Annotated in this window: 160 protein-coding genes, 4 pseudogenes, 2 CRISPR repeat arrays and 1 riboswitch (1 of these 167 running past the window's edge); of the genes and pseudogenes, 131 read left to right on the forward strand and 33 right to left on the reverse strand. The window is 39.6% G+C overall.

Going from position 1 to position 191,924, the window contains the following annotated elements:
- Positions 1-14, reverse strand: the beginning of a protein-coding gene (locus KSZ58_RS02830; RefSeq protein ID WP_021421051.1) for a hypothetical protein. It extends 133 nt beyond the left edge of the window; only the first 14 of its 147 coding nucleotides appear in the window; its start codon is at positions 12-14; the stop codon falls past the left edge of the window.
- A gap of 311 nt (positions 15-325) precedes the next feature.
- Here KSZ58_RS02830 and KSZ58_RS02835 point away from each other — a divergent pair, with 311 nt between their 5' ends.
- The 25 genes and pseudogenes from KSZ58_RS02835 to KSZ58_RS02960 all read left to right on the forward strand — a co-directional run bounded on the left by KSZ58_RS02835 (position 326) and on the right by KSZ58_RS02960 (position 32,021).
- Complete coding sequence (locus tag KSZ58_RS02835; RefSeq protein ID WP_008816355.1) at positions 326-895, forward strand: hypothetical protein; 570 nt, start codon at positions 326-328, stop codon at positions 893-895.
- 172 nt (positions 896-1,067) lie between these two features.
- Positions 1,068-2,927, forward strand: a complete 1,860-nt coding sequence (locus KSZ58_RS02840) for a SpoIIE family protein phosphatase (protein WP_224727289.1) — start codon at positions 1,068-1,070, stop codon at positions 2,925-2,927.
- A gap of 365 nt (positions 2,928-3,292) precedes the next feature.
- Positions 3,293-3,682, forward strand: coding sequence for a hypothetical protein (locus KSZ58_RS02845; protein ID WP_009588441.1), 390 nt, complete (start codon positions 3,293-3,295; stop codon positions 3,680-3,682).
- A gap of 270 nt (positions 3,683-3,952) precedes the next feature.
- Positions 3,953-4,513: pseudogene (locus KSZ58_RS02855) on the forward strand (AAA family ATPase).
- Positions 4,514-4,557: 44 nt separating this feature from the next.
- A complete protein-coding gene (locus KSZ58_RS02860; protein WP_164468377.1) occupies positions 4,558-4,848 on the forward strand; it encodes an AAA family ATPase in 291 nt (96 codons plus the stop codon).
- Positions 4,849-4,939: 91 nt separating this feature from the next.
- Complete coding sequence (locus KSZ58_RS02865; protein ID WP_008816359.1) at positions 4,940-5,710, forward strand: PD-(D/E)XK nuclease domain-containing protein; 771 nt, start codon at positions 4,940-4,942, stop codon at positions 5,708-5,710.
- Positions 5,711-5,886: 176 nt separating this feature from the next.
- The gene (tilS, locus tag KSZ58_RS02870) at positions 5,887-7,098 is read left to right on the forward strand and encodes a tRNA lysidine(34) synthetase TilS (RefSeq protein ID WP_022300597.1); all 1,212 of its coding nucleotides are present in this window, start codon (positions 5,887-5,889) and stop codon (positions 7,096-7,098) included.
- Between the two features lie 27 nt (positions 7,099-7,125).
- Positions 7,126-7,665 (forward strand): hypoxanthine phosphoribosyltransferase, encoded by a 540-nt coding sequence (hpt, locus tag KSZ58_RS02875; RefSeq protein ID WP_002606333.1) that lies wholly within the window; start codon positions 7,126-7,128, stop codon positions 7,663-7,665.
- Positions 7,666-7,685: 20 nt separating this feature from the next.
- Positions 7,686-9,710, forward strand: a complete 2,025-nt coding sequence (gene ftsH / locus KSZ58_RS02880) for an ATP-dependent zinc metalloprotease FtsH (protein WP_008816361.1) — start codon at positions 7,686-7,688, stop codon at positions 9,708-9,710.
- A 453-nt stretch (positions 9,711-10,163) separates the two neighbouring features.
- Complete coding sequence (locus KSZ58_RS02885; RefSeq protein WP_008816362.1) at positions 10,164-11,636, forward strand: PTS fructose transporter subunit IIC; 1,473 nt, start codon at positions 10,164-10,166, stop codon at positions 11,634-11,636.
- A gap of 12 nt (positions 11,637-11,648) precedes the next feature.
- Positions 11,649-12,101, forward strand: coding sequence for a PTS sugar transporter subunit IIA (locus KSZ58_RS02890; protein WP_008816363.1), 453 nt, complete (start codon positions 11,649-11,651; stop codon positions 12,099-12,101).
- A gap of 13 nt (positions 12,102-12,114) precedes the next feature.
- Positions 12,115-14,724 carry a glycoside hydrolase family 38 C-terminal domain-containing protein gene (locus tag KSZ58_RS02895; protein WP_009269934.1) on the forward strand — a complete coding sequence of 870 codons (2,610 nt, stop codon included), beginning with the start codon at positions 12,115-12,117 and terminating at the stop codon, positions 14,722-14,724.
- Positions 14,725-14,756: 32 nt separating this feature from the next.
- Positions 14,757-15,560, forward strand: a complete 804-nt coding sequence (locus KSZ58_RS02900) for a MurR/RpiR family transcriptional regulator (protein WP_008816365.1) — start codon at positions 14,757-14,759, stop codon at positions 15,558-15,560.
- Positions 15,561-15,792: 232 nt separating this feature from the next.
- On the forward strand, positions 15,793-17,166 hold the full coding sequence (locus KSZ58_RS02905) for a glycoside hydrolase family 1 protein (RefSeq protein WP_008816366.1): 1,374 nt from the start codon (positions 15,793-15,795) through the stop codon (positions 17,164-17,166).
- Positions 17,166-18,062, forward strand: coding sequence for an ROK family protein (locus tag KSZ58_RS02910; protein WP_009269933.1), 897 nt, complete (start codon positions 17,166-17,168; stop codon positions 18,060-18,062). The genes KSZ58_RS02905 and KSZ58_RS02910 overlap by 1 nt, the downstream gene beginning before the upstream one ends.
- 474 nt (positions 18,063-18,536) lie before the next feature.
- Positions 18,537-19,373, forward strand: a complete 837-nt coding sequence (locus KSZ58_RS02915; RefSeq protein ID WP_002606325.1) for an AraC family transcriptional regulator — start codon at positions 18,537-18,539, stop codon at positions 19,371-19,373.
- On the forward strand, positions 19,366-20,280 hold the full coding sequence (locus KSZ58_RS02920; protein WP_008816368.1) for a DMT family transporter: 915 nt from the start codon (positions 19,366-19,368) through the stop codon (positions 20,278-20,280). Before KSZ58_RS02915 ends, KSZ58_RS02920 begins: the two co-directional genes overlap by 8 nt.
- Positions 20,250-20,669, forward strand: a complete 420-nt coding sequence (locus KSZ58_RS02925) for a DUF2000 domain-containing protein (protein WP_008816369.1) — start codon at positions 20,250-20,252, stop codon at positions 20,667-20,669. Before KSZ58_RS02920 ends, KSZ58_RS02925 begins: the two co-directional genes overlap by 31 nt.
- A 544-nt stretch (positions 20,670-21,213) precedes the next feature.
- Positions 21,214-21,330, forward strand: a pseudogene (locus KSZ58_RS02930) (helix-turn-helix transcriptional regulator); the annotation flags it as partial.
- A gap of 529 nt (positions 21,331-21,859) precedes the next feature.
- Complete coding sequence (locus KSZ58_RS02935) at positions 21,860-25,462, forward strand: DUF5979 domain-containing protein (RefSeq protein WP_009269930.1); 3,603 nt, start codon at positions 21,860-21,862, stop codon at positions 25,460-25,462.
- 405 nt (positions 25,463-25,867) lie between these two features.
- Positions 25,868-27,082: a replication initiation factor domain-containing protein gene (locus tag KSZ58_RS02940; protein ID WP_009269929.1), complete on the forward strand. Its 1,215-nt coding sequence runs from the start codon at positions 25,868-25,870 to the stop codon at positions 27,080-27,082.
- A 606-nt stretch (positions 27,083-27,688) separates the two neighbouring features.
- Complete coding sequence (locus KSZ58_RS23350; protein WP_040014059.1) at positions 27,689-27,907, forward strand: hypothetical protein; 219 nt, start codon at positions 27,689-27,691, stop codon at positions 27,905-27,907.
- A gap of 111 nt (positions 27,908-28,018) precedes the next feature.
- A pseudogene (locus KSZ58_RS02950) lies at positions 28,019-29,632 on the forward strand (recombinase family protein).
- Positions 29,633-29,684: 52 nt separating this feature from the next.
- Positions 29,685-30,335 carry a hypothetical protein gene (locus tag KSZ58_RS02955; protein ID WP_009269926.1) on the forward strand — a complete coding sequence of 217 codons (651 nt, stop codon included), beginning with the start codon at positions 29,685-29,687 and terminating at the stop codon, positions 30,333-30,335.
- 312 nt (positions 30,336-30,647) lie between these two features.
- Entirely contained in the window at positions 30,648-32,021 is a 1,374-nt protein-coding gene (locus KSZ58_RS02960; protein WP_008816385.1) for an MATE family efflux transporter, read from the forward strand.
- A 188-nt stretch (positions 32,022-32,209) separates the two neighbouring features.
- Here KSZ58_RS02960 and KSZ58_RS02965 read toward each other — a convergent pair whose 3' ends face one another.
- Positions 32,210-34,165: a transcription antiterminator gene (locus tag KSZ58_RS02965; protein WP_009269925.1), complete on the reverse strand. Its 1,956-nt coding sequence runs from the start codon at positions 34,163-34,165 to the stop codon at positions 32,210-32,212.
- Between the two features lie 174 nt (positions 34,166-34,339).
- On the opposite strand from KSZ58_RS02965, the gene KSZ58_RS02970 reads away from it, so the two are divergent.
- The 6 genes from KSZ58_RS02970 to KSZ58_RS02995 all read left to right on the forward strand — a co-directional run bounded on the left by KSZ58_RS02970 (position 34,340) and on the right by KSZ58_RS02995 (position 39,103).
- Positions 34,340-34,759 (forward strand): PTS sugar transporter subunit IIA, encoded by a 420-nt coding sequence (locus tag KSZ58_RS02970; protein WP_002606318.1) that lies wholly within the window; start codon positions 34,340-34,342, stop codon positions 34,757-34,759.
- A gap of 5 nt (positions 34,760-34,764) precedes the next feature.
- Positions 34,765-35,259 carry a PTS sugar transporter subunit IIB gene (locus tag KSZ58_RS02975; protein WP_002606317.1) on the forward strand — a complete coding sequence of 165 codons (495 nt, stop codon included), beginning with the start codon at positions 34,765-34,767 and terminating at the stop codon, positions 35,257-35,259.
- Positions 35,260-35,366: 107 nt separating this feature from the next.
- Complete coding sequence (locus tag KSZ58_RS02980) at positions 35,367-36,140, forward strand: PTS sugar transporter subunit IIC (RefSeq protein WP_002606315.1); 774 nt, start codon at positions 35,367-35,369, stop codon at positions 36,138-36,140.
- Between the two features lies 1 nt (position 36,141).
- Positions 36,142-36,987 carry a PTS system mannose/fructose/sorbose family transporter subunit IID gene (locus KSZ58_RS02985; RefSeq protein ID WP_009269924.1) on the forward strand — a complete coding sequence of 282 codons (846 nt, stop codon included), beginning with the start codon at positions 36,142-36,144 and terminating at the stop codon, positions 36,985-36,987.
- Positions 36,988-36,999: 12 nt separating this feature from the next.
- Positions 37,000-37,818 carry a sorbitol-6-phosphate dehydrogenase subunit gene (locus KSZ58_RS02990; RefSeq protein ID WP_008816389.1) on the forward strand — a complete coding sequence of 273 codons (819 nt, stop codon included), beginning with the start codon at positions 37,000-37,002 and terminating at the stop codon, positions 37,816-37,818.
- Positions 37,819-38,014: 196 nt separating this feature from the next.
- Entirely contained in the window at positions 38,015-39,103 is a 1,089-nt protein-coding gene (locus KSZ58_RS02995) for a mannitol dehydrogenase (RefSeq protein ID WP_009269923.1), read from the forward strand.
- A gap of 205 nt (positions 39,104-39,308) precedes the next feature.
- Here KSZ58_RS02995 and KSZ58_RS03000 read toward each other — a convergent pair whose 3' ends face one another.
- Positions 39,309-40,208, reverse strand: a complete 900-nt coding sequence (locus KSZ58_RS03000; protein WP_009269922.1) for a PD-(D/E)XK nuclease family transposase — start codon at positions 40,206-40,208, stop codon at positions 39,309-39,311.
- A 346-nt stretch (positions 40,209-40,554) separates the two neighbouring features.
- Positions 40,555-40,676, forward strand: a riboswitch (FMN riboswitch).
- A 70-nt stretch (positions 40,677-40,746) separates the two neighbouring features.
- Between KSZ58_RS03000 and KSZ58_RS03005 the strand changes: the two genes are divergently transcribed.
- The 14 genes from KSZ58_RS03005 (at position 40,747) to KSZ58_RS03070 (ending at position 57,983) form a co-directional block, all read left to right on the forward strand.
- The gene (locus KSZ58_RS03005; protein ID WP_008816392.1) at positions 40,747-41,355 is read left to right on the forward strand and encodes an ECF transporter S component; all 609 of its coding nucleotides are present in this window, start codon (positions 40,747-40,749) and stop codon (positions 41,353-41,355) included.
- A 13-nt stretch (positions 41,356-41,368) separates the two neighbouring features.
- Complete coding sequence (locus KSZ58_RS03010) at positions 41,369-41,824, forward strand: pyridoxamine 5'-phosphate oxidase family protein (protein ID WP_002606309.1); 456 nt, start codon at positions 41,369-41,371, stop codon at positions 41,822-41,824.
- Between the two features lie 187 nt (positions 41,825-42,011).
- Positions 42,012-42,902, forward strand: coding sequence for an Hsp33 family molecular chaperone HslO (gene hslO / locus KSZ58_RS03015; RefSeq protein ID WP_008816393.1), 891 nt, complete (start codon positions 42,012-42,014; stop codon positions 42,900-42,902).
- Entirely contained in the window at positions 42,892-43,908 is a 1,017-nt protein-coding gene (gene dusB / locus KSZ58_RS03020) for a tRNA dihydrouridine synthase DusB (protein WP_008816394.1), read from the forward strand. Before hslO ends, dusB begins: the two co-directional genes overlap by 11 nt.
- Positions 43,909-44,463: 555 nt before the next feature.
- Complete coding sequence (locus tag KSZ58_RS03025; protein ID WP_175627949.1) at positions 44,464-46,035, forward strand: type I restriction-modification system subunit M; 1,572 nt, start codon at positions 44,464-44,466, stop codon at positions 46,033-46,035.
- Positions 46,028-46,825, forward strand: coding sequence for a hypothetical protein (locus tag KSZ58_RS03030; RefSeq protein ID WP_175627948.1), 798 nt, complete (start codon positions 46,028-46,030; stop codon positions 46,823-46,825). The genes KSZ58_RS03025 and KSZ58_RS03030 overlap by 8 nt, the downstream gene beginning before the upstream one ends.
- Complete coding sequence (locus tag KSZ58_RS03035; RefSeq protein ID WP_217752611.1) at positions 46,818-48,128, forward strand: restriction endonuclease subunit S; 1,311 nt, start codon at positions 46,818-46,820, stop codon at positions 48,126-48,128. Before KSZ58_RS03030 ends, KSZ58_RS03035 begins: the two co-directional genes overlap by 8 nt.
- 85 nt (positions 48,129-48,213) lie before the next feature.
- Positions 48,214-48,717, forward strand: coding sequence for a restriction endonuclease subunit S (locus KSZ58_RS03040; protein WP_374102558.1), 504 nt, complete (start codon positions 48,214-48,216; stop codon positions 48,715-48,717).
- Positions 48,718-48,722: 5 nt separating this feature from the next.
- Positions 48,723-51,749 (forward strand): type I restriction endonuclease subunit R, encoded by a 3,027-nt coding sequence (locus KSZ58_RS03045; protein WP_175627758.1) that lies wholly within the window; start codon positions 48,723-48,725, stop codon positions 51,747-51,749.
- A 372-nt stretch (positions 51,750-52,121) separates the two neighbouring features.
- Positions 52,122-52,370, forward strand: coding sequence for a hypothetical protein (locus KSZ58_RS22485; protein WP_022299963.1), 249 nt, complete (start codon positions 52,122-52,124; stop codon positions 52,368-52,370).
- 285 nt (positions 52,371-52,655) lie between these two features.
- On the forward strand, positions 52,656-54,350 hold the full coding sequence (locus tag KSZ58_RS03055) for a M3 family oligoendopeptidase (protein WP_175627759.1): 1,695 nt from the start codon (positions 52,656-52,658) through the stop codon (positions 54,348-54,350).
- A gap of 486 nt (positions 54,351-54,836) precedes the next feature.
- Positions 54,837-56,321 carry a lysine--tRNA ligase gene (gene lysS / locus KSZ58_RS03060; protein WP_175627760.1) on the forward strand — a complete coding sequence of 495 codons (1,485 nt, stop codon included), beginning with the start codon at positions 54,837-54,839 and terminating at the stop codon, positions 56,319-56,321.
- Positions 56,322-56,446: 125 nt separating this feature from the next.
- Complete coding sequence (locus KSZ58_RS03065; RefSeq protein ID WP_065532386.1) at positions 56,447-57,310, forward strand: SatD family protein; 864 nt, start codon at positions 56,447-56,449, stop codon at positions 57,308-57,310.
- Complete coding sequence (locus KSZ58_RS03070; protein ID WP_175627761.1) at positions 57,303-57,983, forward strand: DUF3307 domain-containing protein; 681 nt, start codon at positions 57,303-57,305, stop codon at positions 57,981-57,983. The genes KSZ58_RS03065 and KSZ58_RS03070 overlap by 8 nt, the downstream gene beginning before the upstream one ends.
- A 448-nt stretch (positions 57,984-58,431) precedes the next feature.
- Positions 58,432-58,930: a CRISPR direct-repeat array (repeat unit 32 nt; unit sequence ATTTAAATCCACTAGCCTCAGGGAGGCTAGAC).
- A gap of 165 nt (positions 58,931-59,095) precedes the next feature.
- Here KSZ58_RS03070 and cas2 read toward each other — a convergent pair.
- From cas2 to KSZ58_RS03105, 7 genes are all read right to left on the reverse strand, one after another.
- The gene (gene cas2, locus KSZ58_RS03075) at positions 59,096-59,389 is read right to left on the reverse strand and encodes a CRISPR-associated endonuclease Cas2 (RefSeq protein ID WP_002606249.1); all 294 of its coding nucleotides are present in this window, start codon (positions 59,387-59,389) and stop codon (positions 59,096-59,098) included.
- Positions 59,390-59,395: 6 nt separating this feature from the next.
- Entirely contained in the window at positions 59,396-60,427 is a 1,032-nt protein-coding gene (gene cas1c, locus KSZ58_RS03080; RefSeq protein ID WP_175627762.1) for a type I-C CRISPR-associated endonuclease Cas1c, read from the reverse strand.
- Positions 60,424-61,092: a CRISPR-associated protein Cas4 gene (gene cas4 / locus KSZ58_RS03085; protein ID WP_083745822.1), complete on the reverse strand. Its 669-nt coding sequence runs from the start codon at positions 61,090-61,092 to the stop codon at positions 60,424-60,426. Before cas4 ends, cas1c begins: the two co-directional genes overlap by 4 nt.
- Positions 61,079-61,924, reverse strand: a complete 846-nt coding sequence (gene cas7c / locus KSZ58_RS03090) for a type I-C CRISPR-associated protein Cas7/Csd2 (RefSeq protein ID WP_175627763.1) — start codon at positions 61,922-61,924, stop codon at positions 61,079-61,081. Before cas7c ends, cas4 begins: the two co-directional genes overlap by 14 nt.
- Positions 61,921-63,801: a type I-C CRISPR-associated protein Cas8c/Csd1 gene (gene cas8c, locus KSZ58_RS03095; protein WP_008816402.1), complete on the reverse strand. Its 1,881-nt coding sequence runs from the start codon at positions 63,799-63,801 to the stop codon at positions 61,921-61,923. Before cas8c ends, cas7c begins: the two co-directional genes overlap by 4 nt.
- The gene (cas5c, locus tag KSZ58_RS03100; RefSeq protein WP_008816403.1) at positions 63,785-64,525 is read right to left on the reverse strand and encodes a type I-C CRISPR-associated protein Cas5c; all 741 of its coding nucleotides are present in this window, start codon (positions 64,523-64,525) and stop codon (positions 63,785-63,787) included. The genes cas8c and cas5c overlap by 17 nt, the downstream gene beginning before the upstream one ends.
- 514 nt (positions 64,526-65,039) lie before the next feature.
- Positions 65,040-67,406, reverse strand: coding sequence for a CRISPR-associated helicase/endonuclease Cas3 (locus tag KSZ58_RS03105; protein WP_009269920.1), 2,367 nt, complete (start codon positions 67,404-67,406; stop codon positions 65,040-65,042).
- Between the two features lie 136 nt (positions 67,407-67,542).
- On the opposite strand from KSZ58_RS03105, the gene KSZ58_RS03110 reads away from it, so the two are divergent.
- Positions 67,543-69,423 carry a DUF2075 domain-containing protein gene (locus KSZ58_RS03110; RefSeq protein WP_009269919.1) on the forward strand — a complete coding sequence of 627 codons (1,881 nt, stop codon included), beginning with the start codon at positions 67,543-67,545 and terminating at the stop codon, positions 69,421-69,423.
- A 65-nt stretch (positions 69,424-69,488) separates the two neighbouring features.
- Here the strand turns inward: KSZ58_RS03110 and KSZ58_RS03115 are convergent, their stop codons facing one another.
- Positions 69,489-70,478 (reverse strand): P1 family peptidase, encoded by a 990-nt coding sequence (locus KSZ58_RS03115; protein WP_074747724.1) that lies wholly within the window; start codon positions 70,476-70,478, stop codon positions 69,489-69,491.
- A gap of 165 nt (positions 70,479-70,643) precedes the next feature.
- Between KSZ58_RS03115 and KSZ58_RS03120 the strand changes: the two genes are divergently transcribed.
- The 8 genes from KSZ58_RS03120 to alsE all read left to right on the forward strand — a co-directional run bounded on the left by KSZ58_RS03120 (position 70,644) and on the right by alsE (position 79,681).
- Positions 70,644-72,038 carry an MATE family efflux transporter gene (locus tag KSZ58_RS03120; protein ID WP_009269917.1) on the forward strand — a complete coding sequence of 465 codons (1,395 nt, stop codon included), beginning with the start codon at positions 70,644-70,646 and terminating at the stop codon, positions 72,036-72,038.
- Between the two features lie 771 nt (positions 72,039-72,809).
- Positions 72,810-74,243 (forward strand): DEAD/DEAH box helicase, encoded by a 1,434-nt coding sequence (locus tag KSZ58_RS03125; RefSeq protein ID WP_009269916.1) that lies wholly within the window; start codon positions 72,810-72,812, stop codon positions 74,241-74,243.
- Positions 74,244-74,342: 99 nt separating this feature from the next.
- Positions 74,343-74,855 (forward strand): ferritin, encoded by a 513-nt coding sequence (locus KSZ58_RS03130; RefSeq protein ID WP_008816410.1) that lies wholly within the window; start codon positions 74,343-74,345, stop codon positions 74,853-74,855.
- Between the two features lie 205 nt (positions 74,856-75,060).
- Positions 75,061-75,693, forward strand: coding sequence for a MerR family transcriptional regulator (locus tag KSZ58_RS03135; protein ID WP_008816411.1), 633 nt, complete (start codon positions 75,061-75,063; stop codon positions 75,691-75,693).
- Complete coding sequence (locus KSZ58_RS03140) at positions 75,671-76,339, forward strand: ABC transporter ATP-binding protein (RefSeq protein ID WP_074747728.1); 669 nt, start codon at positions 75,671-75,673, stop codon at positions 76,337-76,339. The genes KSZ58_RS03135 and KSZ58_RS03140 overlap by 23 nt, the downstream gene beginning before the upstream one ends.
- Positions 76,336-77,343: a hypothetical protein gene (locus KSZ58_RS03145; protein ID WP_008816413.1), complete on the forward strand. Its 1,008-nt coding sequence runs from the start codon at positions 76,336-76,338 to the stop codon at positions 77,341-77,343. Before KSZ58_RS03140 ends, KSZ58_RS03145 begins: the two co-directional genes overlap by 4 nt.
- Positions 77,344-77,923: 580 nt before the next feature.
- Positions 77,924-78,916, forward strand: coding sequence for a LacI family DNA-binding transcriptional regulator (locus KSZ58_RS03150; RefSeq protein WP_074747731.1), 993 nt, complete (start codon positions 77,924-77,926; stop codon positions 78,914-78,916).
- A gap of 63 nt (positions 78,917-78,979) precedes the next feature.
- On the forward strand, positions 78,980-79,681 hold the full coding sequence (gene alsE / locus KSZ58_RS03155; protein WP_008816415.1) for a D-allulose 6-phosphate 3-epimerase: 702 nt from the start codon (positions 78,980-78,982) through the stop codon (positions 79,679-79,681).
- 235 nt (positions 79,682-79,916) lie between these two features.
- On the opposite strand, the gene KSZ58_RS03160 is transcribed toward alsE, so the two are convergent.
- Both KSZ58_RS03160 and KSZ58_RS03165 read right to left on the reverse strand, forming a co-directional pair.
- The gene (locus KSZ58_RS03160) at positions 79,917-80,594 is read right to left on the reverse strand and encodes a DUF2461 domain-containing protein (protein ID WP_008816416.1); all 678 of its coding nucleotides are present in this window, start codon (positions 80,592-80,594) and stop codon (positions 79,917-79,919) included.
- Position 80,595: 1 nt separating this feature from the next.
- Positions 80,596-81,450 carry an RNA polymerase sigma factor gene (locus KSZ58_RS03165; protein ID WP_002606231.1) on the reverse strand — a complete coding sequence of 285 codons (855 nt, stop codon included), beginning with the start codon at positions 81,448-81,450 and terminating at the stop codon, positions 80,596-80,598.
- Positions 81,451-81,683: 233 nt separating this feature from the next.
- On the opposite strand from KSZ58_RS03165, the gene KSZ58_RS03170 reads away from it, so the two are divergent.
- Positions 81,684-82,328: a transposase gene (locus tag KSZ58_RS03170; RefSeq protein ID WP_233104416.1), complete on the forward strand. Its 645-nt coding sequence runs from the start codon at positions 81,684-81,686 to the stop codon at positions 82,326-82,328.
- Between the two features lie 70 nt (positions 82,329-82,398).
- Here KSZ58_RS03170 and KSZ58_RS03175 read toward each other — a convergent pair whose 3' ends face one another.
- Together KSZ58_RS03175 and KSZ58_RS03180 are read right to left on the reverse strand one after the other, a co-directional pair.
- Positions 82,399-83,085 (reverse strand): YitT family protein, encoded by a 687-nt coding sequence (locus KSZ58_RS03175; protein WP_002606229.1) that lies wholly within the window; start codon positions 83,083-83,085, stop codon positions 82,399-82,401.
- Positions 83,054-83,770 carry a ribulose-phosphate 3-epimerase gene (locus KSZ58_RS03180; protein ID WP_002606228.1) on the reverse strand — a complete coding sequence of 239 codons (717 nt, stop codon included), beginning with the start codon at positions 83,768-83,770 and terminating at the stop codon, positions 83,054-83,056. Before KSZ58_RS03180 ends, KSZ58_RS03175 begins: the two co-directional genes overlap by 32 nt.
- A 228-nt stretch (positions 83,771-83,998) precedes the next feature.
- On the opposite strand from KSZ58_RS03180, the gene KSZ58_RS03185 reads away from it, so the two are divergent.
- Positions 83,999-84,487, forward strand: a complete 489-nt coding sequence (locus KSZ58_RS03185) for a PTS glucose transporter subunit IIA (protein WP_008816418.1) — start codon at positions 83,999-84,001, stop codon at positions 84,485-84,487.
- Between the two features lie 256 nt (positions 84,488-84,743).
- Here the strand turns inward: KSZ58_RS03185 and KSZ58_RS03190 are convergent, their stop codons facing one another.
- A complete protein-coding gene (locus tag KSZ58_RS03190; protein WP_008816419.1) occupies positions 84,744-86,279 on the reverse strand; it encodes a transcription antiterminator in 1,536 nt (511 codons plus the stop codon).
- A gap of 112 nt (positions 86,280-86,391) precedes the next feature.
- Here KSZ58_RS03190 and KSZ58_RS03195 point away from each other — a divergent pair, with 112 nt between their 5' ends.
- The 9 genes from KSZ58_RS03195 (at position 86,392) to mnmG (ending at position 100,396) form a co-directional block, all read left to right on the forward strand.
- Complete coding sequence (locus KSZ58_RS03195; RefSeq protein WP_008816420.1) at positions 86,392-87,753, forward strand: Sapep family Mn(2+)-dependent dipeptidase; 1,362 nt, start codon at positions 86,392-86,394, stop codon at positions 87,751-87,753.
- 103 nt (positions 87,754-87,856) lie between these two features.
- Positions 87,857-89,470, forward strand: a complete 1,614-nt coding sequence (locus KSZ58_RS03200; protein WP_008816421.1) for a PTS transporter subunit EIIC — start codon at positions 87,857-87,859, stop codon at positions 89,468-89,470.
- A 49-nt stretch (positions 89,471-89,519) separates the two neighbouring features.
- Entirely contained in the window at positions 89,520-90,032 is a 513-nt protein-coding gene (locus KSZ58_RS03205; protein WP_224720924.1) for a hypothetical protein, read from the forward strand.
- A 410-nt stretch (positions 90,033-90,442) separates the two neighbouring features.
- On the forward strand, positions 90,443-92,710 hold the full coding sequence (locus KSZ58_RS03210; protein ID WP_009269911.1) for a response regulator transcription factor: 2,268 nt from the start codon (positions 90,443-90,445) through the stop codon (positions 92,708-92,710).
- Between the two features lie 316 nt (positions 92,711-93,026).
- On the forward strand, positions 93,027-94,100 hold the full coding sequence (gene prfA, locus KSZ58_RS03215; RefSeq protein ID WP_009269910.1) for a peptide chain release factor 1: 1,074 nt from the start codon (positions 93,027-93,029) through the stop codon (positions 94,098-94,100).
- Complete coding sequence (prmC, locus tag KSZ58_RS03220) at positions 94,100-94,960, forward strand: peptide chain release factor N(5)-glutamine methyltransferase (RefSeq protein WP_021420078.1); 861 nt, start codon at positions 94,100-94,102, stop codon at positions 94,958-94,960. The genes prfA and prmC overlap by 1 nt, the downstream gene beginning before the upstream one ends.
- Positions 94,961-95,252: 292 nt before the next feature.
- The gene (locus KSZ58_RS03225; protein WP_009269908.1) at positions 95,253-95,963 is read left to right on the forward strand and encodes a pirin family protein; all 711 of its coding nucleotides are present in this window, start codon (positions 95,253-95,255) and stop codon (positions 95,961-95,963) included.
- A gap of 2,209 nt (positions 95,964-98,172) precedes the next feature.
- Positions 98,173-98,508, forward strand: coding sequence for a hypothetical protein (locus KSZ58_RS03230; protein ID WP_009269906.1), 336 nt, complete (start codon positions 98,173-98,175; stop codon positions 98,506-98,508).
- Between the two features lie 13 nt (positions 98,509-98,521).
- Positions 98,522-100,396 carry a tRNA uridine-5-carboxymethylaminomethyl(34) synthesis enzyme MnmG gene (gene mnmG / locus KSZ58_RS03235; protein WP_009269905.1) on the forward strand — a complete coding sequence of 625 codons (1,875 nt, stop codon included), beginning with the start codon at positions 98,522-98,524 and terminating at the stop codon, positions 100,394-100,396.
- A 110-nt stretch (positions 100,397-100,506) separates the two neighbouring features.
- Positions 100,507-101,200: a CRISPR direct-repeat array (repeat unit 32 nt; unit sequence ATTTAGATCCACTAGCCTCAGGGAGGCTAGAC).
- A gap of 308 nt (positions 101,201-101,508) precedes the next feature.
- Here mnmG and KSZ58_RS22490 read toward each other — a convergent pair.
- From KSZ58_RS22490 to KSZ58_RS03245, 4 genes and pseudogenes are all read right to left on the reverse strand, one after another.
- A pseudogene (locus tag KSZ58_RS22490) lies at positions 101,509-101,985 on the reverse strand (D-alanyl-D-alanine carboxypeptidase family protein).
- Entirely contained in the window at positions 101,985-102,698 is a 714-nt protein-coding gene (locus KSZ58_RS22495; RefSeq protein ID WP_009269903.1) for a hypothetical protein, read from the reverse strand. Before KSZ58_RS22495 ends, KSZ58_RS22490 begins: the two are co-directional and overlap by 1 nt.
- A gap of 315 nt (positions 102,699-103,013) precedes the next feature.
- Entirely contained in the window at positions 103,014-103,427 is a 414-nt protein-coding gene (locus tag KSZ58_RS22500; RefSeq protein ID WP_162232145.1) for an IS200/IS605 family accessory protein TnpB-related protein, read from the reverse strand.
- Entirely contained in the window at positions 103,411-104,040 is a 630-nt protein-coding gene (locus KSZ58_RS03245; protein WP_224727286.1) for a hypothetical protein, read from the reverse strand. Before KSZ58_RS03245 ends, KSZ58_RS22500 begins: the two co-directional genes overlap by 17 nt.
- On the opposite strand from KSZ58_RS03245, the gene KSZ58_RS03250 reads away from it, so the two are divergent.
- Positions 104,041-104,265 carry a hypothetical protein gene (locus KSZ58_RS03250; protein WP_142419683.1) on the forward strand — a complete coding sequence of 75 codons (225 nt, stop codon included), beginning with the start codon at positions 104,041-104,043 and terminating at the stop codon, positions 104,263-104,265.
- A gap of 388 nt (positions 104,266-104,653) precedes the next feature.
- Here KSZ58_RS03250 and KSZ58_RS03255 read toward each other — a convergent pair whose 3' ends face one another.
- A complete protein-coding gene (locus KSZ58_RS03255; protein ID WP_233104413.1) occupies positions 104,654-105,220 on the reverse strand; it encodes a MurR/RpiR family transcriptional regulator in 567 nt (188 codons plus the stop codon).
- 62 nt (positions 105,221-105,282) lie between these two features.
- A complete protein-coding gene (locus KSZ58_RS22505) occupies positions 105,283-105,474 on the reverse strand; it encodes a MurR/RpiR family transcriptional regulator (RefSeq protein WP_233104414.1) in 192 nt (63 codons plus the stop codon).
- 380 nt (positions 105,475-105,854) lie between these two features.
- Between KSZ58_RS22505 and gnd the strand changes: the two genes are divergently transcribed.
- From gnd to KSZ58_RS03320, 13 genes are all read left to right on the forward strand, one after another.
- Positions 105,855-106,748: a phosphogluconate dehydrogenase (NAD(+)-dependent, decarboxylating) gene (gnd, locus tag KSZ58_RS03260; RefSeq protein WP_022300435.1), complete on the forward strand. Its 894-nt coding sequence runs from the start codon at positions 105,855-105,857 to the stop codon at positions 106,746-106,748.
- A 25-nt stretch (positions 106,749-106,773) separates the two neighbouring features.
- Complete coding sequence (locus tag KSZ58_RS03265; protein WP_002606210.1) at positions 106,774-107,595, forward strand: PTS sugar transporter subunit IIC; 822 nt, start codon at positions 106,774-106,776, stop codon at positions 107,593-107,595.
- A gap of 29 nt (positions 107,596-107,624) precedes the next feature.
- Positions 107,625-108,485, forward strand: a complete 861-nt coding sequence (locus tag KSZ58_RS03270; RefSeq protein WP_008816431.1) for a PTS system mannose/fructose/sorbose family transporter subunit IID — start codon at positions 107,625-107,627, stop codon at positions 108,483-108,485.
- An 18-nt stretch (positions 108,486-108,503) separates the two neighbouring features.
- Entirely contained in the window at positions 108,504-109,010 is a 507-nt protein-coding gene (locus KSZ58_RS03275; protein WP_008816432.1) for a PTS sugar transporter subunit IIB, read from the forward strand.
- The gene (locus tag KSZ58_RS03280; RefSeq protein ID WP_009269899.1) at positions 109,007-109,438 is read left to right on the forward strand and encodes a PTS sugar transporter subunit IIA; all 432 of its coding nucleotides are present in this window, start codon (positions 109,007-109,009) and stop codon (positions 109,436-109,438) included. The genes KSZ58_RS03275 and KSZ58_RS03280 overlap by 4 nt, the downstream gene beginning before the upstream one ends.
- Positions 109,438-110,367 (forward strand): phosphoglycerate dehydrogenase, encoded by a 930-nt coding sequence (locus KSZ58_RS03285; protein ID WP_009269898.1) that lies wholly within the window; start codon positions 109,438-109,440, stop codon positions 110,365-110,367. The genes KSZ58_RS03280 and KSZ58_RS03285 overlap by 1 nt, the downstream gene beginning before the upstream one ends.
- 34 nt (positions 110,368-110,401) lie before the next feature.
- On the forward strand, positions 110,402-111,049 hold the full coding sequence (locus KSZ58_RS03290) for a bifunctional 2-keto-4-hydroxyglutarate aldolase/2-keto-3-deoxy-6-phosphogluconate aldolase (RefSeq protein ID WP_008816435.1): 648 nt from the start codon (positions 110,402-110,404) through the stop codon (positions 111,047-111,049).
- Positions 111,036-111,704, forward strand: a complete 669-nt coding sequence (locus KSZ58_RS03295; RefSeq protein WP_009269897.1) for an HAD family phosphatase — start codon at positions 111,036-111,038, stop codon at positions 111,702-111,704. Before KSZ58_RS03290 ends, KSZ58_RS03295 begins: the two co-directional genes overlap by 14 nt.
- A 10-nt stretch (positions 111,705-111,714) precedes the next feature.
- Complete coding sequence (locus tag KSZ58_RS03300) at positions 111,715-112,656, forward strand: hypothetical protein (protein ID WP_009269896.1); 942 nt, start codon at positions 111,715-111,717, stop codon at positions 112,654-112,656.
- A 39-nt stretch (positions 112,657-112,695) separates the two neighbouring features.
- On the forward strand, positions 112,696-113,505 hold the full coding sequence (locus KSZ58_RS03305) for a Gfo/Idh/MocA family oxidoreductase (protein WP_308125101.1): 810 nt from the start codon (positions 112,696-112,698) through the stop codon (positions 113,503-113,505).
- Positions 113,506-113,650: 145 nt separating this feature from the next.
- Positions 113,651-114,271, forward strand: a complete 621-nt coding sequence (locus KSZ58_RS03310) for an AAA family ATPase (protein ID WP_002606201.1) — start codon at positions 113,651-113,653, stop codon at positions 114,269-114,271.
- A gap of 176 nt (positions 114,272-114,447) precedes the next feature.
- The gene (locus KSZ58_RS03315; protein ID WP_002606200.1) at positions 114,448-115,005 is read left to right on the forward strand and encodes a hypothetical protein; all 558 of its coding nucleotides are present in this window, start codon (positions 114,448-114,450) and stop codon (positions 115,003-115,005) included.
- 472 nt (positions 115,006-115,477) lie between these two features.
- Positions 115,478-116,251, forward strand: coding sequence for a C39 family peptidase (locus KSZ58_RS03320; RefSeq protein WP_009269894.1), 774 nt, complete (start codon positions 115,478-115,480; stop codon positions 116,249-116,251).
- A gap of 270 nt (positions 116,252-116,521) precedes the next feature.
- Here KSZ58_RS03320 and KSZ58_RS03325 read toward each other — a convergent pair whose 3' ends face one another.
- A complete protein-coding gene (locus tag KSZ58_RS03325) occupies positions 116,522-119,731 on the reverse strand; it encodes a UvrD-helicase domain-containing protein (RefSeq protein ID WP_009269893.1) in 3,210 nt (1,069 codons plus the stop codon).
- Positions 119,724-122,423, reverse strand: a complete 2,700-nt coding sequence (locus tag KSZ58_RS03330) for a PD-(D/E)XK nuclease family protein (RefSeq protein WP_008816450.1) — start codon at positions 122,421-122,423, stop codon at positions 119,724-119,726. The genes KSZ58_RS03325 and KSZ58_RS03330 overlap by 8 nt, the downstream gene beginning before the upstream one ends.
- Before the next feature lie 398 nt (positions 122,424-122,821).
- On the opposite strand from KSZ58_RS03330, the gene KSZ58_RS03335 reads away from it, so the two are divergent.
- The 11 genes from KSZ58_RS03335 (at position 122,822) to KSZ58_RS03385 (ending at position 138,196) form a co-directional block, all read left to right on the forward strand.
- Positions 122,822-123,460 carry a hypothetical protein gene (locus KSZ58_RS03335; RefSeq protein ID WP_008816451.1) on the forward strand — a complete coding sequence of 213 codons (639 nt, stop codon included), beginning with the start codon at positions 122,822-122,824 and terminating at the stop codon, positions 123,458-123,460.
- 645 nt (positions 123,461-124,105) lie between these two features.
- Entirely contained in the window at positions 124,106-125,131 is a 1,026-nt protein-coding gene (locus tag KSZ58_RS03340; protein WP_142419685.1) for a hypothetical protein, read from the forward strand.
- 438 nt (positions 125,132-125,569) lie between these two features.
- Positions 125,570-128,341: a sigma 54-interacting transcriptional regulator gene (locus tag KSZ58_RS03345; RefSeq protein WP_009588682.1), complete on the forward strand. Its 2,772-nt coding sequence runs from the start codon at positions 125,570-125,572 to the stop codon at positions 128,339-128,341.
- 105 nt (positions 128,342-128,446) lie between these two features.
- The gene (locus tag KSZ58_RS03350) at positions 128,447-128,857 is read left to right on the forward strand and encodes a PTS sugar transporter subunit IIA (protein WP_002606193.1); all 411 of its coding nucleotides are present in this window, start codon (positions 128,447-128,449) and stop codon (positions 128,855-128,857) included.
- A 12-nt stretch (positions 128,858-128,869) separates the two neighbouring features.
- Positions 128,870-129,367 (forward strand): PTS sugar transporter subunit IIB, encoded by a 498-nt coding sequence (locus tag KSZ58_RS03355; protein WP_054344296.1) that lies wholly within the window; start codon positions 128,870-128,872, stop codon positions 129,365-129,367.
- A 14-nt stretch (positions 129,368-129,381) separates the two neighbouring features.
- Positions 129,382-130,137, forward strand: a complete 756-nt coding sequence (locus KSZ58_RS03360; protein ID WP_002606191.1) for a PTS sugar transporter subunit IIC — start codon at positions 129,382-129,384, stop codon at positions 130,135-130,137.
- A gap of 2 nt (positions 130,138-130,139) precedes the next feature.
- The gene (locus KSZ58_RS03365) at positions 130,140-130,964 is read left to right on the forward strand and encodes a PTS system mannose/fructose/sorbose family transporter subunit IID (RefSeq protein ID WP_002606190.1); all 825 of its coding nucleotides are present in this window, start codon (positions 130,140-130,142) and stop codon (positions 130,962-130,964) included.
- A 39-nt stretch (positions 130,965-131,003) separates the two neighbouring features.
- Positions 131,004-132,200: a M20 family metallopeptidase gene (locus KSZ58_RS03370; protein ID WP_036745209.1), complete on the forward strand. Its 1,197-nt coding sequence runs from the start codon at positions 131,004-131,006 to the stop codon at positions 132,198-132,200.
- Positions 132,193-133,581: an NADP-dependent phosphogluconate dehydrogenase gene (gene gndA, locus KSZ58_RS03375; protein ID WP_217752612.1), complete on the forward strand. Its 1,389-nt coding sequence runs from the start codon at positions 132,193-132,195 to the stop codon at positions 133,579-133,581. Before KSZ58_RS03370 ends, gndA begins: the two co-directional genes overlap by 8 nt.
- A 465-nt stretch (positions 133,582-134,046) precedes the next feature.
- Complete coding sequence (locus tag KSZ58_RS03380) at positions 134,047-134,412, forward strand: sporulation initiation factor Spo0A C-terminal domain-containing protein (RefSeq protein WP_008816458.1); 366 nt, start codon at positions 134,047-134,049, stop codon at positions 134,410-134,412.
- A gap of 430 nt (positions 134,413-134,842) precedes the next feature.
- Positions 134,843-138,196, forward strand: a complete 3,354-nt coding sequence (locus KSZ58_RS03385) for a DEAD/DEAH box helicase (protein ID WP_055201334.1) — start codon at positions 134,843-134,845, stop codon at positions 138,194-138,196.
- A 666-nt stretch (positions 138,197-138,862) separates the two neighbouring features.
- Here KSZ58_RS03385 and KSZ58_RS03390 read toward each other — a convergent pair.
- The 6 genes from KSZ58_RS03390 to KSZ58_RS03415 all read right to left on the reverse strand — a co-directional run bounded on the left by KSZ58_RS03390 (position 138,863) and on the right by KSZ58_RS03415 (position 145,098).
- Entirely contained in the window at positions 138,863-139,099 is a 237-nt protein-coding gene (locus KSZ58_RS03390; protein ID WP_055201397.1) for a helix-turn-helix domain-containing protein, read from the reverse strand.
- A gap of 5 nt (positions 139,100-139,104) precedes the next feature.
- Positions 139,105-139,524: a sigma-70 family RNA polymerase sigma factor gene (locus KSZ58_RS03395; protein ID WP_009588541.1), complete on the reverse strand. Its 420-nt coding sequence runs from the start codon at positions 139,522-139,524 to the stop codon at positions 139,105-139,107.
- Positions 139,525-139,700: 176 nt separating this feature from the next.
- Positions 139,701-139,925, reverse strand: a complete 225-nt coding sequence (locus KSZ58_RS03400) for a hypothetical protein (RefSeq protein WP_009269677.1) — start codon at positions 139,923-139,925, stop codon at positions 139,701-139,703.
- Positions 139,926-139,942: 17 nt separating this feature from the next.
- Positions 139,943-143,149, reverse strand: coding sequence for an immunoglobulin-like domain-containing protein (locus KSZ58_RS03405; RefSeq protein ID WP_217752613.1), 3,207 nt, complete (start codon positions 143,147-143,149; stop codon positions 139,943-139,945).
- Positions 143,150-143,523: 374 nt separating this feature from the next.
- Positions 143,524-144,129: a recombinase family protein gene (locus KSZ58_RS03410; RefSeq protein ID WP_009269884.1), complete on the reverse strand. Its 606-nt coding sequence runs from the start codon at positions 144,127-144,129 to the stop codon at positions 143,524-143,526.
- Positions 144,130-144,477: 348 nt separating this feature from the next.
- Positions 144,478-145,098: a helix-turn-helix domain-containing protein gene (locus KSZ58_RS03415; protein WP_106651977.1), complete on the reverse strand. Its 621-nt coding sequence runs from the start codon at positions 145,096-145,098 to the stop codon at positions 144,478-144,480.
- A gap of 533 nt (positions 145,099-145,631) precedes the next feature.
- Here KSZ58_RS03415 and KSZ58_RS03420 point away from each other — a divergent pair.
- The 3 genes from KSZ58_RS03420 (at position 145,632) to KSZ58_RS03430 (ending at position 148,245) form a co-directional block, all read left to right on the forward strand.
- Positions 145,632-146,774 carry an XRE family transcriptional regulator gene (locus KSZ58_RS03420; RefSeq protein WP_009269882.1) on the forward strand — a complete coding sequence of 381 codons (1,143 nt, stop codon included), beginning with the start codon at positions 145,632-145,634 and terminating at the stop codon, positions 146,772-146,774.
- Positions 146,767-146,973 carry an excisionase gene (locus KSZ58_RS03425; RefSeq protein WP_002341493.1) on the forward strand — a complete coding sequence of 69 codons (207 nt, stop codon included), beginning with the start codon at positions 146,767-146,769 and terminating at the stop codon, positions 146,971-146,973. Before KSZ58_RS03420 ends, KSZ58_RS03425 begins: the two co-directional genes overlap by 8 nt.
- Positions 146,974-147,051: 78 nt before the next feature.
- A complete protein-coding gene (locus tag KSZ58_RS03430) occupies positions 147,052-148,245 on the forward strand; it encodes a site-specific integrase (RefSeq protein ID WP_009269881.1) in 1,194 nt (397 codons plus the stop codon).
- A 146-nt stretch (positions 148,246-148,391) separates the two neighbouring features.
- On the opposite strand, the gene KSZ58_RS03435 is transcribed toward KSZ58_RS03430, so the two are convergent.
- On the reverse strand, positions 148,392-149,357 hold the full coding sequence (locus KSZ58_RS03435; protein ID WP_009269880.1) for a restriction endonuclease: 966 nt from the start codon (positions 149,355-149,357) through the stop codon (positions 148,392-148,394).
- A 141-nt stretch (positions 149,358-149,498) separates the two neighbouring features.
- Between KSZ58_RS03435 and KSZ58_RS22510 the strand changes: the two genes are divergently transcribed.
- From KSZ58_RS22510 to KSZ58_RS03595, 33 genes are all read left to right on the forward strand, one after another.
- A complete protein-coding gene (locus KSZ58_RS22510) occupies positions 149,499-149,744 on the forward strand; it encodes a hypothetical protein (RefSeq protein ID WP_207636107.1) in 246 nt (81 codons plus the stop codon).
- Positions 149,745-149,771: 27 nt separating this feature from the next.
- A complete protein-coding gene (locus tag KSZ58_RS22515; protein ID WP_207636106.1) occupies positions 149,772-149,999 on the forward strand; it encodes an ImmA/IrrE family metallo-endopeptidase in 228 nt (75 codons plus the stop codon).
- 118 nt (positions 150,000-150,117) lie between these two features.
- Positions 150,118-150,558, forward strand: a complete 441-nt coding sequence (locus tag KSZ58_RS03445) for a hypothetical protein (RefSeq protein ID WP_224727395.1) — start codon at positions 150,118-150,120, stop codon at positions 150,556-150,558.
- A gap of 155 nt (positions 150,559-150,713) precedes the next feature.
- Positions 150,714-151,010, forward strand: coding sequence for a transposase (locus KSZ58_RS03450; protein WP_009269878.1), 297 nt, complete (start codon positions 150,714-150,716; stop codon positions 151,008-151,010).
- 204 nt (positions 151,011-151,214) lie between these two features.
- Positions 151,215-151,454 carry a hypothetical protein gene (locus KSZ58_RS03455; protein ID WP_009269877.1) on the forward strand — a complete coding sequence of 80 codons (240 nt, stop codon included), beginning with the start codon at positions 151,215-151,217 and terminating at the stop codon, positions 151,452-151,454.
- Positions 151,455-152,021: 567 nt separating this feature from the next.
- Complete coding sequence (locus tag KSZ58_RS03460) at positions 152,022-153,917, forward strand: nucleoside-diphosphate sugar epimerase/dehydratase (RefSeq protein WP_022300559.1); 1,896 nt, start codon at positions 152,022-152,024, stop codon at positions 153,915-153,917.
- Positions 153,918-154,144: 227 nt separating this feature from the next.
- Positions 154,145-154,777: an antiterminator LoaP gene (gene loaP / locus KSZ58_RS03465; protein ID WP_224727398.1), complete on the forward strand. Its 633-nt coding sequence runs from the start codon at positions 154,145-154,147 to the stop codon at positions 154,775-154,777.
- Positions 154,778-154,810: 33 nt separating this feature from the next.
- A complete protein-coding gene (locus KSZ58_RS03470) occupies positions 154,811-156,037 on the forward strand; it encodes a DegT/DnrJ/EryC1/StrS aminotransferase family protein (RefSeq protein WP_009269875.1) in 1,227 nt (408 codons plus the stop codon).
- Positions 156,037-156,636, forward strand: coding sequence for a sugar transferase (locus KSZ58_RS03475; RefSeq protein ID WP_002606174.1), 600 nt, complete (start codon positions 156,037-156,039; stop codon positions 156,634-156,636). The genes KSZ58_RS03470 and KSZ58_RS03475 overlap by 1 nt, the downstream gene beginning before the upstream one ends.
- Positions 156,637-156,651: 15 nt before the next feature.
- Positions 156,652-157,278: an acetyltransferase gene (locus KSZ58_RS03480; protein WP_009269874.1), complete on the forward strand. Its 627-nt coding sequence runs from the start codon at positions 156,652-156,654 to the stop codon at positions 157,276-157,278.
- A gap of 13 nt (positions 157,279-157,291) precedes the next feature.
- Positions 157,292-158,443 (forward strand): glycosyltransferase family 4 protein, encoded by a 1,152-nt coding sequence (locus KSZ58_RS03485; protein WP_009269873.1) that lies wholly within the window; start codon positions 157,292-157,294, stop codon positions 158,441-158,443.
- Entirely contained in the window at positions 158,427-159,254 is an 828-nt protein-coding gene (locus KSZ58_RS03490) for a glycosyltransferase (RefSeq protein WP_002606171.1), read from the forward strand. The genes KSZ58_RS03485 and KSZ58_RS03490 overlap by 17 nt, the downstream gene beginning before the upstream one ends.
- Positions 159,247-160,368 carry a membrane protein gene (locus KSZ58_RS03495; protein WP_009269872.1) on the forward strand — a complete coding sequence of 374 codons (1,122 nt, stop codon included), beginning with the start codon at positions 159,247-159,249 and terminating at the stop codon, positions 160,366-160,368. Before KSZ58_RS03490 ends, KSZ58_RS03495 begins: the two co-directional genes overlap by 8 nt.
- 12 nt (positions 160,369-160,380) lie before the next feature.
- The gene (locus KSZ58_RS03500; protein WP_009269871.1) at positions 160,381-161,529 is read left to right on the forward strand and encodes a glycosyltransferase; all 1,149 of its coding nucleotides are present in this window, start codon (positions 160,381-160,383) and stop codon (positions 161,527-161,529) included.
- Positions 161,522-162,424: a glycosyltransferase family A protein gene (locus KSZ58_RS03505; RefSeq protein WP_009269870.1), complete on the forward strand. Its 903-nt coding sequence runs from the start codon at positions 161,522-161,524 to the stop codon at positions 162,422-162,424. The genes KSZ58_RS03500 and KSZ58_RS03505 overlap by 8 nt, the downstream gene beginning before the upstream one ends.
- On the forward strand, positions 162,417-163,370 hold the full coding sequence (locus KSZ58_RS03510) for a glycosyltransferase (RefSeq protein ID WP_009269869.1): 954 nt from the start codon (positions 162,417-162,419) through the stop codon (positions 163,368-163,370). The genes KSZ58_RS03505 and KSZ58_RS03510 overlap by 8 nt, the downstream gene beginning before the upstream one ends.
- Before the next feature lie 9 nt (positions 163,371-163,379).
- Positions 163,380-164,480, forward strand: coding sequence for a UDP-galactopyranose mutase (gene glf, locus KSZ58_RS03515; RefSeq protein WP_009269868.1), 1,101 nt, complete (start codon positions 163,380-163,382; stop codon positions 164,478-164,480).
- Positions 164,473-165,927 (forward strand): flippase, encoded by a 1,455-nt coding sequence (locus KSZ58_RS03520; protein ID WP_009269867.1) that lies wholly within the window; start codon positions 164,473-164,475, stop codon positions 165,925-165,927. The genes glf and KSZ58_RS03520 overlap by 8 nt, the downstream gene beginning before the upstream one ends.
- Positions 165,928-165,935: 8 nt before the next feature.
- Entirely contained in the window at positions 165,936-167,645 is a 1,710-nt protein-coding gene (locus tag KSZ58_RS03525; protein ID WP_009269866.1) for a hypothetical protein, read from the forward strand.
- Positions 167,646-167,655: 10 nt separating this feature from the next.
- Positions 167,656-168,684 (forward strand): dTDP-glucose 4,6-dehydratase, encoded by a 1,029-nt coding sequence (rfbB, locus tag KSZ58_RS03530; protein ID WP_009269865.1) that lies wholly within the window; start codon positions 167,656-167,658, stop codon positions 168,682-168,684.
- A 1-nt stretch (position 168,685) separates the two neighbouring features.
- Positions 168,686-169,579, forward strand: coding sequence for a glucose-1-phosphate thymidylyltransferase RfbA (gene rfbA, locus KSZ58_RS03535; RefSeq protein WP_009269864.1), 894 nt, complete (start codon positions 168,686-168,688; stop codon positions 169,577-169,579).
- Positions 169,580-169,583: 4 nt separating this feature from the next.
- Positions 169,584-170,978 (forward strand): NDP-hexose 2,3-dehydratase family protein, encoded by a 1,395-nt coding sequence (locus KSZ58_RS23355; RefSeq protein WP_009269863.1) that lies wholly within the window; start codon positions 169,584-169,586, stop codon positions 170,976-170,978.
- A 2-nt stretch (positions 170,979-170,980) separates the two neighbouring features.
- Positions 170,981-172,015, forward strand: coding sequence for a Gfo/Idh/MocA family protein (locus tag KSZ58_RS03545; RefSeq protein ID WP_009269862.1), 1,035 nt, complete (start codon positions 170,981-170,983; stop codon positions 172,013-172,015).
- Complete coding sequence (rffA, locus tag KSZ58_RS03550) at positions 172,002-173,138, forward strand: dTDP-4-amino-4,6-dideoxygalactose transaminase (RefSeq protein WP_002606159.1); 1,137 nt, start codon at positions 172,002-172,004, stop codon at positions 173,136-173,138. Before KSZ58_RS03545 ends, rffA begins: the two co-directional genes overlap by 14 nt.
- Positions 173,139-173,140: 2 nt before the next feature.
- Entirely contained in the window at positions 173,141-174,898 is a 1,758-nt protein-coding gene (locus KSZ58_RS03555; RefSeq protein WP_009269861.1) for a glycosyltransferase family 39 protein, read from the forward strand.
- Positions 174,899-174,912: 14 nt separating this feature from the next.
- Positions 174,913-176,031, forward strand: coding sequence for an acetyl-CoA carboxylase biotin carboxylase subunit family protein (locus tag KSZ58_RS03560; RefSeq protein ID WP_224727397.1), 1,119 nt, complete (start codon positions 174,913-174,915; stop codon positions 176,029-176,031).
- On the forward strand, positions 176,032-176,916 hold the full coding sequence (locus KSZ58_RS03565; protein WP_002606156.1) for an NAD(P)-dependent oxidoreductase: 885 nt from the start codon (positions 176,032-176,034) through the stop codon (positions 176,914-176,916).
- A gap of 8 nt (positions 176,917-176,924) precedes the next feature.
- Complete coding sequence (locus tag KSZ58_RS03570; protein WP_009269859.1) at positions 176,925-177,833, forward strand: glycosyltransferase; 909 nt, start codon at positions 176,925-176,927, stop codon at positions 177,831-177,833.
- Between the two features lie 170 nt (positions 177,834-178,003).
- The gene (locus tag KSZ58_RS03575) at positions 178,004-178,351 is read left to right on the forward strand and encodes an EamA family transporter (protein ID WP_009269858.1); all 348 of its coding nucleotides are present in this window, start codon (positions 178,004-178,006) and stop codon (positions 178,349-178,351) included.
- Positions 178,344-178,688: an EamA family transporter gene (locus KSZ58_RS03580; RefSeq protein WP_009269857.1), complete on the forward strand. Its 345-nt coding sequence runs from the start codon at positions 178,344-178,346 to the stop codon at positions 178,686-178,688. The genes KSZ58_RS03575 and KSZ58_RS03580 overlap by 8 nt, the downstream gene beginning before the upstream one ends.
- Before the next feature lie 77 nt (positions 178,689-178,765).
- Positions 178,766-180,193: a hypothetical protein gene (locus KSZ58_RS03585; RefSeq protein ID WP_002606152.1), complete on the forward strand. Its 1,428-nt coding sequence runs from the start codon at positions 178,766-178,768 to the stop codon at positions 180,191-180,193.
- A gap of 293 nt (positions 180,194-180,486) precedes the next feature.
- A complete protein-coding gene (locus tag KSZ58_RS03590; RefSeq protein ID WP_009269856.1) occupies positions 180,487-183,477 on the forward strand; it encodes an NlpC/P60 family protein in 2,991 nt (996 codons plus the stop codon).
- 12 nt (positions 183,478-183,489) lie between these two features.
- Positions 183,490-184,038 carry a GH25 family lysozyme gene (locus KSZ58_RS03595; RefSeq protein ID WP_009269855.1) on the forward strand — a complete coding sequence of 183 codons (549 nt, stop codon included), beginning with the start codon at positions 183,490-183,492 and terminating at the stop codon, positions 184,036-184,038.
- 963 nt (positions 184,039-185,001) lie between these two features.
- Here the strand turns inward: KSZ58_RS03595 and KSZ58_RS03600 are convergent.
- The gene (locus KSZ58_RS03600; RefSeq protein ID WP_177215839.1) at positions 185,002-185,277 is read right to left on the reverse strand and encodes a transposase; all 276 of its coding nucleotides are present in this window, start codon (positions 185,275-185,277) and stop codon (positions 185,002-185,004) included.
- A 463-nt stretch (positions 185,278-185,740) separates the two neighbouring features.
- Entirely contained in the window at positions 185,741-186,085 is a 345-nt protein-coding gene (locus tag KSZ58_RS03605; RefSeq protein ID WP_224727399.1) for a hypothetical protein, read from the reverse strand.
- On the opposite strand from KSZ58_RS03605, the gene KSZ58_RS22530 reads away from it, so the two are divergent.
- From KSZ58_RS22530 to KSZ58_RS03625, 5 genes are all read left to right on the forward strand, one after another.
- Positions 186,005-186,205 carry a hypothetical protein gene (locus KSZ58_RS22530; RefSeq protein WP_181952868.1) on the forward strand — a complete coding sequence of 67 codons (201 nt, stop codon included), beginning with the start codon at positions 186,005-186,007 and terminating at the stop codon, positions 186,203-186,205. The two genes, KSZ58_RS03605 and KSZ58_RS22530, sit on opposite strands and share 81 nt — an antisense overlap.
- Before the next feature lie 645 nt (positions 186,206-186,850).
- Entirely contained in the window at positions 186,851-188,362 is a 1,512-nt protein-coding gene (locus KSZ58_RS03610) for an LCP family protein (protein ID WP_009588654.1), read from the forward strand.
- Between the two features lie 265 nt (positions 188,363-188,627).
- The gene (locus KSZ58_RS03615; RefSeq protein ID WP_009269852.1) at positions 188,628-190,634 is read left to right on the forward strand and encodes a hypothetical protein; all 2,007 of its coding nucleotides are present in this window, start codon (positions 188,628-188,630) and stop codon (positions 190,632-190,634) included.
- A gap of 1 nt (position 190,635) precedes the next feature.
- Positions 190,636-191,229 (forward strand): hypothetical protein, encoded by a 594-nt coding sequence (locus tag KSZ58_RS03620; protein WP_009269851.1) that lies wholly within the window; start codon positions 190,636-190,638, stop codon positions 191,227-191,229.
- Between the two features lie 11 nt (positions 191,230-191,240).
- The gene (locus KSZ58_RS03625; protein ID WP_009269850.1) at positions 191,241-191,564 is read left to right on the forward strand and encodes a hypothetical protein; all 324 of its coding nucleotides are present in this window, start codon (positions 191,241-191,243) and stop codon (positions 191,562-191,564) included.
- The last annotated feature ends 360 nt before the right edge of the window (positions 191,565-191,924 follow it).

Below are 191,924 nucleotides of genomic sequence, written 5' to 3' on the forward strand. Positions count from 1 at the left end.
TCTTTGTTTGCCATAGCGTTAAAGCAACACCGATTTCATAGCTGCGATGTCAGACATGGCTGTTGTTTTTACTATAGGCAAAGCCATTACAGAGGGGGGTATATTTTGTATTATTTTTACATTTTCCTTTCTTCTAACAGGAAACAGCTGTAGGAATGCTGCTGTGAATGACTCCATATTGTAAGAATTGTTTTTATGGGACATTTACGGCATTTTCCCTAATTATGAAGACTTTGTGGATTTTAGTAAAAAAAATATCCGCAATTTCAGGATTTTTTAGGAATTGGCCCTTTTTCTATCGTATGTATATAGTGAGGTGAGAAAAATGGAAGTTAAAAAATTATACGAAATGGTCGATGAGGATCAGAAGGAGGGTTCCCTTGGAGAGAAGGCGTATTGGAAGGATCTGTGGGAATGCTACATCGAGGAGAAGAGCATGGATTATGCATCTTTGAGTGTGAAGGAGGCGATACCGCGGCTGGTGTCGGAACAGAATCTGAGAGAACGCCGTCATGCGGGAAGCTGTGGTGAGCTTGGTGTGGATATCCGTGTTGGTGATATCTGTTACATAGATTTTGGTGAAGCATATATTTCAGAAATTGGTTATCAGCATTTTGGTCTGATTATAACAATTTTTCATAACAAGGCATTCGTTGTGCCGATGAGCGGGAATCATACGGCTTATCTGCAGGCCTACAGCAAGGAGAATCCGAAAGGGAAGCGTCATTTGATGCGCCTGGGGAAAATCAAGGGAATGAATAAGGAATCGGTTTTGTTCATCAATGATGCAAAATGGATCAATACTGCCAGAATTATTGATGTCAAAGCACATTTAAGGCGTGACAGTGAGCTGTTCCGTGAAATAAAGGACCGTGTGAAAAACTGTCTGGACTAATGCAAGGCGCTTGTTTGACGGGGAAATGCAATTTGAAGAGCTAGGGAATGTCAGGATGATGAAGAATGTTGTGGAAAAGCAGGCAAATTTGCAGAACAGACAAAATATGACAGAATCCATGCGAAATGTCTTCTACAATAACGCATGAAAGAGGTGGTTTTGTTTGGAAAAGGTGATGAACAAGAGACTGAAGGGGAAATTTTCCATTCATGCGGAGGATTTGGCCTGTGCCGGAATTTCAATAATTCTTGGTACACTGGCTTCTCCGCTTAGTTATACACTTGCATTTCTGTATGTATCCTATTCCTATATGCGTACGATCCGGGAAGCGATGATCAGCGTATTTTTTATTCTTCTGTGCTCGTTAACCAGAGGAATTCTGCCGGCGTACAGCTATGCGCTTGGCTTTGCCTGTTACTTTGTGATTATTCATATGGTTAAGGTGATGAATCAGAATTTATACCAGTGGATGCCGTATCTGACAGCACTGTTAAGTGCGGCGTTCAGTGTCCAGCAGTATGGACTGCACAATACGGCTGTGATTCTGCCGGTACTGAGCTTTGTGTTGATGCAGGAGCTGTTTGCGGATTATCAGTGGATTCAGAAGGGGATGCTGCATAATGCCTGCATGCGGGGGATCCTGCTGTTTACCATCGGCTTATTGGGGGTGGAGCTGTTACCAGTATATGCACAGGAGGTCATTATGATTACCATGCTGCTGATTGCTTTATCAAGCAATGCATGGATCACAGTGACTGTGGCGCTGATGATATATTTCCTGCTGGATATCCGTGTGCTGCCGGCACTTGTCCTTACGGTTCTTTTAAGTGTTTTGAAAAAGGATCGCAAGAGTGCCATGCTGCTGTTGCTGGGGGCATGCTTCCTGTATCCGGATAATACAGAGGATTTGATATATCTGCTGCTGTGTATGAGCGGTGTTCTGCTTGTACCGGCGAATGCAGCTTCCCTGCATATGAGTACGGAGCTTCAAAATGAACAGGAGTACCGGCTTTCTCAGACGAGTATGCTAAAGCGGCAGATGCAGAATTATGCCAATATCTTTCAATCCCTGTCGGAATATTATGCACAGATCAGTGATGTGCAGGCTGAACTGCTTGCCAATATGTCCAACGCTTTGCAATATAATGCAGACGCCATACGAAAAATAGACGGCTACGAAAAGGATACGGTACGTGTCGCCAAGGCGCTGGAAGGCTATCAATATGATGTGCGTGAGCTGAGTATTGAAGAACCGAAGGAGGGCTGTATACAGGTTTGTGTGGAAATAGCAAATATCAAACGCGGAGAAATACGAACCACGCTGCTTCCGCTGCTTGAAGTCCTGCTTCACCGCAATCTGCAGATCGCGGACATTCGCAATCGAAAATTCATGCGCGGCTATCATTCCATCACCGTCTGTGATGATATTCCCTTTGCCATTGATGCCTATGCGGACAGTGTAAAAAACTCCTACACCTCCAGCGGGGACACCTTTTCCATCTTCAGATTTCGTCAGAGTGTGGTGTGCATGATTTCGGATGGTATGGGAAACGGTGAGCGTGCTGCCCAAAGCTCACGCCTGATTACGAATATTTTCCAACGTATGATGGTCAGTGGAATTCCACAGGACAGCGCCATCAAATGTATAAACAAGCTGATTCAAAGCGATACCTATGCAACGCTGGATGTCATCTGCTTTAACCGTTCACAGGGGGTTGCCTACATATCAAAATCCGCAGCCTGTCCGACATTTCTGCTGCGGGATGATCAGATATATGAAATTAACGGCAGTGCGTTGCCTGTGGGAATCATCAGTCAGATGCAGCCGGACTGCTTCCAGGTTGATGTAAAGGCAGGGGATGAATACCTTATGATATCCGATGGCATATATATGAATGAGATTTATAAATGGCTCAATCAGAGGACACAGACAAGTGTGAAGGCGGATGTGGAAAGCTTTACGGAGCTGTTAAAAAAGACAAGACGTAAGGACGATTCTACGATTGTACTGGCCAGAGTGGATGAGGTATAGGAAACTGTGCCAGCTTAAAGATATTAGAAACTCCGTGAAATTACGTTTGCGATAATTAAAGCTCAGTGCTGTATTTATAGAATACTGTATAAAGTAATCATAACAACGAAAATGTTATATTACCAGCCTGTTTCCTTTAAAATTTATATGATAGTATATAGGTGTAAGAGGAACGATAGGGGTTGGTAGTAATGGTTATACATAACCTTCACGCTTTGAAGCACAGGAGCATGAAGATGCTTGAAGACAAAGAAAAACACTTAAAATTCCGAATATGGGTTTCTGTGATATGTATGGTCTGCTTATGCGGATGCTCTAGTGCAGGTGAGAAACTAAAAATAGAAGTAACGCAACAACCTGTCGTAATGGAGTCCCATACGAAAGCATTATTAGATAAACAGATACTGTCATTTTCGCTAACGCAGCCGGTGAGTGAGGGATACAGTGTTGCTTATGAAGGAAATTGTGTCATAAACGCAGATGGAACACTTGATCGTGAGAATGAAGTCACCGTTTTTACATCCATCATGAAGGAGAATACCGTGCTGGCGAATGATACCAAACACATTGGAATCGCCAATATAGATAGTAACCTGACGATACAGGATGAAAATACCTTGTTGCTGATAACCACAGTACACTATGACGATCCTGATGGAGATGTTATATTTCATTATCTGGAGCATATGACACTTGCTGTGAAGCAGAATAAGGGAACTTACCATATCGAAATAACTGAGGTGACCATGGCATAGCGTGATAAAGAATTAGTATGGGAGTGCTTATAATAGGGCATTCCTTTTCTTAGCTATTCTAAACGCAAATCATGCAGAATTTGATTCTATCTGAATTTCATATCTACTTCTTTGCTTTGTTGTAAGGGAATTTGTATTAGGCTTCATCATACATGAAATTCATACCCACCTGCATGATATAATGTAGAAAGAGTATGATATAATAAAGCTATGCAGACAGGAGCTGATAATATGAAAGCTTTGCCAATCGGTATAGAAAATTTCAAAGAAATGATTGATCATCAATATTATTATGTCGATAAAACAAACTTTATCAAAGATGTATGCAATGAAAAAGTCGCGTTATATACAAGACCGAGGCGATTTCACCGAAATAGTGTCGATACCTTTGGTATCCGACAAGAGGCGCGCTAGTAGCGGGAAAAACCTTGAATATGAGTAGGCGCTGCCCGCCCAGGCGTGCTGTATTATTTCTTTTCGATCAAACAAAAGGAAAGCGCTTATCTGTTTGAGGGATTGGATATCACAAAAGATGCGCAGGTTATGAAACTACAGAATCAGTATCCGGTTATTTTTCTTACTTTAAAAGATATGAAAAATAATACCTTTGAAAAACAACTGACAATGTTTTCCTATCTGATGCAGGAAATCATTAGAAATAATCATGAATTGCTAACAAGTGAGCGGATCAATGAATTTGACAAGGAGCGAATGAAAAGTTTATACCATGGTGCACAAAATGAAGTGGAGCTGCAAAATGCTTTAAGATTCATTTCGGGATGTCTGGAACAACATTATCAAAAGCAGGTAATCATACTCATCGATGAATAGGCGCTGCCCGCCCATGGCGTGATGTCCCTTTACAGAATGCCTATTTGAACGGTTATTATGATGATATGGTTGCTTTCCTTGGAAATGTATTCAGTGCTGCTTTAAAAACAAACAATGCCTTAGAGAAAGGGATACTGACAGGCTGTTTAAGGATTGCGAAAGAATCGACACCACAGGCAGGCTTTAGCCTTTTTACCGGACTGAATAATTTTAAGGTACTTTCTATTTTTGATGAAACCTCCAAACAGCGATTTGGCTTCACGCAGAATGAAATCGATTCCTTGTTGCTTGATTATCAGGCAAATGAATATCAGGGGCAGGTGAAGGAATGGTAGGCGCTGCCCGCCCATGGCGCGATGGCTATCAGTTTGGAAACTGTGAAATTTACGCTACTAGCGGACAGAGTCTAACCCGTGGAGTGTTTTGATGTATCTTGATAAATTGATGAAAACGGATAAACAAACACCGGAGTCTTTTTGGGCGAATACGAGTGGAAATGATATTATCTATCGCTACGTAAAAGAAGCAAGCTCTAAAATGAGAGAAGAATTCGATATACTGGCATCAGGCGGAGTTATTGAAAAAACAATCAAGGATAATATAACGTATAGGGAATTGGATCAAGTTAATAATATTTACAGCTTTTTACTGTTTACCGGTTATCTGAAAGCTGTTCAATGCACGGATCAAGAGAAGGGAATCTACCAGTTGATGATTCCAAACAAGGAAATCAATCGGATTTATACGATGATCTTCCGTGAATGGTTTGAACAGCAGGTAATGCAAAACAGTATAAAATTTGCAGAAGCGCTGATGGTAGAAGATGTGAAAGCGGCTAATAAAGTACTGAACGATGTTTTATTTCAGTCAATCAGCTATTTTGATTACAATGAAAGGTTCTATCATGGTGTTTTAATAGGCATGTTAAATGACTATCAGGTAGTGTCTAATCAGGAATCAGGAGAAGGCAGGTTTGATCTTGCTGTTCTTCCGGCATATGCCAAAGAAAGAGGCCTGTTGTTTGAAGTAAAGGTGGTAAAAAATATGGAACATATGGAAATAGCCGCAGAACAGGCATGCCGGCAGATAAAAGATAGGAAGTATCTGGAAGGTCTGTATAAGAAAGGCTATACAGATATCGTCGCATACGGAATCGTCTTTTGTAAGAAATCCTGTCTGATTGTAAAAGCAGAATAGCAGTCTGTCTGAGATTTCAGGATATAAAAGCAGGTGTTGGATGATGAATATCCCTCATCTGTTTTTTCATAGACAACGTGTTCGTTTTCTACCAGTGATATGATAAATTCACGTGGCTATTTATTTTTCATATTGCCTAATGATCGTATTTACCGTATAATAGCCGCATGAAACAAATGAAGAAACTGGAAAAAGGAACCTATATCATCGGTGTCAGCGGAGGCCCGGACTCTATGGCATTGCTGGATATGTGCAGAAAAGAAGGATTCCAGCTGGTAGTCGCGCATATGAATTATAAGAAGCGTGATACGGCGGATCGGGATATGGAACTGGTGCGCAGCTATTGTGCACGTTTTCATATTCCCTTTGAAGCGAGACTGCAGACAAAGCCCTGTGTGGGCAACTTTCAGGCGTTTGCCAGAGAAGAGCGCTATCGTATGTATCGCGAGCTTTTACAGAAGTATCAGGCGGCTGCCGTATTGCTGGCACATCATTTGGATGACCATCTGGAAACCTATCTCATGGCAAAAGAGCGCGGCAGTATGAAGGAATATCTCGGTATACAGGAGGAAGCATGCATCATGGGCTGTACCATCATCCGTCCGCTAATGGCGTATAGCAAACGGGAACTGGAAGCATACTGTAGAGAGAATGCCGTGCCTTTTGGAATTGACGAAAGCAACCTTACGGATCACTATGCAAGAAACAGAATCCGGCATGAGATTGTGGATAGAATGTCGGAAAAGGAAAAAGAAGCGCTGATGGAAACCATTTCCCGGGAAAACATGCGCATGCAGCAGCTGCGTGCGGATTGCCGTGCGTTTTTAAACAGCTGGGACGGAAGTCTGAAAAAACTGCGGGTACTGGACAGCTATTTTCTGGAACAGGTGCTGATCACCTGGATTCATGATACATGCAGCTGTTATCTGTCCATGCATGAAATTCAGGTGCTGCGGGAGCTGATTATGAACAATGCAAACTATTGGACACGCGATATCGCCGGCGGGTATGATATATACAGTGAATACGGAAAGCTGGTAATTGATACCAGTGAGGAAATCAGCTATTCCTATGTATACGATCATGCAGTATTTGAGAAAACCCCGTACTTTGAAACAGCTCCTCACGGAACAGGGGTTGAGGCGGTTACTCTGCAGGCAACAGACTGGCCGATAACCATAAGAAATGCACAGCCGCAGGACGCCATACAGCTTCGATTCGGCGTAAAAAAGCTGAACCGCTGGTTCATAGACCGCAAAATTCCCAAAAAGGAACGCAAATTATGGCCGGTTGTTGTGAATGCTGCGGGAAATGTGATTCTGGTGCCTAAAATTGGCTGTGATATTGCACATTTTTCTAACAATCCTACGCTATTTGTGTTAAAATAGTAGATAGCTGTATTAGGAGGATTTTGCATGCACGACGTAGTTGAAAAAGTATTGGTGTCCGAGGAAGACATCGTAAAAAGAAGTATGGAATTAGGAAAACAAATCAGTGATGATTACCGCAAAACAGGGAAGGCACCGCTGCTGGTAGCCTTACTGAAGGGAAGTGTTCCTTTTCTTGCAGAGCTGATTAAGCATATAGATTTGGATATCCAGTTTGACTTCATGGATGTATCAAGCTATGAAGGAACAGAGTCCATCGGAGATATTAAAATTGTCAAGGATCTGGACTGTTCAGTAAAGGGCGTACCGATTCTGCTTGTGGAGGATATCGTTGATACCGGACGCACGCTGAAGGAAGTGACACGTCTGTTGAAAAACAAAGGGGCAAGCGATGTAAAAGTCGTTTCTCTGTTAGATAAACCGGATCGTCGTGTTGTAGATATAACTGCAGATTATGTAGGTTTTGAGATTCCCAACGAATTTGTTGTGGGCTTCGGTCTTGATTATGACCAGCATTACCGCAATCTGCCTTATATAGGAGTACTGAAACCTGAAGTATACAAATAAAACGTTAGGAGGACGATTGAATGAACAATAAAAAGTTTATAAGCTTTCTACCTTATATCTTAGTCCTTGGTATTATGCTGCTTCTGATTTCCTATGGATCAGAGGGTAATACAAAAAACTTTAACTATAACGAATTTATGACAAAGGCAAATACCATGACATTCACCAAAGCGGAAATGTCAATGGGAACTACCGTTATTGATGTAAAAGGGTCGTATAGTGAGAAAGGCAAAGATGTAAACTTCACCGTTCGTGTGCCAAATACGGAAAAGAATGTTTCCTATCTGACAGACGTATTCAAAAAAAGCAAGAGTACCAATTTAACAGTAAGCGATCCAAACAGGGAAAGCCTGTTAATGAAATTCCTGATGAATGTGTTCCCGTTCCTGCTGATTGCAGGTGTGGCGTTCTTCATGTTCTCTAAAATGAACGCGGGAGGAAACAATAAGGCATTTGAATTCAGTAAATCCCGTGCAAAGATCGAAGGAAATATCAAGGTTCGCTTCAAGGATGTTGCGGGCTGTGATGAGGAAAAAGAAGAGGTTAAGGAAATCATCGACTATCTGAAGGATCCAAAGCGGTTCACAGATATGGGTGCCCGTATTCCGAAGGGCATGCTGATGGTAGGTCCTCCAGGTACCGGTAAGACGCTGCTTGCCAAGGCAGTAGCAGGAGAGGCAGATGTACCGTTCTTCTCTATTTCCGGTTCTGATTTCGTTGAAATGTTTGTCGGTACCGGTGCGAGCCGTGTCCGTGACATGTTTAAAAAAGCACAGCAGACTGCACCGTGTATCGTCTTTATTGATGAGATTGACGCCGTCGGAAGACAGCGTGGAGCCGGTATGGGCGGTGGAAACGATGAGCGTGAACAAACCCTGAACCAGCTGCTTGTTGAAATGGATGGTATGGGTGAGAATAAGGGTATTGTAATCATTGCGGCTACCAACCGTCCGGATGTTTTGGACCCTGCGTTGCTGCGAAGCGGACGATTTGATCGCCAGATTACAGTGAACCTGCCGGATAAGCGTGGACGCTATGAAATTTTGAAGGTACACGCAAGAAACAAAAAGCTGGCGCCGAATGCAAATCTGGAGGGTCTGGCAAAGCGGACACCGGGCTTCTCAGGTGCCGATTTGGAAAACGTGTTGAATGAGGGTGCTATATTAGCTGTACGTGATAAACGTAAGGTAATTACAATGGAGGATCTTGACGAGGCTATTGACCGTGTTATGATGGGGCCTGCCAAGAAATCCAAGAAATATACAGACAGAGAAAAACGCCTGGTAGCCTTCCATGAGGCAGGGCACGCTGTTATCGGCTTGAAGCTGGATGACGCAGACAAGGTGGAAAAGGTTACGATTATTCCGCGTGGTGAAGCAGGCGGCTATAACCTGATGACACCGAAGGAAGAAAAAATGATGCCGACAAAGGCAGACTTCATGGCACAGATCACCGGCTTAATGGGTGGACGTGTTGCTGAAGAGGTTATGTTTGATGAAGTATCTGCCGGAGCAAGCAATGATATTCAGAAGGCTACAAAAATTGCAAAGGCTATGGTTCGAAGCTGGGGTATGTCCTCTCTGGGACCGATTCAGTATGATGATGGTACCGGAAATGTATTCCTGGGCAGAGATTATGGCAGCGGAAGCAATTATTCCGGTGAGATTGCATATGAAATCGACAAGGAAATCCGTAAGATTATCAATGAATGCTACGATCGTGCAAAACAGATTATTGAGGATAACAAGGATTTGCTGACATTGATTGCAGAAACGCTGATTGAGGAAGAAACCATCACCAGCGAACAGATTTACAATCTGATGAATTATGGTAAGCTGATTTCTCCTGAGGATGAAGTACGTGCAGCGGAAGCAAAAGCCAAAGCGGCCGAGCAGAAGCTGAAGGATCTGGAGGCAGGCATTACACAGGAAGATACTGCTGAGGAAGTGCACGAAGACGTACAGGATTCAAAGGAGCCGGATATTGATTTTGATGCAGCCTTAAAAGAGCTGACTAAAAACGATTACGACGAACATAAGGAATAGTAAAACAGAGTCATGCGAGCGGGTAAACGTTCCATGACTTTTTTCAATGAATCAAAGCTATATTTAGCATTATATGGTAATCCAATGAATGGAAAGGGGAACTTTATCCCCGCAATCAATTAGATATACCCGAAATAGCAGGCATGAAAATCGGTATCGTCAACATTATGGTGAATGATGAAACAGACTATGCTTTAGGCTGTATGCATAGCCCTTACTTATTAAAATGAAAATTCATATAGTAGAAATAAATGGACAAAAATTTCATAAAATTATTCTATTGAGCAAATTATCTGATATTTTACATGAAAAATCACAAAATACAACCGTTTACAGTGAAATTAGTTTCATCAGTTTAAGAAAAAAGGATACTGCACCCTGAATGGACTGTAAGTGTTTACATTAAAAAAGGTACAGGATATACTATACGAGAACTTGATAGGAGGAAAACTTATGAGTAAGCATATTGTAGCAATTACAGCATGTGCAGCAGGTATTGCACATACGTACATGGCTGCGGAATCTCTGGAGCAGGCAGGGAAGAAACGTGGGGATTCTGTACGTGTAGAAACACAGGGGTCCATTGGAGCGGAAAACGTTCTGAGTGAACAGGAAATCAAACAGGCAGACGTTGTCATCGTGGCAGCTGATATTGATATTGATTGTGCCCGCTTTGCTGGAAAACGTGTCATGAAGGTAAGAAGCGTGGATGCAATCAAGGATGCCAACGCATTGATTGAACGTGCATTAAACGAGGCAACGCTGTATGGCGAAAAAGGAAGCAAGGCGGGAAACATCACACTGGGGAAAACGGAAAATCCGATTATCAAACACATTATGAGCGGTATTTCCTACATGGTCCCGATGTGTATTGCCGCAGGTTTACTGCTGGCGATTGCGAATGTATTTGCATTTCAGAAGGACGATCTGGGTAGAATTGTAAACTGGGGCTTTGATAACAAAACAGCGATGGGCTACTTTATGCAGAAGCTGTTCATGGTGGGACAGACAGGCTTCAAGCTGATGATTCCACTGTTCGCAGGCTTTGTTGCGAAATCCATCGCAGACAAACCGGCAATCGCTCCGGCTATGATCGGTGCCTATATTGCCAACGATCCTGAATTTCTGGGAACACAGACAGGCGGTGGTTTCCTGTCTGCGATTCTGGTTGCATTCATCGTAGGATATTTTGTAAAGGGGATGAAGCGTATTCCCTGGCCGAAAATCGTGCAGCCACTTACCGGTATTATGATTATTCCGTTCGTATCCACTCTGGTGATTATGATTATCGTTCTGTTTTTGATCGGTCAGCCGATTGCATTCGCAATGGATGCATTATACAGCGGACTGACAACACTGAATGAACAATATGCGGCAGCTCCATTTATTATCGGGGCGATCATTGGGGCAATGGTCGGCTTTGACTTCGGCGGTCCGGTAAATAAGACGGCATTGATTTTCGGAACAGCTGTATTTACGGATACAATGACCAAATACGGTGTACAGGGTGCCAACTTCGTGCCGCAGAGTGCCACACAGGCAGCGATTTCCGTTGCGCCGCTTGGTATCTGGCTAGCATCTGTGATTTTCAAAAACAAATTCTCAAAAACTGAAAAGATTTCTGCGACAAGCGCCTTCGGCATGGGAATGGTCGGTGTAACAGAAGGGGCGATTCCCTTCGCTGCAGCCAATCCGCTACAGATGATTACCGCAAGTGTGGCAGGCTCTGCACTGGCAGGAGGTCTGGTAGCTTTGACAGGCTGTAAATTTTATGGCGGTATCGGATCACCGCTGGGAACCTTTATCGGATATATCGAACAGCCGATACCCTTTATCACCTGGATTCTCTGTGTACTTGCAGGGATTGTGGTAACGGCATTGATTATCGGCTTCTGGCGAAAACCGGTTGTAGAAGAAAACGAGTAACAGGAGGCAGTTATGGATAAGAGTGTATTTGACAGGCATCATATTCAGTTTGATACAGAAGCGAAAACACAAAAGGAAGCCTTTCATGTGATTGCACACGCAGCATATGAAGCAGGCTATGTAAAGGATGAGAATGCTTATTTTGAAGGTATGTGTGAGCGTGAAAAAGAGGCGACAACCGGCTTTCAGGATGGGATCGCTATACCGCACAGCAAGCATGCGACCTGCATAAAGCCGGGAATCTTCCTTGTGAAATTTGAACACCCGATTGCATGGAATGCGCTGGATGGTGAGCCTGTACAGGTGGCACTGGGGCTTACGATTCCAGAGGATGGCGGTGATGTGCATCTGCGTATCCTGAGCAAGCTGGCACGCAAAATGATCAGTGAGGAATTCCGAACGGCACTGAAAACCGGAACTGATGTTGATGCGCTGTATGAGGTGATCGCTGCAGTGGAGCTGTAAGCGATAGATAGCTATGAAGAAAATGCATGTGTATTCTCATACACATTGGGATTATGAATGGTATTTTACCGCAAGTGAATCCATCATACAGCTGATTTATCACATGGATGAGGTGATTTCCGCACTGGAAAGCGGAACACTGAAGACCTATTTACTGGATTCTCAGGTGAGTATTCTGGAGGAATATCTGCATATGATGCCTGAAAAAGAGCCTGTGATACGCAAGCTGGTAGAAGAAGGAAAGCTGATGATCGGACCCTGGTATACCCAGAGCGATGAACTGATCATCAGTGGAGAAAGCCTTGCGAGAAATCTGTGGTATGGGATAAGCTATGCAAGAGAACTGGGTAACTGTATGATGATCGGTTATCTGCCGGATTCCTTTGGACAAAGCAAGGATATGCCCAAGCTGTATAACGGCTTTGATATTCGCGAAGCTCTGTTCTGGAGAGGAGTTCCCAATGATGTATGTAAACAAAGAGAATTTTACTGGCACAATACTGATGGAAGTGAAGTGCTGTGCTATCATATCCGGGACGGATACTTCTATGGTGGAAATCTGATTTACACCGATGATGTGGATAAGGTGGAAAACCGTGTTTTGAACGGTGCCTCCACAACCCATCAGCTGCTTCCTCTGGGAGGGGATCAGCGTTATGTGGATTTCAATCTGCAGGAGCGTCTGAACTATTACAACGAACGCTCCACACATGATATTCAATATTTTGAAAGCGATTTGGAAAGCTTCTTTAAAGAGCTGCGAGAGGAGGAAGGACTGCCGCAGATTACGGGCGAGTTTATTGATGCCTCCGTTTCCAAGATTCACCACTCCATTTATTCCTCACGCTATGATCATAAACAGCTGAATGATATAATTGAACGACGCATGATTTATCAGCTGGAGCCATTTATGGTTATGCAGATGCAGATGAGGATCAAACCCAAAACCTCACTCCTGAGGAAGCTGTGGAAGAAGGTGCTTTTAAACCATGCGCATGACAGTGCCTGCGGCTGTAACAGTGATGCTACCAACGATGCCATCCTGCAAAGATTAAGGGACTGTGATCAGATGAGCTCGATGCTTTTGGATTATCAGGTACGCAAGCTGAGTGAATCCATCGAGGGAATCCGTGAACAGGATCTGGTGTTCTATAATACGCTGCCATATACTAGAGATGATGTATACCAAGTGTCTGTATCCACGAAAGCAAGGCACTTCCGTATTGTGGATGAAGCCGGCTGTGAGGTTGTTTATGACTGTCTTGGGACACAGCGTGTATACAGCGGAAGCATACGCAGGGATCCGTCTGTATACGATGAGGATTTGTATTATTATCAGAGTGATATCCGTATTGCCATGACGATGAAGCCAATGAGTATGCGTATACTGCATCTGGAAGCATGTGAGCACACGGAACAGCTGCAGGAATGCAGTGCTCTTGAAAATACATTTTATAAGATTACCATGGAAAACGGCAGTCTGCGACTGCTGGACAAAGCAAACGGGAAAGTTGTTGAGGATTTCCTGTATGTAGAGGACAGCGGAGATGAGGGAGATACCTATGATTACTCCTGGCCGGCGCATGACCATATCTATACGCTTCACTTTCAGGATGCACAGGCAGAATGGAAGCATGGAGCACTTGCGGATACGCTGGTATTGCATGGAGCATGGCAGCTTCCCGAGAATTTGCAGGAGCGTGTTGATGGGAAATGCAGTCAGGATATCGCATATACGCTTTGTATACAGCTGCATCAGGCCTCAGATGTATTACAATGTGAAATGACCATTGACAACACGGCGATGGAGCATCGCATGCGTGTGATTTTACGTGGTTTAAGCAGCTCATCCTGCAGTATTGCAGACACCCCGTTCGGTACCATTCAAAGAGCACATGATCCCAAGCACATGGAGGACTGGAAGGAGGCTGGCTATCGTGAGGAGCCTACGCCGATTTATCCGATGCTGCACCATGTATCGAATGGAACAAACCAGGTGCTGACTTGTTTCTGTAAGGGAATAAAGGAATATGAAATCCTGAAGCATACCGATATCGCACTGACACTGTTTCGCAGCGTACCATTGCTTGGACGTCCGGATTTGAACCGCCGTCCTGGAATTGCGAGCGGAAATGAATTTAAATATATACCGACACCGAAATCAGAGCTGCGGCAGACCATGAGCTTCTCCTTTGCCCTGTGCCTGCGGAATGGATACGATGCTATGGAAGTGCAGAAAACATGGCTGCGCTATGCGAATGATGTCCTGTTTTATCAGCTGCAGGAGGTCAACCGCTTTGTGAATACACAGAAATACTTTGTAACTCACCCGTATCCGAATGCGGTAAAACCTCTGCATAGCGCTATTCTCAATATGGATAAAAGTGACTGCCTGCAATTTTCTTCCCTGTATCCGCTGGATGATAAACAGGCGATTCTGCGGGTATATAACAGTCGCAATGAGATGGTAAAGGAAGATTCACTGTGTTATACAGGAGAAACCATACAGCAGACGAATATGCTGCATGAGCCGATCGCTGACTGTGAAGCTGAACAACACCCTGTGACGCTGTCAAACATACAGCCGGAGGAAATCAGAACCTATAAAATCATCGTGAAATAGAGTATAATACCGGTAGCGATGGAGGAATGCATATGGAAAAGGAAATTCTTTTAAGAATCAATCTGGCAAAGGTTAATTTCACCTATGTGGAAGAAACGATTGCACAATATTTCACAGACGGGAGAAAACCGCTCACGATTCACGAGCTCGCAAGAGAGCTTTCTATTTCCAGCTCCTCCATTACACGCTTCTGTAAGAAAATCGGACTGAACAATTTCAAGGAGCTGATGTATCTGTATGAGCAGCATCTGAATATGCAGAATGCGCCGCAGATTTCTAATATTTCATTGGATTTACAGAGTGAATATTTCCGCATCTTTCATCTGGTGGATCAAAACTTTGATGCCAAGGCGATGGAGCAGGTATGCAGATATATTTATGAGCATCGCATTATCAACATCTTTGCATTCGGACTGAGTGCTACTGCAGCAGAGGACTTTCGTTTCCGTTTTTCCCGCCTCGGTAAATTTATAGAGGTCATTCATGATAAGGATGCCATCAAAATGAGCTCGCGGGTATTGCAGAAGCAGGATCTGGTTTTTATCTTCACCCTGCGCGGGAATACCTATCTGGAGGAGCTTGCCGCAGAGCTGACATTACGGGGAATTCTTGTGGTAAGCATTCTGGGAAATCAGAACAGCCGCCTGAAAAAGCTCAGTGATGTTGTTCTGTATACCTCATCGCTGTCCGGGGAGGAGTCCACCGGGATGATATCCGGTCAGATACCGATTTTAATCATGATCGATATGCTGTACTACCATTATGTACGCACCTACAGCGACGCTTTGACAAACTGGGCAAGTACAGAGGAGATTTTAAAGGATCGAAAGGAATAGACATAGAAAAGCTGCAGATATGCAGTTGTTACAGCTTCACATAGAAAGGCTCTCTCCCATGGAGAGGGCCTTCGATGCAGTCGGCATTTTTCACATAGGAATATCGCATGCCATGCAGATAATTCTCGGTATGGAAGCATAGTATTGCCGCATTATGAAGCGAACGAATTTTACGATATAGGAAGCGCATGCCGTAGTGCTTTATAGAAATAACTTTATAAGGAGGAAGCTTATGCTACAATTTCCGAAAGGATTCTATTTTGGAAGTGCCACCAGCGCAACACAGAGCGAGGGGGCATCAGCCATTGATGGCAAAGGAAAAAATATATGGGATATCTGGTTTGAACAGGAGCCCGAGAAATTTCATGACAGAATCGGGCCGAAGGAGGCTTCCGGATTCTATACACAGTATCGGGAAGATATTCGACTCTTGAAGGAAACAGGACACAATTCCTGCCGGATTTCCATTAGCTGGAGCCGTATGTTTCCAAGAGGGGATGGTGAGCTGAATCCGCTTGCCGCAGCACATTATCATAATGTCATTGATGCCTTTCATGAGGAAGGCATTGAGGTCATGATCAATCTGTTTCATTTTGATATGCCGGCGGAATTGCAAAAGCAGGGGGGCTGGGAAAGCGATCATGTTGTGGATGCCTATGTGGAATATGCACGTACCTGCTTTTCTCTCTATGGGAAAAAGGTACGGCGCTGGTTCACCTTCAATGAACCGATCGTTCATGTGGAGTGCGGGTATCTGAACGGCTTTCATTATCCATGCCGCCATGATATGAAGGCTGCTGTACAGGTGGCTTATCATACGGCACTTGCCAGTGCCAGAGCAGTGCAGGCCTTCCATGCGATGTGTGATGGGAAAATCGGCATTATCTTAAACCTGACCCCGAATTATCCACGCAGTCAGGCAAAGGAGGATGTCGAGGCATCCCGCATTGCAGAGCTGTTTTCTGCTCGAAGCTTTCTTGACCCCGCTGTTCTTGGAGTATATCCGAAGGAGCTGGTGGAGCTGTTGAAGGAGCATACGCTTTTGCCGGACTATGAGGAACAAGAGCTTGCAGTCATAAAGGAAAATACCGTGGATTTTCTCGGAGTGAATTATTATCAGCCGATCCGTGTCAAAGCGAAGGAAACACCGGTGGACCCTGCAGCGATGATAACGCCGGAGAGCTTCTATGATTTCTATGAAATGCCAAACCGAAGAATCAATCCCTATCGCGGATGGGAAATCTATCCGAAGGGGATGTATGATATTGCAACCAACATTCGTACCAAATACGATAATATCGAATGGATGATAACGGAAAACGGAATGGGCGTTGAAAACGAAGCACGGTTTATCAAGGATGGCAGAATTGAGGATGACTACCGAATTGATTTCTATAAGGAGCACCTTACCTGGCTGCATAAGGGAATTGAGGAAGGCAGTAACTGTATCGGCTACCATGTATGGACGGGCATTGACTGCTGGAGCTGGCTGAATGCATATAAAAACCGCTACGGACTGATTTCTATTGATTTGGAAACCGGAAAGCGTACGATAAAGAAAAGTGGCTGCTGGTTCCGCGAGCTGGCAGAGAAACGGGGGTTCTAATGGATACGTATCTTTGTTTTGACATCGGAGGAAGCTCTCTGAAATGTGCAGCTGCAGATGAGGAAGGAAGGCTTTTCCATACCAGATCCTATCCTATGAGCGCAGACATAGAGGGACTGCTCGCATATATGAAAGCATATAAGAAGGATATCACCATGCAGGGTGTCGACTTGTCCGGTGTGGCAATCAGCTCCTGCGGGGCAGTGAATTGTGACAGCGGCGTGATCGGCGGAAGCAGTGCAGTTCCCTTTATCCACGGCTTTTCGTGGAAGGAAAGGATACAGAGGGAGCTGGGACTGTGCTGTGAAATAGAGAATGATGCGAACTGTGCTGCATTATCGGAATTGTTTTACGGCAAGGCGAAGAACATACAGGATATGGCGTTTCTGGTGATTGGAACCGGTGTGGGTGGTGCAATCGTAAGAAATCGTAACATTTGCCATGGAGCGCATCGCTATGGCGGTGAATTTGGCATGATGCTGGTAAAGCAGCCGGACGGCAGTGTCCAAAATTTCAGTCTGTGTGCCTCTACCTCGAGTATGGTGCGCAAAATGGAGGCTTTGACAGCGGAAGAATGGAATGGTGTGCGGATTTTTGAAGAAGCACAGCAGGGATATGAACTGTGCAGCAAGGTTATTCAGACCTTTTATGAGGAGCTTGCCTTTGGTGTCTTCAATGTGCAGCATATGCTGGATCCGGAAATGATTCTGTTTGGGGGTGCAATCAGTGCACGAAGGGATTTTACACAGCGAATCATGGAAGCGTATGAGAAGCTGCAGAAGGGGCTGGATTTTGCAACACTGACACCGCGTTTGGAATGCTGTACGTATCGGCAGGATGCCAATCTGCTGGGGGCGCTTGCGCATTACCGGCAGCGTAGGGGATTGGCAGAATAAGGAACAGGAAGGAGATTGTCAGAATTTCCTCCTTTTTATTCACAAAAGTTTTTTTGAGCACGCTGGAATTTTCATAATGATGCTTTTATATTTCAGCTTCACAGTGTGCAGAATGGCTGCGTGCAAATTGCGCTGTTTCTGCGTCCGCAGCCATGCTATACTATAGATGCGCAAAAAGAGAATAGTAAGGTTTCAGCTTTTGATAAATCACAATGAGCATTTAAGGACAGTGAAATGTCTTTGACCATGCGAAGTGCGTCTGTATAAATGCAAAACCTTTTCGTAAGGTACTGCGGCAATTGGCACACAAACTTTCAAGTCATCATGCAAGATGCAGGACACAGGTTTCATCCTACTTCTGCCTTTTCAGCACACGAACAGCTTTTACAGCGCTTATCCGGATGCAATATCTTACAAGAGAATATCATTTTTTTTATGTTACCATACATACAGCGACAGAAAGAAGGAATGGGCATGGCAGCATTGCAGGAGCAGCGACACATCTATTATGATAAAGACCTTCAGATCGAGGCGTATAATTTAAGTGGAATCGTACAGAAATTTCCTGTTCACTTTCATGAATTTTATGTAATCGGATTTATGGAGGGTGGAAAACGTCATCTCTGGTGTCGAAATCAGGAATATGATACACAGCGCGGAGATGTTATTTTATTCAATCCGCGTGAAACACATAATTGTGCGCCGGTAGCCGGAGAGGTTCTGGATTATCGTGCAATCAATGTTCCTGTAGATGTCATGGATAAGGCAGTAAAGGAGATAACCGGGAAACACATCCATCTTCAGTTTAAGGATACGCTGATTCCACAGGCAGAGCTGGCACTGTCCATTCGTGAGCTGTATGATGTTATCGTATCACAGAGCAGTCTGCTGGTACGTGAGGAGGCCTTTTACTTTCTGATTGAACAGCTGCTGGAAGAACATATGGTTCCAGTAGAGGCAAGCAGAGAGCTTACGGAAGCGGTGAAGGCTATGAAGGAATATCTGGATACGCATTATGAAGAATCCATTTCTCTTGATACACTTTCAAAGATTAGCAAGATGAGCCGCTATCAGCTGCTGCGTCTGTTCACCAGAGAGGTTGGTGTTTCTCCATATCGTTATCTGCAATCCATTCGGATCGCAAAAGCAAAGCGTCTGCTGGAACAGGGTGAAGCAATCGGTAAGCTTGCGCTGGATTGCGGGTTTTCCGATCAGAGCCATTTTACAAACTACTTTAAAAGCTTTATCGGTATAACACCAAAGCAGTATCAGAGTATATTCACACAGAAAAGGAGCGAATTGGATGAATGAGCGGATCAAGGGTCATATGCTTGCGTGTATGACTATTCTTATATGGGGAACCACCTTTATTTCAACCAAGGTGCTGCTGCGGGATTTTACACCTTTGCAGATACTGTTCACTCGGTTTATGATCGGTTATCTGGCTTTATGGGCTGTCGCTCCAAGGCTGACCAGAGTTAAAGAGAAAAAGGAAGAGCTGTATTTTCTTGCGGCAGGACTCTGTGGAGTTACCCTGTATTTTCTTATGGAGAATATAGCACTTACCTACACACAGGCAAGCAATGTTGGTATCATCGTGGCTGTTTCACCGTTTTTCACTATGTTTTTCGGAATCTGGCTGTTAAAACAAACGCGTCCCGGAGTACGCTTTTTCATTGGTTTTTTGATTGCCATGACTGGAATTCTCTGTATTTCCCTGGAGGGAAGTCAGAATTTGGCATTAAATCCAAAGGGTGATCTGCTTGCGCTGGGAGCTGCCATCGTATGGGCACTATATTCTACGATAACAAAGAAAATAAGCAACTTTGAATACACAACCATCCCGATGACCCGCAGAATCTTCTTTTACGGTTTGCTGTGCATGCTTCCGGTTATTATGCTATCCGGTATGGAACTGCCGAAGGTGGAACAGCTTACGGGATTAAATATTGCCAATATACTGTTTCTGGGACTGGGAGCCAGTGCGATGTGCTTTGTTTCCTGGAACAGTGCCGTACGTATTCTGGGTACTGTACAGACAAGTGTGTATATCTATGCTGTGCCGGTTGTCACTACGCTGGCATCGGTATGGATTTTGAAGGAAACGGTCACTATCGTCGGTGTGCTTGGTATCGTGATGATTGTATTGGGTCTTCTGCTGTCGCAGAATCGTAAAGGAGAACGTGTATGGAGAAAAACAGAAAATGCGTCATGGTGATGGATGCATCACTGGCACCGGGAATTGCCGCAAATACCGCGGCACTGCTGGGGATGACGCTGGGTAGTAAGGGGAAGGAAGCCATCGGCTGTGATGTTCAGGATGCGGATGGAAATATACATATGGGCATTCTGCAAATACCGCTTCCGATTCTGAAGATGGAAACAGAAAAGCTTCAGGAGTTGCGTCGGCAGCTGTTTGATCAGGAATATAAAGATGTCATTATCGTTGATTTCAGTGATGCAGCACAAACCTGCAATGTGTATGAGGACTGGATTGTGAAGGCAAAAAATCTGCCGGAGAATCAGTTTCATTACCTCGGTATAGGCCTGTATGGTGATAAAAAGAAAATCAACAGATTATGCGGAAGCCTGCCGCTGTACCGGTAATGCAAAAATTTGCACCTTATATACATGATAGATGGAAATTGACACACATAGGTATTTATGGGTAGAAATGAGAAAATGAGAGCAGTACGGAACCGGCATCAATATATCGCCTCCACACTTGCGGTATGCATGGGATTGTTGAAGCTGGCCAAGTGGTAGAAAAAAGACTATATGGAATTCATGAGTCATTTGAACGCTTTAAGGCTGACAAATAGAAGACGACGGCATTCTTCACAGGCATTGATAACTGTAGAAAGAGGATTGGATATCATATCGAATAATTCAAACAGTAAGCAAGGTGCCTTGTAGCAGATATGATAAATGCAGATATAGGATAGAAAAGATAATGCAGAAAAGCAGGCCGGATGAAGATAAAATGAAGGTCTGCTTTTTGTATAAAGCTTTAAGTTTTCAGGTGATTATAATCCAAAAAAACTGCAAAAGGCGGTTTTGCTACCAGTGGTTGCGGATTTGGAATGTATGAAGTATGGTAAAACAGCATAGAAACTGATAGAATACAGTCATCAGGAAATGAGGAAAATGTATGGAATTCAAAGACAATTTATATCGAATAAGAAAAGAAAAAGGAATGTCGCAGGAAGAGCTTGCAGCACTGTGTGATGTATCGCGGCAGGCGATATCCAAGTGGGAAAATGGAGCATCCCAAACAAAAGGATATTAAGAAATAACCTGTGTTTGCCTGCTTGCGAAAATACTTAAGAAATACAGAGATATGGAGAAATGATACTTGAAATAGAGTGTCTTTTTCTATACTGTGAAAGTAAAGAAACGGCAGTTAGCGAACATACCAAATTTATTTTTTGCTATGTTTTTGCTATGTTTGATGAATGCTGAAAATATTATAGACAAGTGCTTAAAAATAGTGTAAAATTAAACCGATTAGGAAAAGAAAAGAAAAATACTTTTTACTTTTTAATTTTAGTTATAAAGGGGTTGACAGATATGCTTAGGAACTGGCATACTATGACAGACAGACAGACAGACAGACAGACAGACAGACAGACAGACAGACAGACAGACAGACAGACAGACAGACAGACAGACAGACAGTAAGGGAAAGTCTGTTTTTTTGCGTACAATCAAATCGTGATTTTAAATACATAGACACCATTATATCTATTTTTAGGTATAGTGGTTTTTTTGTTCTAATGAATAGGGGGTGTACAAAAATGTATAAAGAAAGTGTCAAGAAGAATTTTCGTTACATAATGTCAAAATGTGTGCGTGTGGTTTTTGCAGTAATTTTAATATTAAATTATATGCCTTTGCAAATCAAAGCAGAAGAGAATACGAATGGGAATATAACAGATAGTGAATATAATCCAAAATATACCATTCAACATTACTTAAATTACCCAGCAATGGTTTTAGATATTCCAAATAATGATAATAAGACAGGCATGGATTTAGTAAATGAGCAAGCATCTAAGACAGATACGATGATTGTATGGCGAACAGACGCTTCACGAGAAAACAATTTACCACGTAATTTTAAGAAACAAAATAGTTATGGAGAAGAACATAATGTGGATGAATTATATGAACAAAGTCCACATTCTCAAATAAACTTAAATAATGATGGAACAGTAAAAACAAAAAATGAATTACGAAAATTGTTCGCTGATGAGAAAACATATTTCTTTGAAAAATCACAAATGCGATTCATGAATAAACTTTATAATAATGCAAGTGAAAATCATTATAATAAAAATTACACATTAAAACAGGTTTGGCTTTTGAAAAAAGATTGTGATAAAGATAGTACTGAAGAAGATGATTTTTATATTTTAAATGTGCCTGTTATGGATGATGGAATCCACCATGATCCCTCTAAGTTTATTTTCACTAATTATGAAGACAATCAGGCATTTAAGTCTAAAGGTACTATAAATAATAATGGTGTGAAATTTGTTGGAAATGAAGACGATGGTTATACGATTTTAATTACTGAAGATACGGTCATCCGCCTGGTTTTTGAACCAACTACAGAAGAAAATTATAATTATGATGCAGTGAATTTTTTCGATTATGATATAACGGATGGATGGATTTATACTACAGAAGGTGCAGTTAATTCAGCAAGAAATGGTGAAGCGGTACCTAATATAAGCAAAGAGGTTGATGAGGCAATAGAAAACCAAAATTTAGAAGGATTAGTTTCAGGCAGTACATGGAATGTAGATGGTAAACTTCCAACTTCTTATCAAAGCAAGGATGAATTGAAAAATGTAACATTTTATGCAAACACAGCAAAACAAGGTATAAATAACCCCAATAATCTTCCTACTGGAGTAGAACAAAAATTTGCTTTTGGCAACGATAATGCTGGGACTGGATTAGGAAAGAATACTTGGACGGATCCTGAAGGTGTAGAGACATCATTAAATATGACTAATGTAGGAAATCGCGCTGGAACCAGTAGATGGGGTGGTAAATTCTTTGGCCCAAGTCTTCGAGGGGCAACATTTAATTTGGCTCAAGGTGTCAATGAAAATGGAAGCATTAGGTGGAGTGAGGGGGTAAATGCACCTCCAATCTTTTCAACAGCTACAGATACTTTGAATTTAGATGGTATAGATAATCCAAAAGGAATACAAGGAAAAACGGCATATTTAAAATATAGTGCATATGGGACAGAAAATTCTGAAGAAAATTATAGCTTGCAGTTTTCACGTTTGGGAGGTACATATACTTTATCTGGAGTTAAGAAAAATGATGGGTACCAAGTTAGTAGGAATTTAGATAAATTTTCAAAAAACGCTTCATCTATTTATTCTAATGAATTTTGGCCGATGGATTATGCTTCTTCATATGGAACAGATGGACACGATCTTAAATTTGGAAATCCAAATTCCAAAGATTTTAGAAAATTTGTTGGAATTGATGCATCTGGATCCCTTCCAACAAGTGATGATCAAGGTAATGATCATAATTCTTACTTTGGGATGACAACATATTTTGACTTTGTGTTACAACCCGGATATTGTGGACCATTGAATTACTTCTTTTATGGAGATGATGATTTATTAGTGTTCTTATCAGAAACAACTGTTTCTGAGGATGGTACAGTTACAGTTGATCATACGAAAAGTGTACAAGTGGCAGACATGGGTGGAGTTCACTCGTCATTAGGTATGTACGTAGATTTGTGGGAATTTATCAATGGAGCAGAAGATATAAAAAATAAAGATGGAGATGCAATTGCCAAAGGTATTCCATATGAAGGTGAGAAGAAAACATATCGTTTATCTGTATATTACACAGAAAGAGGAGCATCTGGCTCTTCATGCTATATGAGATTTACAGTTCCATTTGAAGAACTGGCAACAAATCCAGTCACTTTTGATCAAGAACTTAAAATCGAGAAAATTGTTAAGAGCAATTCAGCAGAAGATAAGGGTGTATATGCATTTCAGTTGGATTTAACGACACCTAATGGAATTTCTATGGTTAATAAATATCCATATAAGAGATATGATGCAAATGGAAAAGAAATTAGTACTTCTAATGCTTCAATTGTCAGTGGAACAAAATTCTTTTTAAAGGATGGAGAGAAAGTGCTGATTTCTCATTTGCCAAAAGATACTGAGAAGGATTTGGAGAAAGGCTATGGATATACTGTAAGAGAATTAGGAAGAATAGATTCATCTAGTAAGGGATACCCTGATGACTTGAACCCAGGTGATGTTACAGTTATTCCATTGACTCCAAAAGATTCAACAACCTTTATGACAGGAACAATTAAAGAGGGATTAGGTCAAAATTTAATATTAGGTGTTAGTTATGAGGATGAATTTGATAAAAACAATTATGTTCGTTTTATTAATGCCAAAGAACCTGGAATGTTAGAATTAGAAAAGCAATTATCTGTTGGTACGGAATCAACAGATGAGGATTTCAATTTCAACGTCTATTTCACAAAAGCAGATGGGACACCTTTGAATTCTTTATCATGGTTTAAAAGCTTGACTGATATTGAAAGTCCAAACTGGGTTGAACAATCAGATATTGAATTGCAAGATGGTAAAGGCGTGTTATCAATTAAAGCTGGTGAAAAGGTTCTGATTTATAATTTACCAGAAGGGGCAACCTATACTATTACAGAAGCCAAAAACACAAATTATGGGGTCGAAGAGATTGTTATTACAGGAAGTGGGACGATAAATAAAGACGAAGCTTCTGGAAAGGTTACTGGAACTATTGTAGTGGATGAGAATGTGAGCGTGATAGATCAAAAAACGCCATCTAATACCATTAAATATGTCAATGCAAAAATAGAAACAAGTGGCTTGACAGTAACAAAAGAAGTTGGAGGAACGCACGGCGATAAAGACAGGGAGTTCCATTTCACGATAACGCTCGATGATAAGACGATCAGCGGAAAATTTGGTGATATGGACTTCACGGACGGCGTGGCGGCAATCACATTAAAACACGGACAGAGATCAACGGCAACGGGACTTCCTGCAGGTATCGGATATACCGTGGAAGAAACAGAAGCCAACCAAGACGGCTATGTAACGACATCTAAAGGAGATAAGGGAACTGTTCCGGCGAATGGTGATGTGGATATCAAGTTTATCAACTACAAGGAAGTAACATCAGAGAAGCCGTCCACACCTGATAAACCTGACGCGTCAGACACTCCAAAAACTCCAAAAACGGATGACAAAACAAATATAGAGTTATATCTATCATTGTTTGCAATGAGCGGACTGTTAATTGCCATTTTAGCTGTATTGAAGAAAAAGAAAATATTGAAAAACCGATAAAGATCTTTAAATAAGATTGTAACGGCTACATAACTCACATTGACGGAGTGAACCAGACACGGTGGCGGGGAAATCCCAAGATTTTTCTGCCATGCTTGCAAGTGGCTGGTTCACTTCATCTGTGAGAGAGCCTGTGGCGAGCGATTGTATAGCCCCCGTTATCTAACAAGGGGGGCACAAAAAACTGGAAACTGTATATCACAACAGACAGAAAACGCTGTATTTACAAGGTAAATCGGCATTTTAACAGATGTGATAAAAAAGTTGCCGATATTACTATGAAAACTGAATATTGTAGCATGAAAGACAGTTGATTTTTAATAAGTTGGCTGTCTTTTTTTATTGATTATGACACAGGCAATTATCCATAAGCGGTAGTTGCCTTTTTGATTGGAGGAATGAATATTGAACAATGATGATTTTATCAGAGAATTAAAACTGAAACGTGAAGAATACGGAGTATCACAAAATAAGCTGGCGGTTGCCTGCGGTATCACTCGTGAGCATTACAACCGCATTGAAAAAGGGAAACTTCCATTGACAGAAAAACTCAAGGAAACCTTAACAAAGGAAATCGAGCGTTTCAATCCGCAAGAGCCATTGTTCCAGCTGATTGATTACTTTCGTGTCCGTTTCCCTACGACAGACGCACTAAGGATTATAAGAAATATTTTACATATCAATCCAAAATATATGCTCTATGAGGATTACGGGAAATACGGATATGAGTGTCAGTATGTTATCGGCGATATTGCGGTACTGTGTTCACAAAACATACAGTTAGGAGTTCTGATTGAATTAAGGGGCAAAGGCTGTCGGCAGATGGAAAGCTATCTGCTGGCACAGGAAAAAAGCTGGTATGATTTCATGCTGAACTGTCTGACTGCTGACGGGGTAATGAAGCGGATTGACCTCGCTATCAATGACAAAGCAGGAATATTGGATATTCCCACGCTAAAGGCAAAATACAAGGCTGGCGAATGTATCTCCTACTTTCGTAGTCAAAAAGACTATGGCGGTTCACAAAAATGCGGTGATGATGTTCCAAAGAATACGGGGGAAACGCTGTATCTCGGTTCAACCAACAGTCAGCTCCATTCCTGCATTTATCAAAAGAATTATGAGCAGTATGTAAAGAACGGTGCAAATATTGAAGATACGGAGATTAAAAACCGTTTTGAGATACGATTGAAAGATGACCGAGCCATTCATGCGGTCATGGATTTACTGACTTATCGTGACGTGGAGCATACCGCTTTTTCTATCATCAACCACTATCTGCGTTTTGTGGACAGAGAGGACGGGAAACCAAAGAATAAATGGAAACTCAATGCCGACTGGGCATGGTTTATCGGGGAAAATCGGGAAAAGCTGAAACTGACGACACAGCCTGAACCATACACGCTGGAACGAGCGTTGCAGTGGCTACACAGACAGGTTGCTCCTACGCTAAAGATGGTGGCGGAACTAGATAAGCAGAACCATACAACGATACTGCAAGATATGATTGAACATACAGAGTTAAAAGAAAAGCATAAACACCTGTTGCAATTAGAAAAATCAGATATAAGAGACAGGATTGATACCGCTGTTCCACAAGAGAATGACGGTATTTTTTAGTGCATGGAGAAAAAATTTTTAAAATGAGTTGCAAATCAAGGTTTCGTGTTGAGTGTTATACAGAAGAAAATCATTCTTTTATCTGTCCGACTTAACAAATGATACGTTTCATTCCCTATATGAAGCGGAAGAAAAAACAGGAAAATATTCATTTTCTGCAACAATTTCGCTTTGCGTGGGTAGCTAGTGGGTGAAAGGAAATCTCTATATTTTTCTGAAAATGGCAACAAATCACGCTTTTGTGTCGAGTGTTGGTCGGAAAGAAAAAATGATTGATGATTGCCATTTTATCCGTTCCATACGTACTAATGACGGAATAGGTGATTTTCTTCTTTCCAGTGTTCTTTGACAACTGAATAAAGCAGTCAGATACGTTAGACAATCAGCGAGCCTTTGGAGCCGATACGCCATGACCTTATCTAAGCTAAGCGAGCGAACCACTGTCAGCGTCCATGAGAAAAATTTGTCCTCTTTCTTCGCCATGACCTGTTCTGTCTGATAATGATACTCCCGTACAGCCATAGTTTGAGCGTTCAAAGCGTCGCACGCAATGGGTACGGTTGCATGAGAACCATGCAGAGGTGAAATTCCTGTGGGTAATGACAAATACCGTTTGACTGCTTAGAAAATATCGAAAGAAAGGAGGAATGTATTATTGATAATGCTGTAAAAAATCAAAAAAAGACGAATCAACAGACAATGAAAATTGCCAGCAGACGAACAACAAAAATCGTTGTAAAAGAGCATTTTTCAAAACAGGGTAAAACAATGGAAGAACTTTTAACTGATGTCATGTTAGAAAAAGCGAAGCAGACAATCGCATAAAAAGAGTGCTGTTGTAAAAATAGATTGAATGAGAAAAACAACCCATGTTATACTTTATCTGCAAGCAGGTATTGTAAGCATGGGTTGGTTATAAAGGAGGATAACTGACAGATGAAACAACAGATTTACAATACCGCACTTTATCTTAGGTTGAGCCGAGATGATGAATTACAGGGTGAAAGTTCCAGCATTACCACACAGAGGAGTATGTTGCGTCTTTATGCGAAAGAACATCATTTGAATGTCGTTGATGAATATATTGACGATGGCTGGTCGGGAACAAATTTTGAAAGACCGAGTTTCCAAAGAATGATTGAAGATATAGAAGCAGGAAAAATCAACTGTGTTGTTACGAAAGACCTTTCCCGTCTTGGCAGAAACTATATTATGACTGGGCAATATACAGAATTGTATTTCCCAAGTCATAATGTCCGTTACATAGCGATTGATGACGGTGTAGACAGCGAAAAAGGCGAAAGTGAGATTGCACCATTTAAAAATATCATCAATGAATGGGTTGCAAGAGATACGAGCCGTAAAGTGAAATCAGCTTTTAAGACAAAATTTGCAGAGGGTGCGTATTATGGGGCTTATGCTCCGTTAGGATATAAGAAACACCCCGACATCAAAGGGAAACTGTTGGTTGATGAGGAAACAAAATGGATTGTTGAAAAAATCTTCTCTTTAGCCTATCAAGGTTACGGTAGTGCAAAAATCACAAAAATACTGCGAGAAGAAAAAGTCCCGACAGCGTCTTGGTTGAATTTTACAAGGTACGGTACTTTTGCACATATCTTTGAGGGAAAGCCCGAAAGTAAACGTTATGAGTGGACGATTGCTCATGTTAAAGCAATATTAAAAAGTGAAGTCTATATAGGAAACAGCGTTCATAATCGACAATCAACCGTTTCTTTCAAAAGCAAGAAGAAAGTACGAAAGCCCGAAAGCGAATGGTTTTGAGTAGAAAACACGCACGAACCGATTATTGACAAGGAAATGTTCTATCGTGTGCAGGAACAGATAAAATCAAGGCGTAGACAGACAAAGGAAAAGGCAACGCCGATATTTGCAGGGCTTGTCAAGTGTGCGGATTGTGGCTGGTCTATGAGATTTGCAACAAATAAGGCAAATAAAACACCGTATAGTTATTATTCTTGCAGTTTCTACGGACAGTTTGGTAAAGGTTATTGTTCTATGCACTATATCCGCTATGATGTGCTGTATCAAGCCGTATTGGAACGATTGCAGTATTGGGCTAAGGCAGTACAGCAGGACGAAGAAAAGGTATTGCATAAGATACAGAAAGTCGGTAATGCAGAGCGGATACGGGAAAAGAAGAAAAAGGCAAATGCTTTGAAGAAAGCCGAGAACCGACAAAATGAGATTGACCGTTTATTTGCGAAAATGTATGAAGATAGAGCCTGTGAGAAGATAACAGAACGAAACTTCATTATGCTGTCGGGGAAATATCAAAAGGAACAGATAGAATTAGAACAGCAGATAACCAACCTAAGAGAAGAATTAAGTAAAATGGAACAGGATATGATAGGTGCTGAAAAGTGGATTGAGTTAATCAAGGAGTATTCCGTACCAAAGGAACTTACAGCACCGTTATTAAATGCAATGATAGAAAAAATACTCATTCACGAAGCAACAACGAATGAGGACAACGAAAGAATACAGGAAATAGAGATATACTACCGATTTATTGGAAAAGTAGACTGATAAAGAGGTTTCATATCTTTAACTAAGGGAAACTGGTACTGCCAATCCGGATATGGAGAATCTGAAAACACTCTCCAGAAGCTTGCGGGTCAGCATTGATGAGCTGCTGGGAAATAAAATCCCCCTGGAAAAAGAGGTTGTTAAGGAAAAGGAAGTTATTTATGTGCATAACCGCTATACATATGAAAAGCGGTATCGCTCCAAGCTGTCAATCTGTGGAATTCCCCTTGTGGATATCAATGTTGGAAGAGGACGTACGGAGGAAGGCTATTGGCGGGTTGCCAAGGGAATTATTGCGATTGGAAATGTTTCCGTCGGCGTGATTTCCATCGGACTTTTAAGTGTGGGACTATGCAGTCTGGGTCTGCTCACACTGGGGCTATTGTTCGCCATCGGTCCGCTTGCATTATCCTACTTTGCCATTGGCTGTCTGGCTATCGGCTACATCAGCATCGGTGCGATTGCTATCGGTGTATACAGTATCGGTGCGATTTCCATCGGGTTTAAATTTGCCATCGGCGCTCTTGCATATGGTGAGATTGCGATGGGGACAAATCCGGTTGGGGATATCGTATACCATCTGCGCTCCTCCAATACCTGCTTTCTGGATTCGCAGGAATACCTGCAGTTTCAGGAATACCTGTCCAGAGAATCACTGCCGAAAATCATTGAATTCTTTGTACAGGTGATACCATTGTGCTGAAACAAGGAAGCAGCGCTGCTCATACAGGGGAGATTAGATTTCTTAATCGATTGTATAACTGTAAAAAACGGATATAGGTAAACAGAGGTGTGCGAAGCTGCGTATGCTCATATCTGATGCTATGAAGCAGCATTTTCATAAAACACAGTCTTGTGAAAGAAATCAACACAATGCCGGATTCTGTATAGTTCTGGCATTTTTTATATTTCACTTTAGCGATTTAAAAGAATCAGGCTGTCATCCGTATTTTTTTTCTATTCCTGTATTCCTATTGTGAAAAATATGATAAAATGAAGCCTTGTAGGTGATAAAATGAAAAATATGACACAGGGCAATGTCACAAAGCTGATTATGGCATTTGCGATACCTGTTTTACTTGGTAATGTATTTCAGCAATTCTATACCATGGCGGATACCATGATGGTTGGTCAGATTCTGGGGGTAAATTCCCTTGCGGCTATCGGTGCGAGTGCGTCGCTTTCCAATCTGGTTATTGGACTTTGCACTGGTGTTTCCATGGGTGTTTCCATCATGATTGCTCAATATTACGGAGCGCGTGATGAAGAGGGCATGAAAAAAGCCACGGCAGGATGTATCAAGCTTTGCATGATCAGTGTTGTTGTGATCTTTGTAGTCGCAATCCTGTTGAAAAAGCCGCTGCTGTATCTGTTACAGACACCATCCTCCATTCTGGGGATGGCGGATTCCTATCTGACCATTATTATCGTTGGACTGTTTGTGACCATGGCATACAATATGATGGCGAGTATGATGCGTTCCATCGGAGACAGTCGGACACCTCTGTATTTTCTAATCATAGCATCCATTCTCAACGTGGCTCTTGACTATATATTTATCGCAATCATCCAGCTGGGGGTGGCTGGTGCAGCATATGCTACTGTTATTGCACAGCTGGTAAGCGTTATCCTCTGCTTTCTTTATATGCGTAAGAAATATCCGATGTTCATCGTTAAAAAAGAGGATTTCCATGTCGAGCGTGAAATTCTGAGAAAGCAGTTATCCATGGGAATTTCCATGGGCTTGATGAATTCCATCGTTTCTCTAGGCTCTGTCATATTGCAAAGTGCGGTAAACAGTCTGGGAGAAGTAACGATTGCAGCACATACCGCAGCCCGCAAGGTAGTGGAAATGTTTATGCAGCCGCTGATCAGCATTGCGATTGCCGATACGACCTTTGTTTCTCAGAACCTCGGTGCACAGCGGTTTTCCAGAATCCGTGCAGGTATGAAATCCAGTGTATGGATCAGCTTTCTGTGGGTGTGTATTGTGGTTCTCTTATCCTTTACCTGCATTGACTTCTTCATCGGCTTTCTTGTCAATGCAAAGCAGACGGAGGTGATCTCTCTGGCGGCTTATTATACCCGCATCAGCAGTGTCTTCTATTTCATCCTGGCTGTCTTGTTTATTTATCGAAACGGTTTGCAGGGTCTGGGCAACGGCAGGGGTCCGATCATTTCCAGCTGTATCGAAATGGCGGTGAAAATAGCGGCAACCTTTGCCTTGATCCCGTTTACCGGCTATACCGGTGTGTGCCTTGCGGAACCGATTGCATGGTCGCTCATGGGACCGTGTCTGATGGTGTTTTTCTATCGTGATCTCAAAAGAAAGGAACAGCAGCTGGAGATGCATACGATGGAAGCATATCAAAAAATTGAATTACCATAACCAAAACAATGGCATTTGCACAGGATTGCAGATGTCATTTTTACTAATGCAACGGCAAAGCTGTACAAAAATAAAAACAGGTATCCCCGTAAGCAGGATCGAATCGATAGCTTAAAGCTTGTCTTTTTATGAAACAGAAGCTGTAAAAACGAAGGCAGCTATATGAAAAAAGAATTCCAACCAGCAGGCTAGTCAAAATCCTTTTCCAGTGATATTTTCAATATTTCCGTAAAACGCAGAAAGCTGGGTTTTTTGAAAAAATTCTGCAGCAGCTCCTCATTGCGCACAAAGGTGCTCATATAATACCAGAACTGAAATGCCTTCGGATTATTCTTTTCAATGGATACCAGCATAACTACACGAACATTGTGATTCTTATCCCATGCGATGGGCTTTTTCAATACCCCCAGAGATACAAAGGTTTCATCCGAAAACGGTGTGAGCGGATGCGGTACGGCAATGCAGTTACCGAAGTAAGAGCTGGTAATCTGTTCCCTTGCTTTAATGACCTCCAGAAACTCATCATCCAGCTTATATTTTTCAATGGCATTGCGACAGATAATATCCAGAATTTCTTCCTTATCCTTCACCTCACCATAGAAATAACAATCCTCACTGAACTTCTCCAGTATGGAATCCGTGTCTGTATAGCCGTTGATTGCCAGATTGATTTTTTCAAAATCCTTCTCATCCGGGAAAATACTGATCAGTGTAATACCACCCTTATATTTCTCACTGTTTCTATCGGTGGAGAAAATAGCATCATAATCCTCGGTATCGAAATCGTCATTGTCTCCGGTGATAAAGGTAATCTCTGCAATCTGATTGGGAAACCAGGTTAAAATCTTATGACGCAGCAGGACTGTTTCCGACTTGCGAAGCGATGTGATAATCAAGATTTTCTTTGCGGAATTTCCCAGATGAATATTTTCCAGCCCGTAATTGAAATACAGGGACAGATAGGAAATTTCATCCGCAGAAACATTCAGATGAAACCGTTCCTTGATCAGCAGCGTAAAGTATAGGGCGATATCATAAGCAAGCGGAAAGGACTGTTTGATTTCCGGTGCCATCATATTATTAAGCTGTGTTCCGGATTTGATACGGTAAATGAGCGGTACCAGATGCAGTGCAAGAAACAGCTTCAGGCTTTCCGCAGGCTCAAAGTTGACACAGAACTTGTTGCGAATATACAAAAAGGAATCGTTGATAAAATCATTGACCTCCTTTTGTAGATGATCATTTCTGGAGTAATCAAGCTTTCCCAGAATGGTCTGCGTCAACAGATTGATCTCGTTCATCATGTATTGCTTCTTGATGCGGTATCTGGTAAGAAAGCGCGTCAGTATTTCCGTGGAAATCTGATATTCTGTGGAATCCGGCATATCCTGTTCCATTTGCTGTTCAATGAAATGTCCCTTTCTGACTCTGCGCAGTGTGAGTGCGATATGCGCAGTAATATTCTGAATGGTCTGTTCATTGATCTGATAATGGTATTTGAAAAACACATCAGCCACTACATTGTATATATTCGATACATCCTCGGATAATGCAAAGTGATCGGTGGATTCATCATTGATTTCATTTTTTGCGATGCACATCCGCTTGTCAATTTCTCTGCCCTCGATCTTATAGCCGAGATTTGTTTTATGTACCAGTGCAAGATCGTATTGCTTTAACAGCTTTTTGATTTCGTTCAGTGCGTGATACAGTGTGGATTCACTGATATAGAAGGTCTCTGTCAGTGTGTATTTCGATACATAGCCGGTCGCATCCATCAGCATTTTCATAACGGAGTGAACTCGGTTTTTTGTATTACAGGAAAGCTGCAGCGTTTTCTTGCGCAGAATCTCCATGTCCTTTTCAAATGCCGCATCATCCAGTACACATAATCTGGTTCCCTTTCCTGCAAGTGTATCCAGTACAAATGAGGAATAGGAATCGCAAAAATCACGGACGATCTTCAGCTCGTTTTTTACTGTCCGTACACTGATATCAAACATAGCAGCGAGTTCATTGGATGAAACATACGTTCCCCGGTTTTCCACATAAAAAGATAATATCGAGTATTGTCTCTTTGTCAGCATTTTATCACCTGCAATCCTTACCCCCTCTGTTTCATTTTCTAGTATACCCCAATCCATTTCAAAAATATTTTAATCTTATTGCACGAGCATCCGTGCAGAATGGAAAAAGCAATCCTTCGGAAAAGCTGCACGATTGCTGGTGCAATAAAAGAAAAAATAAAAGGCTCGTGCAATGGTAAAGTAAGGGTGTAGTTCAAAGGCCGTTGAACATTAGGTAAAGGAAGTGAAGAAGTGATAGAGCCGATAACGTATGTGATACTGAATCATGGTAGATTTGGAGAGGAGCTGATCAAAAGCGCAGAGCTGATTGCAGGAAAGACAGAGCATATTCATGCAGTTTCTCTATTGTCCGGAATGTCAATAGAGGAGTATTACGAGGAGGTCAGAGACTATCTAACAGGCGTTCAGGGAGAAATCCTTGTGTTGGCGGATCTGTATGGAGGAACTCCCTCCAATGTGGGCATGATGCTGCAGCGGGAGTTTTCACTCCATGTAGTGTGCGGTATCAATCTGCCGATGCTGATAGAGCTGATCTTGAAGCGCAACAATGAAGAATGCACGATCCAGGAGTTAATGGAGGCTGGTCTTGAGGCGGCCAGAGCGTCCATCATACAGCCGAATCCAATTGCATTCGATGAAGAAAGAGGGTGAAGAGCATGACAGAAATCAAACTGATACGAATCGACTTTCGACTGATGCACGGACAGGTTGTCACGAACTGGATCAAGCAGGTATCCGCAGATTCCATCCTGATTGTGGATGATAAGCTGGCGGCAGACAAGTTTTTGGCACAGGTATTCCTGATGGCGGCGCCTCCGGGAGTAAAGGTGGCAATACGTCCGATTGAAAAAGCGGTAGCTGCATTTAAAAAGGATGTATTCAAGGATAAGAAGCTGCTGATTTTGTTTAAATCTGTGGAAAATGCAAAGAAGGCCTTTGATCTGGGATTTCCGATGAAGGCACTGCAGGTAGGTGGTCTTGGCAACGGGACAAACAAGGTCATGATTTCAAATGAGTTGTCGTTAAGCGAACAGGAAGCGGAAATGCTGGAGGCTATGCAGAATGAGGGAGTAGCGGTAACGCTGCAGGTAACGCCGAAGGATCCGGCCTTCACACTCCACGACGCTTTGAAGGAAGTACGAGGGAAATAATGCTGACATGCGGTGAAAACGAGGGTTTAAACCGCATGGTACAGCAAAGAGGGAGCATTAAAAAGCATATTTCAGGAATTATAAAATGAAATGAAAAGGAGATATTTATGAACATAGGATTAGCCCTGGTATTTGGTGTACTCTACTGGCTGGCAACCAATAAACTCTGGTATGGTACACTGCATCTCGTCCGTCAGCCACTGGTGCTGGCGGTTCCGATTGGACTTATTATGGGAAACCTGGGGGATGCGATGAAAATCGGCGCATCTCTGCAGATGATTTATTTAGGCGCAATAGCTCCGGGAGGTACACTGCCTGCGGATGAGGCGCTGGCATCCTGCATTACGATTCCGGTGGCACTGGCAGCCGGATTAGAGCCGGATATCGCTGTAACCATTGCTGTTCCGGTAGGACTTCTGGGAGTTCTGCTGGATAATCTGAAGCGTACCTATCATTCCTACTTTGTCCACCTTGCGGACAAGGCAGCTGAAAAAGGTGATATGAAGGCAATGGGCAGAGCGGAATTCTGGTATCCGTTCTTCTGTTCCATTCCGCTGCGTGTTCTTCCGACAACACTGGCACTGCTGTTTGGAACCGATGCCGTATCCGCGTTCCTGAATGCGATTCCTGCATGGGCGATGAACGGTCTGAGTGTGGCAGGCGGTCTGCTTCCTGCACTTGGCTTTGCGGTAACTATCATGGTCATTGGGAAAAAGGAGCTTATCCCATACTTTATTCTTGGCTTTGCGATGTATGCCTATACAGGAATGAATACGATTGGAATTGCGGTAATTGCAATCTGTATTGCAATTCTTCAATCGCAGTTTACCAACAGTACAGGCAGCACAGTCGCTGTGGATGATGATGAAGGAGATTTCTGATATGAGCGAACTTAATCTGAAGAAAAATGAGGTAATCAAGGGCTGGGCAAAATATTATCTTACCGCCGAGGTAAATTCCGGCTTTGAGCGTTTGACGGCTCCGGCATTCTCCTATGGTATGAGTGCTATTCTTGCGAAGCTGTATAAGGAGGATGAGGAGGAATACAAAAAAGCATTACAGCGTCATTTAATGTTCTACAACTCTGAGGCAACCTGGGGCTCCGTTATTTTCGGTATGACCTGTGCTTTGGAGGAGGAGCGTGCGATTATGCTGCAGGAAGGGGCGGGCAGTGAAGAACTGGAGGCCTCCGCTGATATGATCAGCAACCTGAAGGTTGGTCTGATGGGACCGCTGGCAGGAATTGGAGACACCATCAATCACGGAATGCTTCGTCCGCTGCTGCTATCCATGTTTATTCCACTGGCCGCAGAGGGGAACTGGCTGGCAGGTGTCGGACCGCTGCTGATCTGGGGTGTTGCCATAACATTTCTTGCGTATACACTTGTCACAAAGGGCTATACACTGGGTAGAAAATCAGTGGTATCCATTCTGAAATCCGGTAAGCTGAATCAGTTTATCAAGACAGCCAGCGTGCTTGGTCTGTTTATGATGGGGGCATTGTCTTCCACCTATGTAAAGCTTGTTACACCGATATCATGGGCAAATGCAGTTGGTGAAAAACAGCTGCTGCAGGATGTTTTGAATAAGATTTTCCCGAATATTCTGCCGCTGTTCGTCGTGTTTGGCATTTATTTCTATATTAAGAAAAGCGGTCCGAAGTATGTGCGCATTCTGGTATCCATCCTGGTGCTGTCTGTGGTACTTTCCTTCTTCGGTATCGTATAAGGAGGAGCATGTATGGAACAAAAGCAATGGATTGACTTGAATAACAAGGTTGTGATAGTTACCGGTGGTGCGATGGGAATCGGAGAAGCCATGGTAAAGGATCTGCTTGCCTGCAATGCCAGAGTCGCAATCTTCGATCTGGCAAAGCCGAAGGATTTTTCTGAGGATGATCGCAGGATGTATGTGCATCTGGATATCCGAAACAAAAAAGAGGTTGAGGCTGCTGTTGATGCCGTTGTACAGAAATTCGGCACGGTGGATGCTCTGGTAAACGATGCCGGTGTGACCAGACCGAGGATCCTTGTGGATTACTATGGCAGCGAACCGCAGTATGAGCTGAGCGAAGAGGATTTTGATTTTATGGTTGGTGTCAATCAGAAGGGAACCTTTCTGGTATCACAGGCGGTAACACGCGTATTGTATGGAAAAAAGGAGGGTGTTATCATCAACCTATCCTCCTGTGCAGGATTGATGGGCTCCAGAGGACATAGCTGCTATTCTGCCACAAAGGCTGCGATTCATGCCTTTACAATTTCCTGGGCAAAGGAGCTGGGACCGTATAATATTCGTGTTGTCGGTGTGGCACCGGATATTCTGGACCGTACTCCTGCCAATAATGATGAAAAATATAGAGCACAGGCATACGGTCGCGGCTGGGATGTCAACACCAGACCGGAGGAGTTCTTTAAAAACTACAAATCCTCTATACCGCTGGGAAGACCGGGCCATCTGTATGAGGTAGCGGATCTGATCTGTTATCTGATTTCTGATCATGCCAGCTATATTACCGGTGTCACCATTCCGGTATCCGGAGGAAAAAGCAAGGGATAGAAAGCACAAGGGTTAAATGTAACCACTTGTATAAGAGTACAGCGGTCTGCAGCGCAGGCCGCTTTCCATAAGGTATTTTGCTTTTCTATAGCATGGGCTGTAGAAAAAGCAATGTAGAAAAGCAAGTTCTACATGTTAAAAAGATGTCAACCGCCTTGCGATATGGACCCATGGAGAAATGGGAGATTGGAGGAACATGAAAGAGGCAGTACTTATTGGTGCAGGACAGACAGGGCGCGGCTTTATCGCACCCATCCTGCAGACAAATGCATATCATATTACGTTTATTGATAAAAATAAAGAGCTTATCGACCGGCTGAATGCGGAAAAATCCTATACCGTTCACTACTTCGGTGATGGGAAGGAGCCGGTTACTGTTACCGGCTATGATGCTTATACGACAGCGGATGAGGAAGTCATAGAGAAGCTGGCACACTCAGATTTGATTACGACAAGTGTATTCGCAGGCAATATAAAGAAGCTGGTAGGGCTACTGAGTGCTGCGGCTGAACTGTGTGGTGAAAAGCAGTTGCGGATCGTATGCTGTGAAAACGGTGTCCACGTAAAACAGCCGCTTGTGGATGCGAATATATCCGACAGCATTTCCGAGGGTGTGATCTTCTGTACAACACTGCAGCCAAAGGAAAAAAGTCTGGCACTGATCAGCGAGGATGTCGCAGAGCTGCCAGTGGACGGCAGTGTAAAGGGGATGATTCCAGACATTGTGGGAATGCCGCTGGAAGCAGATTTTCCATCCCTGATTCAAAGAAAAATTTATACGTATAATTTCATGAGTGCGATTGTTGCGTATCTTGGGGATTATCTGCAATATGAGGTTTACGGAGAAGCCGCAAATGATCCGCAGATTATGGAGCTGATGGATCGAGCAGTACCGGTTGTCAGTACAATCATCGCAAGAGAATATGCAGTGGAACAGGATGTGCAGCTTGCCTTTACCATGCGAGCAGTGCATAAATTCCGTAATCGGGAAATCTATGATACGGTGTATCGGAATGCGCGGCAGGCACAACGGAAGCTGAACAAAGAAGAGCGGCTGTATGAGCCTCTTCGGCTTGCTGAAAAATATGGACAGAAATGCGGGTATATCCTACTTGCGGCAGCTGCGGCTATGCGGTATGCTGTGGTGAAGGAAAACAGCAATCCGGATACTCTTATGAAGATGTATGAGAATTTTCACTCCGCGGATAAGCTGAAGGAAGTGTATGGGTTGCTGAAGGAAAGCATATCCCTAAAGGATGTTATCAAATTCTGCGCTGAGTTCTAGGTGTATGATTTCCTTATCTATGAGCATTCCATGCATTAACGCAGAGCGCCTGATACCTGTTAAAAATATGCAGCATCCCATCATGTAATTTTAACAATATTTTTAATACCTGTGATACGGATGCGGCAGAAAGTTGGATGAAAAAACTGTTTTATAAAGTCTTATGCTTATAAAACAGTTTTCTTATTTGGGATTGTATGTATTACTACATTGACATAACCTGATTCTTCAGCTCCTGATAAGTGTTGCAGACCAGTATCAAGTTGGATACGGCTTCAAACTGTTCATCATTCAAAGAGAGCAGCCAGGCTGAGCAATCCTCATGATACTTACTTTTAAGCTGCTTTATTAACAGCAATGCTTCTCCTTCCTTTTTTCCTTCTTCAAAGCTGTCCTCCAAGCCATAGCGGTAACGTGCCTCCCCCATCTGAATCGCCATTGCGGTTGACCACAGCTCATCATCCTTCTGCATTTCCTCGTACTTGTCCATGAATACCTTCACCAGCCTTTCCTTTGACTTCAGTATATCATTTTTTCCATTGTTTTCAAACAGATACACCAGCTGTTCAAAGTCATTCAGCCTCTGTATTTCCTTCTCCCTTACGATGTCATTGATTGCCGGCATATGAATATAGGTGCGAAGGATGAGCGGATAGTAGCTTTCCTTCTCTCCCTGCTCATTGCGCATCTGATACTGATTGATCAGATTTCTGTTGTTCCATGCATACTCGTCAATGAAAATAATCTGATATACCGGCTTTAAATCCTTATACTTCTTACCGCTGTTCAGCTGATTGTTCAATGCTCTGGCACCGTAAAATTCAAAACGCATCATTTCCGCTAATCCCTTGTAGGTGGTCTGCATCTCGATATTGAAATGACGGTTTTGTTCATCCTTCACATGAACATCCAGAATGATGCGCTTCTTTCCGATAATGTCCGGATCCAGATTGGGATTGAGCACAGTGCTTTCCTTTACCCGGATTCCGGTAACGCGTTCAATAATGGTGTTGCGGGCGTACACAGAGCCTTCATCCTCACGGGAAAGGGTGTACTTAAAAAAAAGATCGTTACTGTAGTTTAGCTGATTCATTGCATTTGACATTTATATGTCCTCCATTCTGTAAGGGTTCCTTACACCCCTATATACGTATGGAAGATGCTGAATTCCTAAATAATCCACGAATTATTGATATTTATTGGAATCTACATACACTAAAGACGAATGAAAGGAAAAGCACCTTACAAAACAGCAGGTTGCTCACATATTTTATCAGCAACAGGCTAGAACCCGGTGTTTCTTTTCTGTACTGTTTTCTACTTGGCGATGCGTATTACATCAGATACATGAAAAAATTTACATTTCTGTTTCTTATTTACACATGCTGTTTCATGAGCTATAATGAATATACAGATTGTGTTGACGCATGACCTGCATTCAAAATTGAATAACAAGTCTTTGTGGCAGGGTGAAATTCCCTACCGATGGTGATAGTCCATGACCCGCGTAATGAGCGGCTGAGCCAGCGAAATTCTGGCACCGACGGTAAAGTCCGGATGAGAAAAGACATTTTCTGTAAACGCACACCTGAAGACGAGTTTTTTCGTAGTCAGGTGTTTTTTTGAAATGGAGGAGATGTGAATTGAAAAACAACATGAGTGCAAAACGGCTTGCCCTGATCGGTATGCTTGGTGCACTGGGAGCGATACTGATGATGTTTCGCTTTCCCATTCCGTTTATGCCGCCCTTTCTAAGCTTTGATCTGGCCGCAATTCCGGAGCTGATCGGAGCCTTCGCTCTGGGACCGGTGGCAGGTGTTCTGATTGTCTTTATCCGTGTTATGGTTCAGATGGTGATTTCCGGATCCAATTCCATGTTTACCGGAGAGCTGCAGAGCTTTTTGCTGGGAGTTGCCCTGGTACTGCCTGCGTCTTTGCTGTACCGTCACAAGAAGACACGAAAGGAAGCACTGCTGGGAATGACAGCAGGGACTCTGGTTAGTACCTTTGTTGCAGTGCTGACCAATCTGTATTTGATTATTCCGTTCTATGTTGCCCTGTATGATATGAATATGGACCAGATTATCCTTTCCTGTTCCAAGGTCAATCCGATGATGAATTCTGTCACTACCATGGTGATACTGGGCATCGTACCGTTTAACCTGATAAAATACGGTATCAGCTGCCTGATTACCTTTGCCGTATACAAGAAAATAAGTCCGATGATTCACCGATTCGCAAATCGTCAGTAAGGAGGAAAAGAAGATGACATTTGAAGAAGGAGTAGCATTGCTGTTTCACAAACTGGGAGATTCCAAAATTATGGCACTTGGCTCCAGCGTTAATGATTACGTCATGGTGCGTAATGTAAGCTGTCTGTTTTATGATGGAAAAATCTATTTCAAGACCGATAAGAATTTCCGCAAGACACAGCAGCTGTATCGAAACCCGCAGGTGGCACTCTGCACAGGTGGCGTTCAGGTAGAGGGAATCGCCGTAAACAAGGGGCTTGTCGTGGACGAGCCGGGAAGAAGGTTTGAAGCCTTGTATAAGAAATATCTGTGGCAGAGCTATAATGCATACAGCCATGAGGATACGGAGATTCTGATTGAGGTAACCCCGCGATTCGTGGAAATATGGGATGAGGATGAGAACCGCAATGCGTTTCAGATCTTCCTAGACTTTGATAAAAAGACAGTGGAAATCAAGCCGTACGATTAACGTATGCATACGACGGGTACAGGATTAGATAATACTGTACCTTTTTCTATATATCAGATACATTCACCCTCTTTTTCCTTGCCTGCAGCATTCAACGTACACAACAGTATAACGAAGTCGATTTTCTTCTCATTCTGCAGGTTTTTGTGGTATACTACAGTTGCCTGTAAGGCAGGGAGTGATTTCTATGATGAAAGATTATTTAGTAAAGGCGCTTGCGTGCAATGAGCATGTGAGAATCTATATATGCTCTTCTACGCATATGGCGGAGGAAGCAAGAAAACGTTTTGATTTATGGCCGACTAGTGCGGCTACCCTGGGACGTGTGTTAACTGTGGGTTCCATGATGGGAAGCATGCTGAAAACAGCACAGGAACAGATTACGATTCGCATCAACGGCGGAGGTCCCATCGGTACCATTCTGGTAGATGCCTACAGTGACGGTCATGTGCGCGGCTTTGTGAGTGACCCGCATATCATGCTGCAATACAATGATACCGGAAAACTGGCGGTCGGAGCTGCTGTGGGAAAAGACGGATATCTGGAAGTTGTGAAGGATATGAACATGAAGGAAAACTGGAGCGGTACCGTTGCTCTGCAGAGTGGTGAAATCGGTGATGACTTTGCCTACTATTTTACCGCAAGTGAACAGACACCGTCCGCAGTCAGTGTCGGTGTACTGGTTGATACCGATAATTCCATTCTTTCCGCAGGCGGCATGATTATCCAGATGCTTCCGGATGCAGAGGAAGAGGATATCGTAAAGGTGGAACAGATTGTAGCAAATCTAAGGCATATGTCCACGATGATTCAGGAATATGAAAGTCTGGAGGATATTCTCCGTGATCTGTTTGACGATGTCAGAATCCTGACAGGACAGGATATTGAATTCCGCTGTAAATGTGATCGTGCAACCATGAAGCGTGTTCTGACAACCCTTCCAAAGGAGGAACGCCAGCAGATGATCGAAGAGGATCACGGCTGTGAGATTACCTGCAATTTCTGTGGAGAGAAATATCAATTCAGCGAGGAAGAGCTTCTGGAGCTGGAAAGGTTTATGGATGCACATGCCAAATAACAGCTGGAAAATCAGAGATATTGTAATACCGAATCAGGTGGTAATCGCACCGATGGCAGGGATATCCAATCCTGCCTTTCGTGTAATCTGCAAGGAATTTGGTGCCGGTCTTATTTATACAGAGATGGTTTCGGATAAGGCGCTGTATTATGATAATGAAAAAACAGTAGGTATGACGGATGTCGAGGAACAGGAGCATCCTTTGGCCATGCAGATTTTCGGACATGATATAGAGACAATGGTATATGCCGCAAAATTTCTGGATGAAAAAACCGATTGTGATATCATTGATATCAATATGGGATGTCCTGTCACAAAAATTGTGAAATCCTTTGCGGGAAGCGCCCTGATGAAGGATGTTGATCATGCTGTGGAAATGAGCAGGGCGGTTGTTCAGAGTGTGAAAAAACCGGTTACCGTAAAAATGCGGATTGGCTGGGATATGGATCAGATTACTTGTCTTGAGCTTGCCCGCGGTCTGGAGTCTGTCGGAGTGCAGGCACTTGCTGTGCATGGACGAACCAGAAAACAGATGTATGAGGGCTGTGCAGACTGGTCCTATATTAAAAAGGTGAAGGAAGCCGTATCCATTCCCGTAATGGGGAACGGGGATGTGCGAAGCGGTGAGGATGCAGAGAGGATGCTGAAGGAAACCGGCTGTGATGCTGTCATGATCGGCCGCGGTGTTTTGGGGGATCCCTGGCTGATCAAGGATATTGCCCATTATCTGGAATGCGGTAAGCATATGCCGGAGGTAACGCTGGAGGAAACGTTCGCAATGGCCAGACTGCACGCAAAACGCCTGTGTAATCTGAAGGGTGAATTCGTCGGTATTCGAGAAATGCGCGGACATGCTGCATGGTATGTGAAGGGGCTGCCAAAGAGCCATCAGCTCAAGGATCAGCTGAGCAAAATCGAAACCTACGAGGAAATGCAAAGCATATTATCCGCATATGAAGCAGAGTATGCGAGAATACAGGAACAGTATAAACAGGGGAACCGTTGAGGTGGTGCTTCATAGCCGGGTAGATATCGCTGTGCTTTGTTATGCCATCCGTTTCAGACGGTTTTTCTTTTTACATTGCGGTATGGAAGAATCAGATCTTTTATCCATATACCTTAGTTGCTGACAATTTTATAGTTAGGAGGTATATGGGAATAATGTCCCAGCATGTATTCGTGTTTTTCTTTGTAAAAATAGTTGAAAAATCTAAAATACCCGTATAGCCACTATATTTATCAATATAGTAGCTAAATGAAAAAGAAGAAAATTACAACGAATTTACAACAAATGAAAGAGCCTAAAGTAACGACTTATGCAAAGATATATAAAGTTATGAGAAAATGACACTTGAATAAATGAAGGTGTCATTTTTTACATATCTAAATTTTTTATTTGAAATATCCTTTATGTAAAGGATAAATCATACTTTTAACGAATTGTTGATAATGTAAATTTATGCTAAAATTAACTTTGAAAATGATTTGAAAATCATACTGTGATTACAGAGTATTTCTTTATAATATTATTTTCAAATATATGTAGATAGGAGCAGATATAGTGGATAATAAGAAAGAACTGGAACGTGCAGAACTGCACCGTACCATTTGGAACATTGCAAATGATTTGAGAGGAAGTGTTGACGGCTGGGATTTTAAACAGTATGTATTAGGTATGCTGTTTTATAGATATATTTCTGAAAACTTAGCCAATTACATCAATCAGGGAGAGATTGAAGCAGGATATACAGATTTTCGATATGAAAATTTATCCGATGAGGAAGCTGAACAGGCACGGGAAGATATGGTATCAACAAAAGGTTTTTTCATTCTTCCAAGCCAATTGTTTTGCAATGTGCATAAAACGGCAGAACATGATGAAAACTTAAATGAATCGCTTGAAAATGCCTTTCATTCTATTGAAGCGTCCGCTCAAGGAAGCGCCAGCGAAGATGATTTCAAAGGGCTGTTTGATGATATTGATGTAAACAGCAACAAATTAGGCGGTACTGTTGCAAAAAGGAATGAGAAGCTGGTAAAACTCATGGACGGTATCGGTTCAATGCAGTTGGGCAATTATCAGGATAACACGATTGACGCATTTGGAGATGCATATGAGTATCTAATGGGAATGTATGCTTCTAATGCTGGAAAAAGCGGTGGAGAATATTATACACCACAGGAAGTATCTGAACTTTTAACGAAATTAACGCTTGTTGGTAAAACAGAAGTGAATAAAGTATATGACCCAGCATGTGGCTCTGGTTCATTGCTTTTAAAGTTTGCTAAAGTTTTAGGACGTGATAATGTTCGTCAGGGATTTTACGGACAGGAAATCAATATCACGACTTATAATCTTTGCCGTATCAATATGTTTTTGCATGATATAGATTATGATAAGTTTGATATAGCACATGGAGATACATTGACAGAGCCTAAACATTGGGACGATGAGCCTTTTGAAGCAATCGTATCTAATCCACCTTATTCAATAAAATGGGAGGGAGATAGCAATCCGTTACTGATGAATGATGAACGTTTCTCTCCTGCTGGTGTATTAGCTCCAAAATCTAAAGCAGACTTGGCATTTATCATGCATTCCCTTTCATGGCTGGCAACAAACGGTACTGCGGCGATTGTATGTTTTCCGGGAGTTATGTATCGTGGCGGTGCAGAACAGAAAATCAGAAAATATCTGATAGATTATTCAAAAATAGACTGTATCATACAGCTTCCAGATAATCTGTTTTACGGAACATCAATTGCAACCTGTATTATGGTGTTAAAGCATTCAAGAAATGATAACAACGTATTATTTATTGACGCTTCAAAGCTGTGTACGAAAGTAACAAACAGTAATAAGATGGAGCAAAAACATATAAACACAATTTTAGAAGCATACACCAAACGAGAAAATCAGGAATATTTCTGTGCATTAGTGTCAAGTGAAAAGATAGCAGAAGAAAATTATAATTTGTCTGTATCGACATATGTTGAAAAGGAAGATACAAGCGAAAAAATAAATATTATAGAATTAAACGAAGAAATTAAAAAGATAGTTGCCAGAGAACAAGAATTGCGTGAAGAGATAGACAAAATCATAGCTGAAATTGAGGTGGCAGACTATGAGTAGCCTATTCCCAAACCATTCATATCTAAGTCAAATACTAAAACATAAGGATTTGCCAATATATGTTACACATGAATTTAACTTTTATCGTTGTGTAGAATTTAATAAAAAATTCTACGGTAAAACAGTCAGCGAACTACATCATGGAAATTTAAGACATAATAACCACTTGGGACGATATTCTAAATTATTTGCCAATGAAAAAATATCATATTGGGCAGATAGTCCAGATACGGGGCTAAAAGAAATAAGAAAACATGGTGCTGGTTTAAATGTGGTTACATTCTGGGCATATGATGATATGTCAAGTACATTTCCTACTAACGTTGACCGTCAGCCTCTATATATCATAGATGGAAGAGAATTAAAGTTTGAGAAAGTATTAAACAAAATAGAGCAAGGAATTGATTTAGACGATATGGAGAAGTCTATTGTTAAAAGAATTGCTGATGAGAAACCAGACTGTTTAGCCTATAATTCGTTTGCTAAAAAAGGCGGACTTAATTTCTTGTTTTTTGAAAAAGGTTTTAAGAAACTTTCTTTACGAGAGGTAAGGCTAAGAATAGGTACAAGAAAAAATGATAGGTTAAGATATAACAAAAAAACCATTTGTTGTGCAGGTACTTCTGATTATGCTCCCAATATAGAACAATATGGCAAATATTTTCTATCGATTGCAAAGACTGGGTTTGACGAGAACTATTTAAATTCTGATGAATATAAAAATAGAAAATTTGAATATGAAAAGTCATTACAGTTAATTCATAAAGCAATGGAGGAAAATCATGAATAGAATAAATGAATTGATACAAAAATTGTGTCCTGGTGGAGTGGAATATAAAAAGTTAGAAGAAGTTTTTGTATTAAAAAATGGGTATACACCATCTAAAAGCAACCCAGATTATTGGAATGATGGAACTGTCCCATGGTTTAGAATGGAAGATATAAGGAAAAATGGAAGAATTTTGAATAAGGCTATTCAAAATGTTACAGAGAAAGCAGTAAAAAAACTAAAATTCCCATCTAATTCGTTGATAGTTGCAACAACTGCAACTATTGGAGAGCATGCTTTGATAGAATGTGACTTTTTATGTAATCAACAGTTGACATGTATTACAATAAAAGATAATTATAAGGATAAACTATCAATTAAATATTGTTTTTACTATTTTGATATAATTGATGAATTGTGTAAAAAAATTGCTAATCAAAGTGGAGGTATGCCAATAGTTAGTTTATCTAAAATGAGAGAATTAAGTATTCCTGTACCTCCGTTGGAGGTACAACGTGAAATTGTCCGCGTGTTGGACTCTTTCACGTTGCTTACAGCAGAGCTTACAGCAGAGCTTACAGCTCGCAAGAAGCAGTACGAGTATTATAGAGATTATCTTTTGAATAGAAATATCAATATAAAAACAGTAAAATTAAAATATATTGCTACTCAAATGTATAGGGGAAATGGCATAAAAAGAGAACAGGTAAAAGAAAACGGTATTCCTTGTGTTCGTTATGGAGAAATTTATACAGATTATGGAATTTATTTTGATAAATGCAAGTCCTATACTGATGAAACGTTGATTGAGAATAAAAAATATATAGAGTACGGTGATATATTATTTGCAATTACAGGAGAGAGCGTTAAAGATATTGGTAAATCTACTGCATATGTAGGACAAGAAAGATGTTTGGTTGGTGGAGATATACTTGTAATGAAACATAATCAAAATCCAAAATACTTATCCTATGTATTATCTACCAATAATGCTAAAAAACAGAAAAGCAAGGGGAAAATAAAAAGCAAAGTAGTACATACAAATACCAATTCAATAGGAGAAATTGAAATTCCTTTGCCTAGTCGAGAGGTTCAAGATAAACTGGTTGATGTATTAGATAACTTTGAAACTATCTGCAATGACCTGAACATAGGTCTGCCAGCAGAGATAGAAGCACGAAAAAAACAATATGAATTTTATCGTGATTTGCTCTTGACATTCGCTGAAACAGGCGACATAATCGTACAGACAGACAGACAGACAGACAGACAGACAGACAGACAGACAGACAGACAGACAGACAGACAGACAAGCAATAATTAGGCTTATTCAATATGTATTTGGTTTTGTAGACATAAAATTAAAAGATATTGCTGGTTACTCAAGCTCTAAAATTAGTGCTGAAAGTGTGGATAAAAACAACTATGTAGGTGTTGATAATCTGCTCCAAGACAAATTCGGAAAATTAGATTCATCATTTGTTCCAGAATCAGGTAGGTTAACAGAATTTAAATCAGGAAATATCCTGATTGGAAATATACGTCCATATTTAAAGAAGATTTGGTTTTCTGATAGAAACGGTGGAACAAATGGAGATGTGTTGGTAGTACAGCCAAATATAGATATTATTCTTGAAAAATATCTATATTACATATTATCTTCTGATAAATTTTTTGCTTTTGATATGCAGTTTGCAAAGGGGGCGAAAATGCCAAGAGGAGATAAAAATGCAATTATGGAGTATGAAATTTCATTACCTGAAATAAAAGAACAAGAAAGAATTATAGAAATACTTGATAAGTTTGAAACTATATGCAACGATTTGAGTAACGGACTTCCAGCAGAAATAGAGGCAAGACAAAAACAATATGAATACTATCGGGATAAGTTGCTTACATTCAAGGAGGTGTAAGGTACATGAATACATTAAACATCGTAGCTTCAACCAATGAAAGTACGGTGGTTACGGAATACATACCAGAAACATCACGCTCTGACGCTTACCAGAGCGAAGCACAGCTGGAACAGGAGTTTATAAGACTTCTGACAATGCAGGGATATGAATATATTGCATTGAACAGCGAACAGGAAATGAATTCCAACCTGAGAAAGCAGTTGGAAATTCTGAACCATTATGATTTTTCAGATACGGAATGGGAACGTTTTTTTCGTGAATGCATAGCCAGCAGTAATGAGGGCATCGTAGAAAAAACAAGAAAAATCCAAGCAGACCATATACAGAACCTAAAGAAAGATGATGGTTCGACAAAGAACATCATGCTGATTGATAAAAAGAACATCTACAATAATCGGTTGCAGGTTGTCAATCAGTACGAGGAAAAAAACGGCAGTCACGAAACACGCTATGACGTTACAATCCTTGTCAATGGATTGCCTATGGTACATATAGAGCTGAAACGGCGTGGGGTGGCAATCCGAGAAGCATTCAATCAGATAAAAAGGTATCAGAGGGACAGCTTCTGGGCTGGAAGTGGTTTGTATGAGTATATACAGATATTTGTGATTTCCAATGGTACGCATACAAAATACTATGCCAATACGACACGAATCAGCCATATAAAAGAAAACAGTACAAGCGGAAGAAATGCCAGCAGAAAGACAAGCAATAGCTTTGAATTCACATCGTACTGGGCTGACGGTAAAAACAAGGTCATTGCCGATTTGATAGATTTTACAAAAACATTCTTTGCAAGATACACCATTTTAAATATCCTCACAAGATACTGTGTATTTACAGCAGAGGACTTACTAATGGCCATGCGTCCTTATCAGATTTCGGCAACGGAAAAAATATTAAAGCGAATAGAAATATCAACAAACTATAAAAAGACTGGAACGATTGAAGCAGGTGGATATATCTGGCATACGACAGGAAGCGGAAAGACATTGACTTCTTTTAAGACAGCACAGCTTGCTACCGCCCTGCCATATATTGACAAGGTTCTGTTTGTTGTAGACCGCAAGGATTTGGACTATCAGACCATGAAAGAATATGACCGATTTGAAAAAGGTTCAGCAAACAGCAATAAGTCTACTAAAATTCTTCAGCGACAGCTTGAAACAGACAGTACAAAGATAATCATTACTACGATACAGAAACTGGATAATTTTATCCGCAGAAATAAGACACACAAAATCTACAAGAAGCATGTCGTGATTATCTTTGATGAGTGCCATCGAAGCCAATTTGGAGATATGCATACAGCGATTATCAAGGCATTCCAGAATTATCATATCTTTGGATTTACAGGAACGCCGATATTTTCAGAAAATGCACCATCTTCAAGCAGAACACTTTTAAAGACGACACCGCAGACATTTGGCGACAAGCTCCACACCTATACGATAGTAAATGCCATCAATGACGGAAATGTCCTGCCGTTTCGCATAGACTATGTAGATACGGTCAAGAAAAAAGAGGAAATCGCAGACAGGCAGGTAAAAGCCATAGATATTGAGAAAGCAATGCAAGCACCTGAAAGAGTAGAAAAAATTGTTTCCTATATACTGGAACATTTCGATCAGAAGACACAGCGAAACAGCTTCTACTCTCTTAAAGGACAGAGAGTTGCAGGATTTAATTCTATTTTTGCAGTCAGTTCCATTCCTATGGCAAAGAAATATTATGTCGAACTGAAAAAACAGCTGGAAAAGAACAACAGAAAACTTACGATTGCGACCATTTTCAGCTATTCAGCAAATGAGGAAGACCCAGAAGATGTTATACAGGAAGAAGAATTTGAAACAGACGGACTGGATAAGACATCTCGTGATTTCCTGCAAAGTGCTATTGATGATTACAACAAGGAGTTTAAGCAGAGCTTTGATACTTCAAGCGAGGGTTTTCAGAATTATTATAAAGACCTGTCGCAACGTATGAAAAGGCGTGAGATTGATCTGCTGATTGTTGTAAATATGTTTCTGACAGGATTTGACGCTACGACACTCAACACCCTTTGGGTAGACAAAAATCTGAGAATGCACGGACTGATACAGGCATTTTCCAGAACGAACCGTATCTTAAATTCTGTAAAGACATACGGGAATATTGTATGCTTTCGGGACTTGCAGAAAGAAACAGATGAAGCCATTGCCTTGTTCGGAGATGAAAATGCAGGAAGTATTGTGCTTCTAAAGAATTATGAATCCTACTATTACGGCTATGATGAAGATGGAAAACATCATGCAGGATATATGGAACTCATCGAAAAGTTGAAAATGATATATCCCGTCAATGAGCAGGTAATCGGGGAGCAGAACCAAAGAGATTTTATCTCCCTATTTGGTGCAATCCTAAGGTTAAAAAATATTTTATCTTCTTTTGATAAATTTGATGGAAACGAAATACTTACACAGCGTCAGCAGCAGGAATACCAAAGTATATATCTTGATTTGTACCAAGAATGGAAAAAGAAAGATGAAGTCGAGAAAGAAAATATCAATGATGATATTGTGTTTGAAATGGAACTGGTAAGACAGGTTGAGATAAATATCGACTATATTCTTATGTTGGTTTCCAAATATCACGACAGCAACTGTGAAGATAAGGAAATACTAGTGGATATACGAAAAGCTGTGGATTCCAGTATGCAGTTGAGGAGCAAAAAAGAGCTGATCGAAAACTTCATTGAAAAGGTCAACGTGAATACCAAAGTAGAGGAAGACTGGCAGAAGTTTGTCAAAGAACAGAAAGAAACAGATTTGTCCGAGCTTATCAAAGCGGAACGTCTAAAAGATGAGGATACAAGACGTTTCATCGACAATTCATTCCGTGACGGCGTGTTAAAAACGACCGGAACGGATATAGACAGGATACTTCCGCCTGTATCCCGCTTTTCTGGTGGAAACCGTGTAAAAAAGAAGCAGACCGTGATAGAAAAGCTGATGAATTTTTTTGAAAAATATTTCGGTTTGATTTCCTAGCTGTAGGAATAGATATTTCTGTTATGAGTAGATGAAAGTCCGACGGAGTGGTCCAGACACGGTGGCGGTCGTAAGATATATCGCCACGCCAGCTTGCTGGCGAGTGTCTGGTTCACTTTGTCGGTTATGAGAGCGTTAGCGAGCTTTCTTAGCCCCCGTTATCTAACAGGGGGGGACTATTACAAAATGCAAAAGGCAAAACAAATACAAAAACGCCGATATGCAACAATTTATAAGGTTATAAGAACTTACTGCACTTCGCACTCTGTCATTTCTACCCGATAGGCTGAAAACAGCATATAAGAAACAAAACATACATGATACAAGGTATGTTCCTGCGAGCATGTGCCTTTTTTGATTGGAGGAATGAACATGAACGACATGGAATTTATTAAAACATTGAAAGAAAAACGTAATGCTTACGGTTATTCGCAAACAAGACTTGCGCAGAAGAAGATGAACCCAAAAAATCTGCAATACATCATTGACATTCAAGTATCACAATCACGCTGGATTTGTACACTCATGCTTCTGAAACAGGAGCAAATGTGGAAATGTGAAGTCTTATTGCATGGTTTGCAACGAAATATACAACGACTAAGAGCAAAGATATACGGATAAGGTTCAGTTGCACGGTGTATCTGTGAAAAGAGAAAAACCGCCAAACCCTTATAAACAGGGTTATATTGACGGATTAAGAAGTTATAAGAAGATACGAAAAAATCTATGCTGTTTTTCTGTTGAAAACTGCCGTGGTTTTCCATGGGCAATTCTCTCTTTATTTGCACGAAGGGATCAGTATATGTGTGTACATATTCAATAAACAAAAGGAAAGAGACATATTTTCACATTGTTTGGATATCTTTTAGATGAAATATCTCGTATAATGATTGATGAGGTGATAGCATGAAATTTAAGGATTATAACTATGAGCGTTACAGCTATGAGGCTTATGCAGAGGCAATGCAGCAGGCAGGCACCAGGCTGAAGGAAGCAAAGGACTATCAAAGCTTCAAGAAAGCATTTGATGAGGGGAAACGGGCATTTGAGCATCTGGATACGATGTATAATATCTGTTATGTCCGCTATACGATCAATACAAACGATGCCTTTTATCAGAAGGAAAACGATTACTGGGACGAGGCAATGCCGAAGATGAAGTCCCTGACAACGGCGTTTGACAAAGAGGTGCTGGCTTCACCGTTTGCGGAGGAATTGAAAAAGGATGTTCCGGAAACCTATTTCCTGCTTGCGGAGTTTGCACAGAAGAGCTTTTGTGATGAAATAATCGAAGAGCTGCAGGAGGAAAACCGTTTGCAGAGCAGTTATCAGAAGCTGATAGCCAGTGCACAGATTCCCTTCGATGGTGATATCTATACTCTATCAGAGCTTGGTGTAAAGATGGAATGTGATGATCGTGACATTCGTAAACGTGCCACCCAGGCATACTGGGGATGGATGCAGTCACACCAGGATGAGATTGATGATTTATATGACCGCATGGTTAAGGTCCGCGATCGCATGGCGAAAAAGCTGGGCTATAAGAATTATGTTGAGCTGGCATATATGCTGCAGTGCCGCTTTGATTACAAGCAGGAGGATGTGGCAAATTACCGCCGGCAGGTTCTGGAGGATGTTGTACCGTTATGCAATGCATTATATGAACGGCAGCGGGAACGTTTAGGCTATGACAGGCTGCACGTATACGATGAAAAATACGAATTTGCAAGCGGCAACCCGACACCGAAATACGATACACAGGAAATGATTGAACGCGCAAACACAATGTATCATGAGCTGGATGAACGCTGCGGAACGTTCTTTGATTTCATGGTGGAGCATGCCCTGCTGGATCTTGACAGTAAAAAGGGAAAGGCAGGCGGAGGCTATTGCACCGTGTTTGCCGAAGATCGCTCTCCGTTTATTTTCAGTAATTTTAATAAGACAAGCCATGATGCGGAGGTTCTCACTCATGAGGCAGGGCATGCCTTCCAGGTGTTTACTTCCATGGGAATCCGACCGGTGGAGTGTATCTGGCCGACCTATGAGAGCTGTGAAATTCACTCTATGAGTATGGAATTCTTTACATGGCCGTGGATGGAGACCTTCTTTGAGGAGGATGCGGACAAGTATCGATTCCTTCATCTTGGCGGAGCCGCTAAGTTCATCCCTTACGGCGTTCTGGTGGATCATTTCCAGCATGAGGTGTATGAGCATCCGGAAATGACTCCGGCGGAAAGACGGCAGACCTGGAGAAGACTGGAAAAACAGTATCTGCCGCATAAGGATTATACGGACTGTGAATTTCTGGAGAATGGAGGATGGTGGTTCCGTCAGAGTCATATCTTTATGACACCGTTCTATTATATTGATTATACACTGGCACAGGTGTGTGCATTGCAGTTCTGGTATCGTCTGTATCAGAAGGATGAAAACGCATTTGAGGATTATTATCGCATCTGTCAGATTGGTGGAACGAAGACATTCACGCAAATCGTTGCGGCAGCGAATCTGAAGGTTCCATTTGCGGATGGGTGCTTAAAGGATGTCATGAAGGCAGTCCGCAGCTATCTGGATCAGGTGGATGACAAAGCACTTTGATGCCGGTAACGGGGAAGCTGCATATTCTTGAAATGGCGTGCCGACAGCGATAGCTGAAGGGCTTGTATGAAGTGCTGAAGCATTTGAAGGGCTTGTCATCCACATGGTATTCATAAACCTTTCACCATAAGGAAGGAATCATGGAAAGCCTTGTTTTATCGGTAATTTTAAGGAGTTTTCGATTGACAAAGGCAGGGTTTGTCTATATAATCATAATCGTAAATATGGCTGTGATAAGAGAGTACTGTTTGTGAAAGCTTTCAGAGAGTATGCACGTTTGGTGAGAGTGCAGCAGTGGACCTGCAGGAAATAAAGACTTGGAGCTTTCCGATCAGGACGTTTCCTTCACGTTACGAAGAGACTTGAAACACAGTCACTAAGGCTGTGCGGGGAAACCTGCCGGCGAATTAGGGTGGTACCACGATGAAGCTCTCGTCCCTATGTCGGAAGAGAGCTTTTTATATGGAAATAGAAAAGGAGCAGATTATGGAAAAGTTAACTGAACAGGAAGTTATCCGTCGACAGAAAATGGAAGATCTGCGTGCCATGGGCATCGAGCCGTTCGGGCATGCATATCAGAGAACACACAAATCCGGAGAAATACGTGCAGCATATGAAGACTGTACGAAGGAAGAGCTGGAAGAAAAAGATCTGACAGTGAAAATTGCGGGACGTATCATGACGAAGAGACGTCAGGGAAAGGCCGGCTTCATGCATATTCAGGATATCGACGGACAGATTCAGATTTATGTTCGTAAGGATGTCATCGGTGATGAGGCCTATGAGGTGTTCAAGAAGTCGGATCTTGGAGATATTGTAGGAATTGAAGGAAAGGTCATGAAGACAAATCATGGAGAGCTTTCTGTAAAGGCCGAGGTGTATACGCATCTGACGAAGGCACTGCGCCCACTGCCTGAGAAGTATCATGGCTTACAGGATGTGGAGGAGCGTTTCCGTCGCCGTTATGTGGACTTGATTACCAATGAAAACAGCAAGCGTATCGCATTGACAAGACCTAGAATTATCCGTGCTATTCAGAATTATCTGGACAGTGAAGGATTGGTTGAGGTGGAGACACCGGTGCTGCAGCCGATTCTGGGTGGAGCGAGTGCAAGACCGTTTGTGACGCATCACAATACTCTGGATATGCCGTTTTATCTGCGTATCGCAACAGAGCTGCCTTTGAAGAGACTGATCGTCGGTGGCCTTGAGGGTGTATATGAGATTGGCAGATTATTCCGTAATGAGGGAATGGATGCTACACACAATCCGGAGTTTACAACGGTGGAGGCCTATGTGGCATATTCTGATCTGAGCGGGATGATGGATCTGGTGGAAGGTCTGTTGAATCATGTGGCAGAGACGGTATGTGGAACGACAGAAATCGAGTGGCAGGATAAGACGATTTCTTTGAAGGCACCGTTTAAGAGATTACATATGGTGGATGGTATCAAGGAAGCATGCGGCGTTGATTTCTGGCAGGAAATGAGCTTTGCGGATGCATGTGCAATCGCGAAGGAACATGATATTGAGGTTGAGAAGAAGCATAACAGTGTCGGACATATTATCAATCTGTTTTTTGAGAAGTATGTTGAGGAAACGCTGATTCAGCCAACATATGTATATGGGCATCCGGTGGAAATCAGTCCGCTTGCGAAGAAGAATGCGCAGGATCCTAGATTTGCGGATCGCTATGAGCTGTTTATTGACGGGCATGAGTATGCGAATGCATTCTCTGAGCTGAATGATCCGATTGATCAAAGAGAGCGTTTTGAGAATCAGCTGAAGCTGCGTGATCTGGGGGATGATGAAGCAAATGAGATGGATACGGATTATGTGGAGGCATTGGAGTATGGTCTGCCGCCAACCGGTGGTGTTGGATTGGGAATTGACCGACTGGTGATGCTGTTGACAAATTCGCAGACGATACGGGAAGTGTTGCTGTTCCCGCATATGCGTCTTAACAAATAAAGTAACGCAGCCCAAATAGGTTGCGATTAAATAACGCAACCTATTTGGGTTGCGTTATTTGCCTATTTACTATATGCTTGATTTAAGAGGTGAAGACATTGTCAAATAAAAAGTATGGTTCTATTATGATCGACATAGTTGATTCTAGGAAATATAAAAATCGTAATGAAATCCAAGAATTTATGAAATGTATTATTGTGTACTTGAATAAAATATTTTATAAATCTTTAAAGAAACCATTAATGTTTAGTGCAGGAGATGAAATTCAAGGCTTGTTTTATGAACCATTGGCAGCGTATTTATGTGTTCGGTTTTGCATGATGATTTGTTATCCAGTAAAAATTAGGGCAGGAATTGGATATGGAGAATTAGCATTTGATAATGAAAATTGGAAATCAACCGAATTAGACGGTGAAGTATATCATAATGCTAGATATGCTATAGAAAGCTTTTCTGGTAAAAATAGTTTTGGAATTAGAATAAATACGAAAACAAAAAAGGATAAATATTTGAATGCAATGTTATACTCGTCACAGCTGCTTCAAAGACAACAATCGGTGAATGTACAAAATGTTAAATTAATTGCCGAATTATTATATCCAATTTTTGATGAAAACATTATGGTTTCGTACATTGAATTTAAAGACCAATTAAATTTTATATTAGAGATGAAAGCTAATATAGTACCTGTGCAGTCTTTGAGTTATGCAAGAATCGGAAGTTCTCCTAAGGGAGAATTGAAAAACAACATAGTTATTTCAAATGATATTGGTCAAGTATATTTTATGCCATTACGCAAACTTTTAGAGGATAGTAATATGTTAGTGGAAAATACATGGAAGAAGGGAATGTCTACAAAGATTTCAGAAATATTAGGAACTACACGTCAAAATATTGATAAACATATTCGCTTAGGAAATATAGATGAAAATAGAAAAATTGATTTTTCTGTTGCTTGTTGGCTGATTGAGGAGCTTGATAATGCATAATATGTTATTATTTATTATTTTCCATATTGTTGGAGATTTTTATTTGCAAAGTGATGAAGTAGCAAAGAATAAAGAAAACTTAAACACTTTTATGCTGATACATTCAATTATTTATTCAATACCTTTTGTTTTACTTTTTATCTATTTTAAAATAAATGTATCCTTATTGATAATAATCACATTATCTCATCTGTTAATCGATGTTTGCTCAGTTAAACTGAAAAATAAATACAAAGAAAAAGAGTGCTTAATATTTTGCAGTGACCAGTTTATACATATATTCATTATTTATTTATGTTCGTCATATATGAATTTAACAATCATATTATCCAATATGGCTTTAATATCAATTTTAGCGATATTAATATTAGTGAAACCAACTGGCGTATTGATTTCATTGGCCTTTAAAGTTATCTTCAAAGAAGAGAAAAGTAATCATGAGTTAAAAATTGGTACGTATATAGGATATTTAGAGAGAATTATAATTTTTTTATTATGTATCTTTGATTCTATTTCTACCATAGGTTTTATTATTGCTGCAAAAACTTTAGTTAGATATAAGGATATCAATAATAATAAAAATCATTTTCAAGAAAAGTACTTAATAGGAACATTATTAAGTACAATTGGAGCTTTATGCTGCTTTGCACTCATTAAGTTTTTAAGCACTTAAAAAGGAAGACACACATCAATATATTCTTTTTCTGTACATATTTTTATGTAACCTTCATGTACTTCATCACTGTATGCGTTATAGAATAAAATATCCAGATTTAAATGGCTAATAAATTTGCAGTAACGTTGATTCACTTGCAAAACAGGAATTGATGGAACTTTTTGTACAGTGTCTCACTTCTATCATTTCCTCGTTGGATTACTCGTAATCCGATACAATTACATACAGGTACACTACACCTCACAGATAGGCACATATAAAAGACTAAATTTTCCGTGAAAACGATATATTCAATGGTATATAGTTTTTGGCACTTGCAAAAGTACGATAAATAAAGTTTTTTTTGGAGGTTTCAATGATTTACTAAAGTCACATCACATATGAAGAATAAGTAGGATTTTATAAAATACAGCATTAGAAGGAGTGCTGTGCTTTTTTGTCTAAGCTTAAAATGTCTAGCCTCAGACGAGGCTAGACTGTTTTTATACCGTATCATAAGACAATGTAATAAACATTTAGATACGCTAGCCTCAGGGAGGCTAGACCGAAGCATACGAGAATGCTGTATGGGACGCCGATGAATTTAAATCCACTAGCCTCAGGGAGGCTAGACAGGGGAGGGGTCGTTTTATTAAGCGATAAATTTATTTAAATCCACTAGCCTCAGGGAGGCTAGACTGATGCCAAAGATTCAACTTCCTTTTCTGGCATTGATTTAAATCCACTAGCCTCAGGGAGGCTAGACCAAATTATAATAAAGTTAATCTCATTATATTTGATATTTAAATCCACTAGCCTCAGGGAGGCTAGACCGCCTATCACTTATAGCATTACTACAAGTGGCGTATTTAAATCCACTAGCCTCAGGGAGGCTAGACGATTACTTTAACACAAATTTTATCGATTTAATAAATTTAAATCCACTAGCCTCAGGGAGGCTAGACAGTGAAAATTATTGCATTTTAAGACGTTTGTAACAAAATCATTTCTTTTCATAACTATTGAATGTTATGGACATGAAAAAGCTGTTACAAAATGCGATAAAACGCAATTTTAAGGCGCGAACCTCCCAAGGGTTTCATGTGAGCTTACGGTTCGCGCAAAATAATTCATATAAACAATACATCTTCTTCAACATTGAAGCTAGGCTTAACTCCTATATGTTCTACTTTATTTTTGTAATTGTTACCTAAATAGTAAAATCTTAAACTATCATGTTCTTTATCAATTAATCCAGTAAGCTTGTGTTTAACCTCTCTGCATTTCGCTTGATCCATAACACATTCAAAAACTGAATTTTGAACCCTTTGACCATAATTCACACATACTTTAGCAACGTTCCTTAATCTTTTTTTACCTGCGCTGTTTTGGGTGTTGACATCATAAGTTATTATAACAAGCATTTCTCATTACTTCCATAAAAACGGTGGATATTCAGGTAAATCACCACGAATTGTTCTAGCAAGTAATAGCGCCTGAACGTAAGGAACCAAACCCCACTCTATCTTTTGATCAAGGAATGGATGCTTTATCGTTTCCTGTTTTTTCTTTTGCCATGAAGACAGAACCGCTTTTCTAGTCGTATCATCCATATAAACAGCACCACTATCGGTTTTTGTAAATCCATCAGCAGTTACTATATTCATATTTATAAGTGATAAAACAAAACGATCAGCCAGGATTGAGCGTAATTCTTCCATTAAATCTAATGCTAAAGAGGTGCGTCCAGGAAGATCAGTATGTAAAAATCCAACATACGGATCTAAACCAACAGATTCAAGCGCTGATGTGACATCCTTTGCTAAAAGTGTATAGGTAAAGGAAAGAAGAGCATTAACATTATCTAGCGGAGGTCGTTTATTTCTACCATGAAAATAGAAATCATTTTTCTGTTGGAGAACTAAATCATCAAATACATGGAAGTAACAATTTGCTGCATTGCCTTCGATTCCTCTTAAAGAGTCTGCAGAATCCGCTTTTCTAGCTTCATTTGCAGATAATCTGATCGCTTCAGCTGCTGTTTCGATTTTTTCAACATCTATTCTCATACCATAATCTCGTTTGGCACGAAGTAATATATTTCTGGAATTGATTAGCTTTGCTGTTATCATGTTTTTTGCATATGCAAGACGTTTATCGCTTGATTCAGATATTCTGAATTGTTCTTTCCGCAACAGGACATTTCCACGTTCCTCTCCAACAACTCTAGCAAGAAATCTTCCATGCATTGTCATAAATGTTAACGATATTCCCATATCTGCACATTTACCCATAAGAGCAGGACTTGCGCCTGTAAAACCAAATCCAACAATCCCTTCAATGTTATGTAAGGGAAACCTCGACACAGATTTATCTTCTTTTGTGGCGATAATGTTTTCACCATCCAATGATAAATAGGTCCTAGGTGTTGTTATATACAATGTGTTCAAAAGTTTTTTCATATACCTTTGTCTCCTAAATATTTATCAAAGTATTCATCAACAGAAGGATTTTGATTCAGTTTAGGAAGACAGATATCTTTTAAAGAACATGCATTGCATTTTTTAGATATTTTTACTTTAGGAGTATATTGCTTTAAATACAGTTTATGCATTTCTTCACAAAATGCTTTGACTGTACTGCGCATGTCAGAAGAAAATAACACTTCAGTTCTTCGTCTTGTTTCTCCATAAAATAGATAGCCCTTTTCAATCTTACACAAAAGCATTTCTTCTAAACACATTGCCTGTGCACATAACTGTAAGTCATCAGCTTGATATTGTTTAGGCTCTCCTCTTTTATATTCAATAGGAACAGGGAGATAGCGCTTAGAATCTTTTGAAATAGAAATGCCTTCTTCTGATGGATGAAATTCTACAATATCACAATTACCACTAATACCCATAGTCCTTGAAAATACAGAGAGTCCTCTACGAATGAGTATTCCATTTCTTGTTTCAGAGAATGCACCATTATGTGCATTCTCATGAAAAATCTGACCATCTATCGTACGGTAATTCTCTGCCCACTGTTGTTCAATATGTATGAGTGCCCATTGACGGCGGCAAAACGCAAAATGTTGTATACCTGAAAGCATTAAAAATTCGTCTTCACTATATTCCATCATAAATTTCTGGTTCTAGACCTTCTAATGGAGATAACGTGATTGTGAAATCTTCAAAGCAATTTGGCGTATCCACATCATTTTTTACCTCAACCTTTAAAGAATTGTGTACTTTTGCTGAACTGTATTGCCCTGCTAAACAATTATGCTTCCACCAATATACCTTACAAACTTCCATGCTTCCTTCCGGTCTTGCACTGGAGGCATCGTTCATGAACAGGGAACATAAAGCTTCTTTGATTTTCTCAGCATCCTCTTCACTGAAGCCTGTTTTTTCTGCCAGCTGGTGATTGATGCTTCCTTTACATACATATAAACCAAAATCAACACGGTGCTTCATTCCCATAGTGTCAGAGGAACGCTTTTCGGATGGCTCACTATTTACACTCTTTGTTATCTGCATATCGGTTGTTACAACTGGATTGATACTTTCTGCAGTTCTTATAGAAACAGGACCTCTTACACCTACAGAAACATTATTCGCTTTAAATGCGAAGACCTGCCCAAATGCTCTGACATCAGTCCATTGTTTACAGGCAGCTGAAGCATAAGCTTCACGATCCTTTAAAACCGCTTTTAATTCCTTATTATTGGAAGCACGTTCACTTAAGCTCTTGAATCCATCATTGCTTCTTTCATCAGATTGGACGAAGATATTTTCTCCCATATCCTGCAGACGGTTTCTAATTTTCCGTTTAATGCATACGTCAGATACTTCTCCAAATCCCTTAAAATCAATTCTAGGTTGATTGCCAGAAAGTGGATCACCATTCGGGTTAGCTTTGTTAACTGTGAAAATAACTGCGAAATCTACTTTGTTTGTGAATGCTGTCATAATTTAGACTCCTCCTTTTGTTTATTTTTTTCTTTTCTTTCAGTATTGATTCGTTTGATTTCATTTCTCTGACAATCAAAACCAATGACAAAATATGCATTTAAGTTTTGGATGTGTTCTACAGCTTCTATATCCATTTCTGTATATAACTCTTCCATTAAGTCCTGTTTCATTGAAAGAAGATAATCACATTTTCTCCCTAGTTTCTCAACATAAGGTCTGATTTTCTTATCTAGCGTAGTAAGCGTTACAAACGGATGCTCTTGAAATGGTGCGTATAAACGCATTGCATTTGTTGGACGATCTTCCTTTTGAATGTTTAAAGCATATTGTTCAATTGCATCATATATTGCAAGAATTCTTCCTAATAAATAGGGGATATTTGATTTAGCTAATTTTTTGTTTTCCATAATATTCACACTCCAATTCACTCCTTCTCTATCGTAACAGTATTTTTTGAATACTGCACACAGTATACCGATACATTTATTCCAGTTATACTTCGTATTCGTTGACATGGTCTTTATCTGATTGTTAAGTCGAATGATAAAATCATCCGGAATAGGTTTCCCTTCAGAAATACATGGCAGTAGGCGTCCCATTTGCAGCGTCATCAACTGATCATCCACTTCAAAGAATGCACCACGCAGTGTACCATATGCACAAGAAATGATTTCTCTGGGAATTGGAGTCATTACATCGCTCATATGATCAGCTTTTGAGTATTGAGGCCAGCTACAATATGTGAACCAGTTCTGTAGATGTTTGTAGTATGTAGAAGCATCTATCTCCTGATAATAGGTTATTGAAAATCTACCAATCGTAGCAGCGTCCATTGCCATGATGACGATGTTATCATTATGATCGCTGATATTCTGCCTATAACCGTCAATTGCTTTGTTTACACGTTGTGCGTAATCTTCTTCTGTATCTACTTTGTCCGGTAAAGCAGGAAATAAGCTTTCGTCTAATGCGAATGCCGTCATAATGTTATCACAGTGTGCATTCCATACCAAAATCGTTTGTCCATTTTGCTTATATGCCTGTTTTTGTATCAACCATCGCAAAGCATTATGAATTTTCTGAGATGTTTCATATCCAACGGAAATCGCTTCTTTTTTAGAAACGAACCTGCCGCGATATGTAAAACCGTTTGCATCATTAGTAGAAATTAACTTAGCTTTATCTTTTCCTTGACGAAGTTTAGCAGGATGTTTTTCTGTGCAATACATCATTTTACCAGTTATATAGCAGAGATCCTCGTCGGTATGTTGACTGGTATAGAAATTGTGGTAGGCATCGAATAACATTTTGTCACACCATGGTTCAACAATTCGTTTTTGTATACCTCTGATTTTAAAGCGGACAAAAGCTTCTGTTTGAACAACTGTTTTCTGGATTTTATATTTCTTATCCAATTGTTCTCCATTCAATTTTAAGATATCGCAGGAGATCAAGTCAGAGATGAGTGTACCTTGTTCAAGATATTGATAGATTGGTATAATGCTAGAGTGGGTGTAAGAAGAATCTATCCATTGTTTTAGAAGACTTTGGTGTGCAAGAACATGCGGATCGTTTCGTTTTCCAGTATATTCTGCATAATCTTTTGAGATATAAATTAGCTTATCGTGTAAAGGATGAGGCGTAATACCGCTTGATCTACTCGCTGAATCCTCAGTCACAGGAATGACAGTGACGGCATCATCATTAGGGATTTCTATTGCATGGATAAATTTTCCGTTTTCATCCAAAACAACTTCAATCTGTGCTTTTGTAGTTAGGTGGCTAAGCGGTAATAACATCCCTGTTTCACTTTCCTTGCCCACTTCACTCTGACATATATCATAGGTTTCTAGTAATTTACTCGCCCAACTCATGCAATTCACCTCCTTCCTCATGTTCAACACTCTTAAAATTGATATCTTTTTCAAATCTCTTGATATCGCCGGTTCCTACAATACGCCTGATTGCACATTGTTCAGGTCGGATGAATGTAATAATACCTTTTTTCATGACTGGTGTCCAAAAAGTCGCAATCAGCTTGCCTTTTTCTTCTTCACAAACCCATTCGTCTGGGTAGATAAATCCATGAACCATAGTACTGAAAGGCACTATGGTATGGTCATCATAAAAACCTTTTCCTTCACCAAATTCACATGGTTCTACATACGCCTGACATTCACGCGTACCAAGAAATATATCCCTTCGTCCACCACGATTTACCATGCGCTTTGCGATTAACCAATGTTTATTCTCATTACGATCTTGTTCTAATTCTTCATGGTGTAGATTCCATTCAAAGTGTGCTTTTACCTGATATTCAACATCTGTTAAATAGGTGTAGTAGGAGAGAGTATTACCTCCGTGGTAATTGATTGGTCGAATACCTTGTGTTGTGAATTGAATCTCATTCATAATGCGAACTTCATCAATAAACCAGCTGATTGTCGGCTTAAAGTAAATACTTTTAACCACTCCCTTTAAGGCTTCATATGTTGGGATTTGATAAGAAAACTTTTCTCCTGATACACGATTGAGAGGATCAGAATAAAGAGCATATTTACTTTTTACGCAAAATGTGATTTCGTTTTTCTTTTCCATTTTTTTCACCTTCTTTCTAATAAATTTATTTTATATACAATATGATGTATGAAATAACATCATATTGTATTTAAAATCTAAAGCAGTTTAAAAAGTACGTAGATGAGAGCAACAATTAAACAATAAATGATTCTAAAGGTTATATTCATAAAACCTTTATGTAGTAGCACATAGCCATCATCTTCATCTCTTCTTTTACAAGAGTTCTTCATGATTTACGATTCACACCTCCTAATTTGTAATAAAAATCTTGATTGAACACAGGATATAGAAAGCCCTTACATGCTTCCTATGGCATTATTATAACAAATAATTATACTAATAAGAAGATGAAAATATATGTAAGAAAATATGAAATGATTCGTAATTTTTTGATATGTTGTTATGTTTTTATTTTCTTTGACTTATTAAATTATTGACCATATAATAAGTATGTCAGTTATAAACTGTGGATTAAAATTTATTTGTGTATTTATGATTTATGTTTTAGGAAAGGCTAAATGCCTTTTTCTATTTACACAAACATATCCTCTAACTCCTTCCTAACCTCCAACCCTGTATCCTTCTTATAAAACCCATCCCTCAAAACCAGCATGCCGTTAAACTCAAGCTGATAAATCATATCTTCCTTCTCCAGCTCCTTATACTTGTGTTCATAAACATTCACCATAAAGCGCTGTGTCTTATCAAGCAGTCCATACTTTTCTGCATTGCTAATGGAACTATTCAGCTGATTAATCAATTTCTCGCCATCTTTGTACGGAACCAAAACACCAATACTCTGAGAATCAATCATTTCAAATTTTTCTCCCGCACTCTTTAATGCGTGCCCCAGACAAGGATGAGCAAGATCATCAGATTCCTTTTTACTCCCTATTCGCGAAAATAGATCAAATAAGGAAACTTTACGATTCTCAATCTTTGTTGAATATTCCGTATCCTGTCTGCGATCAAACAAATAGGAATCATAATACTGACGTATGAAGGGGAGTGTTAAAAGCTCATCCACACGGTTTCCCTCTTTGGAAGCATGTAGTTGTGATAATAAAATATCTGTTTCATTCTGTCCTTTTCTTACATCCTTAAGTTTTTCGATATGTTCTTCATTGGAATTGATGAGATAGACAGTCCCTAACTCTGAATTTTTACCATTTCTATTGCATCTGCCAGCAGCCTGAAGAATACTATCAAGTCCGCATAGGGAACGTATGACAACATCACAATCTATATCGACTCCTGCTTCGATCAGATTAGTCGCTATACACAACACAGTATCTTTTTGTTCCATATGCTCTTTTAAATCCTCCAATGTAAGATGGCGATGCTCCGGACACATGCTAGTAGATAAATGATATAGATGAAGTCCGTCTATTTCATGATGCTGCTCACAAGCTCGATATAAATTTAGTGCCTCTGCTTTTGTATTGACAATCACCAGCATGCTGCAGCCGGGCTGCAGCTTTTGAAATATAAAATCTGATAAATCAGCAATTGAATAGCCGCCCCTGCGACAGGCATCTTCTATATGGACACGCTTAAATTGTTCCTGCATTTCCTTTGTCTGTTTTACAATTTCAGATTCTGAAGCCAACTTGATAGGATAGGTGGTAGTTTCCAATAATGGCTGTGTTGCCGTACATAATACCACCGTAGTATTACAATTATAAGCAAGAAAGTTCATCATTTCATTAAACATCGATATTGTTTGAACTGGTATTTTCTGAGCTTCATCTATAATGAGTACAGAGTCGGCTAACTGATGAAACCTGCGTACATCCGTTGTTCGATCTTTAAACATCACATCGAACAGACGAACTGCTGTCGTCAAAATTACGGGCTTATTCCAGGAGGAACTGTAGTAATCATAATCTGTATATTGAGATGGGATAATATTGGAATGATGCTCCAAAACAAGATCTTCATTGAAAAATTGCTTCATCACTTCCGCATTTTGTTCCAATATGGTCTTAAAGGGTGCAACATAAATGATATGCTTCTTATGGTATTTTTTCGCATGATGTAGAGCATAACGAAGTGATGCGAGCGTTTTACCTGAGCCAGTTGGACAGGACAGACGATAAATACCAGGAGAATGGCTGCTAAATGCTTTACACTGATCAGAGATACTGGCACGCAATTCATTGATTGGATTGAAAGAGGAATTTGCAGTTATCTCAGCTAAATGACTCTCAAGCTTATCTGTTGCTGCTTGCCATATAGTATCTTCTGTATAAACGATTGTTTGTGTGTGTTCCATGAAATTGCGAGTATCTTCACGATCTCCATGAATTAGTAAAGACATGAGAAGTCGTTGTAAAGCTCCAATATAAAAATAATAGTCCTTCGCATCTTGAGCCGTTTTTTGCTTCATGAAATTTGCAAGATAGACCGAAAGTTCCTTATGCGCTGCACGGAAAAGATTTTCCAATTCCTCTGTGGAAATAAAGTCATTCATAAAGGCGGTAATGTGTTCCATATCCAATGCTTTTTTCGGATAACACCGGCTGCGCAAGGCATTATCACCATGCACATTTATGAAATCACATAACCCATGATGAGAAACAATTGCATTTGCTAACATGAGTTTTACCAGACACTCACTCATATCACTGTAAGATCTGCACACCTCAAGCAGAATCTGCGCGCCGGCTGATGAATGATTAACCTTGGGAAGAAATATATTTTCCATTGCTGCTTTTGTTATGTACTTCTGAAATTCCCTGGAAGCCTTGCCGCAATCATGCAAAAAAGCAGTCAGCTTCATGCAATTTGTCAGACCTCTTGCAGCTGCATATTCTTTAATCGCTGTAAAGGTATGTTCGCTGTGCTCCTGTAATGACTGCATTTCCTGATTGCTATTTATATGTGCCAATATGTTCATGCTCCCACCCCTGTCTATTCCATAATAGCGCTTACATGAAGGCGTGTCAATATCAATGTTTCATTGAATAAATTGATAACTAAGGTATAATGTAAGAGAATGGTAAAATAGCCTGTACTTATGGAGGTAATTAAATATGTTAATATACGAAGGGACAAAATATGATTTCAAAATGGATATGGACCTTGATAAAATACCTCATCTTTTAGAGGAAAAGCTTTATGAGCGTATGCACATCCATACGAGTAAAAAAGAAGTAACCTCGTGGAAAAATTCACTTCAATATATGTACAAGGTATTGAATGACCCTACTATACCGGATACCTGCGGAGTAGCTATTGAATATAATATTCCAAAAACAAACAAGCGTGTGGATTTTATTATGTCCGGATATAATCATGATGGGAAGGCAAGTGCTATTATCATCGAGCTAAAGCAATGGGAGCGTGTGGAAACGGTATTCAACCGCGAGGATTTGATAAATACCGAGGTAATGACAGCGCTGGGAAAAGGAGTGCATCGTGTTGTACATCCCTGTTATCAGGCCTGGTCCTATGTACAGCATATGAATGATTATATCGAAGAAGTAGGGAAAAAAGACATACAGCTGTACCCTTGTGCATATCTGCATAACTATGATTTAAAGAAAGAGCAAAATATCATAAATCCAATTTACAATACATGTATTGAGAAATCACCATTATTCACACAGGGAGAAATTCCTAGACTGCGGGAATTTATCAAAAAGCATTTAAAACAAGGGGATCGTAAGGAGGTGCTGTTTCTAATAGAGAATGGCAGAATTCGACCCTCCAAGAGCCTTCAGGACTGCATTTCTTCTATGCTGGATGGTAATCAGGTATTTACGATGCTAGATACACAGAAAGTGGTCTATGAAGAAATCCTTTATATGGCTAAATTGTGTCAAAAGGATAAAAGGAAACGGGTAATGATTGCAAAAGGCGGCTCAGGAACAGGGAAGTCCGTGATTGCTGTAAATGCGATGGTGAATCTGCTGAAGGAAGACATGTTTGGACAATATATAACAAAGAATGCGGCTCCACGCAACGTGTATATAGATAGACTTGCTGGTAAAATGAAGAAAAACAAAATCAAATCACTGTTCGCTGCACCGGATAAATTTTATCAGCAGCAACCAAATGATTATGATTTTTTGATTGTGGATGAAGCGCATAGATTACGAGAAAAATCAGGTATGTTTCAAAAAGGTGAAAACCAGATACAGGAGCTGATAAGTTCATCACTCTTTACCGTTTTCTTTATCGATCCCTATCAGCGTGTTCATTTTCGTGATTTTGGAAGTATCTCCGAGTTTCAGAAACAGGCACAGCTACAAAATGCAGAGGTTATACAATATGAATTACATTCACAGTTTCGCTGTAACGGATCGGATGGATATCTTGCCTGGATAAGAAATATGCTGCAGCTGGAAGAAACAGCAAATTTCAATTTCAAGGATATCAGCTTTGATTTTCGTGTCATTGATGATCCAAATGAATTAAGAGCTATGATTTGTGAAAAAAATGATGAATCAGGGAAAGCCAGAATATTGGCGGGATACTGCTGGGAGTGGGAAAAAGCCGGTAGAAGTGATCCGAATCACGATGACATTGTAATTGGTGATTTCAAAATGAGCTGGAATCTGGATGCTGGTGATCCATATGCAATAAGTCAGGGATCTGTTCATCAAGTAGGGTGCATTCATACTACACAGGGGCTTGAATTTGATTATGTAGGAGTTATTATTGGTGAAGATCTTCGTTATGAAAACAATGAGCTTGTGACTGACTACAGGCAAAGAGCGAAAACGGATTCTTCTGTAAAGGGGCTGAAAAAGCTGTATCGTGAGAATCCGGAGAAGGCAAAACATATTGAACGACAGATTATACTGAATACGTATTACACGTTGATGACAAGAGGAATGAAGGGGTGCTATATCTATTGCTGTGATTCAGAACTGCAAAAGTACATCAAAATGTCAATAGCAGATGCATAGTCAAAAAGGGTTAAGCAATTTCAAGCATCACCCTTTCTCATTCTTGATACTGTTCACTAACAGTCTCATCCTTTCTTCATTTCTGCTACAGTATCCTTTAAGCTATACCTGCAATGGCCCTCTCTTCCGACTACCGTTTCCGCAGCGTCCAGAGAGCTTTGTATCGCTTCCTCACAGGCTTCGATGCCAGCACGGAAAACCTTGTCAATCTGCTGCTCATGAAGAATAGTTTGCGATATAAATGAGCAATCAGCGGAATGAGGAATTTTATTTGCTGTGGAAAAGGCAATCGCAATATCGCCACTGCCATTTCCCAGATGTGAACCAAGGCGGGCGAGTGCCACCGGCATACGTTTGCATACACGCTTCAGCTGTCTGTCGGACATTGGTATATCTGTTGCCAGGATTATTATAATACTGCCCTGCTCCACCTGTTCCTTCACAGAATCATGAAAGGATACGTTTTCCTTGATATAATCATTCTTTAATCCGAAATTAGATAAGACGAGAAGCCCCACCGTATATTCTTCTCCATTCAATTCCAGCACTCTTGACGCGGAACCGATACCTCCCTTCATTTCGAAGCAACTCATACCGCGACCTGCTCCCACAGCCCCAAGTGCAAAATCCTTCCCTGCATCCGCAATCGCCTCATATACATTTGACTCCTGAATGCTGCATGCCCGTATATCATTCAGATATCCGTCATTGCATTCCCCAACCACTACATTCACAGTGCCGCTCGTCGTACCGATTTCCGGATGATCCTGCAGCATATAGCGCACCAATGCCTGCTGAACAGTCCCCACACACAGCGTATTTGTCAATGCGATCGGACTTTCCAGTACACCAAGCTCCTCCAGCTGTATCAATCCGCCGGTCTTTCCAAAGCCATTGATCACATGGCATGAAGCTGTCAGCTTCTCACGAAAAATATCACCCTCTGTCGGCAGGATTACCGTAACACCGGTCTGTACGTTACCCGCCGCTATTGTTTTATGTCCGACACGGACGCCTTTAACATCCGTTATCTTATTTCTATAACCCTTTTTCATATACTCACCTCGCATTATAAGGATATCACATGCAGCATACTGTTTAACATTTATTTATGAAAAAGAATGAAACACACCGTCTTCTTATTTTTTCACCCCTCTATATCTATAGGCGAAGGGTAGAAAATATGCTATGATATAACAATACAGAAAGGGGAGATACCGATGCAGGAAAAGGGTATATTACAGGGAAATCTGACAAAGGCATTGCTGCGCATGGCTGTACCGCTGTTCGTGCTGAATCTGGTCAACTCCCTCTACAATATCATTGATACCTTCTGGGTCGGACAGCTTGGTGAGCTTCAGGTTGGCGCCGTTTCGCTTGTCGGTCCTATTATGTGGTGTGCACAAAGTGTTGCCATGGGGCTTAGTGCGGCTGCGATTGCTTTACTATCCACGCGGCTTGGGGCCAATCAAAAGGGGGACGCCTGTCGTTTCGCTACTGCTCTTCTATACTTTGCGATAGGCTTTGCCATTGTACTGAGCATAGGAACACTGCTTCTGCTGCATCCGATTCTAAGCTGGCTGGATACCCCGAAGGAAATTTATGATGCCAGTTATCAATATCTGCTCGGAATTTCCTTTGACTATATCGGCCTTCTTATGCTGAACCTCTATATGGCAATGCGACAGAGTGCGGGGGACAGCCGATCCGGTGTAAAGCTGAATATGTGCGCTTCCCTGCTGAATGCTATTATGGATCCGATATTCATTTTTGTTTTTCACTTCGGTATCCTTGGTGCTGCGATTGCCACGGTTGTATCCAAGCTGGTTATGGTACCGATTGCATGGCGGCGTCTGCATGATAAAGCCTTTCCTGTACATATCGATTTTCGGGCATATCCGTTTCATGCAGCGGATGGAAAAATCATACTGAAGCTTTGTATACCTGCCGCAAGCGGTCAGTTTCTTGAAAATCTGGGCTTTGTCATCATGAACAAATATATCGTCTACTATGGTGCTGTTGCCATATCGGCATACGGTGTCGGCGCAAAAATGGTGACGCTTGCCTATATTCCCGTCATGTCGATCGGAGCTGTACTGGCAACCTTTGTCGGTCAGAATCTGGGAGCCGGCAATACAGAGCGTGCACGAAAGGCATTTCATACAGCGATGAAGCTGTCAACACTTTTCTCATCTACTCTGACCATTATCGGAATGCTCGTAATCACACCGTTTATACACTTGTTTGTACCAAACGCATCTACGCAGCTTATGGAGCTAACACAGGAATATGCATTTTTTGCCTTGCTGTGCGGTGTTTTCATGGGATGGTATATCAACCTGAATGATGGCGTGTTCAATGGCTCCGGTCATACGAATTATACCTTTATCTTATCCATGATGCGTCTTTGGGCATTCCGCATTCCGATGATTCTGCTGTTTCATCGCTTTACGAGCCTTGGCATTACAGGAATATGGCTGGCAATGCTGCTCAGCAATATCTTTGAATGTATACTGGCACAAGCCATTTATCTCAGACATCGCTGGGAGCACTCCGCGATTCTTACAGAAACAGAAAAGATACAGCCTTCAGAAGAAACTGTAAAAGAAATATAAAGGGCACCCATGCAACAGCAGGGTGCCTGATCTATATTACACAGCGCGATACTGCTGTGGGAAGTTATCGGATAAAGTTTTCCTCACGGTATCCCAGAAACAGGATACATGCGATAGCTTCTGCAATTTCTATGAATTTATTCATGGTAGCGTCCCTCCTGTCTTACACCTATAGTATACCGGAAGAACTTTGCTTCGTCGTGTGAATTTACTTACACTTTGCTTACAATCCTGTTAGCTGATTGACAGGCTAATCGTTTATTTCGTTCTGTATAACGTCGCATACAGACAACATCATATTCTGATTTTATTGTTAAGCAAATACCAATAATCATACTGTTCCTTACATCTTATATAAAATCCTGTGCATTTCATTCAGAATCAGAAAGCAACATGAGTATCCGCAGCCATTCTCCTTTTACATAGCTGCCGTGGTTGTTGCTTCATTTGATTAAGGCTGAAAACAGGTAAGCAAAAAAAAGCGCCTCTTGGCGCCTATTGCAATGAAAAAGGAAAGATGTCAAATCAGATGTTCAGGCATGATATCCAAAGAATGCCAAACAGAGTGCAGTGCCAATCCAGCTCAACAGCTTTTTCATCTCCATCTCCTCCTTCTTTCTATCTGCATTATATCGTATGCACACTGGTTTGTCGTGTGTTTCTGCTTACAGCAAGATTACAGTTTTGTAATATTTCCTGCAGACTGTCTTTGCGTTTCCATACGTTATCCCGTATAATAGGTAGGAAAGCTGAAACATATAGGTGATAAACATGAAATTTGAAGATTATAAGCTGGATGCCTCCATCTGTGAGGCTCTGCATACACTGGGCTATCAAAGTCCGCTGCCGGTACAGGAGGCTGTCATACCGCTCATGCTGGAAAAGAAGGATATTCTGGTGAAATCCAGAACTGGAAGTGGAAAGACCGCATCCTTTGCGATACCTATCATACAGGACCTGATCTGGGAGGAACGCTCACCTCAGGCTTTGGTACTGAGTCCGACCAGAGAGCTTGCCCTGCAGATCAAGGGAGAATTTGATAACATCGGTGCCTATAAGCGCATTAAGACGGCTGCCGTATTCGGGAAGCAGCCTTTCCGTTTTCAGGCACAGGATGTAAAGCAGCGGACCCATGTTGTCGCAGGAACACCGGGAAGAGTGCTTGACCATCTGGAGCAGGGAACCCTTCGAACAGAAAAAATCCGCTATATCATTATCGATGAAGCGGATGAAATGCTGAATATGGGGTTTATCGAAACTGTCCAGAAGATATTCTTTCGTCTTCCAAAAAACGCGTCTGTCTGCATGTTCTCCGCAACACTGCCACAGGAAATACAGGAGCTTGCACATGACTTTCTGAAGCAGGCGGAAGTTGTGGAAATCGAGTCGCAGACCTCCGTCAGTGAGCTGATGCATCATTATGCATACCGTTTGAAGGAACACGAAAAGCCGCAGGCACTGCTGAAGCTGTTATGCAGGGAGCTTCCCGAATCCTGTATCATCTTCGCAAAGACACAGGAGCATGTTCGCGAAATATGCCGTATGCTGTATGATAAGGGCATCAGTGTCGATCAGCTGCACGGCGGTATGCTGCAGGAGGATCGACTGGAAAATATGAAGGACTTTCGTTTAGGGAAGCTTCGTATTTTAACCGCTACGGATGTTGCCGCAAGAGGCATTGATATACAGGATGTTACGCATATTATCAATTACGATATGCCAAATAAAAAAGAGACCTACATACACCGTATCGGCCGTTCTGCAAGACTGGATCGAAGCGGTACCGCGATATCCTTTGTTTCACAATATGATGATTTCCGCCTTCAGGAGCTGGAAGAATATCTGGGGAATGCACTGGAGTTTCATGACAGCAGTGAGCTTGAAGCTGTTATTGCGGACGCTGAGACATTGAGAAAGCTGGGAACTCCGAAATCTCAAAAAGAGGAAAAAGGGAAGGAACTGCGCAAGGATATGATGAAGCTGTATCTTGGCGGAGGGAAGACAAAGAAAATCCGCCCTGGGGATATCGTTGGTGCCATTTGTGAAATAGAAGGGGTCTGCGGGGATGATATCGGCGTCATCCAGGTACAGGATCATCAGTCCTATGTGGATATACTGCATGGTAAGGGCTTGCAGGTGCTGCGTGCGCTGCGTCAGAAAACCATCAAGGGCAAAAAGCTGAAGGTGGAGCGCGCAAAGGAGTAGTCATACAGCTGTCACAAATTGTAAAAAAATGTAAAAAGGTACTTCCGGATTCAAACCATACAGAGTATACTTATACTATAAGACACAGGAGGTATGATTATGCTTGATAAAAAAGTATCCGAATTGCTGAATGATCAGATTAACAAGGAGCTGTACTCCGCATATCTGTATCTTGATTTCTCTCTCTATTATCAGGAGCAGGGGCTGGATGGCTTTGCCAACTGGTACATGATTCAGACGCAGGAGGAACGCGATCATGCAATGCTGCTTCTGCAGTATTTGCAGAATAACGGGGAACACATCACACTGAAACAGGTGGATAAGCCGGATAAAGTATGCAGTGCCTTAAAGGATCCGCTGGAATTTGCGTTGGAGCATGAGCGCTATGTAACCAGCCTGATTCATACAATTTATGATGCTGCACATGAGGTGAAGGACTATCGCACGATGCAGTTTCTGGACTGGTTTGTAAAGGAACAGGGTGAGGAAGAAAAGAATGCAGAGGATATGGTGAAGAAATTCGAATTATTCGGCACAGATCCTAAGAGTTTGTACATGCTGGATAATGAAATGGCTGGCCGTGCATACAGCGCACCTTCTCTGGTATTATAAGAGAAACACACAGTTGTCTGTAAGAGATGATTCTTTTACAGACATTTTTGTATTCTTGCATGATGCCGCTCTGTCTATTGGTGTTATGCCTGTTTTCTGTAATTATTCAGGCAAACTTTATTAAATTTGTATAAATTAAGCATAAGCTATTGACCGTTCCCCTGGGGACTGCTGTACAATAGCCTCAAACATGAGGTGATAGAATATGAGAATTCAGGAGATTGCGGATACAACCGGATTAAGTAAAAAAGCAATCAATCTGTATGAGAAAAAGGGATTGCTGCAGGTTATACGGGATGAGAACGGCTATCGCTGTTACACACAGGAGCATGTCCGTATTCTAATGCGGATAAAAATATTGCGAAGAATGGATGTTTCGCTTGCGGATATCGAACAACTGCTGCAGGAGAAAAATATGCAGCTGCTGGATATGCAGAAGGAACAGCTGGAGAAAAAGCTTGCGCAGTGTGAGCTGCAAAATCTTTATATGCAAAGAATTGCAGCCTTACTGGAGGAAGAACATACAGAGCTGCTTCAGTCTGCGGATCGGGAAATGGAGGAAGCATGGGAAGAGGTTCAGGAACCGCAGCCCGATAAGCGCAATGTTTCTTCATTTATTGTTGTGGAGGTCATGCTTGCGACGCTTCTGCTTGATAATGGAAATATGTTATATGCCGTGATTGGTGCCATGCTGCTAGTTCATGTGTTTTATGTTATTGGGAAAGCTTCCTCCTGTCTGGAAAGTCCACTGGACTATTTGCTTTATATGGGGATACGGAGGGTACGTACCCTGTATACAAAAAGGAGAGTGTGCAATGAAACAGATCACACTGAATAAGGTAGGCTATGCCTATGATACGGAATGGATTTTAGAGGATTTGAATCTGACGATACAGCAGGGAGACGGGTGTATACTGCTGACCGGGAAAAACGGAGCAGGAAAGAGTACGCTGTTAAATGTGGTCTGCGGTTTTCTGCCGCCGGATTACGGGAACCTTTCACGTGGTGGAATGACAATTGGATATCTGCCATATGAACATCCTCTGTATCGCCATTTAACCGTATTGGAAAATCTGCGATATTTTTACCGCTGCTTTCATGGCAAAAATCTGGATGTGCAGGACGCAGCTGTACAGGAGGTTCTGCAGGCACTGTCGATTGATTATCTAAACCAGCGCATGGACCAGTGCAGCTCCGGACAGGAACAGAAGGCGGGGATTGCCTGTATTCTGCTCAGCAATGCGGATATGATTATCATGGATGAGCCGTTTGTTGCCATAGATGCGAAAAGCAGTGAAGGTCTGTGTGAGCTGATTTCAAAAAAGTGTGAGAACACGGTATTCCTGATTACCAGTCATATCTCATCCGGCATTTTGCCTGTTGTGAATCGGCTGCTGGCATTGGATGGTCACCATCTGGTTCTGGATACGAAAGACCATAGGAAAATCATGCAATATTTCCAGCCGGAGGAGGATGCTGTATGATTCGCTATGAGCTGCTTCGTATGCTTCGCAACCGAAAATGGAAGTATCTGATTCCTGCCGCTTTGCTTGCCTATATCTACATCAGTGGAGTAAGCAGCTTTACGGTGACAGAGGGCAGTATATATCAGGATCAGCAGATACAGGCTGCAGCATGCTTGGTATCCTTTCTGTTTCTCAGCATTGTTTATCAGATTGCATGGGAAGAAGAACCACCGCTTTCCTGGCAGGTGCTTCTGGCTTTTCCCCTTACCTGCCGTAAAAGCTATCTCTGCAAATTGTGTATACTATTGCTGTTCCAGCTCCCTGCCGCTGCTATCGGTATTGGTGTTTATGCAGTGATACAGAAAACAATCGCATCGCCTTTTCTCACCTTTCTGCTCTGTATACAGCTGCTGTATCTGACAGGCTTTCTTTATGGCTGCTATAAAACCTCACAGGGCTATCTGGCAGCCATGGGGACCATCACGATTATCAATGTTACGAAGCGACTTGTTCCTGTTTTTATCATCTTCTGTATGTTGAATGGTAAAGCGTGGAGTGCGGCGTTTGCCATTCTGTGGCCGTTGATATTGCTGTTCTGTCTGAGTGTCATCATCGGATTATGGATTCTCCTTCCGGTATGCATGCGGCGTAAGCTGCATCAGGAAATGGTTTTGAGCAATCTGTTTCCCAATCTGAAATTCACTCCGGGACAGCTGATGCTGATGCAATACCGGAAGGGTGCAGATCGGCTTTTGCAATTTATCTTTCGCAAATGTGACACACACAGCCGTTCCTACTGGAAGAGGTGCGCTGTTATTGAGGTAAGCATAAAGCTGCATGCCTTCTCTTTTGCATTGCTTCTCTTTTTCCTGGCATGGTTCATGATAAGCCTGAATTTACTGATACTGATGGCAGCTGTGATATGTCTGCTTCATGTAATATACTGTCTTTGCTTGGAAAGCAGAACAATGCATGCTGTCTGCATAAAGGATACCGGGCATATGCAGAGAAAGAGGAGCTGAACTACACACAATAGCGGGAGTAGGTATAATGTGTTAACTGTAATCAGCTCCTGCTTTGTGCAATAGATTTAACCATCAAAATCCATGACCGTATTATTGTCAATTTCCGGTTCTTATTTACCTTGTTTTTCATCAAAGACAAAAGGATCAGTTTCATCCTTGGTGATGCACTGATTCCTTTTTGCTCTCATGATGATACGGACTGTCCATTTAAAAAGAATTGATGGCACTGTTTTTCGTATAGAAAACACTGCATGTAAAACAGCCCAAGAAATAAAACCATACAGGATATTCTATGGTTAATCATATTGCTGAAAATGATGAATCCTGTCTGTCAGGTCTATTTTGTTATCCCGACGGCTATACTGCTGTGAAATAAACACGCCTCAATATTGCACGCTCTCATTTCTTCCCTTGTTTATATGATCTCTTATATAACGGTTTTCCTTATGATATGTCCGCATAGCATAATGGCGGTGTACTTTCGTCATTCTCCTGCTGCTTCTGTATTGACATCCACTATTATTTTAGCTATGATATACATGTGTTAGTTAAACGTTTACGTAAAGGAGGTGTCGATGTGGAACAGCATAAATATAATATTATTGATATCGCACGTCTGGCGCAGGTGTCCACCGCTACAGTTTCCCGTGTGCTGCATGAAAAGGGCGGTTATTCCAAGGAAACGGAGACCCGTGTGCGCAGAGTCATTGCGGAATGCGATTTTCAGCTTAATAAAAATGCACAGGGCTTGCGGACGCAGAAAAGCAGGAATATCGGTGTTATCGTGCCGGATATCACCAATGAATTTTTTGCGAGAATCATCCGTTACCTGGAACTGTTCTTTCTCAAACATCAGTATTCTGTTTTGATATGTGATTCCCATGAGGATATTGAAATCGAACAGCTGCATATCCGCAATCTGAAGGAGCAGCAGGTAGAGGGTATCATTTATATCTCAGGAAGGAATGCAAATCCGATACAGGAATCCGCATTTTCCATACCGATCGTCTATATTGACCGAAAGCCGGAGGATGTGCACATCTTTGTACATTCCGATAATCGGCAGGGAGGATATCTTGCTGCCAGAGAATTGATCGAAAAGCAGTGCCGCAGCATTCTGTTTTTAAGAGATCAGAAGAAAGCGTCCACGATTCGGCAGAGAAGAAGCGGCTACCTGGAAGCGCTGGAAGAAGCGGGGATAGCGTTTCAGGAATCTTGGGAAATCATGACGAAAAGCGATTATGCCAGTGTATTCAAAACAGTCACTAACCTGCTTATGCAGAAAGGCTGCTTCTTTGACGGCGTGTTTGCGACTAATGACAATATGGCACTGGCCTGTCTGCACGCATTGCATGCACAGCATATTCAGGTTCCCGATCAGGTGAAAATCGTCGGCTTTGACAATGTCTCCATTTCACAGTTCTGTCACCCGGCACTGACTACGATTACACAAAATACAGAGCTGATGGCGGAGGCGGCAGGAGACGCGCTGTTGAAGCGGATTCATCATGAGCTGGATAAGCAGGAATTTATCATACCGGTTTCTCTTTGTGTAAGGGAATCAACCTGAGCTCACGTAGGTGAGCTTTAAAAAAAGAGGATACGTAAACGTTTACTTGAAGGGGATATACGTATGAAGCCTATGTTCAGTCCGTCTCTCATGTGTATGGATTTATTGAAAATCAGAGAACAGATTCAAGTTCTGAATCTGCATGCGGATTTTTATCATATTGACATTATGGATGGTCATTTCGTAAAGAATATTACATTATCTCCGGATTTTGTCAAAGCAGTAGCCCGCGTCAGCAGGGTACCGCTGGACTGTCATTTAATGGTAACGCATCCGGATGACTATATCACCATGCTTGCCCAGGCAGGAGCCACCTTTCTTTCGCCGCATGCAGAAACCATCAACACGGATGCCTTTCGTATTCTTCATAAGATTCATGAGCTTGGATGCAGGACCGGTATTGTTTTGAATCCGGCAACTCCCCTGTCCTATATCCGGCATTATCTTCATTTACTTGACAAAATCACCATTATGAGTGTTGATCCGGGCTTTGCCGGACAGGCTTTTATTCGCGAAATGCTGGATAAGATAAAAGAAGCGAAGGCGCTTAAGCTGCAGCATGGCTATCGGTATCTAATCGAAGTGGATGGCTCCTGCAATGCAGCAACCTTTCAGGAGCTGCGTCAGGCAGGGGTGGAAGTATTCATCGTGGGAAATTCCGGTCTGTTTCAGCTTGACGATAATTTGCATGCGGCATGGGAAAAAATGCTTGCGCAGTTTCATGGGGAAATAGATAAAACTCAGCATTTGCGAAAACAGCTGTAGAGGCAGACTGTCATAAAGTCAGCATGCAGGCAAAATAAGCAGAGGCATCCATGTAAAATGGGAGCTTCTGCTTATTCTGTAGTATCATTTATAAAGTCATTTACAGCTTCGTCTTGCACAGATATGTATGCTGTGAAAAATGAATGAGTGCAATGTCATATATACAGCATCATGACAGCAGCACCTTTCCATAGCCATCTATAAGCATGTTTCTTTCTGATATCCATACATATCTCTATCGCTGCGGGAACTGAAAATCCTGCAATGCCGTATTCATAAAATCATGAAACGGCTTCATTGCATGAAACAGGGTGCAGGCCAGTGTGAGAAACTTCTCGCGGTCTTCCACCTCATTATCCATGAGCGGATATTCAAGACACCAGCTTTTGTGGCAGAGATAGGAGGCCATGCTGTGGTCAGGATCATACCCCTTGGGAACACGCTTCAGCTTTGTCCCTGTAATTGTGAAGTGATCCTTAAACGAAGGAGCTTCGATAATGGCGGAAAACTCTTCCGGCTTTGCGGCAATCGCATCACGCATCATGGCTGTTGCGTCCTTGAACATATCCGCGAACAATCCTCCTCCCAGAAAGCTTTGATTATCCGGCATTAGATGAATATAATATCCAACCGGTATGGGAAGCTTCCCCTTTGCGGAAATATGTGCGCGAAATGCAGGCAGATACGGAGTTTTATCTTTACTGAAACGGGTGTCGCGCACCTGTTTGAAGGTCAGCTCTTTCGGCGCAAAGCCGTTAATGGAGGAATCGAAGCATGCAATGCGCTCCATCAGCTCCTGTAAAAGCTCCTCAAACTCCGCTTCTGCTTCCTTCCGCAGCTCCTTGTGACTTTGAAACCAGTCCCGCTGGTTGTTTTTCTGTAGCTGGCGCAAGTATTCCATCATAATAGACATATCAGGCCACCTCCTTTGCATTCTGTACCTTTTTCATGACCTCTGAATCCACCAGCTCCCTTAACAGCTGTTTGGCGTCCATTGTACAGCGAAAGGCAGGCAGCTGATCGAAGCTGTCCATAATCTCCTCCAGCTCCTCCATATGATCACAGAATTCATTCAGAATCCGCTTATCCAGTGTTTTCAGTCTGCTGTATTCCAGATTCTGCGGCTCAAGACGGTGTGTCATAACTGCGTAGGGAATCCGCTTATCACACTGACAGAATCCATTGGATACTGCTCCGCAATAGGTGCTTAAAAAAGAAGCCATGCGCTTTCTTGCCCGAGATAAGCGCTGCCGGTATGCTTCCGGAGTCATATCCAGAATTTCTGCGGCACTTTTACTGTCAATGTGAAACATAGTCCCGAGAATGTAAATGCAGCGATCCTGCGGCTTCAGGCATTGCAGCATGACATTGGTACAGGAGAGCTTCAGCTCTCTTGCGGCCTCCTCCCTCGTACATCCCGTCAGGGCTTCTTCTTCATCCGGCACATAGCTTGCCCGCAGATCATTTGCATAAAAATCAAAATCCAGGGGATGCGCTGCGAACATGCTTCTTTTTACATCCATCAGATAATTCACAGCGATACGATACACCCAGGTTTGAAATCTGCTTTCTTTGCGAAAGGTGGAAATACTGGTCATAACCTTAATGAGGATTTCCTGAGCGGCATCCTGTGCATCCGCTATGGTTCCCAGCATACGCAGTGACAGATTGAATACCATATCCTGTATTTCTGTCAGAACCTCCTCCAGTGCAAGGCGATCCCCCTGAACCGCCTGATCAATTCGTTTGTTTAATTCCTCCTGCTGCATAATATCAGCCTCCTTTACTCTTCCTATAATTAGACGGAAGTGTGTGCACATTGTGACAAATTCTTACTCTTAGTGTAAAAGTATTCTGGAGAATGTCAAGCAGTCCATAGTCACATCTTATATCAGCCATACATTACAGGTTATAAAATTACGTAGTTTAAAGAATATCGGCTGCTTTATACAGATATAGAAGAGTAGCCGGCATAGATATTGGTGTCGATAATCTGACAGCAATTGCGTTTACGAGCGGACACCGCCCTGTGCTGATAAAAGGAAATGAAATAAAAGCAGTCAATCAATACTTTAACAAACAGATCGCACATTATCGCTCACTGCTAAGAACTGGAAAGAAGGATAGCAAAGGCATCCATCAAACAAAACGAATGAAACGTATCAGCGAAAAGCGAAATCGACGTGTAAAGGATATCCTGCACAAAGCATCAAGAAAAATAATAGATCTATGTGTGAAGGAAGGAATCGAAGTTATCGTCGTAGGGAATCATGCGGGTTGGAAGAAGCGTATCCATATGGGGAAGAAGAACAATCAGACATTTGTTCAGATACCGTTTCATACGCTGATCGAAATGATCAAATACAAAGGAGAAGCGGCAGGAATCAGAGTCGTGGTCTGTGAAGAAGCAATACAATCGAAGGCTAGTTCCATTGACGAGGATCAAATACCAGTCTATGGAAACGATGTAACACACACCTTCACAGGGAAAAGAATCAAGCGAGGATTGTACAGAAGCAAAAACGGCATTCTAATGAATGCCGATATCAATGGAGCAAGCAATATCATACGAAAAGTATATCCATGTATGCCAGAGCGAGAGCGATGGAGTAGAGGTACGGTGAACGTGCCAGTTACGTGTATCTGAACACGAACAAAACGTTTTGATGGATGTGTAAGCATTCATTAGAAGCCCCTGCTCTTTAGCTGGCGGTAGTTCACGCACTCAGCTTATGCTTTGTCACAAAGCTGATCGTCTGGATGATGACCATCAGAGACAGGAAGCTGAATACGGAGATCAATGCATTCTGTGTAATCACACCGGAGGCAATCACAACAGAGCCATCCAGGAAGAACAGAATCACACTGACCTTTAGGAATTTAAAAACATACTGAATCAACAGCGCTATGACATCCGTACCTCCGGTTGCACAGGCGTGGTTTAAGGCGATACCGATGGCAGCCCCAACCAGCAGTCCCCCGAGAAGACCGGCAACCGCCAATTCCAGAAGCGGATGGATATCCAGAAGGAACTGTGTTGTATGAATGGAGGGAATTAATTTCATAAACAGCGGTGTTGCCAGTGTAATATACAACGTTTTGATACCAAAGCTTTTCCCCAGTACGATGGTGGATAAGATCAGCAGCGGTATGGAGATACAAAGAGACATCGTGGAAACCGGAATACCGAATACGGTGGAGCAAACCAGGGAAAGACCGGTAATACCCCCCGGTGCCAGTCCGGTCGAGGTGAAGAAGAAATTAACCGCAACAGCGGTAATGGCAGCAGCAAACGTGATCCATCCGTAATCCTTCACCAGTGTCAGGATGGAGCTTTCTTTAAAAGAACTCTCAGCGGGAGAGTTCTTTGTATTATTCAAGACCGTATTTTTCTGCTGCTGCATCGATTGCGGCTCTGCATTTCTTCACACCAGCTGCTGCTCCATCTGGATCCTTGAAAATAGCACTGGACAGAACGATGACATCCGGATTGCATTCAATCAGCTTGTCCATATTATCGGCACGAAGACCACCGTCAACCGCCAGCTCACATTTTGGATTTTTCTCGTCAATCATCTTGCGTGCACGCTGTACAAGATCAATGGCACTCTTTCTCCATCCCCAGTTGTCTTTTCCATCGGTTTCATCTACACCGTGTGTTACGATGTGCAAACGGTCAATATCATAAATGCTTTCCTCAACGAAGCATAACGGTGTATAGCAGCCCAGTGTCAGACCAACCTTGATGTGGCGTTCACGGCACCAGTTGATGATATAAGCCAGTTGTGCGCCGATAAAGTGCTCCGCAGGAATGATCAGCATATCTGCTCCCGCCTCGTCAATCTGTTCGATGAACATTCTGTCCATACTAACTGTATAAATGTGACATTCGATCGGCTTGTCTGTCTCCGGACGAATACCCGCGATAATCTGATGACCACCCATCAGCTTCATGTTTTGAAGATCGTGCATGTCAGCTGCGTCAGAGTGAATATAGTCAACTCCGGCATCACTGACTTCCTTAACCAGATCCGCAATTCTTCCATAATTAACGTGTGCAAGACCAGCTGCAATTTTGATATGTTTCATAAGTAAGTTCCTCCTTCTTTTCGCACCCTTATTGTACGCTACTTCGCTGAACTTCCGCAATCGCAGGATGTGGAAACGCCATCCGTATCAATAAGGCAATTTATAAACATTGCTGTAAGAAATTACCACATAGAAAAGGCTGCGAAAATAACAGTGAAATGATTGTAATACATGCAGGAAACAGGTAAGATATACTTGTAATAAATATTTCATCAGGAGGTATGACATATGTTCGGATTTAGAAAGAAAGAAAAGAGCAGGGAGGAGCTTCTTGCTGTTGTGGACGGAACACTGATTCCGATTGAAGATGTAAAGGATCCTGTATTTTCTCAGAAGATGATGGGAGACGGCTTTGCCATCGCTTCTACAGGTGATACCGTATATGCATGTGCCGATGCAGATATAACCATGCTGTTTCCCAGCAACCACGCAGTCGGTCTTACTTTGAAAAACGGTATGGAAATTCTGATTCATGTCGGAATCGATACGGTAAACGAAAACGGAAACGGCTTCACCTGTCTGTGTGAGCAGGGGAAGCACGTGAAAAAAGGTGAGCCGCTGTTGAAAATGGATCGTGAATATCTGTTATCAAAGGGATATGATCTGAGTGTTATCGTCATTTTCACAAATAAAGACAGCTATGCGGAATTCCGCAGAGAGGAGCCTGTCGAAGTTAAGGGTGGAGAAAGCGTCGCAGTAACCTATACACTGCCATAAAAGCGTGGCGGCTTGTAGACGGTATCACTTCAGGGGACATAAAAAGGGAAGTATGATTTTATTGTATATCAATAGAATCACAGCTTCCCGATTTTCATTTACACAGATAGTGTTATTCAACAGCTGTACAGCCCTTGTGCTGTATTCCATTTAGCGTTTACAGGGCTTTTTCGTTTCATCGGAAATGCACCTGAAAACAGAGGATATCGTTTCTGTGCTTCCTATGCATAAGCTCCTGCGGGCAAGGGAATATGATTTATTCCTGTGCTGCCGATTTAAAATTATAAGGATCGTTTTTCACCTTGTAATATTCGCGAATCACATCCTTTAGGCGCAGAATGTCGTAGTCATGCAGCAGGGAATTGACCTGCAGTATGGTGACATCTGTATGCAGATTGAGCTCCAGTGTGCTGATGATCAGATCAATATCACTGATATCGCACTCATAAATGGAAAAGAAGGTTTCCTGGGAGATGATGTCGATTTCCGGTATCTGGGCACTGAGCTTTCTACGCAGCAGATTTCCGGCTCCCACACCGCCGTGAGCAACTAATATGGTTTTCAGCGGCTGCTTCATATTTTCCAAAGAGGCTGCCAAGTGTAAGGCGAGAAAGCCGACCTCATCGTCACTCACATTACAGTGGAAATGCTCTTCTATAACGGAAACGCTGTTTCTTGCCACCTGAAAGGTACGTTCATAAAGCGTATGTATTTCCTGCATCAACGGGTTTTCATTGGGGATGCCGTGACGAAAACGGATAATGGCAGGACACAGGTGGTCATATACAGACTGGCACAGTGCTTCATCCCGGTCAAAGGGCAGATGCAGCTGTTCGCTCCAGGAGGTAAGCAGAGCATCACTCAGCATACGCGCTTCCTGTTGTTCCTGTTCACTGAGATCGCGGCTGTTTTGCAGGGCGAGAAAATAGACCTGCAGATAGCGTATTTCCACATCCGGAATCTGCAGCCGGTAATGATTGGCCAGCCGGTCGCACAGCTCGCGTGCTTCTTTATAGAATGGCTCCTTTCGCAAATCCTCGATGAAGGAAGTCGAAAGATGGACAATATGGCGATCTTGAATGCGCAGATAGGTGACAAATGCTCGCAGCAGGACAAGCACCATGGAGGGAAAGGTCAGGGAATTGATATACGGATTGCCCCAGCGGAGAATACAGCCGGTAAAGTCCTTGACCTCGTCATCGGTAACCTCCAGCCCGGGAAATACATAGGAGCCGTCACAGCGGTAATCATCCCGCCGTATGATATCAATAAACATTTGATAGCCATTGTCACGCAGCATCAGCTCCAGCAGAAAATTACGTATATTCTTTTCCTTGCCTTCCATACTGATTCCGTTGTTGTTCTTGCGATGCAATGCGATTTTGAAGGTTTCCAGATCCTTTGTCAAGGAGAGAATGTCCTTGTGAATGGTGGCACGGGATACAAACAGCTGTTCACTCAGCTCATAGATGCGGCAGCTGTCAAAGGCACTCAGCTGCATCCCGATAAAAATTTTACGTGCCTGTGGGGAATAATCGGCAAGCGTTTTATTTTTCTCCCGTACACTTTCCAATACGTGCAGCTTGTCCCTGACTTTACCGTCAATACGGATACCGACGCCGGTTTTTTTAATCAGCTTGAGGTTGTTTTCCTCGAGATACTGATCCACGATCTGGAGGTCATTGCGAATCGTCTTGTTGGATACGGCAAGCTCTTCGGAGATTTTATCAATCGTGATATAGGAGTCCTGCTTCAACAGAACATCCACAATTTTCATGATTCGTTTATTCATAAGCGTGCACCCTCGCTTTCACTTGCAACTATACGTGTGAAACGCTGTTCTGTCAAGAATGACAGCGGCAATTTCATGTGGAATTTATAACCATATAAGGAGGTATAACATAATGAAAACTATCTATGATACAGGAAAAAGAACGAGTGAGCTGCTGCAGGATTTAAAGCAGCTGGTGGAAATTCCTTCCGTCCGTGATGAGCGCACTGCAGGTTCATCTGCCCCGTTTGGCAAAGAGATACGGAATGCAATGGATGTTTTCCTGCAGATTGCTCAGCGGGAGGGCTTTAGCGTCCATGATTTTGACGGCTATGCTGTAGATGCCCAACTTGGTGAGGGAGATGATTATATCGGCGTGCTGGCTCATCTGGATGTGGTGGAAGCAGGAGAACGCTCTCACTGGCACGGCGATCCCTTTCAAATGCAGGAGATAGACGGTATGCTGTACGGCCGGGGAGTCAATGATGACAAGGGACCGCTGCTGGCAGCTTTATATGCAATGGCCCGTATCAGGCAGGAAGGTCGTACACTGTATCATCCGATCCGCCTCATTGCCGGAGGGGCTGAGGAAACAACATGGGAATGCATGGAGCATTATTTCAAGCATAACCCGCAACCAATCTTCGGCTTTTCACCGGATGGCAACTTTCCTATTGTCAATGGAGAAAAGGGGATTTTGCAGGTACGCTTCCTGCTGAATGCAGATTCGGATATCAGCCTGCACTGCAAGGAGCGTCTGCATATCGTCTGTGATGATTTACAGGTGATTGTTCCCAAGGGCAGTGATGTCAGCTTTGTTGAGCGTACCAATCTGATTGAGGTTATGCAAGATGGCATAAAAATCACCTATCGTGGTGTACGTGCACTTTCCCGCAATCCGCAGCGCGGGGATAATGCTATTTTCAAATTTGTTAAGGATTTTCACGGACACCTCGATCAAGCAGGCTCTCTGTATCCGATGGTGAATATGATATACGAGAATTTTCTTGATGATTTTTACGGTAAGAAAAGCGGTTTGTATCATGAGGATGCTGCCATGGGCTGCGGCTCTGTTTGTTTGATGTCGCTGAATACGCAGGATGGACAGCTGGAGCTGTGTGTCGATGTGCGTTATGTGCGGTCAACGGATGAGCAAAGCCTTCTTCATACTTTACGCAAAACGGCACAGCATTATGGCTGTGAGCTTGAGGTTTTACGCCATAAGCGTCTGCTCTACGTCGCAGAGGACAGCACTTTGATTCAGAGTCTGAAAACAGCATATCACAGGGTTATGAAGGAAGATGCTGCGGTGTTTACCAAGGGGGGAGCCTCCTATGCCCGCGTTCTGGAGCACGGGGTGGCATTTGGTGCGACCTTTCCTGATGAGGATCCCCGCCCTCATATGCCCAACGAATGTATGCCTGTGAAGTCGCTGTTAAAAGCGAGTGACATCTACTATGAGGCACTTGTGGAACTGGCATGTACAAAAAGGTGATGAAAAATTACCACAATAATAATGAATTACCGTAACTCATTGCATTCTTTTTCAAATTGGCGGACATGCTAAAATGAAAGCGTAAACAAAGGAGGAACAAGCTATGAAAAACATTCAGGCAAAACTTCAGACATTTGCCGGGGCAATGATGGTTCCAATCATCCTGCTTGTGCTCGTTGGTTTCTTCGTGGGTATCGGTAGTGCATTTACAAACTACATCCTGCCGGAAGGAAACATCCTGTACAATCTGTTCACCATGATCACCAATCTGGGATTCATGTTTATGAACAATCTGCAGCTATGGTTCGCCGTGGCAATTGCCTTCACTCTTGCCAAGAAGGAGAAAGGATGGGCAGCATTTGCGGGACTGATCTTATTCTTCTGCTTTATGAGAGGAATTGAAGGCTGGGCTGCGCTGGAAGGATGGACCGCTGAAACCACGACTGTTGACGCACTGGTAAAAAGCGGTTATACACAGCAGGCTGCCTTGAACTTCAATGCTTTATGGTCAAGCTCTTTGGGGATTTATTCATACAACATGGGAATCTTCTCCGGTATTGTTACCGGTCTGATTGCTGCAGGACTGCACAACAAATTCGTTGATACAAAGCTGCCGGCAATGTTCGGATTCTTCGCAGGAACAAAATTCGTTATTATTATGGTCGCTCTTGCTTCTATTCCACTGGCAATCGCATTCTATTATGTATGGCCGTATGTCGCAGGTGCTCTGCAGAGTATCACCGGCTTCATCCGTACAAGTGGTCTGCTGGGAACCTTCGTGTTCGGTACACTGGATAAGATGCTGCTGCCATTCGGTATTCACCATCTGATTGCATTCCCGATCGAATATACAAAGGTCGGCGGTACGATGATGATCGACGGTGTGATGTATGAGGGTGTTAAAAACATTATCAACGGTCAGGCTGCAAGCGCAAGTGCAACCGGCTATATCACAAGAAACTTCACCAACGGACGTCTGCTGTTCCAGCTGGCTGGTCTGCCGGGTGCCGCGTTTGCTATGTATCGCTGTGCAAAACCGGAAAATAAGAAGAAGGTAGCATCACTGCTGGTGCCGTCTGTCTTCACGCTGGCAATGGTTGGTATTTCAGAACCGATTGAGTATACCTTCCTGTTTGTTGCACCTGCACTGTACTGGCTGGTATACGCTCCATTGTGCGGTCTGTGCTATGTCGCAGCGGAAATCACAAATATTTCCATCAATGGAACTGCGCTGTTCTTCATGATTCCAAACCTGTTCCAGCCGCAGAAGGTACATGCCATGAGCGCATTGTGGCTGCTTCCTGTAACCTTTATCGTATACTACTTTGCATTCAAATTCGCAATTACGAAATTCAACCTCAAAACACCTGGTCGTGATGACGAGGGTGAAATCAAGCTGATGAGCAAAAAAGAATACAATGAAATCAAAAACAGCGGTAAGGACGAAGCGAATGTCTCTTCCGCACCTGAGGATGCACTCGAGGTTCGTATTATTGAAGCTCTTGGGGGAGCGGACAATATTGAAACCGTAACCTGCTGTGCCAGCCGTCTTCGTGTTACAGTCAAGGATGATTCCCTGATTGCACCGGATACAAGCTGGAAAAATTATCTGGAGGCTATCGGCGTTGTACGCGGAAAGAACTCTGTTCAGGTAATATATGGTGTTCGTGTAGTAAATATTACAACAAAAGTAAAGGATTATCTGCATTTAGACTAACCATAATAGAGGAGATGAGAAAATGGCAACCATTGCAGGAGGAGTCAGTATGAAAAGAAGAGATCTTATCCGACAGAAAAACAAGCTCGCAAAAACAGGCGGTTTCCGTTATATCCGGTATGCAAAGTATGCGTGTGTTGCCATGGTCGTATTGTTTCTGGTATATGTAGGCGGTCTGTCAAACCTGAGTGGTAAATCCTACGAAGATCTGATCAGTAAAAGTCCGATCGTGATTACCGGCTTTATGATCTGTACGGCCAATCTGTATGTCTGGTATGTACTGAAGCATTTTCTGAAGGATCTTGCGGTTCCTCAGCATGTGGAAAGCATACGTGTAAATCTGCTGCTGATGACGATTGGACAATTCATTCTGATGAACTTCATCTCGGCAGTCCTGATGATGCTATCACTGAGAAAATATTTCCAGTGGAATACCTTTTCTGTAAAGAATGCACTGAAGGAAATAAGAAAAGAAGGACAGCTGTCTGTACTGATTGTAACAGCACTTGTACTGATACTCTTCATCTCTCTCGTGTTTGGTATCTATTTCTCTATTCGTTAGCTGTACAGCGGTTCCTGGTGATGTGGGAGCCGCTGTTTTTCAATTTGTGATAACGCTTATACAGCGCTTGTTTAAGAAAGCGAGTGAATGAATTTCTTACGATACAAAAACGAAATGGCAGAGCACTGCAGATGGCTGCCATGAAACAACTGTAGTGAAAGTATTCTGCTTCACAAATATTTGAAGAGATGCTGCATGCGATCCTCATCTGATTGATGTATGGGATTTGAAGCAGGCATATCCTGTATCTGATATTCAGGCAGAAAATGGATGTAAAAAATACTGTTACAATACATGGGGGCTTCTGCGTAATTCAGGAGCTGTAGATTTTTTTGGAATATACATAAAATGGTAATAATTCGCTTTTGAATTCCTTGTAATATACGCTATAATGGTATAGGTGAAGGAATATGAGACAGATTGCCAGAAAACAATTTAATTCAATGCTGAAGCATATGGTTTCCTATCCGCTGATTTGCATTTACGGACCGGATGGCTTTGGCAAGACAACAGCAGTTGCTGCCTTTCTGCATAATCGAAAGGAAAGGTGCTGCTGGATTCATATGCATAAGAAAAATCGTAAACAGCTTGGGGGAATTTTTGAGAAAAGTATAGATAGCGGCAGCTATGATATCATCATACTGGATCAATATCGCAATCATATACTGGACAGACATATCATGAAGGTGTACGAACGGAGGGAACATAGCTGCAGGATTATACTTCTTGCATCAGGAATTCCCTCTTTTTTTAATTCAGAGCTTTATAGATGGACGCTGCTGATCCCTACGACAATGCTGCGATTTCAGTTTGCCGATATTCAGAAGCTGGCAGCTGTGAATCAGATTTTCATTGATGAACGGGAAGTGCGGGAAATTCTAAGAGTTACCTGCGGATGGACCATCGGTGTGCATGCACTGCTGGAGGAATATGGAGCCGTACGCACTTTGAATCCGGATTTGCAGCTGTATCCGTTGTTTGACGTATATATATACCGGCAGCTGAATCAGGCACAGCGGCAGAGTCTGGCTGTGCTGTCTGTTCCCGAGCACTTTAATATCCAGCTCATTGAGGCTTTATGCGTGGATACCGGAATCATGAAAATATTGACCTGGATGATGAATTTCCACTGGTTTGTGCAGGTGGACAGAACTACACGCCTCTTTACCTACTCTCCTGTATTTCGTGAGTTCCTGTATGATAAATTCCTTATGTATGAAAAAAATCCGAGTCATCTCTATCGCAAAATTGCCGATTATTACGAAAGCAGCGGTGATATCCTCAATTGTCTGCGTCAGCTTTATCTTTTGAAGGATTATAAAAAAATACTGCAGCTGCTGGAATTATACGAAAGCAAAAACTTTGCAGATTATGATACTGAGTTAATGCGGAATATCTATCAGATGGTACCAATGGAGCTGTACGTGGATTATCCATATGCATGGCTGCATGCTATTATGGATAATTTCAATAATCTGCAGGATATATTTTATGGAAAGCAGCTGCTGGAGGGCTTTCTACATGCGCTGCATAGCGGAAGCCTGCATGAGGATGAGAAGCTGCTGCAGGGGGAGGTGGAGCTGATTCTGGCATATTCCCGCTATAACAATCTACATGAGATGAGCCGCTATTTTAAGCGGTCAAAAACTCTGCTGCGTAATCAGACCTCACGAATCAGCAATCCGGAAATCATATCAACCTTCGGCAGTCCGCACAATCTGTTTTTATATCATCGAAAACCGGGAGATATCCAGAGAATCGTCAATATCCTACATAAGGACCTGCATTACTACTTTGAAATCACCAATAACTCAAATGGTGGTTTAATGGAACAGGCATCCGCTGAACAGCAGCTGGAAAGCGCCCGCTTTGCGGAAAGCATACATACAGCATGGGAAGCATACTACATTGCTGAGCATTACCGTCAGAAATGGATCTGTGTATCGTCGCTGTTTACAATTGGAAGAGCCGCATATCATCTTCGTGATCATACATTACTGCAATTTGTTCATCAACAGCTGGCTGCTCTCCGGGAAAAGGTGATCCTGCCGCCGCTTCTTTCGGAAATCGATCTTGCACAGGCCTATTTATATATTTTATCCGGTGAATATGAAAAAGTTGCTGAATGGATCCAGGAGGGGAGAAAAGGAAATCTGCTTCAGGGAGCTACCCTGTATTCTTCTATTGTTTACGGCATGTATCTGATAAAGATTCGTAATTATGCAAAGCTGCGTGTTGTGGCATCCCTGCTGGAAAGTCAGGCGCATGAAAGAAAGCAGATGTTTGGAACGATATATGCGCTGTTGTTCTATTGCATATTGCTGGAGGAGGAAAATCATCAGGAACAGATCGTAGAGGCTGTTCATCACATAATCGAAATCTGCCAGCCGGATGGCATCATGGCAGTCATACTGGAAATTGGAAAGGATGTATTTCTTTCATGCAGCGACAGCTGGAGATGGAGAAAGCTGAAACAGCTGCTGGAGGAGCATCGCGATTATAACAGCTATGGGCTGACAGAAAGAGAGCTGGAGCTGGTAAACTATGTGTTAAAGGGATATAGTCGAAGGGAGATGGCTGAGGCCAGCGGATTAAAGGAGAATACGGTCGCATCGTATATGAAAAGGCTATATCGCAAAGTAAAGGTTCACAGCCGCAAAGAGCTGTTTATGAAGTGATTGATAACCTGTGCTTTAACCGAAGGCGTAACGGTATTTCGTGCTTGCCTGTGAATTGACAAGGAAAAGCTGTTAACGGATTTTAAGGTTTCTCTTCGTGATCGGGTATCTCATGGTATCATCTGCAGCACTTGCAAAAGCACTTGCCGTATTTTTTACGATTGCTCTCATTCACTCAGCAACGCATATATTCGAAGGGAAAGCATCTATTCCTACATTTTATTCTTTGCAATTCAGCCGTTCAATGATATAGTATATAAGGATATTTATGCGTTTTTCAGGCATAATGAGAGAAAGAACTCGTAGGAGGTATAGTATGAGTGTAATGATAGAACGCCTTGAAGGAATGGTGAACCGTTATCATGAAATCAATGAAATGATGATGTCACCGGAAATCGTAACCGACAGCAGGATGCTGGCCAAGCTGGGACGTGAGCAGGCCGATCTGACTCAGGTGGTGGAAACCTATACGGAATATAAAAACAGTGTGAGTGCTCTGGAGGATGCCAAGGCGCTTTTGCTGGAGGATGACAAGGAAATCAAGGAAATGGCGAAAATGGAAATCGAGGAGCTGGAGCCTAAGATTGAGGAATATCTGGAAAAGCTGGAAATTCTACTGATACCAAAGGATCCCAATGATTCTCATAATGCCATCGTGGAGATCCGCGGGGCAGCCGGTGGAGATGAAGGAAATATCTTCGCAGGTGACCTGTACCGGATGTACAGCAAATTTGCAGAGAGTCAGGGCTGGAAGATAGAAATCGTAGAAATGGATGACTGTGAAGCAGGCGGCTTCTCCCTTGTCTCCTTTATGGTCAGGGGGGACGGCGTTTATGGAAAACTGAAGTTTGAATCCGGAAGTCATCGTGTACAGCGCGTTCCCAAGACAGAAAGTCAGGGGCGTATCCATACCTCTACAGCAACCGTTCTGGTAACACCGGAAATCGAACCGGAGGATTTTGATATTGATATGAACGATCTGGAAATGGAAACCATGCGCGCCAGCGGAGCCGGAGGTCAGCATATCAATAAGACCGATTCCGCAGTTCGTATTGTGCATAAGCCTACCGGAATTACGGTTAAGTGTCAGGACGGACGTTCACAGCATGAAAACCGTGCAACTGCATTGATGACAATCCGTTCCCGTGTGTATGAGGAGCATCAGCGCAAGCTGGAAGAAGAGCAGGGTATCGAACGCCGGAACAAGATCGGCACCGGAGATCGTGCAGAAAAAATCCGTACTTATAATTATCCGCAGAATCGTGTAACTGATCATCGTATCGGATATACCGTGAATCAGCTGGATCGCATTATGGAAGGCAGAATGCAGGATCTGCTGGATGCATTACTGAGTGCGGATCAGCAGGCAAAGCTGGCAGGGGAGAAATAATGAGCAGCTATCATTCCGTGCTGAAGAATGCTCAGGCGCGTATGGAGGAAGCCGGCTATGGCGAACAGTCTGCCCTGCTGTATATGCTGGAGCTGACGAATAAAGAAGCGCACAATCTGTATATGGAATTCGATGAGGAAATGCAGCCGGAGCTGGAAGAACTCTATGAAGAAGGTATTCAGCGCCTTCTCACCGGAATTCCTCTCGGACATGTTCTTGGTTTTGAATGGTTTTACGGCTATCGCTTTACCGTGAATGAGGATGTTTTGATTCCGCGCCCGGAAACGGAAGAGCTGGTCGCAAATATTCTGGCAGCCTATGATGAGCATTTTTCCAGTCAGGATAATGTGATGGCGGTGGATATCGGTACCGGCAGCGGGGCGATTGCGGTTTCTTTGAAAAAGGAAGAACCGAATCTGCATATGATGGCAACGGATATCAGTGAACAGGCTGTAGCTGTTGCGAAAAAGAATGCTGATGACAATGAAGCAATCGTCAATTTCATGGTTGGAGATATGTTACAGCCGCTGATTGACCGCAATCTGAAGGTGGATATTCTAATTAGTAATCCTCCCTACATACCGCGTGAGGAGGAAATGGAGCACAGTGTTGTGGACTATGAACCGCACGTGGCGCTATTTGGAGGAGACGACGGCTTGAAATTCTATCGCATTATCTTTGAAAATGCCGCAAAGGTGTTGAAGGAACGTGCTATGATGGCGTTTGAAATGGGCTATAACCAGAAGGAAGCGCTAAGTGAAGAGGCGAAGAAATATTTTCCAAATGCAAGAATTGAGGTTCTTAAGGATATGTCCGGTAAAAACCGGATGCTGTTTGTTTATTTGAATATAGAACACTGAGGGTACTTGAAAGAGTATCCTTTCTTTTTGCTGTTTTGCGTCTGAATGCCTGTGGTACAGTACTGCGGAATCACTGTTACAGCATATAGCCGCAGACAAGAGCGTTTATAAATCATGATGGCGGACAACAAGATGCGAACGTTCCGGATAAGGTGCATGCCAGAAAAAAGCAGCCCATGTATTATGAATCACGCGGCATCTGAGAGTTTTTTCTTATCTCAGTGATGTTCAGTGTAACTGCGCATGCATGGAAGTGTTATACATGTACATACTTGATATGGAGGTATATACAATGATGAAAAAGATTGATCACCGCAATATGGGAAGAAGCTGTCTCGGCTGGCTGGACAGCTGGTTTCACTTTTCCTTTGCGGAATATTACAATCCGAAAAATATGCATTACGGTGTGCTGCGGGTAGTTAATGATGATACGATACAGCCTCATACCGGCTTTGAAACCCATCCGCATCGGGATATGGAAATCATAACCTATGTGATTGAGGGGGAGCTGACCCACGCCGACAGCATGCAAAATGTATCAACACTGAAACGTGGGGAAATACAGTACATGAGTGCGGGTACCGGAGTTTTCCACAGTGAGAAAAACGACGGGGAGGAAATATTACGTCTGCTTCAAATCTGGATTTTGCCTGATCGAAGCGGTTATACTCCACAGTATGGTGAAGCACGCATTCCATGGGAGGCTCGCGAAAACCGTTTGCTGCATATCGTAAGTGGTCATAAGAATACAGCTTATGTGAAAATCCATCAGGATATGGATATTTATGTCAGTGCTTTATCTTCCAGAAAGGAGCTGGATATTCCGGTAGAGCCTTCCCGTCAGGTATATCTTATTGTTATAGAAGGTGAGGTGGAGTGTAATGATATTTGCTTACAGCAGCGCGATGCTGTGGAAATTGATGAAAGCTTCTGCATCAAGACACTGCAGGGAGCTCATGTCATTCTATTTGATATGGCAAGGGAGGTTTATTTCCAGGAATGACATGAATTGCATAAAGTGGAGGAGATAAGATTTCAGGGCTGCCGCTATAGGAGCATTGTGTGATTTTATAATTAACTATAGGTTGTTTCAGAGAAATGTCAAAAAATTTAGGAGTTTTAAAAAAAGAAACCGTATGTAATAGTGGAGGTAACAGTATGGACACAAGGATATGTGTGCTGAAATGAAGGGGAAGTACATACGGATCAGATTGTAGCGTACCTGATGTTTCTGACGCTGATCTATATGATCGAACGGCAGAGCCGCCGGTAACGCAGTGAAGTAAATGATCAATTTCTGTGGCAGTCCTTATCCTGCATGTGGAAATCTTGCACACCCCTTCTGTCTCAGACCTCTGTAAAAAAAGAGAGTGCTTGCTTGGCGGCGACACTCTCTTTTCAGCCTTTAAAGGCTTTCTGTCTCAGTACCTAAAGTATAGAAAAAAATGAATAAAAAGTCAATGCTTTTCCTTGCTTTCTATAAGTGTATTTTGGAATTAGTGTATTCAGCTTTGAGTACGATGGCAGGCACAGGACGATTCAGATTTATTTTTTTTATTATGAAGTTCCATGTGTTGATTTTCAATGCCTTACACTAGACTTTTATGATTAACTTGAACATAAATTGTCCACAGATACGTATTTTTTCACCTGTGGTTAATCAGTACGCAAACGCGGTAAGGTCGTAGGGGATGTATAGGAACTGCATGATAAGATGGATGTACTACAGCTATAAAAGGTACGATGATTTTGTAATTAACTATAGGTTATTTCAGAGAAATGTCAAAAAATTTAGGAGTTTTAAAAAAAGAAACCGTATGTAATAGTGGAGGTAACAGTATGGACACAAGGACATGTGTGCTGAAATGAAGGGGAAGTACATACGGATCAGATCGTAGCGTACCTGATGTTTCTGACGCTGAACTATATGATCGAACGGCAGAGCCGCCGGTAACGCAGTGAAGTAAATGATCGATTTCTGTGGCAGTCCTTATCCTGCATGTGGAAATCTTGCACACCCCTTCTGTCTCAGACCTCTGTAAAAAAAGAGAGTGCTTGCTTGCCGGCGACACTCTCTTTTCAGCCCTTAAAGGCTTTCTGTCTCAGTACCTAAAGTATAGAAAAAAATGAGTGAAAAGTCAATGCCTTTCCTTGCTTTCTATAAGTGTATTTTGGAATCAGTGTATTCAGCTTTGAGTACGATGGCAGGCACAGGACTATTCAAATCTCTGTTATTTTTCGTTATGTCCCAATGGTTAACCAGTACGCAAATGCGGTAAGGTCGTTGGGAATGTATAGGAAGTGCATGATATATGATAATAAGATGGATGTACTACAGCTATAAAAGGTACTATGATTTTGTAATTAACTATAGGTTATTTTAGGGAAATGCCAAAAAAATTAGGAGTTTAAAAAAAAACCGTATGTAATAGTGGAGGTAACAGTATGGACTCAAGGATATGTGTGCTGAAATGAAGGGGAAGTACATACGGATCAGATCGTAGCGTACCTGATGTTTCTGACGCTGATCTATATGATCGAACGGCAGAGCCGCCGGTAAAGCAGCGAAGTAAATGATCGATTTCTGTGGCAGTCCTTATCCTGCATGTGGAAATCTTGCACACCCCTTCTGTCTCAGACCTCTGAAAAAAAAGAGAGTGCTTGCTTGCCGGCTACACTCTCTTTTCAGCCTTTAAAGGCTTTCTGTCTCAGTACCTAAAGTATAGAAAAAAATGAGTGAAAAGTCAATGCTTTTCCTTGCTTTCTATAAGTGTATTTTGGAATTAGTGTATTCAGTTTGAATACGATGGCAGGCACAGGACTATTCAGATTTATTTTTTTTATTATGAAGTTCCATGTGTTGATTTTCAATGTCTTAATCTGGACTGTATTTTCTTACAAACCAACTGGCTAATAATTGCAGTAAGCAAGCAGAATACGTAAGTGAATCCTATTGAATCTATACGAAAATCTGTGTGTAATAAAAGAAAATCTGTTTTCTGGAAACAAGGATTACCTTATGCAGAAGAATCGGTAATACGGAGCGCTTACAGTGCTCACTAGAACGAATACAAACGCAAAATATAAAAAAATCCCTGTTCATACGTTTGAAAATATTCTATAATATAACCCGAATGAGGACATATTCGGGATTGGGTTTCTCATGAGATTATAGGCTGTGGGATGCATTGGAAATGAAGGAAGGAATCATCATGAAATATAACAATTCACGTCTCAGCTTGAAACAGCGCTGGCTGTCATTTGCGCTCTGTATTCTTATAGCACTGCTAGCTGGCATATTTGCACTCTATTCATATATAGAAGCATATCCATTCTGGACGAGTGCATGCAGTCTGCTCGTCTGCGCAATTATGCTATTCATAGCAATTTTCCTGCTTCATCTGAATATGAGAAGAAAACGAATTCAGCGGGAATTTGTAAGTGAGTTCGATAAGGAAATACGTAAAAAGGAGCATATGTGTCCACACTGCGGGGCCCTGATGGGATCGGGAAATACCTGTGCAAAATGTGGCTATAAGGGACATTAGGAAAGGAAATCGTATGGTTGATGTTATCGTAATTGGCGGGGGTCATGCAGGAGTTGAGGCTGCGTTGGCCTGTGCCCGTTTGAAGAAAACGACAGTTCTATACTCTATGCATATTGATATGATTGCATCCATGCCATGCAATCCGAGTGTTGGAGGTCCTGCAAAGGGAATCGTCGTGAGAGAGATTGACGCACTTGGCGGTGAAATGGGAAAAGCTGCCGATGCGACTGCATTGCAGTTTAAAATGCTGAATACAACGAAGGGACCGGGTGTTCAGTGTCTTCGCGTACAATCGGATAAGCTGGAATATAAGCGCTATATGCAAGACAAGCTATTACAACAGGAGTACCTGGAAATCCGTGAAATGTGTGTGGAAGAGGTGCTGGCTAAGGATGGCAGGATAAGCGGCGTTCGTCAAAAGGATGGAACCGTTGTGAACTGTCGTGCTTTGATTATGACAACGGGTACATTTATGAGCAGTACGGTTCTGGTTGGGCATACTTCTACCTTAAGCGGTCCTGAGGATGAGCCAACAACGGAGAATTTGTCACAGAGTCTTCGTAATCTGGGGATTGAAACCTTTCGATTGAAAACTGGAACACCTGCCCGTGTACGAACGGCGTCCATTGATTTTTCAAAAACCGCAGTACAGCCGGGAACGGATGAATTTATCTGCTTCTCTGAGGATACAAAGGAAATTCGTCCATTTGATCAGCAGGCTGTCTGTTATCTTACCTACACGACGGCAAAGACGCACGACATTATCAACAGCAATCTGAAACGCTCTGCCATGTATTCCGGATTGGTGAAGGGAGTGGGACCGCGTTATTGTCCCAGTATTGAGGATAAGCTGGTACGTTTTGCGGATAAAGAGCGTCATCAGATTTTTCTGGAGCCGGAAAGCGAGTCGCTGGATACGACCTACGTACAGGGCTTCTCTACCTCTATGCCGTACGATGTACAAGAGGCTATGCTGCATTCTCTGCCTGGTCTGGAAAACTGCACTATTGAAAAATATGCCTATGCGATTGAATATGATGCCATAGATCCGCTGCAATGCAAGCCGACCTTGGAAAATAAAATCATTGAGAATTTATATACTGCTGGACAGATCAACGGTACTAGTGGATATGAGGAAGCTGCGGCACAGGGGCTGATGGCAGGAATCAATGCAGTTCGCAAGCTGGATCACAAGGAACCTTTAATCTTGCATCGTGATGAAGCCTATATCGGTGTCATGATTGATGATCTGGTGACAAAGGGGACAAAGGAGCCGTATCGTCTGCTTACTTCCCGTGCTGAATATCGGCTGCTGCTGCGTCATGATAATGCAGACGCAAGACTAAGCGAATATGGGTATGAGACAGGTCTGATCAGCGATGAGCGTTATGCACGATATCAGAAGAAAATGCAAAATATCGAAGAAATGATTTCCTATCTTGCAGGTGTTCGGTTTACACCAAAATCAACAGTTAATGGATTGCTGGAACGGCTAGGACTGGATGTGCTGAAGGAGGGGATCAGTGCTGCAGAGCTGCTGAAGCGACCGGGAATTACCATCGCACTTTTAGAGCCCTATCTGGAACGCGAATTTGATCCTGCGATTGCGAAGCTTGTGGAAATCGAGATTCGCTACGAGGGATACATAAAAAAAGCCAAGCGTGATGCGGAACATCTGCGGGCGATGGACAAGGTATGCCTGCCTGAGCGGTTTGACTATGATCAGGTGGTGAATCTGTCACTGGAGGCAAGACAGAAGCTGAATAAGGTACAGCCTCTGACGATGGGACAGGCCTCCCGTATTTCGGGTGTAAATCCTGCGGATATTGCTGTCCTTGCTGTTTTTATGGAACAGCTAAAGCGCACATTCGAAAAGAAGAGCGGATAAACAAAATGAATTAAAAAATACGATGTTCTTAAGCCTGTAATGATCTTGCGTTACTGTCAGGCAAAAGGAAATCGTATTTTTTCATAGGATAATGGGAAATCTTATAATAAATTTAGATTCACTAGCCTCAGGGAGGCTAGACTCGATCCATATTTCACACCCAAATCCAAACCTGCATATTTAGATCCACTAGCCTCAGGGAGGCTAGACAGTAGCGAGTTAGAATTTAATGGAGTGATAGGAATTTAGATCCACTAGCCTCAGGGAGGCTAGACAAGTGGTGATAATGATGTTTGGAGATAAACTAAAAATTTAGATCCACTAGCCTCAGGGAGGCTAGACACGCCCATTCATCAGCCACACCCCAATTATGATATTTAGATCCACTAGCCTCAGGGAGGCTAGACAGTTAACCTTATTATATTTGACGAATTTATTATTATTTAGATCCACTAGCCTCAGGGAGGCTAGACTTTCGACGTTTTCTCCTAAGTCAACCCATGTAGATTTAGATCCACTAGCCTCAGGGAGGCTAGACAAAATCGTATTAATTCTATTAAACACAGACTGAGCAATTTAGATCCACTAGCCTCAGGGAGGCTAGACTCTTTTTTCTGCGCTTAATGTTGTAACGCTTGCAATTTAGATCCACTAGCCTCAGGGAGGCTAGACTTGTACGTGCCGTACTCGATGATTTCGAGGAAGCATTTAGATCCACTAGCCTCAGGGAGGCTAGACAAATATATTACAAGTAATCTTTTGCAATACATTTATTTAGATCCACTAGCCTCAGGGAGGCTAGACCGTGAAAAATCCCATGAAATCCCCTAAATGAAACAAATTTACACAATTATAAAACTTTGGTTAATGAAAATTGCGTTGAAATTGTTACATTTGTGCGAATTTGAACAAAATGATGCGCGAACCTCCCAGGAAATTCATGTGAGCTTATGGTACGCGCTGGATTATTTAATGGGATAACCATCTACTAGTATTATAACAGAAAAAACTCCGAATACATAAAAAGGATACATTCCAGTATGAAATAAAAATCTTATTGACCTCATAGGAAAATAACTGGACGGTTCATAATGAATATCATCCATTTGCTATCAGCGCTTTATTGAAACGGGATATGAGAAACCATGCTGCAGTGTATATTCTTCCAGACACAGATTTTTACGGTACATTTCTGTAGCGGCTTCAGTTCCTACATAACGGAAATGCTACGGTTCATTTGCTGTCCCTGTTATATTTGTTTTATTCTCGGGATAACGTAAAATGAATCCGTATTTGTGAGCATTTTTAACTACCCATTGGTATTCCGGTGTGTCTCCGAATACCGCATATGTGCCGTCCATGACACTTTGACTGGTTAAATCCATACTCAATCCGAGCTGATGCTCACTACAGCCGGGCTCTGCTACCAGCTTCACAGCTGTCTGTACACCATAGGTCACCATATATTCATCATACACCTGCTGCTGTTCGTTATAAGGCCGATACGCACTGTTAATAGCTAGAATAAGCCCCTGCTTTTTCGCATCCTTATACATGCTTTCCAAAGCGTCTGCCGCATCCTTTCGCATTAGATTGTTTCGTCATTGTGAGCTACGGGGATTTGAACAGCTGTTAAATTTTCAGGAACGTAGGTTTTCGGTACATAAAAGCTTCTTTTGATCATCAGTAATAGATGTTTTGGGTCATCAAGTGAATAGGATCGCTGAATTGTGATTGGTGCTGAAGAGTTTATGGACGCATATGAAATACGCATTACTGCTTCAAGAGGCTTTAAGCCTGATTTCAGATAGTCAGGGACATCCTCCAGTATACGTCCGTTTATATAGATATAAGGTTGAATCTGTTTCCAGGTCAGCTTCTTATCCTTTATTGTTTTAAAATCAGCAAGACTGGTCTTTTTCATCAGTGTACGAAGGGTTGGCTGATCAAACCCCTGGCTGCGTAAGGCTTGATAATAGTCTGCATAAAACTGATCAACATAAGCGACAGCTTCTTTTTTATCAGCGCCATTCTCTGTATATAGTTCATAATCCAGATAATGCTTATTGTTTTTCATCCGGTTCCATTTCGATATATCAATGTCTGACGCAAAGGATACATACTCATCGATCTCCTGTGCACTTAATGTCATTATAATATTGCGTTCATCCCTGTCATACCCTTTAAAAGCCAGCTGAATACGAGTCCGGTTTATGATTATCAGACTGACAGCTATACATATAAGCAGCACAATGACGGCTGCGATTTTTACTTTTCGTTTGACTCTTTTTCTTCTTTTCATACTTATATCTCCTAAAATTTCATAGTTAATAAAACCATAAAATTTTACTGAAAACGAATAAAATTAAAATTTATACGATTTGTATTTATTTATGTTAATATTTACAGAAAAAGAGTTCTTGAATATACAAAATTGGTTTGCATGAACATAGGGAGAGGCTGATGGAACAAAGGTGAATCGCAATAGCCAGCCTGATATATTCCTCCTTTTAAACACAGATGAACAGGAAGATCTGACTGCGTGAACTACCGCCAGCTATAGAGCAAGCGGCTTCCAATGAATGCCTGCGCATTCATCAAAACGTTTTGTCCGTGTTCAGGTACACGTAACTGGTACGTTCACGGTACCTCTACTCCATCGCTCTCGCTCTGGCATACATGGATATACTTTTCGTATGATATTGCTTGCTCCATTGATATCGGCATTCATTAGAATGCCGTTTTTGCTTCTGTACAATCCCCGCTTGATTCTTTTCCCTGTGAAGATGTGCGCTACATCGTTTCCATAGACTGGTATTTGATCCTCGTCAATGGAACTAGCCTTCGATGTATAGCTTTCTTCACAGACCACGACTCTGATTCCTGCCGCTTCTCCTTTGTATTTGATCATTTCGATCAGCGTATGAAACGGTATCTGCACAAATGTCTGATTGTTCTTCTTCCCCATATGGATACGCTTCTTCCAACCCGCATGATTTCCTACGACGATAACTTCAATTCCTTCCTCCACACATAGATCTATTATTTTTCTTGATGCTTTGTGCAGGATATCCCTTACACGTCGATTTCATTCGTTTTGTTTGATGGATCCCTTTGCTATCCTTCTTTCCAGTTCTTAGCAGTGAGCGATAATGTGCAATCTGTTTGTTGTAGAATTGATTGACTGCTTTTATTTCATTTCCTTTTATCAGCACAGGGTGGTGCCCACTCGTAAACGCAATCGCCGTCAGATTATCGACTCCAATATCAATGCCGGCTATTCTGGTTGCCTCATGGATTGTAATCGTCGGTTCCTTGATTTCTATCTCACATACGATTTCAAGCTTGATAGTATCTCCATTGGGAATCAGACGTACTTCCTTCAGCTTCTGTTCATGCAGGTCCATCTTACCAAGATCATATCGGTCACGTACACACCCTGCCTGCAGCACTGCCTTAGGAAACTTTACATACCAACCATGTTTGTCTTTTCTCAGTTTGCATATCTGATTGGTAAAGATCAAGGGTTTATAACCGTCTTTATCTGCATATCGAGGGATATGAGGGACTGCTTCATATTTGTCAGGATGTGCTTTGTAATCCGCTAAAGTAGCAAAAAAGCTTTTCCAGTCACGATACAGCATATGCAAAACATTCTGATTTGCCTGCGCAGGAAGAGCACGGTAATCGATCTGGTCACGCAATTTAAAAAAACCATCCAGATGCTGCATGGAAACAAAGCGATGATCATGATCAATGATGTGGAATGGTGTGCTATGATGCTTTTGACGTATGACATTCAATTCATCAACGACACCATTGAGTTCTTCCAGGACCTGTATCTCATGTGGAAAGCGATCCTCATTTGATTTGATGGAAGCACTGTACGCATTTCTTATATAGAACGAAGCAACGTTGTACAGATTTTTAGCACGATGCGTAAGAGCAGAAAAGCCGGGGGTTTTGCGGGTGATTAGCAGATAGGATACTAGAATATGTGCGATATGATTTCATGATGGAAAACCTCCTTTTGTTGACATTATTATACCACGAATATGAGAGAAATTTAAGGAAAGCTTCGTGAAAAGCAGAAAGAAAACAAGGATGAAAAGAAATATGGCTGCATTCATCCCCCACCTGTTCATCGACCACTGAGGTGGGGGTATTTTGCCTGCTTTTTAGATAAACGTATAAGAGCTTCTTTCTATTATGTTTCCAGCATCAAGGCATATGAAAGATGTTTATTCCAGCATATTCTTATGGAATTCTGGTCGTGTTTACGATTCGGCGAATTCTGTTGAAGTATTCCGGATCATTATCCTCTTTGATGGCGTACAGTGTGAAGAGGGTATCCATCAGCATCAGTTGGGAAACACTGGAGGAAATCGCCTCCGGACGAAATTTTGTCTCCTCTGAAATGGAAAATAGAAAAACATCACTTTTCCGGGCAAGAGGGGATGCGGCGTTGCTGGTGACAGATATGATTGGGACACCGTGCTCCTTCAGGATATCCACAATACGCAGAACATCCTTGTTTCTTCCGGTATGCGATACGATTAGGGCACAGTCCTTTTCACTCAGCCTTCCTGCATACATCAGTTGCATATGGTAATCCAGTGAAAACTGGCAGTTTAAGGAGGTTCGCAGAAACCGCTGATAGGCACTGTGTACAATGACGGAGGAAGCTCCCATTCCAAACAGTCCGCAGGTTTTTGCTCTTCCAAGCAGATGTACGGCCTGTTCAAGAGAATCCTGATTCAATACCGCCATTGTTGAGGAAAGCGAGGTAATACCGCTTTGAAAGGTAGCCTTTGCGATATTCATTGCTGTGTCGTTCTCATCAAGGGACGCAAAAAACGATTCGCTCAGATGATCAAATGGTTCACTCAGCTGCAGCCGACCTTTTTGGTGAATCGGGAGATAGCAGACATGGATACATCAATATCCTCTGCCAGTTCCTGAATGGATAAGTGTCTGGCGGTCGTTGCATGCTCCAGCAGATAATCGGCAATTTTTTTCTCCGTTTTACTCAAACCGTAATAATGACCCTTCACCCGTCCTGCAAATTCCATACTCATACATACACCCCGTTTCTGATACTTATATTATAACAGATATTGCGAAATGTGGTGTTATATTGGAAATTATTTTCAGATATTGAAAAATTATTTTATATATTAAATCCAAATATGAAAATATTACCTGTCTGATTAACAGTGGATTATCCCGGATTACGAATGAAATGTGAAAATAAACGATATGATTTTTTTTCAACATAAATGAAAATAAACCTGAATATAATGGGATATATGAAGCTTTATCCCCAAGCTGTCACCAACGCATCCCAACTTGTGTTTACACGGATATAAACATTTCATGCATTGGAAATTATTTTTATAATAGATGGTGTAAGCGCTATCTGCTGATGCGGATTGAGTGCACGGAAAGGAGATGAAGAATGGAAGCAGGTTTAATCGGTTTGGGGAAAATGGGTCTTCATATTGCTATGAACATGCAGAGCAGTGGAATTTGCGCCTATGGGTATGACATACAGACAGGGCCCCGAAAGCAGGCAAAAGCGAAGGGAATTCCGGTTGTACAAACGCTGCAGGAGCTGATTGCTGTTCTGCAGAAACCGCGTATAATCTGGCTGATGCTTCCGGCAGGGGACATAACCGAAAGCATGGTACACCAACTTGCAGAGTTGCTGGAGGAAGGGGATTACGTGATCGACGGGGGAAATTCATTTTACAGAGATTCGCTACGTAATTATGAATTTCTAAAAAAGAAAAAGATACATTTCTATGATGCAGGAACCTCCGGCGGTATTCGCGGTGCCCTTGAGGGAGCCAACTTTATGATTGGGGGTGAACGTGAGCACTTTGCAGTTATTGAAGAGCTATTTCAACGCATTGCTTCGGATCAGGGGTATCTGTATGCCGGTGATGCGGGAAGCGGTCATTATCTGAAAATGGTGCACAATGGAATCGAATATGGCATGATGCAGGCCATAGGAGAGGGCTTTGAGCTATTACAGCACAGCCCCTATCCCTATGATAATGCACAGGTCGCAGGATTGTGGAATCACGGCTCTGTCATTCGAAGCTGGCTCATGGAGCTGGCTGAGGAGGCATTCAGAGAGGATGAAAAGCTGGATGCCGTGAAGGGAATCATGTATGCATCCGGAGAAGGACAATGGACAGTGGAGGAGGCAATGCGCTGTAATGTCAGCGTTCCGGTAATTTCCACAGCCCTGATGATGCGCTATCGCTCGTTGTATGAGGATACCTTCACAGGGAAAGTCGTCGCATCACTGAGAAAGGGATTTGGCGGTCACAAAACCGCAGAATGATGTACACGTTCAAGGAGGCAGAAATATGCAAATCACGATTGTACAGGCAGTAGTTATTTCCATCTGGATCGGTCTGGTTATGTCACGTTCATTTTTGGGAGGTGCCACAACGACACTGCGCTTTACCCCAATGATGACCGGACTGATCGTCGGTCTCGTATTCGGCCGTGTCGCTGAAGCGATGATTATCACCGCAGCGATTCAGCTGATTTATATGGGGGTCTTTTCTCCGGGAGGTCAGATGCCCTCCGAGCCTGCCATTGCCGCAGCCATTGCTGTACCGGTGGCATTGCTTGGAGATATGAAGCCGGAGGCAGCTATCGCCGTTGCTGTACCGGTTGGACTGCTCGGTTCCTATCTGTATCAGTTCCGCTTTTTCGTCAACACCTTCGTTATGCAGAAATTCACGGATAAATACGCAAAAAGTGCCAACGATAAAATGCTTACAATATCTATCATTTTCATTCCGATCCTGGTGGCCTTTCTGATTTTTGTTCCTTTCATGTTCGTATCTCTGTATTATGGAGCACCGGTTATCGCGGATATCGTACAATCCACATCCGGAAGCATCCTCTTCCATATTCTGGAGGTAATCGGAGGCGGACTGGCATCCATCGGTATCGCTGTTACGATTTATGTAATCGGAAAAAAGAATTATATTGCTTTCTTCCTGCTTGCCTACTTTGTCGCTGTCGTATTAAAGAGTCTGAATATCACAATGATTACGTATGCAATCATTGGTACCATCATCGCCTTTATCTTCGTTCTGTCTAAAACAGAGGCTGTGAGCATGTTCTCCGCTTCCGGAATCAATACTGCAGACAACGAGGAAGAGGATGACTATTAGGATGAAGTTATGGAAAGGTGGATACAATTATGAGTGAAATGCTGCAGAAAAGCGTGAATCTGGAACCGGAAGCAATAACGAAAAGGGATGTCAGCCTTGCATGGCTGCGCTTCTATTTCGCCAATGAGATTCCGCATTCCTTTGATAAATATATTGCACCGTCTCTGATGTGGGCGCTGATGCCGATTCTGAAAAAGCTGTATAAGGACAAAAAGGATTTATCTGAGGCCTACCAGCGTCATCTGCTGTTCTTCAATACACAGATATCGTGGGGTGGAGGTACCATAACAGGAATCATGGCTTCCCTGGAGGCAGCTCGTGCGCAGGAGGTGTATATGGATACACCCGTCACAATTGACGATGATCTGATTTACAACACGAAGGCCGGTTTGATGGGAGCACTGGCTGGTATCGGGGATTCCATTGACTCCGGTACGATTCAATATATCTTTATCGCCATCGCATTACCGTGGGCACAGCAGGGAAACGCAATCGGCGCCTTGTTTCCGTTCGTCATGTTCTCCTTGTATCAGCTGGTTATCGGCTATTACTTCGCGCAGCTGGGCTTCAAGCTGGGGCGCACAGCTGCCACTGAGGTCGTCGGTACGAAGATGCAGATTATTATTGAAGCACTCTCGATTCTGGGACTGTTCATGATGGGAATTCTGGCAGCCAACTATGTCAAGGTATCCTCTACGCTGGCCTTTACCCTGTCCGGTAAGAAATTCGTAATTCAGGAAATCCTTGACGGTGTGATGCCGGGGATTTTGCCGCTGTTGACTGTGGGGCTGGTATATTTCTATTTCACTAAAAAGGGTTTGAATGTCACGAAGGCACTGATCGGTCTGACGATTATCCTCGGCGTACTGGCCGGCTTTGGCATTCTGTAACATTAAGGAGGAACCGTTATGGGTAAGGTAGTGTTGGCACGTGTAGATGCAAGACTGATTCACGGACAGGTTATGACGAGTCTGTCAAAATCCGCTGGGGCAACTGCGATATTTGTCGCAGATGATCCAGCGGCACACGATCCGTTTACAAAGAACATCATTCTCGGTGCAGGCTCACGCACCGGCCTGAAAGTACGGGTTTTGAAGGAGGACGGTGCTGTACGATACTGGAATGACCGGCAGTACGATGACTATCATGTCATTCTGCTGACCAAGAGCATTGAGGTGATGGCAGATATCATACGGGGAGGAGTGCCGATGAAAGAGCTGAATCTTGGCGGTATTCCACAGAAGCCGGGACTGACCTCAATCATTAAGGAGGTCGCAATCAACAAAGAACAGCTAAAGATTTTGCAGGAGCTGGAAAAAGACTATGGCATTGATGTATATTTTCAGGCGATTCCATCCTCACGCCGTGTATCTTTAAAAGAGGCTGCTCGCCTGTTTGAGGAGCATTCCGCATGATTGGGATGCTGCTGGTCAGCCATGGAAGAATGGCGGAAGGAATGCTGGACAGCCTGGAGCTGATTATGGGAAGCTGTGACCGGATGCACACGGTTTCTCTTTGCGCAGGAGAGGATTTTGAAAGCTTTCGTGCAAAGGTCATGGAGGCTATACGACAGCTGGACAGTGGAGATGGTGTACTGGTATTTGTCGATCTTTACGGAGCTTCTCCGTTTAATGCGTCTGTATATGCAGCGGCCCGAATGGCGCAGGAGGGAATAAGTGTCCGTGTGCTTGCCGGTATGAATCTGGCAATGCTGCTGGAAACCGCGGCAATGCGGGCATCCTCCTCCCTGCAGGAGCTTGTTGCGATTGCGGAGGCGGCTGGTCGGGATGGCATCAGTGAGCCGTTTGTGGTGAAGGAAGAAGAAAACGGGGAGGACTACTGATGAAAAAGGTTTTGATTACTCCGCGTTCCTTTGGAAAATATAATCGCGAGGAGCTGATAGAAAAGCTTCGACAGCATGGAATTGAACCTGTCTTCAATCCTTACGGCACAATTATGAATGAGCAGCAGATGCGCAGTGCACTTCAGGATATGGACGGACTGATTGTCGGTGTTGATCCGGTGAGTGAGGAGGCTCTGAGGCAGGCACCCAGACTGCGGGCTATCGCAAAGTACGGAGTCGGTATCGATAACATCGCCTGTGCATATGCGCAAGAAAACGACATCGCCATAAGCCGCACTGTGAATGCGAATGCCAATGCGGTTGCGGATTACGCCATGACTCTGTTGATGAGTGTGGCACGGCGTGTTGTGGAAATTGATGAGGGCTGTCATCACAATGACTGGTCCAAAAAGGAAGCATTGGATATCTATGGAAAAACGATCGGTGTACTCGGACTGGGGGCTATAGGGAAGGGGGTCGTGCAGCGTGCCAGCGGCTTTGACATGCATATCTATGGATATGACATCATGAGGGATGATGCCTTCTTGAATAAATATAATGTATGCTTTACAGATGTGGATACAATCATACGGGAATGTGACTTCATTTCTCTACACCTTCCACTGACGCAGGAAACACGTCATATCCTGAATAAAGAAAATCTGAAGCGTGCGAAAAGTAATCTGATTATTGTCAATACGGCCAGAGGAGGACTGCTGGATGAGGATGCGCTGTATGAGCTGTTGAAGGAAAGGAAGCTTTACGGACTGGGGCTGGATGTTTTTGAGCAGGAGCCGCCGCAGAACTCCAAACTCCTGACACTTCCCAATGTGATTGTGAGTTCGCATACGGCCGCTTCCACACAGGAGGCTATTAACGCCATGAGCCGTATGGCGGTGGAAAATCTGATTTGTTCGCTGGAGGCATAGAGATACGTATCAATTACAGGATAAGGAGGAGCATATGGATAAGACAACTTTGCTGGCTGAGCTAAAAAAACAGAGGCTGGTAGCAGTCATTCGCGGTAAGGATGAAGAGGAAGTAACAAACATTGTGGATGCTGTATATCGCGGTGGAATACATTTCATGGAAATCACATATACAATACCACAGGCAGAACAGGTGATTGCGCATTTATGCAAGGCATATGAGCATTGTGATGATATCATTATCGGAGCAGGTACCTGTCTGGATATCGTATCTGCACGCATGGCAATTTCTGCGGGCGCACAGTTTGTGGTCTGTCCGCATCTGGATACAGAGGTCATGAAGTTGTGCAACAGCTATCGTGTGCCCTGTTTTCCTGGGGCTGCCAATGTAAAGGATATGCTGGAATGTCTGCGCTATGGGGCAGATGTGATCAAGCTGTTCCCGGGTGATACCTTTGGTCCGAAGGCTGTCAGAGCCTTTAAGGGACCTCTTCCACAGGCGGATTTCATGCCGACCGGAGGGGTGAGTGCTGCCAATCTGACGGAGTGGCTGGACAACGGGGCAGTTGCGGTTGGAACCGGTGGAAGCCTCACGAAGGGAGCTAAAGCAGGAGATTTTGAAGCTGTACGCCTGGAGGCGGAAAAGCTGGTGAATATTGTCCGTGCATATGATCAGCGATAAAACAGAGCTTCTTATTTTTGATATGGATGGTCTGCTTGTGGATACAGAGCGCGTCTATCTGGAGGGCTGGCTGTATGCCTTGAACAAGCAGCAGGTTGCTATTGCGGAAGCCGTGGTGAAAAGCTGGGTGGGAAAAAGCTTTCATGATACACATGCATATCTGATGCAGGTATGCCATGAGGAAGCATTGTGCGCAAGGATTCGTAAGGATCGGGAACAGTATATCTATCAGTGTCTGGAGAATGGTACGCTGTCTGCTATGCCCTATGCACGGGATGCTTTGCAGGCAGCTCGGGAATACGGATACCGGACAGGGCTTGCGACCTCCTCTCTGAAAAAGCGCTCGACTGCCATACTCGCACATCTGGGCCTGCTATCCTATCTTGACATTCCTGTGTTTGCAGATGATGTAACAAAGCTGAAGCCTCATCCGGATTTGTATCTGGAGGTTTTAAGACGGGCACAGGTTCCCTGTGAGCATGCGGTAGCCTTTGAGGATTCCCTGACAGGTGTGCAGGCGGCGATTGCGGCAGGAATTCAAACCGTGCGGATACCGGATTATCGTTTTATTGATGTGGAGGATACGGCATCGGATGTTGTCTGCGCTGAAAATCTGTCGTGTGTGCGAGCAATGCTGGAACAACTGAATACGTGAGGTGACGAAGATGGAGAAGGAAAGCGTAAAGGATGTAATTCTGCGTTATGGCGTGCTTCTTGGAAAAAGAAATACGGAAAGACAGAAAACGGATTTTTTGAGAGCGGCTCAGAAACAGCTGGAGCAGGCCGGATTTCCTGTGGATATCACCTGTGTATCCGCTTCGCTCATGAGGCGGGAGTCTGTAAATATGTATAATCTTTACGCTGGTGATTTCAAAAAAGCGGATGTGGTCTTCATCACGTATTATGATACGCCGCTGTGGCAGTTTTTCCCAAAAGAGCAGAAAGCCTTTGATGCGAACTGGTCAAGGGGAAATTTCCTTCTCCATACCTTGCTGTTTCTATGCTGTATGATTGCGATTGCTGCATTTTTATACCTTACAGTGATTCCCAGTCTTCAGAAGCACGGATTTGTGAGTCTATGGGGAGCGGTGCTTGTACTCGTATGTTTGTTCGGTTTTTATGGGATTCGGCATATGCGTGGAGGAATAGCGGCAGGAAATACAATGGTGCGCAATTCTTCAAGTCTGATTGCCCTGTTTGCTTTGGCCTGGGATCTATCCGAACAGGAAAAGCAGCACGTAGCCTTTGCTATGATTGATGAGGGCACACGTTCTGAGTATGGTCTGCGCATGCTGCAGGAGTATATAGGGAAGAAGCGTATTCAGCGGGTGTATCTGGATTCCATCGGGAATGTCGGAAAGCTGCAGGGATTTGCTGACAGGCATATACTGGAGGGGCTTCATGAGAAACTAGCAGAGCATGCGGAATGGCATGATTTGGCAGAGGATAAGCATGCATATGGGGATATTTTGTTAACGTCCGGCAGCTGCGATAATGGATGCGTATCACTGAAAATAGAAAAACGGACAGATAACAGTGATCTGGAACAGCAGGTCAATAAAGTGATACAGGTACTAAAGGCGCTGATGATTTCCTGCGTTTCTTAAAAAGAGGTATATGAACAGGTTAATTTATAGGATACTGAAATTGATGTCATTTGTATTAATTCACCAAATCACACGCATGTAAGCTATGCAGAAATGGCTTTGAAGGCCGGAAAGCATATTTTGGTGGAAAAGCCCTTTGCAATGAAAAGCAGTGATGCACAACGTGTTTTTACGCTTGCACAGGAAAAAGGATGCCTTGCATATACCAATCAGAATCGACGATTTGATGCGGATTTTCTTATATTGCAGGATATCATAGAAAGTGGAAAGCTTGGTACGCTCATTGAAATAGAATCTCACTATGATTATTTTAAAACACGTCCCGTTGTGACACAGGATATGATTTTCAATTTGGGTATTCATACGATTGATCAAATGATAGCTCTGTTTGGTATTCCTGATAGAACAGATTATGATGTAAAAGGCATTCTTAATAAAGAAGAGGGAGCCGATGATTATTTTGATATTAAGCTTTATTACGGTAAGCTTAAGGTCTCAGTTAAAACGAGCCTGTTTGTGAAGCTGCCATATCCCAGATTCCTTGTACACGGCACAAATGGCAGTTTTATGAAATACAGTCAGGGGCATCTGTTCGCAAAATCTGCACAGGAGCCTATCAAGGCTTCCTTTCTGCAGGAACCGGAGGATAACTGGGGAGTATTATCATATATGGATGAATATGGGAATGATATTACGACCCGCATTCCCTCCAGGGTAACGGATTATGGTAAGATTTATGATGACCTGTACGCATGTATTTATCAGGGAAAGGCTCCCTATGTGAAGGCGGAGGAGGTGGTTGCAGTTTTAAACATTGCAGAGGAGGCAGAGAAAGCGGCAGGAAATTGATGATTGCATACCGTTTTTAACTACGTACTGCTTTCCTTCTCTGTTATAGCTTAAACGGGACTGTTTTCAGAAAATGGCCGTCAATTCATTGATGTTGTGAAAGTAACATAGTATAATAAAAGTAACAACAAGGAGGTCGATTTTTATGGAAAATAAGACCATTATCACCATCAGCAGACAGTTTGGAAGTGGAGGACGTGAAATCGGTAAGAAAATAGCCGACCAGCTGGGAATACCGTTCTATGACAAGGAGCTCATTGAGATTGCTGCCAAAGAAAGCGGTATGGATAAAGAGCTTTTTGAAGAAGATGATGCCCGTACAAGCAAGGGGTTCCGACTCCTGGGTGCCTTGGGATATTCTCTGGGAGGACCATTGTCCACGATAACGGAATTATCATTAAATGATCGCTTGTATCTGGTACAGGAAGAAGTAATCAAGGGTGTGGCCTGTGAGGGATCATGTGTCATCGTCGGACGCTGTGCAGATTATGTGCTGCGGGATCGCAGTGATGTACTGAATGTGTATATTCATGCAGATATGGAGGATCGCAAAGAGCGTGCGGTTCATTCCTATGAGGTGGATGAACGCGATATCGAGGGCAGCATCAAGAAAATCGACAAGCGCCGTGCAAATTATTATGAGTACTATACGGATCGCAAATGGGGTCGTGCAGAGAATTATGATATCAGCATCAATTCCTCTACGTTCGGTATTGACGGCACTGTGGAAATTATTAAGATGCTCGCACAGAAAAAAGCATTATAAGGAATCATGCAGAAAGAAGAACATATAGTATAAAGGGCTGTATGTTCTTTTTCTGTACAAAATGTGAAGGCTTTCGAAAGATATGCGTAAACCCACAATTTCACAAGATTGTTTGACAACATACGCGGCGAGTGTTGTTATACTACAGGTAGAAAGACACAAGGAGGTTTCTGTTTATGCAATGGAAATTGACTCACAGGCACAATCATGAGTGCATTGAAAATAAAGGCGGTAAAACACTCAGCTATGATCCCAATCTCGGTATTCAGATTATCGAGCAGGACGGCTTTGCGTTTAAAGATCTGGATAATAACGGAAGGCTCGATCCTTATGAGGACTGGCGTCTGCCACTTACACAGCGAATTCAGGATTTCACCAGCCGGTTTGTTTTATGGCAGGAGGGGGACTGCCTGTATTATCGCAAGGGAAGGATCGAGTTGTCCAGAGAATTCTGTGACTGGATGAAAAATTGTGACTGCCGCACAACCATACTGCAGGCTTCTGACCTTTTACAGGAGGATGAGGAATACCTCAGAGAAAACTATATTCTGGCAATGCTGCTGCTGATGTTTGATAATGACTTTGACATGGGAAAGGAAGATTATCTGCTCCAGCTGATTGTACAGAGTATGGATCTGGGAGTTCTGGAAAACATCATCTACTCTATCATGGAGGCTCTAAAAAAATATGTGACAAAACGCTCTGCAGGAGTACAGCAGGAGCTTATCTTATAAACAGCACGAAATTGTGCTGTTTTGTTTTTACATCCGATACACAGTTTCATGTTTGTTCCTGTATTTGATATTACCTATATTTAGTATTGTGGAATACCTTCCTTTTCGTTATAATTCCGCTCATAGAAGAAGTGGAGGGATGTCCTGAAAACCTTTATGCTACACCACCCTAATTGCATGGAATGCAATATGCATTCGTTTGACCCCAGAAAAAAGGCCATACGGACAGCCAGGTCAAATGCCGATTATTGTGAGTGTAAAGTCTTGTTGTTGGTTTAAAGCCAGTTTTATGAGTATCGATACTTGTAAGATCAATAAGAGTAGTAAAGGCAGATGTTTGTCGTATAGACTCAGGATATCCCTTATATTTTATTTTTATGAACATAGAATCATACAGCACAGCGGATATAACAGGATCAGTATGCACGTTTGCATATGCAGGTATTATACTCACTAAGAAAGTGAGGACATGATGAAAAAAACGATTATTTTTTGTATGGCAGCGGTACTGCTTTTCGGCTGCAGTGTGAAAACGGAGGAAAAGGAAAATTATAGTGATGAAATGAAGATTGCACATACAGTGGATCTCTCAGAAGATGACGGGGCAGACAGTGTGGAGCGTGAGGGTGATCAAAAGGAATCACCATATTTCAAGCATCCGGATTTCTATCATATGAAGTCTACCGATACGCTTACCTTGCTGCCGAAATTTAAAACGATGCAGCAGACGAGTGAATGGAGCTGCGGTGTGGATGCGGCACTCATGGTATTGCAGTATTACGGGAAGCTCGGTAAGCACAATGAGGAAACACTTGCGCAGCTTCGCACAAATAAACTGAAAAGTGAGGCTACCTCTTTACAATCCATGATACAGATTTTCGAAGGTGTTGGAGGGTTTCAGATTCATTCAACGTATGATTACAGGGAAAGCGATTACGATAAAATCAATCTGCGCATGATTCAGGATTTTTTAAAAAAAGGTATACCGGTTATGGTGGCATGGAATGACTGGGGAGGACACTGGCAGGTAATCATCGGATATGATACCATGGGGACGGAAACAACACAGGATGATGTTCTTATCGTGGCGGATTCCTATGATACAACAGACCATAATCAGGACGGCTATGGTATTTACCCTGCAGAACGTTTTTATTATAATTGGACGATGTATGATTTCTTTTCAAAGAATTACGGAATAGCGGAAAGAGATAAGCTGTTTATTGCTGTAGAGCCGAAAGCGTAAATGAAGGGAAGCTTTGTGCCTGGATGTGCGGAAGGACACTCGATATTTTAATGAAGGGGCTGCTGTCCTGCTTTAGGCATACTGCAGGTTGACGATTGTAACTGTTGATAGAGCAGAAGAAACAACACCATATCTGTTGCATGTATACAGTCAGATACATCACAGACAGGGAATATTCATAATATGGAAAGCAAGTTATGAATCGAGTATAAGCAAAAAAGACAGAATCATGAACCTGAGGAGGTTCTCAGGCTTGGATTCTGTCTTTTGTTATGAAATGGCAATCATCCTATGCAGATGCAGAGAATAGATGCAGGTCGTGATACTATGCTTTGGATATAAGATATGCATAGCCTTTTTATACATAGCAAGCTGTCCCTTATATCGTTGTATGAATTCCGCATCCTCTTTGAGAGAATCTGTCTTGAAATCAAGGATGATCATAAGGTCGTTTTGAATGCTGACAAAGTCCATATAGCCATGTAGAATTTGCGATCCGTCCTTAACCATAAACGGCATTTCATGATGGACATCCCCTCTGTATGCCGACAGATAATCCGGATCCTTTCCCAGCTGCAGCAATGTCTGAATATCCCATTCCTTCAGCTCCACCAGCTGCTGATTGGCGACTTGGAGAATAACATCACGACTCCATACCGGAGCCTGAAGTGCTTCTATCATTTTATGCATCATGGTTCCATAATCACTTCCCTGCATGTCATCGTCAAATGTAAACGCAGGCAGCTCCCTTGTCTCCTGTGCGGAAGCGGTTACCAGTTCAATGCTTTTGGATGGCTTTTCATATACCCGGAAAGGATGGTATACGCCCGCCTCTGCCTGCTGCACCTCACTGTGCCAGAGGCGGTGCACCTCCTTTACAGTAAAGAGTGGACTTGGGTTGCATAGAAACGTTTGTAGTATCCATGATGTATAGCCATTGCGGTTGTATACCTGTGACATGCTCAACGGATGCTTATAGGTATCAAGCTCAAGTATACAGTCAACGATATGCATCTGTGTCTGGGCACGGGTGGTTGCCACGTAGAGAATGCGCATCTCCTCCTCCAGCTCTTCCTTATCCTTTTTATGTTCCATGGCGATTCGCGGTATCGTTGTGCGGACATAGCGCTGCGGTAAGTCCATTGCCTTCATTGCCAGCCCGAGCTCGGAGTCACTGATACAGAAATCCTTAAATTCGATTGGTGTCTGCTTATCGGTAGACCATAGGAATACGACGGGGAACTGCAGACCCTTGGACTGGTGGATACTCATAACACGGACCACATCCGCCTCAGCGCCAATCGGAATCGCTTCTGCTGTCTGAGCATCCTTGATCTGTTCGATCTGTGAAAGAAAGGAGGATAATCCGGAGGCATACTGATCCTCAAACTGTACAGCCTTTTCAAACAGCAGATCCAGATTGGTTTTTTCCTGAATGCTTGTATGCAGACGATAATAATCCTGCATCTCATACAGTTTATTTATGAGCTCACTGATGCGCAGCCTGCCATGTTGGAAAATCAGCTCCTGTAATATTTCAAATCCGGGAAACGGATGCTCACAGAACCAGGAATAATACGATTGTCCCTTTTCCTTCTGCAGCTTGGCCTGTGCGAAATCCATAGTTGATTTACGAAAAAGCGGTGACAGCATAGTGGCAGTAAAGCTGATATCATCGTGCGGATGCAAAATACACTTCATTGCGGACAGAATCACCTGTACGGCATTGGATTGATAGAATCCGTATTTGATATCAATGAAATACGGGATATTCAGCTCATCGAAAATCTTCTTCATATCATCCTTGCGGGCATTTCCACGGACGAGGACAACAAAGTCCTTCCACTTTCGCTGCTCGCGCTCCTTAATTTCCAAAATCTGATTGGCAATATAGCTTGCCTTTAATTCATTTTTGGAAACGATAATCCCCTCTGCTTCCTTAATTTCGTTATGGTATACAGCATGGAAACAGATGGGAACATTATCCTCGTTCTGCGCAGGGACACCGGTTTCTACATCATCCTCTTTTGCATAGCTGCAGGAAAATCCATCGATATTCATCAACAGCTTAAACAGGTCATTATTAAAATCGACAATCATTTTCTTGGAACGGTAATTATTTGAAAGATAAATAACCTCATCAAATACTCCGCGATGATCGATCAGTCCCTTCATCAAAGACGGCTTGGCATGACGGAATCCATAAATTGACTGCTTGATGTCTCCAACACGGAATACATTGTTCTTTCTGCAGATCAGCATTACCAGCTGGTTTTGAACATCATTGCTGTCCTGAAATTCATCCACCATGATTTCAACGAATTTTTCACGATAGATATCAGCAACACGGCCACCCTTCGCCTGTAAAATTTCCAGAGCGAAATGCTCCATATCATCAAAGTCGATGACCTTATGCTCTTCCTTTATCCTTGCATAGGCGCTGCGATAATCCCTGCACATGTCCACCAGCTTTTTTATATAAGGATACAAGTAGCGGATATCACGCATAAATTCATCCTCACTGAACAGGATTTCCAGTTGTGCATCCTCTAAAGCAAGAAGACTTTTTCTCAGGCGGGCATATTCCTTATCCTCCTTATCCGGGCTTGGAGGTACAACGGCGTGTACAATGGCGAGAAAGGCAGCGCGGTAAGCCTGATAATCCTGATTTTGCAAGGCCTGATGCAGGTCCTGAAGAGCAAGCAGCTTCTGTTCCACTATAGCGTGTTTTTTTACCTGATCATCATATTTTAACCGGTAAAGCTCATCTATACGGATCAGCGTTTCTTCATAACGTGCAGTTTGCACAACGAGATATTCAAAGAAATTCTCATAAATCTCTTTTGGTAAATCCTCCAGCAGATGCTTTTCATGATAATTCTCTGCCAGAGAATCCAGCCAGGCTTCCGGATCGGATTTGCTGGAGGCCAGTCCTGCAAGATTCATAATCATGGTACGCAGGGCCTCATCGTTTTCCGCTCTTGCTGAAAACATCTGACACAGCTGCAGAAAGCTTGCATCCTGCAGCTGATACTGTTTCGCAAAGGCTTCCTCCAGGGACTGCTGCTGAAACAGAACCATCGTTCCGTTATCCATAATGCTTTTGATACGCTGCGGATCCAGTCCGAGAATGTAATAATATTCCTGTATGATGGAAAGGCAGAAGGAATGGATGGTTGATATATGTGCTGTCTGTATACCCGTCAGCTGTCTGGTGATATAGCTTTTCTCTTCTTCTGTTCGGGCAGCGGTCAACGCCTTCTGCAGCTCTGTGGCCAGACGCTTTTTCATTTCGTTTGCGGCAGCTTCCGTGAAGGTCATGGCAAGAATGGAGTCAATGGAGACATGATCCTTCATGACCAGATCCATCAGACGTGCAATCAGCACGGTGGTCTTCCCGCTTCCTGCAGATGCGGATACCAGGATGTTGTGTTCCTTTGTCTGAATCGCCTTCAGCTGCATGGGATTCCATTCAGGCATCTTCTTCACGTCCTTTCTGTTGCTGATAGATATCGTCCTCTACCTCCACCAGCTGTGTTTTTTCTGCATATATGCCCTTAAATCGGCAGATTTCATAATAGCTGCAAAACATACAGGCCTCTTCCATCGGCAAACAGCGAATGTCCCCGTTTATGATTCTGTTACCGATCATTTGATACATTTTTGTAAAATAACGTTCGATACTGCCGAGATCATACAACTTGCGCGGCTTTATGATCCCCTCCTTATTCTGACTCACACCAACAATGTGTGCGCCGTTGTCATCCAGTGCCTGTATATCACTGTCCATGACCCAGCCGTTCATGCGGTGTGCCTTGTGACGGATTTCTTCATATTCCTCTTTACTGGATGGAAGATGTGTTACCGGTTTTCTCCGGGACAGCTTGCCTGCCGTATAAGGGATATTTTCATTTTTTAACGAAACGTAGAAGGATCCAATAACACGTTTATGAAATTCTTTACTGCAGACGATGGAATAGGTTAGCAGCTGCAGCTGCAAGGCGGCAAATACGTTAGCCTCCGACAGCATTTTGGCAGAGCTTTTATAATCCAGAATACATAAGAATTCATCCGACGCATCGATGCGGTCAATATATCCCTTTAATGCGAGGCTGATGTCATCCCCTAAGGGAATGCTGTAATGAAACTCCTTCTCACGCAAATACGGAGATAATATGGAATGCTGTTCAAAGTCATCCAGCAAGCCCAAGGTCTGTGTCATAGAGGTAAGTATCCGCTGTGCTACATTTTCCAGCTTTTTTTCCAGAGATGGAAACACATCCTGCATAATCCGAATTTCCTTCATCAGCACTTCTTCGATTTTTTCCTCTGCCACCTTTGTATAGGCCTTCCCATATTTCCCTGTAAAGGTCTCCAGAAGGTAATGTGCGAGAGTGCCGGCATAGGAATCCGGAAAGCCGACCTTCATCGGTTCCCGCAAGGAAAGACCATAGCGCAGAAAGTAAGAGAACGGGCATTTAACATAGCGTTCCAGAGCGGAAATGGAGCCCCGGATCATTTTATCTTTAACAAACAGAGCCTGTGCCATTTCAGGAGACAATGTAATGTTGGTGGAAACAGGTTCATAGCTGCTATACAGCGGATAAGCTACTGAACCCGCTTTTGGATTCGCATGCTGCTTCTGGACATAGTCCTCAATTTCCAGGGCAGCCTCCATTCCTTTTCCCTCATAGGTGCCGAGCGGATAGGATACATATACGGATGGTGCTGCGTACAGCATTGCGGATATCTGTTTCAGATAAAACTGATAACGTCGTTCCATGGAAGGATAGGCTGAAATCAATGCGTGATAGTTCTCATCGAAAATGCCTTTTTTTGTTTGAAAGGCAGGATAGTCTTTTTGTGTACATCCCAGAACAAATAAATGCTTTCGGCAGAAGGGGGACTGGCGCAGATCACAGACGATGGCTCCGCTTCTTTCTGTGGGAGCACTGCTTTGTGTCATACCGTCAAGGAAATAGAGAAAAAATGCAATATCCTCTTTTTCTAATATATAAGGATGGAGCTCCTTCAGCATCGCCTCAATATCCAGAAGAATTTTGGTATCTGCATCGTCCCTGCGCAGAGATTCTCTGACATAGGAAGCAGCGGTCTGTATCATCGCTTCCATCGATATCGGCTGTTTCAGCGGACGCAGATAGACCACCAGCTGTTGACGAACCAGCTCAGCCTCTTCTTCCAGCTTTTGCAGCTTGGCCAGCTCAAGTGCATCGAGAATATGTCCCTCATCCTCAATCTGCTGTAAATGGTCAAAGGCTTCCTCGATATCACAGGAGAATACATCCAGATAATCCTTCAGCTTCTGCAGCTGTTCCATGTGTACGACACCGCAATCCAGAACACGGAGAAGATTTTCCGTATCCGGCTTCAGATAATAAGAGAACAATGCGGAAAAGCGGTGTGGCAGTATACTCGCATGGGAATCCTGCAGCAGTGTATACGGTATTTGATAACGCTGGAAAATCTGTGCAAGAATCGGCTTATAGGTTGCATTGGCAAGGGTGATATGAATATCATCCGCATCCAGATCGTGCTCGATAATATATTGTGCACATGCTTCAATTTCCTGGCGCTTGTTTACAGCATGGAAAAACAATGGCATTGGCTCATACACCGGCGGAGTACAGCGCTGTGCCCCCTGCGCAACCAGCGCCTGTATGAGCTGTTCTTCCTCCAGCGTGTGATACACATCCAGAATATGCAGATCATCCAGCCGCTTTGTTTTTATATTTGTTAATGCTGCACGCTGCTGTTTGGAAGGCACGGCAATATCCGTGAGCTGAGAAAGGATTGCAAACAGTTCTTTTTGTGCTTCACTTTCCTGAGGCAGTTCACTCTGGGGGATGTTCCAGAAATAAATGGAATCCAGAAACGACCTGCATTCGTTCAGAAATACCGGGGAGTCCGCCACCTCACGATAGATTTTCAGTTGCGGAAGGATTGTCTGTATCCGCTGCTTATACTGATATAAGGCAACATGTCTGGACGGTACTGCAACATTTGCCTGCTGCTGCAGCCATCCCTGCAGAGTGTTCAGCTTCAGTCCCAGCATGCCGCTGCGTGTTTTTAAAAGCTCCTCGCGCAGAGCTGCGTGCAGGTAGGCTGGGGCAATGAGGGTGCTGCCGGGACCCAGTGTCTGTAAAAATGTCATATTGTACCTCCTGAAAATGTTGTTTTGATTTTTGGCGTGCTGCTTACTACAGGATAATCATATCATATTGCCCGCATAACAGCGATGAAAAAAGCTCTGTATAAATATGGAATGGAAGCGCGCTGCCTGTGTTATTTCATCTATAATCTATACGGTAGCTGATAGCTTTCCAACATGAGTAGTATGATTATAATATCAAGCAGAAAAAAATACAAATGAAAAACGATGGAATGTCATATTTTCCACAGGTGCAGAATGCGTAATCCCACAAACATACCTTTCCGGACCATATGGTAAAAAAGGTGATAAATAAAGGCTGAAATTGTATTTTTAGGCATTTTATTACAGGAAGGGATATGATAAAATACAAACGTTGAAGTAAGTTGGGAAGTGATGATGTGAAGAAGTATTTTCAATTTAAAAAGGAAGAAAAAGCTGTACTGGCAATCGGTATTCTGATGATTGCTGTTGTTTTGACTGCAGGACTGCTGAAGCAGAAATTTGTAAAAGCGGAAGCCTATGTGCCGTTGAAGGAGGAACAACAAAGCGTCAATGCGATTGCTGCCAAGAAAGAGACCTTTATCATTGAGCAGAATGCAAAGCTGAGTCAGAAGGCGGAAACCTATGTAAATGCAGATTCCGATGTATTAAAAAAGGTTAAGCTGGATTTGTCTGCGGTTGATGTTACAACACCGGGTACCTATCAGGCTGTTGCATCCTTACAGAAGGAGCGTGTATCCTTTGCAATTAAGGTTGTGGAAAACGCAAAGCCGGTTATACAGGCGGCACATGCGGATTTTCAGTTTGTTATTGAATCCAATTCCACAATGCAGGAGGTACGTGATTATGCTGGTGTTACTGCTGCAGATGCATCTGGAAACGATTTGAGTGCATTGATTACCGGATGGGATGAGGAGCTGCCTGTGGAAGCAAAAACAGTAACCTACCAGCTGAGTGTCGAGGATGCACAGGGGCAGCGTGCAAAGAAATCAGTGCGTGTGCAGTACCTGCTGCCGAAAGAGGATAAGAAGGATTAGTGCTGAAAGGTATATTTGAGAATGTGTATGAATGGATGCGGAGCTGTTGTTAGTTTTACAGCCTACGCATCCTATTTTTGTTTATCAGATATGAATATCAGTTACAATTTCCACTTTTATTGAAGTCTGCTGTGCCAACCTGTATTCGCCTAAGCGCTATCTATCCTGACGATCGTGTCATAAGGGCTATCTGGTATACAGTTATAAGACTGTATTATCATTCACCAAATGAATTTTTTTACTTCGTCTATACTCTGATTTTAAGATTTTTTTCTGTATTTCCAACAGGATATATGCTACACTGTAAATACAAAAAAAGGAGAGGTCGGTCTATGAGAAACTATATAAATAGTACAATCCATTCACATCTAATTCATCCGCAAAAGCCCCGGCCTTTCAGTAGCTCAACCGCCTGCTAGAAGCGTTTTTCTTATACGTTCATTCATTCCTTACAGTTATTAAATAGCTTACAGCAGCTGAACACCGCTTGTCGGCGGTAAGGACTGCCTTGTTTTTGTTGCATCTGTTCCTGCGTATGATACGAAACAGCAGGTACCTCTGTATGCTAATGAAAACAACAGCAGAACAAGAGCACCACCGGATCATATCCTTAAAGTACAGATAGCAATAGGAGAAAGAAAGGATATGATTATGACAACAAAAATGAAAACAGAAGCAGCATCTATGATTAGCTGCTATGATCATAAAAAGAAATATGACATGTACTGTAAAAAGCTATTATCAAACAAGCAGATTCTCGCCTATGTGATGAAGGGCTGTGTTCCGGAATACGCAGATACTCCACTGGAGGACATACCGTCCTATATCGAAATGTCTTCCATAAACACAGCAGACTGTGAATATATCGATGATCATCAGGTTGAGGTCACGGATGAAGCCATACCGGGGGCACAGATCAAATACGATATTCAGTTCGAGGCGACAATCCCCATGAAGCAGAAGAAAGCCGATAAGAGCACACCTGCGGATAAGAAAGTTCGCATGATCATCAATCTGGAAAGCCAGGCAAAGGATGATCCCGGTTATCCTCTGATCAAGCGTGCTTTGTATTATTGCAGTAGATTGATGGCAAGACAGAAGCATCCCAAGGATGGATTTCAGCATTCGGATTATGACAGGATCAAAAAGGTCTGTTCCATCTGGATCTGTATCGGTCATAACAATCAAAAGAATGATGTCATCAACACCTATAAGATACAGGAAACGTGTGAGACAAAGATATGGCATGCCTCAAGGGAGGATTATGACTTGCTCACAGCGGTCATGGTGTATCCAAAGAAGGAAGGCATACGAAAAGCGCAGGATATTCCAAATGCGGTAGAGCAGGAGGATGAGAACAAGCAGAGGCTTTTAGAGCTGTTAAAGATTTTGTTTATAAAAAATCTCGTTATAGAGGATAAAAAGGAACAATTACAGAAGACGTATGGTATACTAATGGAGAAGGAGATAGATAAGGAGGTCATGACGATGTGCAACTTTAGCGATTTCATTGAGCAAAGAGGCAAGGAAGAGGGAAAAGTGGAAGCAACGCTACTCCATGTAAAAAAACTGATGCAGAAAATCGATGTCAGTGCGGTGGATGCTATGAACATACTGGATGTTGAAGAAGACATACGACCTACGGTTCTGCAATCTCTGCATCTATCCTAAAAAGCTATACCTACAGCAATTTTTAAAGAGCTGTATCATCTCAGCTCTTTTTTGTACCACTAAAATTTGTTTATTGTTTTTGCAATATCATGAGATAAGTTGAATCTGCAAGTGAAAGAGCTTATGGGAACAGCAGCTGGAAGTACTTTAAAACGTGTTAAACTGATAGCAGTCACACTTTGCAAACCTTTTATTCTTTGTTATGTATGCTTATAAAATCGGTATAGAACACGCTTCATTCTGAAAGCACATAAAGGATATAATATATGTTTTTTTCATTATGCATATTATTACGTAGGAAGGAGCGATATAAATAATGTGTAGAAACCGCCTGCTTATGTAAAGTAAAATTCAGGAAATTCACACAGACATTTTGACTTTCAAATACTTATAACTTATAATCGCATTGAACACGTATCAGAATAAAGAGGTGAAAACATGCGGAGAAAATCCAGGGTAGCAGACACATTGAAGCAGCTCTGTGCAGACATCAGCCTTTCTTCCATACAGGAAGGCTATGAGGGGGTCAGCGCACAGCAGCTATCCGATTTCATGGGGATGGATCGGGCGAATGTAAGTAAAGAACTGAATCAGCTTTTTCAGGAGAATGCAGTTATCAAGATCACCGGAAGACCGGTTTATTATTTCGACAGGGAACGCATGGAGGTCCTGCTGGCGCATTCACTGGAACGTTTTGCTGTTTCCTCTCTGCAGGAATATTTGCAGGAACGAGGAGAAGTGTATACCGAAAATGATTTTGATAAGCTGATCGGCAGTGATAAAAGTCTGAAGACGATGATCAACAAGGCAAAGGCGGCTATGATCTATCCGCCGTTTGGCCTGCATACGCTGCTGGTGGGACCAACAGGTGCGGGTAAGACGATGTTTGCGGAAATCATGTATCAGTATGCCAAGGATCATGGTGTACTGCAAAAGACTGCACCGTTTGTTATTTTCAACTGTGCCGAATATGCGGATAATCCACAGCTTCTGCTGGGACAGCTGTTCGGATATGTAAAGGGTGCCTATACCGGCGCAGACAGGGAAAGTGAAGGTCTGGTGGAAAAGGCACAAAACGGTGTCCTCTTTCTGGATGAAATTCACCGGCTGCCTCCGGAGGGGCAGGAAATGCTGTTCATGCTGCTGGACAAGGGAGAATACCGCAAGCTGGGAGCCAATGAAACTAGCAAGGATGCCAGAGTGCTGATCATCGCCGCAACAACGGAAAACCTGGAATCCAGTCTGCTTCAGACCTTTTTACGAAGGATACCGATGACGATCACCATGCCTTCTCTGGAAGAACGCTCCATTGAAGAGCGCTATGAGCTGATTGAAAAATTCTTCCGTCAGGAATATAACCAGGTCAAAATTCCTATTCAGGTTAAGGCCAAGGTCATGCGGGCTTTGCTGTCCTACGATTGCAAGGGGAACATCGGGCAGCTGAAGGCGGATATCCGCCTGCTATGTGCCAACGGCTTTCTGGAGCATATATCCCGTCAGGATAACGTGATTCGCATTACTTTGTCCTTACTGCAGGAGCATATCTATCACGGTCTTTTAAATTCCGGCAAGCAGAAGGAGGTTGATGATTTTCTGACGATGCATGATCAGGAGATCTTCGTCTATGATCAGGAAACAAAGCTGGAACACTATGATGGCGAGTTTTTGAATATTTATGAGGAAATGAACCGCCGTTTTCAGGATTATGAGGCAAAGGGCTTTGACAATGCAAACATCAACCGTCATATGCGCATCTATATTGAAACCTATATCAAAACCTTAAGCAATCAGATTGAGGAATCCGGGAGTGAAGCAATGCTTTACAAAATTGTATCGATTCATGTATATCATGCAGTAGAGGTTGCCCTGCAGCTGGCTCAGCAGCGACTTGGCTATCCGATTTCCAAAAAGGTGTATACGGCAATGGCGCTGCATATATCCGCACTGATGGAAAACAAGCGTAAGGAGCATGAGCTGAATGCAAACATCTACGACGTTCTCAGTGAAAATCCGAATGAATATCATGTGGCAATGGAAATCATGAGCTTCCTGCAGAAGGAGCTGGAAATTCCGTTTCCGCCGCAGGAAATCGTCTTCTTTACAATGTTTCTGTGTATTGAAAAGGATAAGCCGCAGGTAAACGGAGCGATTGCACTTCTTGCACTGGCACATGGAAACGGTGTGGCACGCAATATGGTGGATGTTGCCAACGCGCTGCTGGACACACGCCATGGTCATGCGCTTGATATGAGCCTGCATCAGAGTGTGGATGATTTTCTGGAAACGGTGACACGCAAAGTGAAGGAAATTGATGAGGGAAAGGGGGTGTTCATTCTTGTCGATATGGGCTCCCTGCTATCCTTTGGGGAAATCATTACACAGAAAACAGGAATTCCAACAAAGACAATCGATATGATATCCACACCGTTTGTACTGGAAGCTTTGCGGAAAACGATGCTGAGCGAATATACACTGGACGATTTGTATCGCGAGCTGCGAAGCTATACTCCGTATATCGGAAAGCTGTACTCCAAGGAAATCAAGCAAAAGGCCCTGCACCAGAATGTCATTGTAACGACCTGTCTGAGCGGCGAAGGGGCAGCGGTTAAGCTGGGAGAGCTGATTCGCTCCGCCATTCCTGCCATAGACGAATATCATATCGATATTGTTGCATGCAATACGGAATCCTTTAAAGAAAAGCATCTGGAAAATAAACGTATTCTTGCCGTTGTCGGTGCCAGAGATCTGCATCTGGAGGATACGCTGTACATTTCCAGTGATAAAATCATTCTGGAGGACGGTTTGGCAAAAATCGCACAAATCATATCCACAGCACTTGGGGTTGAAGACAGGGAGCCGGTTTCCTCCAATATCGTCATGAATAATTTTCTGAAGGAATCGCTTGTGTTCCTTGACCCGATAAAAGCAGATGATGTGATACGCAAATCCTTCCAGGTCATATCCAAAATGTGGGATATTGACGACTATAACCGGATACTGATTGGTTATATGATGCATGTCGGATGTATGATTGAGCGCTGTATTCGTGGTGCGGAGATGGAATATGATGCCTGTCAGGAACGTATTCAGCGAAATGAAAAGCTGTATCGTCTTGTCCGTACAGCGATGAAAATCATTGAGCGGGAATTTCAAATCCGCATCTCTGACACAGAAGTGGCTTACATCATGGATAACTTTGACACAGAATGACACACTAGCATACAGAGATGGAAAAGTGCTGATAAACAGGCACTTTTTTATTTTGGCACGGGACTTGCTAGTAAATGAGTGAAGGTAATAAGAAAGGAGTAAGTTATGGAGGATAATGTATGGGTCTTCGTCTGTACACATGGCAGATTCGGTGAAGAACTGATGAAATCCGCTGAGATGATTGCCGGTGAGGCAGAGAATGTATTTGCGTTTTCTCTGATGCCGGGAATGCAGCCGGAGGAATACAGAGCAATGCTGGAGAAGCAGCTGGAGAAGCTGGGTGATGGTAAGGTTCTGTGCCTGGTGGATCTGTTTGGCGGAACACCGTGTACGACATGTGCGATTCTGTCGAAAACATATGACATGCAGGTGATTTCCGGATTGAATCTGGCGATGTATATCGAGGTGACCTCACAAAGAAATCTTCGCCCTAGACAGGAGTTAGTTGAAGTAGGACTGGAAATACTGAGAGATAGTGGAAAAGATGTTATAAAATTGCTTAATGAGCGTAAATAAGGAGGTTTTTATATGGCTGATATAAATTTAGTGCGTATCGATTTTCGTCTGATACATGGTCAGGTAGTTACCAAATGGGTGAAACAGGCAAATGCAAATCGAATTATAATCGTTAATGATATGCTGGCTAAGGATGAGTTTTTAGCTAGTGTTTATAAAATGGCTGCTCCATCTAATGTTAAGGTAGATATTTTTACAGTAGATGATGCAATGGCTAAGTGGACAACAGATCAGTTCGGAGAAGGTAAAGTTTTGCTCTTATTTAAAAACGTTAGTGATATACGAAGTCTTCAGAGGCTAGGCTTCCCTCTTCCTGAGGTACAAATTGGAGGGCTTGGTGGCGGTTCTGGTAGAATCAATACTTCCAGTGGAATCTCGTTTGATGCAAAGGATGTACAACTTTTGAAGGAAATGATAGCGGAAGGAAGTGATATTCACATACAGGTTGTACCAACACAGCAGAAATATGAAATAGAGAAAGTGATTGAAAAATTAGAGTTCAATGAATAGAGGAGGAAATGAATATGGATACTAGTTTATTGCTGATTGCAGCATTTTGTGGGATTTGGCAGTTTGTATCAACGACAGATTTTGGTTATACCCTGAGTGATACTCTGGGACAGCCTGTTCTTGTAGGTGCGCTTCTTGGACTTTTAACTGGACAGGTGGAGCAAGGTTTAATGATTGGGGGATCTTTAGAGTTAATGTATTTAGGAATCATTTATCCAGGAGGTACTGTTCCAGCGTGTGCTTCTAGCGCAGCATTGGTAGCTATTCCGATTGCACTCCGTACAGGGCTTGATGCACACGCAGCAACTGTTTTAGCAGTCCCTTTTGGAATACTGGGTTCTATACTATGGAACGTTAAATATTCAATCAACTCAACGTTTACTATTCGCGCACAAAAAAGCGTAGAAAACGGAAATTATGCAGCAGTTACACGTAATGCTTCTGTATACCCACTTATACTCACGTTCTTTCTAACTGCTATACCGATTTTTCTCGCTAATATACTGGCACCTACGCTCGTTGAAGGGGTAATCAATTCAATTCCAACATGGGCTATGCACGGTATTGAAGTAGCAGGCGGCGTATTACCCGCAATTGGTTTTGCAATGGCGGTGTATACAATTGGAAAGATGGAATTTCTACCATTCTTTGTAATTGGATATTTCTTAGTTATATACTTTGAAGTAGCTACAATGGGAGTTGCAATTTTCGGAACATGTATTGCTTTATTATATTTGTTCCTTAAAAATAAAAAAGAAAGGGAGGTGTAATCATGACAGCAGCAGTTAAGGAATCAAAGATTACAAAAAAAGAATTATTCAGAGCTTATAATAAATGGTATTGGCTGTGTGAAGTTTCACATTGCTATGATCGACTGCAGTCATTATCTTTCTGTGCCAGTATTCAAAATACATTACGGAAGCTATATCCAAATGATGAGGAGTATCAGGAGGCACTGCTTCGCCATTTGCAATTCTTCAATACGGAGGGAACTATAGGTTCTGTAATTCATGGTATTACGATGTCGTTGGAAGAAGAAAAGGCAGCAAATAAGGAAATTTCTGGAGAAATGATAATAGCTTTGAAAACGGGATTGATGGGCCCTGTAGCAGGAATTGGAGACACATTGATTTGGGGTACACTTAAACCTATATGTCTTGCACTTGCTACAACGATGGCTCTAAGCAACAATCTAATTGGTGCATTCTTCGTATTGTTATTTCCTTTGGCTGGATATTTCATTGGCTACTATATGTGCCGTCTGGGATATTCACTTGGCCGTAACGCTATCAGTAAGCTTATACAAAGTGGACTAATGAATCGAATAATTGATGCCTGCAGTATCCTAGGGCTAATGATGATGGGAGCGTTGTCTGCAAGTTTTGTATCACTAACAACAACGGCAGGTTTTAAATTGGAAAATAGTGATCCGATTTTACTTCAGAATATATTAGATGGTATTATGCCAGGGTTATTGCCTTTTGCTGTGATTACAGGTATTTATTTTTACATGAAGAAAAAAGGTACAAAGTATGGCGGTATCCTAATTGGTATTATTATTGCTTCACTTATACTGTCATTCTTTGATATTGTTTAAACAAGATCTTAAAAACTATTAAATTAGGGGAGATTTTATATGGAAATATTAAAAAAAAAGGTTAATTTATTTATAGATGAACACTTTGATCATCTATGGAAGCTGGCCTCCTATATCCATGCAAATCCTGAAATTGCCTTTGAAGAGAAGAAAGCTGCACATGCGCTTTCTTCTTATCTGCAGGAGCAGGGATTTGCTGTGAAGACGGGAATCGCCGGTTTGGATACGGCCTTTCAGGCTGTATTCAAAAAAGGAAACGGTCCAAGAATTGCCGTATTTGCGGAATACGATGCATTAAAGGGACTGGGGCATGCCTGCGGTCATAACCTGATCGCAACCAGTGCGCTAGGCTGTGCAGCCGCAGTAAAGCAGGTTCTGGAGAGCAGTGAGCTGGAAGGCAGCATCGAGGTATATGGAACACCTGCCGAGGAAGATGGCGGAGGAAAGATCATCATGCTTAAGCAGGGTGTATTTGACGGTTTGGATGCTGTTTTCCTGATGCATCCGACAAGTGCCATGGCAAGAATCGGAGGCGAATGTGCTTCCTTTACCGACTTTGAAATAGAGTACTTCGGTAAGAGTGCACACGCAGAATCCCATCCGGAAAACGGCATCAATGCACTGGATGCGGCGAATCTGTTTTATCAGGCAGTGGGACTTGCCCGGCAGCAGCTGCGTGATTCTATTCATATCTGCTGTATCATAGCGGAAAGTGAACGGGATATCGGACGCATTCCGGATTATGCAAGGCTGGAGGTGGAAATATCCACCATGCGGGCAAAGGATATCGAAACCACCAAACAGAAAATCATAAACATTGCAGAAGGCATGGCACTGGCCAGCGGCTGCAGGGTAAGCTATAAGGAAATACCGGGATATTACGGGCGTATGCCGAATGCGGTGCTCGCTGAGCTGTGCAGACAGGAAATGCTGGCCCTTGGGGAGCCCATGATGGAGGGAATGCCGAGTGATGCGGGTGGAGAGGATCTGGGAAATGTTTCCCGTGTGATTCCCGCATGCAATCTCTATATGACACTGCTTCCGGAAAAGAAGATATCCGGCCATACCGATCAGTTTCGCGAGCTCGCAATATCCGATGCCGGCAAACACTGTCTTGATATTTCCAGCAAGGCAATGGCAAACAGTATTCTGACGCTGTATCAGAACCCGAAACTGCTCAAGCAGGCCAAGGAGGAATTAAAGCGCTGTCAGGAAGAGGAGGCTCGCTATGAATAATATCGGAGTATACGGACTGGGCGTCATGGGACAGTCGCTGGCACGCAATATCATGCAGCACGGCTTCTCTGTATCTGTATACAATATAGAAACAGAAATCACAAAGCAGTTCACACAGAAATATCCGAAGCTTTTCGGATATGAGTCACTGGAAGCCTTTGTCAACAGCCTTGAGAAACCGCGTAAAATCATCCTAATGGTAACGGCAGGACGTGTGGTGGACAGTGTCATTGCATCCTTGAAGCCACTGCTTGCGAAAGGGGATATACTGATAGACTGCGGGAATTCCTATTATGAGGATACACAGCGCAGAATGCAGTCCATGCAGCAGGATGGATTTTATCTGATAGGAAGCGGTGTTTCCGGTGGAGAAAAGGGAGCCTTGCATGGTCCCAGCATCATGCCCTCCGGGGAATACAGGGCCTATTGCGAAATTGCGGACATCTTTACTGCAATCGCTGCCAAAAATGAAGACGGCACAGCCTGCTGTACCTATATCGGAAAAGAAGGCTCCGGCCATTTTGTGAAGATGGTGCATAATGGTATTGAATATGCCGATATGCAGCTGCTTGCGGAGCTTTATGCAATCCTGAAAAGGCTGTATCCAAAGGATCGTGCCGCTGTGCAAAAGGCATTTCATCAGCTGAATCAGCATAATCTTGCCTCGTATCTTCTGGATATCACAGAGGATATCCTGCAAAAAAAGGAACAGGAGGAATGGCTGCTTGACAAGGTGCTGGATGTCGCAAAGCAGAAGGGAACCGGAAAATGGACAGCATGTGTTTCTCTGGAATACGGTGTTCCTGTGCCAAGCCTTATAGAGGCTGTGGAAGCAAGATTTCTTTCTTCCATGAAAGCCCAACGGCTACAGGCGGAACAGTGCTATGCAGGTACACAGGATGAAGAAACCGGCAATGAGCAGCTGGCTGCTGATCTGTATAAGGCGGTGCTGCTGGCAAAAACGAGCATCTATGCACAGGGCTTTTCCCTCATAGCTGCCGTGAATGCGCAATGCGGCTACCATATTGATACCAAGCAGCTTGCGGTGATATGGCAGAATGGCTGTATTATCAAATCAGAGTTCTTAAAGGATATATATCAGGCCTATGACAAGGATGCAAACCTTACAAATCTGCTTGTATCCGATCAGTTTACAGAGTATGTGAAACAGGGCAGAGAGGATTTACAGCGCATCATCAGCTTCGCTCTGCAAAAGGGCTTGTATATACCGGTTTTATGCAGTGTGATGAATTATGTCAATGGCTACACCACGGCAAGTCTGGAAACGAATCTGATACAGGCACAGCGGGACTGCTTTGGTGCACACACCTATAAGCGTGTGGATCAGGCAGGGGTGTTCCACAGTGATTGGCTAAAGTAAATGCGGAAGCATTTTCTGATATACGGCATGCTTACTCAGTGTGAATAGAAAAAAGAGAATCCAATCTGTTGTGTATACCAATAGATTTGGATTCTTTATGCTGTTTGTGGATGCTTGCAATAAGGCATCCGTATATCTTCCTGCTGTAAGATGGATGTGCAGGCTTGAATAAGCGGCGGTCTTTAAATGCTTATATAGATCGTCTGCCCGCTCGAAGGATTCGTTATGAACCCTTCATTTTTTTATATGCGGCAGGGAATTGTGAACGCCTGTTACTGTTGGCATAAGGATCATCATAGAAATACACCAGACGATACGGGATACCCTGATAAGACTGCAATGGCCTGTAATTACAAACGCTTTTATAAATTATAAATTTCGACAGATAACGACATCGGTTTACTTCTGGACAGATTTAAATTATTGTTAGTGTGTGGAATCAGAGAAATGGATGGAGGGAATTTTATGATGGATACATTGACAAAGGAATTATACGAAGAGGTTACAAATCTTTTGCATGACATGGGAACACCCGCACACATCAAAGGACACTATTATCTGCGCAGCGCTATCCTGGAAGTTTATGCTCATCCGGAGCTATTAAAGAATATGATGAATGGCTTATATGCAACGATAGCTGAGGCTTATGATACGACGCCTTCCTGTGTGGAGCGCAGTATCCGCAATGCCGTAGAGGCAACGCTGGATCGCGGGGATGTGGACTTTCTGTATTCCGTGTTCCGTAATACGATCAGTAAGAATAAAGGTAAGCCGACCAACCGGGAATTTATTATGATGGTTGTGGATGTCCTGCGGGTTCGGCATATGTAGCCTGCTTTGTGCTACTGGCAGAATGTATGGCTGCAGTGCGGGATGCCTTATTACAGAGAAGCTCAGAATGTACAGTAAGCTGTTTTCGTAATGCCTCACCGCTTTGAAACACAGATATAGGCTGATAGAGATACCATTGCTTGATAGCATAAAGAGTTTACAGACTGTCATAGACTGCTGTTGTTTCAGCGAACAGCGCCTAACAGCGCATGCTGCTTTGGTGAATCGTATCTGTTTTTCCTGACGGATTTAGAAAATAAAGGAAAAGCGGCTTGACTTATTTGGATTTGCAGGTATCATATAAGAAGAAACGCGAGGAAAAGTGTGCAATACGTAACATGACGTATTGGATGCTTTTTTGTATTCGGAATAGAAAGGATACCCTGCATGTTTGTAAAGATTGGAAAAGCAGGAGTAAAGGGATGAAGCTGTGAGATTAACGGTAGATGATATTAAGCGACAGACAAAAAGTGAAACAAAGCTGATCAAGGCCAGAAAGGTTCAACAGGAAAACCTGATTAAAAAAATATATATAGCAAAAACGCAGAGTGAGTACCACGTAGAGGCACGGATGGAAACATTGAGTGGCAAGTTTTATGCGACACTGCAGTTTACATTAAATGCGGAGAGTGATGTGGATTATTATTTCTGCAGCTGCAAGCGAACAAAAATATGCGAGCATCTGCTTGCCGTACTGTATCAGATTCATGATCTGCAGCCGGAGAAGTTTCCATATTCCTATGAACGGAAAGAGGAAGAAATCGCCGTACAGCCGGCTGCACAACTTCCGTTGCTTCAGCAGAGTCCATCACCTGTTAAGAAAGAGAAGCAGAGGATTTCTGCAGAAAAGGAAGCAGTACCTGTAAAAAAGGGCAGATTGCAGATGGAAATTTTGAAGGAGCATCAGAACATCGAGGCGATGGTGAAGGAGAATACCCGCCGCAGAGAGCTGATGAAGCAGTTTGCGACCTCCAGTCATATTCTGCAGGAGAGCAAGGTCTATTATCAGGAGCTGCAAAACCGTGAGCATGTGGAAAAGGTGCATCTGTTTGTGGAAGCTGAGGTCACTGACCAGCAGCATATGTATATCGCACTGAAAATCGGAGACCGGAAATGGTATACCATCAGCAGCCTTGCGAATTTCTTTGAGCGTCTTGCCCAGCAGACCTATGCACAATATGGTATGTCTCTGGCGTTCACCCATTCGATAAACCGCTTTGATGAAGACAGCCAGGATCTGATCCGTTTTCTGAAAAACTGCTTTTATGAGGGAAAGACGCTGGTATCCAATCCGAGTGTTATGGAGATTCCTCCGCTGTATATGGATGAGTTTTATGAGCTGCTGGGGCGCCTTCCACAGCGCTATCGCAACATTCAGATGAAGGATAAACGACAGTTGCTGGACATCCGCGTAAAGAGTGAGGAGGATTTTGTTCTGCTTACCTTCCGCAACTGGTCGCTGCTGAAAAGCGGTATTCGGGGACGGCATCACTTGTACCGCATGCAGGATGATACGCTGTACCGCTATCGCTTTGATGAACAGGGGAAGTGTTTGGAGCTGATTGATTCCCTGAGTGAGCAGCAGCTGTATGTGCGCAATGAGCAGTTTGCGGATTTCTATAAATATGTTCTAAGTGAAATCCGTGATTATGCGAATATGTATGGAATCGCGAAGTATGCCTATACGCTGGAGCCGATCGGGCTGGAGCTGTATGGGGATATTGATAAGCTGGGAAGGGTGTATTTTCAGCTGGATGTTCTGTATGAGGATGAACGGATACCGGGCTTTCAGGATGAGCAGGAATATCTGCCGCTGCGCCAGGAGATTGTTGAAAATTTCATAAGGCAGTATGCGGATATCATACAGCCGAAGGAGCATTGCGCGCTGTTTCATGATGTGAGTGAAACCCTGCTGGAGTTCATGCGGGACGGCCTTCCGTTTCTGTCGGGATATTGTGAGATTTTTGTCAGTGATGTATTGAAGAATATGAATAAGAAGCATGTGGTTAATCTGCAGGCAGGGCTTCGCCTTGCGGGTAACCTTCTGGAAATTGATTTACACAGCCGTGATATTCATAAGGAGGAGCTGCTGGATGTGCTGCGCGCCTACCGCAGGAAAAAGCATTTTTATCGGTTGAAAAACGGGAAGCTGCTGAATCTGAAGAGTGATCAGCTGGAGGAACTGGATACGATGATGCAGGAGTTTCATATCGAGGATGAACAGCTGCAGCAGAATTGCATACAGCTGCCGGGATATCGTCTGTTCATGCTGGATGCATTCACAAAGGGAAGTGACTCCATTGCCTTCCATAAAGAGGATGTCTTACAGAATATACTGAACTCCTTTCAGCAGATCAGTACACAGGATATTGAAATACCACAGCGCTATAATGAGCTTTTACGTGATTATCAGAAGGATGGCTTTCGCTGGCTGAAGCTGATGCACCGGTATGGCTTCGGAGGTATTCTGGCGGATGATATGGGTCTTGGAAAAACGTTGCAGGTCATTGCCTTTCTGGAAAGCGAAAAGCAGGCAGGCCGCACCAGCATTGTCGTTGTGCCGAGCAGTGTGCTGTATAACTGGGAGGATGAGGTGCGTAAATTTGCAAGTGATTTAAGGGTTTGCTGTATCACAGGCTCTCAGGCAAAGCGGGAGGAGCTGATCCGCAGCAGTATGGATATGGATCTGCTGATTACCTCCTATGATTATCTGAAGAGGGATATCGGCTATTATGAAAGCCGGACATTCTTCTATAAGATTCTGGATGAGGCACAGTATATCAAAAACCAGCGGACGATGAATGCGACAAGCACGAAGCGTCTGAAGAGCCATCATGCACTGGCTCTGACAGGTACACCGATTGAAAATTCACTGGCTGAGCTGTGGAGTATTTTTGACTTTCTGATGCCGGGCTACCTGTTTGATTACCGCTATTTCTCCCATCATTTCGAGAAGGATATCGTTCTTGGAAAGCATAAGGAGAAGCAGGAGCAGCTGAAGAAAATGGTACAGCCGTTCATTCTGCGAAGAGTGAAGAAGGAGGTGCTGAGTGAGCTGCCTGAAAAGACGGAGACAACGCTCAGTATCGCCTTTGATGAGGCAGAGGAAACAATGTATATGGCGAATCTTGCACAGGTCAACAAGGAGCTGCAGCAGGAGCTCGATCTGGTGAAGACCAATCGGTTCCAGGTTTTGGGAATGCTGATGCGCTTACGGCAGATTTGCTGTGACCCGCGTCTTGTGTATGAGGAGGTATCGCAGCCTTCCAGTAAGCTGAAGGCCTGCATGGAGCTGGTGAGCTCTCTTGTGGAGAATGATAAGTCCGTGCTGCTGTTTTCCAATTTTACCTCCATGCTGGATTTGATTCAGGTTGAGCTACAGCATCTGCATATACCGTATTTCCGAATGGATGGAAGTACCGGTAAGGAGGAGCGACGGGAGCTTGTACAGAAGTTTCAGGATAAGGAAAAGAAGGTGTTCCTTATTTCACTGAAGTCCGGGGGTACCGGTATCAATCTGACAGCTGCGGAGGCAGTGATTCATTATGATCCCTGGTGGAATGTTTCGGCGGAGAATCAGGCGAGTGATCGGGCATATCGCATCGGTCAGAATTCCCGCGTGCAGGTGTATAAGCTGATTATGCGCAATACCGTGGAGGAGCGTATTCAGCATTTACAGCAGATGAAAAAGGAGCTTGCGGATATTTTCGTGGAAGAGAATGAGACGAATATCATGAGGATGGATAAGGATCAGATTCTGGAGCTGTTGAAGGTGAGTGGCTGAACGGGGAAAGCCAGTGTATAACCAAAAATGAAGGGAAGTCTTCACTCTCGTTGATCAGAAAGTTTCCTGTAAGAGATAGAGATTTACGGAATGCTTTAATACAATGGCAATTTTATAGAAAAAGGGAATTCATGTACGCAAAGTATCTCTGAATTCTCTTTTTTGCTGTTCGGATTTGAATTAGACAAGAGGCGGGATGCAGTATATGTGCAATCAGCTCTGGTTTATGAAATTTCTTGGATTTTTATGGTACAGGATTTCTTTTTGCTTGTTGGAGCTGATGTGGGTGTAGATCTGCGTGGTAGTGAAGCAATTTTTGATAACAGTAAGCGTATAATCTCATTTTTATGCACTGTAAATTGAAATTTTGAGTTATATAATATATTTGTAAGTAAACTGCCAGTATCCATAATTTGTGTTTCTGCAAAAGCAATATCTATTATCGGTAAATCATAAAGATTTGCTATCAATAATTTACATTGAAATTTTATATAAGATTTTGAATTATTCCCATAAACACTACATTTATAAGCAATTTCAAAATTGAAAAACATTTATTTTACCACGAATTTACCACGATTGAAGAGCCTTGATATGACAATATAAACCACAAGGGAGATAGCACATGAAATGAAACTGTGTATCTCCCTTTTTCATACCACTTGACTACTTCTCTCTGATTTCAAACCTTAAAATGGCTTTCATCATTTCTGTATGAATTCGACCTTTTAATTCTTCATCAACCTGCATATTTACAGTACCATTTGCATGATAGCATGGACGCAAGCATACTTTAGAGATATAAGCGTTGTAAAAGTCTAAAATTCCTCTGACTGCCTTTTCATCTCCATTAGACGCTCTGTAAATAAGGTCGTAAGAGGGATAACCATAATCTTTTTTCATTTTTCCTATTCCATTTCATTCAATAACTTCTGTAATTTTCTTAGTCCTCTATCCCGTCTGCTATTGATAGCTGAACGTGATACATGATACAATTTTGAGATTTCTCTGTCGTTCATGCCTTGAAAGAAATACAACAAGATAGCATTACGCTGTTTCTCTGTTAATTCTTTCAACGCTGTACTTAATTCTTCATCAGCTACATAAATTACAAAATGCATAACTTGAAACGATACATAATCACAAGAATATTCATCACTCATACCATATTCAATTTGCTTCATTTCAGGCAATTCACAAAATAGTATTTCATGTTTTGAACGCCTAGCAATCTGTCTTCTATGACTTGATAATGCACCTTTAATGACAATCATCATCAAAGCATTAAATTGTAATCTGACGATATGCTCGGAAGAAGAGGTTCCCATAATCTCACCTCCTTTCTGCAAGAGCTAAACTATACAAACGGAATATTTCATAGCGAAAATATTTGTTTATAACTTCTGAAAATGCAGAAAAGAGGTATATAAAAAGCCCGTACAAAACATATAGTCTGTACGAGCTAATTAAAGTGATATTTTATTGTATATCTTTTCCTGCAAGCCTAATTATATCTGCTGTTCCTGCGATATTTCATCATAAGAGACTGATAGACAGCTCCGTTATCACGAAAAACATAGTCACAAAATTCTTGAAGCTGTTCTTTGGAATAGAGGTCAAACGGAAGTTCAAATAGTTTCTTTTCTACTGTATTCTTGATGTAGGGTAAATCTGAAATATAAGAACACTCCGTTTCAATCTTCATGTCCTCAAAAATATCTCTGTCCATAAAATTCCCCGCAGTCTTTATCTGCTTTTGCGTGATTTCCTTACTGTGAATACGCCAGCCAGCAGACCAAGAGATACGAACATGAGCGCAAGCCATGTTGTCATATTCGTGCTGTCACCAGTTTTAGGGCTGTTAGACGTTGTCTGTTTATCTGTACTTGCTGGTTTCTTATCCGTATCCGTTGCAGACGGTTTCTTGTTATCATCTATTGTTGGCTTTTGTGTGTCTTTTCCCTTGACAGTAACAGTGATTGTTTTTGTAGAAGAAGCTCCTTTACTATCTGTAACTTTGTATATTACTGTATATGTTCCTGCTTTTGAAGTATCTACATCATTGCTTAATACTTCCACTTTTTCTGTAATATCGCCATCCTCTTTATCCGAAGCGGTAACACCATCTAATGGATTGAATGTATCGCCAACTGTCAATGTCTTATCACTTGCATTGATTGTTGGAATTGCGTTTAATTCTTCCATAGGAATCGGGCATACTATACTTTCCCCATTAACAACCTCATAATGATTGGTATCATCTGGTGTAAATGTCCATTTATATGCTTTTCCTGATTCTACTGTTTGATTTCCATCTTCCCATGTGAATGTTCCTGCAACGGTTTCTCCAATCTTATTTTTCATTGTTCCGCTCAGTTGAACTTCCAATAAGGATTTTCCGCTTTCAATGACATCAAATACAGGATTTCCTGTCGGTTTACCCTTAACAATACTATAACGGCGTGATACATAGCTATAAGTCTTTGTATCTTTGTTGTAACCATTTATCACAAATGAATATACTCCTAATTCTTTAGGTGCAATTTTTTCTAAAGCCTCTTTTGTTAGTTGGTCATTTGTAACTTGTTCTATGTATGAACCGGCAAACTTTGTATCTTCAGCTACTGCATGGAAATGAACCGTGAATTTTGTAATCGTGTTACTTGTATTCTTTCCTTTTGTATATAAAGTTGTCAAGTCTTTTGTGGTAGGCACTACTCCTTGTCCTGTATATTCATAAACCTGTTCTTCAAAGATTTTTAATGGTTCACTTTCCCCTTCAAGATACATGTCTACTTCGTTCATTCCTTCTTCATAACAAGCAACAAATAATGTGATTGTATCTCCTTGTTGCCAATTTGTCCCTATTGTAGTGAAACGATAGTTTGGATTCTTTAGTTTCATTTCTACACGAATACTATGAGGATTTCCATTTTCATCAACAGTTGGATGAATTGGTAAAGTATCAGTAGTAATTTTGTTATTACTAACATCATTTACATAGGTATATTCCACATCGCCGTCTGCTCCCATACCAGGGTTAAGCGTAATCTTTGGCTTAGAAGTATCTGCTTCATAACCGGATTCTCCTTGTTTCTCTTTTACCGGATAGAATCCTAAAATATCACTGATTTTAGGCGCTGTTCCGTCTTCATTTAATGAATATACAATATATGGTCGACCGTCTTCTGTTTCATCTGGTGAACCATAGATAATTCTCATAGGAGTTACTTCTACATTGACCGTGAAAGTTGCTGTGCCACCGCTTGCCGTGCTCGCTTTAGCTGTTAAGGTGGTTTTACCTGCATTGACAGTTTTTATTTCTCCGTTTTTGACTTTCGCAACAGATTCATCTGCGGAAGTCCATTCGGAAAGCGTAACTCCTGAAACTGTCGGAAGTTCCTTAGTAGAGCCATATTCCATGGAAATGCTTTGGTCTTTCAGTTCAATCCACTTTGCGTAGTAGTACGTATTGTAGTTCAATTTTTCTATTGAATCTCCGTTCAATTCTTTATTTTCATACCATCCATCAAAGGCATATCCACTTCTGTCTGCTATGAGTTTACCTTCTTCATTTACTGTCTCTGGTCGGATATGTCCACCATTTAGACTCACTATATATCTCTCTTCAGCTTTAATATTTTTTTCTGCATCACTTGGTATACTAATAACATTAGTATCTACACTGAAATCTACTTTACTTTGAGAATTTGTGGTTTTATCTGTTAAAACCTCATGAACATCTATATTGTCCATTTGAATAGGAGAGACATCTGTATTTTTCAACTTTGGTATAGTTGTCTTTGCACCTTTTAAATTTGCAGTAGTTCCCTGTATGTTAACATCTATCTTAACATCTGATATTACAGGTGTGAGACCAATTGAATTAGAGCGATAATCCTCAAAAATCAAATAACTCCAAGCGTGATGAGTAATATTTACGGTACTGTCTTTGATAACAACATCTTTTATTACTGTATCCATTCCAATGCCAGGCATCAACATTCCTGTATAAGCAAATGGTGTCATTTCACAGTCAGTGACTGTTACATTTTCAAGCATACCTGTTAATATTTCACTAGCAATAAACCCACCTTTCCAAGCACCTCTTTCGCTCTTGTACGTAGAATTACTAATAGTGATATTTCTATGCATCCCTTTAATACACGCTGCAAATATTCCCGAGTATTTAGCAGCTGAGCTAATTCCTGTTATACAACTATTATCTACTGTGATATTTTCAACCAACATACTGTCTTTTTTTGTTGCGTACGATTGTCCATACAAAGCTCCTGCCCCATCTGCATGAATTGTAAAGCCTTCTAATTTAAGATTATAGATATGAGCATTATCTCCTGGTGCAGCAAATAAACCATTATACCAATAGCCAGCAGGTCGTTCTATTTTTATATTTTTTACAGCATAATCATCACCATTAAAGTCCCCTTGAAATTGGTCACCACTAAAATAAGAAGTTTTATTGTTATGGCCTATTGGAGTCCATCCCCAGCCATTGTTATAGAAAGCACCATTTTCTTGATAATCTTCATCTGTGAAAACGATATCGTTTACTAATTTGAAATAACCTGTAATTGTAGTCACATTTCCTTCTGTATGGGTATGTGTACGAACTTTATCTAATTCTGCTGTAGTAGAAATCAAATGTGGATTATCTTTTGAACACTGATTACATTCCTCCCATACTTCTCTATCGGTCAATCCATATTTAGAATGTTGGCTATCGCCTACATTCTCTTCTGTTTTTGTGTTCAAATCATCTTTGCTCGTTGTGTCTGTATCTTTAGTACCGTCTGTCATTGTATCAGCTTCATCTGATATATCTTCTGTATTATAAGCTACATTTTCCTGTGCGAAAGCAAGATTAGACTGTACACCAAAGCCCATACATAAAACAAGAACGCAGGCAAGTATGCGTTTTAATTTTTGCTTCATCTTATTTCTCTCCTTTTTGATTTTTCATATTTATGGAAGTTTTAAACCAGATAGGACAAATCCTGTACTTCCATGAGCTGGTGTTTCTCTGGCTTGCACTTCCGATTTCTCATTATGAGAAATTCTTGTTTTGCCGTTATCTCGTTTTCTCCCCCCCTTTTCAATGTAGTTTAGGATATTCACATTAGGATAAAAGGATTAAAATGTCAGAAGTGTGCATGGCACAAAAAGCAGACTTTTTGGACCAAAATGCAGACTTTTTGTGCCGTGTGTGTTATCATTTAGTATAGGATAGTTTTGGATAAAAATAGCTGTTTTACACTTAAATCAGTACAAAAAAACAAAGTTTAGAAGTGGTGTAGAAAGTCTACTTTTTATGCCTTTTCATGTTGGTAACGGACTATCCACCTCGCAAACGTAGTGTGGTGAGTGTTTAGTCGACGTCCACCCTCGCGCATACTAATTTCTCCAATTTCCCACAGTTGGTAAATTTCTTCGAATTGCTCTGGAAAATCATGTTTTGGTCGTCCAAATTGCACACCTTTTTCCTTTGCGATACGTATTCCTTCTGCCTGTCTTTGTTTTGTGTTTTCTCTTTCTATCTGCGCTACATAGGAAAGTATCTGCAATACCAAATCTGCTATAAATTTTCCTGTAACGCCATTCACTTGATTTCTGGTATCAAGCAAAGGAAAATCCAGTACAATCATATCAATGTCTTTTACTCTTGTTAGATAACGCCATTGTTCTAGTATTTCATCATAATCACGTCCCAGACGGTCTATGGACTTAATGTAAAGCTCATCGCCTGCTTTCAGCTTTCTTATCAGCCTTTGATAATTCTTGCGTATAAAATCCTTTCCTGATTGTTTATCAATATACATCTGTTTCTTTGTCAGTCCAACTTCCTGCATGGCTTCCACCTGCCTTGCGATATTCTGGTCTTTGCTTGAAACTCGGATATATGCGTATTTCGCCATATTAAATTCCTCCTTTGTCTATTATCCACAAAGAAGATTATAATCAAGGTATTACTCTAAAAGATGAATGAAAGGCAAAGGACAGCGTGCAGACTTACAAAAAATGCACGCTGTTAAAAATCTATTCTACAATCTTCCAGTTACTATCCTTATGTAGCACAAGCTCAAACTGCGATACCTGCATTGCCTTCGTCTGATTTACCATAAATCACATTTTATCCCTTTCTTTCTCTTGATTAACCAGCACAGAAAAGAAAAAGCCCTGTCAAGAGCTTGCCACCATTGGTGGTGCTTTGCACTCTTGATCGGGCTTTTTGTTTGCTGTATCTTCTCACAAGAGGAAAAAGATTACTCGTCCTCATCATCAAAATGGTTATTCCTTAATACTTCCCGTAACAGTTCTATATCTTCTTTTGAGTTGGGATTTATCCGTTTCACGAATTGAAAAGGTGTTTTATACTTATGTCCCTCTATGCTTTCCCCAAACATATCCATGCTGTATAAATCGTCATATCGGTCTAACAATCTTTGAAACTTCAAATGCTGGATAAATTCTTTGATTGGGTAAAGGTCGTCTGCCTGTATGTTATTTCCGTTGATGTAGTCGGTAATATATTCCCGTAACTTTTCTAACTCATATTCCAGCCATTCTTCCTCACTGTCAAAAAAGTTGTCATAATGCCCGTGTTTCAGTTCTGTATTTAGGAGTTCTTCAGCTCTTAGAAACTGACAGACTTCCTTTTCAGCCTGATTGATATATTTCCATTCCCCCGACAACAGTTCATTTGGTGTTACGTCCAACACTTCCATTATCTTTTCCAACGTATCATAGGCAGGATAATTCAACCCTCTTTCAATCTTGGAAAGGCTCTGCATATTGATACCGATTTTGTCCGCAAGCTCCTGCTGTTTCATTCCTCTGTATTTTCTGATGGTCTGTATGTTGTTTCCCAAAAAATTTATTTTCACTGCATAACCCTCCGTAACTCTGTATATCTTCTTATTTCGTTTCCGTTATAAGTCTATCATGCTTAATATGGTTTGTAAAGACAAAAAAAGATATTGACAAATAAGCATACAAGAATTATCATGCGTTTGCAAATGATTAAGCACAACAGAATGAAATATAAAACCATTTAAAAAGTAAATCCTATCTGATTAAACCCGTAGATATGAATATCGGTTGATATGGCATGGTTAGAAAAGGAAAAACAGGGTTTGCAGACAAAGCATTGCAGGACTGCTGGCGTGCGCCAGCAACAACGCCATGACGGCTCTGCCGTCAAAGGACGGAAATGCTTTGTCTGCTGGCGAACCTGCGAGCCTTGAATATGCCCCCGTTATCTAACAGGGGGGCACTATTTCACAAAAGACAAGTCAAAAACCATACAATCCCAAAGTTGTGAGTAGTAATGAGAAGTTTTAAGAAGATAGTGCATATCACACTTTTTGAATAGAGGTTTACAGGTATTTCAAGGCTATTGTGGGATTGGAGGAATACAATGAACAATTTAGAATTTGCACTTGAAATGAAGAACAAACGTCTTGCAAGCGGTCTTTCACAAGGAGAACTTGCAAGTCTTACCCATGTATCAAGATATAGTATCAACCGCTTTGAGAACGGAAAAGCCAACGCCAGCAAGGAAACACAAAATATTATCCTGCGTTGTCTGAATTATTATATCTGCGATAAGCCTTTTTATCTGCTCGTTGATTATCTGTCTGTCCGTTTTCCAACGACTGACGCATTGGAAATTATCCGAAAGGTGCTTGGCATGAAAGCAGATTATTTTATCCATTATGACTATGGGTATTATGGCTATAAAGAGCATTACGCCTACGGAGAAATCAAGGTCATGGCTTCTGATGACGAACACATGGGCGTATTCTTGGAATTAAAAGGGGCAGGCTCACGCAACATGGAATATGTCTTGCAGGCACAGAACAGAGATTGGTATTCATTTTTAAACCGCTGTCTTGACTGTGGCGGTGTTATCCGACGTTTTGACTTGGCAATCAATGATATGTGTGGTCTGTTGGATATTCCCGTTTTGTCTGAAAAATACAGAAATGGCGGTGCGGATTGTCGCTGTAAAAATTATGAAAATGTGCAGGGTGGAAAACTAAGCGGAAAAAACCGTAATTTAGCAAGTACCCTTTATATCGGTTCAAAGGCAAGCACAAAATACTTCTGCCTGTATGAAAAACAAGAGGAACAGGCAACGAAAAAGAAACATACCGATATTATCAACCGTTTTGAAATTCGCCTGCGTGATAAAAAGGCAGTACAGGCAGTTGAGGAACTGTTATTGACGTATAACCCTCATGGGCTGGTGTTTTACCTCATTACTGATTTTGTGGAATTTCCCGACTATCCGTTGTGGGAGATATTCATTGCCCATGACAGTTCACCTTTTGAAATGAACCCTGTACCTGTCAATATGGAACGCACTCTGCAATGGCTGGAAAGACAGGTCATGCCGTCTATTGTGATGATTGAGGAAATCGACAGGCTGACAGGCTCAAACTACATGAAAATGATTGATGAATGTACCCACCTTTCCGAAAAGCAGGAAATGATTGTGGAACAGATGTGTACGGATATAGCAGACGTAATCGAAAGTGAGGGGGTGTTTTATGAGTAATGCACAGGATATTCCCGTATGGGAAAAATACACCCTTACCATTGAAGAAGCGTCAAAGTATTTCCGTATCGGAGAAAACAAGTTAAGACGATTGGCAGAGGAAAACAAGGACGCTGGCTGGCTCATTATGAATGGCAACCGCATACAGATTAAACGCCGACAGTTTGAACAGGTCATTGATAAATTGGACGCTATCTAATGCAAATGAGCCTTGTATGTGTTATGATGAATACAAGTCATATCAAGGCTCTTTCCAACAAGGAAAGGAGCAGACACCATGAAAGAAAAAAGACGGGATAACAAAGGTCGTATCCTGCATACTGGAGAGAGCCAACGAACAGACGGAAAATACTTATATAAATATGTAGACGCATTTGGAAACACAAAATATGTGTATGCTTGGAGATTGACACCCACAGACCCGACACCAAAGGGAAAACGGGAAAAACCCTCACTTCGAGAACTGGAACAGCAGATAAGACGGGATATTGAGGACGGTATCGACAGCACTGGCAAGAAAATGACGCTTTGCCAACTCTATGCCAAACAGAACGCACAGAGGGCAAATGTGAAGAAAAGCACACAGAAACAACGGGAACAACTCATGCGGTTATTGAAAGAGGACAAGTTAGGTGCTAGGAGCATTGATACAATCAAACCCTCTGACGCTAAGGAATGGGCGTTACGCATGAAAGACAAAGGCTTTTCCTACAATACCATTAACAACCATAAACGCTCGTTAAAAGCGTCATTCTATATCGCCATACAGGACGATTGTGTGAGGAAGAACCCTTTTGATTTCAAGTTAAGTGAAGTCCTAGAAAATGATACGAAAGAGAAAGTCGCATTGACAGAGGAACAGGAACAAGCCTTACTGTCATTCATCAAGACAGACAATGTGTATCATAAGTATTATGATGATGTACTGATACTGTTGAAAACGGGACTTCGCATTTCTGAATTATGTGGGCTGACAATGGCGGACATTGATTTTGCGAATGAGGTTGTAGTAATAGACCACCAGCTATTGAAAAGCAAGGAACAAGGCTATTACATTGAAACACCTAAGACCAAAAGCGGAGTAAGGAACGTGCCATTGAGCAAGGAAACGATACAAGCATTTCACAGAGTGATTAAGAAACGCTCAAAGATAAGGTCAATGGAGATAGACGGACACAAAGATTTCTTGTTTATCAATTCCAAAGGCAAGCCAAAGGTGGCGATTGATTACACAACGCTATTTGTCCGTATGGTAAAGAAATACAACAAGCACCACAAGGACAGGCTCTTGCCACATATCACACCGCATACGCTACGCCATACATTCTGCACAAGACTGGCAAGCAAGAACATGAACCCAAAAGATTTACAGTATATCATGGGGCATTCAAATATCAGTATCACAATGAACTGGTATGCTCATGCGTCCATAGATACCGCAAAATCAGAGGTTCAGCGTCTAATTGCATAGAAGTATTTACCACGATTTTAACCACGCTTGATAGTGAAAATATAAGAAGATAGACCTAGATATGTGAGGTTTACCACAAAAGCAAAATGCCCGTAGAGCCTATAAAATAAGGCTTTGCGGACATTTAAGAAGATATAAAAAGATAGTCAAAAAGACATATATAATTTTATCCAATTACATAACGAAGCATCTAAATCAGGTGTTATTAAAAAGGTATGTGGATTGTTATTTTGTGAACTGTTTAAGACATTCTTGATTTTCTCGCATTCATTTATACAACCGATGAGTGGTTTCTCTAATAGCCAATCACATGTTATAGAAAATGCAGATAGAATTTTGATTTTATTAAGATATACTTCAGGCATTTTAATCAAATTATCATAATGATTGATCTGCATATGAAAATAATAATACTTGATCTCTCCACCTTTAAGTACACTATCGATCTTTGAAGGAGTAAGCATCGCCATGTTTTTTTCATATTTTTTTATCTCAAGCGAGCAATCAACACTTTTTAATGATGAGTTACATACAGTAACTGTTATTTTTATAATGTCATTTATCCTTAATCGTTCCTTTTTTAACTCTCTCCAGCTTTGCTCTTTCATAATCCTACTATTTAAAAAAGAAAGCTGATTTTGTAAGGCTAAATCTGTATATGTACATTTTTTGAAGGAAGGAAAATATATTTCGATATTTAAAACATCTTGATACTTTAGAATTAACTCTTCTAAGACTTCATTCTCATATACTATAATTGTTGCTTCCTGACTTTCAGCAAATTGTGCTATTTTCCTTTTTGCATTTGTGTTAATCTCACTATAAGAGAAAATTAAAATATCTTTGATATTGCTTACAGTACTCATAACTAAAGTAGGTGCCAGCACTTTTAAATCTAATTTCTTTTTGTAACATTTACATTCTGCCCATTTTTCATTAGAATGAAGACCTTTTGATACAAAATCTTTATTACCATCCCAGGATTTTTTTGTTTGTTCCCATATGACGTTGGGATACATACATGCAAGAAGCTCTTTAACGAGATCTTCAAATAAATTTCCATTAAAACTTCCATTTTCTTTAAATGCATTCCAATCAGTTAAATATTTCATCTCTCACCTTATAAAGATAATCCTATATTATCCTTCATGGATAGGGAAGGGGTGAATGGGCTTTGTTAAAGACCATGTATCTATAACTTATTTTTACAAAAGTAAGAAAAAATTTATAAAATAAGTTTGAGGTGTTAAACATTGAGAAAGAAAAGAAAGTGCAGAGCTATATGTGTATCTGATAAATTAAGGCAAGAAAACAATTATTTTAAATATTTTTCTGATTCGAACGAAATTGAAAGGTTTGCAGGCGAAGTACGCCATCAATTTGAATTGTTGGATTATCAGATACCAATTGCGCATATTCTTGATAAAGTTGGGTTTAAGATATATAAAGAAAACCTATCAGCGAATATTTCTGGATTTATTGGTGTAAGTGATTCCTAAATAGAGGCACGAGGGTGTAAAAGAATCGTGTTAATTAATGCATATGAAAATCGTGGACACCAGCGTTTTACAATGGCCCATGAATTTGGACATTACATATTTGAGTATGATGGGAAGTCAGATTTTACGGATGAATATAGTTTGGATAAGGAAAGGCTTACTAGTGAAACGGAAATAAGAGTAAATAGATTTGCTACGGCTTTGTTAATGCCAAAAGATATTTTTACTGACAAATATAGACTTTTTCACTTTTAGGATATAAAAAAGAAGCGATTGTTAATGAACTATCGGATATTTTTGATGTTTCTGAAACTTTTATTTTAAAAAGAATCAGAGAATTGGGGTTAGAGGAAGAATCAAATGAAAAGACGATTTGGAATTTACTAAAAAACTTCAGATTTGCGGAATAATGAAGTTGATCCCTACGAATTTAATAGAAGAAAAGAATATCAAAGAAAGAAATGAAGAATATACGATATTTGTAGAATATAGGGATTATTTTACAAAATCATTTTCATTCAAAACTAGGAGTAAGAAAATTTCTGTAATCATTTTTTTAGGTATTCTGATAGTTGTGGCACTTGCACATTGTATCTCAATTGCAGTCGTGGTAAATAGAGGATTTGATGTGACTACTTTAGTAGTTTTTATCAGTGCTTCAGTATCCTTGATTACTGTATTATTGGTTATTCCAACAAAAATAATAGAGTTTATCTTTAATCGTGATGAAGAAAAATATTCTGTTGAAATAATACACAATATTCAAGACTATGACAAAAAAGTAAGGGATGATTTCAAAGCGTTAGTTTCATAGATAAATAGACATATCAATAGAGAAGCTTGTGAATTAGGGAGGTTGCTGAAAAAGTCTTAAGAAGATTGATGTAAAAATCAGTTCTCTTTTTATATATGTAAATACGCGAACATAGGCATTAGAATGGTATAATATAGGTGCAAAAAAAGGTGAGTATGATGTTAGGAAAAGTAGAACAAGAGAGTATGACTATAAGCCCATATAGCGAATTGTTTGATATATTGATTGAAAAAGATGATTTCTGGAGAGTACTGAATGAGATGGTTGATTTTGGATTTATATATGATGTAGTAGTGAAGGAAAAATATAGTAATTCCATGGGAAGACCTGTAGAAAATCCAATCGTCATGGTTAAATATATTTTACTAAAATCTAAATTTAAGTTGTCTGATCGGGATTTGATCGCACATACAAGAACGGATATGCTTTTACAAATATTTTTTAGGATATAATCCAGAAGAAGTTAATTTTATAAATCCCAGTTTATTATCTAAATTTCGCCATATGCGACTAAAGGATGCAAATCTATTAGAAGTATTGATTTCAACAACCATAGATATTGCTCTGAAGGCTGGAGTTATGGAAGCCAAGGTAAATCTGATACTGGATTCTACACATACCAATGCAAGTATCAACATATCTCACCTAGAGAAGAATTGATAAAAAGAGCAAGAGAACTGCATAAAGCAGTATATGCGGTCGCTCCGGATGAGAAAGAAAAAATGCCGAAGAAGCGTGAATCTAGTGGCTTATTGGAAGACGAAATAGAATACTGCAATGAACTGAGCGAAGTAATTGATGCGGATTCAAGGATGGAAGTAATTGAAACGTTAAGGGAACAAAATAATTATCTGAAAGAAGGAGTAGCAGATACACAGATAGAGATAGAGTATTAAGGGATCAAGACGCAAAGGTTGGTCATAAGATAACAGATACAACCTTCTTTGGCTATAAGACACATATCGCAATGACACAAGATCTAATCATATACGATAATTTAAATATTTCTTTTTTGTATGTTCGAAGATAATGGTGGATCTTTTAAGAATTAAGACTTATGTGAGCAACGAGTGAAATTTGGTGCATGATGTTGAGTTATGCAGCATTAATAGATAATTCTCTAAAGGCTTTGTAATACACTTGCATGGTACTTCTATCTGTAATGGATAAAGCTGTCTGAAAATGAAATAATCCTCTATAAGGAGATATTCGTTATATTTGTGGAAAAGCTAACGGTCATCATGATATTAGAAAAAGTTGAAAGCTATTCTTTAGGATGTAAATCATTTTTTCTTATATGGTAGATATGAGATACTTGAAAATCCATAAATTCTGGTATAAATAACATTTCATTATTGATATATAAGTTAAATATAAGGTATATTTACTCTTGTTTTTTAAAATTAGATTTTATTAAATTTAGTTGTATGGTAGAATAGGATAGGTGTGAAGGAGTGGCTGTAATGATTGAGAAAATATTTAACAACAGTCTATATAAGAATCATAGAGAGATGATGCTGTGTTTTTTTGATTTATGCATCGTATTTGTATCGTTTCTATTGGCTTATTGGATTAAAATAGAATTTAGAATACCAAATTTTGAAAAAATCTATATAAGGGACTTTGCGCTGGCAATGCTTTCAGTTTTATTAATATACATGAGTTGCTTTATGTTGTTTAAAATTCACAAAAGCTTATGGAAGTATGTCGGGCCTATTGAAACTTTGAGAATTGGTTTGGCTGTTGTTTTATCTACTGTCGTATTGTTTGCTTTGGCGATCATATTTGAATTAGATAGAACTTTTCTTAGTGTTATAGTTACTGGGGGACTCTTAACAGCTTTGTTGATGTTTAATGTACGAGTTTGTTATAGATTATATAGAAGAATGACATATAAGGTTACGAATAAAACTGAGAAAGCTATCATTATTGGAGCTGGTGATGCCGGTTATGTTCTAGTAAAGGAATTGGCGCAAAATGATAATTTCAATGTCAGTGTCATAGGCTTTGTTGATGATAAGAAAATCAATAATGAAATATCAGGATATAGGGTTTTGGGAGATACATATGATATTCCAGAGATTGTGCAGAAGTATGATGTGAAAATTGCATTTATTGCTATGCCGAGTGCTGATAAGGATACAGTGAGAAGAATTTATGACCTGTGTCAGTCTGCAAAGCTGGAAACGAAAATTATGAAAGAAGGAGACAATTTACTTGTCAATGAGTTAAATTCACCTAAAAAGTATCCGGTTCAGGATATAAGCATTGAGGATTTACTTGGTCGGGGTGAAATAAAGCTAGAACAAAACGAAATCAAAAGTTACTTAACAGATAAGGTTGTTGTAGTAACGGGAGCCGGTGGATCCATAGGATCTGAGCTATGCCGACAAATTGTGAAGTTTAAACCGAAGCAGCTAATGATGGTTGATATTAATGAGAATTCTTTATATATGCTTGAACAGGAATTTAATAGAAATCGCACACATGGAATATTGAATAAAACAATTGAAATTATTTCATTAATTGCATCAATAAGAGAGTTTAAAGCAATCAATGGTATATTTAAGGAATATAATCCGGATGTTGTCTTTCATGCAGCTGCACACAAACATGTTCCGTTAATGGAAACGCGTCCTATGGAAGCTATCAAGAACAATGTATTCGGAACAAATAATGTGATTAATGCATGTATTAAGAATAACGTATCTAGATTCATTATGATTAGTACGGATAAGGCAGTTAATCCAACCAATGTCATGGGAGCAACAAAACGAATGACAGAAATGATTTTGCAAGCAAATGGTGATAATGGCGTGACTAAGATGGCTGCCGTTCGGTTCGGAAATGTTTTGGGATCGAATGGTTCCGTAATCCCAATTTTTAAGCAGCAGATTACGGAAGGCGGTCCTGTCACGATAACAGATAAAAATATCATACGTTACTTTATGACAATTCCTGAAGCAGCGCAGCTTGTATTGCAGGCTGGTTTCTATGCAGATAAAGGCGAAATCTTTGTTCTTGATATGGGAGAACCAGTGAAAATTTTGGATTTAGCTGAAAAAATGATTCGATTGTCAGGTTTCAAACCTTATAAGGATATTGATATTATTGAAATTGGGTTACGTCCTGGAGAGAAGATGTTTGAGGAATTAAAGCTTGATGGAGAAACAACAACAAGAACAAAAAATAATTTGATATTTAAAAACAATGTCATGGCAATAACCAAAGAAGATATTACAGACAGGTTGGTCAAACTTGAAGAAATATTAAATGATGTCGAGCATCGTAATGATATTAAAAACAGGTTGCTGAGCTTAATCATAACAGATCAGGATCAAAGCGTTTTTATGAAATAATAGCAAAGGTATATCACGTTTTGTTGATATATCTTTTTTTTCAAAATCTGCCAATCATCATCAGATTATCGTGTGAATTCATAAAATAAGTTTGTCATTCAGAGCTGAAATGAATTAAGAATGGTTGCAATATAGTTACTTTTGTAGTATTATGTTTCTAGTTAAAATGCAAAGTGCTAAATTCATTTTAACAAAGGATAATAGACAGTTATTCAAAGTTGAAAATAATGCTTAGGGATGGATCGTTGCTATGTCACGTTCATCACGAATGTATGGTCATAGATGTTATAAAGTCAAACCTGAAAAGAAGTTTGATGGGTGAAGCCTACCCTATTGGAGGTAACAGCATGAAATGGTATGTTGGACAGGTCAGAAGCGGTCACGAAAGAAAGATCGTAGAGAAATGCCGGACTATGATTTCAAAGGATGTTTTACAGGATTGCTTTATACCAGAGTATATCCGAAAAAAGAAATATATGGGGAGCTGGCATGATGTAAAGGATATCCTGTTCAAAGGTTATATCTTCATGATAACGGATCAGATTGATCAATTAAATATAGAGCTTAAAAAAATACCTGATTTCGTGAAGGTCATCGGTAAGAAAAAAGCAGATATATTTCCTTTAAATGAAGAGGAAGTTGCTTTCATGAAATCATTTGGAAAAGAAAATCATGTTGTAGAGATGTCTACAGGCTTCATACAGGGAGAGCAAATATTTATAACAGAAGGACCATTGCAGGGGAAAGAAGGACAAATCATAAGAATAGATCGGCATAAGCGGGTCGCCTATCTTCAACTCAGCATGTTCAACAAAGAAACCACAACAAAAGTCGGATTAGAGATCATAAGCAAGTGCTGAAAAGGGACTTGCTTTTATTTTGGAGGGATAGATTTGGAGAAATTCAAGGATAAAATATGGCTGTCAAGCCCCACTATGCATGGAGAAGAATTAAAATATATTACAGAAGCCTATAAAACAAATTGGATGTCTACAGTGGGTAAAAACATTAATGAAATAGAAAGAATGATTTGCGAAAAAGTAGGATGCAAATATGCTGTTGCTTTAGCATCCGGGACATCCTCTTTACATATGGCAGTTAAACTAGCTGGAGTAAAACCTGGAGATAAAGTGTTTTGTACAGATATGACATTTGGTGCTACTGTCAATCCAGTAGTCTATGAAGGTGGGATACCAGTATTTATAGATACGGAATATGATACATGGAATATGGATCCGATTGCTTTAGAGAAAGCGTTTGAATTATATCCGGAGGTAAAAATTGTTGTCTTGGTCCACCTATATGGAACCCCAGGTAAAATCGATGAAATCAAAGCAGTTTGTAAAAAGCATAATGTCATTATCATAGAAGATGCAGCCGAGTCTTTAGGAGCAAGATATAAAGGTGTACAGACAGGAACATTTGGGAATTACAATGCAATATCATTTAATGGCAATAAGATCATAACTGGATCCTCAGGTGGGATGTTTCTGACTGACGATAAAGAAGCGACTGAGAAAGTTAGAAAATGGTCTACACAATCAAGAGAAAATGCACCTTGGTATCAGCATGAAGAATTGGGATACAATTACCGGATGTCAAACGTCATTGCAGGTGTGGTAAGAGGACAAATTCCACACTTAGAGGAGCATATCGCACAGAAAAAGGCTATTTATGAAAGATATAGAAAAGGGTTAAAAGACCTGCCAGTAAAAATGAATCCTTATGATGAAGAGAATAGTGAGCCAAACTTCTGGTTATCTTGTTTAATTATCGATAAGGAAGCAATGTGTAAACAGGTAAGAAGTGAACAAGAGGCACTATTTATTAGTGAAGCAGGCAAAACTTGTCCAACAGAGATATTAGAAGAATTGACAAAATACAATGCAGAAGGCAGACCAATTTGGAAACCGATGCACATGCAGCCAGTGTTTAGAATGAATCCTTTCATTACAAGAGAAGGAATCGGAAGAGCAAGAACGAATGCGTATCTCGAAGGCAGTACATTAGATGCAGGTATGGATATTTTTGATAGAGGATTATGTCTACCTTCTGATAATAAGATGACAATAGAAGAGCAAGGCCAAATCATAGAAATCATTAAGGGGTGCTTTAAATAATGTACAGATTATTTTTTAAGAGATTTCTTGATTTCACATTGTCCTTAATAGCAATAATCTTGTTGAGTCCAATTTACTTGATTGTAGCCATACTTGTAAGAGTGAAATTGGGAAGTCCTGTTATATTCAAACAGAAAAGACCAGGCAAGGATGAAAAGATATTCAAGATGTACAAGTTTCGAAGCATGACGAGTGAAACTGATGGGGAGGGAAATCTTCTGCCAGATGAAGTTAGGTTAACTTCATTTGGAAAGAAACTTCGTTCAACGTCACTTGATGAACTTCCAGAGCTCTTTAATATTTTAAAAGGAGATATGAGTATTATCGGTCCTAGACCTCTATTGGTCCATTACTTACCACTTTATAATGGATTTCAAAAACAAAGACATGATGTAAGACCAGGTTTAACTGGACTTGCGCAAGTGAGTGGACGCAATGCAATTTCTTGGGAAGAGAAATTTGAAAAAGATGTAGAATACACGAAAGAGTATTCTTTTTTATTGGATATGAAGATATTATTTATGACTGTGAAAACGGTTTTTAAGAAAGAAGGAATTAGTAGCGATACCTCTTCGACAATGGAGGAGTTTAAAGGATGATTAATAGGTGATGATATGAACAATATTATAATTGTAGGTGCTTCTGGATTTGGTAGAGAAGTAGCATGGCTTATTGAAAATTCAGATAACTGGAATGTTAAAGGTTTTGTAGATGATAATAAGGATTTGGAAAACAAAAGTGTGAATGATTATCCTGTTTTAGGAACAATAGATTTTTTGCTTAATGCAAATGAGAAAACCAATGTAGTAGTAGCTATTGGAAATCCTCAAATCAGAAAAAAAATAGTTGAAAGACTTCAATCCAATAAGAATATTTCATTTCCTAATATAGTTGATAAAGATGTCATTATAGATAGAACCATCACGTTAGGTTTTGGAAATATTATTTGTAAAGGGAATATTCTAACTACAAATATAGAAATAGGGAATTTTAATCATATTAATTTGAGTTGTACAATTGGGCACGATGTGCAGTTTCATGATTATATAACAGTTTATCCTGGAGTGAATATTTCAGGGAATGTAATAATGAATGATTGTGTGGAGGTTGGAACGGGAACCAAAATCATACAAGGGAAAAAAATAGTTGAAGAGACGGTGATAGGTGCTGGTTCTGTAGTTGTAAAAGACATAGTTGAAAATGGCACTTATATAGGAGTTCCAGCAAAACAAATGAAGTAAGATAGGAGAAAGTATGAAAAGAGTATTAATGACTGCGACTGTTCCATCGATGATTGGACAGTTTAACATGGATAATATCAAATTACTACAAGAACTAGGATACACAGTAGATGTTGCCTGCAATTTTGATGATTATTCAGTTTGGAATAGAGAAAGAATAAAAAAATTCGAAAGTGAATTAAAGGAATTAAAGATTAAAAAAATTAATATTAGTTTTTCGAGAAGTCCTAAAAATATAAAAAACATAATAAATTCTTATAAACAAATAAAGCAGTTATTAAATGATAAGAATTATTCTCTAGTTCATACACATACACCTATCTCAAGCTTTATAACACGTTTAGCTTATAAAAAAAGTAATATATACGGAACTTGCAAAATGATTTACACAGCACATGGTTTTCACTTTTTTAAAGGGAATGCTTCAGTTAAAAATTTTATTTTTAGAAACATTGAAAAAATTGGCGCAAAATATACAAATGTACTGATTACAATTAACAAAGAAGACTATATTGCTGCAAAGAAATTTAAATTAAAGAAAAGCGGTACTGTTGAATATGTACCAGGTGTTGGAATTGATATAGATAAAATTAATTTAATTAAAGAAAATAAGATACAATTATGTGAAGAGTTGAATATTCCAAAGGATGCAATCTTAATACTTTCAGTTGGAGAGCTTAATGCTAATAAAAATCACAAGATTGTAATAGAAATATTACCAGAGTTACCCAATAATGTGCATTATCTAATGTGCGGTGATGGTCAGTTGAAAGAGCAACATGAGCGATTAGCCAAGAAATTACATGTATCAGACAGATTACATTTTCTTGGATATAGAAAAGATGTAATTAAGATAATGAAGTCATGTGATATTTTTGTATTTCCTTCAAAAAGAGAAGGGTTGTCAGTAGCCTTAATGGAAGCAATGGCATGTGGATTACCTTGTGTCGTTTCCAAAATAAGAGGAAATGAAGATTTAATAGAAAATGAAAAAGGAGGATACTGTGTGGATTTAGAAAACGAAAAATTTAATATTTATATAAATAAAATATTAGAGTTAGGCCTTTCTAAATCCATGTCTGCTTTTAATTATAATAAAGTTTCAAATTATTCTATAAAGAAAGTGAATTTGAAAATGAGGGAAATTTATGAGAGAAATGAATAAAGAACCTTTGATTTCTGTAATTATGGGTGTGTATAATGATCAGAGATTTTTAAAAGAAGCAATAGAATCTATTCTTTGTCAAACCTATAAGAATTTTGAATTTATTATATGTAATGATTGTTCTGCGGATCAAAGCACTAAGATATTAGAGAAATATAAAAAAATTGATAATAGAATAACAATTATAAATAATAAAAAAAACATGGGGCTAGCAGCCTCACTTAATAGGTGCATAGATATATCTAAAGGTGATTATATTGCAAGAATGGATAGTGATGATAGGGCTTTATCAGATAGATTTTCTATTCAAGTAGAGTATTTAAATGAGCATCCAGAAACTAGTGTGATTGGTACTAATGTATACTATATAGATAACTCATCAAATAGGTATTCAAAGACTGAATTTCCTCATATGAAAAGTATTTCATTAAAAGAAGCGGTTAAGCAAACTTCCCTTATTCATCCTTCTGTGATGATGAGAAAAGAAGCGATACTTAATGTGAATAAATATACAGTAACTGAATTAACATGTCGTGCTGAAGATTATGATTTATGGTGTAAAATGAAAGAAGAAAGAATGGTATTGGAGATTATTGGTGATTATCTTTTAGAATATAGAGAAGATGAAAGTGGAATAAAAAAAAGAAAATATGTATATAGAATTCAAGAGGCGAAACTAAAATTTTATTGGATGAAGCGTACAGGAATGACAAAGTACTTATTTATTTATGCACTGAAACCATTAATTATTGGAATGATTCCAAAAAAGGTTTATAAAAAATTACATAAAAGGAGAGTTATAGATGTCTAATATTCTTTTTATAGTATGCATTACATTACCGATTTTATGTATAGGTAGTGGGTGTTATCTTCTTATACAAGAACAAAAAAAACGAGATCTTTTATCTATTGTATTGATTTCAATTGGCTTAGCTTTCATTGCTTTTTATACATTGCCTAATGTATCGGATGATTTACAGAGACATTTTGATGTCATGAGAAATTATCAAAATCATTCAATTATGGTAATATTTTATTCAGGATATTCATTCGTATATTTGAATAACTTAATAATGTATATCATTGCACAAACTAATATATTAGGCTTATACCAAGCGATTTTTACATTTGTCGGATATTTCTTTTTATTTAAGCTAATACTAATGATTTATGATGATTTAGATATACAAAACAAAAATATATTGATAGGAATGTTTTTATTTATATTTTGCATGTCTTTTTATAAAACTTATATCTTAGCAATAAGGAATTATTTTTGTTTTATCACTGGCGCATATTACTGTTATGCGTTAAAAACAGAGAGAATACGAGTTCATCACTACTTGATTGTAGTTTTATTATTAGCACTTATTCATCCAGTATCATTGGTTCTTGTAATCCCTTTATTCGTAGATAGGATAAAAAATAGAAAAATTCAGTTCGTTTTATTTGCAGGTATTCTTTTTCATTATCCAATTTTAAAGTTACTTTTGAGTTTATGTCCGAAAGATGCATTTATCTATCTTAAGATACAGCCATATTTAAATGGAACGATACAGCCGTATAATATGAATTATATGATATTATATATGCTTCTTGCTCTCTTTGCTTCTTTTATAATTATACTAATGCATAAACAGGAGTCTAATACAATTAAGTATTTAATTCTATATACAATATTAGCGTTATCAACGTTCTATCAATTTGATCTGATTAGAAGATTTATGTACTTGGTGCCTTTGTTTATGATAGAACCTTTATTTATTTTATTATCAGAAAAAAAGATTAATAATTATTTTGAATTTAAGAAATTTAAAATTAAACTAACACATATTTTATCTATAATTATGTTATTTTTGTCAATTGCTTCTATATTAGCGACATATGCAAATATCATAGCATATGGCTGGTATTGGATATTTTAGGGGAGGCTTTTAATGAAAAAGAAAATATTATTTAGCATAACTAATTTAATTGGTGGTGGTGCAGAGAAAATACTTCTTGATACAGTGAAAGCAATGGATAAAACGAAATATGATGTGTATGTTTTTTCTTTGTTAAATGAGGGAATATATATAGAAGAAATAAAAAAATATGCAACATATTTTTTTGCTTTTGATTTAGAAGCGTATCCAGAGCGATTGAGAAATTATATTCGCTTTCTTTTTTTAAGATATATTAAATTTTCAAAAAAAGAAAAATTATACAAGAAATATGTTCAGGGAGAATATGATTATGAAATAGCATTTTTAGAAGGACCAGTAACTAAGATAATTGCCGGTTCTAAGTCAAGGACTCCCAAATATGCATGGGTTCATGTTGATTTAATAAATCTGCCTGATAGCAATAAATACTATAGAAGTAAAGAAGAAGCGAAAGAATGTTATAATTTTTACAATAAGATATTATGCGTTTCATCTGATGTGAAAACTTCTTTTTTAAAAATATACGATGTGGATGAAGAAAAAGTGCAAGTTCAACTAAATGTGCTAGATACTAATAAGATACTAAATTCTATAAAAAATGTTACAGAATATAAGAGGCAGAATCCATTAAATCTTATTACTGTGGGAAGACTTAGTCCACAAAAAGGATATGATCGACTTTTAAAGTGTTGTGTTAGATTAAAAGAAGATAAATTGACATTTAAATTAAAAATTGTAGGAACCGGACTCTTGAAGGATACTTATCAAAAATTTATTGATGATAATAAACTAAATGATTGTGTTGAATTAACTGGATTTATTGATAATCCATATCCATTATTAAAAAAAGCAGATTTATTTGTATGTTCTTCATTAACTGAAGGATTTAGCACAGTGGTTTCTGAAGCTATTTTTTTAGGTACACCTGTACTTACGACAGATTGTGCAGGAATGAAAGATATTTTAGGAGACAGTGAATTCGGTCTAATTGTAGAGAATAATGAGAATGGACTATATGAAGGTTTAAAGCAATTACTTATGGATAAGGATAAATTAAATGAATTGAGAGAAAAAGCAGTAGAAAGAAGTCCTTTTTTTGATTTACAAGCACGTTTATATGAGTTTGACTGTTTATTTGAAAAAGGTAATGAATATGAGTGATATTAAAATAACAATTATGACACCTACGTATAATCGTTCTAGTTTCTTGCCTAAATTATATGAGACTTTAACAAAGCAAACAGTTGATTTAACGATGATGGAATGGATTATAGTAGATGACGGATCAACAGATGATACAGAAGATATAGTTCATAAGCTGAAAGAAAAGAGTCCATTTGGAATTAATTATATAAAATCAACAAATAGAGGAAAACATCATGCAGTTAATATGGGAATAGAAAATGCGACAGGAGAATTTTTCTTTATAGTTGATTCAGATGATACTTTACCAGAAAATTCAATAGAAAGAATTATCTTTTGGTTTACTACTCTAAAAAGTGAACAAGAAAAGTTTGCAGGTATTGGAGGCTTGAAATCTTATGAATTTAGTGGAGATGTAGGAGAATCGTTTGAAGGAGAATATTTGGACTGTTCTTCGATAGAAAGAAGAGAAAAGAATATAAAAGGAGATAAAGCTGAGGTTTTTTATACAGATGTAATAAAGAAGTATAGATTTCCGGAATTTAGTGGTGAAAAATTTCTAAGTGAATGTGTCTTATGGAATGAAATAGCAAGAGACGGATATAAAATAAGATGGTTTAATGAACCCATTTATCGATGTGAGTATTTGGATTCAGGCTTAACTAGAAATATCTATCATCATTTGGCTAAATCGCCGAAAGGTTTTTTACTATATACAATAGAACTTATGCAGTATGAAGCTAGATCAGAACTTAAAAGGATGTATTATGCAGGAGCATATCATGTTTTAGTAGAAAATATAAAGCTAAGTGTATTATCTAAAAAACTAAAAATTTCTGTCTTAAAAATTGTAGTAGGCTCCTACATATTTAGGATAGTTCAAAAAAGAAAGGGAAGGCGAATAAATGAATAAAAAAGTCTGTGTATTATTATGTACATATAATCGTAAAAAATGTTTAGAAAAAGTTTTAAATGCATTAAGTAATCAAACCCATCAAATATCAGGGATTGTAGTCGTTGATAATCATTCAACTGATGGGACTTTATGTCATTTAAATGCTTTAGGCTTAAACTTACATGAAAAGATTAATGAGGTACAAATCACTAATTTAAATAATATCAAATTTTATTATTATTTAAATGAAAAAAATGAAGGAGGGGCAGGCGGATTTAAAAAAGCCTTTGAAATAGGATTAAAGTATGACTATGACTATTATTGGGTAATGGATGATGATGTATTACCAGAAGTAAATTGCTTAGAAATTTTGCTTGAGGGAATGGATGAAAATCATAAAGTGTGCATCCCAAACAGAACTTGTGAAAATTTTAAAGATAATGCTGTTATAAAAATGAATTTTGACAATTTCTTTAAACGTGTAGAAGATAAACAAGTTATTTCAGATTTTACCGGAAAAGAAAAAATAGAAGTTGTGGATTTTGCGTTTGAAGGACCATTGTTTAATTCTGAAATTTTGTCGGAAATTGGTCTACCAGATGATAAATATTTTTTACTCTTTGATGATAGTGACTACGCATATCGCTGTACAAAGATAACAAAGATATATTTTATGGTTAATGCAAAATTAAATAGGCAACTACCATTGCCCAATATAAGTGAACCAATTTATTGGAAACAATACTATATGTTGAGGAATTCATTTGTATTTGATATGAAATATGGGAAGAATTTCATTTTTAAACGATTACGCCCAATGTATTTTTGTTTGTTTTCATATTTAAGAGCAATTTCAAAATGGTCTTTGCCTAGAATTAGATATACCAAAAAAGCATATCATGATGCTAGGCATAATTTATTAGGAAAACAGGTTGAACCTGGAGAAAAGTTCGATGGAAAGTGAGTGAATTGAATGTATGATTATTTGATAGTAGGTGCAGGTCTATTTGGTTCTATTTTTGCATATGAAGCAAAAAAAAGGGGAAAAAATTGTCTTGTAATTGACAAAAGACCTCATATTGGCGGAAATATTTACACTAAAGAAGTGGAAGGTATTAATGTTCATGAATATGGGGCGCATATATTCCATACATCTAATCACGAGGTCTGGAAATATATTCAGCAATTTGCTACGTTTAACAGATATACCAACTCTCCTATTGCTAGATATAAAGATGAAATTTACAACATGCCTTTTAATATGAATACGTTTAATAAGCTTTGGGGAGTCATTACCCCAGAGCAAGCAAAGAAAAAAATTGAGCAACAAATTAAAGAATCAGGTATCACAGATCCTAAAAATCTAGAGGAGCAGGCTATTTCATTAGTAGGAAGAGACATATACGAAAAATTAGTAAAAGGATATACACAAAAACAATGGGGAAGAAGATGTGATGAACTACCTTCCTTCATTATTAAAAGATTACCTGTGAGATTTACATACGATAATAACTATTTTAATGATTTATATCAAGGTATACCAATCGGCGGATATACACAGATTATTGAAAAAATGCTTGAGGGGATTGATATACGATTGAATTGTAATTATTTTTCTAACAGAAAAGAACTAGAAACGATTGCTAATAAAATAGTTTTCACTGGTATGATTGATCAATATTATGATTATTGCTTTGGTGAATTAGAATATCGTAGTCTTAGATTTGAAACAGAAGTATTAGAAATGGAGAATTATCAAGGTAATGCTGTGGTAAATTATAATGAATATGAAATACCATATACTAGAATTATAGAACACAAGCATTTTGAGTACGGGGAAACAAGAAAAACAGTAATAACAAGAGAGTATCCAGCAACTTGGAAAATAGGTGATGAACCATATTATCCGATGAATGATGAAAAAAATAATTATTTATATGAAAAATATAAAGCACTTGCAGACAAAGAAAATAAAGTTATTTTTGGAGGAAGATTGGGAATGTACAAGTATTATGATATGCATCATATCATAAGTGAAGCCTTAGACATGGTAGGAAAAGAATTTAATGAATAAAATACAATCTGTCAAAAAGAACTTTGTAATGAATTTCATTTTGACTGCAGCAAATTTTATATTTCCTATTGTAACATTTCCCTATGTTTCTAGAATTCTATTAGCTGAGGGAACTGGTAAAGTAGCATTTGCAACATCGATTGCAAGTTACTTTTCTATGGTTGCTGCTTTAGGAATTCCAACATACGGCATACGTGCATGTGCAAGAATACGCGATGATAAAGACAAACTAAATAAAACAGTACAAGAGCTTCTTATTATTCATATGAGTGCGACTAGTATAGCGTTAGTGTTTTATTTTATTAGTATCTTTATGGTGCCAGAATTATATAAAGAGAAAACTTTAATGCTAATAAACTCTTTGTCAATTCTTTTAAATGTTTTTGGGGTTAATTGGTTATATCAAGCCCTGGAGCAGTATAGCTATATAACTTACCGCTCTATATTTTTTAAAATTATGTCCATCATATTAATGTTTTTCTTTATTCATCAAAAAAGCGACTATATTATGTATGGTGGAATTACGATTTTTGCAAATGCAGGATCTAATATAATGAATTTTGTTAGATTACGTAAACTAATTAGTTTTAAAAAGGTTGAAAGTTATAATTTTCTAGTGCATATAAGACCGATTTTGGTTTTCTTTGCTCAGTCTGTTGCAATTACAGTCTATACAAATCTCGATACTGTCATGCTTGGTTTTATGCAATCTGATGTAGAGGTCGGGTACTATAATGCTGCAATAAAAATTAAGACAATATTGTTAAGTTTGGTTACATCTTTAGGAACGGTTTTATTACCTAGATTATCTTATTGTATTCAAAGAAATGATAAAATACAGTTTCAAAACTTAATTTCTAAGAGTATTCGATTTGTTTTTATAGTAGCATTACCGCTAACTATTTTCTTTATTTTATTTGCAAAAGAAACGTTGATTGTTTTATCTGGAGAAGATTTTATAGGCGCAACACTAGCAATGCAAATAATTACTCCTACGATTCTTTTAATAGGATTATCCAACATCACAGGTATTCAAATATTAACTCCTTTAGGAAAAGAAAAGTTTGTTGTATATTCAGTAATGATGGGAGCTATTCTAGACTTAATTGTTAATTATATATGTATCCCTAAATTTGGGGCAGCAGGAGCTTCTTTAGGGACACTGATTGCTGAATTTTCTGTTTTGGTTGTGCAAATTGTGTATACTTCCAAACAGTTATATGCAGTTAAGAGTAGTTTGCATATTTCTAAAATTATTATTTCATGTGTGTTTGCAACAGTGGTTGTACTTTCTATAAATGCATTTATCAATTTCTCTGTCTTCTTCAGTCTATTTGTATATGCAAGTTTATACTTTGGAAGCTATGTTATTTGCTTGATTCTATTGAAAGAAGAGTTTGTGATCGACTACATATATAAAGGTTATTTCGCATTAAAAAGGAGGTGAACGTTGTGATGAAAGAGTTTTTAATTTCTAAAAAAGGAATTTTTTGTATAAACTTAGCTCTCCTATTATTATTTGCCTTCTCAGGATGTATGAAGTATGAGGTTTCTGATGACTTTATCATGGAAATGATAGTTTCTGGAGCTTACACAGGTTCACCTTCCCCATTTATTATGTTTATGCATCCTATCATTGGGATTGTTCTTTCTATCTTATATACATTCATCGCAACAATTAACTGGTATTTTATTTTTCAAATTACGGTAATATTCACTTCATTATGCATCCTATCGTATACGTTTTTGAAATATAGAAAAGATAATCTAAGCATATTGCTTTTCATGATATTTCTTTTGTTTTTATCCAATGATCTATACTTATTAGTTCAATTCACAAAGACTGCGACACTCTCTCTATGTGCTGGATGCATTCTTATGTTAAGCAATATTTTAGATCGCAACACGATGAATAAAAAAGAAATCGCCTTGGGGATCCTCCTTTTCTGTGTTGGCTATATGATAAGAAATAAATGCATCTATATTGTTTTATTTTTTTCTGTGCTACCAATCTTATTTCATGGAATCCAGAAGAGGTTCAAGTATATAGATTTCGTGAAATTGGCTAAAAAAGCAGGAAAAGTAATGTTCCCATGTTTTTTTGTTTTAGTAGGATTGAGCTTTTTCAGTAAAGAATTTGTCCAACGATATCCTGCGTATAAAGAATATAAAGAATACAGTGCATATCGATCCGATATTGTTGATTATTCTTATTACTCATATGAGGAAAATCGAACAGAATTCGAAAAAAATGGAATTAGTGAAAATGATTTTTATACATTAGTTCATTGGAATTTTGGAGATATAGAATATTACGATTTAGATAAATTAAAAACGGTAAGTACGATTTTAAGTACCTATCGTGATCGTCAATATACGAGTATAAAAGGAACGATTGTCAATTTAATAAATCGCCAGTATAAATATTACGTAAGTGCATGGGCACTGATGTTCATTTCATTGATTGGAATTTTTGCAATAAGAAATGGAATCTTCCAAGTCTTGTCTGTGAATTTCTTTGCTTTCTGCTTATTGTTTATAAACATGTATCTTGGAAGACTAAACTATCGCGTTGAGTATTCTATCTTTTTAGCAGCAGCGGCATTTTTGCTCTATAGCTTTCAAATATCGGAAAGTCGATTTGAAAAATTTAGCAATAAAGCTCTATATGCAGTGCTGATTGTCCTGTTTGTATGCAGAATACCAGTGCATATACCAAGTTATGGAAAAAGTAGTTACGATTCCATGTTTATCTCATGGAATAATGATTTAGCAAAATATAATGCTTCTTTTGCAAAAGAGAAAGATATGAGCGTTATAAACGAAATTAAGCAGAATCCAAATAATTTTTATTATTTAGGTTTTTATTCCAATATTCAAACGTTATATTTGAATTACAATCCATGGAAAGGGATTCAAAAATCAGAATTTAAAAATGCTGCTTTTTTTGCTGGAATTGATACATTTCACCCGGATTGGGTGAAACATTTGGAAAATAATAGTATAAATAACCCTATGAAACATTTATTAAAGGAAAATGTTTATTTTATAGAGAATAGGCCGATAAATGAAGTCTTGACTTTTGTACAAGAACATTATAAAGTAAATGCTGGAGTGACTTTGTATAAAAAAATAGGGTCATATTACATTTGGAAAATAAGATAGGAGATTAAAAATGAAAATTTTAGTAACTGGTGGTGCAGGCTTTATTGGAGGAAATTTTGTTCATTATATGGTGAATAAGTATCCAGAAGATGTAATCGTAAATCTTGATTTACTAACATATGCAGGTAATTTAGAAACATGCAAACCTGTTGAGGACAAACCCAATTATAAATTCTTTAGAGGAGATATAGCCGATAGAGCTTTTGTTTTTGATCTGTTTGAAAAAGAAAAATTTGATGTGGTTGTAAATTTTGCGGCTGAATCTCATGTTGATAGAAGTATTGAGGACCCAGAAAGTTTTGTTAGAACGAATGTAATGGGAACTACGACTTTATTAGACGCATGTAATAAATATGGGATACAACGCTATCATCAGGTTTCGACGGATGAGGTATATGGGGATTTGCCATTAGATCGACCAGATTTGTTTTTTACTGAGGAAACTCCTTTGCATACATCTAGTCCATATAGTTCATCAAAAGCAGCGGCAGATTTGTTTGTTTTAGCTTACCATAGAACATATGGTCTGCCAGTGACCATTAGTAGATGTTCCAATAATTATGGACCTTATCATTTTCCAGAAAAATTAATTCCATTAATGATTTCTAGAGCTTTAGCTGAGGAATCCCTTCCTGTATATGGAACAGGAGAAAATGTCAGAGATTGGTTACACGTATATGATCATTGTGTGGCAATTGATTTAATTATAAGAAAAGGACAAGTAGGTGAAGTTTACAATGTCGGTGGACATAATGAGCGAACAAACCTGGAAGTAGTTAAAACGATTTTAAAAGCATTGAATAAGCCAGAATCTTTAATAAAGTATGTCGAAGATAGAAAAGGACATGATTTAAGATATGCAATTGATCCACATAAGTTAGAAACAGAACTAGGATGGAAACCAAAATATAATTTTGACACGGGCATCCAACAAACAATTCAATGGTATTTGGATCATAAAGAATGGTGGCATAATATTCTTTCTGGAGACTACCAAAGTTATTTTAACAAAATGTATAAAGAGAAAGGGAGAGTGTAATATGAAGGGGATTATCTTAGCCGGAGGATCAGGAACTAGACTTTATCCATTGACACAAGTCGTATCGAAACAAATACTGCCTGTATATGATAAACCGATGATTTACTATCCGTTATCTACATTAATGCTTGCTGGAATTAAAGAGATTCTAATTATTTCTACACCACGAGATGTAGTAGTATTTGAAGAATTATTAGGGGATGGAAGCCAATTGGGATTAAGTATTGAATATGCAATACAAGAACAACCAAGAGGATTAGCAGAGGCATTTATAATTGGTGAAAAATTTATAGGAAACGATCATGTTGCATTGATTTTAGGAGATAATATTTTTTACGGTCGTCATTTTACGACAACTTTAAATGAAGCTTTATCCAAAAAAGGTGCAACAATTTTTGGGTACTATGTAGATAATCCTAAAGAATATGGTGTAGTCACTTTTGATAAGGATTATAAAGTGTTGACACTGGAAGAAAAACCTGAAAAGCCTAAATCTCATTATGCAGTTCCTGGTTTGTATTTTTATGATAATGATGTTGTAGACATTGCGAAAACTATAAAACCTTCAGCTAGAGGAGAACTGGAGATTACTTCCGTAAATAATGAATATTTACATCGTGGAAAGCTAAATATCAAAGTTCTTGGAAGAGGCTTTGCATGGCTAGATACGGGAAATCCCAACGCCTTACTTGAAGCATCTGAGTATGTTGGAGCAGTTCAGAAAAGAAGTGGTTTATATGTTTCCTGCATAGAAGAAATTGCATACATAAAAGGATTTATCGATAAAGTTCAATTGTTAAAATTGGCAGAGAAATTTGCGAAAACGGATTATGGAAAATATTTATTGAGACTTGCAGAAGAAGATGTCAATGAAGTAAGCGTAGTAAGGGGGTAATCGTGTGAAAAATACAATTATCCTTCTCTACGAATCTTGGCTAAATAAAACAGGAAATATTACTGGAAATGATGAAATAGATGAGTGGATTGAGCAACGAAATAACGATCTTGAGGTTCAGATAGAAAAAATATCTTTGAACGAGTGTAGTCCATGGTACTATGACGAAAAAGAAGGACAAATTAGAAATCAGAATTTATCATTTTTCACGGTAAAAGGATTCCAAAGAAAAAGAGAAAATGATGTCATATTAGAACAACCCGTTATTTTACAAAACGAAATAGGTTATTTAGGAATTATTTGTAAGGAAATCGATGGTGTGTTGAATTTTTTGATGCAGGCAAAAATTGAACCTGGGAATATTAATAAAATACAATTGTCGCCTACAATTCAAGCAACAAAAAGTAATTTTACTCAAAAACATGGTGGTAGAAAACCGAATTATTTGGAATATTTCCTAAATGCGGTTGATCACGAAATCATCGTAGATCAAATTCAATCAGAGCAATCTTCACGTTTTTATAAGAAACGAAATCGAAATATTATCATAAAAGTACAGGATGAGGTTTTGTTAAAACCAAATTTTAAATGGATGACATTAGGACAAATAAAGCGTTTAATGAAAAAAGACAATATTGTGAATATGGATACACGAACCGTATTGTCTTGTATTCCATATTATAATCACAGTTTTTCAAGTAATGAATTAAAGGCAATGGAAGCAAAAGCAAATGATAAAAGCTTATTTAAATCGATTTTTACAATGCATGATGAGGATGTGATTCCTAGAATATATCAACAAATAAACAATTCAAAAATGTTTGATGATGAAGAAGATGCATTGGTTTCTCTAAATCAACTTTCTACGTGGAAATATACAGAGAAGGAAATAAAATGTGTTCATGAACATGATTTTAAAGTTATATTTTGCGATATTATGATTGAGGGAAGAGAAGTAACGAGATGGTGCCAACCATTATTTGAAGCAACAGGGATTGCTTTATTTGGACTATTTGTTTGTAATGATGATGGTGTAAAGAAATTTTTAGTAAGGATAAAGAAGGAAATCGGCTGCTTTGATTCTTTGGAATTAGGACCAACTCTGCAATTAGAACCATCAAAAACACAGGATAAACAGGATCAGATAGTAGATTTGTTTATGAATAAAATGAATCATAATGTAAATATTATACATGATGTACTACTTTCAGAAGAAGGAGGTAGGTTTTATCATGAGCAAAACCGAAATGTTATTATAGAAATAAATAAAAATGAGATCCATGCTGCGGAAGAGGAAGGATATTTCTGGGTAAGTTATAGAACTTTAAATCAATTAGTTCAAGTTAATAATTGTTTAAATATACAACTTAGAAATTTAATATCATTATTAGAGGTGTAAAAATGAAAAAAATTAGAATCGGAATTATATGTCCATCAGAAATCGCATTTCGTAGATTTTTACCTTCATTAGAAAAAGAAGAGAATTTTACATATGTAGGTGTTGCAATCGCATCAAAAGAAGAGTGGGATGGAGATGTTGCAGACACTGTAATTGAAAATGAATGGAAAAAAGGAAAGACTTTTGTAGATACCTATGGCGGGAAGATCTTCGAGAGTTATTCTTCCTTAATTATGTCAAATGAAGTTGATGCAGTCTATCTACCATTGCCTCCTGCATTACACTATAAATGGGCAAAGAAAGCATTAGAAAATGATAAGCATGTATTTGTTGAAAAACCTTCAACTACAAATTATCAAGATAGTTTAAACTTGGTCAAATTAGCTGAAGAAAGAAAACTTGTATTGCATGAAAATTATATGTTCCAATATCATTCACAAATTTCAGAAATAAAGAAAGAAGTTGAAAATGGTAAAATTGGAAAAGTGCATTCATATCATGCTAGATTTGGTTTTCCTAGAAGGGATAAAAATGATTTCAGATACAATAAAGAATTAGGGGGAGGCGCTTTATTGGATGCTGGAGGATATGTAATAAAACTTGCAACAAAGTTACTTGGAGAAGATATTACATTGGAGTCATGTGTCATGAATTCCTATGAAGATTTTGATGTAGATCTATATGGAAGTTATATGTTTAGAAATAAGAAAAATGAGGTATTTATTGGAGAATATGGAATGGATTGTGAATACCAATGTATGTTATCCATATGGGGAAGTAAAGGAATTATGCAAACGGATCGTATTTTTACAGCCCCAGACAACTTCAAACCAAGTTTGAAAATTATTCAAAACGGAGAAGTTGAAACTCTTGAATTAAACTGTGATTCTCATTTTAGAAAATCCATACGTCAATTTTATAATGCTATAAATGACACTGCTGTAAGAGATAAAATCTATAATGAAATACTTTTACAAGCTCAATTAGTTCAAAAGGTTAGAGATATTTCAGGAGGGTTAGGGAATGATAAAATTTAATAAACCATCAATTACGGAACTAGAAATTAACAAAGTAGTTGATTGCTTGAACGGGAATAGTATATTATCAGGAGATGGAAAGTATACAACAGAAGTATATGAACATTTTAAAAAGAGATTTCATATTGATAATATGTTGTTGACAACTTCAGGGACTACTGCATTAGAAATGGCTTCTATTTTAATTGATTTAGAACCAGGGGATGAAGTAATTACGCCTTCTTTTACTTTTTCTTCTACGGTAAATGCATTTCTATTAAGAGGGGCAAAACCTGTATTTTGTGATATTCGAGAAGATACATTTAATATCGATGAAAATTTAATTGAGGATCTAATAACACCAAAAACAAAAGCAATCTATGCGGTTGACTATGCAGGTTTTCCATGTGAGATGGATAAGATCAATGAAATTGCAAATCGCCATGGTCTTTTCGTGATTGAAGATGCTGCTCAGGCGGTAGGATCTACATACAAAGGTAGATATGCAGGAACATTAACTGAATTTGGATGTTTTAGTTTTCACGAAACCAAAAATTATGTTATGGGTGAAGGTGGCGCAATTGTTGTTAATGAAGATAAATATATGGAGCGTGCTGAAATCATCCGTGAAAAAGGTACAAATCGAAGAAATGTATTACGCGGATTAGTAGATAAATATACATGGCATGATATCGGTTCTTCTTTTTTACCTAGTGATTTGTTAGCAGCAATTTTATCAGCACAAATGGAACGTTATGATGAAATTCTAGAAAAAAGAATGAATGTATGGAATACATATTATAATGGACTAGAATGCTTAGAAAAGGAAGGCTTATTGAGAAGACCGGTATTGCCAGAAGATATCGAGCATAATGCGCATATGTTCTGCATCGTATTGCCTGATGAAGATACAAGAACAAATTTAATCAATTCTTTAAAAGAAAAGGGTATTTCAAGTTATATTTGTTATGTACCTTTGCATTCTTCACCATATGGACAAAAATTAGGATATACACCAGAAATGTTGCCAGTTACTGAAGATTTAGGAAAGAGAATATTAAGATTACCTCTGTATGTAGACATGACGACTGAAGATACTTTGTATGTAGTAGATGAAATTTCAAAATCTTTGAAAAGAGGATAAAAATGATAGTCTACAAGAAAAAACTAAAAGTCAATCTGAATTTAATATTTCTCCTAATAATTATAGGGTGGCCATTAATTCATTCCTTTTTCGGAATAGATATGGCGGATACAGGTTTATATTTATATAATTACCAGCATCCGTTTTCCGAAACAGTCTCATTAATGACTTTCTTGGCGACGATTATTGGATATTTATGGTACAGCATTACATCTTTTTTAGGATTATGGGGATTGAACCTTCTTGAGGTTCTTATTGAATGGGCTAGTTGTTACTTTGTATATAAATTGTTGAAAGAAGAGATAAGAAAAGAAATACTTTTATTTGGAATAACATTGAGTCTCTTAATTTGTGATACATATATTAATGTTTATAATTTTCATCAATTAAATATGCTTTTAATGATTATGGCAATTTATTTTTTGTATAAAGGGTTAATAAATAATAAATTATTTTATTGCTGTATTTCTGGAATATTAGTTGGTATATCTGTATTTGTAAGATTACCAAGTATTACTAGTATTATTTTAATATTTCCAATAATAATTTGGAAATATTATAATTCCAATGTAACTAGAAAAGATACGATTAGTCAAATTGTCTCTTTTTTATCTGGTTTCATTTTATCAATAATAGTTATTTTGCTAATTTATATGCTAATTTTTGGATTTGACTATTTGTTAGAAGAATTCAATCGTGCTCTGTTTTTATCAAAAGGAGAAAGTGGAACTTCTCAATATGGTTTTTTAAATGTATTTATATTTTTGATAAAAGATAGTATGGCATCAATAGAAATAGGATTATTACTTTTAGTATATTCTATGTTGATTGGATTTTTTATTACTAGAATTAAATATTATTTAAAGGATAAAAAGTTATATTCTTTTCTCTTTTTTTGTTTAGCTTGTGTGGTACTTTTGTTGATTTTTTATTCGATTAATAGTTTTTCTGCAATGCCACAAGGATGGGCAAAACTTAGCTCTTTTGGATGGATATATTTTGGAATATTGTTGATATGCGGAATATATTATTCAATTCTAGGAACATATTCAGATAAATATAAAAAAATTGGATTATTAGGTGTTTTAGGAATTTTACTGAATTATTTAGTGTTTATGGGATCTGGAGTTAGGTTTCGACATACAATTTTAGGTATGTGGATACTAATGCCATTAGTATTTCATTTTCTCTATAAGTTATTTATTGAATTTAAAAATAAATGGTTAGGAGTAAGTTCGAAAATTATTTTTTTAACTTGTATTGTATTAATTTCAAATTATTTAATAACTACTAATATGTATGATGATTCTAACATCTTTAATTTAAATTCTAAAATTAATTCGAAAGAAACAAAATTACTGTTTACTACACAAAGACAGGCAGAGACAGTAAATGATGTCTTGAATATACTTAATAATTCTATTTATGATAATAAAGAATTATTAGTATATGGTGATAGTGTTCTATTATATGAATTAAGTAATAAAGAGGCATATGTGCGTCCATGGATAAATGTTTCATCATATTCTATAAAAGAATTTTCTCAAGATTTGGAGGAAAAGTTGAAAGAAAATTCATCTCTACCATTGATTGTTATTTGTCGTACATCATCTTATTTTGGATTTGATGAAGTTGGTTATTTAAGTAATTTAGAAAGAACATCACAAATAAATGAGAAGAAGATGATTCTAAACAATTTTATAACTAATAATGAGTATAAGTTAGTTTATGAAAATGAATATTACAGTGTTTATGAATGAAAGGGGTAAAAAATATGACACGTAAAGTCTTAATTTTAGGTGCAGGGAATGCACAATATGACGCTATAAAATATTGTAAAGAAAAGGGATTTGAAGTGTATGGATGTAGCTACACAGATACAGATAAATCAATTCCGCTTTTAGATCACTTTGAGAAAATTAACATTATTGATGTTGATGAAGTAAAAGAATATGCAATGAAGATTAACGCAGATATCGTTTATTCAGTTGGTTCAGATGTTGCAATGCCAACAGCGTGCAAAGTAAGTGAACAATTAAATTTACCGTATTTTGTTTCGTCAGAAACAGCAATTATATGTAATAATAAACAGCAGATGAGAGATTATCTAGGTTCTGATTTTGAAGGGAATGTACATTATTTTGTTTCATCAAATAAAGATGATTTAAATGAAGAAACACTAAATTTTTTCCCAATGATGATGAAACCAGTAGATTCTCAAGGACAACGTGGAGTTCGTTTAGTATCTAATATGGATGAAGTTCTTGAAGAATATGATGAATCAATGTCACATTCAAAAAGTAAAAAAATAATTTTTGAAGAGTATCTAAATGGTCCTGAAATAAGTGTAAATGCTTATGTTTATGAAAAAGAATTAAAATTCTTTCTTGTATCGGATCGTGTATCTTTTGAAGAATATCCAGGAGGTATTATAAAAGAACATCATTTACCAACGAAAGAAAGTCCTGTTGTTGTAGAAAGAATTAGGGCTTTGGTAGAGAGAGTTGTTAATAAATTAAATATAGAGAATGGCCCAGTATATTTCCAAATAAAAATTGTTAACGATGTTCCTTATGTAATTGAAGTAACTCCTAGATTAGATGGTTGCCATATGTGGAATGTTATAAAAGAATATTGTGGATTTGATTTGTTAGATGCAACATTTCAACATCTATTAGGCAATGAACAACTTGCTTTCTGTATGAAAGAAAAAGAAGGGAAATTTAAATTAGTGTTTACTTGTGAGAAGCCAAATACGGCATTTGATCGCAGTAAATATATTATTCCTGATAAATGTTGTTATTTACGCTGGTATTATGAAAATGGAGATAATGTGCGTGTTTTAAATGGCTTTATGGAAAAAGGCGGATATTATATAGAGGAAGTGAAATAAATGCGAGTTGTTGTAGTCGGCGCTAATGGTTTTATTGGGGTAAACTTAATAAAGCGATTATTAAAATGTCAGTATGATGTAATTGGCATTGATCAATATGATAACCATCTGCAAATGTTTTTGGATAATTCATCATTTAAATTAATCAAGGAACAAGTATCATATGATGTTTTGATGAACGTATTACAACCAGATGATGCAGTAGTATGTCTTGCTGCAAAAAGATTAACTCCCAATTTTAATTTAAATGATTATGTTGCAAATATTCATTTAAATTGTGATATATTTCAAAGTTGCATGGACTCAAATACAAAAAATGTAGTATTTTTGTCTTCTATTTCTACATATCGTGCCGATAATGAAAGCTGTAGTGAAGAAATTGATACTGGATCAGGTAATTTATATGGCGAGTCAAAGTATGCAATGGATCATTTAATAAATTTTTTGAATAAGAAAAAAGAAATGTGTATAAAAAGCCTACGCTTGGCACAGGTAATTGGAACAGGTGAACGAAAAGGATATTTGTTAAATACGCTATTAGATAATGCGAAAGAATATAAAGAACAAGTTATATATGGTAGTGGATGTGGAGAGAGACAATATATATATATTAAAGATGTTATATCCGCAATTATTTGTGCAATCGAAGCAAAAAATGCGAAGGGTATTTATAATATAGGGATTAAAGGGCGTATTTCTATTTCTAATCTAGCAAAGCTTATAAACCGAGTTTTTAAAAATGAAGCAGGAATTAAATATTTACTAGAAAAACCAGAAGATAAAAGTATATTAGAGATGGATGTATCAAAAGCGGAAAAAGAATTGAATTTTAAGCCTAAGTATGATTTAGAGGCAGCAATTCAAGATTTAAAGAACTATTATTAGGGGTGTAAATGATGAAAATTACAATAGTAATTCCTTGTTATAATTCAGCAGATACAATCGGAAAAGTAGTGGATTTAACAAGTAAATTTTTAAACGAATTAAAAGGTATTTCTTATGATTTTGTTTTAGTGAATGATTATTCAAAAGATCAAACTTATAAAAAAATTGAAGAAATAAGTAAATCTTATAAAAATGTCATTGGTGTGAATTTAGCCAAAAATGCAGGACAACATAATGCAATATTAGCAGGATTAAGTATTAAAGAATCGGATTATTATCTAGGAATGGATGATGATATGCAAACACATCCATCACAAATAGAAAAGCTGATTAATAAGATATCAGAGGGTTATGATGTAGTCTATGGTAAATATACAAATACAACTTCAAAAGGTATAAAAAAAATAACAAGCAATTTGCATAATTATTCTGTTGAAAAGCTAATTGGAAAACCAAAGGGATTAAAGGCTACAAGCTTTTGGATAATTAAAAAGAAAATTCGTGATAAAATTATTCTTTATCCATCACAATTTACGGATTTACAATCTTTATTTCTTAGAACAACTGCAAATATAACAAATGTAGAGTTAGAACATTTTGAACGTATAAGTGGCAGTTCAAACTATACATTTCGGAAATCATTAAAATTATGGTCGAGCATTTTAAATTTCTCTGCGCAACCATTTCACTATCTTATGGTAGTTTCTATTGTAATTATAATTTTATCTATATTTTTTACATTGTTTTTTGCATTTAATAGAAATAATAATTATTTACTTTGTCTCATTGCGTCTTGCATAGGTTTGTTATTATTCTCTATATCGCTACTAGGAATTTATATTGTAAGAATGATGTTTGTTATAACTCAAACGCCACAGTATATGATTTCAGAAATAACAGAAGAAAACATTGATTAAATAGAATAACTAGGTTAAATATATCGCCTGTTTTATAAATCTCTATAGTTTGTCGTTAAAATAGTAATTACCAAAATAGTATTAGAAAATATGGTAGAATGAATTTTATGACAAAAAAAGTAAGCAATTTTAATACTATGGATTTAATAACATATGGGGAGGAACACTTTATGAAGAAAATAAATTGGATACAAATTATAAAAATACAAGCAATTATTTTTCTTTATTCAATTATAAGCATACTATCAAAAATTGCTTCGTCTTTTCTAGAAAAAGATATATGGATGGTAATGGTTATTTTATTAATCATGTTAATAGTATTGGCAAGCTATGCTTTTTTATGGCAAAAATTGTTAAAGAAAGTTGATTTATCCATTGCTTATGTGAATAAAGGTATGCTCTTATTTTGGTCTATGATTTGGTCTGTTGTTATTTTTAGAGAGGAAATAACAATACTTAATATTATAGGGACTATAATAATTTTTGTAGGGATAATGGTGGTGAATGAAAATGCTTAATATCTATACTTTAATCATGTTACTTTCGTCTTTTTTAGCTGCTATATCTCAAATTTTATTAAAGTTGAGTGCAAAAAAAAATCATAAGAATTGGATAATGGAATATATAAATCCATTTGTTATATCTGGATATTTATTATTATTATTGACAATGATTATGAATATATATGCATATAGTGGTATTGATTATAAATTTGGTCCTATTTTGACAACAACTAGCTATATATTTGTTGTAATACTTAGTATATATATTTTAAAGGAAAAATTAAATAAGAATAAAATAATAGGAATTTCATTGATTCTAATAGGAATTGTAATTTTTAATATAAAAATATAGCTATTTAAATAGTTAAGAGGAAATCATGAAGTTATTGTCTTTTCAAGGGTTTTGAAATAAAAATGAGGTGAATAATCATGAGAATTCTGAAAAATGTAATTAGTTCAATACTTGTAATGTTTATGTTTTTATATGGTATAAATGTAAATGTAAAAGCAAATTCAGATGAGATAGCAAAGTTAAATATGAACGAAACATACAGTAATATTGATTTAACTGCTGTAACTAATTTTAATACACAGATCATGGGGGCAAATTTAGTAAAGCTTTCATGGAATGCTGTTAAAGGTGCAGATGGATATATTATATATCGTAAAATTGCAGATGGAAAATTTGAATATCGATACATGGTAAGTAATACCACATATACTGATACAACAGCGCAAACAGGTGAGTATAACTTTTATCGTGTATATCCATATAAGAATGTGAATGGAAAACGTGTACTTGGTCCATCAAATGAATATAAGTATGTTAAACCTGCACCATTAGGAGTGAAAAATCTTAAAGCACAAGCAACTGGAACTACTTCAATTAAACTCACATGGAATGCAGAAAAAGATGCGGATGGATATATTATATATCGCAAAATTGCAGATGGAATATTCGAATATCGATACATGGTAAGTAATACCACATATACTGATACAACAGCAAAAACAGGTGAGTATAATTTTTATCGTGTATACCCATATAAGAATGTGAAGGGAAAACGTGTACTTGGTCCATCAAATGAATATAAGTATGCTAAACCTATGCCGTTGGCTGTTACTAATTTAAAAACAATAAGACAAAATTCTAATATAAAAATTACGTGGAATACAGTATCAAATGCAGATGGGTATATTATTTATCGCCAATCACCAAATGATTCAAAAATGGTTTATCGTTACATGGTAAACAGTACATCGTTTGTCGATACTCAAACATCGGCACCAGGGTATTATTATTATCGGGTTTATGCATATAAAAATGTGAATGGAAAGCGAGTTCTAGGCCCTTCAAATAATTATAGTTATGTTAAAATACCTAAGACTATAAAAAAATATATAGAGGGTATGTATCGAGTGGGGATAGATGTACCTGAGGGAGAATATATCGTTTTTAAAAACAATGCTAATTTAGGATATTATAAAGTCACATTAACAGGAAATAATGATGATATCATCACTAATGATATTCTTGAGTATAATGGATATATTACATTGCAAAAAGGGCAAAGCATTTCTTTAAATGGTTTAGATATGTATCCTGTAAATCATGCGCCAGATTTAGACATGAGCAGCGAAGGAATGTTTAAAGTCGGGAAAGATATTCCAGCAGGAACATATAATGTAGTTGTAAATCCAGAAAAAGAATATGGTTATTATGCGATTTGTAATGATTCTTATAATCGATGGGATAGTATTGAGTCAAATGATTACTTTAAAGGCAATAGATTTGTTACTGTAAAAGATGGCCAATACCTTCAGATAAAGGATAGTAAAATAGAAAGAATAAATTAACCTTGTTAAATTTGATCTGTTAATTAATCAATGAAAATAACAAATTCATATAGAATGAAAAGATTTAGAATTTACATGAATTAGTTGAAAATATAAAATTCACTAAGGTTATTAGCATAAAAATTAAATAGAAACTTGTAATAATTTAATTTTTTGTTAGAAAAATATAAATTAAAATATAAGACTACTTTTCTAAACTTATTTCTTCAAGATTATGTAAGTATTGAAATAAACATTGTGCATTGAATTTTATTGGATGTATAACTTAACTCTAGTAAAAAAAGGAGAGTTTTATGAAAACTTTGATCATTTTAAGCACAGTTATAAGCTGTATGGGCGGACAAGTTTTGCCTGCTATACCACTTCGTCAAGAAGCGCCACTAGTTGTTTCCAGTGTAGCTAATATTGACAGTCATATTGTTGTAAAAAATGGAAAAGCATATTATATGGAAAATGGTAAAGTATTAATGGGACTATTTTCAAGAAATAATAAAACTTATTATGCACCAGAATGGGATAAAGGGGCATTAAAAACAGGTTTACAATTAGTAAACGGAAAGAAATATTATTTTGATGAAGTTACATATGCACAAAGAACTGGAATTGTGGAAGTCTTTTATGGAAGTAATACACAAAAACATTATTTCTTATTGAATGGTGGGATAGCAATGGGACTTTATACTGATAATAAGGGAGATACGTACTATTTTGCAGGAACTAGTGGAGTTCTAGTATATGGACTTCAAAATATCAATGGAAAAAAATATTATTTTGATGAAAAGACTGGAAAGCAAAAAGTAGGGCTTGTGACAATTGATTATGGAAATGGAAAACAAACACATTACTTTTTGAAAGATGGTGGTGTAGCAAAGGGACTTTATACTGATAATAAAGGCGATACATACTACTTTGCTGGAAATAATGGAATCATGGTGTACGGACTCCAAAATATTAATGGAAAAAAATATTATTTTGATGAGAAGACAGGGAAACAAAAAATAGGGTTTGTGACAATTAATTATGAAAAAGGTGAACAAACACATTATTTTTTGAAGAATGGCGGTATTAAACAAAATGGATTTGAGGTTATTGATGGAAAGAAATATTATTTTGCAAAAGATAGCGGTATTATGTATAAAGATATCAAAATAATTAATGATAAAAAATATTATTTTCATCCCAAAACTGGTGAATTATTAAATGGAATTTATCGTGCAAATAATGGTTTTACCTATTATTTTGATGAAAATACCGCAAGTGGCGTAAGAACTGGGCTTCAAACATATCAAGGTGATACTTATCTGTTTCATAAAGAATCAGGAATTATGCTGACTGGTCTTTTTTCGGTAGGAAAAGATCTTTATTGCTTTGATGAGACTAGTGGAAAGGCATTAAAAAACACAAGTTATAATTTGTATCATGTAATTATTCAATTTAATAATAAAGGTATTATGATGAATCATTATATTGATGATGATTATAAAGATGATGTACGACCCAATATTATTAATAAAGCATTGGATAAAATAGGTGTACGTTATACAACTGATCCAGATGGTTATGTATGCAGTTCCTTTGTCACTTTTGCTTATGAAAATCTAGGTATTGATTTATGGGATTATCGTGCTGAATCTTTTGAGCAAGCAATGTTTGTAAAAAATAATAACAAAGAAATTACAAGGGAACAATTAAAGCCAGGCGATTTGATTTTCTGGTCAAAGCCAAATTGTGGTGACCCAGAATGCGATCACACTGATCAAGTTCATCATATTGCAATTTATTTAGGAAATAATAAAGTTATTGAAGCGAATGAAACTTTCGGTCTTGTCGATGTTCAAAACATTACTTCTGATGATAACTATGTTTTATATTCTTATGGAAATATCATTCCTCAAGAATTAGAATCATTAGAAGCACCCGAAAAATTAGAAGTTACTCCAGGAACTAATGATAAATTGAATATAACATGGGAAAGTAATGAGCTCGCTGATGGTTATATATTATATCGTAAAGATCCTAACGAAACAATATATAAACAGATTGCTAAGATTACTGGGAATATGAACACTTCTTACGCAGATACTGCAACAAAACGCAGTCTCTATTCTTATAAAATTGCATCTTATAAAAATGTAAAAGGTAAAGAAAAAGTCAGTGAAATGTCTATGGCAGTTGATGGAATGAGGCTGTTAGATGCTGCAAATAACTTGAACGCAGTACCAGCAGGAAAGAACAAAGTAAAGATTAGCTGGGATAAAGTAGAAAATGCAGAAGGTTACATTGTATATCGTCGAATTGGTAATGGTAATTTTGAATATCGTTATATGGTAAAAGGAACAGAATATACAGATACAACAGCGTCGAACAGTGAATATAATTACTATCGTATTTATCCGTATGTAACATTGAACGGGAAACGTCAATTGGGAGTAGCAGGTAATTATGTTTATCAAAAGGGGGGGTTAGCTGCTGTAAATAACTTGAATGCAGTACCAGCAGGGAACAATAAGGTAAAGATTAGCTGGGATAAAGTAGAAGATGCCGAAGGTTATATTGTATATCGCCGAATTGGTAATGGTAACTTTGAATATCGTTATATGGTAAAAGGAACAGAATATACAGATACAACAGCGTCGAACAATGAATATAATTTTTACCGTGTTTATCCTTATATTACTGAAAATGGAAAACGTCAATTGGGAGTAGCAGGTAATTATGTTTATCAAAAAGGCGGTTTAGCTGCTGCAAATAACTTGAACGCAGTACCGGCAGGAAAGAATAAGGTAAAAATTAGCTGGGACAAAGTAGAAGATGCCGAAGGCTATATTGTATATCGTCGAATTGGTAATGGTAACTTTGAATATCGTTATATGGTAAAAGGAACAGAATATACAGATACAACAGCGTCGAACAATGAACATAATTTTTACCGTGTTTATCCTTATATTACTGAAAATGGGAAACGTCAATTGGGAGTAGCAGGTAATTATGTTTATCAAAAGGGAGGCTTAGCTGCTGTAAATAACTTGAACGCAGTACCAGCAGGAAAGAATAAGGTGAAAATTAGCTGGGATAAAGTAGGAGATGCGGAAGGCTATATTGTATATCGTCGAATTGGTAATGGCAATTTTGAATATCGTTATATGGTAAAAGGAACAGAATATACAGATACAACAGCGTCGAATAATGAATATAATTTTTACCGTGTTTATCCTTATATTACTGAAAAAGGGAATCGTATTTTAGGTCCAAGTAATATGTATAAATATGCGAAAGGCAATTAATAAAATAGAACTATGAAAGAAAGAAGTAGAGTGAAGAAAACTTTAAAATTTATACTCTGTATAGCTTTATTACTTTTGCAAAATGATTTTAATGTTTTGGCAGAAGTAAATGAAACAGAAACTGAAATTGTTGATGAAAATAGTTATCAAAAAATTAATCTTAATGAAATAGACAAAATGAAAAATGCTGCTATGGGACAAAATCAAGAAATGACAAGCAGAGATTTTCGTGATGTTGGTCCATATTGGGTTAATGAGAATGGTATTAAAAGTTTTTATGATGCAAACAATGTGCTTTTTGAGAGAAAAGGAACAAAGAAAATTATTGATGTTTCCGAACACAACGGAAAGATAGATTGGAAAAAAGTAAAATCCTCTGATGTTGATGGTGTGATTATTCGTGTTGGATATGGATATCTAATGGAAGATAAATATTTTCAATACAATGTTAGTGAGTGCAATCGTTTGGGAATTCCTTATGGTATTTATCTTTATAGTTATGCATATGATGCGAATTTTGCTTATGAAGAAGCAAATGGAACTGATGAGATGCTGAAGTAGGTAAACTTAACATATCCTGTTTATTGTGGTATAGAAAATTTTACCCCTTTGTCTTATCATGGAATTATGCGCTATCCACCTAAATATGTATCAGGAATATGAAAAGGTTTTATCACATATCTGAGCTGTATAAAAGAGTTAGGTTATGGTGATAATACGCATGTGTATAGTTATCGTTCTTTTCTTCAAAGTAAATTGGATACTAAATAATACTTTCTCATGTTTCTTGGGTTGCTGCTTATACTCTACCTTAACTTTTACTAAATCCCATTATAAAGGCGATTATGGATGGAAATATACCTCAATTATCAGAGTGAGTACAACTTTTATAAGGTATATATTTACAAAATTATAAATGGTAAAAGGCAATTAAGTGTATCGGATTAATATGTTTATGCGAAGCCTAGACCTAAAACAGTGAAAAAGTTTAAAGCTGAGATATAAATGCAGGAGCTGATGGTTATATATTACAGGCAAGCACCAGGTGAATTGTGTATGAATTATCGCTATATGGTAAAAGGGAATAATTCATCTATGATGCACAGATCACTAAATCGGAATATTATTTCTAACGTGTATATGCCTATAAGATGATTGATGGAAATGAGTTATGAGTTCTAGTAATACCTATGTGTATGCAAAAAATAAATTTAATATAGATAATTGGAGAATATAAAGCCTATTAATTACCTATTTATAAGACTGATTAGGAAAATATGTAAAGTAAATGAGTATTCCGTGACGAGAAGTTTATACAAAAAGCTGAAAAAAGATTAATAGAAACAGTGATGAGGTCCAGTAAATCCGTTAAAAAGCCTATGCAAATATGAATATAAAAGGGGCTGTAACGAATAGTCATTAAATTGGGCTACAGAACGTTACAGCTCTTTTTTCGTGTGTTTACAGTGGTATTCATAATGTATATCCATAGTCCTGTTTCAGATTCGCAAACACACCTTCTGCCTAGATGCTTCTCTGCATCATAATCTTCTTTCCTTCCTCGCTTTCGAGATTCTTGCGCACCTCTTTATGATATTTTTCCATATCCCGGCTTCTGTTCAGTGTCCTGCCTTTCCTTGCTTTTGTGCATCTCGATCTCAAAGGGCAGTCTCCGCAATGCTCATTCACATATTTCTGATTTGTCTTTGGATACATACTTCTATGATCCAGCGTTGATGATACCAGCGTAAAAGCATGCCCAGCTGGACATATGATCTCACCGTTCTCATTCTCTTTCATTTGAAAGCTTTTGAACTGATTCTTTTTCGTTTTCTTCTCTTTTTCTTTCTCATATCCAGGATATTTCAAATACTGCTCAATGTGGTGGATACTGTTATAACCGTAATTATTATATCAGCCATATCCAGCATCTGCACTGATATAGATATGCCGGATATATTCGCTGCTTACTCCCATCTGCACATTATATCCCGGTTTGAATACACCGGTATTGTTATAATAATCATATTTCATATGCATAAATGTTGCATCTGGATTTGTCTTAGAGAAACTGTTGCGTTCTGCAAGTATATCTATATGAAGCGTATATTTATACATCTTCAGCCCATATTCCTTTAATTCATCATAGTATCTCTGGACTTTATGCTTTCTTTTCCCCTTACCATGTTTGAACTCTATCCCGTGTCCATTCATGCATCGTTCGATCCAGTCACAGACATCCATCAGATAATCAAGTCTGATTTCATGATAGACTGAAAAAAATCATTGATAATTCAAGGTCATTTTTAATATTACGGTTTAGACTCTTAATGCATTTCATTGTCTTTTCCCAGCATCTGGCTCTATATTTCGTTATGGCCTTCTTCCACACAAAGGTCATTTTGTTTGCGTTCGCTTCAAATTTAGTGCCATCAAGATACAGTACATATGTATCTACAGTATCCTGCTGTTCAATGTAATTGTTGATCTCAGTGAATATCTTATCTATCGGCATTTTCAGATCATCATGGATGAAGCGGTGGAAAGCCTGATGGCAAGGTCTGTAATTATTCATAAGAGATATGAAACGGATATCAGTACGGCACAGTTTCTCAAGTTTTCTAGTGGAAGCGTAACCGAACAAGCCCATGCGAGGATAACCGTAATTCATATAGATGCCATTATAGCCATGAGTATTTCTGTTAGTGAAATCAATATGCTTATTTAAATTTATACCTCCTGTGATTTCAAGAACAGTGCGTGAAATATCATCATGTGCTATGTCATTTTTGGAAAGAAAATTGAATTTAATGGCAGGATCGCTTGATATGTGCTATAATTTTTCTTAGGTAATATATTTAATACAAGCAATTAATTTTACCAAATAATAAGCACTTTTTCCAGTATCTGGATGATTGCTTTTCGATTTCTATGTCTGCTTACTCGTTACAGCCCCTATGATTTTGGACATGTGCTGATTTTAAACCGCTTGCAAATTATTCCTGCTTTTTTCTTCAAACAATTTGACAAAAAAGAGGTAAATATTTTAACGTTTTTTAAAGAAGTATTGATTTCAATCATTTTTAATTAGAATTTTTTCCCCTTAAATCATACGGCAAACAATAAATAGGGGAGGCTTCGCCTATCAAACTTATTTTCAGGTTTGCCTTTATAACATCTATGACCAATTTTCGTGATGAAAGTAACATAGCAATGATCCATCCTTCAGCATCCTTTTTCAACCTTGGTAATTGTCTATTATCCAAGAATGTATGAAACTTGTGTAATATTAAGGAAATGTAATACAAATCGTATGGTCAAATAGTTGAAAAACCTTTATAATAGAACTGTTGATTAAAAGAGGAGGCTGTTTATGGCTAAGAGAATACATAAGACAAAGAAAACGCCTTTATTTAAAAATGTAGGTTTTTATTTTGTCCTTCTTTATGCATTACTAACTTTAGGTATGATTGTTCAGGTATTCACGGTAAATGTGATCCCTATGAAATATGCAATGATTGTATGTGTCATATTATTATTACTGCTTTTAGGAATGTATTATCTCCAGTTTGGGAAAAAAGTAAATAAAGTAAATAAGGTATTGGGAAAAATATTGATTGTTATATTAGCGGTGTTCTTAGGCGTTGGCAACTGGTATTTATTTAAAACAGGATCAGCATTCTCCAGAATAACTGGGGATGATACGCAGACATCTATTGTATCTGTAGTAGTGATGAAAGAGAATAAAGCTGAAAGTATTGAAGATTTAAAAAATAGTAAATTTGGCTTAACAAAAACAGGAACACAGGATATCATGGAAAAGGGACTTGCTGACATAAAGAAAGATGCAGGACAGGATATCACCACTGTAGACTATAAATCATATAAAACGATTGCTGATGATTTATATGATGGGAAAATTGACGCTATTATTATGGATGAAGCCACAAGAAGCTTGTTTGAGGATAATCATTCTAAGTTTGACTCAGAAACAAGGATAGTAAAAAGCTACAAATATAAGACTACAACTAAAGATATTAGTAAAAATGTAAATGTGACTTCTGAACCATTTAACATTTACATAACAGGTATTGATACTTATGGAACAATATCTACAGTATCCAGATCTGATGTTAATATGATTGCGACAGTGAATCCTAAAACACATCAGATTCTGTTAACTAGCATTCCTCGTGACTATTATGTACCTCAGCCATGTCAGGGAGGTCAGACAGATAAACTGACACATACTGGTATCTTTGGTGTAGATTGCACCGTAGAAACAGTGGAGAATTATTTTGGTATTGACATTAACTATTATGTTCGTGTAAATTTCTCTAGTGTTGAGAATATTGTTAATGCTTTAGGTGGTATCACGGTTAATAATCCTGTAGCATTTACAGCGAGTGATGGAACGTATTCTTATGAAGCAGGAGATGTTTATATGGATGGGGCAAAAGCATTACGCTTTGCCCGCGAACGTTATAATTTAGGGGGCGGTGACCGCGACCGTGGTAAGAATCAGATGAGAGTTATTACCGGAATCATAAACAAAGCAATTTCACCATCAATTATTACAAATTATACGAGTATTTTGGATGCAGTCAGCGGTAGCTTCCAGACAAATATGAGTAACAGCGAAATGACATCTTTGATTAAAATGCAGATAAACGATATGAGTGGCTGGGATATTGAACAAATTTCCGTTAATGGAACCGGTAATGGCAGTGCATGGTCACCGGCAAACGGATTTAATTCCTGGGTGATGGAACCAAATGTCAATACAGTGAAACGTGCTGTTGAAGTTATAAAGAAAGTTGAGAACGGAGAAGATGTAAAAGCTCTTGCTCAACAGGTTATGGAAGAAAACACAGCCGATGAATAATATTTAAATAAAAAGTCAGGTTATTTTGCAAATTTTATTGCATTATAGACTGACTTTTTTTGCATACTGATACTTATAATCTGATTTTTGATTTCCGATATATTAGAAATTTTTGGCGTGATATGTAAGGAACGCACTACTAATCTTTCATAGATAAAGAAAGCTTTTCATATCCTATTATGCGTATATCTATAAAAATGATTTATAATATTTACAAATACGTAATTATTTTATAAAATAGAAGTATCAAAAAGAGGGTGGGAATATGAATGATTTATTTTACGTGCTCTATAATTGCATGGATAAAGACGGTATACGTAATCGGTTAGATTCAGTATATTGGCTTTATAGCGTCGAAAATATTATTGTAAAGCGTAATGACGTATACAGAAGATTTCTAAAGGTAAGATTTTTTAATCGATTTTTCAATGAACAAAATGATTTAATGCAAATGAAATTTAATTTTCATGGACAGGAATTTACAATTAAACGATTTGAACTCGTTTCAGAATATCAAAATCAAAATTTGCTAGGTTTTGTATATGAAATAGAGCTATCTGACGCATCTACAGATTTATCTTTAATTAGCTATATTGCTGACGGAGAAGAGTATGTTGTGAATGGCCATATAGTTTCGAATATCAAGTTAAACTATGATCGTCAGCAATTGAATTTATTAAATGATTATACTTCAGACTTAACTGTAAATACTCTACCCTTAATAAAGGATAAATTTTGGGTCTGTTCTTGCGGGTTTTGTAATACAGCAAAATCAGATGTCTGTGAATCGTGCGGTTCTGAAAAACAGAATTTGATTGAATTGATGAATGAAGACTTAAGAGAAAGGGCTTATAAGCAGCCAGATAAATTTTTAAGAATGGATGAGCAACAGACGCTTGATAATATTCTTGAAAATTATGCAATAAAAATGGAAGATACTTACGGTTTAGATAAAAGCAAATTACTATCATGTCTGGATAAGGCCTCGTTAAAAATAAAGCATGAAGAGCTGATAACTGACAAAATTAAGAAATTCCTAGAAGATGAAAAACTTACCTTATCTGTTGATTTAAGCTTTGAAGAAAATATAAGACAGTATTGTGAGAAGATAACCGGAGCGCTGATAACAACAGAAATGGTCACGCAGCTAGGAAATCTGAAAGAACGTGAGGTAGAGTACCGACAGCGATGTGAGTCCCAGATGCGTGTAAATCAACAGAGGAGAAAGAAGCTGGCTATCATGGTTGGATCAGGAGCTCTAATTCTGATTGCACTTCTTATCAATACAGTGATGCAGCAAACGTCACATGACAATGAAAATATTTCTGACACTGCTTCTGCTAAAATAGAGCAGAAAACTGAAAAAGAGACAGTAAAGACTGAAAATCACAATCTACCCCAAATCGAGGCAGGTGTATACAGTACGATAGCTTTAAAAAAAGATGGTACTGTGTTATCTACAACAATTCACAAATCTGAAGATAATCGTGGACAAAATAATGTGAAGAACTGGGAGAATATAATACAAGTATCTTCCAATGAATATCATACTGTAGGTTTGAAAGATGACGGTTCTGTTATTTCAACATCAATAAATACTTCTAATGATACAGGACAAGCAGAAGTAGATAGATGGACTGATATTGTTCAGGTATCAGCAGGGACGTGGCATACCGTTGGGTTACGCAAAGACGGTACAGTAATTTCTACATTCATTGATGATATGTATGATTTTGGGCAAGGAGATGTAGATGATTGGACAGATATCATTCAGGTTTGTGCAGCATGGGATCATACCATAGGATTGAAAACGGATGGAACAGTTGTATCTACAAAAATCAATAATGAAAAATATGATTTTGGTGAAACGGATGTGACTGATTGGAACGGTATAGTACAAATAGCGTCAGGATCGAACCATACATTGGGACTAAGAAATGACGGAACTGTTGTTTCGATAGGATATGAAAAAGATGGACGTTGTTCTGTTTCAGGTTGGCGTGATATTATTGCAATTTCAGCAGGTAGATTTCATAGTATAGGACTCCGTAAAGATGGAACTGTGATATCTACAGAAATTCTTGATAAAAAAGAAAATTTTGGCCAAACTGAAGTAGCTGAATGGAGCAATGTTGTGCAGATTTCTGCTGGATGGCTTCACACTGTGGCTTTAACACAAGATGGACATATCTTATATACTGAAATTAGTAAAAAAGCAGATGATAATGGTCAAACTGAAGTAGCCGAATGGGATTTAAATGGAGGGAATTAGAATGAATTATCAAGCTGATGTAAATGTACTTTCTTCACCAATATTAAAAATTGAGAAGAACATAATAGAAATGGATGATGCAATAATTCAAATTAAGAATGTTGCCAGTGTATCACTGCGTTATCCGCCTAAGTATGGATATTCGCCTTATGCAATAGGTATTTTCATAATAAGCTTTTATATTTTTTTCTATACAGTGACTGCTGCTGAGATAAAGTTTATCAGCTTTATGTTTTTGATTAGTGCGGCAATTTCTGGATATATGCTTTATCGTACTTGGGAAAAAAATAAGGATCTTGGGAAAAATATTATTATATCTACAGGAAGTGGATTTAGTTTCTGGATCAATAGCAAAGACGATGATTTCTCTTTAAAGGTTATAGATGTTATTAGAAATATCATGAATGGACACGCTATTGAAAATGAAGTCATTATTAACCTTGAAAAGCTAGATATCATAAATAATGGCATTATGGCATATACAGATCATTCACAACATAATACCTCATATTCAGATATCAGTGATTCAATAATAGGGAGTGATAATAAAGTTCAGGCTCCGGATGCTGATGAATATCCGGAATTGAAAATATAAAGGAGTAACTTATGGGAAATTATAAGAATTATTCAAACATATCTAATTCAATAATAGGTGATAATAATCAAGTCAATATTCAAACTAATGAAGTTAGTACGGAGACTTGGAATCTTTTGAAAAAAGAATTGCTGGAATCTATTTCAAAAACGGAGGATTCTCAAAATCGAGAAATACTTGAACATATTTACGCATATGCTATACAAAAAGATAAAACCGGGATCGTTCAGTATATTAAGAAGCATAGTTATACGATTGAAAAGGATATTCTTGTAGGAATTACATGTTCTGCATTATATGAGTTCATAAAATGGTGTCTGGGAATTTATATGTAGTATAAATTGAAGCCCTTTGGTTGGTTATAACGGCAGAAAGGTAAATACAAGATAATGATCCTTATTTCGGAGTATTGTGGATTAGCAAAGGACAATTTGAAAGTGTCTATAATTCTATGAAAAAGCAGTTGTTGTACGCTGATTGATAAGCTCCTTTATGAGAAATAAATACCATGCTCTATAGTATTATAGTGAGGTTAATAAGAGTAATATCATCTTAATCAGGATGAATTGGCTATCCAAATTTTTTAGGGGTTTTCGCCAGAAATTTGGGGGTCAACTTTGGGGGAGAGAAAAAATAAAGGCTAAAAATTAAGACCCCTAAAGTTAAAATCAAGAGAATCAGTGAAAAAACATTCT

Source organism: Erysipelatoclostridium sp. DFI.2.3 (genome assembly GCF_019132535.1).
Lineage (GTDB): Bacteria > Bacillota_I > Bacilli_A > Erysipelotrichales > Erysipelotrichaceae > Clostridium_AQ > Clostridium_AQ innocuum.

Bases quoted from the DNA above. Each gene is read 5' to 3' on its own strand.
- KSZ58_RS02835 (WP_008816355.1), top strand. From the start codon at position 326: ATGGAAGTTAAAAAATTATACGAAATGGTCGATGAGGATCAGAAGGAG.
- KSZ58_RS02845 (WP_009588441.1), top strand. From the start codon at position 3,293: ATGGAGTCCCATACGAAAGCATTATTAGATAAACAGATACTGTCATTT.
- KSZ58_RS02865 (WP_008816359.1), top strand. From the start codon at position 4,940: ATGTATCTTGATAAATTGATGAAAACGGATAAACAAACACCGGAGTCT.
- tilS (WP_022300597.1), top strand. From the start codon at position 5,887: ATGAAGAAACTGGAAAAAGGAACCTATATCATCGGTGTCAGCGGAGGC.
- hpt (WP_002606333.1), top strand. From the start codon at position 7,126: ATGCACGACGTAGTTGAAAAAGTATTGGTGTCCGAGGAAGACATCGTA.
- ftsH (WP_008816361.1), top strand. From the start codon at position 7,686: ATGAACAATAAAAAGTTTATAAGCTTTCTACCTTATATCTTAGTCCTT.
- KSZ58_RS02885 (WP_008816362.1), top strand. From the start codon at position 10,164: ATGAGTAAGCATATTGTAGCAATTACAGCATGTGCAGCAGGTATTGCA.
- KSZ58_RS02890 (WP_008816363.1), top strand. From the start codon at position 11,649: ATGGATAAGAGTGTATTTGACAGGCATCATATTCAGTTTGATACAGAA.
- KSZ58_RS02895 (WP_009269934.1), top strand. From the start codon at position 12,115: ATGAAGAAAATGCATGTGTATTCTCATACACATTGGGATTATGAATGG.
- KSZ58_RS02900 (WP_008816365.1), top strand. From the start codon at position 14,757: ATGGAAAAGGAAATTCTTTTAAGAATCAATCTGGCAAAGGTTAATTTC.
- KSZ58_RS02905 (WP_008816366.1), top strand. From the start codon at position 15,793: ATGCTACAATTTCCGAAAGGATTCTATTTTGGAAGTGCCACCAGCGCA.
- KSZ58_RS02910 (WP_009269933.1), top strand. From the start codon at position 17,166: ATGGATACGTATCTTTGTTTTGACATCGGAGGAAGCTCTCTGAAATGT.
- KSZ58_RS02915 (WP_002606325.1), top strand. From the start codon at position 18,537: ATGGCAGCATTGCAGGAGCAGCGACACATCTATTATGATAAAGACCTT.
- KSZ58_RS02920 (WP_008816368.1), top strand. From the start codon at position 19,366: ATGAATGAGCGGATCAAGGGTCATATGCTTGCGTGTATGACTATTCTT.
- KSZ58_RS02925 (WP_008816369.1), top strand. From the start codon at position 20,250: ATGGAGAAAAACAGAAAATGCGTCATGGTGATGGATGCATCACTGGCA.
- KSZ58_RS02935 (WP_009269930.1), top strand. From the start codon at position 21,860: ATGTATAAAGAAAGTGTCAAGAAGAATTTTCGTTACATAATGTCAAAA.
- KSZ58_RS02955 (WP_009269926.1), top strand. From the start codon at position 29,685: ATGGAGAATCTGAAAACACTCTCCAGAAGCTTGCGGGTCAGCATTGAT.
- KSZ58_RS02960 (WP_008816385.1), top strand. From the start codon at position 30,648: ATGAAAAATATGACACAGGGCAATGTCACAAAGCTGATTATGGCATTT.
- KSZ58_RS02965 (WP_009269925.1), bottom strand. From the start codon at position 34,165: ATGGATTGGGGTATACTAGAAAATGAAACAGAGGGGGTAAGGATTGCA.
- KSZ58_RS02975 (WP_002606317.1), top strand. From the start codon at position 34,765: ATGACAGAAATCAAACTGATACGAATCGACTTTCGACTGATGCACGGA.
- KSZ58_RS02980 (WP_002606315.1), top strand. From the start codon at position 35,367: ATGAACATAGGATTAGCCCTGGTATTTGGTGTACTCTACTGGCTGGCA.
- KSZ58_RS02985 (WP_009269924.1), top strand. From the start codon at position 36,142: ATGAGCGAACTTAATCTGAAGAAAAATGAGGTAATCAAGGGCTGGGCA.
- KSZ58_RS02990 (WP_008816389.1), top strand. From the start codon at position 37,000: ATGGAACAAAAGCAATGGATTGACTTGAATAACAAGGTTGTGATAGTT.
- KSZ58_RS02995 (WP_009269923.1), top strand. From the start codon at position 38,015: ATGAAAGAGGCAGTACTTATTGGTGCAGGACAGACAGGGCGCGGCTTT.
- KSZ58_RS03000 (WP_009269922.1), bottom strand. From the start codon at position 40,208: ATGTCAAATGCAATGAATCAGCTAAACTACAGTAACGATCTTTTTTTT.
- KSZ58_RS03010 (WP_002606309.1), top strand. From the start codon at position 41,369: ATGACATTTGAAGAAGGAGTAGCATTGCTGTTTCACAAACTGGGAGAT.
- hslO (WP_008816393.1), top strand. From the start codon at position 42,012: ATGATGAAAGATTATTTAGTAAAGGCGCTTGCGTGCAATGAGCATGTG.
- dusB (WP_008816394.1), top strand. From the start codon at position 42,892: ATGCCAAATAACAGCTGGAAAATCAGAGATATTGTAATACCGAATCAG.
- KSZ58_RS03030 (WP_175627948.1), top strand. From the start codon at position 46,028: ATGAGTAGCCTATTCCCAAACCATTCATATCTAAGTCAAATACTAAAA.
- KSZ58_RS03035 (WP_217752611.1), top strand. From the start codon at position 46,818: ATGAATAGAATAAATGAATTGATACAAAAATTGTGTCCTGGTGGAGTG.
- KSZ58_RS03045 (WP_175627758.1), top strand. From the start codon at position 48,723: ATGAATACATTAAACATCGTAGCTTCAACCAATGAAAGTACGGTGGTT.
- KSZ58_RS22485 (WP_022299963.1), top strand. From the start codon at position 52,122: ATGAACGACATGGAATTTATTAAAACATTGAAAGAAAAACGTAATGCT.
- KSZ58_RS03055 (WP_175627759.1), top strand. From the start codon at position 52,656: ATGAAATTTAAGGATTATAACTATGAGCGTTACAGCTATGAGGCTTAT.
- lysS (WP_175627760.1), top strand. From the start codon at position 54,837: ATGGAAAAGTTAACTGAACAGGAAGTTATCCGTCGACAGAAAATGGAA.
- KSZ58_RS03065 (WP_065532386.1), top strand. From the start codon at position 56,447: ATGATCGACATAGTTGATTCTAGGAAATATAAAAATCGTAATGAAATC.
- KSZ58_RS03070 (WP_175627761.1), top strand. From the start codon at position 57,303: ATGCATAATATGTTATTATTTATTATTTTCCATATTGTTGGAGATTTT.
- cas2 (WP_002606249.1), bottom strand. From the start codon at position 59,389: ATGCTTGTTATAATAACTTATGATGTCAACACCCAAAACAGCGCAGGT.
- cas1c (WP_175627762.1), bottom strand. From the start codon at position 60,427: ATGAAAAAACTTTTGAACACATTGTATATAACAACACCTAGGACCTAT.
- cas4 (WP_083745822.1), bottom strand. From the start codon at position 61,092: ATGATGGAATATAGTGAAGACGAATTTTTAATGCTTTCAGGTATACAA.
- cas7c (WP_175627763.1), bottom strand. From the start codon at position 61,924: ATGACAGCATTCACAAACAAAGTAGATTTCGCAGTTATTTTCACAGTT.
- cas8c (WP_008816402.1), bottom strand. From the start codon at position 63,801: ATGAGTTGGGCGAGTAAATTACTAGAAACCTATGATATATGTCAGAGT.
- cas5c (WP_008816403.1), bottom strand. From the start codon at position 64,525: ATGGAAAAGAAAAACGAAATCACATTTTGCGTAAAAAGTAAATATGCT.
- KSZ58_RS03105 (WP_009269920.1), bottom strand. From the start codon at position 67,406: ATGAACATATTGGCACATATAAATAGCAATCAGGAAATGCAGTCATTA.
- KSZ58_RS03110 (WP_009269919.1), top strand. From the start codon at position 67,543: ATGTTAATATACGAAGGGACAAAATATGATTTCAAAATGGATATGGAC.
- KSZ58_RS03115 (WP_074747724.1), bottom strand. From the start codon at position 70,478: ATGAAAAAGGGTTATAGAAATAAGATAACGGATGTTAAAGGCGTCCGT.
- KSZ58_RS03120 (WP_009269917.1), top strand. From the start codon at position 70,644: ATGCAGGAAAAGGGTATATTACAGGGAAATCTGACAAAGGCATTGCTG.
- KSZ58_RS03125 (WP_009269916.1), top strand. From the start codon at position 72,810: ATGAAATTTGAAGATTATAAGCTGGATGCCTCCATCTGTGAGGCTCTG.
- KSZ58_RS03130 (WP_008816410.1), top strand. From the start codon at position 74,343: ATGCTTGATAAAAAAGTATCCGAATTGCTGAATGATCAGATTAACAAG.
- KSZ58_RS03135 (WP_008816411.1), top strand. From the start codon at position 75,061: ATGAGAATTCAGGAGATTGCGGATACAACCGGATTAAGTAAAAAAGCA.
- KSZ58_RS03140 (WP_074747728.1), top strand. From the start codon at position 75,671: ATGAAACAGATCACACTGAATAAGGTAGGCTATGCCTATGATACGGAA.
- KSZ58_RS03145 (WP_008816413.1), top strand. From the start codon at position 76,336: ATGATTCGCTATGAGCTGCTTCGTATGCTTCGCAACCGAAAATGGAAG.
- alsE (WP_008816415.1), top strand. From the start codon at position 78,980: ATGAAGCCTATGTTCAGTCCGTCTCTCATGTGTATGGATTTATTGAAA.
- KSZ58_RS03160 (WP_008816416.1), bottom strand. From the start codon at position 80,594: ATGTCTATTATGATGGAATACTTGCGCCAGCTACAGAAAAACAACCAG.
- KSZ58_RS03165 (WP_002606231.1), bottom strand. From the start codon at position 81,450: ATGCAGCAGGAGGAATTAAACAAACGAATTGATCAGGCGGTTCAGGGG.
- KSZ58_RS03175 (WP_002606229.1), bottom strand. From the start codon at position 83,085: ATGCAGCAGCAGAAAAATACGGTCTTGAATAATACAAAGAACTCTCCC.
- KSZ58_RS03180 (WP_002606228.1), bottom strand. From the start codon at position 83,770: ATGAAACATATCAAAATTGCAGCTGGTCTTGCACACGTTAATTATGGA.
- KSZ58_RS03185 (WP_008816418.1), top strand. From the start codon at position 83,999: ATGTTCGGATTTAGAAAGAAAGAAAAGAGCAGGGAGGAGCTTCTTGCT.
- KSZ58_RS03190 (WP_008816419.1), bottom strand. From the start codon at position 86,279: ATGAATAAACGAATCATGAAAATTGTGGATGTTCTGTTGAAGCAGGAC.
- KSZ58_RS03195 (WP_008816420.1), top strand. From the start codon at position 86,392: ATGAAAACTATCTATGATACAGGAAAAAGAACGAGTGAGCTGCTGCAG.
- KSZ58_RS03200 (WP_008816421.1), top strand. From the start codon at position 87,857: ATGAAAAACATTCAGGCAAAACTTCAGACATTTGCCGGGGCAATGATG.
- KSZ58_RS03205 (WP_224720924.1), top strand. From the start codon at position 89,520: ATGAAAAGAAGAGATCTTATCCGACAGAAAAACAAGCTCGCAAAAACA.
- KSZ58_RS03210 (WP_009269911.1), top strand. From the start codon at position 90,443: ATGAGACAGATTGCCAGAAAACAATTTAATTCAATGCTGAAGCATATG.
- prfA (WP_009269910.1), top strand. From the start codon at position 93,027: ATGAGTGTAATGATAGAACGCCTTGAAGGAATGGTGAACCGTTATCAT.
- prmC (WP_021420078.1), top strand. From the start codon at position 94,100: ATGAGCAGCTATCATTCCGTGCTGAAGAATGCTCAGGCGCGTATGGAG.
- KSZ58_RS03225 (WP_009269908.1), top strand. From the start codon at position 95,253: ATGATGAAAAAGATTGATCACCGCAATATGGGAAGAAGCTGTCTCGGC.
- KSZ58_RS03230 (WP_009269906.1), top strand. From the start codon at position 98,173: ATGAAATATAACAATTCACGTCTCAGCTTGAAACAGCGCTGGCTGTCA.
- mnmG (WP_009269905.1), top strand. From the start codon at position 98,522: ATGGTTGATGTTATCGTAATTGGCGGGGGTCATGCAGGAGTTGAGGCT.
- KSZ58_RS22495 (WP_009269903.1), bottom strand. From the start codon at position 102,698: ATGAAAAGAAGAAAAAGAGTCAAACGAAAAGTAAAAATCGCAGCCGTC.
- KSZ58_RS03245 (WP_224727286.1), bottom strand. From the start codon at position 104,040: ATGCTGTATCGTGACTGGAAAAGCTTTTTTGCTACTTTAGCGGATTAC.
- KSZ58_RS03250 (WP_142419683.1), top strand. From the start codon at position 104,041: ATGCAAAACATTCTGATTTGCCTGCGCAGGAAGAGCACGGTAATCGAT.
- KSZ58_RS03255 (WP_233104413.1), bottom strand. From the start codon at position 105,220: ATGAATATCGCAAAGGCTACCTTTCAAAGCGGTATTACCTCGCTTTCC.
- KSZ58_RS22505 (WP_233104414.1), bottom strand. From the start codon at position 105,474: ATGAGTATGGAATTTGCAGGACGGGTGAAGGGTCATTATTACGGTTTG.
- gnd (WP_022300435.1), top strand. From the start codon at position 105,855: ATGGAAGCAGGTTTAATCGGTTTGGGGAAAATGGGTCTTCATATTGCT.
- KSZ58_RS03265 (WP_002606210.1), top strand. From the start codon at position 106,774: ATGCAAATCACGATTGTACAGGCAGTAGTTATTTCCATCTGGATCGGT.
- KSZ58_RS03270 (WP_008816431.1), top strand. From the start codon at position 107,625: ATGAGTGAAATGCTGCAGAAAAGCGTGAATCTGGAACCGGAAGCAATA.
- KSZ58_RS03275 (WP_008816432.1), top strand. From the start codon at position 108,504: ATGGGTAAGGTAGTGTTGGCACGTGTAGATGCAAGACTGATTCACGGA.
- KSZ58_RS03280 (WP_009269899.1), top strand. From the start codon at position 109,007: ATGATTGGGATGCTGCTGGTCAGCCATGGAAGAATGGCGGAAGGAATG.
- KSZ58_RS03285 (WP_009269898.1), top strand. From the start codon at position 109,438: ATGAAAAAGGTTTTGATTACTCCGCGTTCCTTTGGAAAATATAATCGC.
- KSZ58_RS03290 (WP_008816435.1), top strand. From the start codon at position 110,402: ATGGATAAGACAACTTTGCTGGCTGAGCTAAAAAAACAGAGGCTGGTA.
- KSZ58_RS03295 (WP_009269897.1), top strand. From the start codon at position 111,036: ATGATCAGCGATAAAACAGAGCTTCTTATTTTTGATATGGATGGTCTG.
- KSZ58_RS03300 (WP_009269896.1), top strand. From the start codon at position 111,715: ATGGAGAAGGAAAGCGTAAAGGATGTAATTCTGCGTTATGGCGTGCTT.
- KSZ58_RS03310 (WP_002606201.1), top strand. From the start codon at position 113,651: ATGGAAAATAAGACCATTATCACCATCAGCAGACAGTTTGGAAGTGGA.
- KSZ58_RS03315 (WP_002606200.1), top strand. From the start codon at position 114,448: ATGCAATGGAAATTGACTCACAGGCACAATCATGAGTGCATTGAAAAT.
- KSZ58_RS03320 (WP_009269894.1), top strand. From the start codon at position 115,478: ATGAAAAAAACGATTATTTTTTGTATGGCAGCGGTACTGCTTTTCGGC.
- KSZ58_RS03325 (WP_009269893.1), bottom strand. From the start codon at position 119,731: ATGCCTGAATGGAATCCCATGCAGCTGAAGGCGATTCAGACAAAGGAA.
- KSZ58_RS03330 (WP_008816450.1), bottom strand. From the start codon at position 122,423: ATGACATTTTTACAGACACTGGGTCCCGGCAGCACCCTCATTGCCCCA.
- KSZ58_RS03340 (WP_142419685.1), top strand. From the start codon at position 124,106: ATGATTATGACAACAAAAATGAAAACAGAAGCAGCATCTATGATTAGC.
- KSZ58_RS03345 (WP_009588682.1), top strand. From the start codon at position 125,570: ATGCGGAGAAAATCCAGGGTAGCAGACACATTGAAGCAGCTCTGTGCA.
- KSZ58_RS03350 (WP_002606193.1), top strand. From the start codon at position 128,447: ATGGAGGATAATGTATGGGTCTTCGTCTGTACACATGGCAGATTCGGT.
- KSZ58_RS03355 (WP_054344296.1), top strand. From the start codon at position 128,870: ATGGCTGATATAAATTTAGTGCGTATCGATTTTCGTCTGATACATGGT.
- KSZ58_RS03360 (WP_002606191.1), top strand. From the start codon at position 129,382: ATGGATACTAGTTTATTGCTGATTGCAGCATTTTGTGGGATTTGGCAG.
- KSZ58_RS03365 (WP_002606190.1), top strand. From the start codon at position 130,140: ATGACAGCAGCAGTTAAGGAATCAAAGATTACAAAAAAAGAATTATTC.
- KSZ58_RS03370 (WP_036745209.1), top strand. From the start codon at position 131,004: ATGGAAATATTAAAAAAAAAGGTTAATTTATTTATAGATGAACACTTT.
- gndA (WP_217752612.1), top strand. From the start codon at position 132,193: ATGAATAATATCGGAGTATACGGACTGGGCGTCATGGGACAGTCGCTG.
- KSZ58_RS03380 (WP_008816458.1), top strand. From the start codon at position 134,047: ATGATGGATACATTGACAAAGGAATTATACGAAGAGGTTACAAATCTT.
- KSZ58_RS03390 (WP_055201397.1), bottom strand. From the start codon at position 139,099: ATGAAAAAAGATTATGGTTATCCCTCTTACGACCTTATTTACAGAGCG.
- KSZ58_RS03395 (WP_009588541.1), bottom strand. From the start codon at position 139,524: ATGGGAACCTCTTCTTCCGAGCATATCGTCAGATTACAATTTAATGCT.
- KSZ58_RS03400 (WP_009269677.1), bottom strand. From the start codon at position 139,925: ATGGACAGAGATATTTTTGAGGACATGAAGATTGAAACGGAGTGTTCT.
- KSZ58_RS03405 (WP_217752613.1), bottom strand. From the start codon at position 143,149: ATGAAGCAAAAATTAAAACGCATACTTGCCTGCGTTCTTGTTTTATGT.
- KSZ58_RS03410 (WP_009269884.1), bottom strand. From the start codon at position 144,129: ATGGCGAAATACGCATATATCCGAGTTTCAAGCAAAGACCAGAATATC.
- KSZ58_RS03420 (WP_009269882.1), top strand. From the start codon at position 145,632: ATGAACAATTTAGAATTTGCACTTGAAATGAAGAACAAACGTCTTGCA.
- KSZ58_RS03425 (WP_002341493.1), top strand. From the start codon at position 146,767: ATGAGTAATGCACAGGATATTCCCGTATGGGAAAAATACACCCTTACC.
- KSZ58_RS03430 (WP_009269881.1), top strand. From the start codon at position 147,052: ATGAAAGAAAAAAGACGGGATAACAAAGGTCGTATCCTGCATACTGGA.
- KSZ58_RS03435 (WP_009269880.1), bottom strand. From the start codon at position 149,357: ATGAAATATTTAACTGATTGGAATGCATTTAAAGAAAATGGAAGTTTT.
- KSZ58_RS03450 (WP_009269878.1), top strand. From the start codon at position 150,714: ATGATGTTAGGAAAAGTAGAACAAGAGAGTATGACTATAAGCCCATAT.
- KSZ58_RS03460 (WP_022300559.1), top strand. From the start codon at position 152,022: ATGATTGAGAAAATATTTAACAACAGTCTATATAAGAATCATAGAGAG.
- loaP (WP_224727398.1), top strand. From the start codon at position 154,145: ATGCTTAGGGATGGATCGTTGCTATGTCACGTTCATCACGAATGTATG.
- KSZ58_RS03475 (WP_002606174.1), top strand. From the start codon at position 156,037: ATGTACAGATTATTTTTTAAGAGATTTCTTGATTTCACATTGTCCTTA.
- KSZ58_RS03480 (WP_009269874.1), top strand. From the start codon at position 156,652: ATGAACAATATTATAATTGTAGGTGCTTCTGGATTTGGTAGAGAAGTA.
- KSZ58_RS03485 (WP_009269873.1), top strand. From the start codon at position 157,292: ATGAAAAGAGTATTAATGACTGCGACTGTTCCATCGATGATTGGACAG.
- KSZ58_RS03490 (WP_002606171.1), top strand. From the start codon at position 158,427: ATGAGAGAAATGAATAAAGAACCTTTGATTTCTGTAATTATGGGTGTG.
- KSZ58_RS03495 (WP_009269872.1), top strand. From the start codon at position 159,247: ATGTCTAATATTCTTTTTATAGTATGCATTACATTACCGATTTTATGT.
- KSZ58_RS03500 (WP_009269871.1), top strand. From the start codon at position 160,381: ATGAAAAAGAAAATATTATTTAGCATAACTAATTTAATTGGTGGTGGT.
- KSZ58_RS03505 (WP_009269870.1), top strand. From the start codon at position 161,522: ATGAGTGATATTAAAATAACAATTATGACACCTACGTATAATCGTTCT.
- KSZ58_RS03510 (WP_009269869.1), top strand. From the start codon at position 162,417: ATGAATAAAAAAGTCTGTGTATTATTATGTACATATAATCGTAAAAAA.
- glf (WP_009269868.1), top strand. From the start codon at position 163,380: ATGTATGATTATTTGATAGTAGGTGCAGGTCTATTTGGTTCTATTTTT.
- KSZ58_RS03520 (WP_009269867.1), top strand. From the start codon at position 164,473: ATGAATAAAATACAATCTGTCAAAAAGAACTTTGTAATGAATTTCATT.
- KSZ58_RS03525 (WP_009269866.1), top strand. From the start codon at position 165,936: ATGAAAGAGTTTTTAATTTCTAAAAAAGGAATTTTTTGTATAAACTTA.
- rfbB (WP_009269865.1), top strand. From the start codon at position 167,656: ATGAAAATTTTAGTAACTGGTGGTGCAGGCTTTATTGGAGGAAATTTT.
- rfbA (WP_009269864.1), top strand. From the start codon at position 168,686: ATGAAGGGGATTATCTTAGCCGGAGGATCAGGAACTAGACTTTATCCA.
- KSZ58_RS03545 (WP_009269862.1), top strand. From the start codon at position 170,981: ATGAAAAAAATTAGAATCGGAATTATATGTCCATCAGAAATCGCATTT.
- rffA (WP_002606159.1), top strand. From the start codon at position 172,002: ATGATAAAATTTAATAAACCATCAATTACGGAACTAGAAATTAACAAA.
- KSZ58_RS03555 (WP_009269861.1), top strand. From the start codon at position 173,141: ATGATAGTCTACAAGAAAAAACTAAAAGTCAATCTGAATTTAATATTT.
- KSZ58_RS03560 (WP_224727397.1), top strand. From the start codon at position 174,913: ATGACACGTAAAGTCTTAATTTTAGGTGCAGGGAATGCACAATATGAC.
- KSZ58_RS03565 (WP_002606156.1), top strand. From the start codon at position 176,032: ATGCGAGTTGTTGTAGTCGGCGCTAATGGTTTTATTGGGGTAAACTTA.
- KSZ58_RS03570 (WP_009269859.1), top strand. From the start codon at position 176,925: ATGATGAAAATTACAATAGTAATTCCTTGTTATAATTCAGCAGATACA.
- KSZ58_RS03575 (WP_009269858.1), top strand. From the start codon at position 178,004: ATGAAGAAAATAAATTGGATACAAATTATAAAAATACAAGCAATTATT.
- KSZ58_RS03580 (WP_009269857.1), top strand. From the start codon at position 178,344: ATGCTTAATATCTATACTTTAATCATGTTACTTTCGTCTTTTTTAGCT.
- KSZ58_RS03585 (WP_002606152.1), top strand. From the start codon at position 178,766: ATGAGAATTCTGAAAAATGTAATTAGTTCAATACTTGTAATGTTTATG.
- KSZ58_RS03590 (WP_009269856.1), top strand. From the start codon at position 180,487: ATGAAAACTTTGATCATTTTAAGCACAGTTATAAGCTGTATGGGCGGA.
- KSZ58_RS03595 (WP_009269855.1), top strand. From the start codon at position 183,490: ATGAAAGAAAGAAGTAGAGTGAAGAAAACTTTAAAATTTATACTCTGT.
- KSZ58_RS03600 (WP_177215839.1), bottom strand. From the start codon at position 185,277: ATGAAAGAGAATGAGAACGGTGAGATCATATGTCCAGCTGGGCATGCT.
- KSZ58_RS22530 (WP_181952868.1), top strand. From the start codon at position 186,005: ATGGATGAAGCGGTGGAAAGCCTGATGGCAAGGTCTGTAATTATTCAT.
- KSZ58_RS03610 (WP_009588654.1), top strand. From the start codon at position 186,851: ATGGCTAAGAGAATACATAAGACAAAGAAAACGCCTTTATTTAAAAAT.
- KSZ58_RS03615 (WP_009269852.1), top strand. From the start codon at position 188,628: ATGAATGATTTATTTTACGTGCTCTATAATTGCATGGATAAAGACGGT.
- KSZ58_RS03620 (WP_009269851.1), top strand. From the start codon at position 190,636: ATGAATTATCAAGCTGATGTAAATGTACTTTCTTCACCAATATTAAAA.
- KSZ58_RS03625 (WP_009269850.1), top strand. From the start codon at position 191,241: ATGGGAAATTATAAGAATTATTCAAACATATCTAATTCAATAATAGGT.